This is a genomic window from Ensifer sp. Root423, from assembly GCF_001426275.1.
In the GTDB taxonomy this organism is placed as follows: Bacteria; Pseudomonadota; Alphaproteobacteria; order Rhizobiales; family Rhizobiaceae; genus Ensifer; species Ensifer adhaerens.
Genome location: NZ_LMEG01000047.1, coordinates 1 through 230,686, shown reverse-complemented (window position 1 = coordinate 230,686; position 230,686 = coordinate 1). Strand labels below are relative to the sequence as shown.

Sequence of the window (230,686 nt, the reverse complement as noted above, 5' to 3'; positions counted from 1 at the left end):
CAACTGAAAGAAACGCTCAACACCATGGTGGACCAGTTGAACCGTTTCGCTTCCGAAGTTACTCGCGTTGCCCGCGAAGTCGGTACCGAGGGCAAGCTTGGCGGTCAAGCACAGGTTCCAGGCGTTGCCGGCACCTGGAAGGATCTCACTGAAAATGTGAACTTCATGGCATCGAACCTGACGGGCCAGGTGCGAAACATTGCCGAAGTCACGACGGCCGTGGCAAGGGGCGATCTTTCGCGCAAGATCACCGTCGACGTCAAAGGCGAAATCCTAGAGCTCAAGAATACCATCAATACGATGGTCGATCAGCTCAATGCCTTTGCCGGCGAGGTTACACGCGTGGCGCGCGAGGTCGGGACGGAGGGCAAGCTTGGGGGGCAGGCGCAGGTCTCCGGTGTCGCGGGCACCTGGAAGGACTTGACCGATAGCGTCAACTCGATGGCCGGCAACCTGACGGACCAGGTCCGCAACATCGCCGAGGTCGCGACCGCGATTGCCAACGGCGATTTGTCGCGCAAGATCACCGTCGATGTCCGCGGCGAAATCTTGCTCCTGAAGGACACGCTCAACACCATGGTCGATCAGCTGCGCTCGTTCGCGGGGGAGGTGACCCGTGTGGCGCGCGAGGTCGGTACCGATGGCCGACTGGGTGGCCAGGCTGTTGTTCCCGGTGTCGCCGGCACATGGAAAGATCTGACCGACAACGTCAACCTGCTTGCGGCCAACCTGACGACCCAGGTGCGCAACATCGCCGAAGTCACCACGGCTGTCGCGCGCGGTGATCTCTCCCGAAAGATCACGGTCGACGTCAAAGGGGAAATCCTCGAACTCAAAAACACCATCAACACGATGGTCGATCAGCTCAACGCCTTTGCAGGCGAAGTGACGCGTGTGGCCCGCGAAGTGGGGACCGAGGGAAAGCTCGGCGGACAGGCGCAGGTGCCGGGTGTCGCTGGAACCTGGAAGGACTTGACCGACACGGTAAACGTCATGGCTGCCAATCTGACTGAGCAAGTTCGTGGTATCGTGAAGGTGGTGACTGCTGTTGCAAACGGGGACCTCAAGCAGAACCTGACGGTTGCCTCCAAAGGCGAAGTTGCCGCTCTTGCCGAGACGATCAACAACATGACGGGTACGCTTGCAACCTTCGCCGACCAGGTTACGAGCGTGGCGCGCGAAGTGGGTGTCGAGGGCCGGCTCGGCGGGCAGGCAAACGTTCCTGGCGCCGCCGGGACCTGGAAAGACCTCACAGGCAACGTCAACTTGCTCGCGGCAAACCTGACGACGCAGGTCAGAGCGATCGCTGAGGTGGCGACGGCTGTGACGAAAGGTGACCTGACGCGCTCAATCCAGGTCGAGGCCCGCGGCGAGGTGGCCGAGTTGAAAGACAACATCAACACGATGATCGGCAACCTAAGGCTCACGACGGAGCGCAACACCGAGCAAGACTGGCTTAAGACGAACCTGGCCCGGTTTACCAATATGTTGCAGGGGCAGCGCGACCTGACATTGGTCGGGCGGATGCTGCTGTCCGAGCTCGCAGCGCTGGTCGGCGCACACCAGGGCGTCATCTATAAGATTGATAGCGACGAGCGCCGGTCGACACTTTCGCTTTTGTCGACTTATGCCCACGGGATCGATGCTACCCACCCGGCGCGTCTGGATTTTGGTCAGGGGTTGATCGGACAATGCGCGAGCGATGCACGCCGAATTCTCATTACCAATCTGCCGGACAACGTCGTTCCGATCAGTTCAGGCGTGTTTTCCGCACTTCCCAAGAGCGCGATTGTGCTGCCCGTTCAATTCGAGGGTCAGGTCAAGGCAGTCATCGAACTAGCCTCGGCTGGCGATTTTACAGACCTGCAGTTGTCGTTCCTGGACCAGCTGACGACATCGATCGGGATTGTGCTCAACTCGATTGAAGCGAACATGCAGACAGAGGGACTGTTGAAGCAATCGCAGCAGCTGGCAACGGAACTTCAAACCCAACAGAGAGAGTTGCAGCAGACCAACGAGCAACTTGAACAAAAAGCACAGCAGCTCGAAGAGCGAAACGTCGAGGTCGAAGGCAAGAACCAGGAAATCGAGCAAGCCCGCCGGGCTCTGGAAGAAAAAGCGACCGAACTTGCACTGACATCGAAATACAAATCCGAGTTCCTTGCCAACATGTCCCACGAGCTGCGGACGCCGCTAAACTCGATCCTCATTCTGGGTCAGCAACTAAGCGACAATCCCGACGGAAATCTGTCGGGTAAGCAGGTGGAGTTCGCCAAGACAATTCACGGAGCCGGCACCGATCTCCTCAACCTCATCAGCGATATCTTGGACCTTTCGAAGATCGAGTCCGGGACGGTTTCGGTCGATGCTGAGGAGATATTCATCAACAACCTGCTGGAGATGATGTCGAGGCCATTCCGCCACGAGGCCGAAAACCGCAACCTCAGCTATTTGGTGGAGATCGGCGACGACGTTCCCAGAAGCGTCATCACAGACTCCAAGCGATTGCAGCAGATCCTCAAGAACCTGCTGTCGAACGCGTTCAAGTTCACCGCAGAGGGCGGCGTGACGCTACGGGTGACCGCGGCAACGGAGGGCTGGTCTTCGGATCACCCCTCGCTCCAACACGCTCCCTCAGTGATCGCGTTCGAAGTGTCTGACACCGGGATCGGCATTTTGCCGGAGAAGCAACGCATTATCTTCGAGGCATTTCAGCAGGCTGACGCTTCGACCAGCCGCAAATACGGCGGCACCGGGCTCGGTCTCGCCATTAGTCGAGAACTAGCAAACCTCCTTGGCGGAGAAATTCAGTTGCGCAGCACCCCCGGGATCGGCAGCACCTTCACGCTCTTTCTACCGCTGACATATGTGGGTGCGTCGACGGCGCTCAAATCTGTTCCTGCTCCAACCAATGTGGTGCAACTGGCGGAGGCTGCAGCCGCATGGCGCGGCGAGAAAGTGGCTGAACAGATGGATGATGATCGCGGCGTGATTGAACCCGGCGACGTTGTTCTTCTGATCATCGAAGACGACGCTCACTATGCGCGGGTTCTTGTCGACCTTGCCCGTGACAACGGCTTCAAGGTCCTGGTCGCCAGCCGCGGTAGCGACGCATTGGATCTCGCCCATGAGTTCAAACCCGCCGCGATATCGCTCGACATCTTCTTGCCGGACATGCTCGGATGGACCGTACTGAGCCATTTGAAGCAGAGCGCGGCAACACGACACATCCCGGTCCAGATCATCAGTCTCGATGAAGACCGGCAGCACGGCCTCGCGCGAGGTGCCTTCGCGTTCATGACCAAGCCCACCACCGCACATAGCGTGGGCAAGGCTTTTTCGCGATTAAGAAACTACGCCGAGCCCCGTCGCAAACGCCTCCTTCTCGTCGAAGACAACGAGGCCGAGCGCCTGAGCGTCACCGCACTCCTTGGTGACCATGACATCGACATTGCGAGCGTGGGGTCCGGTGCGGAGGCTCTGGTCGCCCTCCGTAACGATCCCATCGACTGTGTGGTTCTAGACCTGACGCTCCCCGACATGACCGGCTTTGAGGTTCTGGAGAAGATTCGGGACGACGATGACATCGTTGAAGTGCCGGTTGTCGTATTCACGGGGCGAGAACTCTCTCCGGAGGAAGACGCACGACTACACTCCATGGCACGCAGCGTCGTCGTGAAGGGGGTGGAATCGCCGGAAAGACTCCTCGACGAAACCGCGTTGTTCCTCCATCGGGTGGTAGCTGACATGCCCGCGGCGAAGCAAACCATGCTCGAAGAGCTGCACAGTTCGGATGAGGATCTGCTCGGGGAGGCCGTGTTGCTCGTCGATGACGATGCGCGTAATATTTTTGCGCTAAGCAGCGTGCTGGAACGGCGGGGTATGCGGGTGCTGACAGCGACGACCGGCAGCGAAGCCATCGAGGTCCTTCAAAACGAACCAGGCGTTGCCATCGTTCTCATGGATTCCGGACGCGGAAAGCTTCGCTCCAAACGGTTCCCGCCGCTCCTAAATCAAAATAGTCCGCCCCGCCAAGGCGGGCAGACAACGTCACCAGGTTTGCCGGCCATACCAGTCGTCGATGTCTTGCCGGACGCGATCCTTCTCGAGGCCGTAAGGCTCCTGAATCTTCACTTCTAGCTGATCTTGTTTTTCCCCTTACTTGATCAAGATCGTCGTCGGTGAGTTTGCCCCCACTTTCCTTGATTTTCCCCTTGAATTGCTTGCAGTTACCTTCATGCGATCCGGCGGCGAAACGCCTGGCGGCTCCTTTGTTCACCGGTTTGTCCAGATTGGGGTTTGAGGAGGGTGATCGACCTAATGGCTGCTTCGCTTCGCGGGATGGCTGGCGGGTGTGAGGCTGAAGAAGAGGACTAGATTTCGATTTGGCTTAGGAAGCGAGCAAGTGCCTTCGACAATTCCTCGGGTGCTTCCTCAGCCATATGATGGCCTGAACTGATGAGTGGCCCTCGACCTTCGTTGCCCAGGGGCTCCAGACCGCCAGAACATCATCGTAGAGATCCGCGAGGTCGTCCAACCTGGACCATAGACACAACATCGGGCACTCGATCAACCGGCCGGCCCGCCGATCGGCGAGGTCGTGTTGCCTATCGACACCCAGCCCAGCCCGGTAGTCTTCAAGCATACCGTGAACAACGGAAGGATTGCGGGTGGCGGCTCGGAAGTCCTCATAGGCAGCCTGACCCATTGGTTCCATTTCGCCGCCGTACCACGCATCCGGATCGGCAAGGATTGCGCGTTCCGGCTTATCAGGGACGGCAAAGAAAAACCAATGCCACCATTTTCTCGCAAACTGCTCACCAGTTCGTTCGAGAGCTTCCAGGATTGGAACAGCGTCGAGTACGACCAGGTGCGTGACGCTGTGGGGATGATCCATTGCGAGCCGAAACGCGGTGTAGGCGCCACGATCATGCCCGACAACGGCAAATTGAGTATGTCCAAGCGCCCCCATCAGCTCGACGCATGCGGCAGCCTTGGCCCGTTTCGACGAGCCGGAGTGGTCAGGCGTATCCTGCGGAACATAGGATTGACCAAATCCCGGCAGATCTGGACAGATAACCCGAAAGGTGTCTGCCAGCCGCTCCGCCACCTTCCACCAGGTGACGTGGGTCCGGGGGTGGCCGTGAAGCAATAGAAGAGGCGGACCGCTTCCGCCATGTCGCACCCGCAGCTGGCCAGCTGTTACAGGTATCGTTTCAAGTTTGAAGCCCTCGAACATGGTGGTGCCATGAGTGCCATGGGGCCGGTTTGCATTATATCCGGGCCGCAGATCGGTTAGTAACCGAAGAACCTCTAGCAAAGTCCGATAGTTCCAACCGAGTGTCTGCCTCCCCCAACAAATCGTGGGCCCCACGGGTTAGCATTCGGAACACGTCCGACGCCCTGTCACGCCGCCCATTCTGGCCATCATCACGTCCGCAGGACTTCGTCCATTTGTGTCTCCCGTCGGCGCAACGTGGGAATTTTACTTCGGCGCTTTTGGCGAATTCTCGCCCGTCAATGGTCGAAGAAAGCCACACGGAGGGATAGCGGCGGCATGAAACCCTTCCAGCAGTTACGCTCGACAAGCGCGGAAGCGTCCGCTTGGGGGCGAAAGCGACGAGCGCCCTGCGGAACGTTCAAGCTTCTCGCCGGTTTTGGCCTGAGAGAGGAGCCAGTTATGGGAATCAACGAATCAAAAAGGGGCGCGCGAGGTACTCCATCACATAGGCTTGGGATACTTGTCCGGGGCCGATTGGAACTTTCCGTCTTTTAGCGCGCTTATCGGATTTGCGGCCAATGCCAGTCGAGCGATGATGCCCGGCTGCCCAGATCAAGGAAAAAGACGATGCGGAATTCAGTTGCCGCGGTCATTGTCAGCGTTTCGCTCGGCGGATGCACCGCCGGCGTCGCGACTTACGGCTTCTCGCCAAACTTAGAACCGATACCCGGTAGCATCACCTATCGCGGCCAGCCTCGCACCAAGCTGACGAAAGCACCTGTGGGCAGCATCGTGCCACACGAGTTTCGAGACCAATTCGGTCGGCGCGTTTCTGAGATCTATGTCATTCAGCCGGATCGCTCTCTTCGTCTTGTCTCCCGACGCAGGCAGACATTTGATTTTTTCGATGACGATTAAGGGGACTTGGCATTCGTAGATTGACGGACGAAGAAATCGCAGAGGCGATAAACTTTTAAGCGGCAAGAGGTCGATGTGACGAAGTCAAGGGAAGCCGTGGAACCGGGCAGGGGGCGAAATGCTTCAACGCCTGAAGAGATACCGCCGAAAGGCATTCGCGATGTCTTTTGGCGTGTTGTTTCAGAAATGTTCGAGGAGCGTGTTTTCCTGATCGCGGCGGGGGTGAGTTTCTATCTTCTGTTGGCACTTTTTCCCGCTCTTGCTGCCCTCGTGTCCTTTTACGGCTTCATCGCCGATCCCATCGACATCGGAACCCATATGAGCGTGCTGGACGATCTGTTGCCACCCGGGTCTTACGCTTTGATTTCGGACCAGTTGAAATCTTTGACATCCCAGAAGACGACAACGCTTAGTTTCGGTTTCGTCAGCGGCCTGTTCATCTCGCTCTGGAGTTCTGCCAATGGCATTTCGGCGCTTTTTGATGCCATGAACGTCGCCTATGGCGAAACTGAGAAGAGGACATTCGTCACCCGGACGCTGCTTTGTCTCGCATTCACGTTCGCCGGGTTGCTTTTTGCGGTGGTCCTGATCGTGGCAATCGGCGTCATTCCCGCCTTGCTGGCGTATCTGTGGCTCGATCGGTGGACTGAAATCCTGACGAGGACGGTGCGGTGGCCGATGATCCTCTTCCTCGTCGCTATCGGCACGGCCTCGATCTACCGGTACGGGCCGAGCCGCGAGCGGGCGAAGCTACGGTGGCTCAATTGGGGTGTCATATTCAGCACGTTTATGTGGCTCGCCGCCTCATGGCTCTTTTCCTTCTATTTGCAGAATTTCGCGAACTACAACGCGACTTACGGCGCTCTCGGCGCGCTAGTGGGTTTCATGATGTGGGTATGGATTTCGACGGTTATCCTCATCATAGGTGCTCTGATTAACGCGGAGCTCGAACACCAGACAGTCGTCGACTCCACCACCGGTATACCGCTCCCGATGGGTGAACGCGGCGCCTACGTTGCTGACACACTCGGCAAAGCTGCCGACTAGGCGCGTAAAGCCACGTCGGTTCGCGCACCGCTCTCCGAGGCGGGGATCTGCAGACCCGAATGAGCCGATCACTCTGAAGGTCGGGTGTGCGCACCGTCAGCAATAAACGCTCCAACGACCGACGTTGTGGCGCGTGCTCAGCTCCGTTATAGTGACACCGACACCAGTGCGCTCGGCGTTCGCACTTCGACGAAACCTCAAGCCGCGGCACATCGCGTTCGCTCATCGCTATGAATTCCATGCGCGATCTCCCAGGTCATCCGCCCTCCGGGAAGCGCGTGCACAAGTCCAGGGTGAACCGTGGTTAGGGATCCTGCCGTTGCTCCGACACGAAGCCGAATGGCCGGTTCAGCCCAACGTCGGGTTAGCTGTGCCCTTCGATTTCCGCGGCCGGTCTGCGAGCAAGTCCGAGAGTTCGCAAACTCCTGCTTCGTGAGGCCGATGCACTAGCGCATACCCGGCAAACGCAAGCCGCCGCGGCGCGCCTGCTCAGTAGATCCTGGCGCATCTGCGAACCTCGCTCTTTTGTCGGCCTTTTCCGTCGTGCCAATTCGATCAAGCTCCTTCCCGGCGCCGATCTCAGGCGCTGAGTGAATGCCCGCAGGGGCGGTCAACTGCCTCATTGCTACGAACGGCAATTGTCGGAGGCCCCGGGCGGGAGGTCCTGGTGGAGCTCACCGCTCGACCCCAAAATACAGGCCATATAGTCCCAGATCGTGAAGGGGGGTCGCACGGCGGCCCTTCAATGTTTCCGATAGAGATGGCGAGCCAGATAGGGCTATAGGCAAAATCTGATCAAAGGGGAGCCCACTCGAGCAGCAGCTCCGACAGGCGCTTGGCATTCTTGATCGCATGACCATCACGATCATTGTTGAAGTAAGCCCAGACCGTTTTCGCTCCGCTTCGGCGGATGCGTTCCGCCCATATCCTCAGTTCGGCGTCACTGTAATCGTGCCTATACCATTGATATGGCCCGTGAAACCGCACATAGATGTCATCGCAAGTCTTCACGAGGGCGTCGGGCAGCCGAGGGCCACTGCAGGAGCAGAAAATAGTTCCATTTTTCTCAAAAGCGTCGAAGACGTCGTCATTCCACCAACTCTTGTGGCGGAACTCCACAACGTTTCGACGGGAAGGGTCAAGCTGAGCCAGTATGGTGTGCAACATCTCGGCGGAGTAACGGACGCTTGGAGGCAATTGAAACAGAAAGCAGCCCATCTGGGGGCCGAGAACGTCGGCTATGTAGCCAAAGTCCTTGACCAAGGTGCTGGTGTCGTCGAAGCGCCTGACGTGGGTAATGAGCTCACAGACTTTGACCGTGTAAACAAAATTCGGTCCTGCTTGTCGCAGCCAATTCCTCACCGCGGCGATCGTCGGCCATGAATAAAAGGGCGCATTGAGCTCCACCGTTTGGAACTGCTGGGCATAGATGGGAAACCACTTGCTCGAAGGAATATCTGCCGGATAAAGCTGTCCTTTCCAGTGCCAATAGTACCAACCCGAACAGCCGATATGGAGGCCGTGTAACAGGTCCCGCGGAATGGTGAGCGCGCCTCCATTCGTCCTCAGCGCCAATCTCAACGCATGCATCTTTTCGGCCCGGCCTATATTCGCAAGCCGCTGCCTCTGTCGGCGCTGCGCGCGACGGGCGCGACGTTCTGCAAGTTCTTCCGAAGAGCGCTCCACCATCTGACAATCCGCCGTTTTCCCTGGTCAGAAAGTCTCGAGACGGGATTTGGTCCCTGCTTTCCAAACACCTATCCATCTTTGCGCCATTACATCCGTGAAGCACGCGAACTGCGGGGCGGAGCATCATGTTTGTTTGCAATTTCTTGAAGAAATGCCTCGATCGTTTTGACCTGATGGAACAACTGATCCGCCAACGGCCTGTAAACATTGCGAAGAGGTGGCGTTGGTTCAGCTGACAAAAGGCCATTGTCGCAAGGGCGACCGTCATCCCAGCCCGCATGATTGGCAATAGGATAAAGACATACTGCCTCTATAGGCACTCCCCACATCATGGCAGCCCTGACTTCTTCGCCGACATATGCCAGCCAATCGGACCGGCGATCGCCTTCAGTACCCGTCTCTGCGATCAGCATTGGCCTGCCATATCGAGCGTAGGTTTCGACAAGAATTTTGCGCAATGGTTTGTAGAGAGGGTGTTCGACGTCGATCGTCGGGCCGCCGTGGATCCACTGGTTGTTATGGTAGTAGTTGACGCCGATGATATCGAGATACTTTTCCGCGCCTCCCAACTGGGGCCACAAGCGTCCCGAAATCATGTCCCAGGCTTGGTATTGTGCCAATCGATGGCCTTCAGCAGCAAGTCGATCGCCTGGTCGCTCGGGATCGGCCAAAACATTGATGGCCGGCTCGCAGTGGACAAATCGGGCCCGAGGCTCGACCTCAAGAATAGCATCCATCGCCGCGATCGAGGCGCGCGCAAGCTGCACCTTGAGCTCAAAGCCCCTGCGCCCTGCCCAAGGGTTGAGGTAAGCAGCATCTCCACCCGCCCATGAAAAGAAAGAGATTTCGTTGACAGGCACGAAGAACGGCGGGGCGGCGATTTCGCTTCGCAGGAGTTTTGCGGCAGCCCCCGCAAAACGCGCAAACCGTCTCACAAATTCAGGCGACCATATATCGATATCATCGGGCCAGCCGTAGTGCATAAGATCCCAGATGACCTGCGTTCCGGTGGTGCGCGCTGCGCGCATTAACGGTAAAACACTGCTCCAGTCATATGTTCCGGGCAGTTGCTCGACCAGATGCCAGCGAAAACCATCCCGTACGCTGCGGATATGATGGCTCGCCAGCTGACGGTAATCATTTTCCGCATATTGTTCGTGTTTTATCGAGGCTATCATATCCAGGCGCCGACCCCGGCCCACCCCATCCCTTGGTCGGACGCGGTGGGTAGAACATTCAAAGCCTCCTTGGAAGAAAGACTGGAACAGTCCGGTCGGAGCGCACGGCGTCCTTTCCTCAAGGACTTCGTCAAAAAGCGCCTGCCACTGCGGAACCACCGCTTCGACGCTGTAAGTCTTCTCTACATGCAAACGCAACTGTAGACCGAAGCTGGCGCGCAACTCCGGCGATCCGGCAAGCATTGTGACGGCCTCTGCCACTGCTAGTGGATCGTTATGTCCGACAAAATAACCAGAAAGGCCGTGTTTGATCTGTTGTCGTGAACCGTTGTCGGCCGTTGCAATGACCGGAAGGCAGGCGGCCCCAGCCTCAGAAATGACATGGGGCATGCCCTCATCCCGCGAAAGCCAGACGAACACGTCGAACGCTGCAAGCAGGTCCGCGACGTCGACCCGGTCACCCAGGAAGCTCAAGACGGCATCCAATCCAAGCTTGCTACACAGAGCCTTCAGATGCTGCGCATATTCGGGCATGAATGCATCTGGTCCTCCCACGATCACAAAGCGCATGGTGTGATCTTGTGCGTGAATAATCGCGGCCGCCTCGATGAAGGTCTCGACATTCTTTTTTGCATCAAGACGCCCTACCCAGCCGACCAGGATCGTGTCGTCGTAGATGCCGAGTTGCCGGCGCGTTGCAGACCGCCGGCTCGGCTCGAACTCCTTGAGATCGACCATCGATGGGATCTCTCGGGCATCACATTCCCGCCCAGGCATTCGAGACGCGGCGGCGTCGCGAATGGAGCGACAGACACCCACATAGCGACTGGTCAAATGTTTCGGTCCGCTCAAAGCTTCCAGGACCAGGCCACCATGCTCGATCAACGGCGGGCGAATGTGCAGCCGTTCAAGTGCCGGGTAAATGTCTGCAACATTCTGACATGAAACCACCACGTCATAAGAAGGAATTTTGTCGGCGAGATAGGCAACGGTCTCTTCGAGCGACATAGAATAGGGCGCAGTGTCCACTTCGATGCCCAAAGCCCGCAGCTGCTGATGCGTCTGCGCGGGCATGCCGTCCTTGTGCAAACATGCGACCACATCGATTTTGTAGCGCGAACGGTCGATATTGGCCGCAAGAAGACGAACCTCGGTTTCCTCTCCTCCCACCACCAACCAGCCGAAGACGAAGAGGACGGTCTTGGGGCGGCATGATCCCGTCATGGTCCCACCTTGAAGACGATCTGCAAGAACTCAAACCTCCGCTGCAGCAGATCCGAAAGAAACTCCGGAGCATCCTCGAAGGGGATCACATGGGTGATCATGTGCTGTTTGATCAGTTCGCCCTCACGGGCCAACAGGTCGATTGTTTCGCCCGCAAGCCGGCGTTGGCTCCAATGCGATGAAAGACCGCGTGGAACACGATTGATCTGCGCGCAGCGTATGTTAAGGCCATTGTGGTGGAACTCCTCACCCAATCTCAGCCTGTCAGCTCCACCCTGATAAAATGCCAGGTCAATCACGCTCCCCTGGGGTCGTACGGCCTTGAGTGCGACGTTAAGGCTTTCCGAATGGGCCCGGGTCTGAAACACGATATCGGCTCCGCGGCTTGCAGCGCCGTCGTGCCAGTGCGTCTTCGCGTGTTGCCAGGCGTGTTCCTCTGACATTGCCTGAATGCCCATCGCCTCTGCCTTTTCTCGGCGGAACTGTGACGGATCCGCGACGACGACCTGGCAAGCGCCAAGGGTCTTGGCAAAGAGCGCTGTGAGCAAGCCCACGGTCCCAGCTCCGATAACCAATACGCGTCGACCGACGACACCGCACCCCAGGAAGGGCAGTGCCGTTCCGAACGCATCGGCATCGGCATGGAGAATGCCATTGGCAGCTATCGGGCCCATTTGTGCGACGAAGATGCCAAGCAGCGGATCGATCGTGGTGGGAAGTGGGACGAGAAGGTCGCAAAACGGGTCGGCTACATGGCCGGTCTTGTGGGCGTAGGTTGCAGCGACGATATCGTTTGTTGCGTAGCCGGCGGCGTTTGTGTCTGCGACCCGCGCCACCTCCATGTAGCCTAGAAAGGGAACGGGATATGACAGGTCAGGTTCGTTCGCTATGAAAACCCCCCGCTCGCGGTCGAAGCGCGAATGAAAGTAGGGATTGGTGTTTTTGAGGAACGTTAACTCGGTCCCGGCCGAAAACCCGGTAAAGAGTGTGTCGAGCTGTACGTGACCGTCGGCTGGCGCCTCTTCCTCATATTCCAGGAAGTACATTTTGCCAGGGCGCTCGACGCCGAGGGATCTTATGGTGCGGCTGAACATCGGCACAATTCCTAAAAGTTGTGGAGGTCGATCGGCTGACCGGTTTCGGCAGACTTGCTCAGAGCTAAAGCAATGCGGTGGGTCGCGAGCGCCTCATGGTAAGGGCAACGAATGCGATTTTCGCGGCCCCGCACCGCATCGACGAAGTCGCGATCCTCCAGCCGCACCGGGTCTCCGTCGGCCCGGCGCACCGGCCTCCCCGCCCCGACATCCACCATGATGTCATGGTCTGTCAGTTCAATCGCCAAGCCATCGGCAAAGAGGTTCAATCCCATGTGATGCCCCCACTTCAAGGCACACGTGGACGCAATGTTTCCGATCGCACCTGTTGCGAATAAAAAGCTGGCCGTGCTCGAAGTGGCAACATCGAGATCAGGAAAGTCATCCCTTTTTCTATGCGTCGTCTGGCCGAATACCCGGACGATATCGCCGACAAGATAACGGGCGAGATCGACGATATGGGTCGTCTGTTCGACGGTTTGCCCGCCTGATGTCTCCTTTTTCCACCACCACTTCGGGGGTGGAGTCTGATCGAGCCAGTAGCCCGAAACAAGTTGTGCAGGGTTCTCAGCCAGGCATCGGCGCGCTTCCTCGACGGTGTCGAGGTATCGCCAGTGATAGCCCACCGCGGTAATCAGGCCGGCCGCAGCAATGCTCGCGGCGAGCTCTCTGGCAAGATCGAGATGCAGGCTGATTGGCTTCTCGACAAAAAATGGAATCCGAGCCGAAATGAGCTCTCGCTCGACATCGCCATGCGCAAATGGGGGGACACAGATATAGGCGGCATCCAGTTCCAGTTCGCCCAGCATCTGGGCAGAGGAAGTAAAGGCTCTGGCGCCAAATCGGCCTGCCGCATGCTGGGCCCGTTCGATGCCGGGATCGGCAAAGCCTACGAGTTGCACGTCGTCGAATTCCGCCAAAATATCGAGATGGCGGGACGCGATCCCGCCCACTCCAATAAAACCGATGCGCGTGCGTTTCATGGTTCGATGCTCTCTTTCGTTGGCGATCGCTGAATGGAGAACGGATCGGTAGATTTCTGCGGTCTCCTCGACCATCCGGGCTGCGGTGAATTGTTGCTTGAACCTTCGTCGCTGCGCCTCTCCCGTGCGAGCTGCCCCTGCCGGATCGGCTAGGACGGAGATAATCCCCTCAGCAAGCCCTTCCGGATTGCTGGGCTCCACAAGGAAGGGATGCTCGTCTCCAAGAGCGTCAATCGTGCCTCCGATCGCAGTCGCAACGACAGGGACCCCCACCGACATCGCCTCAAGAACCGCCAGCGGCAGCCCTTCGAACAGCGATGAGAGAACGAAAACGTCCGCCGATGCCAGCAGCGAGGCTATGTCGTTGCGCTGCCCTGCAAACAACACAGCGCGTTCAAGTCCGAGCTCTGCGACCAAATCCTTCACATTGCCGACTTCAGGACCCGTACCCACCAGTAGCAGCACAGCATTGGGGAATTGTTGCAGGACGCGAGGCATCGCCCTGACCAAGGTCAGGTGGTCCTTCTGCCGTGTGAAGCGCGCGATCGATATAAGGGTGTTTGATCGTTGGGAACCCCACTCAGACCGCGCCTCGATGCCATCGCGAAGCGGTGGAATTCCGTTTCGGACAACCTTGATCTTGTTTGGATCGACGCTCTCATTGGGGAAAGTCGACCGCGCCGCGGGGGAGACGACAACCAGTCGCTCGACGAAGCCAAGGCCCTCGAAGAACGCCGCCTTCTGTTCTCCTTCGGTGAGGAGAAACGGCAAATGCTCCGTTCTGATAACCGGAACACCTGCGACTTTTCCGGCGTGTGCGAGCCCATGGCCTTCCCAGCCAATGCCTGCGTGAACATGAATAAGATCGGCATCGACCGATTTCAGCCACAAGCCGCACTCGGCGATGTCGTCGAACTCTTTGACCGCCAAGCCGAGTGCGAAGGCTTTCGAAGCAAGGTTGCCCTCGCATCCTCGCGGCAACACCATCGTAACTTCAAAGTGTTCGCTCAACCCCTCGCCGAGAATAAGCATGTGGGCACCCATGCCCGATGCATCGCAGCTATCGGTCGCAATGACGAGCTTTTGTTTTGGCTTCATGAGAGGGCTCATCGAACACCCAAGCTATGGTCCGCCGTGTCCCTGGCCGCAAATCGCTTGAAAGTCGAAAGTGCCTGACCCACAACCTGGTCCATGTTGTAGTAGCGGTAGCTCGCCAGTCGTCCGACGAAGGTCACATCGCTGCGCGAGCGTGCAAGAAGCGCGTACTGGTTGTAGAGCTCCTGATTTTCGGGCCTTGGGATCGGATAGTAAGGGTCTCCGGCTGAACACGCGTACTCGTGACACACACTCGTCTTGGGATGGACTTGCCCGGTGATGTGCTTGAATTCGGTCACTCTCGTGTAAGGAATCTCTTCAGAGGGAAAATTCACGACCCCGACGGGCAAAATTCGCCGCCGGTCGTAGGTCGTGTGTTCGAACCGCAGGCACCGGTAAGGAAGCCGACCATACTGATAGTTGAAGAACTCGTCGATCGGTCCGGTGAAGATGATATGCGTGCCGGGGAACTCATTCCGGACATCTCTAAAGTCGGTGTTGAGCCGAATATCGATGCGATCGCTATCCAGCATATTCTCAAACATCTTCGTGTAGCCCTCCTTTGGCATCGCCTGGAAGGTGTCCTGGAAGTAGCGATCGTCGGTGTTCGTGCGAGTAGGAATGCGGGCGGTAACTGCCTTGTCGAGTTGAGAAGGATCCAGTCCCCATTGCTTGCGCGTATAGCCCTCGAAAAATGTCCGGTACAAATCCAATCCGACCTGCGCGATAACGACGTCCTTCGAAGTGCGCACCCGGTCCATCGGCTCCGCCTTGGAGGCGAGGTACTGGGCAGCCGCGTCGTCGTCCTTCAAATCAAGTCCGTACAGCCCATTGAGGGTTGTGCGATTGATCGGTATCGGCAAGAGCTTGCCCTCTACATCAGCAAGCACGCGATGTTCGTATGGCCTCCACGCGGTAAAGCGCGAAAGATAGTCGAAGATCATTTCGCTGTTGGTGTGGAAGATGTGCGGGCCATATTTGTGAACAAGAACGCCATGTTCGTTGTAGAAATCGTACGCATTGCCTGCGATGTGGGATCGCCGATCGCAGACGAGCACATTGTGCTTGCCTTTGTTTGCCAGCCTCTCGGCAAGAACTGCCCCAGCAAAACCGGCGCCGACAATCAAAAAATCATAAGCACGGCGCCTAGATCTCATTTTTGCCGGTTTTCGCGAAATGGGCGATATCGAGCGCAGGTTTGTTTCAGCCGCTTCCTGCACCAATCCGTCCATTTTCCGGTGAGTCTCATCCCATGAGACCGTCGATAGAAATTCATCGACGCCTTTCAGCCATTTTCCTGACCGGGGCTTTAATTTCATTGCGGCTTCGCATGCCTCAACGAATTCGCTCGCATCGGATGCAAAGAAGACCCCGCTGATGTCTTTGTATTGACGCACGACGTCGACAACCGGCGTAGTGACCACGGCAAGCCCGGCTGCCAGGTATTCCGGGGTCTTTGTCGGGCTGATAAACCGGGTGGCCTCATTCATGGCAAACGGCATTAGAGCCACGTTCCACCCAGAGAAATAGGCAGGCAGGACCTTGTAGTCCTTCTGGCCGAGGTAGTGGATGTTGGGTGCGCGAGGAAGATCCTCCTCCCTGATCTTGGCCACCGGACCAATGAGAACGATTGACCAGGACGGCCGTCGTGCCGCCAAGACGCTTATCAGTTCCAGATCAAGACGCTCATCGATGACTCCGCAAAAACCGAGGACAGGGCCAGCAAGATCCGCTTGGTCCGGTGGGCTGATCGGCACCGTTCGTGCCGACCGAAAGTGCCCCACATCCACGCTGGAGGGAAAGGGATGAATGTTGTCATGCAGGAGGCGCTTGGCGTCGTAGAGGCTATGGCCACCTGTGAAGACCACGTCAGCCCGATGCATCAGCTCACGCTCCAGTTTCACCATATTTGCCGGCGCGAATCTGAAGTTGGCAAGTTCGTCCATGCAATCATAAACAATTGCGGCCGCATCGACATGCCGGGCAAATGGAAACATCATTGGTGTGTAGAACCACAGGACTGGCTTGGGATGACCAACAAGGTCCAGAAGCTCGTCGAGCAATCCGGCCAAACCCGTGTTTCGTTGTGCCTCGGTCCATTCCCTGGGAATTCGGGGCCTAACGGATTTTACGGTCGTGCCCGCGAAAGGATGGATTTCCAGATAGGCCAGATGGTGGTCTGTCGGAATAAACTCTTCAAAGAAGTAGACGTGTCGGTCGCGAGCAAACCGCTTCATGAGGTGTTGTGGCCGCTGCACGACATAATCCCACCGCAGGTGTGAAAAACAAATCACCGGCGCGCGAGCATTAGAAGAACTCTCTTTTTTCTTCGGATCTGCGGTTAGAACATCCATACTCATTCCGCGCTGAGATGTTCGTAGGCCCGAACAACTTCAATTGACGCGCGCCTCCTTGTTTGCTGACTGTTCGGCTCGAATGAGCTGGCGAAGTTTCTTGATGGAGTGTGGCCAAGTCCAAGATCGGAGGACTGCGTCGCGCGGTCTAAAGTCGGTAAGCCGCGACAACATCTGGGCAATAGCAATATGAAACTCGTCCGACGTTGCGGTCGCGCCGGTCTGCGGGGTTATGTATTGCTGGCCGCATCGCAGTTCGGCGTTGGCAAGTACAGGCAAACCTGCGAGCATGTATTCGGTGAGGACCGCCGGGGCCCCGTCATCGACCCCGCACACCACGCCCATGCGAGCGAGATTCATCAACCTGTTGACCTCCGCGAAGGAGACGCCTGGAGGTCCGACAAAGTCGACATCAATCTGCAATTCCGCCGCGTGTTGACGCAACTGATCCGATCGATCGCCGTAGCCGAAAACGCAAAGTGCGCGCACGGACTTCGGCATCTTGGCGAGCGCGTGAAACAGGACATCGTGACGCTTATAGGCTTGCGCGGCGGCTACATAAATTATGTCGTAAGGCTTGGCCCCCTCGATTGGGTAGAACATCGACGGTGCTGCAAATTCCGGACCGATCGGAAGGACCGCGGTGCGTTTGCCCGGGTGACACGCCTCGACCTCGCGGCTCTGCTCTTCTGATCCGGTCAGGATCAGATCGAAGTGGCGGCTGGTGGCGAAAGGGACCCGCAACGCCGGCGCGTCGATCGAGTTATAGATCTTGAAGCTGTGTCGACAAGCCTGCAGGATTTCCTCATCGACCCCTAGGCCCCAGACACAGAGAATATCCGGAGCGCCATAGATCTCGATATGAGCAAGCATGTCGTCCGACGAAAACGGAGGGGTGTTAGCGTCGAGGTGGAACGAGCGCCGTGTCAGGAAGGAACTTTCTCTTACCGTTGGTGGGGGGCCGCTGGCCAGCCAATGGCTCCAGATCTCCGCCCGATCGACTAGGCCATCGGCTACGCAGGCAATTGGCATTCGTTCGAGATAGCTACCCTTTACCTCGACATTGTCTTCTGCGGTTGGCCGAGCAGCCAAATCATCCGCGAAAGTCGATGCCCAGGCCGCCAAGCGCTCTGACTTAGTCGGGACTGTTGAAACCGGTGGCCAGCCGTCCTGGAAATCACTGATGACGACAATCTTTCGCATTACTCACTTCGCACATCTACAGTCGCGAACGTCTTGACGACCACCGCGTTTGGGGAAACGGAGTTGTATTTGTCAGGAATCTAATAGTCTCGGCTTGGAACCGCCGAGCACACTGTTTGTTCCAGTTTTGGCCAACTTAAATTTCCCAACCCGTCTATTCGGGACCACCGGTGTCAATCGAGTTCCCATTGGTGGCGCCGATTCTGCTCACGAAAGCCGAACTTCAAACGTCCCTGAACACGGGATCGTCAGAAGGAAAAAGGCATCTTGCAGAAAGAAAGAATGAGTTCACTGCGTCGCCGATCTGTGGCACTGCGAGTTTTCGACGCTCCTTTTCACAGAAACCGGAACATAGCGGGCGCCACAACGTTTGGTGTGGTCTGAGGTCATGCGGATTGATGACTTGGTGACCCTCACCTGTGAACTGTTCAAAGAGTGAACTGATGTAGTTCAACTCGAAATGAGAGAAAGGCCACCAAATGGCTACCAAGACGAAAGTCCTGAGCGATCTCTTCCACGATACCCTCATGGACATCTATTTCGCGGAAAAGCAAATCCTCAAGGCGCTCCCAAAGATGGCACGCGCTGCGCGGTCTGAAGAAGGCAAAGCTGGCTTCCTCAAGCACCGGGACGAGACCGAAGGTCAAATCGAGCGGCTGGGGCAGGTTTTTGAGATTATCGGAAAACCTCTGCGGGGTAAGACATGTGAAGCCATCCAAGGCATCCTCGCCGAAGGCGAAGAAATCATGGAAGAGTACCGTGACAGTCCCGCCCTCGATGCCGGCCTCATCTCGTCGGCCCAGGCGGTCGAACACTATGAAATTGCCCGCTATGGGACGCTCAAATCGTGGGCCGCCCAGCTTGGTCTCGATAAAGCCGTTCCACTGCTCGACGCCAATCTCCAGGAGGAGATCGCCACCGATCAAAAGCTGACGGCACTGGGCGAAGCTGCGGCAAACTTAAAGGCTTCCAAGCAGGCCGCCGAGTAGTCCAACTCGACATGGAGAAGCCGCCGTGAACGGCGGCTTTTTCATTCCGGCACAGGCAAGTGCGCACTCTCCGCGTAGTCCCCCGGCCAATCAATTCGAAACAACGGAGTTCGCCCCATGGCCAAGAAATCTCAAGAAAAGTCGACCTTGAAGCAGCGGGAAACTGTGACGATCCATGATCAAAAGGTGCGCCGCGGGGAAGGAGGCGAGCTTCACCAGATCGCGGAAGACGATACGCCCGTCCTGACCACCGCTCAGGGCGGCCCCGTTGCCGACGACCAAAACTCCCTGCGCGTTGGGCCACGCGGTCCGCTTGTGATTGACGACTTTCATTTCCGTGAAAAGATTTTCCACTTTGACCATGAGCGCATCCCCGAGCGGGTAGTCCACGCTCGAGGCTATGGAGCGCACGGCTATTTCGAAACCTACGAGTCGCTCGCCGCCTATACCCGGGCTGATGTTTTTCAGCGAGCAGGTGAGAAGACACCGGCGTTCGTCCGCTTTTCCACAGTTGCCGGCAGCAAGGGGTCGTTTGATCTTGCCCGCGACGTCCGCGGTTTCGCGGTAAAAATCTACACCAAGGAGGGCAACTGGGACCTGGTAGGCAATAACATTCCTGTCTTCTTCATCCAGGATGCAATCAAGTTTCCCGATATTATTCACGCGGTGAAGCCGGAGCCGGACCGCGCCTTTCCCCAGGCGCAATCTGCCCACGATACATTCTGGGACTTCATCAGCCTCACGCCGGAAAGCATGCACATGATCATGTGGGTGATGTCGGATCGCGCGATCCCCCGCTCGTTCCGGTTCATGGAAGGGTTTGGCGTTCACACCTTCCGCCTCGTCAATGCAAAGGACGAGTCGACCTTCGTTAAGTTTCACTGGAAGCCGAAGCTGGGCCTCCAGTCGGTAGCCTGGAACGAGGCGGTGAAGATCAATGGCGCCGACCCGGATTTTCACCGCCGCGATCTTTGGCAGGCAATACAGTCGGGCAATTTCCCGGAATGGGAATTGCAGGTTCAGCTTTTCGATCAGGAATTTGCAGATAGCTTTGATTTCGACGTGCTTGATCCGACGAAAATCATTCCCGAGGAGGTCCTGGCGCCCCAGCCGATTGGACGGCTCGTCCTTGATCGCATGCCGGACAACTTCTTTGCCGAGACCGAGCAGGTAGCATTCATGACGCAGAACGTTCCGCCTGGCATCGATTTCAGTAACGATCCTCTCCTACAGGGGCGTAACTTCTCCTATCTCGATACGCAGCTGAAACGTCTCGGCAGTCCCAATTTTACCCATCTTCCGATTAATGCGCCGAAGTGTCCCTTCGCGCATTTCCAGCAGGATGGCCACATGGCTATGCGCAATCCGATCGGTAGAGTGAACTACCAGCCGAACTCCTTTGCGGAGGGGCCACGGGAATCGCCGATGAGCGGCTACCGGCATTTCCCCGCCGAAGAGACAGGGACGAAGGCGCGGCTACGGCCGGAGAGCTTTGCCGACCACTACAGCCAGGCTCGCCAATTCTACATCAGCCAGACCGCTCCCGAGCAACGCCACATAGCGGCCGCGCTGACATTCGAGCTGAGCAAGGTCGAAACGCCGGCTATCCGCGAACGGATGGTGTCCCATCTCCTCAATATCGACGAAACGCTAGCAACCGCCGTTGCCCAGAAGCTCGGCTTCCATTCGATGCCAAGCCCGGCTGATGCGGCCATGCCAACCCGGCAGGATCTTGAACCGTCCCCAGCGCTCAGCATCGTGGAACGCGGACCGAAACGCTTCGAGGGCCGCAAGCTCGGCATCCTGATCACCGACGGTCTGGATGCAGCGTTGTTAAACGGCCTGACGGCGGCGGTCGCCAAGGAAAAGGGGGCCTGCGAACTTGTCGCTCCGAAGGTCGGGGGCGCTACGGCCTCGGACGGGACCTGGATAGAAGCACATCACATGATCGATGGCGGTCCCTCCGTGCTGTTTGACGCCGTCGTCCTGCTGACTTCGGCTGACGCCATCGACGACCTCGTAAAGGAAGCCACCGCCCGCGATTTCGTGGCGGACGCCTTCCAGCATTGCAAGTTCATCGGCTACGACCCCTCGGCGATGCCGTTGATCGAAAAAGCCGGGATCGCCGATGGCCTCGATGAGGGTACAATCGAGCTTCCAGGCGAAAAGGGAATATCCGATTTCGTCTCGACGCTCGGCAAGCTGCGCGTCTGGGCCCGAGAACCGTCGGTGAAGCTGGGTAAAGCGTCGTCGCCTCTAGACTAGGCTCGCTGAGATCCCGCGCGCCAAACAAGGGACCCGGGCAAACCATCTGCTCTCCACCCCGAAGCCGGCAGGTTACCCGTTCAGCCTGACGCTTCCTCCGCCGCCGGACAGCGAACCGTCCGACGGCCATATCCTTAATTCGGGAAAAAGCGTCCGTGCTAGACGCCAGCGGGCCTCGCAGCCTCTCGCGGGAAGGTTGGTTTAAGGCGAGAGTCGCCCGCCGCCGGACTTTGCTTTGATCATCCACGGCGCAACCGCGGGAGTTTTCACGAGTATACCCTTCTTCTTCGCGAAGGCGCGCAGTGCGTCTCGCGCCACCTGAAGGGGCTTATGTCCGTCGTGGGCGAGGTAGCACGTCTTCAGGGTTGCGTCGTGAATGATGTCACGGTCTCCTTTGGACCACTCCTCAAGGAAATCGATCGCATCGTCTAGGTTTGTGATTTCGAGGATCAGATCCTTCCTTTCACGCAGGTAAAGTGGCCGGTCAAACATCTTCATTTGCATTTCTACCTCACTTAATAGCTGCGGCACCACCAACCTGTGGACCAGCCGGCGGGGCCGATCGGTGGAGTCGTCAGGCCCGCTCCCGTGAGAACGGGCCTGAACCATCGCTTTAGAAGTCCATGCCAGGGCCGGCCGGTAGTGCTGGCGCGGCGTCCTTCTTCGGCTTTTCTGCAATCATCGCCTCGGTAGTTACCAGGAGGCCAGCGACCGAGGCAGCATCCTGGAGCGCTGTGCGCACGACCTTGGCCGGGTCGATCACGCCCTGGGTGTAAAGATCACCGTATTCTCCGGTCTGGGCGTTCCAGCCGTAGGAGAAGTCCGTCTTCTCGCGCAGCTTGCCGACGATGATTGAGCCTTCTGCGCCAGCATTCTCAGCGATCTGGCGAACCGGGGCCTCGACCGCACGCCGAACGATCTCGATCCCAACCTTTTGGTCTCGATTGGCCGAAGGCAGATCGTCGAGCGCCTTGACGGCCCTCAGCAACGCGACACCGCCGCCCGGAAGAATACCTTCCTCAACGGCCGCTCGGGTGGCATGCAGCGCATCGTCCACGCGGTCTTTCTTTTCCTTCACCTCTACCTCAGTCGACCCGCCCACTCGAATGACAGCAACACCGCCGGCGAGTTTGGCCAGACGCTCCTGGAGCTTCTCGCGATCGTAGTCGGACGTGGTTTCTTCGATCTGGGCGCGGATCTGTGCGACACGGCCGTCGATATCAGCTTTGGCGCCAACGCCGTCGATGATCGTTGTGTTCTCCTTCTCGATCGCAACTTTCTTTGCCCGACCGAGCATGTCGAGGGTGACGTTCTCAAGCTTGATACCGACGTCGTCGGAGACAACCGTGCCGCCGGTGAGAACGGCGATATCTTCAAGCATGGCTTTGCGGCGATCGCCGAAGCCCGGAGCTTTGACCGCTGCAATCTTCAAGCCGCCGCGCAACTTGTTGACGACCAGCGTCGCTAGCGCTTCGCCCTCCACATCTTCAGCGATGATGAGCAGCGGCTTGCTGGATTGCACCACCGCTTCGAGAACGGGCAGCATGGCCTGAAGGTTGGAAAGCTTCTTTTCGTGGATCAGGATGTAGGGATCGTCAAACTCGGTCCGCATCTTGTCCGCATTGGTTACGAAATACGGGCTGAGATAGCCGCGGTCGAACTGCATGCCCTCAACGACTTCGAGTTCAGTCTCTGCAGTCTTGGCCTCCTCGACGGTGATGACACCTTCATTGCCCACCTTCTGCATCGCCTCAGCCAGGTAGCGGCCGATCTCCTCGTCGCCGTTGGCCGAGATGGTGCCGACCTGGGCGATCTCCGAATTATTGGAGATCTTGCGGGCGTTTGTCTTGAGTTCCCTCACTATCGCGTCAACCGCAAGGTCGATGCCCCGCTTCAGATCCATAGGATTCATGCCCGAAGCAACGGCCTTCGCGCCTTCCTTGACGATCGCTTGCGCAAGCACAGTGGCCGTAGTCGTCCCGTCACCGGCGAGATCGTTGGTTTTGGAGGCGACTTCGCGCAGCATCTGCGCGCCCATATTCTCGAACTTGTCTTCCAGCTCGATTTCCTTGGCGACCGAGACACCGTCCTTGGTGATGCGAGGGGCGCCAAAAGACTTGTCGATAACGACATTGCGCCCCTTTGGGCCGAGCGTCACCTTGACGGCATTGGCAAGAACATCGACCCCACGCAGCATGCGTTCACGGGCATCGGTATGAAACTTGACTTCTTTCGCAGCCATTTCCTTAACTCCTCAATAGGCAGCTATTTGACTGATGGATTTATGGTGTGGTTGGCTCAAGCTGCCTGCTTGCGCTCGACTTGGGCCTCGAGGACGCCCAGGACGTCGCTTTCTTTCATGATCAGCAGGTCTTCCCCATTGATCTTGATCTCGGTTCCTGACCACTTGCCGAACAGAATACGGTCGCCTGCTTTGACGTCGAGCGCCTGGACTTGGCCCGCTTCATTGCGTGCGCCAGGTCCGACGGAAACGACTTCTCCCTCCTGGGGTTTCTCCTTTGCCGTATCAGGAATGATGATGCCGCCCCTGGTTTTCTCTTCTGAGTCAACCCGGCGGACGAGAATGCGATCATGCAGCGGTCGGAAAGACATGTTTTCCTCCAATGGACAAACACTATTGACGTTGTTCCCCCATCACCGGACCGGACAGTCCGGACGGGTGCAAAACCTCGAATGAGCGTCTTGCGCAAATCATCTGGTTTCACAATTTTTCGAATTCAAGGGGTGAAATCAAAAAAATCAGCACTCGCATCGTGCGGCTGCTAACATGCTGTAAAGGAACAACAAAGCCTCCTTGCCGTTTAGAATTTCGTTGATGACCGCGAACAATTGCGCCACCTTGGCGCTTGTTGAGGCAACGGAGATGAAACATGCGATATTCATCGGATTTCGAGCGTCAAATAAACGTCTACGGACTGACCACCGCGCATATCCTTTACCGCATTCCCGATTTCAGGTCCGTTCTGCAGACCTATATCTGGCAGGATTATGATCTTGCTCCCGAGTTTCCTGAGATGCAGAAATTCCTCGATTTCTGGCAAGCCAATCTTGACGGTCCGCTGCATTCCGTTCGCTATACGCATCACCATCTGATCGGCCCGAATGAATGGCGACGCGTGGATGGCGAGTTCCGACTGAACTGAGCCCTCTGTTGGGGTTTTGAGTCTGCAGATGCAGTCGTTTAAAAACGTCGAAATGCGCACGCGATTTTTTTTGTTATGGGCCCTTGAAACTGCGGTCCATCCTAACCAAATCGCTTGCCGCCAGCCGCTCGTGTAGGGCTGGCCTTGCTGGAAGCGTCGTCTTTCGGCGCTTCCGTACCCATGTTGCTCAAGGAGGATATGGTTATGGCAACAACTTACGACTACGCACCACTGTTCCGTTCGACTGTCGGGTTCGACCGGCTCTTCCATTTGCTCGAAAACGCGCAGCGCGCTCGTTCGATCAGTGATTGGCCTCCCTACGACATTGCCAAGACCGGTGACGATAGCTACCGGATCTCGATTGCGGTGGCCGGCTTTGCTCGCGACGATCTCGATATCACGTTTCAAACCAATCTTTTGACGGTCGTCGGCAAGAAGCAGGAGACCTCTTCCGAAGCCTATCTGCATCGCGGGATCGCCGGCCGACCGTTCGAGCATCGGTTCGAGCTTGCCGACCACGTCCGAGTGATGGGCGCGGATCTGAACAACGGCCTTCTAGAGATCGATCTCGTGCGGGAAATCCCGGAGGAGATGAAGCCACGCAAAATCGCGATCGAAACAGCTGCGGCGGTTGAGCAGTCAAAAGCTCAGATGCAAATCGAAGCATCGAATGCCGCGTAGCTGACGTAAATTGGGCGCCGGTTTCAAGGCGCCCATCGGCATTCCGGGTTGGAAAGGAGAGCACGATGAAACCCGATATGTTCGAGCGGCCGGTTAGCATCCTTGTTGGCCTTGGTTTCCCCGGCGAAATCCGCTCCGTGATGGACGCTTATCGTCTCCTCGTCGATTGGCCAGCCCCGTCGGGGGATGCGGTGCATTCGGTGGCGATCAAGGCCTGTCTGGCTGCATTACGGGGAGAGGTTGAAGCAGAGACTGTGCGCGGCCTTTTCGTCGCCTTCGCCGAAAGGCACCATCTTCTAGCGCCAGCGATGGATGCGAGCATCCCATCTGCGCCGCCGGCTTTTGAGATCGACACCGTGCCTGGCACGGCCGTTGAAAAGTCTTTGTATGGCATCAAGGCGAAGGGAGATCACCATGCTTAATCCCGAACTACTGCTCATGGCACCCATCTCGGTTCAGATGAAGGACGGCACGCGGCAGGTATTTGCGTCTGTCAACGACGTTCTCGATTTCCTGGAAGGCGAATGGACTATTTATAGAGGCCGCAAGCACAATAGGGCGGTTCAAACATGTCGTCGGGCGCTTAACCGAATGACGCCGGTTGCCATCGCCCGCGAAGCGTTCGTTGAGGCCTGCCGAGACGCTGGAATGTCGACAGATGCCGAGCGGCCGTTCGGCGCCAAACCCGATGCTGGTGGCCACCATTCCCCAATTTAGAATGTGATAATCCGGGCAACCCGAAGCGCCCGACTCCCCACTTCTCGAGGCCGCTCGTGCGCCAGACTGCTTTAGCCGCAGGAGTGGCATGTGAGAGACGAGGGTCATCGACCCGGTCGCCGACGCGACCGGGTAGGAGACGAGAAATCAACCTCCGTAGAAGCCAGTCAGAACCCTCGTACGAGCGGAGTGGCTTTTGGGCACCTCTGCACGATTCCTTACCTCGCCCCTACAGCAGCTGGACGGGGCGACTTCGGTTGCAGAGCAGAGCTGTATCCGTCGCCGCTTGTCAAACCGCGTTGGGGAATAACTGGTTCCAGCCCTCAGCAAGCGACAGGTCTCGAGCAGAGAGGGCCGGCGAGAGTGGGTGGCTGCACCCGTCTCACATCGATTGACGGCTCTGCTTGATCGATAGGTCAGTCCCAAGCAAGGGACCTCTTGAGTTTGAGCCACCCATCTGTCGTGCACGGTTCGACGAGTACCGCTGGTTCCCGAGCCGCGCCGGTTCGAAATGAAACTGGCTGGATCGTCGAGTGGCTCGGAACGTCGACCGACGTCCACGAGATGCGGGAGTTGTGGGCACATCAGAAGGTCCTCGTCGCTGAACTGCAATACGGTAATCATCCGGACGTGGTGCTTGCGATGGGGAACAAGACGTCACGCCCCAGAGCGGATCTGTATACCTCCCGGGCTCGCTTCCGTGACCAGCTGTGTGGCCGTCCAAAATGTACTCTCTCAATTGATCTGACCGCGTGACATTTGATGAAATGAACCATGCTGAATCTGCCGCGATGGATGGTTCGACGGACCGAGCAACGGAAGCGGCCGGGTGTTAGACAAGCGATTGGTTGTCGAAGCCATCGGCCTTTCAACGAGGGACGACCGATGAAAGCGTCAGCGAAGACTCTTTGAGAGGATTATCTTGTACAAGCCTCAGCACTTCCTATCTCAGATTCCACCCTCGACATGGAGCCTCGAGATGGACCAGATGGCACGAAAACTCCCTACCGATCGCGTGATCGAAATCATCCCGCCTGCGCCCGTAAAGCGGGACGCGCGGAGCACTTTGACGTGTCAGTGTTGTCAAAAGCAGTTCCCAGCCTCACGTATGGACGTCGATGGTTGTGGCATATGCGAGGAATGTCTCGCCCCGTAAGCATCTGCGGGGCGAGTGGCGCGTTCAAGCTGGCCTGACGTTTGCGGCTCGTACCAGACTGCGTCCAAGCGAAGCGCAGGCCCGCGTTCCGCGGCTCGGATAAGACTGCATAAGAGCCAGTTCGGCCGGCAGAACGTTCCGGCGGTGCAGTAAGGGTCTGAGCGGGCGAGCGGCGCTGTCGCCGAAACACACCAGCTGCTCGGCACTTGAGATGGGCAAAGGCATGCGATCAGAGCAAGTGGTGTGAGATAATCGACGGCGCCGGCGCTACTCCGGAGATGCTTTATTGAAAGATTGTCAGGCTTGAGGGAGGTGGTGGCAGATCCTCTCCAGATAACACCGCCCGGAGATACAACAGAGCGTTTTGTAGGCCGTTGGCCGAGTAAGGTTTCTCGATAGCGCCGAGTGCACCCGCGAAGTCCGCCGGAATTCGTTTAAGGTTGCCTGAGACAAAAACGAAGGGGATGCCCCTCGAGGCCAAGTATCGACCGATATCAATACCAGTCGGACCATCGCGCAGGTGGATATCGACGAAAGCGAACTCTGGTTGTTCTCGCTCGACGAGCGCAATCGCTTCGCTTTCATCGCTTGCCAGGCCTATAACCCTGTAACCGCTGGACTCGACCTCATGTTCAAGTTGCAGGGCCAGGAGCATTTCGTCTTCGACAATCAGGGTTCGCAAATATCGGCCCTTCCTAATCTCCTACCGGCAGCGTTACACGAACTTCCGTGCGGTGACCGGAAACCTCTCGCTCGCTGGTTGCCCTTAGCTGCCTGATCGAGGCGTCAAGCATGGCGCGGCTGAAGGACTCTTGTTCTTTGTCGACCTCGACGGGTGTAACCGTGTCCAGGACTCGTATGAGCAAGTGTCCGTTGAGCCTTCGGATTTCGAGGTGTATTTCGCCCCCGCCATCACTGAGGCCGCGTCGGACTGCATCACCAACGAGTTCGTTAACGATAAGGGCGAGGGCCGAAGCTTTCGACGCCGAGACTGTCACAGAATGAAGGTCCGTAGTTAAGATGATGTCTGGCCTTTTCAGAGAACCCACGATTTCGGTAATCAGGTCTCGACCGAAATCGGCCACATCGAACTGACCAACGCGGTTATCATTGAGAAGCTTCCTTTGGGCGGCACTCAGAGCCTCGACGCGGTCGAGTATTGATTTAAGTGTCTGTGCGACCGTAGCGTTGCTGGTCATCCGCATTTGCAATCTGATGATCGAGGCGATTGTCAGAAGGTTGTTTTTAACCCTGTGATCGACCTCGTGGACAAGGGCAGTTTTCACGCGCAGCGCTTCCATGAGCTCCGCAGTGCGACTTGAGACTTCCTCTTCTGCAAGCTGGCGCGCCTTGGCCAGCTCGGCTTCTTTGCTTTTGGTGCTCGTGAAGTCGAGTTGTGACGCGAAGAAGTAGATCACTGCGCCGGCCTGATCGCGGACGGGACTGACAAACAGCGCGTTCCAGAAGCTGCCACCGTCCTTACGGTAATTGAGGATGTCGACCGAGACATCGCGCGCTTCTGAAATGGCATCCCTGATCTTAGCGATCGCCGCTTTGTCCGTGTCCGGCCCTTGGAGAAGGCGACAGTTCCGGCCGACCAACTCATTCTGACTGTAGCCGGTCAACTCGGTGAAGGCGCGGTTCGCGAAGATGATGGGATTATCGTCCTGCCTTGGATCGGTAATTAGCATCGGCATGCGTGTGGCCTTGAACGCAGCCGCGAATGGATCTTCAGATGGGTGTGAAGCTAAGAGGCGGTCGCCCGCATCACGGGCGTCACGAAGGTGGTTTTCGTCGGCCATTTTGCTCATCCAGGTCGGCTGTTGCGGGCCACCCAAACAACGGATTGCAGATGATAGGTATCTATCCGCGCGTTTTGTGTTTTCAAGGTTTTCCTAAATGGGGGCGCACACGGCATCTTATGAGGTCACGCAAACAGTCTTAACGAGGTTGCTCCTCAGTCTGTTAGACCGAGCTCGACTTGCGCGATAAAGTGCGTGCCTTCTGTTGACTTGTATTCGAATGAACCGCGCAACTGACTTACGACCCCGCGAATGATACGGCTGCCCATGCCTTTGCGCACAGTCGATGTGTCGAAGCCCACGCCGTTGTCGCAGATGGTAAGCAGGGAGCGGCGCGAAGACACTTTGTGGAACGCTATTTCGAGCTTCCCTGGGCGGCCGTCCGGAAACGCGTATTTAAGACTGTTTGTCACGACCTCGTTCACCAGGAGCGCGACGGCCGTGGCCTGTTCGGGTGTCAGGTCAAACTCACCGATATCGTACCGTACGGATACGTTGTCAGAATAAGCGCTGACGAGTTTGTCCACGATCGACGGGATAAGATCACGGGCGGACAGGGCGTTGAACTGGTCGCGATCATAAATTTGCTCATGGACCGCGATCATGGCGCCGATCCGGTCAAAGAGCGACTTCTGTGCCTCGGGCGGCAGTAGCTGCATGCGGATGACGCCCTGCACAGCCTGAAAGTTGTTTTTGACCCGATGATGGATTTCGCGCAGCAGAAGGCGATTGTCCTCAAGTGCGGCCTCAAGTTCGGCGGATTTCTTCACATCGCGCTTAACGAGGTGCCTGACCCATCCTCCTGCGGCAAGCGATGAAGCGGCAGCAAGTGCCATAACGGCGATCGCGATGAAGACGTCATTGCGGAAGGGGACCAGCCCTACACGGTAGTCAGCCGACGCGAGCGCAACGATTTCCGTTCCCTCAACAACCCGATAGGCGACCATACGGTGCTCGCCGTCCGCTGGAGATATTGCCTCGTAAGTCCCGTTGGGCGAGGAGGGAAGATAGTCGGTAAACAATACGTACTTGCTCATGTTCAACGGACCGTCGGGGGCGGGGTAGCGTGCGACGAGTTCTCCGTCCTTGCGGATCATGCTGATAGTCGAATTCGTGCCGAGAGATACGGCCTCCCAAACATCCTTCAGCAGGTCGCTCCCTTGGAACGACACCATTGCAGCGCCGACGAACACGCCGTTCCGTTCCAGGCGCCGGCTGAACACGAATATCTGCTGATCGTTGAGTCTGCTGACCAGAAGACCGGAAACGAAAATTTTCGCTCCCTTTTCGACGGCGGCGAAGTATTCGCGGTCCCTTATGTCGATGGGCTTAATATCGGGATCGGTGGACAGAAGTGTCCGGCCATTCCGGTCGACGACGTAGGCCTGAACTTGTCCCGGAAGATTAGAAACCGCCTCGTTGATGTTCTTGACGTCATCCGTGGCAATGCCCAGCGTCGGTCCAAGAGCGTCATCAATTCGTTGAAGTGTCTGTGCCGAGAGCGCGTTTATCCATGAGGCGTTAGTGGATACGATTTTCGAGGCGGCAATTGCGCGCTCTTCGGTCCGCCGTATCGCGGCATGGTAGCTCTCGTATAACCACAGGCTCAGTAGCACGACAAGCGCCGCAAACATTGCCGCAATGACAAACGTCGCGGCTCTGGACACCGTAACCGTCAGACTTCTCGCCATGCCCCAGTCCCTAAAACCTGAGGACATATTAGAAGGCTTCTAATCCAATGCAAGAAACTCCACCCCTCGATCGGACGCCTTTCAGTCCTGGTCACCAAGCACCTGGGCATCATGGAAGCTCCGGCCGATAGATCCTCAAGAGTAGGGTAGGCTGGGAAGCGCCAAGCGACCAAGCAGTACGTGCCTCTCTTTCACTCTCGCCATCCCCTCGTACGGCCGGAGGGTGCATATTCGGTAACTCAGCACGATCTCTGGTTGAGTTGCTACACTCCTCTTTCATAGATAACTGCCATGGCCTTAGCCAGGTCTCGCGCCAAATCATCTCGGGCGATCGTGGCGGCTGCTGGGTCGCCTGCACGCAGGATATAAGAAGGATGCCATGTCACGAGGACGGGGCCGCCGTGAAGACCGGTTTCAATCTCCCCCCGCCGCTCCGCCATTGGACGGTTGTCGCCTGTGAGGGCGAAGGCCGCGGAGGCGCCAAGCGCCACCGTCAACTTCGGTTTGACAAGGGTCAGTTCCAGTCCCAGCCACCAGCGACAATGAGCAATTTCGCCGCGGTCCGGATTGCGGTGCAGACGCCGCTTGCCACGTGGGCTGAACTTGAAATGCTTGACGGCGTTCGTCAGCCACAGCGTCCTTGCGTCTATACCGGCGTCGGAAAGCAATGCCCGAAGCAACTGCCCGGCCGGCCCCGTAAACGGGCGGCCCTCGATATCTTCCCGGTCGCCAGGCTGTTCGCCGACGATCATGAGCTGCGCGTCAGCGGCACCTTCACCCCAGACGGTCTGCGTCGCGGATTCGCACAGGTCGCAACGCCGACATTGTGCCGCGGCCTTCGATGCCTCCTCCAGGGTGTCAATTTGCTCGGGCGGCTGCGGCATTGAGGCCCGATAGCGCTCGGACACCGGGGCTGCGCCCGTTCGCGGCGCGGAGATGCCCGCCTCGCGCATCTTTTGCACCCGTGCCTCCGCTCCGGCGAGCATCTCGGGGATCAGGCGCGTTTCCGGCAGGTTGTGCCAGTATTTCTTCGGCATCTCCGACTGCATGGCGTCGAGCTTGATGCGGGCCGGATTGAAGATGTTGACGAAATAGGCTGCCCAAAGTTTCTCGGCCGCATCCTCCGGCAGGTCTGGTTTCGTGCCACTCTGATCAAAGGTCAACGCGCCGTCAACAAAAAGGGCGGTCAAGCGCGGCGTCGCAATCATCCAATCCATGTCGCCGAACCGGCGGGCGAAGAAAGCGCTTCCCGGCTCCAGCGTATTGTGCGTCGGCTCAAACCAGGCAGCAAAGCGTCGACGCGGTCCCTCTGCTGAGATTTCGCGGAAGCGAACGAATGCATGCATCTTGTGAATGTCCCGTCCGACGGATTTCTGCATAAGCGACAGTTTGCGACCGAGCGGATCGGCGGGCGAGAGCGGCTCGCCCTCGCGCCTGTCGAGGCGCCAAAGCGCGCGATAAAGGAGCGCCAAGCGTTCTGGTGCTGAATGCCAGATCACAGACTGCGCCAAAGTCATGAAGGCTTGAGGAACGCGTGCTGCGTGCTCGCCTGGAGTCTCCGGGAGAAAGGCCCTGTCGAATAGGCCGCCCGCGCTATTCCAGTCAATTTGGTCGGGGGCGATCCGGTGGCTGATAGCGCGCCTGGCGGCATTTCGCCAGGCATCAAAAGTTCCCTTGTCCGGAAGTGAGACCCCGTAAGTCATAGAAGCTGAAGTTGCTTTGGCGGGGGCGCCAGGCGCGCGCGCAGATCGCTGCTGTCCGTCAAACCGCCGGGGCTCCAGCCGGGCAGGGCAACGAAGGGGCGGGCCTTGCGTGTCAGCGCTCCCATTCGAGCGAGATCCTCGACACGGAGGCGGCGATTGCGTCGCGCGGTGATGATGCGGTCGACCACGCGCGTCCCAAATCCCGGCACGCGCAGAAGCGTATCGCGGGAGGCGAGGTTGACGTCGACCGGAAAGAATTGCCGGTTCTGCAGCGCCCATGCCGTCTTCGGATCGAGCTCCAGATCCAGAAAGCCTCCTTGCGTGCCGGTCGCGATCTCGTCGGTCGTAAAGCCATAAAATCGCAGAAGCCAGTCGGCCTGATAGAGCCGGTGCTCCCGAACAAGCGGTGGCTGAACCAGGGGAAGCGCAGAGGAAGCGTCCGGGATCGGTGAGAACGCCGAATAGTAAACGCGCCGCAGCTTGTAACCGCTATAAAGCCGGGTTGCGCAGGACAGGATGGCGGTATCGTCGGCGCCGTCAGCGCCGACAATTATCTGCGTGCTCTGGCCGGCAGGGGCAAAGCGTTGCGGCTTGCGGCCGGTGTGGGTCTTGTCTTGCGCGGCTTCACCTTCCAGCCGAACCTGTGCCATGGCGGCACGAATGGTTTCCGGCCGCTTCTCCGGCGCGAACTTCCTTACGCTCGAATCCCTTGGCAGTTCGACATTTATTGACAACCGGTCGGCCCAAAGGCCGGCCTCACGAATGAGCTCAGCCTGTGCGTCGGGGATGGTCTTGAGGTGAATGTAGCCCTTAAAACCGTGGACTTCTCTCAGCGTTCGGGCAATGCGGACCATATCGGCCATGGTCTGGTCAGGCGAGCGGATGATACCTGAGGAGAGAAACAAGCCTTCAATGTAGTTGCGTCGGTAAAACTCGAGCGTCAATGATACCACTTCTTCGACGCTAAACCGCGCGCGCTCGACATTGGAACTGACGCGATTGATGCAATAGGCACAGTCGAAGATGCAGAAGTTCGTCATCAGGATCTTTAATAGCGATATGCATCGCCCATCTGGCGTGTAGGCATGGCAAATACCGCTCCCACCGGAAGATCCTATTCCTCCTTTGCGTGAATCTCGCTTCTCGCCACCGCTCGAGGCGCATGAGGCGTCGTACTTGGCTGCGTCCGATAGGATCGCCAGCTTCTTTCCAAGTGCCATAGGTGTCATGACGCGACTTTAGATGTTCATGTTATGTTCGTCAAGGTTTCGCGGGGAGCCGCAGGCGAATGTCGAAAGATGAACGGGCGCTGTGTTCCGCTTCCAGTATCGCAGCTTTCAATCAAGAACGCTTTCCCTGGTCGCTTCAGAATTTTCAGTCGCCGCTGATCCATCCCGCATTCCATCCGTATTCAATTGGGTTGATAAATGAAGAAGGATGTGATGCTCAAAAAAACTGCCGGTCACCCCACTATTAAACGCGGCAACATCGGAGTTCTCCTGGTCAATCTCGGCACGCCTGATGGCACCGACTACACCTCGATGCGCCGCTACCTGAAGGAGTTTCTGACCGACCGCCGGGTGATCGAGTGGTCGCGNCTGGTCAATCTCGGCACGCCTGATGGCACCGACTACACCTCGATGCGCCGCTACCTGAAGGAGTTTCTGACCGACCGCCGGGTGATCGAGTGGTCGCGACTGTTCTGGTACCCGATCCTGTTCGGYATCGTGCTCAACACCCGCCCCGGCAAGGTCGGCAAGGCCTATGAGACGATCTGGAACARGGACTTGAACGAAAGCTACCTCCGGACCTACACCCGCAACCAGTCCGAACTGATGGCGAAGTCCTTCGCCGACCAGCCTAACGTCATCGTCGACTGGGGCATGCGCTACGGCCAGCCGTCGATCGCCTCGCGCATGGACGCACTGCAGAAGGCCGGCTGYGAACGCATTCTCGTCTTCCCGCTCTATCCGCAATATGCCGCCGCCACCACCGCCACCGTTAATGACAAGGCCTTCGAGGCGCTTCTGAAGATGCGCTGGCAGCCGGCACTGCGCACCGTTCCGCCCTACCACGACGATCCCGTCTACATCGACGCTCTGGCAACCTCGATCGAGCGTCACCTGGCGACGCTCGACTGGGAGCCGGAGGTGGTTCTGACCTCCTTCCACGGCATTCCGAAGAGCTATTTCGACAAGGGCGATCCCTACTACTGCCAGTGCCAGAAGACCGCGCGGCTTTTGCGCGAAAAGCTCGGCTGGTCGAAGGAGAAGCTGCAGGTCACCTTCCAGTCGCGCTTCGGGCCTGAGGAATGGCTGCAGCCCTATACCGACAAGACGGTCGAAAAACTTGCGCAGGACGGTGTCAAGCGCATTGCCGTCCTCAACCCGGGCTTCGTCTCCGACTGTCTGGAAACGTTGGAAGAGATCGCCGAGCAGGCGGCCGAAAGCTTCCATCACAATGGCGGCGAGAAGTTCACCCACATCCCCTGCCTGAACGACAGCGCCGAAGGCATGGCCGTGCTCGAACACGTCGTGCGCCGGGAGCTTGCCGGCTGGCTACAGGGAACCGGCAAGAATACGGCTAAGGCACCCCAAATTCATTCGGATGGCGGCGAGAAGTTCACCCACATCCCCTGCCTGAACGACAGCGCCGAAGGCATGGCCGTGCTCGAACACGTCGTGCGCCGGGAGCTTGCCGGCTGGCTTTAATCGTCCCATCACCCCACTTGAACGGCGCGCTGGCCGCCAACTCAGGATGAAGGAGCCGCGCTCTTGCCCACCGGCGAGCGCGGCAATCTAACATTTTGAATTTACGCGCAATCCGCGGAAAAGCGATTCCGAAGGGAAACGGAATACGCTAGACTGCAGCCACAGGTCGAGATTGCAATTTAAGGGGGTAAGTCTTGGGCGGAATGGATATCGTCGTCATTGGCTTCGTGGTGCTCATCATCCTGGTCCTCTTCATGGGGATCAAGACGGTGCCGCAGGGCTACCGCTATACGATCGAGCGCTTCGGTCGCTACACCAAAACGCTGGAGCCGGGCCTCAATCTGATCGTGCCGTTCATCGACCGCATCGGCGCCAAGATGAACGTGATGGAACAGGTGCTCGACGTTCCGACCCAGGAAGTCATCACCAAGGACAATGCCAGCGTTTCGGCCGATGCCGTCGCCTTCTATCAGATCCTGAATGCGGCGCAGGCCGCCTACCAGGTGGCGCATCTGGAAAACGCCATCCTCAACCTGACGATGACCAACATCCGCTCGGTCATGGGTTCGATGGACCTCGACGAACTGCTCTCCAACCGTGATACGATCAACGACAGGCTGCTGCACGTCGTCGACGAAGCTGCCAGCCCCTGGGGCATCAAGATCACCCGCATCGAGATCAAGGATATCGCCCCGCCGAAGGATCTCGTCGATGCCATGGCGCGCCAGATGAAGGCCGAGCGCGAGAAACGCGCGCAGGTGCTCGAAGCCGAAGGCGCCAGAAACGCCCAGATCCTGCGCGCCGAAGGCGCCAAGCAGTCGGCGATCCTGCAGGCCGAGGGCCAGCGCGAAGCGGCGTTTCGTGACGCCGAAGCGCGCGAGCGCCTGGCCGAGGCAGAGGCGAAGGCAACCAAGATGGTCTCCGAGGCCATTGCGGCCGGCGACGTGCAGGCGATCAACTACTTCGTCGCCCAGAAGTACACCGAGGCACTCGCCTCGATCGGCACCGCCAACAACCAGAAGATCGTGCTGATGCCGATGGAAGCTTCCGCGCTGATCGGTTCACTCGGTGGCATCGGCGCCATCGCCAAGGAAGTCTTTGGCGACAGCCAGACGGCGCCAGCGACCCGCCCGCGCCAGTCGACGCCGCGCACCACGCCGGCTTTCCCGACCGATCCCGCGCAAGGGAAGTAGACGATGATCGAACGCGCCATTCAAGAACTCGGGCCCTGGAGCTGGTGGGTTCTGGGCTTCGTGCTTCTCGCCGCCGAGCTCATCGCCCCCGGCGTGTTCCTGATCTGGATCGGTGTCGCCGCCTTGGCAGTCGGCATCCTCTCCCTCATGCTTTGGGAGGTCGGCTTCTGGACGTGGCAGGTCCAGCTCGTGCTGTTCGCGCTGCTCTCGGTGGCGGCCGTTCTCCTTGGCCGCCGCTTCGTTCTCTCCACATCCGAGACCACCGACGAGCCGCTTTTGAACCAGCGCGCCGAAAGCCTCGTCGGCCGCACCGCGGTCCTGGAAAAACCGATCGCCGAAGGCCGAGGGCGCATCCGGCTCGACGACACGTTCTGGGTCGTTGAGGGACCGGACCTGCCGGCCGGTACAAGAGTGCGCGTCGTTTCCACCCACGGCCGCAACCTGACCGTCGAAAGTGTAACCGCAAGCGGCTGATGCCACGACGTTTTTTCCGTTTGGAAACGATTGATTAACCACGTCGCTTTACGGTTGCGAAAGGATTGCAATCAGGCTCGTGGACAAACGGCATATGGTGCCAGGCTCATCTCGCTCGATCAAAGGAGGCGCGCGGCGTTCGACGTCGCTGGCGTTGCTGCTGGCCGGCACGGCGATGCTTGCCCCCGCATCCTTGAACGCCCAGACCGCCACGACCGCTCCCGCCACCGCTCCGACGACGACCACCTATGGCGCGGGCACAGCGCCTTCAGCCGTTCCGGCCGCGACGCCCGCAATCACCGATCCGCAGACCACCGGCGCCGTCAGCGCTGACGACCTGACCCCGGCCTCTAACGAGGATTACCTTCGCCTGAACCAGCGCGAGCCGACGATCGACGGTCTGCGGTTGCGGACCGACAACCCCGAATACGATCGCGCCCCGGGCATCCGAATCGGCACCTTCACGCTGCGCCCCAGCGTCAGCGAGACCATCAACCACGAATGGCGCAAGGACGGCGACACCAAGACCAACCGCGGCTATCTCGAAACCGGAATCCGCGGCACCTTGACCTCGGACTGGTCGCGGCATCAGCTGACCGTCACCGGCGAAGGCGTGTTGCAGAACAACATCTCCGGCGAGGGCGAGGAAGAGCCCCGCGCCAATGTCGATGCGGAACTGCGGCTCGATCTCTGGGACGAAACGATCGCCCGTCTGCGCGCCGGCTACAGTTTCGAGCGCGAGGACGCCGACGACCCGAACGCGATCTCCAACGCCAAAAACCAGTCCGCGGTCAACACCTACCGCCTCGGCGCGGCCGTTGAGCGTGATTTCGGTCTGATCCGCGGCTCGGTCGGCATCGATTTCGACCGGCGCACCTATGGTGATGTCGAACTCGAAAACGGCACGAACCTTTCGGTCAAGTATCGAAACCGCAACACCGGTGTGCTCACGGCCCGCGTCGGCTACGAACTGTCGCCGGCATTGATCCCGTTCCTCGAAGCCTCCGTCGGCAAGTCGCTCTACGATCTGCGCGAAGATCCGCTCGGTTTCGAACGCTCCTATCAGACCTATGCCGCACGCGGCGGTATCGAGCTCGACCTCGGCGAGAAACTCTATGGCGAGCTCGGCCTCGGCTACGAAACCTACAATTTCGAGGATGAACGGCTTGGCGAACTCCGCGGCCTGTCGGTCGATGGCCGCCTCAACTGGTCGCCGCAACGCGGCACCGACGTGCTCTTCGCCGTGTCGACCGACCTCAACCCGTCAACGACGCCCGGCGACGCTGGTTCGATCGACTACAACCTCACCAACATCATCACCCACCAGATGCGCTCGGATCTCGTCGCGCGCCTGACGAATAGCCTGACGCTGCGCAACTACCCCTCGAACGCCCGCTCGTCGGACGAGACCACCTGGCGCACCGGCGCCGGCCTCACCTACGACATCAACCGCTACCTGGCGCTGACGGGCGACGTCAGCTACGAGCGCACCACCCGCGATCAGGGCGACACCACCGACATCACCCGCGTCGGCGTCGGGTTGACGCTGCGCCGCTGAGGCAATCCCATTATCCAGATAAAAAAAGGCCGCGCCCGATGGACGCGGCCTTTCTTGCCTTCGAGAAGAGAAAGCCGATTACTTCAGGCTGCCGAGCAGGCTCTTCAGCGGGCCTTCGACGGTCGGACGGATATCGCCACGCTCGAGCGCGAAGGCGACGTTGGCCAGGATGAAGCCGTCCTTGGCGCCACAGTCGTAGGTATCGCCACGGAAGTGGTAAGCGGCGAACTGCTGGTTGTCGGAAAGCTTGAGCATGCCGTCGGTCAGCTGGATCTCGTTGCCGGCGCCGCGCTCCTGCTTTTCGAGAATCGGGAAGATCTCCGGCTGCAGGATGTAGCGGCCGTTGATGAAGAAGTTGGAGGGGGCAGTGCCCGGTGCTGGCTTCTCGACCATCTTGGTGATCTTGAAACCTTCGCCGACCTTGTCGCCGACGCCGACGATGCCGTATTTGTGCGCCTGGTCCGGCGCGCATTCCTCAACCGCGATGACGTTGCCGCCGCTCTGCTCATAGAGCTCGACCATGCCCTTCAGGCAGCCCTTCTCACCCTTCATGATCATGTCGGGCAGGAGCAGCGCGAAGGGCTCGTTGCCGACGAGTTCACGGGCGCACCAGACCGCGTGGCCAAGGCCGAGCGGCGCCTGCTGGCGGGTGAAGCTGGTGGTGCCGGCCTTCGGCAGGATGCCGTCGAGCAGCGCGATCTCGGCCTTCTTGTTGCGCTCGCGCAGCGTCTGGTCGAGCTCGACCTGAATGTCGAAATAGTCCTCGATGACAGCCTTGCTGCGTCCGGTCACGAAGATCAGATGCTCGATCCCGGCTTCCAGCGCTTCGTCGACCACATATTGAATGACCGGCTTGTCCACCACCGTCAGCATTTCCTTCGGCACGGCCTTGGTCGCCGGCAGGAAACGGGTGCCCAGTCCTGCGACCGGGAACACGGCTTTGCGGACTTTACGCTTGTCGGTCATCGATACCTCCTTGAAAGGATTTCACTCATAACTCTTGCCGAATGGTCCTGGACGTCAATCCGTCCCGAACCATACAGCGCTCCGTAATGGAGCCGCAATCTCTATGCCGTCAGCTGAACACAGCATGAACCGACGAAACAAATGCATATGCGAACTCCACGACCAAGGCTTGACATTTTCTGTGGCCGAAGACGCCACCACATTTTCATGGTAAAGGGTTTGTTGACCACGTTTCTGTAGATTCGTTGCAATCCGGCAATGCAACAAGCGCGGCCGGATCCGAAACAGGAGCCGCCGACGACTGCCCCCACCGTCCAGGCTGGCCCCAGACTGCCACCTTGCGGAGTGATTCGGGCCATGACGGCCGAAGCTCCGCAGAGAAACGGAACCGACAGCTGATGATCAGAAACCGCAGGACGTTTTTCCGTCATATCGCAGCCGCCCTCGTCCTATCCGCCGCCACGCTCGGCACCGCACCTGCGCGCGCCGATACCGGGTTCCAGAACTGGATCAACGAGTTTTACGCGACCGCCGCCCAGGCCGGCATCACCAAGTCAACCTACCGCCAGGCCTTTGCCGGCGTAAAGTCGCCCGACCAGACGGTGATCGACAAGGCCAACTACCAGCCGGAGTTCAAGCACAAGATCTGGGAATATATCGATTCCCGCGTGAACCCCTACACCAAGCGCGTCGGCCAGGAGATGGCGACCAAGCACGCCCGCACGCTGAACGCGCTGGAGAAACACTTCGGCGTCGACAAGACCATTCTTCTGGCCATCTGGTCGATGGAGTCCAACTACGGCGCAGTGCTGGAGAAGGATGACCGCCTGCACTACGTGCCGCGCGCGCTGGCAACCCTTGCCTATGCGGATCCGAAGCGGTCGAACTATGCCAAGAAGCAGCTGATCGCAGCACTCAAGATCCTGCAGAAGGGCGACATCACGCCGCGCGAGCTGACCGGCTCCTGGGCGGGTGCCATGGGCCACACCCAGTTCATCCCGACGAGCTACCTGCTCTATGCAGTCGATGCGGATGGAAACGGTCACCGCGACATCTGGAACTCCGTGCCGGACGCGCTGGCGACCGCCGCCAACCTCCTGAAGAAGAATGGCTGGCAACCGGGCGAGACCTGGGGCTACGAGGTCGCCCCGCCGGCAAATGCCGCGAAATATTCCGGCCAGACGAAGACGCTCAAGGAATGGGCGTCGCTCGGTTTTGCCCGGCCGAACGGCAAGGGCTTCCGCAACGGCAGCACCCGCGCCGAACTCAAGCTGCCGAGCGGGGGCCAGGGCCCCGGCTTCCTGATGACCAAGAACTTCTTCGTCATCAAGCGCTACAACGCCTCGGACAGCTACGCGCTTGGCGTCGGCCTGCTCGCCGACCAGATCGCCGGCTACCAGGGCATGCAGCAGCGCTGGCCGCGTCCGGACGGTTCGCTTGATATCAGCGAGAAGTTCGAGCTGCAGAACCGGCTGAAGGAGCTCGGCTACTACAGCGGCGAAGTCGACGGCAATTTCGGCTCCGGCTCCAAGGCCGCGATCCAGGCGTTCCAGTCGAAGAACGGACTGGCGCCGGACGGAGAGCCGACCCAGATGCTGCTGCGGGCGCTCCGCAACTAGCAGGTTCGAAACGGTTTCGCGATCTGAGTATCCGTGAGATACAATAGGGCAAGCGCGCTGCACCCCGTGCGGCGCGCTGAAACTTTTGCGCGGCAAGGCCGCCCGAATACGCGATGAACGGGGCAGAAAGCAGATGATCAGCAAACGCCGCAGGCAAGTTGGCCGAACGCCGTTCGGGATTGCGACGATCTGCATCGCCCTTGTGGCGATGCTCACCGTCAGCCTTTTTGCGAGCTTTGCCGAAGCGCAGGAACGGGTGCAGCGGCGCACTCTGTTCCAGATGCTTTTCGGCGGGCTGACCCGCGAACGGCCGACCTATGCAGATCGCGACTATTATCCCGAACAACCGCGCCCGAAGCGCCAGCGCCAGCCGCAGCAGCGACAGAAGGGCCAGGGCCAACAGAAGCAGAAGCCGAAGGTCGCCGACACCCCTGCCCCGGCGCCGGTGGTGGTGGAGAAAGCGCCAGATGCCAAGAAGGTGCTCGTCGTCGGCGACTTCATGGCCGGCAGCCTCGGCGACGGCTTGAAGACCGCCTTCGAGATGACGCCCGGCATCACCATCGAGACGCGGGCGAACGGCTCGTCCGGCCTCGTGCGCGAGGACTATTTCAATTGGCCGGGCACGCTGCCGGGCTATGTCGGCGACGTGAAGCCGTCGGTCATCATCATCAGCCTCGGCGCCAACGATCGCCAGCAGATGCAGATCGGCAGCACCAAGGAGAAGTTCCGCTCCGACCTTTGGACGGAAGAATATCGCAAGCGTGTCAACGCGCTGGCAGCCCTTGCGCGCAAGGAAAAGCTGCCGGTTCTCTGGGTCGGCATGCCGCCGTTCCAGTCGGCCGCGATGACCGCCGACATGGTCACCTTCAACGGCATCTATCGCGAGGAGATCGAGAAGGTCGGCGGACAGTTCGTCGACATCTGGGACGGCTTCGTCGATGAGGGCGGCAAGTTCGTTCTGACCGGCTCCGATATCAACGGCCAGCAGGTGCGCCTGCGCGGCGCCGACGGCGTCAACCTCACCAAGGCCGGCAAGCGCAAGCTTGCCTTCTACGTCGAGAAGGACATCCGTCGGCTGCTCGGCGATGCCGCCGCCACCGACAAGAACGTGCCGGGCGCCGACGAGCTCAAGGACCTGGTGGTGACCGCACCGCTCGGCAACGAGGATATCGTCAAGACCCAGCCGATCGGGCTGACCGATCCGGCGCTGGATGGCGCCGCGTCCCTGCTCGGCAGCGCCGCACCGGACAAGGGCAACGGCAAGAGCCCACGCGACCTGCTGGTTGGCAAGGGTGACGTCGCCGCCGCTCCGGCCGGCCGCGTCGATGACTTCCGCCTCTCGAAGCCAAACACGGTCATCAGCAACCCGGTGATCCGCAACTAGGCCGACGATCCCCATTCAGCCTTCTGGCACACCATGAAAAAAGCCCCGCATCGCTGCGGGGCTTTTTTCATGCTTGGGAGTAATGCCTTAGCGCGGCAGCGTGGTCGAACCCATCAGCGCCTCGTCGATCGCACGTGCCGCCTGGCGGCCTTCGCGGATCGCCCAGACGACGAGCGACTGGCCTCGGCGCACGTCGCCGGCCGTCCAGAGCTTGTCGACCGAGGTCTTGTAGTCGCGCTCGTTGGCGACGACGTTGGTCGAGCCGCGGCGGTCGGTGTTGAGCGTCAGCTTGTCGCCGAGGTCCTTGATCACGCTGTTGGTGAAGGGACCACTGAAACCGATGGCGATGAAGGCAAGATCCGCCTTGATGATGAACTCCGTGCCGGCGACCGGCTTGCGGCGATCATCCACCTGGCAGCACTTCACGCCGGTCAGGTTGCCGTCCTCGTCGCCGATGAACTCAAGGGTCGCCACCTGGAACTCGCGGATGGCGCCTTCGGCCTGGCTCGAAGAGGTGCGCATCTTCGTCGCCCAAAACGGCCAGACGGCGAGCTTGTCTTCCTTTTCCGGCGGCTGCGGACGGATGTCGAGCTGGGTCACCTTGACGGCGCCCTGGCGGAAAGCGGTGCCGACACAGTCGGACGCGGTATCACCACCGCCGACGACGACGATATGCTTGCCGCCGGCAAGGATCGGCTGCGACGGCCAGCCGACGCTGTCGATGTTCTCGCGGCCGACGCGGCGGTTCTGCTGGACGAGATAGGGCATCGCGTCATGCACGCCGGCGAACTGGACGCCGGGGATGCCCGCGTCGCGCGGGGTCTCGGAGCCGCCGCAGTAGAGCACGGCGTCATGCTCGTCGAGCAGGCGCTGCATCGGAACGTCGACGCCGACATTGATGCCGCAGTGGAAAGTGACGCCTTCGCCGCGCATCTGGTCGACGCGGCGATCGATGAAGTTCTTCTCCATCTTGAAGTCCGGGATGCCGTAGCGCAGCAGGCCGCCGGGCTTGGTTTCGCGCTCGTAGACGTGCACCTCGTGGCCGGCGCGGGCAAGCTGCTGGGCCGCGGCCATACCGGCAGGTCCCGAGCCGATGATCGCGACCTTCTTGCCGGTCTTGGTGACGGCCGGCTGCGGCACGATATAGCCCATTTCATAGGCCTTGTCGGCGATCGCCTGTTCGACGGTCTTGATCGCGACCGGGGTGTCTTCGAGGTTCAGCGTGCAGGCTTCCTCGCACGGCGCCGGGCAGACGCGGCCGGTGAATTCCGGGAAGTTGTTGGTCGAATGCAGGTTGCGGATCGCCTCGTCCCAGTTGCCGTTGTAGACGAGATCGTTCCAGTCCGGGATCTGGTTGTGCACCGGGCAGCCGGTCGGGCCGTGGCAATAGGGGATGCCACAGTCCATGCAGCGAGCAGCCTGCTTCTGCACTTCCGGTTCTGACATCGGAATGGTGAATTCTCGAAAATGGCGGATGCGGTCGGACGCCGGCTGGTACTTTGCCACTTGCCGGTCGATCTCGAGAAATCCAGTTACCTTACCCATCGTTTCATCCTGAAAGCTGTGCGTCTGAACAGGCGCTTTTTGCGAGCGCGCGTGAGGGGCCCCCGAACCGATCTGTGATGAACCGGGAGCCTTGGTCACCGGGGCCTCCTATTCGGCCGCCTCTGCCATTTTCATGCGTTCCATATCCTCGAGCGCACGGCGGTACTCGACCGGCATGACCTTGCGGAATTTCGGCCGATAATCCGTCCAGTGATCGAGGATCTCCTTCGCCCGGGGCGAACCCGTGTGGTGAAGGTGGTTGGAGATGAGCTGATAAAGCCGCTCCTCGTCGTGGCGCGTCATGTCGCCCGACACGTCGACCATGCCCTTGTGCATGATGTCGCCGCCGTGGTGGTGCAGCTTCTCCAGCATGTCGTCCTCTTCCGGAACCGGTTGCAGCTCGACCATCGCCATGTTGCAGCGACGGGCGAAATCGCCTTCCTCGTCGAGCACATAGGCGACACCGCCCGACATGCCGGCCGCAAAGTTGCGCCCCGTTCCGCCGAGCACGACGACGACGCCGCCGGTCATGTATTCGCAGCCGTGGTCACCCACGCCCTCGACGACCGCGACCGCGCCGGAGTTGCGCACTGCGAAACGTTCGCCGGCAACGCCGTTGAAGTAGCACTCGCCCGAGATCGCGCCGTAAAGCACGGTGTTGCCGACGATGATCGATTCTTGCGGAACGATCGTCGCATTTTCCGGCGGCCGGACAATGATGCGACCGCCCGAAAGACCCTTGCCGACATAGTCGTTACCGTCACCCACGAGATCGAAGGTGATGCCGCGTGCGAGGAACGCGCCGAAGGACTGGCCAGCCGTGCCCTTGAGGGTCACGTGGATGGTGTCGTCCTTCAGGCCCTTGTGGCCCCAGCGCTTGGCAAGAGCACCGGCAAGCATCGCGCCGGCCGAACGGTCGACGTTCTTGATCTCGGCTTCGATCTTGACCGGAGCCTTGGTTTCGAGCGCGACCGCCGCTTCCTTGATCAGCTTGCGATCGAGAACATCGTCGATCGGGTGCTGCTGGCGCGTGGTCCAGTAGGTCTCTTCCTTTTTGGCTTCCACCTTGTGGAAGATCTTCGAGAAGTCGAGGCCGTTGGCCTTCCAGTGCGCAAGCGCACTGTCCTTTTCGAGCAGTTCCGAAGCGCCGACGATGTCGTTGAGCTTCCTGACGCCGAGCGACGCCAGGATCTCGCGCACTTCCTCGGCCACGAAGAAGAAGTAGTTGATGACGTGCTCGGCCGTGCCCTTGAAGCGCTTGCGCAGCACCGGATCCTGGGTCGCAACGCCGACGGGACAGGTGTTGAGGTGGCACTTGCGCATCATGATGCAGCCGGCGGCGATCAGCGGTGCGGTGGCGAAGCCGAATTCGTCGGCACCGAGCAGCGCGCCGATGATGACGTCGCGACCGGTCTTCAGACCACCATCGACCTGAAGGGCGACGCGCGAACGCAGGCCGTTCAGCACCAGCGTCTGCTGGGTCTCGGCAAGACCGATTTCCCAGGGGCTGCCTGCGTGCTTCAGCGAGGTGAGCGGCGAAGCGCCGGTACCGCCGTCGAAGCCGGCGACAGTGATATGGTCGGCACGCGCCTTGGCAACGCCGGCGGCAACCGTGCCGACGCCGACTTCCGAGACGAGTTTGACCGAAACGTCGGCTTCCGGATTGACGTTCTTCAGATCGTAGATCAGCTGCGCCAGGTCTTCGATCGAGTAGATGTCATGGTGCGGCGGCGGCGAAATCAGGCCGACGCCCGGGGTCGAATGCCTAGTCTTGGCAACCGTCGCATCGACCTTGTGGCCGGGCAGCTGCCCGCCTTCACCGGGCTTGGCCCCTTGCGCCACCTTGATCTGCAGCATATCGGCATTGACCAGGTACTCGGTGGTCACGCCGAAGCGGCCGGACGCGATCTGCTTGATCGCCGAGCGTTCCGGGTTCATCGAACCATCGGGCAGCGGCAGGTAGCGGTCGCTTTCCTCGCCCCCTTCGCCGGTGTTCGACTTGCCGCCGATCCGGTTCATGGCAATCGCCAGCGTCGTATGTGCCTCGCGGCTGATCGAGCCGAAGGACATGGCCCCGGTCGAGAAGCGCTTGACGATATCGACGGCCGGTTCGACCTCGTCGACCGAGATCGGCTTGCGGCCAAGGGCTTCGGCGCTCTTGATCGTGAACAGGCCACGGATGGTGTTCATGCGCAGCGCCGAGTTGTTCACCATCTCGGCGAACTCGCGGTAGCGGTCCTCTGCGTTGCCACGAACGGCGTGCTGCAGCGAGGCGATCGCGTCCGGCGTCCAGGCATGGCTTTCGCCGCGCATGCGGAAGGCATATTCGCCACCGATATCGAGCGAGTTGGCGAGAACCGGGTCGGCGCCGAAGGCCGCCTTGTGGCGGGCGACGGTTTCGGCGGCGATCTCTTCGAGGCCGATGCCTTCGATCGTCGTCGCCGTGCCGAAGAAGAACTGGTCGACAAGCTTCGACGACAGGCCGACGGCGTCGAAGATCTGCGCGCCACAATAGGACTGGTAGGTCGAGATGCCCATCTTGGACATGACCTTGAGGATGCCCTTACCGACGGCCTTGATGTAGCGGTAGACCACTTCGCTGCCGTCGACTTCCTTGGGGAACTCGCCACGCTTGTGCATGTCGGTGAGCGTATCGAAGGCGAGATAGGGGTTGATCGCCTCGGCGCCGTAGCCGGCGAGCAGGCAGAACTGATGCACTTCGCGCGGTTCGCCGGATTCAAGCACGATGCCGACCGACGTGCGCAGACCCTTGCGGATCAGGTGGTGGTGCACGGCCGCGGTCGCGAGCAGCGCCGGGATAGCCACGCGGTCCGGTCCGACCTGGCGGTCCGACAGAACGATGATGTTGTAGCCGCCCTTCACCGCCGCTTCCGCACGTTCGCAGAGCCGGTCGAGCATTTCCGGCATGCCTTCGGCGCCGCGCGAAATGTCATAGGTAAAGTCGAGCGTCTTGGTGTCGAAACGATCCTCGGTGTGACCGATCGAGCGGATCTTTTCGAGATCGCCGTTGGTTAGGATCGGCTGGCGCACCTCGAGCCGCTTGGCATGCGCCATGCCCTCGTGGTCGAGGATGTTCGGACGCGGACCGATGAAGGAGACGAGGCTCATCACCAGCTCCTCGCGGATCGGGTCGATCGGCGGGTTGGTGACCTGCGCAAAGTTCTGCTTGAAATAGGTGTAAAGCAGCTTGCGCTTGTCCGACATCGCCGAGATCGGCGTGTCGGTGCCCATCGAGCCGATCGCTTCCTGGCCGGTCGTCGCCATCGGCGACATCAGGATCTTGGTGTCTTCGAGCGTGTAGCCAAAGGCCTGCTGGCGATCGATCAGGGAAACGTCACGGCGGAGCGCACGCGGCTCCACCGGCTTCAGCTCCTCGAGGATCAGCTGGGTGTCTTCGAGCCACTTGCTGTAGGGGTGCTTTTGCGCGAGCGAGGACTTCACCTCCTCGTCGGAGATGATGCGGCCCTGTTCCATATCGATGAGCAGCATCTTGCCCGGCTGCAGGCGCCACTTCTTGACGATCTTGTCTTCGTCGACCGGCAGCACGCCGGCTTCCGACGCGAGGATGACGCGGTCGTCCGAGGTGACGATGTAGCGGGCCGGACGCAAACCGTTGCGGTCGAGCGTCGCACCGACCTGGCGACCGTCGGTAAAGGCGACAGCTGCCGGACCGTCCCACGGCTCCATCAGCGCTGCGTGGTATTCGTAGAACGCCTTTCGCTCAGGCGACATCAACTGGTTGCCGGCCCACGCCTCGGGGATCAGCATCATGACGGCATGCGACAGCGAATAGCCGCCCTGCACCAGGAACTCGAGTGCGTTGTCGAAGCAGGCGGTGTCCGACTGGCCTTCGTAGGAGATCGGCCAGAGCTTGGAGATGTCGTCGCCGAAGAGCGGCGAGGAAACCGAGGCCTGGCGCGCTGCCATCCAGTTGACGTTGCCGCGCAGCGTGTTGATTTCGCCGTTGTGGGCGACCATGCGGTAGGGATGGGCGAGCTTCCACGACGGAAACGTGTTGGTCGAGAAGCGCTGGTGAACGAGCGCCACCGCACTTTCGAAGCGCGGGTCGGACAGATCCTTGTAATAGGCGCCGACCTGGTAAGCGAGGAACATGCCCTTGTAGACGATCGTCGAGGACGACAGCGACACGGGGTAGAAGTTGCTCTCCTCGCCCTTGTATTCGTCATAGATGCGGTTGGAGATCACCTTGCGCAGCGTGAAGAGACGGCGCTCGAACTCCGGGTTCGTGGCGGCGTCACGGCCGGCACCGATGAAGATCTGGACATGGCGCGGCTCGGTCGCGGCGATTTCCGGCGCCTTCGACAGCGACGCGTTGTCGACGGGCACGTCGCGGTAGCCGATGAGCACCTGGCCCTCTTCGGTGACGACGTCCTTGATCACCTGCTTGAAGTGTTCGACGAGCGCATCGTCCTGCGGCATGAAGATGTGGCCGACGGCATATTCGCCCGCCTTCGGCAGGGTGATGCCCTGCTTGGCCATCTCCTCGCGGAAGAAACGGTCGGGAATCTGCACGAGGATGCCCGCGCCATCTCCCATCAGCGGGTCGGCGCCGACGGCACCACGGTGCGTCAGGTTTTCGAGCATGAAGAGGCCATCGCGCACGATCTGGTGCGACTTCTGACCCTTCATATGGGCGACGAAGCCGACACCGCAGGCGTCATGTTCGTTGCGCGGATCGTAGAGCCCCTGTTTTCGCGGCAGGCCAGTCGGGAATGCGGGCGTTTTTTCAGCCGTCGCAACGCTGTGTGCGAGGTTGAGCCCAGATTGCTGTGATGGCGAATGATCCGTCATCGTTTTCCCTCCTGTTGAACCCGGCACCGCCGGGCATGGCACCGCCCGCGCATGACTCTTCGTTGCGTGCAAAGACACGCCGAAAAGCCGGGGCACTCATCGTCTCATGATCCTGATCAGGTCGCAAATAAGCACGGCATCATCAGGCACTGATGTCTGCGACCATCCTGACGGCAGGCGATAACAACCGGATGAAATCCGGCCAATCCTCCCGCTTCGCACGCCGGATGCCACTTTTTTAGGCACTCACGGCGATTGTTCCGGTCCCTAGACCGAAATAGGACAGCAAACCTGTCCTATTTCATGTGCTCTATGCCAGAAACCACCCCCCTCTGCAAGAGGCATATCAGCAAATAATGGAGAAGATTTTGCCGAACATTGCCGGAAATTTCCGGCTTTTATAATTAAATTACGGCATATCGTCGTTTTCTTCATTTTGGTTTCAAACTGGTCTCCTGTTGGCCTTTCGGCCGCTGACCGTGATTGATCCGGCTATAAACTCGGCTAAGGTCGGCAAAAGCCGTCGAATTGACGGTGAAACAGGGTGAGAAGTGATGATTTTTTCGTCTGATAACTGGGCTGGCGCCCATCCCGCGATTGCCGAAAGCCTGATGGCCCATGCCGGCGGCTACGCGTCGGCCTATGGCACCAGCGAGCTTGACCGGAAGGTGGAGAAGAAGTTCGCGGACATCTTCGAAAGGGACGTCGCCGTCTTCTTCGTCGGCACCGGAACAGCCGCCAATTCGCTGGCACTGGCAACAGCCAACCGCGCCGGCGGCGTCGCCTTCTGCCATCGCGAGGCCCATGTCATCGCCGACGAATGCGGCGCGCCCGAATTCTTTTCGCATGGCGCCCGACTGAAACCCGTCGACGGACCGCGGGGCAAGATGGAGGCCTCCCGCCTTGAAGCCGAGATCCGGCGCTTCCCGCTCGATAACGTCCATGGCGGCCAGCCCAGTGCGGTATCGCTGACGCAGGCGACGGAAAGCGGCACGGTCTATTCGCTCGCCGAAATCGAAGCGATCTCGGCCGTCGCCAAGGGACACAGGCTGCCGCTGCACATGGATGGTGCGCGCTTCGCCAACGCGCTGGTCAGCCTCGACGTAACGCCCGCCGAAATGACCTGGAAGCGCGGCGTCGACCTCGTCTCCTTCGGCGGCACCAAGAACGGCTGCTGGTGCGCCGAGGCGCTGGTGCTGTTCGACCTCTCCAAGGCCCACGAGATGCACTTCCTGCGCAAGCGCTCCGCCCAGCTTTTCTCCAAGTCGCGTTTCGTCTCGGCGCAGTTCGACGCCTATTTCGCCGGCGATCTCTGGCTGAATCTCGCCCGTCACGCCAACGCCATGGCCACACGCCTGGCCGAGGGCATTGCCGCCGCAAAGACGAGCCGGCTTGCCTGGCAGGCCGATGCCAACGAGGTCTTCGCCATCATCAACAAGGATGTGGCGGCGAAGCTCAGGCAGGATGGCGCCGTCTTCTACGACTGGCCAGTGCCGCACGACCTCGAGGGCAAGCTTGCTAAGAACGAGGGCCTCTATCGCCTCGTCACCAGCTTTGCGACCAAGGCCGAGGACGTCGACCGCTTCGTCGCCAGCTGCTGAGCAGTATCGGTATCAGCCCTGCCTTCAAGACTGCCCTTGCAGGGTCCTCAGATTGGCGAGGATTTCGACCGAGAGCGCCGCACTCAGCTTTCGGTCGACGCCCTTGCTCGGCACCAGCACGAATTCCACGTCTTCGAGCGGCGGCAGGAGCCCGGCCGGGATTTCCTTCAGCCCCGAGGGCACCATGCTGCGCGGCTGCACGAGCACGCCCATGCCGGCACGGGCCGCCGCCGTCAGGCCGCTGAGGCTGCCACAAGTGCATACGATCCGCCACGGCAGACGGTGACGGTCGAGCACTTCGAGCGCGACGCTGCGGGTGATGCTCGGCGGCGGAAAGGCGATCAGCGGCAGCACCTTGTCGCGCTTGATCCTCTCGGGATCGCGCGCGAGCCAAACCAGCGGTTCGCGATAGACGAGCTCGCCTCTGAGGTCGCCGAGCCTGCGCTTGGCAAGCACCAGATCGATCTCGCCATTGTCCTGCATCTGGTAGAGCACGCCGCTCAAGGCCACCGTGAGTTCCAGATCGACCGACGGATGCGCGCGGACGAAGTCTTCCAGCACCGCCGGCAGCCGGCTCATGACGAAGTCCTCGGAGACCCCGAGGCGGAGACGGCCGCGCAAACTGCTTTCGGCAAACAGCGCCCGGACCTCGCCGTCGATCGCCAGCATCGAGCGCGCGTGGGCAAGCAGCGCCTGCCCGTCTGCCGTCAGCGAAACGCGGTGCGTATCGCGGTCGACGAGCGTGCGTCCGAGCGAGGCTTCGAGCCGCTGGATATGCTGGCTGACCGTCGATTGCCCGAGCGATAGTTTTTCCGCCGCAAGCGTGAAGCTGCCCATCTGTTCGAGGGCGACGAAACTGCGCAACTGCACGAGATCCAACATAGCTCATCTCATTTCGTGATAACTGTTATTCCTTGCATCCTGCTTCACAATGAGCGATCCCCGCAAGACGTTCGTTAACGAGCAAGTGAGCTGATATGCGCCGCTACCTTCCCGATACCTTCACGATCCTGCTTCTGGCGACGGTGCTGCTTGCATCCGTCCTGCCGATCCATGGCGAGGCAACCGAATGGTTCGGATTGGCGACGAAGGTGGCTGTCGGCATGGTCTTCTTCCTACACGGCGCGCGCCTGTCGCGCGACGTGGTGATCGCCGGCATCCTGCACTGGCGCCTGCACCTGACGATCCTTGCCTCGACCTTCGTGCTCTTCCCGCTGATCGGCCTTGCGATCGGCTTCGTGCCGGATTCGATCCTGCCGCAGTCGCTCTATACCGGCATCCTCTTCCTCTGCGTGCTGCCCTCGACGGTGCAGTCGTCGATCGCATTCACTTCCATGGCCGGTGGCAATGTGCCGGCCGCGATCTGCTCGGCGTCGGCCTCCAACATTTTCGGCATGTTCCTGACGCCGCTGCTCGTCGGGTTGCTGTTTTCCGCCGGCGGCCATGGCACCGTCACGCTCGATGCGGTCAAGCAGATCCTGCTGCAGCTGCTTGCCCCCTTCGTCATCGGCCAGATGCTGCAGCCCGTGATCGGCAACTGGATCCGCGCCCGCAAGGGACTGTTGGCGCCGGTCGATCGCGGCTCGATCCTGATGGTCGTCTACCTCGCCTTCAGCCAGGCGGTCACCTCCGGCCTGTGGCAGACGTTTTCTCTGACCGATCTCGGCGTGCTCGTCGTCATCGAAATCGTCATGCTGGCACTCGTGCTTGCCGTCACCATGTATGGCAGCCGCCTGCTCGGTTTCGACAAGGCCGACGAGATCGCGATCACCTTCTGCGGCTCGAAGAAGAGCCTTGCGAGCGGTGTCCCCATGGCAAGCGCCATCTTCGCCGGCCAGAACATCGGCGCGATCGTGCTGCCCGTCATGCTGTTTCACCAGATCCAGCTGATGGCCTGCGCGGTGATTGCACAGCGCTATGCAGCAAGGAAAGCGGCGGCTTCCGCCATGCCGGTACCGGCCCAGCCCTGATTGATCCGACAACAAAAAACGGCGCCCGTAGAGGACGCCGTTCTTTGTGGGAGGTCTATTTCATGCCCTGTTCGGGCGTGATGTTCAGAGGGTCTGAGCCTCGATCTGCTTCGGCTGCGATGCGACCGACGCGATCTCGATCCGGCGGGGCTTGGCGGCTTCCGGGATCTCGCGGGTAAGATCGATGTGCAGCAAGCCATTCTTCAGCGAAGCGGACTTGATCTCCACGTGATCGGCGAGCTGGAAGCGGCGCTCGAAGGCGCGCTTGGCAATGCCGCGATGGAGAAACTGGCTTTCTTCGCCCTTGTCCTCGGCCTTTTCGCCCTTGACCGTCAGCGTGTGTTCACGCGCCTCGATCGAAAGCTCGCTCTCGTCGAAACCGGCAACGGCCATGGTAATGCGGTAGGCGTTTTCGCCGGTGCGCTCGATGTTGTAGGGCGGATAGGTCTGGGCTTCACCCGGCTGGCCGAGGCTGTCGAGCATGGTGAACAGGCGGTCGAATCCGACGGTGGAGCGGTAAAGGGGAGAGAAATCGAAGTGACGCATGGTGTCCTCCTTGGAGCAACTTTTGCGATGTCTGGTCGGCCACCCCATTCTGGCAGTGGCAAGACCGGTGAACGGACCCGTCTTCGGCGCCCGTGACCCTGATTTGGGGAGGCGATTTGACGACTTCAAGACGCCCCCGCCGACGATTTTTCCGTGAACCCGACATGAACGCCGGCTTCGGCTTCCGTTCAGCCCGGCGGGACTAAAACAAAATCCTGGGCCGCAACGCCCAGGCTGAAGTGACATGTCCCTTCCCCTTCAGCGGCCGGAAACGGTGATCGTCCGGATTTCACCCACCGTTTCCGGCTTTTTTCTTTGACGGCGAAGACCCTGCCGCCTATCCCTTGATGCTACCGATCAACACGCTTTCACCTCCGGCCACGACCCCATGAGCTCGATCCTCCACGCGACACCGGACAATCCGATCCCGGACAATCATGTCGCTGGCTTTTTCGATGGCATCGGCGGCCGCAAGATCCGCTATGCGATCTTCAAGACGAAGCAGCCGGTGGCGCGCGGCACGGTCGTTCTGCTGCAGGGCCGCAACGAATCGATCGAGAAGTACTTCGAGACGATTGCCGATCTGACTGCGGCCGGCCTCTGGGTCGCCACCTTCGACTGGCGCGGCCAGGCCGGCTCCGAGCGGCTGCTGGCGCACCCCGGACGCGGTTATGTCGACCACTTTTCCGACTATGAGCGCGACCTCAGCACCTTCCTCGAACAGATCGTGCTGCCCGATACCCGCCTGCCCTTCTCGATCGTCGCCCATTCCATGGGCGCTCTCGTTGCCCTCTCCCTCGCCCCGATGCTGGCAAGCCGCATCGATCGGCTTGTAGTGCTCGCACCCTTCGTCGGCCTTGGCGGCCAGGCGCTCGGCGAAAAGAGCATCGCGACGGTTGCGACCTTCATGCGGCTGGTCGGTCTCGGCGCCCTGCCGGCACACCCCGACAAGGGCAACCGCCCCTTCGAAAACAACGTGCTGACGGCCGATCGCCGCCGCTACGCCCGCAACATCGCGCTAACCGATGCGCATCCGGAACTTAGGCTCGGGCCCCCGACGGCGCGCTGGCTGAGCGAGGCTTTCCACGCCATGCGCCGGGTCATCCGCCGCGAGCATCTGACCCGCATCACCCTGCCGACGATCATCCTGGCACCGACGGCCGATCGGCTGGTACCCCATATCGCCGTCGAATGGCTGGCGCGCAATTTCCGCGCCGCCCAGATGATCCCGATCGACGGCGCCCGACACGAGCTGCTGCACGAGGCGGACCGCTACCGCGCCCAGGCGATGGCAGCGATCCTCGCCTTCGTCATCCCCGAAGAAGGCGACGCGCGCGAAACCAGCGCCGCCTGAAGCAAGCGATCGCTCGCGACAGCGCCGCACGTCCTATCAGACGCGCAAAGGTCACTGTAACACGTTGATTTTACGGATATCTGCACCTGCCGCGCGAGGCGCAGGGCGGATCAGCCCTCCAGGATTTCCAGCGCCTGCGCGTGCAGTTCGGCATTGCCGGCAGCAATAACTTCGCCGCCCATTTCCGCCGGACCGCCCTGCCAGTTGGTGACGATGCCGCCGGCCTGCTCGATCAGAGGGATGAGCCCGCCGACATCATAGGGCTTCAGCCCGCATTCGATTACCAGATCGACATGGCCGGCGGCCAGAAGCGCGAATGCGTAGCAATCGCAGCCGTAGCGGAACAGCCGCACCTTGCTTTGCACCGTCTCATAGCGGGTCTTGAGATCGCCGGAATAGAGATGCGGCGAGGTGGTGAAAAGCACCGCGTCGTCAAGCGATCTGCAGGCGCGGGTCGAAAGCACCTGCTCGCCACCCGGCCCGCGGTAGACCGATTTCGTGCCGTCGGCGAAATAGCGCTCGCCGGTGAAAGGCTGGTCCATCAGGCCCATGACCGCATCGCCATTGCGATAGAGGCCGACCAGCGTGCCCCAGACCGGCAAGCCGGAAATGAAGGCGCGCGTGCCGTCGATCGGGTCGATGACCCAGACATACTCGCGGTCGAGGCCAATATTGCCGTGCTCTTCGCCAAGAATGCCATGGTCCGGGAAATGCGCCTCGATCAGCGCGCGGATCGCCGCTTCCGCCGATTGGTCCGCTTCCGTTACCGGATCGAAGCCGCTCTCCAGCTTGTTGACCACGCTGGTCCCGATCCGAAAGCGCGGCAGGGTTTCCGCCTTGGCGGCATCTGCAAGACGATCGAAGAAGGCGCGGTCAGGCAACATGGCGATCTCTCAGGAAAACATGGAGGAAGGTACGTCCTGCATAGACGAAATTTGTCGAAAGGCAAACGACCGAGCACGCCCACCTGCGGGCGTCGTCGGCGTCAGGGCAGGAGCATTTCGCACTGCACCACGACCGCTTCGTACTTCAAACGCGGCTTTGGCGAATTCAATCGGTTGATTCGCCATTTCCGGCTGAAAAACTTTTGACGCGACGCAAAAGTTTTCACCGGCAAACTTGACATTTGTGCAGTGCAATATTATGGTTTTCCTACAGTCACCTGTGACTGTAAATACCCTCCTTGGGTGTTTCCTCCCTAGACTTGACCGCGCCGTTGGCGCGGTTTTTTTTGAACCTCCCCGACAGCAAAATACCAAGCGTCGCCAGTACCTTGCTGGACGCCATCCCGCTTTGCCGGTTGTTCCTGGTTTTTGGGAAAGGCTACTCGGCCGCCAGCGGCAGGTAAGCGCCGTAGTCCTCGACGTGACGGGCAAGCGAGCCGATGAAGGTCGTGAGATCGGCAACCAGCGCACCGAAGCCAGGTTTGCGCACCAGCGTCGCCTCGTCGACATAGAGCGCCCGGTTGATCTCGATCTGCAGCGCATGCAGCCCGCGCGTCGGCCGGCCGTAGTGCTCGGTGATGAAGCCGCCGGCATAGGGCTTGTTGCGCACGACGCTGTAGCCGAGCTGCTGCAGCAGATCGACCGCAGCGCGCGAAAGCTCACCGGCAGCACTGGTACCGTAACGATCGCCGATGATGAAGTCGGGCCGCTGGGCGCTGCCCGGCAAATGCACGTTGCCCGGCATCGAATGGCAGTCGATCAGCACCGAGAGGCCGAACTGCACATGGGTGCGGGCGATCAGCTTGCGCAAGGTGGCGTGATAGGGCTTGTAGATGGTCTCGATCCGCGTCAGCGCGTCCTCGACCGGGAACCGTCCGCGATAGATTTCCATGTTCTCGGCCACCAGCCGCGGGATCGTTCCGAGCCCGCCTGCGACGCGCATCGAGCTGATATTGGCATGCGGCGGTAGCGGCCCGTCGAACATGCGCGGATCGAGTTCGTATGGCTCGCGGTTGACGTCGAGGAAGGCGCGCGGGAAATGCGCAAGCAGCATCGGCGCGCCAAGGAACGTCGCGTTCTGGAACAGCTCATCGACATAGTGGTCTTCCGACCGGCGAATCGAAAGCGCGTCGAGCCTGGACTGGTCGAGAAAACTCTGGGGATAGGAGCGGCCGCTGTGTGGCGAATTGAACACAAAGGGAATGCGCTGGACTGGAGGTTCAAGGACCTCGAACAGTTCCCTCTCCGCAATTTCCCCCATCTGAACCCTTTTTTACCATATGCGGTACTTGCAATTGTCATCATGTTGCCAGTTGGCCCGCTCTGTGTCCATAGTGGCCAATCACAGCATCCCGGGGAATTGACGTCCCGCGTTCACGAGATATTTACCGCGTTGCGGTTTGGATAAAACGCCGCAATCTACGCGCAATGAACTGAATAAAGAGAAGCACGGCCCAATTCATGACTGCGAAAATCCTTCTTGCCGAAGACGACAACGACATGCGCCGGTTCCTGGTGAAGGCGCTGGAAAAGGCCGGCTACAAGGTCATGTCCTATGACAACGGCGCTAGCGCTTACGACCGGCTTCGCGAAGAACCGTTCTCGCTCCTTTTGACCGACATCGTCATGCCTGAGATGGACGGCATCGAACTGGCGCGGCGCGCGACGGAACTCGACCCGGACCTCAAGGTCATGTTCATCACCGGCTTTGCCGCCGTTGCGCTCAACCCCGACAGCAAGGCGCCGAAGGATGCCAAGGTACTGTCCAAACCCTTCCACCTGCGTGACCTCGTCGACGAGGTCAACAAGATGCTGGCTGCTGCCTGATCAAGGCAGTTTTCCACAGGCGCGACGTCCCGCGACTGTAAAGAATGCGACTTAGAACCGACCGCCGCGATCCACAGGGATCTCCGGCGGTCTTTTCGTTTCAATACCTTAGCGGAAACCCAGCAAATCCGGCGTCTTGCCGGTGTCTCATCGACGCCGCCCCCATGGGGAAAATCACCGCCTCTAAATTTCTGTCAAAAAACCTTCGAAAACCCTATTGACGCGACAACGGCTTTTGTGGTCTATGCGCCACATCGGATGGGCGTGTAGCTCAGCGGGAGAGCACTACGTTGACATCGTAGGGGTCACAAGTTCGATCCTTGTCACGCCCACCATTCGAATTCAAAGGCCTTTCGAGAAATCGAAAGGCCTTTTTCGTTTCCCTCGATTTCTTCCTGGCAGCAACAGACGAACGGCCCGCTCGCCGCGGCCTTGATCAAAACGCTGTGCGCCAAGTTGCCCACAGCCAACGCTCAGACTTTGGTCCGACGGGGGCCGGCAAAGGTCCGGGGCGCATTGTCGAATCGGCTTCGCGGTGACTTGATGCCGATGCGCCCGGAAGCACAGCCCGCCTCCTGGGCGCAACCGGTCCCAGAGCGATGCCCCGTAGCCCCAATACGCCGCTCTGGGACCCCGTCTTCTCCTCATCCTGTCGCCATCGGCCTGCCATCGCGGCCACCGCCTGCGGGGACGCGCAGGGTTGGTCTTCCGTCACGAAAATTTGTGGTTTGCGTCATGGAACGCACGCCTTCCCGCCCTAATTTACGTCCGCAATCTCAACGCCTTGCCACGCGCCAGGCGCAAAGCAAGGGAACCCACCAAAACCGACGACGGGCAGCATGCCTCGCCTCACCACGAGCGAGTGTGATGCCGAACCGAGCACCTCTCCATTCGAGCGAAAGGAACTGATCATGCCGGCAGTCAAGAACATCGTGCTTGTGCACGGCGCCTGGGGTGATGCCTCCCATTGGCGCCACGTCATTCCGCCGCTCCACGCCAAGGGCTACAGAATTGCCGCGGTTCAGAACCCGCTGACCTCGCTTGCCGACGACGTCGAGCGCACCCGCAAGCTGGCCGAATCGCTCGAGGGCCCGACCCTGCTCGTCGGCCACTCCTATGGTGGTGCTGTTATCAGCGGCGCCGGTCATGCGGCCAACGTCGTCGGGCTCGTCTATGTCGCGGCCTTCGCGCCGGATGAAGGCGACAGCCTCGGCAGCATCTTTGCAAGGCGCGAGCCGCCATCCGGCGCCGCCAGCATCCGTCCCGACAAGGACGGCTTCCTCTGGCTGGCGCAGGATACGTTCCGTGAGAGTTTCGGCCAGGACCTGAGCGAGACCGAAGCACTGGTCATGGCGGTCGCACAGAAACCGATCGCCGGGCGTTGCTTCGAGGACAAGGCCGGGGCTCCCGCCTGGAAGACGAAGCCCAGTTGGTACCAGGTCTCGCGCCACGACCACATGATCCCGCCGGAAACCGAACAATGGATGGCCGAGCGCATCAAGGCGAAGAAGATCATCACGCTCGATGCCAGCCACGCCTCCCTTGCCTCGCACGCCAAGGAGATCGTAGCGCTGATCGACGAGGCGATCGCTTCGCTCGGCTGAGCGTCCGCCAGCGCAGCACCCCGACAAGAGAAAACCCCGCCAGCGCCGAGCTGGTGGGGTTTCTTCCTTACGCCTGCATCAGGATGCGGCGTCAGGCATAGGCGCCGCGCCGGCGCTGTCGCATGGCCCTCGGCCTGCGCGAAAACGTATCAAGATCGATGGCCGCCCCTTCCGGCGCGCGACACACCTCCTCCGGATGCCGGTCGCTCGCTTCCACGGCGAAATGGATTGCGGCGCTCTCATTGGTAAAGAGGCCGCCGACGAGACCCTTGCGGTCGGATACGACCCACCAGCCGTGCCGGTCGCGGCCGACGACGAAACGCGCGCGCGCCAGGAAACCACGACGGATCTGCTGCATACTGCCCATGATCGAACAATCCTTTTGACGAAAGCGAAGCCTTAGCCGGCAATCCACGGAAGTGCCGCCTGGATGCCGTAGGCAAGGCCGAGGACGACGGCGAGCCTGATGCCGATACCGAGAAAGGCATCGCGAACGGCGCTGTCCCTGGGCGGAAGGCGCTCGGCGCGCTCGCTGCTTTCGACGCGCCGGCGCTCAGCGGCGCGCGCGGCAAGATGGGGGAAACGGGACATGGTCTTTCCTTTCGGGTGAGATGGATGCGGACGGCGGGAGCCGCCGCGGCAATCGGGCACGACAGATCCGTGCGATGACGAACCGTCAGCCAGCAAGCGCGATGCGCACCCCGCGGCCGATCTGAGTGGAGGCTGGAAGCTCGGTCAGCGGTTCGAGCGCCGCGCGGATCTCGGCCGCCGTCTCCGGCGCCACCTGCGTCAGCGGCAGACGCACCTCCGGGCTGAGCGCCCGCACCAGGTGCAACGCGTATTTCACCGGCCCCGGATTGGTCTCGCGCTCCAGCGCCGTGAGCAGCGGGCGGAGCCGCTCATGAAGGGCGAGCGCCGCTGCGACATTTCCGGTCGTGACAGCCTGGTGCATGGCGACCACCAGCCGCGGCACGACATTGGACGCCACCGAGATGGTGCCGTGACCGCCGCAGAGATTGAACGGCAGCGCCGTCTGGTCGTGACCCGAGAGCTGCATGAGCCTGGCCTTGAGAGCTGGCGACGAAGACAGGAAGCGACCGACGTCGCCGGTGGCGTCCTTGATGCCGACGACATTTTGAAGCTCCGCCAGCCGCTCGATCGTCCGCGCGGCGAGATCGACCCCGGTGCGCGAGGGCACATTGTAGATGATGACGGGAAGATCCACCGCCCGGGCGACCGCCTCGAAGTGGCGATAAAGCCCCTCCTGCGACGGCTTGCTGTAATAGGGCGCAACGACGAGCGCCGCGTCGGCGCCGAGCGTTCTGGCTTCCGCCGTCAGTTCGATCGTCGTCGCAGTACTGTTGGTGCCGGTTCCGGCGATAACCGGGATCTTGCGTTCCGCCACCTCGACGCAGCGTTCGATCACCATGGCCCGTTCCGCCCGCGACAGCGTCGGCGCCTCGCCGGTGGTGCCGCAGGCGACGACGCCGGAAATGCCGTGTCGGATCTGCCATTCCACGAGCGACATCAGGCCGACGACATCAACCTTGCCGTCCCGGAACGGCGTGACGAGCGCCGTGATCGCGCCTTCGAGGCGCAGCGAATGCATGTTCATGGAAATATCCTTCAGGTGGGAAGTTGGCCACGGCCGGCAGCAGCCGCAAGCTGATGGCCGCGGCAGGAGCGCAGGAAGGCGCCAAGGATCGCCGCGGCAAGGTCGGCATGCCGTGCCTTGAAGGTGATGCGGCCGGCTCCGGTTGGTTGATAGCGCAGCGCGCAGGTCCACAGCCCGAACTCGTGACTGAGCGTTCGAAGGCACAGTTTCGCTTCGGTCGCCGACGTCAGGTGAATGACGGCATCGACCAGCGCATCGGCGGCCATCAGTTCACGGAACCGACGCGACGGCCATTCTCCAGCCGTCAGGTCCGGCAGGTCCGCGATCACCCGCACCGCCTCCCAGACATGGTGCTCGCGCAGGCGGCGAACGCCGGTGAGCCGCAGCATGAGCGCATCGAGCGCCTCCGGAGCCCTTTCGCCACCGGTGAGCTCAGGGCCCGCATCGACCTCGCGTAGAGCCCCGGGCAAATGACGGTTGATGTTGAAATCCTGGAGAGACATGGCACGCATCCCTATTCGATGCGACAAGGCTAGACCCGTCAGGCGTCCAGTTTCGATTGCGACTTCAGGCGCTCGACATAAGATTTCCGTAAAGCGCTTCGGCGGGTGTTGTCCAAGGCGCCGGCCGCGGTCTAGATTTGATTTCCGAAGCGGCGAAAGCCTGGCGCGACAGCGCGCGCAGCGTCGAAATAATCTGACGCAAAAGATGACGCGCGCGCAATTTTGCGCTAGGTAGCCCCTTCGGTGGCGATCAGGGATCGCCATTCCCGAGCAATACCCCTTGTCCGTGAAGGAACATGCCATGCCTGCCTATCGCTCACGTACCACCACCCACGGCCGCAACATGGCCGGTGCCCGCGGCCTCTGGCGCGCGACGGGCATGAAGGACAGCGATTTTGGCAAGCCGATTATTGCGGTGGTGAACTCGTTCACCCAGTTCGTGCCCGGCCACGTGCACCTTAAGGATCTTGGCCAGCTCGTCGCCCGCGAGATCGAGGCTGCTGGCGGCGTCGCCAAGGAATTCAATACCATCGCCGTCGACGACGGCATCGCCATGGGTCACGACGGCATGCTCTATTCGTTGCCGTCGCGCGAAATCATCGCCGATAGCGTCGAGTACATGGTCAACGCCCACTGCGCCGACGCCATGGTCTGCATCTCCAACTGCGACAAGATCACGCCCGGCATGCTGATGGCGGCGCTGCGTCTCAACATCCCCGCCGTCTTCGTTTCCGGCGGCCCGATGGAGGCCGGCAAGGTCGTGCTGCACGGCAAGACGCATGCACTCGACCTGGTCGACGCCATGGTCGCCGCAGCCGACGACAACGTCTCGGACGAGGACGTCAAGGTCATCGAACGCTCGGCCTGCCCGACCTGCGGCTCTTGCTCCGGCATGTTCACCGCCAACTCGATGAACTGTCTGACCGAAGCGCTCGGCCTGTCGCTGCCCGGCAACGGCTCGACGCTCGCCACCCACGCCGACCGCAAGCGCCTCTTCGTCGAGGCCGGCCACCTGGTCGTCGATCTCGCCCGCCGCTATTACGAGCAGGAAGACGAGAACGTGCTGCCGCGCAAGGTCGCCTCGAAGAAGGCGTTTGAAAACGCCATGGCGCTCGATATCGCCATGGGCGGCTCGACCAACACCGTGCTGCACATTCTCGCCGCCGCCCACGAGGGCGAGGTCGATTTCACCATGGCGGACATCGACCGCCTGTCGCGCAAGGTTCCCTGCCTGTCGAAGGTCGCTCCGGCGAAAAGCGACGTGCACATGGAAGACGTGCACCGTGCCGGCGGCATCATGTCGATCCTCGGCGAACTCGAGAAGGGCGGCCTCATCAACCGCGATTGCCCGACGGTCCACAGCGCCACGCTCGGCGACGCCATCGACCGCTGGGACATCACTCGCACGACCAGCGAAACCGTTCGCAACTTCTTCCGCGCGGCACCGGGCGGCATCCCGACCCAGGTGGCCTTCAGTCAGGAAGCGCGCTGGGACGAGCTCGACACCGACCGCGAAAAGGGCGTCATCCGCTCGGTCGAACATCCCTTCTCCAAGGATGGCGGCCTCGCCGTCTTGAAGGGCAACATCGCGATCGACGGCTGCATCGTGAAGACCGCGGGCGTCGACGAGAGCATCCTGAAGTTCTCCGGCCCGGCCCGCGTCTTCGAAAGCCAGGATGCGTCGGTCAAGGCGATCCTCGGCAACGAGATCAAGGCCGGCGACGTCGTCGTCATCCGCTATGAAGGCCCCAAGGGCGGCCCGGGCATGCAGGAAATGCTCTATCCGACGAGCTACCTGAAATCGAAGGGCCTCGGCAAAGCCTGCGCGCTGATCACCGACGGCCGCTTCTCCGGCGGCACTTCGGGCCTGTCGATCGGCCACGTTTCGCCGGAAGCGGCCAATGGCGGCACGATCGGCCTGGTGCGCGAAGGCGACATGATCGACATCGACATCCCGAACCGCACGATCAGCCTGCGCGTCGACGAGGCGGAACTTAGCCGTCGTCGCACTGAGCAGGACGCCCAGGGCTGGAAGCCGACCGAACAGCGCAAGCGCAAGGTGACGACGGCGCTCAAGGCCTATGCCGCCTTTGCCACCTCCGCCGACCGCGGTGCTGTGCGCGACCTCGGCGAACACTGACCAGCTAAGTTCGGGCAGCGCCCGAGCGGCGCAAGAAACAACGAAGGGCTCCCGCGCGTCGGGGGCCCTTTTCTTTGATCTCATCCTAGGGATCGGCCCGACTTTGCCGGACAGGAAGCATCTGCTATTTTAGTTTATCCTAAAATCAAACAGGTGGGTCATGGCGGACGAGTCTGGATTGCTCGGCACCTGGAAGATGCTTTCCTGGACGCGCGAGGTCGTCGCCACTGGCGAAGTCACCGATGCCATGGGCCCCGATCCTATCGGCTATCTCTCGTACTTTCCCGATGGCCGGATGACCGCCGTTGTGGTGAAACGCGATCGACCGCAGCTCAAAGGACTCGTGCCGTCTCACGACGAAAAGGCGGCACTGTTTGACTCCATGCTCGCCTATTCCGGCTCCTATTCGCTCAAGGACGGCCGGATCATCCATCATGTCGAGGCAAGCTGGAACCCGGCCTGGGGCGTCTCCGACCTGATCCGCCCCTTTGTCCTGCAAGGGGATAAGCTGGTGATCTACGGCGCGCCGGGCGTGGACCCGGCAACCGGCGAGGAGGTCATCTACCACCTCGAATTTCGCAAGATGTAACCAGCTTCGCTGTGGGCTTTAGAGGTGACGGGTCTCGGCTGGCGCGTGGAACCAGTTGTTGTTGCGCCCGTCCATGTACTGCACCGGTGCTTCGGCCAGCACCGCCGGATCGAGGTCGTCGAGGCAGGCGAGGTTGACGGAGTAATAGGCGCCGCCAATCTCCTCGATATAGCCGTGGCCGAAGGCGGCAACGCCGCAGGTCCTGCAGAAGCGGTGATGCACGCTGTCGCTGCCGAACTGGTAGTCAGCGATATTGGCTTCGTCGCACTGCAGCCGGAAGGCGTCGGGCTTCACGACCGCCCCCCAGTAGCGCCGCTTCCAGCAAATCGAGCAGTTGCATTTGCCGGTGCCGGCATCGAGGTCGATGTCGGCCTCATAGCGGATGTTTCCGCAATGGCAGCTTCCCTTATAGGTCAGTTTCATACCCGTCGCTCCTGCGTGGCGGGCCAGGCAGGCCCCCTATTGCCGCCCACCCGGCAGGCGATATGCTGCCAGGTGAAACTCATGCAGTCCATATGCCATATTGACAATATATTGTCAAATAGGTGCGAGATCTCGCACGCGTCAGAGATGACGGAATTCGGCAGGCGTTTCATCCCAGCGGTCGTTCCGGCCATCCAGATATTGCACCGACACCTTAGCCAGGACCGTCGGATCGACATCGTCCAGCGTTGCGACATTGATGCTGCAATAAGCGCCGCCGAGTTCCTCGACATAACCATGGCTATAGGAGGCGATGCCGCAGGCAGGGCAGAAGCGGTGGTTGCCAACCTTGGCGCCAAACTGATAGAGCCCAACCTGATCTTCCGGTGACAGGAGGCGAAAATCCTCCGGCTGGACCTGTGCACCCCAGTAGCGGGCCTTGCCACAGAACGAGCAATTGCATCGCGTCGTCCCCGCATCGAGATCGAAAGTCGCTTCGTATCTGACCTTGCCGCAATGGCAACCGCCGCTGTAAGTCCTTCTCGCCATGCTCTCATCTCCCTTGCTAAATTGACTTGCTGAAACGACCGCATCATGACAACATGATGTCATACAAACATTCACACGACGGTGGTGCTGTCAACATGAAAGATCCCGATCGGACACCCGCCGGAGACGCCTTTGCGGAGTTCGCCATATCGGTACTGCGGCTAGCGGGCCCGCTGACGCAGGCCGGCGACGCACTCGCCAAACCTTCCGGACAGACGAGCGCCCGCTGGCAGGTGCTGGCCGCGGCAAACCATGCGCCGATGTCGGTTGCCGATGCGGCACGCGCGCTCGGCCTTGCGCGCCAGGGGGTGCAGCGCATCGCCGATCTCTTGGAGGCCGAAGGGCTGATCGCCTACAGGGACAACCCGACCCACCAGAGGGCAAAGCTCATGGTTCTGACTGCGGCGGGAGAAACGGCACTGCACGACATCAAGGAGCGGCAGGCGGCCTGGGCGGACGGCCTGGGCGGCGCACTCGGCGAACGACGGCTGCGGCAGGCCTCTGCCTTGATCGCCGAGGTGATCGAGGTGCTCAAGGAGCGCCCCGCGCCAGAGCCGTCCGAGGACTGACCGGCCGCGCGTCAAGCCAGCCTTAAGAGATCGGCACGCAGGCGGTCCGAACCGCCGTCATCGAGCACCGGATCGAGCGCCTCATGCAGGTTCCGCCAGATCGGCACGGCGCGCGCCAGCAGCGCCTGCCCTTCGGTCGTCAGCCGCAATCGCCGCGACCGCCGGTCGTCGGCATCCGGGAAGCTTTCGACCAGGCTGCGCCGTTCCAGCGGCTTCAACGCCGCCGTCAAGGTCGTCCGGTCCATGGCAAGAAGCGACGCCACCGAGCCCATATTGGGCGGCGCCGGGCGGTTGAGCGACATCAGGAGAGAGAACTGTCCGTTGGTGATATCGAGCGGGCGCAGCGCCTCGTCGAACCGGCGGGCAATGGCGCGCGCTGCGCGTTGCACATGCAGGCAGAGGCAGGTGTCCTTCACATGCAGGGTAGTGTCGAACGAAACAAGCGGCATTTTTGACATGCCCGATTAATGTTGATATCAACGTAAATAGTCAAGTGCAACGTTGGAAGGAGGAACGGGCATGAGACAGGATCACGCAGTGGTATCGCCTGGAGAGTGGCTGAAAGCGCGCAAAGATCTGCTTGCGCTGGAAAAGGAACACACCCACGCACGCGACAAGGTCAATGCCGCCCGGCTGGCCTTGCCCTGGGTGAAGATGGAAAAGACCTACGTCTTCGATACGCGGGCGGGCCGCAAATCCCTGTCCGAGCTTTTCGACGGCCGCAGCCAGCTCATGGTCTACCATTTCATGTTCGGCCCCACCTGGGAGGCCGGTTGCCCCGGCTGCTCCTTCCTGGTCGATCATTTCGCCGGCATGCTGCCGCACCTCAACCATCACGACGTGACGCTGGTCGCCGCATCGAACGCGCCGCTCGCAAAGATCGAAACCTACAAGAAACGCATGGAGTGGGATTTCCCCTGGGTCTCGGCGGAAGGCAACGGCTTCAACCATGACTTCCACGTGGCCTTTTCGCCAGACGAGCTCGCAAGCGGCAAAGTCGGGTACAACTTCACCGACATAGAAAGCGCCAATGCGCATGAGGAACTGCCCGGTCTCAGCGCCTTCCAGAAGGGCGAGGACGGCACGATCTACCACACCTATTCGTCCTATGCCCGCGGGCTCGAGGAACTCGTGGGCACACTGATGCTGCTCGACCGCGCACCCAAGGGGCGCAACGAGGACGGGACCATGAGCTTCGTTCGCCGCCACGACGAATATGATCGGGAGCCCGGACGCAAGGCGGGCTGAGGTCCGCATCCCGGCGGACGGAACTTTTCGCCCGCAAAATCGTTTTGAGAACGCTCGCGTGCCGGGCCGAACGTCTGCGCCCGGTCAAGAAGGAAATCCCGTGAGAGCAGAACCGGAAGAAGCGCACCGCTGGCTCGAGCAATTGCTGGGCGACTGGCACGTTCGCGCGGCCGGCTCCGATGGCGAGCCCGATGGCAGTGGCCCCTGGACCGAGCATGTCCGGTCACTCGAAGGCCTCTGGATCGTCTGCGAGGGTCAGGGAACGATGCCGGGCGGCAGTTTCGGCCAGACGCTGATGACGCTCGGCTTCAATCCGCAGACAAAACGTTACGTCGGCACCTGGGTCGGTTCGATGATGAGCCACATGTGGATCTATGACGGAGAACTGGACGCGGACGGCACGTCCCTCTCCCTCTACTGCGAGGGGCCAGATTTCGAAAACCCCGGCAGGACCATGCGCTACCGCGACGTCATCACGCTTGCCGGGCCATCCCGTCGGCTGCTGACGGCGCAGGCGCAGACAGCGGACGGAAACTGGAAAGACTTGATGACGGCGGAATACCTACGTCGGGATTGAAAGCCGCGCTGACGACGGCCTTGGCTGTTCGGCCATGCATCATGTCAGGCTGACCCGACAACAGTTCATTCGAACAGGCAAACAAGTGGCGCCAGATACGCCGCGCCAGAGCAAAACCGGAGGAAGGCAATGGCAGATCACGGCAAATTCGTTTGGTACGAACTGATGACCACCGACATGGCGGCCGCCGAGACGTTCTACAAGGACGTGGTCGGCTGGGCCGCCAGCGATGCCGGCATGGCCGGCATCAGCTACACGCTGTTCAACGTCGGCGAGATTCCGGTGGCGGGATTGATGACCATGCCGGAAGGCGCGCTCGAAATGAACGTGCCGCCCGCCTGGCTCGGCTATGTCGGCGTCGACGATGTCGACGTGAGCGCCGCCAGCATCGCCGCCAAGGGCGGCAAGGTGCACCGGGCGCCGGACGATATCCCGGGTATAGGGCGCTTCGCCGTCGTCACCGATCCGCACGGCGCGGTCTTCTCGATCTTCAAGGGTACGGGCGATCCGCCGCCGGTCACCGACCCGATGGCGCCCGGACTGATCGGCTGGCACGAGCTTGCCTCGGGCGACCTCGACACCGCCTTTCCCTTCTATTCCGAACTCTTCGGCTGGACGAAGGACCAGGGCATGGACATGGGCGAAATGGGCATCTACCAGATCTTCGCCCATGGCGGCGCCCCGATCGGCGGGATGATGACCAAGCCGAAGGAAGTGCCCGCGCCTTACTGGCTCTACTACATCAACGTACCGGCCATCGATGCCGCCATCGAACGCATCAAGGCTGGCGGCGGCAAGATCGTGCTGGAGCCGATGGAGGTCCCCGGAGGCGCCTGGATCGTTCAGGCGCTCGACCCGCAGGGCGCCCTCTTCGCACTGGTCGGGCCGAAGCGCTGAGACGACTGCTTGTCTCCTTAAATCGTCCTCGACGTAAGGGAACAGACTTGCAGAAAATCAAAGTGTTACAGCGACCTTAGCCCGTCTGATAAGACGCGCGGCGCTTTAGGCGGCAGCACAGATCACGTTGCCGTGAAGAGTTGCTGAAGTAAAATGACGACCAACCAAGTCCAGGCCCGCTTTCGGCAAGAAGGCGGGCAGGATTTATTGCGATCATGGACCGGAAAGCGAATACGGGGGCCGCAAAGCTGGGGTCTGCCGTGCGCCGGGCGCATCCCTCGGTTGCGGAATAGCCCCTAGTATTTCAGGGTATTTCAAGCATATTTAACATCTTATACGATAGCAGGGGCGGCAAGCACACTGATTTCGGATGGGTTTCTTGTCGGGTGGCAAGAATTTGTCGCGATTGTCGAGCAGACGGGCGGCGACGTGAGTGGAGCAACTTCGCGCAAATGAGCAATAAGGGCAGCACCTATGCGTCCCCTCAGATGGGCGTAGGGGAAGCGCGTACGGCCAAGGCCCTGCGACGCAAGCTCCAATGGCTGGTGGCGATCGTCGTTGCCTGCACGGGCATTCTTGCGACCGAAATCATCGCCGCATCCTATAGCGACTTTGTCGTCGCGCGCCGCAACCTGACGGAAGTCATGGCCTTTTGCCGCGTCCTCGACGCCGCAAACTACCTCTCGGCCGAACGTGGCCCGTCCAACGGTGTGCTCGGCCTTGGCGTAGCGCCCGGCTCGACTGTCCAGGCGCGGCTGGCGGAGTTTCGTGCCCGCAGCGACGCGGCATTGGCTCAGATCACCGCCGACATCGACAATGCCAGCCGCTCCGAACCGGCCGGCGCGCTTTCGCCCATCCTGGTCGAGGTCCATCGTCGGCTGATACTCGCGCGTGCGGAAGTCGATCGCATTGCGGCCCTTCCGCCGGAACGGCGGAACCTTGCCGAAATCGAAGCGACGATCGAGGCCATGTTCGGCGTGATCGATGCGCTTCGCCCCGCGATCGACTGGAACATTCAGCGCCTGACCAACACCGACCCGAACCTTGCGGGCATTGCCCTTGCAGCCCAGATGCTTGCCAATCTGCGTGAGGACGGAGGGCGCCTCGGCTCGCACGTCATGGCGCCCGTTGCCGTCGGCAAGCCGCTCGCGATCAAGAATCTGGCCGACAGCGAGCGCACGCGCGGCAGGCTGCAGGAGGTCTGGGCGATCGTCGGCAAGCCGGGCGCGCTTCCAGGCTTGGATCCGTCGAAGATCGGCGATCTCGCCAAGATCGACCGCGAGTTCTTTGCCGAAGGTTTTGCAATCATCGACAACATCGTCGCCGTCGGTAAACGCTCGGGCGACTACCCGATGACCGCCGAACAGCTCACCGACCTTTTCGTCCCGAAGATGAAACCGCTCGAAGATCTGCGTCGCGCCTTCATGGATTCGACCGTCGAGCGCCTGTCCGCCAACAAGACCCGCGCGTCGATCAAGCTCGCCGTGGCGAGCCTTGCGACCTTCTCGCTCTTCCTGATGTTGCTGATCTTGATGCGGCGCGCCCGATCGCTGGTGTTCGAACCGCTGCTTCTTGCGCGCCACAGCATCATCGAGCTTGCCAATGATCGCCCGATCGCGCGCCTTCAGGGCAAGGGTGGAGAAGGCGAAATGGGGCGCCTGTTCGATGCGATCGACATCCTGCGCCAGCGCCTCGACGAGCGCACGTTGCTGATGCAGCATCTCGAACGCCAGGCGGAAACCGACGAACTGACCGGCCTGCTCAACCGCCGCGCGCTGGAGCTGATCGGCGGCGCGGAAGACACGGACGGCAAGGATCAGGACGCCTGTCTGATCCTGATGGACATCGACCATTTCAAGCAGATCAACGATACCCACGGCCATCTGATCGGCGACATCGTGCTTCAGGAAACCGCCCGCATCATCCGCAATTCCGTGCGCAATTCCGATCTCGTCGCCCGCTTCGGCGGTGAGGAGTTTGCCGTGATCACGCCCGGCGACAGCATCGAGTCCGCCCTTGCCCTTGCCGAAAGGATCAGGGTCAACCTCGCGCACGAACCGATCGTCCTTGCCGACGGACGGAAGCTGAACGTCACCGCCAGCTTTGGCGTGGCCGAGGGCCGCAGCGCGAACGGTGGCTGGAAGCACCTGATCGAACTTGCCGATAACGAGCTCTATCGCGCCAAGTCCGAGGGCCGCAATCGCGTCTGCGGCCAGCCGGCCGAAGCGACGCACCAGCCGTTCAAGGCGATGAAATCCGCGCGCGCTTAGCCAGGAAATCAAGTACCACCCGCACGCGCGCCGGCAGGGCTCCACCCTGCCCGTGGAACACCGCATGGAATGCCTCGATGTCGCCCGGGTTCAAGTGCTCGGCGACCGCCGTCAGCCGGCCGCAACGGATATCCTCCTTGACCGTAAACGTGGGCAGTCGCGCCAGCCCGACACCGGCGAGCGTAAGCTGGCGCAAACCCTCGCCGTCGCTCACGCGGACCTGCTCCGTCGGCGCCAGCGTGAAAGGCTCCCCGTTCGACAGGAGCGGCCAACCATCGATCGAACGCGCATAGCTATGGCTCAGCCTGTTCATCGCTTCGAGGTCGCCGACACTCTCGGGCATGCCGAACCGTTGAAGATAGGACGGCGCGCCCACGATCGTCATCGACGTGCTGCCGAGCTTGCGGGCGATCAGGCTCGAAGACTTCAGAGGACCGGCGCGCACGGCGATGTCGGCCCGCTCCGCCATCAGATCGACCACGGCGTCGGTCTGCAGGATATCGAGCGAGACCGATGGAAAGGCCGAGAGAAACTCCGGCAGCACCGGCATCAGCACATGCACCGCATAGGAAGCGCTGACGTTTAGCCGCACGCGGCCCTCGGGCGTTTCGCCTGAACCCGCCTCGCGCTCCGCCTCGTCGATATCGGCAAGGATGCGCACCGCCCGCTCATAGAAGGCACAGCCTTCCGCCGTCAGCTGCAGCCGCCGCGTCGAGCGGTTGATGAGCCGGACGCCGAGCCTTTCCTCCAGCCTCTGCACGAGCTTGCTGACGGCCGAGGGTGTCATGCAGCAGACCTTTGCGGCGGCCGAAAAGCCGCCGAGCTCCACCGCCTTGGCGAAAACCGCCATCTCCCCCGAACGGTTGATAGACAAGCGCGACATGTGACTTCAACTCACAAATGATGTTCTTTCATCCGGTCTACATCGCAAATGGCTGCGATACCACCTTCTCCTGGTGGGCGAGCGGACTTCCGCTCTCGCAAAGACAAAACCAACGAGGAGTTTGACGACATGGAATACAGACGGCTTGGATCATCGGGACTGAAAGTGCCTGCCTTGAGCTTCGGCGCCGGCACCTTCGGCGGCAAGGGGCCGCTCTTCAGCGCCTGGGGCAACAGCGACGCCGCGGAAGCCCGGCGGCTGATCGACATCTCGCTCGAAGCCGGCGTCAATCTCTTCGATACCGCAGACGTTTACTCCGACGGTGCGTCCGAGAGCGTGCTCGGCGCGGCCATCAAGGGCCGGCGTGATGCCGTGCTTCTCTCCACCAAGATGGCATTGCCGATGGGCGACGGACCGAACGACGCCGGCACGTCGCGCACGCGTCTCGTCAAGGGCGTCGACGATGCCTTGAAGCGGCTCGGCACCGACTACATCGACCTTTTGCAACTGCACGCCTTCGACGCGGGAACGCCGGTCGAGGAGGTGCTTTCGACACTCGACAGTCTGGTTGCCGCCGGCAAGCTGCGCTACGTCGGTGCCTCAAACTTTGCCGGCTGGCAATTGATGAAATCGCTGGCTGTCTCGGAGAAGCACGGCCTCGTGCGCCACGTCGCCCACCAGGTCTACTATTCGCTGGTTGGACGCGACTACGAATGGGAACTGATGCCGCTGGGCGCCGACCAAGGCGTCGGCGCTCTTGTCTGGAGCCCGCTCGGCTGGGGACGTCTCACCGGCAAGATCCGCCGCGGCAAGCCGTGGCCCGAAGGCAGCCGCCTGCACGACACCGCGGCCTTCGGCCCACCGGTCGATGATGAGAAGCTCTACGATGTCGTCGACGTGCTCGACCAGCTCGCGGAGGAAACCGGCAAGACGATCCCTCAGATCGCCATCAACTGGCTGCTGCAGCGCCCGACGGTCTCGAGCGTCATCATCGGCGCCCGCAACGAGGAGCAGCTTCGCCAGAACCTCGGCGCCGTCGGCTGGTCGTTGTCAGCGGACCAGATCGCCCGACTCGACGCGGCGAGCCGAACGACGCCGGCCTACCCCTACTTCCCCTACTACCGCCAGGAGGGTTTTGCCCGCATCAATCCGCCGATCGTCTGACCGAGGATGGCCAATGTTTCGCACGCCCGTCCGGGCGTGCGAATGCGTTGCGCCGCCCTGATTTTCTGCGGGCGCTTTCGCGCTTGCATTCTCGATTTGCATTGCACAAACTTCGTGGCGATGGGGGGCGTCAGACCCGCCACGAAGGGGATCAAATCCGGCATGTCGATCAAGGCCAGTATCTATCACCTGACCCACTATATCTATGACCGTCCCGTAAGCCTCTCGCCGCAGATCATCCGGCTGAAGCCCGCTGCCCATTCCAAGACCAAGGTCATCAGCCACTCGCTGAAGGTTTCGCCCGGCAACCATTTCGTCAACCTGCAGCAGGACCCCTACGGCAACTACCTCGCCCGTTTCGTCTTTCCCGATCCGGTGAGCGAGCTGAAAATCGAAGTCGATCTCGTCGCCGACATGACCGTCTACAACCCCTTTGACTTTTTCGTCGAGGAAGAGGCCGAACATTGGCCCTTCCCCTACCCCGAGGATCTCAGCGACGATCTCCGGATCTATATGACGCCGGAGCCGCTCGGCCCGGCGCTCTCCGCCTTCATGGCAACGGTCGACCGTTCCCGCCAGCGCACCATAGACATGGTCGTCGGGCTCAACGCACGCCTGCAGAAGGAAGTCGGCTATGTGATCCGCATGGAGCCGGGCGTGCAGGACCCGGAGCAGACGCTGACATCGGCAAGAGGATCCTGCCGCGATTCCAGCTGGCTGCTCGTACAGATCCTGCGCAATCTCGGCTTCGCCGCCCGCTTCGTCTCCGGCTATCTCATTCAGCTGACGCCGGATCTGAAAGCCCTCGACGGCCCCTCCGGCACCGACCACGACTTCACCGACCTGCATGCCTGGGCCGAAGTCTACCTGCCCGGCGCCGGCTGGGTCGGGCTCGACCCGACCTCGGGCCTGCTGACCGGCGAGAGCCACATTCCGCTTGCCGCAACGCCCCATTACCGCAACGCCGCGCCGATCTCCGGAGAATTTTTCGGCGATCCCGAGACCCGCACCGACTTCGCTTTCGACATGAAGGTGAGGCGCGTCGCCGAGCACCCGCGCATCACCAAACCCTTCTCCGACGAAAGCTGGGATGCGCTGAATGCACTCGGCGGGAAGGTTGACCGGGAGCTTGAGGAAAACGACATCCGCCTGACGATGGGCGGCGAGCCGACCTTCGTTGCGATCGACGACTTCGAGTCCGAGGAATGGAACACGGAGGCCGTCGGACCAACCAAGCGCGAGAAGGCCGACACACTGATCCGCCGGCTGCGCGAACGCTTCGCCCCCGGTGGCTTCCTGCATTATGGCCAGGGCAAATGGTATCCGGGCGAAACCCTGCCGCGCTGGACCTTCTCCCTCTACTGGCGCAAGGACGGCGTGCCGATCTGGCGCCGGCCGGACCTGATCGCCGAGGAGACCAGCCGCCACGACGTGACGGTAGCGGATGCCGAACGCCTGCTGCATCTGGTCGCAGGCGAATTGAGCCTGCCGACCGAAATGGTCGTGCCGGCCTTCGAAGACCCGGCCGACTGGCTGCTGAAGGAGGCAAACCTCCCCGACAACGTCGATCCTGCCAACTCCAAGCTGAAGGATCCCGAGGAGCGCAGCCGCATGGCCCGCGTGTTCGAGCGCGGCCTGACGGCGCCGACCGGCTATGTTCTGCCGGTGCAAGCCTGGAACGCGCGCGCCACCGGCGTGAAGTGGATGAGCGAGAAATGGCAGACGCGCCGTGGCCGCATCTTCCTCGTTCCCGGCGACAGCGCCGTCGGCTATCGCCTTCCGCTCGGCGCCCTACCCTATGTCGCGCCCTCCGCTTACCCCTATATCCATCCGGTCGATCCGACGGTCCCGCGCGACGATTTGCCGGACTTCAGCGAAAGCAGCGCCCGCACGCAGCATGCACGCTTCCAGGCCTCGGAAGTTCCGGAAACGCCGCTCCCGGCGCCGCGCGACGAGATCGCCGGACTGGTGCGCACCGCCATCAGCGTCGAGCCGCGCGACGGCCGGCTCTGCGTCTTCATGCCGCCGACGACCAGCGTCGAGGAGTATCTCGATCTGATCGCGTCTGCGGAGCGCGCTGCCGCTGCGATCGGCCTGCCCGTGCACATCGAAGGCTATGCACCGCCGCAGGACGAGCGCATCAACGTCATCCGCGTTGCGCCGGACCCGGGCGTCATCGAGGTCAACATTCATCCGGCCGCCCATTGGCAGGACTGCGTCGATATCACCACGGCGATCTACGAGGAGGCGCGCCAGAGCCGGCTCGGTGCCGACAAGTTCATGATCGACGGCCGTCACACCGGCACCGGCGGCGGCAATCACGTGGTCGTCGGCGGCGCCAATCCGAATGACAGCCCGTTCCTGCGCCGCCCGGATCTGCTAAAAAGCATGGTGCTGCACTGGCAGCGGCATCCCTCGCTCTCCTACCTGTTCTCCGGCCTCTTCATCGGCCCGACCTCGCAGGCGCCGCGTATCGACGAAGCCCGGCACGACCAGCTCTATGAACTCGAAATCGCCCTGGCGCAGGTGCCGATGCCGGGCTCTGCAACGCCGCCGCCCCTGCCCTGGCTCGTCGACCGGCTGTTCCGCAACCTGCTCGTCGATGTCACCGGCAACACCCATCGGGCGGAGATCTGCATCGACAAGCTGTTTTCGCCTGACGGGCCCACCGGCCGCCTCGGCCTCGTCGAGTTCCGCGGTTTCGAGATGCCGCCGAACGCCCGCATGTCGCTTGCCCAGCAATTGCTGGTGCGCGCCCTCATCGCCCGTTTCTGGAAACACCCGGTCGACGGTCGCTTCGTGCGCTGGGGCACAGCTTTGCACGATCGTTTCATGCTGCCGCATCACGTCTGGCAGGATTTTCTCGACGTGCTCGCCGATCTCCGGGCGCATGGCTTCGATCTGAAGCCGGAATGGTTCGAGGCCCAGCTCGAGTTCCGCTTCCCCTTCTGCGGCGAGGTCGAATACGAGGGGGCAAAGCTCGAAATCCGTCAGGCGCTCGAACCCTGGCACGTGATGGGCGAACAGGGCGCGATCGGCGGCACCGTGCGCTATGTCGACAGCTCGATCGAACGGCTGCAGGTCAAGCTCGATACCGCCAATCCCGAGCGATATACGGTCGCCTGCAACGGTCGGCCCTTGCCGCTCACACGCACTGGTTCGAATGGCACGGCGGTGGCCGGCGTCCGCTACAAGGCGTGGCAGCCGGCCTCAGGGCTACACCCGGTGCTACCGGTCAACACTCCCCTTACATTCGATATCTATGATACATGGTCGAATCGGGCGATCGGCGGCTGCATCTACCATGTCGCCCACCCGGGTGGGCGCCACTACGACACGTTTCCGGTCAACGGCAACGAGGCGGAGGCGCGACGCCTGGCGCGGTTCGAGCCTTGGGGCCATACGCCGGGAGGCTATCCGCTGCGCCCCGAAAGCCCGTCGACGGAATTCCCGATGACGCTTGATCTCAGGCGTCCACCAGGAGCGTAAATGCCGAAGAAGCAGACAGCGGCCGCAAACCATCCGGGCACCGACGACGATCCGGTCTTCGGCTACCGTGCCCTACCGGGCATTGCCGACGAAATGCTCGACCAGGAGGGCAATGTCCGCCCGGTCTGGCAGCGGCTGCTCGCGACGCTTGGGCGGCTCGACGAGACCGAACTTGCCAACCGCTTCGCGCGCGCCGACCGCTATCTGCGCGACGCCGGCGTGTTCTATCGCGTCTATGGCGCCAAGGAGAGTTCCGAGCGAAGCTGGCCGCTGTCGCACATTCCGGTTCTGATCGACGAAAAGGAATGGGCGCACGTCTCGCAAGGCCTCGTGCAGCGCGCCGAACTTCTGGAAAAGGTGGTCGCCGACATCTATGGCGAGAACCGGCTGGTGCGCGAAGGGCTGTTGCCGCCGGCGCTCGTCGCCTCCAATCCGGAGTTCCTGCGCCCGCTCGTCGGCGTCAAACCGGCCGACGGCCACTTCCTGCATTTCGTCTCCTTCGAGATCGGCCGTGGCCCCGACGGTAACTGGTGGGTCCTGTCCGATCGCACCGAGGCACCTTCGGGCGCCGGCTTCGCCCTGGAGAACCGGGTCGCGACCACGCGTGCCTTCTCCAATCTTTATGCCGAAAGCCACGTCCACCGGCTGGCCGGCTTCTTTGGCGAGTTCCGCGACACGCTGCAGAGCCGCCGGCTGCACCCGGACGACCGCATCGCCGTTCTTTCGCCGGGGATCGCCAACGAGACCTATTTCGAACATGCCTATATCGCCCGCTATCTGGGCTTCATGCTGCTTGAAGGCGAGGATCTGACCGTGCTCGGCGGCCGGGTGATGGTGCGCACCGTCGCCGGCCTCAAGCCCATCGGCGTGCTCTGGCGTCGTCTCGACGCGGCCTTTGCCGATCCGCTCGAGCTCAATCAGTCCTCGCATATCGGCACACCCGGCATTGTCGAGGCGCTCAGGGCCGGCTCGGTCTCAATCGTGAACGCGCTCGGCACCGGCATCGTCGAAACCCGCGCCTTCCTCGCTTTCATGCCGGCGATCTGCCGCCATCTGCTGGGCGAGGAACAGAAGCTGCCCTCGATCGCCACCTGGTGGTGCGGCCAAGGCGCCGAACGCGAACAGGTCGCCGCCAACCTCGACCGCATGGTCATCGGCCCCGCCTACCAGACCCGCCCTTTCTTCGACGACAATGGCCAGTCGGTACTCGGCCGTACGCTTGATGAGAAGGCTCGAGCCTCGATCGCAGATTGGCTTAGCGCCGAGGGCGGCAAGCTCGTGGGCCAGGAGGTGGTCACGCTCTCGACCACCCCTGCCTGGGTGCGCGGGCGGCTGACGCCGCGGCCGATGAGCCTGCGGGTGTTTGCGGCACGCACCCGCGACGGCTGGCAGATTATGCCAGGCGGCTTTGCCCGCATCGGCTCCGGCGACGATGTCGCCGCGATCGCGATGCAGGCGGGCGGCACCGCCGCCGATGTCTGGATCGTCAGCGACCGACCGGTCGAGCGCACGACGCTGCTTCCGGCCGAGGAAAGTTTCACCCGCAACATGCCGGGAAGCCTGCCGAGCCGGGCGGCCGACAATCTCTTCTGGCTCGGCCGCTATATCGAGCGTGCGGAAGGGGCGCTACGCATCCTGCGCGCCTGGCACGGCCGCTTCGCCGAAACCGCCGATCCGGACCTGCCGCTCCTTAAGGATGTCGGCGACTATCTCGCAGCCCTCGACATCGATGCGCGCCAGCCTGTGCCCGACAGCCTGCTCGCCAATATCGCAAGCGCCCTCTTCAGCGCCGGCAACATCCGCGACCGGTTCTCGCCGGACGGCTGGCTGGCACTGAACGACCTGTCGCAGACGGCGCGCAAGTTCCACGCGACGGTGCAGGCCGGCGACGACGCGACCCGCGCGATCACCGTGCTCCTGCGCAAGCTCGCCGGCTTTGCCGGTCTCGTGCATGAAAACATGTACCGCTTCACCGGCTGGCGCTTCCTTTCGATCGGCCGCTATATCGAGCGCGGCCTGCACATGACCCGGCTGCTCGGCCACATGTCGGGGCCGGATGCGCCCGATGGCGCCTATGACATGCTGCTCGAAATCGGCGACAGCGTCATGACCCATCGCCGGCGCTACAATGTCAGCACCGCCGCCTTGACGGTCACCGACCTCCTGGCGCTCGATCCGCTCAATCCGCGCTCGGTGCTTTACCAGTTGAATGAGATCAAGACCGAGGTCGAGCTGTTGCCGAACGCCTTCGTCAACGGCCAGATGTCCTCCTTCTACCGCGAGGCGATGCGGCTGCATTCGGGCCTGGCGGTGATGACACCGGAAGCCATGAACCTCGGCGTCTACAATCGGTTGGAGCGGGATCTCGAAAGCCTGTCCGATCTGCTCGCGCGCACCTATCTCGGCTAGCCATGCTTTACGACATCAGCCTGAAGATCATCTATGACTACGAAGTGCCGGTGTCCGGCGGCCGCCACCTCGTGCGCGTGCTGCCGGCGACGCTGCCCGGTCGCCAACGTCTCGTCGTCGGCTCGCTCAGCTGCCATCCCATGCCGGCCGAACGTACCGAGAGCATCGACTTCTTCGCCAACCCGTTTACGTCGATTCTCTTTCGCAACTCGCATGCAGACCTGACGATCCGCATGCAGGCGCGCGTGCAGGTGGAAGCACAGGCCCTGACCGCGGACTTCTCCCCTGACCTCACCGGCCTGCCGGCCGAGCTTGCGGCCTGCTGGTCCGTCGATGCCGACGCGCCGCATCACTTCGCCGGCCCGAGCCCACTCTTGCCCGAGGTCGCCGACATTGCCGCCTACGCGCGTGACACCATTACCGACACGATGACCGTGCGCCAGATCGCCGTTGCACTGTGTGACCGCATCCATCGCGACTTCGCCTATGACGGCGAGGCGACGACCGTGAACACGACGCCGGCAGAAGCGTTCAAGCTCAAGCGCGGCGTCTGCCAGGATTTCGCCCATGTCATGATCGTGGCGCTCAGAAGCCTCGGCATCCCTGCCGGCTATGTTAGCGGTTTCCTAAGGACGATCCCTCCGCCCGGCAAGGAGCGCCTGGAGGGGGCCGATGCCATGCACGCCTGGGTGCGCGTCTGGTGCGGCACAACCGGTGGGTGGCTCGAACTCGATCCGACCAACAATATTCCGGCTGGAACCGACCATATCGTCGTCGGCCATGGCCGCGACTACGGCGATGTCGCGCCCGTCATCGGGGTCCTGAAAAGCTACGGCAGCCAAACGACGAAACAGGCGGTCGACGTCATTCCGGTACCGTGACCCGATTTGGCACAGGCCGATTCCCGCTTCGGAACAGACAGGGTGCCGCAGAACCCCTTACAACAACCGGTTTTCCGGCAATCCATTAAAATTGCAAGGATTGCCGGAACGATATCGTAAGCCATCGCCGCTATTGATGCCCCCAAGCTTGCAACGTGTTCCTTTGGGGTGTGCAAAGATGGGAAGACGATACACGGTAGGCCGGTCCTTCGTAGCTATGCTCAAGGACCGGGGTGGCAATTTTGGCATCATGGCAGCACTCGCGGCGCCATTGGTGTTGGCAGCCGGCGGCGTCGCCGTCGATCTGGCCACCATGATGACGACGAAAAACCAGATGCAGGATGCAGCCGACGCGGCAGCACTTGCGGCTGCGTCCGCACTCGTTGCAAACAAGGATACCCTGGCGACCGAGAAGGCCAAGGAAATCGCCTTGAACTTCCTGAAGGCGCAGTCGGGCGCAAGCTCGACCGATCTGCCCGGTGGAGCCGGCGGCAGCGACCCGGGCACCAGCAGCGCTTCCGCGGGCGGCGTGACCGACCCGACGGAGACCCAGGTTCAGCCGACGGTCGACATCGTCATGACGACTGTCGGCAAGAGCGACAAGGCCTTCAAGGTCACGATCGTCAACAAGCAGACAATTCAGCTCAACCCCATGACGCGGTTGCTCGGACAGAAGTCCGTCAATCTGGAAACGGTAGCCGTTGCCGAGAGCGCGACGGAAACCAAGAACGCCATGTCGATGTATCTCGTGCTCGACCGCTCGGGCTCGATGGCCTTCGTGACGAATGTGAAGGACGAGAAGCGCACCAAGTGCAAGAACTGGACGGCGGAGAACTGGGGCAAGAGCATCTCTGAGACCAGCCCTTGCATGATCGACAAGATCACGACCTTGAAATCCGCGGTTGAGACGCTGCTGAAGCCACTCACCGAGATGGACCCCGACAACAAGTATGTCCGTGTCGGCGCTGTTTCCTATAGCAGCTCCATCTTCCCGGAAGAGAAACTGGCCTGGGGCACGACGAAGGCCAGTACCTACGTCAAGAACCTGGAGGCGAACGGCGGCACGGATTCGAGCGGCGCTTTCGCCAAGGCCGTCACGGATCTGAAGCTCAAGGGCGAAAACGACGCGCACACGGCTTCCAACGGCCTGACGCCGAAAAAGTACATCGTCTTCATGACCGATGGGGCGAACACACATTTCGAAGGAAAGGCGTTGACCATCCCGGCGGCGCCAAAGCCGGAACCGGAACTCGACAAGTACAAAGCCCAGGATTCCAAATCCGACACGGCAACGCTCAAGGCGTGCCAGGATGCCAAGGACGCCGGCATTCGCGTCTTCACCATCGCCTTCATGGCGCCGATCCAGGGAAAATCGGTGCTCAGCCGATGCGCCAGCAGCACAGCCGACTACAAGTCGCCGGAAGATGCCGCAGCTCTGGTCAAGGTTTTCGGTGAAATCGGCGCCACCACCTCGGGCAAGATGGCACGCCTGACAAGGTAAGACAGACCACATCGCTGACGATGCCGCCCGGCCCCGCCGGGCGGCATTTTGCGTTTCGGCGGGATACGTTCTCCACCGTCTGAGACAAGTCTAATCCATTTAAAAACATCTGTTGCAAGCGCTTCGGATCGATGCATAAATTGGCTTTATCCCCGGTCGGGTCCGGCCTGCGATCTCCCAACGCAAAAGGGTAAAGACAGTTTCATGATGAACAGGCTCTCCACCAACGACGTGCCGCAGCCCGCCCCAAGGTCGTCTGAACCTAGCCAGCTCGCCGTCGAAATCCTCGAACGTCTGAAGTACCGCATCGGCAAGGACCCGAAGGTCGCCAAGCCCCATGACTGGCTGACGGCGGCGATCCTGGTTGCGCGTGACCGCATCACCGACAAGTGGATGGACTCCACCCGCAAGACCTACGCAACCGGCGCCAAGCGCGTTTATTATCTCTCGCTCGAATTCCTCATCGGCCGGCTGATGCGCGATGCGATGACCAATATCGGCCTGATGGACGAGATGCGCGACGCACTCGCCTCCCTCGGCGTCGATATCGATGTCGTCGCCCAGCTCGAGCCGGATGCGGCCCTCGGCAATGGCGGTCTCGGACGGCTGGCTGCCTGTTTCATGGAATCGATGGCGACCGTCGACGTACCCGCCTATGGCTACGGCATCCGCTACATGCATGGCCTCTTCCGCCAGCAGATGGCCGATGGCTGGCAGGTGGAACTACCCGAAACCTGGCTTGCCCACGGCAACCCCTGGGAATTCGAACGCCGCGAAAGCTCTTACGAAATCGGCTTCGGCGGCGTGGTCGAAACCGCCAATGTCGACGAGGAAATCCAGCGTTTCGTGTGGAAACCGGCCGAGCGCGTCATCGCCACCGCCTTCGACACGCCCGCCGTCGGCTGGCGGGCAAAACGCGTCAACACGCTGCGCTTGTGGACCGCGCAGCCGATTGACCCGATCCTGCTGGCCGCCTTCAACGCCGGCGACCACATCGGCGCCCTTCGCGAAAGCAACAAGGCGGAAAGCCTGACGCGTGTTCTCTATCCGGCCGACGCGACGCCAGCGGGCCAGGAGCTGCGCCTACGCCAGGAATACTTCTTTTCCTCGGCCTCGCTGCAGGACATCCTGCGCCGTCACCTGCAGCAATACCCGGACTTCAACTCGCTGCCGGACGCCGTCGCCATCCAGCTCAATGACACCCATCCAGCCATTTCCATTGCCGAACTGGTGCGGCTCTTGACCGACCTGCACGGCCTCGATTTCGAGCAGGCCTGGGACATCACCCGCCGCACGATCTCCTACACCAACCACACGCTTCTGCCCGAAGCGCTCGAAAGCTGGCCGGTACCGCTGATCGAGCGCCTGCTGCCGCGCCACATGCAGATCGTCTATGCGATCAACGCCAAGATCCTGATCGAGGCCCGCCGCCAGAAGGGCGCCACGGACGACGAAATCCGCAACATCTCGCTGATCGACGAAAGCGGCGAACGACGCGTGCGCATGGGCAATCTCGCCTTTGTCGGCTCGCACTCGATCAACGGCGTTTCGGCACTGCACACCGAGCTGATGAAGGAAACGGTGTTTGCCGACCTGCACAAGCTCTACCCGGACCGCATCAACAACAAGACCAACGGCATTACGCCGCGCCGCTGGCTGATGCAGTGCAATCCCGGTCTCTTCGGACTGATCCGCGACGCGATCGGCGACGAGTTCATGGACAATACCGAGGCGCTGCAGCCGCTCGACGTCTTCGCCGACAAGGCGGACTTCCAGGAACATTTCGCCGCGGTCAAACGCGCCAACAAGGTGCGCCTCGCGCAGCTCGTGCAGAGCCGCCTCGGCATCCGGCTCGATCCGTCGGCGATGTTCGACATCCAGATCAAGCGCATCCACGAGTACAAGCGCCAGCTCCTCAACATCATCGAGGCGGTGGCGCTCTACGACCAGATCCGCTCCCATCCGGAGCTCGACTGGGTGCCGCGCGTCAAGCTCTTTGCCGGCAAGGCGGCGCCGAGCTATCACAATGCCAAGCTGATCATCAAACTGGCCAACGACGTCGCCCGTGTCGTCAACAACGATCCGGCGGTGCGCGGCCTCCTGAAGATCGTCTTCGTGCCGAACTACAACGTCTCGCTCGCCGAGATCATGGTTCCGGCTGCCGACCTTTCCGAGCAGATCTCGACGGCCGGCATGGAAGCATCGGGCACCGGCAACATGAAGTTCGCGCTGAACGGCGCCTTGACGATCGGTACGCTCGACGGCGCCAATGTCGAAATGCGCGACTGGATCGGCGAGGAAAACATCAAGATCTTCGGCATGACCGCCGAAGAGGTGACCAGGGCACGAGCCGAAGGTCACAACCCGCGCGCCATCATCGAAGGCTCGCGCGAGCTGTCGCAGGCGCTGCAGGCGATTGCGTCCGGCGTGTTCTCGCCCGATGACCGCAATCGCTTCGCAAGCCTCGTCGAAGGTCTCTACAATCACGACTGGTTCATGGTCGCTGCCGATTTCGAAGCCTACGCCAAGGCGCAGCGCGAGCTCGACCAGCTCTGGACGACGCCGTCCGACTGGCACGCGCAGGCAATCCGCAACACCGCAAGGATGGGCTGGTTCTCGTCCGATCGCACCATCCGGCAATATGCCGGGGAAATCTGGAGAGCTGGATGACGCCCTCGGCCGGCAAGGACCCGGAACCCGCAGCTTCAGGTCTGCTGTCAGCCCCGGATATCGCGGCCATCCTCAAGGGCACGCATGACGACCCCTTTGCGGTTCTTGGCGTGCACCCCGTCGGCAAGACCGTCCTTGCCCGCTGCTTCATCCCCGATGCCGAGACGGTGACGGTCGAAACGCTCTCGGGCAAGGACCTGGGGGCGATCGAACGGCGCGACGATGCCGGCTTCTTCGAAGGCCCGGTGGCGCTGAAGAAGCCACAGCCCGTCCGCTACCGCGCCCGCAATCAGGGCGGCGAATGGGTGGTCGTTGATCCCTACAGCTTCGGTCCGGTTCTCGGGCCGATGGACGATTATTACATTCGCGAAGGCTCGCATCTCAGGCTCTTCGACAAGATGGGGGCGCACCCGATCGAGCATGACGGTGCCAGCGGCTACCATTTCGCCGTCTGGGCACCCAATGCGAAGCGTGTTTCGGTCGTCGGCCAGTTCAACGACTGGGACGGCCGTCGCCACGTCATGCGGTTGCGCACCGACACCGGCATCTGGGAAATCTTCATTCCCGGCGTCGATGCGGGCCTTGTCTACAAGTACGAGATCCTCGACCGCAACGGCACGCGTCTGCCGCTCAAGGCCGATCCCTTTGCCCGGCGCTCCGAACTACGCCCGAACACGGCCTCGATGACCACGCCGGAAATCGCGCAGACCTGGGACGACGAGGCACACCGCAAGCATTGGGCCTCGGCCGACGCAAGACGGCAACCGATCTCGATCTACGAAGTGCACGCCGGTTCCTGGCAGCGCCGCGACAATGGCGAGATGCTCTCCTGGGACGAGCTTGCCGACCGGCTGATCCCCTACTGCGTCGACATGGGCTTTACTCATATCGAGTTTCTGCCGATCTCGGAGTTTCCTTTCGACCCCTCCTGGGGCTACCAGACAACCGGTCTTTATGCGCCGACCGCCCGTTTCGGCGAGCCCGAAGGTTTTGCCCGCTTCGTCAACGGCTGCCACAAGGTCGGCATCGGCGTCATCCTCGACTGGGTGCCGGCGCATTTCCCGACCGACGAGCACGGCCTGCGCTGGTTCGACGGCACCGCACTCTACGAACACGAGGATCCGCGCCAAGGCTTCCACCCCGACTGGAACACGGCGATTTACAATTTCGGCCGCCAGGAAGTGCTGTCGTTCCTCGTCAACAATGCGCTCTACTGGGCGGAAAAATTCCATGTCGACGGCCTGCGCGTCGATGCGGTCGCCTCGATGCTCTACCTCGACTACTCGCGCAAGCACGGCGAGTGGGTGCCGAACGAATATGGCGGCAACGAGAACCTCGAGGCCGTCCGTTTCCTGCAGACGCTGAACACGGAAATATACGGCTCTCACAAGGGTATCCTGACGATCGCCGAGGAATCGACCTCCTGGCCGAAGGTCTCCCATCCGGTCCATGCGGGGGGTCTCGGGTTCGGCTTCAAGTGGAACATGGGCTTCATGCACGACACGCTGCAATATCTGTCGCGCGAGCCGGTGCACCGCAAGTTCCACCACAACGACCTGACATTCGGCCTGCTTTATGCCTTCAACGAGAACTTCGTGCTGCCGCTGTCCCATGACGAGGTCGTGCACGGCAAGGGCTCGCTGATCGCCAAGATGGCCGGCGACGACTGGCAGAAGTTCGCCAATCTCCGGGCCTACTACGCCTTCATGTGGGGCTATCCCGGCAAGAAGCTCTTGTTCATGGGTCAGGAGTTCGCGCAATGGCGCGAATGGTCCGAGGATCGGGCGCTCGACTGGAACCTGCTCGAATACCATCTGCACGAGGGCATGCGACGGCTGGTGCGTGACTTGAACGGCACCTACCGCGCCAAGCCGGCGCTGCATGCGCGCGATTGCGAAGGCGAAGGTTTCGAATGGCTGCTGGCCGACGACCGCGACAACTCGGTCTTTGCCTGGCTGCGCAAGGCGCCCGGCGAAAAACTGGTCGCCGTCATCACCAATTTCACCCCCGTCTACCGGGAAAGCTACGCCATCCCGCTGCCGGTCAAGGGTCGCTGGAAGGAGATCCTCAACAGCGACGCGGAAATCTATGGAGGAAGCGGCAAGGGCAATGGCGGCGCGGTTTTTGCCGAGAAGAACAGCACGGGAGCGATCATGGCCAACATCACCCTGCCGCCGCTCGCGACACTGATGCTGGAACAGGAGTAATTTATCCGACCCGCCAGCCGAAGGCGGCGGAAGACTGCAAATATCGAGGGCCGCAAGGCGTCGCAGAAGGCCGCCGTGACGACCCCTTAAGGTCAATGAATGGGGAGGACAAATGGTGGAAAAGCGTACGCAACCTCTGGCACGTGATGCCATGGCCTATGTTCTCGCCGGCGGTCGCGGCAGTCGCCTGAAGGAACTGACCGACCGACGGGCGAAGCCGGCGGTCTATTTCGGCGGCAAGGCCCGTATCATCGACTTCGCGCTGTCGAACGCGCTCAACTCCGGTATCCGCCGCATCGGCGTCGCCACCCAGTACAAGGCGCATTCGCTGATCCGCCACCTGCAGCGTGGCTGGAACTTCTTCCGCCCGGAGCGAAACGAAAGCTTCGATATTCTCCCGGCCAGCCAGCGCGTTTCCGAAACGCAATGGTACGAAGGCACGGCCGACGCCGTTTACCAGAACATCGACATCATCGAGGATCATGGCGTCGAATACATGGTGATCCTTGCTGGCGACCATATTTACAAGATGGACTACGAATTGATGCTGCAGCAGCACGTCGATTCCGGCGCCGACGTCACCATCGGCTGCCTCGAGGTGCCGCGCATGGAAGCAACCGGCTTCGGCGTGATGCATGTCGACGAAAAGGACCGCATCATCGCCTTCGTCGAGAAGCCGGCCGATCCGCCGGGCATTCCCGGCAATCCGGAGATGGCGCTTGCCTCCATGGGCATCTATGTCTTCCACACGAAGTTCCTGATGGATCTTCTGCGCCGCGACGCCGCCGATCCGAAATCGAGCCGCGACTTCGGCAAGGACATCATCCCCTACATCGTCGATAACGGCAAAGCCGTCGCCCACCGTTTCGCAGAGTCCTGCGTGCGGTCGGACTTCGAGCGCGAGGCCTACTGGCGCGACGTCGGCACGATCGATGCCTATTGGCAGGCCAATATCGACCTGACCCACGTGACGCCGGAGCTCGACATCTACGACAGCACCTGGCCGATCTGGACCTTTGCCGAGATCAAGCCGCCGGCGAAATTCGTGCATGACGATGAAAACCGCCGCGGCTCGGCAACCTCGTCGCTGATCTCCGGCGACTGCATTATCTCAGGCGCCGCGCTCAACCGCAGCCTGTTGTTCACAGGTGTCCGCGTAAATTCATATTCCCGTCTGGAGAATGCCGTAGTTCTTCCCGATGTGAAGATCGGTCGCCACGCGACGCTGCGCAACGTGGTCATCGACAGCCGTGTCGTGATCCCCGAGGGCCTCGTCGTCGGTGACGATCCGGTGCTCGATGCCAAGCGTTTCCGGCGTTCGGAAAACGGCGTCTGCCTGATCACGCAAACGATGATCGACAAACTGGGAATGTAGGCACTTCATGAACGTCCTGTCCGTTGCGTCCGAAGTCTATCCGCTGATCAAGACCGGGGGGCTCGCCGATGTCGTCGGCGCGCTTCCGGCAGCGCTTTTGCCGCACGGCGTCAAGACCCGCACGCTGGTGCCCGGCTATCCGGCCGTGCTGCAGAAGCTGAAGAAGAAAAAGAAGGTCGGCAGTTTCGAAAACCTGTTCGGCAATCCGGCGACAGTTCTCGCCGCCGAAATCGACGGGCTCGATCTGCTGGTCCTCGACCTGCCTGAACTCTACGCTCGAGACGGCGGCCCCTATGTCGATGCCACCGGCCGCGACTACGTCGACAATTTCCGCCGCTTTGCCGCACTCTCGCTTGCGGCGGCCGAAATTGCCGGCGGCGATGTCGTCTCGGGCTGGAAACCCGATATCGTTCACGCCCATGACTGGCAGACGGCGCTGACGCCGGTCTACATGCATTTCGGCCCGGCGGCCGCAACGCCGACGGTGATGACGATCCACAACATCGCCTTCCAGGGCCAGTTCGGCGCCTTAGTCTTCCCCGAGCTTGCCCTTCCCGCCGAAGCCTTCTCGATGCAGTTCGTCGAATATTACGGCGACGTCGGCTTCCTGAAGGGCGGCCTGCAGACCGCCGACGCCATTACCACCGTCAGCCCCTCCTATGCGCAGGAAATCCTGACGCCCGAATTCGGCATGGGCCTCGAAGGCCTGTTGAAGAGCCGCGTCGCCGACCTCTCTGGCATCGTCAACGGCATCGACGCCGACATCTGGGATCCGCAGACCGACCCGCACATCGCCCAGCATTTCAGCGCAACGAGCCTGAAGCAGCGCGCGGCCAACCGGCGTGCGCTCGAGGAACGCTTCGGCCTTGAAAAAGGCAACGGCCCGATCTTCTGCGTTGTCAGCCGGCTCACCTGGCAGAAGGGCATGGATCTGGTCGCCGAGATCGCCGACGAGCTCGTCGCCATGGGCGGCAAGCTCGTGGTGCTCGGCTCCGGCGACGCGGCGCTCGAAGGCGCGCTGCTCGCCGCTGCCTCCCGCCATCGCGGCCATATCGGCATGGTCACCGGCTACAACGAGCCGCTGTCGCATCTGATGCAGGCGGGCTCCGACGCCATCCTCATTCCGTCGCGCTTCGAGCCCTGCGGGCTTACCCAGCTCTATGGCCTGCGCTACGGCTGCGTGCCGGTCGTCGCCCGCACCGGCGGCCTTGCCGATACCATCATCGACGCCAACGAGGCCGGGCTTGCGGCCAAGGTCGCGACCGGCTTCCAGTTCACGCCTGTCAATGCCGATGGGTTGCGGCTTGCGATCCGGCGGGTGCTGCGTGCATACAGCGAGCCCAAAGTCTGGTCGAAAATTCAGACCCAGGGCATGAAATCGGACGTTTCCTGGGCCACAAGTGCCGAGCGTTACGTCTCTCTTTATTCCGGACTTCTCGGGAAAGGTTAAGTCAGCATGATAAGAACGGTTACCACAACCCCCTACGGCGACCAGAAGCCTGGCACGTCAGGGCTGCGCAAGAAGGTCCCGGTCTTCCAGCAGAAGAACTATGCCGAGAACTTCATCCAGTCGATCTTCGATTCGCTCGAAGGCTTTCAGGGCGAAACGCTTGTCATCGGCGGCGACGGTCGCTTCTACAACCGCGAAGTCATCCAGATCGCCATCAAGATGGCGGCGGCCAACGGCTTCGGCCGCGTGCTCGTCGGCCGCGGCGGCATCCTGTCGACGCCGGCTGCCTCCAACGTCATCCGCAAGTACAAAGCCTTTGGCGGCATCGTGTTGTCGGCCAGCCACAATCCTGGCGGCCCGACCGAAGACTTCGGCATCAAGTACAACATCGGCAATGGCGGCCCGGCACCGGAGAAGATCACTGACGCGATCTTCGCGCGCAGCAAGGTGATCGACAGCTACAAGATCTCCGATGTCGCCGACATCAACCTTGATGCCGAAGGCACGCAGGACATCGACGGCATGACGATCACCGTCATCGATCCCGTCGCCGATTATGCCGAGTTGATGGAAAGCCTGTTCGACTTCGGCGCGATCCGCAAAATGATTGAAGGCGGCTTCCGCGTCGTCTTCGATGCGATGAGCGCCGTTACCGGTCCCTATGCCAAGGAGATCATCGAAAAGCGACTCGGCGCGCCTAAGGGCTCGGTGATGAACTTCATCCCGCTGCCCGATTTCGGCGGCCACCACCCGGACCCGAATCTGGTTCATGCCCGCGCACTCTATGAGACGATGATGGCGCCCGACGCACCGGATTTCGGCGCCGCTTCCGACGGCGACGGCGACCGCAACCTCGTCATCGGCCGCGGCATCTTCATCACACCGTCCGACAGTCTGGCCATGCTCGCCGCCAACGCGCATCTGGCACCCGGCTATGCCAAGGGTCTTGCAGGTATCGCCCGTTCGATGCCGACCAGTGGTGCTGCCGACCGTGTCGCCGAAAAGCTCGGCATCGGCATCTACGAGACGCCGACCGGCTGGAAGTTCTTCGGCAACCTGCTCGACGAGGGCATGGCGACGATCTGCGGCGAGGAAAGTGCGGGCACCGGCTCCAACCACGTGCGCGAGAAGGACGGGCTCTGGGCAGTCCTGCTGTGGCTCAACATTCTGGCGGTGCGCAAGGAAAGCGCGCTCGACATCGTCAAGAACCATTGGGCGACCTACGGCCGCAACTACTATTCGCGCCACGACTACGAAGAGGTCGATTCTGATGCGGCCAATGGCCTGATCGCCAACCTGCGCGACCAGCTTGCCACGCTGCCCGGCAAGTCCTTCGGCGCGCTCAAGGTCGCGACCGCGGACGACTTCGCCTACAACGATCCGGTCGACCATTCCGTCAGCAAGAACCAGGGCATCCGCATCCTGTTCGAAGGCGGCTCCCGCGTCGTCTTCCGCCTGTCGGGCACCGGCACATCGGGAGCAACGCTGCGCGTCTATATCGAGCGCTTCGAGCCGGACGCCTCGCGTCACGATATCGAGACGCAGACGGCGCTCGCCGATCTCATCGCCGTTGCCGAAGAGATCGCCAGCATCAAGACCCGCACCGGCCGCACCGAGCCGAGCGTCATTACCTGAAATACCGCACTATCGGGGCCGCTGATGCGGCCCTTTTTCGTTTGCCGCTTACCCCCCTCTGCCCTGCCGGGCATCTCCCTCACAAGGGGGAGATCGATCTGCGGCACGGCCTTGCCCTAAGATGGCGTTGACGTCGCAGGGATCCCCTCGCCCGTAAACCAACGCATCGGTTTATCGGTGGAATGGGAGGATGCCACAAGTCAACCTCCCCCTTGTGGGGCAGATGCCCGGCCGGGCAGAGGGGGGTGGGTCACACACACCGACGACACCACGAAGAGGGCCGCCTTCATGCCGACCAAAGGAAACCCACCCCTCGGTGCCACCATCACCTCCGAAGGCACCGTGTTTTCGGTCTGGTCGCACAATGCCGCCCGTATCGATCTCTGCCTTTTCGACAAATCAGGCGCCAAACAGCTGCGCCAGCTGCCGATGACGCGGAACGGCGACATTCACAGCTTGAAGGTTGCCGACGCGCCGAAAGGAACGCGCTACGGCTTCCGGGCCGATGGCGTCTATTCGCCCGATCACGGTCTCTGGTTCGATCCATCCAAGCTTCTCGTCGATCCCTATGCCATCGAACTCGACCGCCCGTTTGGCCATCATCCGCGCCTGACGATCTTTGGCGAAGACACCGCCGACCTCGTACCGAAAGCGATCGTCACCGAGGTGAAGGCTGCCAAGGTGAAGGCGCCGCTCTTTCGCTCCGGCGGCCTTGTCTACGAAATCGCCGTCAAGCCTTTCACCATCCTCCATCCCGACGTACCCAAAGCCAAGCGCGGCACGGTGGCCGCCCTCGCCGAGCCCGCCATCATCGAACATCTGAAGCGCCTCGGCGTCTCGGCCATCGAGCTGATGCCGATCGTCGCCTGGATCGACGAACGCCATCTGCCACCGCTCGGTCTGAAGAACGGCTGGGGTTATAATCCGATCGCCCCTATGGCACTCGATCCGCGCCTGGTGCCGGGCGGCATCAAGGAGCTGCGAAAGACCGTCGAGGCGCTGCGCAAGGCCGGCATCGGCGTCATCCTCGATCTCGTTTTCAACCACTCCGGTGAAAGCGATTGCTTCGGCACAACGCTGTCGATGCGCGGGCTCGACAACCTGACTTATTATCGTCACGCCACCGACCGCCCGGGCGAACTGATCAACGATACCGGCTGCGGCAACACGATCGCCTGCGACAATCCGGTTGTCGAGGCACTGATCCTCGACAGCCTGCGCCACTTCGTCAGCGCTGCCGGCGTCGACGGCTTCCGCTTCGATCTCGCCTCGATCCTCGGCCGCGACATGGGCGGCTTCCACCGCGATGCCCCACTCTTTCAGGCGATTGCGGCCGATCCGCTGCTTGCCGACCGGGTGCTGATCGCCGAGCCCTGGGATATCGGTCCCGGTGGCTACCAGCTCGGCAATTTCCCCGCGCCCTTCCTCGAGTGGAACGACCGCGCCCGCGACGACCTCCGCATCTACTGGCGCGGCGATCGCCATTCGATCGGCGCGCTGGCGACAGCGCTTGCCGGCTCCTCAGGCAGTTTCGCCCGCTGGGGTGAGAGCGGCACGCGCACGGTCAACTTCATCGCCGCCCATGACGGCTTCACGCTGGCCGATCTCGTCTCCTATGCCGGCAAGCACAACGAGGCGAACGGCGAGGAAAATCGCGACGGCCACAACGAGAACCATTCCTGGAACAATGGCGCCGAAGGGCCGACGGCGGATCCGGAAATCAAGGCGGCTCGCCGCCATGACGTGATGGCGCTCATCGGAACGCTCTTTGCCACCCGCGGCACGATCATGCTGACCGCCGGCGACGAAGCCGGGCGCAGCCAGCGGGGCAACAACAACGCCTACTGCCAGGACAACGCCATCACCTGGCTCGACTGGACGGCGATGGACGACGAGATCGTCGCCCATACTGAGGCCCTGTCAGCCATGCGCTCCCGCTTCGGCGTTTTCGACGAGACCACGTTCCTGACAGGAAACGGCGACGTCGAGTGGTGCCGTCTCGACGGTCACCCGATGACCGTGACCGACTGGGAGCATCCGGCAACGGACAATCTGACAATGGTGCTGACCACCCCCGACCGCACGCAGAAGCGGGCAACGCGGCTTGCCGTCGTCATCAATCGCAGCCATGCGCCGCATCCCCTCCGCCTGCCCGACAGCGTCGATGGAAAATGGCAGGATGCGCTCGCAGCGTCATCCCCCGCCGATCACGTGGCGCCGCGCTCGGTTGCCTTCTTCGTCGAGGTTTTCTAAAGCTTTTCCACCACTTGCAGGTTGCAACGGGCGAGCCTATAGATCGCTTGGGGGGCTTGTTTCGAGGCGTTTACATGCTGCACGACATTTCACTTTCTGAGATCAAGGTGCTGGTCGGCAAGGAGGTCGGCGTTTCCGACTGGATCACGGTCACGCAGGAAACAATCGACAAATTCGCCGAGGCAACCAGCGACTATCAGTATATTCACGTCGACCCGGTGCGGGCCGCTGCCGAAACGCCCTTCGGCGGCACGATCGCGCATGGCTTCCTGTCGCTCTCGTTGCTCTCCGCGATGAACTACAATTGCCTGCCGAAAATCCGCGAACAGACCATGGGCATCAATTACGGCTTCGAGAAAGTGCGCTTCATCGCGCCGGTGAAGAGCGGCGCCAAGGTGCGCGGCCACTTCACCATGGCCGATGCCCGCTTCCGCGGCGCCAGCATGCTGATGATCACCTACGACGTCAGCGTCGAGATCGAAGGCGAGCGCAAGCCGGCGCTGACGGCAACCTGGCAGACGATCATCCAGTTCGATCCCAAGGATCGCCCCGCCGATGCCTGAGGCGGTTTGAGCAGGAAGATCCCATGACAGTAGCAGTCATCGTCGAGCCGGCCGACGGGCGTTTCGTCAGCGACTTTGCCGGCTGCGACTTTTCCTTCGAGGTCACGTCCGAGGCACGGCCGCCCTTCATCGGCCCCGATCTCGGCGACGTCGCTCCGGTCGAGAGCTACATCAAGACCTATGGATCCGACCCGGACGAGCTTGTGGAGACCGCGGCTGGGCCGGATGCCGCCCTCTTCACAGCGCGTCTCGACGGCCGGCTCGCCGGTTACATTGCACTCTCGAAGGCGTGGAACGGCTATGCCGAGGTGGACGATATCGCCGTCGACAAGGACGCGCGCCGCGCCGGCGTCGCGCGAGCTCTCATGGACAGGGCAGTGTCCTGGGCGCGGGAACGGGGCCTGCCGGGGATCAGGCTTGAGACCCAATCGAACAATGTCGCCGCCTGCCGCTTTTACGAGCGCTACGGCTTCGAGCTCGCCGGCCACGACCGACACCTCTATTCGGCATTGACGCCGGGAACGCACGAGATTGCGCTCTTCTGGTACTTGCGCTTCGCGTAAAAAAGCCAGGCGGCTGTCGTGGTCGCCAAATCAGTAAATGGAGAAGTCATTGCGCCAGCGTATCATCGTCTGCCCGCTCATTCAGAACAGGGGCGCCTACCTGCTCTGCAAGATGCCGCCCGATCGCGGCGTGTTTCCCGGGCAATGGGCGCTTTCGGGTGGCGGCCTCGAGCCGGGCGAACGTCTCGATGAGGGCCTGCGCCGTGAAATCCGGGAAGAGCTTGGAGACCGTCTGGAGATCGGAACGATCAAGCCCTGGACCTTCCGGGACGACATCCGGACAAAGTCCTATGCCGACGGCTCAACCGAGCAGCTTCATATGATCTATCTGATCTTTGACTGTGAGGCCGAAAATCGCGAGGTCAGCCTCAACGACGAGTTCGTCGAACATGCCTGGGTCGAACCCGAGCACCTTCAGGATTACGACCTGAACGACGCGACGAAGCGCACGCTCCTCGAAAAAGGTATCTTGCTCGCTCGGCAATGAGAGCGAGCTGTTTCAAACAGTCTTCGAATGCCGGGAGGTGCTTGCTCGCACCTCCCGGCTTTTTCATTTAGTGGCCGGCGTCAGCAGCGCCCTCGGAAAGCAGTCCGAAGACGAAGGGCGAGAACGACCGCCAGCACTCGACCCGGAACTGATCCTCAGCTGTGCGGAAGAGGATGATCTCCGCCTTGCCGAGGATCGTGCGCGAGCAGCCACCTACCGGGAAGATCGCCAGCGACAGATCCTGCGGGCAGCCGCTGTTGATAGCCACGTCGGCGCCCGGACCGCTGACAATGACGGCGACGTTGCGATGCGAAATGTCGACCGCCGAATGCAGCGTGCCGCTTGAGGCCGCTGCCGCCATCAGGTCGGCTTGGCTCTCATCGATGACCAGCCACTCGTCCGGGCCGATCCACAGCGCATGGCGCTGGCCGGAAGAAGCCGAGGTCTTCGGCCGGGTCGGCAGCGTCACGCCAAGTGCGGCCGAAAGGGCCGGCAGTGCGTCGGCGCCGGCGCGCAGCGAAATGCGCGTTGCTGCCGGTGCAGGCGTCAGGATCGCCTCGGCCGAGCCCCCGCGCGCGGTGAGTGCCGCCTTGCGGCTTGCAGTAACCTGGTCAGCCATGGAGGCGGCCCCCTTCCTTGTCAAAGAACACCATGTCGCTCACTTCGACGGCAATGGTGCGATCGGTCATCGGCACGTAGAGCGTCTGGCCGAGGCGCTCGCGGCCACCGGCCACCATGGCCAGCGCAATCGAGCGACCGCAGTTTGCCGACCAGTAGGACGACGTCACGTGACCGAGCATGGTCATCGGCTTCGGCTGGTTCGGGTCGGCGACGATCTGCGCGCCTTCCTCCAGCACCACCTTCGGATCCTTGGTGAGAAGACCGACGAGCTGCTTGCGGCCATCCTTGACGAGATCCGGGCGTTTCAGGCCGCGGATACCGACGAAGTCGGGCTTCTTCTTCGAGACGGCCCAGGAGAGGCCGGCATCGTCCGGCGTCAGCGTACCGTCGGTATCCTGGCCGACGATGATGTAGCCCTTTTCGGCGCGCAGCACGTGCATGGTTTCCGTGCCATAGGCGCAGGCGCCCATCGGCTCGGCCCGCGCCCAGATCGCTTCCCATACCGCCTGGCCGTAGTCCGCCGGCACGTTGACTTCGAAGCCCAGCTCGCCGGTGAACGACATGCGGAAGAGCCGTGTCGGCACGCCGCAGATCCTGCCCTCGGCGACGCTCATGTGCGGGAAGGCCTCGTTGGAGAGGTCGATGCCCTCGACGAGCGGAGCGATGATCTCGCGCGCCTTCGGTCCCTGCACGGCGATGACGGCCCACTGTTCCGTCGTCGAGGTCAGCCACACCTTCAGGTGCGGGAACTCGGTCTGCAGATAATCTTCCATGTGGTTCATGACGCGCGGCGCACCGCCGGTCGTGGTCGTCACGTGGAAGCGATCCTCGGCCAGTCGACCGACCACGCCGTCGTCATAGACGAAGCCGTCGTCGCGCAGCATGATGCCGTAGCGGCAGCGGCCGGGCTTCAGGTTGTCCCAGGCGTTGGTGTACATGAGATTGAGGAACTGCGCCGCATCCGGGCCAACAACCTCGATCTTGCCGAGCGTCGAGGCGTCGAAGACACCAGCCACGTCGCGCACCGTCTTGCACTCGCGCGCGACCGCCTCATGCATGTCTTCGCCGGAGCGCGGGTAGAACCAGGCGCGCTTCCAGTTGCCGACATCCTCGAACTCGGCGCCATGCGCCTCCTCCCAGGCGTGGATCGGCGTCTTGCGCGCGGGGTCGAACAGGGCACCACGCGAGTGGTTGACGATCGCTCCGAAGGTCACCGGCGTGTAGGGCTGGCGGAAGGTCGTCAGACCCACCTGCGGAATGTCCTTGCCAAGCGCTTCGGCGGCGATCGCCAGACCATGCATGTTGGAAAGCTTGCCCTGGTCGGACGCCATGCCGTTGGTGGTGAAGCGCTTGATGTGCTCGATCGAGTGCATGCCTTCGCGCACCGCCAGACGAATGTCCTTGGCGCAGACGTCGTGCTGGAAGTCGATGAAGGCCTTGACCGTGGTATCGGGACCAGCGCCTTCGGCAGCGCCGATCATGCCGCCGGTCCAGCCGTAGCGGTTTTCGCCCGAAAGCGTCACCTGCGCACCGCCCTCTGTACCGGCCGCACGCGCGGTCAGTTCGCCGGCCGCAAGCGCCTCGTCGATGGTTGCCTGCAGGTCGTCGGTGCCGTTGCAGGCGCCGATCGACAGGCAATCCTGCAGGTACGTGCCTGGCAGGAAGCGCTGCGTCGCCGCATCGAACTTCACCTTGCCGCGCGACTGCGAGAACAGGTGCACCGACGGTGTCCAGCCGGCCGAGACCAAAAGCGCGTCGACGGCGAACTTGCGGGCCGAGCCGCCGCCATTGCGGGCGACACTGATCGAGTTGACGCGGAGCTTGCCACCGGCCTTGATCACCGAATGCCCGGTCAGCACCTCGATGCCGAGCTTGCGCGCTTCCGCCAGCACCGCCTCGCCCGGATTTTCGCGGCAGTCGACGATAACAGGAACCGAAACACTGGCCCGCTTCAGGTCGAAGGCCGCCTCATAGGCCGAGTCATGCGCCGTGTAGACGCCAACCTTGGAGCCGACTGCGACGCCGAAGTGATTGAGATAGGTGCGGCCGGCCGAAGCGAGCATGATGCCCGGGCGGTCGTTGTTGGCGAACACCATGTGCCGCTCGATCTGGCCGTTGGCGAGGATCACCTTCTTGGCGCGCACCTGCCACAGCCGTTCACGCGGCAGCGACTTGTCGAGGGCCGCCAGATGATCGGTCACGCGCTCGACGAGGCCGACGAAATTGTGGTTGTAGTAGCCGAAGCCGGTGGTGCGGGTGAGCACCGTGACGTTGTCCATGGAGGCAAGCGTCTTGGCGGTCTCCTGCGCCCAGTCCCAGCCATCCTTGCCGTCGATGGTCGTGCCGCTCTCGTAGCGAAGCGCACCACCGACTTCCGGCTGCTCGTCGCAGATGATCACCTTGGCGCCGGCCTTGGCAGCGGCAAGTGCTGCGGATAGACCGGCAACACCCGCACCGATGACAAGCACATCGCAATGCGCGTAGCGGCTGGCATAGTGATCCGGATCGGCTTCCGTCGGCGTAACGCCGAGGCCGGCAGCACGGCGGATGAAGGGTTCGTAGATCGCGTGCCAGGCAGCCTTCGGCCACATGAAGGTCTTGTAGTAGAACCCGGCGGCAAAGAAAGGCGACAGGAGATCGTTGAAGCCGCCGACGTCGAAGGCAAGCGACGGCCAGCGGTTCTGCGATTCCACCTTCATGCCGTCGAAGACTTCCTGCACCGTGGCGCGCACGTTCGGCTGGCGGCGGGCGGCATCCCGCGAGACGTCGAGCAGCGCGTTCGGCTCCTCGGCTCCGGCCGAAAGAATGCCGCGCGGGCGGTGGTACTTGAACGAACGGCCGACCAGATGAATGCCGTTGGCAAGCAGCGCCGAAGCGACCGTGTCGCCCTCGAGCGCCGTCAGCGTGCGGCCGTCGAAGGTGAAGCGCGCGGTGCGGGCGGGGGTCAGGCGGCCGACGCCTGGAATGCGATTGGCGCCCATCATTTCGCGGCTCCCTTATCCTGGCCGTTCTTGTCCTGCTCGCTCTGGAGAATGGTGGCGATGTCAGGCTTCGGTTCGCCAGCCTTGTAGGTGGTGTAGAAACGGTCGCTGACCGTGTCGCGGGCGGCGTTGAAGAATCGGCCGCAGCCATGGATGTGGCGCCAGCGTTCGAAGATCAGACCCTTGGGGTTCTGACGCAGGAAGAAATATTCCTCGAACTGTTCGTCGGTGATGTCGGCGATGTTTTCCGGACGGGCGATATGGGCGTCGCCGGCACCGCGGAACTCGAGCTCGGAACGCTCTTCCTCGCAATAGGGGCAGTAGATCAGAAGCATCTCGAAATCCTCAGTGCGCAACGGCGGCGGCAGCCGCTTCGTCGATGAGCCGGCCGGTGCGGAAGCGCTCCAGCGTCAACCCTGCGGCGAGACGATGCGGCTCGCCCTTGGCGATCAGATGGGCGAAGAGATGGGCCGAGCCCGGCGTCGCCTTGAAGCCGCCCGTACCCCAGCCGGCGTTCAGGTAGAGGCCCGGAACCGGCGTGACACCCTGGATCGGCGAGCGGTCCTGGGTGACGTCGACGATGCCGCCCCACTGCCGCATCATCTTGACGCGGCGGAACATCGGGAAGAGCTCGCAGATCGCATCGAGCGTATGGGTAATGATCTGCAGGCCGCCGGTCTGCGAATAGGAATTGTACTGGTCGGTGCCGGCGCCGATGACGAACTCGCCCTTGTCGGACTGCGAGATATAGGCATGCACCGAGTTCGACATGACGACGCAGGGGAAGATCGGCTTCAGCGGTTCGGAGACCAGCGCCTGCAGCGGCTGGCTCTGCAGCGGCACGCGCACATCGGCCATCTGCATCAGCACCGAGGTGTGGCCGGCGGCGGAAATGCCGACCTTCTTAGCGCCGATATAGCCGCGATTGGTGTCGACCCCGACGACCCGGCCGGTCTCGTCGCGGCGGATCCCGGTCACTTCGCAGTTCTGGATGATGTGCACGCCGCGGTCGGAGGCCGCACGCGCATAGCCCCAGGCAACCGCATCGTGGCGGGCCGTGCCGCCACGGCGCTGCAGGGCCGCCCCGTTGATCGGGTAGCGCGCAGTCTTGGCGATATCGAGCGGCGGGCAATAGGCCTTGGCCTGCTCCGGCGTCAGCCACTCGTTGTCGATGCCGTAGAGACGGTTGGCATTGATGTGGCGCTTGAACGACTGCTGGTCATGGATGTTGTGCGACAGCATCATCACGCCGCGGGGCGAATACATGACGTTGTAGTTCAGATCCTGCGAGAGGTTTTCCCAGAGCTTCAGCGAATGCTCGTAGATGTCCATGCTCTCTTCATAGAGATAGTTGGACCGGATGATCGTCGTGTTGCGGCCGGTATTGCCGCCGCCGATCCATCCCTTTTCGAGCACCGCGACATTTGTGATGCCGTGCTCCTTGGCAAGGTAATAGGCTGCTCCCAAGCCATGGCCGCCGCCGCCGATGATGATGGCGTCATACTCCTTTCGCGGCTCCGGCGATGCCCAGTGCGGGCCCCATCCCTTGTGGCCGCGCAGCGCCTCGCGCGCCACGGCGAAAACTGAATATTTGCGCATCGGCCCGTTACTCCCGGTGATCATTCTCGTTGGAGTTAGAAATCGCAAATCCGAGACCTGCGCAACGTTTCTTTTGCGACGCATTTGCGTGGACTTGCGCGCAGTTGCGACATGACTATGGATCGGTTAAGCGGCGGGGGAGAAGTCGCGCGACACTCGTATCTCAGGTTTTTTTCAGCGCCGCCTCATGTCGTCGCTGGACTTTCGCCTGATGATCTGGTATCCGCTCATCTAATCGTAAAGCTTCCAGCTTAGCGAATGTCACTCTTTTGCCTCCGCACCTGACGGAGCAGCAAACAACACGAACCAAGGAACGGGATTCACGTGCAGGTACTAGTCCGCGATAACAATGTCGATCAGGCGCTCCGCGCTCTCAAGAAGAAGATGCAGCGCGAAGGCATTTTCCGCGAAATGAAGATGCGTGACTACTACGAGAAGCCGTCCCAGAAGCGCGCTCGCGAAAAGGCTGAAGCCGTTCGCCGCGTCCGCAAGCTGGCACGCAAGCGTGCACAGCGCGAAGGCCTCCTGGCTCGCTGATTTGTCGTTTTTTCGACGCTATTCGATGTAAGTCGTGGCGGGGGCGAAATATCGCCACCGCCTTTTTTTGGTATGGACATCTTTTCCGCCGACAGGCTAGCGTGCTCGACGCTGCCACCGACGGACGACCGACCGGAGTGTTTGGACCGGTGGTCTGCCAAGGCCGACTTTGGCCCGGCTTGAGGAGCCCGCGGGGAGTTCAGCGGCTCCAGAAACGGAAAGCCGATGGCTTTCGAGACCTTGTCGATTTGAGGGATCAACCTTTGACACTTGCTGCCATGACTGCGGACGTCTCCGGTTTTAATGTCCATGAGGCGTCTCGCCGCCACCAGCGCAAGCCGAGGCTTGCCGCCATGCTGCTTCTCGGCTCGGCCCTCCTCATCGCCGGCTGCACGACCGACGGTCCGGACTCCGTCACCAACAAGGTCGAGCGCGAACAGGGCTCGCAGGAAAACATCGCCTCGCTTTCGAGCGTCATCGCCTCCAACCCGAGCGATCCGGAAGGCTACAATGTCCGCGGCTCGGCTTACGGCCGCGCCGGCGAATACCGCCGCGCGATTGCCGATTTCGACCAGGCGATCAAGCTGAACCCGCGCTTCTACCAGGCCTATGCCAACCGGGCGCTCGTTCATCGCAACATGGGCAATACCCAGGCAGCGCTTGCCGACTACAACACGGCCCTGCAGCTCAACGCCAACTACGACGTCGCTTATATCGGCCGCGGCAATCTCTATCGCCAGGCCGGCCAGCTCGATTCCGCCTTCAACGATTTCAACAAGGCCATCCAGCTCGATACCACCGATCCGCGCGCCTATCACAATCGCGGCCTGATCTACCAGGCACGCAACCAGCACGGTCAGGCGATCGAAGACTTCTCGACCGCGATCTCGCTGTCGCCGAGCTCGCCGGAACCCTATAACGGCCGCGGCATCTCCTATGTCGCGCAAGGCGACGACGACAACGCCTTCTCCGACTTCAACACCGCGATCAACCTGAACGGCAAGGTCGCCGAATCCTGGGCCAACCAGGCGCTGATCTACGAGCGCAAGGGCGACAAGGCCAAAGCGTCGAAATCCTATTCGCACGCGCTGCAGCTCGACCCGAAATACGAGCCGGCCCGCGCAGGCCTTGCCCGCGTCAAGGCATCCTGAGCCAACCCGTTCACGCATTTCGAAACGCCCGCGACCGCATCGCGGGCGTTTTCGTTTGCAGGCATTGCCCCTGCACAGCGGAACCTTCCTGCCCGCCATCCGTTTGCTTGAAGCATCAAGAACGGAGACTAGCCATGATCAAACGAACCCTCGTCACTGCGCTGGCGCTCGCCGCGCTTGCCACGGGCCCGGCCGCCGCGCAAAACTATGTCGCCCTTGGCCGCCTCGTTTGTGGTTCGGAAGGCGGCACTGGCATGATCCTGACCTCAACCAAGAACCTGATGTGCACCTTCACGCCCACCAATGGCGCACCGAAGGCCGTCTATGCCGGCACGATCCGCAAGATCGGCATCGACATCGGCAAGACGGGAAAGAGCACGATGATCTGGGACGTGCTTGCCAAGACAGGCACACCGATCAGCGAATTCGCGCTTGCCGGTGAGTATTACGGCGTCGGCGCCGATGCGAGTCTCGCCGTCGGCGGTGGCGCCAAGGTGATCGGCGGCGGCACCAACAAGGCGTTTATGCTACAGCCGGTCAATGTCCAGGTGCAGGAAGGCCTGAACCTCGCCGTCGGCATTGACGAGCTGACACTGGCACCGGCTGGCTAAGTCGACCTGGACTAAAGCTCGACACATCGCCGCATACGGCGCGCGCATCTCCTTCAACGCGAAACGCCCGCCGAAAGGCGGGCGTTTCTTTATCGGTCGATGCGAGCAGCCCTCAGGCGTGCAGCGCCTTGACGATGTCTTCCGTCACCTTCTTGGCATCACCAAGCAGCATCATCGTGCCGTCCTTGTAGAACAGCGTGTTGTCGATGCCGGCATAGCCGGAGCCGAGCGAACGCTTGACGAACAGGCAGGTCTTGGCCTTGTCCACGTCGAGGATCGGCATGCCGTAGATCGGCGAGGACTTGTCGTCGCGCGCCGCCGGGTTGGTGACGTCATTGGCGCCGATGACATAGGCGACATCGGCCTGCGCGAACTCGGAATTGATATCCTCGAGCTCGAACACTTCGTCATAGGGAACGTTTGCTTCCGCCAGCAGAACGTTCATATGGCCGGGCATGCGGCCCGCGACCGGATGGATCGCATATTTGACCTCGACGCCGGCCGCCTTCAGCTGATCGGCCATTTCGCGCAGCGCATGCTGCGCCTGAGCAACCGCCATGCCGTAGCCGGGCACGATGATCACCTTGGAGGCGTTCGCCATCAGGAAGGCCGCGTCATCGGCCGAGCCCTGCTTGACCGTGCGCTGGACGCCGTCGTCACTGCCGGCCGCTGCTGTCTCACCGCCGAAGCCGCCGAGGATGACCGAGATGAACGAGCGGTTCATGCCCTTGCACATGATGTAGGAGAGGATCGCACCGGACGAACCGACGAGCGCCCCGGTGATGATCAGCGCCAGGTTGCCGAGTGTGAAGCCGATGCCGGCCGCCGCCCAGCCCGAATAGGAGTTGAGCATCGAGACCACCACCGGCATGTCGGCGCCGCCGATCGGAATGATGATCAGCACGCCGAGCGCCAGCGACAGTGCGACGATCAGCCAGAACACCGTCGTGCTCTGGGTCAGGACCAGCATGATCACCAGCACGACGAGCGCCGCGGCCAGACCGGCATTGATCGCATGGCGACCCGAAAGCATGATCGGCTTGCCGGACATGCGACCGTCGAGCTTGAGGAAGGCGATGACCGAGCCGGTAAAGGTGATCGCGCCGATGGCGACGCCGAGCGACATTTCGACCAGCGCCTGCGCGTGGATGTCACCGATCGTACCGATGCCGAAGCTTTCCGGCGCATACATGGCGGCAGCCGCGACCATGACGGCCGCAAGACCGACCAGCGAGTGAAAGGCAGCAACAAGTTGCGGCATCGACGTCATGGCGATGCGGCGGGCGATGAACGCACCAATACCGCCGCCGATGGCAAGGCCAAGCACGATCAGCATCAGGCCACCGAAGCTCGGCTTGGCGAGCAGCAACGTCGTGACGATGGCGATGCCCATGCCGACCATGCCGTAGGTATTGCCCTTGCGGCTGGTGGTCGGATGCGAGAGGCCGCGCAGCGCCATGATGAACAGGACGCCGGAGACGAGATAGAGGAAGGCTGCGAAGTTGGCGTTCATCGGGCCGGCCTCACTTGTCTTTTTTCTTGTACATGGCCAGCATGCGCTGGGTGACGAGGAAGCCGCCGAAGATGTTGACCGAGGCCAGCACCAGCGCAATGAAGCCAAAGCCGGTCGCCAGCCCCGAGGCGGAAATGCCGACCGCCAGCAGGGCGCCGACGACGATGACCGAGGAGATCGCGTTGGTGACCGCCATCAGCGGCGTGTGCAGCGCCGGCGTCACCGACCAGACCACGTAGTAGCCGACGAAGATCGCCAGCACGAAGATCGCCAGGCGAAAGACGAAGGGGTCGATCGCCCCGCCGGTGGCGCCATGGGCGACGGCACCGGCCGCATCCGGCACATACTCGGCCGCGGTGCGGACCGCTTCCACCGCCCGGTCGAGATCGGCGAGCGCCTTGTCGAGAAGTTCATTCGCCATCACTTGTCCCCCTTGCTGGCGCCGAAGTTCGGATGCACGACCTGACCGCCATGGGTGAGCGCCGTCGCCTTGACGAGCTCGTCTTCCATGTTGAGCGCGAGCGCCTTGGTCTCCTTGGAGACCATCGTCTCCAGGAAGGTGACGAGGTTCTTGGCATAAAGCCCGGAGGCGGAAGCGGCGATGCGGCCAGGCACATTCAGATGGCCGATAACCTTGACGCCTTCGACCTCGGCGACCTTGCCGGCCTCTGCCCCCTCGACGTTGCCGCCGCGCTCGACCGCAAGGTCGACCGCGATCGAACCGGGCTTCATGCTCTTCAGCATCTCGCGGGTAACGAGCCGCGGCGCCGGGCGGCCGGGGATAAGCGCCGTGGTAATAACGATGTCCTGCTTGGCGATATGCTCGGCGACAAGTGCTGCCTGCTTGGCCTGATAGTCCTTGGACATTTCCTTGGCGTAGCCGCCGGCGGTCTCAGCCGCCTTGAACTCGTCGTCCTCGACGGCGATGAACTTGGCCCCGAGCGAGGCGACCTGCTCCTTGGCGGCGGGACGCACGTCGGTTGCCGAGACCACGGCCCCGAGACGGCGGGCCGTCGCGATCGCCTGCAGACCGGCAACGCCGGCGCCCATGACGAAGACCTTGGCGGCAGGAACCGTGCCGGCCGCCGTCATCATCATCGGCAGCGCCCGGTCATATTCGTAGGCCGCGTCGATGACCGCCTGATAGCCGGCGAGGTTGGCCTGGCTGGACAGCACGTCCATCGACTGCGCGCGCGTGATGCGCGGCATCAGCTCCATCGCAAAAGCGGTCAATCCGGCATTCGCCATGTCGGCGATCGCCGCCTCGTTGCCGTAGGGATCCATGATGGCGATGACGATGGCGCCGGACCTGTAGCCGGCAATCTCGACACTCGTCGGCCGACGGACCTTGAGCACGACATCCGCCGCCCTGTAGTCTGCCGTCGTGCCGATCCGGGCTCCGGACTTTTCGAACTCGGCATCCGGAATGCGCGACAGAAACCCGGCGCCCGCCTCGACGACGACGTCGAAGCCGAGACCTTTCAGTTTCTTCACAGTATCCGGTGATGCGGCAACGCGACCCTCATTCGGATCCGTTTCCTTGGCGACGAAGACGATCTCGCTCACAAGTCCCCCCTCCTGGCCGCAATCGAGCCAGGGCCGGAATGCGGGCATTCTCTCCGACTGCAAAGCGGGTGGCCTACCGGGCCGACACGCCCTCATGTGCGCGGCACACCTGTGCCCGGCGCAATCGTCTGGAGCAAGCCATCGCCTGGATGCGGGACCTTTGGCGATCCACCGGCATCGAGCCGCAATCGGGCTCTGCGGGCCTGCTGTCCACTCCTCCCTCACTCGGGTGAGGACTATCCACCTCTGCCCTACGACGGGCATCCGGGCCTCAAGCCATATGCGTCGGCACCTCCAGCCGGCGACATGCAGCTTCTTCCGGGCAAACGCCCGGTCGCCGAGGCAGCACGGTGTGCGCTCCCTCAACAGTCGGTTTGGTCGCGCCGATTAGCGAAGGAAGAAGAAACCGGCGACGTTGATCAGAATGAAAAGCACGATCGAGGAGATCAGGCCCATCGTCGTGAAGAAGCCGGCAGCCATCGCGATCAGCAGGGCGACGCAGAAAAGCGTGCCGTACTTCGAGGCACTCAGGAACATGAGGTAGGTCTTCTCGTGTTCCGGATAGTCCATCGGAGCGCCCACATCGACCGGTCCAGAATGATGCTCAGCCATCGTTCAAAATTCTCCCTGAATGCCGCGGCGCCACCTTGGGGTCATCGCCGCCCCTATCGAAGCATGGTCTCGCGAAAAGCCGCGAAACCCTTATAGCTGCCCTTACACAATGCGCACGGCTGGCGCAACGAAAACCCGTTCTTTAGCCGTGCCTGATGGGGCGAAATGTCACGCCACACAGCAAGGTGCGGCGCGCCTCGACGCGCCCCGAATTCGCATTCGCAATCGAGGCCGCTTACCGGAAGACGGACGTCCGGTAGGAGCGGCCGTAGCCGGTCTGCGCCATGCGCGCGGTCGGCAGGATCGTCAGCGGCGCAAACGGCACCTCGCTGCGGTCGGCAAACATCATGCGGCGTTCGAACGGTTCGGAATCGAAGACCGGGTAGCGGTCGAGGATCGACGGCCGCTGCCCCCGCACCTGTGCCACCAGAAGCGCGCCGTCGGCATTGTAGACACCGAGGTTCTCGCGCTTGGCGACAACCGTCTCCGACGCAAAGATGCGCTTGTAGAAAGCCGCGTGGCGCGGACGGCAGGCCGTCAGGCAGCGGTCGGCAGCGAAGTACTCGCACGCCATCGCGACCGGTCGCAGCGTCAGATAGGGAAGCGCCCGCATCTCGTCGCCGATCACGTCAGGATCGACCGCCAACCGGCCGGGATCGACCAGCACCATGCCGGCATCGAGGAACGCGTCGATCTCGGGAGCGAAGATCATGCCCGACGTGCTGGCGCGATGATCCGGCGTCACATGATGAACGCGCACGGTGCTGACAAGCACTTCGTCGAGATAGAGACCGAAGACATAGGCGTGACTGTCGAAATCGAGATCGTCGATCAGCGTCGAGCCGGTCAACTCCATCAGATTGACGGACTTGTAGGACTTGTAGCGCAGCCGCGCGATGTCCTCCATGTCCTCGCCGGTTTCGACCCGCCGGTATTCGACGCGATCGAGCAATTGCATCAGTTTTTCAGAAAAGCGCCCAGGCTCAGCCTGGTGAATCGTCTCACCCATACTCAACACCTCATGGTTAACAAATCGTTAACCTATTGACGGGTGATGGGGCGGCAACCGCAAATCGAAACAGTTCACCGTTAACTTTTCGTTAACCATAAAAATTCGTGAACTTATTTGCTCGATTTGAAATCAAGCGCACCAAAGCGGAATCAATTTGGCGCACCTAATCAATGACTTGCTACCGGAAAACCAGTAGTAAAACAGGACAGTTTCCAGAAGATTTCAGGGGTTAGGCGATGCGCTTGCTGGTGGTTTTTGCGCCTCGTTTTGGCACACCATTCTTGCAAAGCGTAGCAATGGCCGAAGCCGGCATGGGCGCGGCAAAGACGAAGCCCTGTATCAAATCGGCACAATTGTGCTCGTTGATAAGTTGTAGCTGGTCCGCCGTCTCGACACCTTCGACGACGATGCGCAGGCCGAGCGCGCGGGCAAGGTTGGCGGTCCCACGCAGAAGCTTGAAGCGCCGAGAATCCTCGCGGATGTTGCGCACGAAGGAACGGTCGATCTTGATGATGTCGACCGGCAGCGCATCGAGATAGCTGAGGCTCGAGTAGCCGGTGCCGAAATCGTCGATGGCGATCGTGATGCCCAGTCCGCGCAGTTCGCGCAGGATCGCCTGCACCTTCAGCGGCTCGTCCATCAGGCAGCTTTCCGTCACTTCCAGATGCAGCCGCGCGGCATCGAGACCGGTTACGCGAAGTGCGTCCGTGACCATGACCACGATTTCGCTGCTGCGAAGGTCGAGCACCGACAGGTTGACCGACACCGATACGTCGCCCGGCCAGTTCATGCAGTCCCGGCACGCCTGATCGAGAACAAAGCGGGTGATTTCCGTGACCAGCCCGAGCTCTTCGGCAAGCTGGATGAATACGTTCGGCGGCACCGGCCCGCGTTCCGGATGGGTCCACCGCGCCAACGCCTCGCAGCACTCCACGCGCCCGCCGTTCGGGGCGAACATCGGCTGGTAGGAGAGCGTCAGGCTGCGGGCGTTGATCGCCTCGCGCAGGTCGGCCTTCAGCTTCTGGCGATCGACGTAGCGTGCATCCATCTCGGCCTCGAAGGCCGTGCAGCCGCCGCGGTTGCGCAGCTTTGTTTCCGAAAGCGCAAGATCCGCCTTGATCTGCAAGTCCTCGAGCTTGAGGTCGAGGCTCGAAGCGATGACGATGCCAGCGCTCATCGTCATGCTGAAGGTGAAGCCGCCGGCTTCGTAAGTGTCGCGCAGATCGGCATGAAGTCCGCGCATCCGCTCTTCGAGTGCAATAGCGTCACTGCCACCGGGAATGAACACGACGAACTCGTCGCCCATCAGCCGCGCGACGATCGCATCGTCACCGGCAAGCACCCTTAGCCGGCCGGCAATCGCATGAAGCAGTCTGTCGCCGACGATATGGCCGCGCATGTCATTGACGTGCTTGAATTCCGTTACGTCGAGAACCATCAACCCGACCAACCGTTCGGCCGTGTCGTCCGCGCTCACCGTCGCCTGCACCAGCTCCCCGAAATAGTCGCGGCTCGGCAGCTGCGTCAGCTTGTCGAACCGCACCATATGCAGGATCTGCTTTTCCGCCTGGACGCGCGCGGTCACGTCTTCAAAAATCAGCACCGTGTCGCCGTTATCGCGGCGGCTCGCCGAAAATTCCAGATGCAGCTCTTCGCTGACGGGGATCAGCACCTGCGGCCGCTTGCCCTTGAGCAGAAGGTCGAGCTGGCGCGAAATGGCCTTGGTCTTGTCCGGATCGAGCCGCATGCGCCGGGCGCCGCGCCGGATCACATCATCGAGCAACCAGCCCTTGAGTTCGGTGCGGTCGCCGAGGGCCAGCAATTCGCAGGCCCGCTCGTTGGCGACGACCACCCGGCCATCAGCATCAAGCATGAACAGCCCATGCGTCATGTTGTTGAGCGCCGTGTCGAACTGGCCGGCGATCGTGGCGATCTCGCGCGCTGCCATCACGTTTTCATAGAGGAAGGCGCGCACATTGTTGGCCATCATCCAGGTGGACAGGATGAAGGGCAGGATCAGCACGGCAAGCGCCAGCATGAACACGTCCTGCAGCGTGATCAGGCCGATGACGATCGGCAGGCAGGCCGAGGAAGACAAGAGGAGCACGGCCCGCTCGGAGCCGTAATTGCGACCGACGAGCGAAATCATCGACGCAAGCGTCACCGAAATGGTGGCGAGCTCGGAAAAGGGGTCCTGGCTGATGGCGATGGCGTAGCCACAGGCAATACCGCAGGTGAGCGTGACGCTGACGCCGCCGACGATGTAGCGGTTCTCCCACTTGCGGACCATCGCCCGATCGGCATTGGAGAAATCCTGCCGGTCGAACCGCGCCATGTCGAGATTGCGCAGCGCCCAGAGGACGAAGATCACACCGGAGCAGGCGAGATAGAGCGGATCACTGGTTTTCAGATAGACGAGCAGGAACGTCACGACATGCGACAGCATGCCGATCACCAGCGTTTTGCGATGTTCGTAGAGCGAGCTCACGGATGACAGATACACGTCAGTCGGAAGAGCGCTCTGTCCAAGTCGCATCATGAACCAAGCTCCGGTTTACCGGATTGTTAGGGGTGATGACTTAACGAAAGATTTCGTCTAACGCCCCGAAAAATGTACCGAATCCCAGCAAAACCACGGGTCTTCGCCGAAATCTCCCAAGAGTTCAACTCAGTAGTGCGAACCGCACGGGACAATACTCGGTTTCTACAACCAAACATAGGCATTCGCACAATAAAACGGCTTGATCGCAACTTCGACAATTCTGCGACGCCCGTAGATGATCCCAAACTTGCGCCTGTGATGGTTACTCGTTCTTGAAGAAATACCTGCGATTTCCTGCCGTTTCGGATCGCTCCTCCTGTCTCGCTGCCCGGGATCGGCGCGACGATCGCGCTCACCACCTTCTCAGTTGACTTTCATCTGCAACTGAAGGCAAGGCTTTTCTCAAGCATCCAACGGAGCCTGATGATGTCGAAACCTGTCGTTGCCATCCCGTGCGATTTCCGCGAATTCGACGGCAATGTCTGGCATGTCGTTGCCCATCAATATGTCCGCGCCGCCGTCGAAGGCGCCGGCGTCATGCCCTTCCTCATCCCGGCACTCGAGACCGGCAACGACATCGACGAGATCCTCGACCGCGTCGACGGCGTGCTGGCAAGTGGCGCCCGCTCGAACGTCCATCCCTCGCTTTATGGAGCCGAGGCCAAGGAGAGCGACGGCCCCTTCGATCCCGGCCGCGACGCGACCAGCCTGCCGCTCATCACCCGCGCGCTGGAGCGCGGCGTGCCGCTTCTCGCCATCTGTCGCGGCATTCAGGAACTGAACGTCGCGCTCGGCGGCACGCTCGCCTCCGAAATTCAGGACCAGCCGGGCATCTGGGATCACCGCAAGCCCGACGTGAAGGAACTCGACGTCGCCTACGGCATCCGCCAGGACGTGATCGTCAAGGAAGGAAGCTGCCTCGCGCCGGTGCTCGGCGCCGGCCGCATCCGCGTCAACTCGCTCCATCGCCAGGCGATCGGCGCTGCCGCGCCCCGTCTTGCGGTCGAAGCGGTTGCCGACGACGGCACGATCGAGGCCGTCTCGGTGATCGGCTCCAAGGCCTTTGCCGTCGGCGTGCAATGGCATCCGGAATATTGGGTGCGCACGGACACGCCGTCGGCGAGCCTGTTCAAGGCGTTCGGCGATGCGGTCAGAACCTACGCCGCCGGTCGTCTGGCCGCCTGAGCTATCTGTTTGACCTTGCGCCTGGCGCGTCGACGTCGGGCCTTAGTCCGCGCGTCGCGTGAACGGTGTTTCCGGCACGGGCGTCAGCGCTTTGCCGGTCGAGAACCACGCCACGACGTTGTCGGCGACGAGGTCGGCCATGGCGTTGCGCGTCACCACCGAGGCAGAGGCCACGTGCGGCAGGAGCGAAACATTCGGCAGCGCCACAAGCGCCTCCGGCACCTGCGGCTCGTTCTCGAAGACATCGAGACCGGCACCGGCGATCACGCCCGCCTGAAGCGCCGCGATCAAGGCCTGTTCGTCGACCGTCGAGCCGCGTCCGACATTGATCAGCACCCCATTGCCGCCAAGCGCGGCAAGCACCTCGGCATTGACCGTCCGCCGCGTCGCCTCGGTGCCGGGTACGATGACAACAAGCGTGTCGACCGCAGCTGCGAGCCCCGTCAGCGTCGAATGGTAGGCATAGGCAAGGCCTTCGCGCGGGCTGCGCGTATGGTAGGCGATCGATACGCCGAAGGCTTCGAGCCGCTTGGCAATCGCAAGACCGATGCGTCCAAGACCGTAAAGACCGACGCTTCGACCCCGCAGCGACAGCGGAGATAGCGGGAACGCGCCCTCGCGGCTCCAGCGACCTTGGCGCAGCCATTGCTCCGCCTGCGGCAATTGACGGAGCGTGTTGAGCAGCAGCCCGACCGCGGTATCGGCCACTTCTTCCGTCAGGACGTCGGGCGTGTTGCTGACGGCAATTCCCTTGGCCGCGGCATGCCCGACCTCCACCCCGTCGTAGCCGACGCCGAAATTGGCGATGATCTCAAGCTGCGGCAGGGCGTCCATCAGTGCAGCCGGCACGCGCCCGGAAACGGCGATCGCCTTGACGTCCTGCATCTGCGGCGTCACCAGCGTCGCATCGGCACCTTCGATCCGCACCACGTCGAACCGTTCCGCCAGACGATCGATCACCCGCGGATTGATTTTTCCGGGCACGAGAACGCGAATGCGGGCAGACATGGCAATTTTCCTTGCGGGTGATGGACCTCAGGCGATGACCCGCAAGGGGCCGGTCGACTGCCGGATGCGCATCTCCGGCTTGATCAGGTGAATTCCATCCGGCTCATGGCTGCCGGAGAGCTTGTCGAGTAGTGCGCGGGCAGCACTGCGGCCGACATCGGCCTGCCCATTCCAGACGGTGGTGAGCGCCGGCGTCGCGATCGACGCCTCTTCCAGGTCGTCGTAGCCGGTCACGGAGATGTCGACGCCCGGCACGAGGCCGGCGCGCGCGATGCCGTTCATCATGCCGATCGCCACGAGGTCGTTCCAACAAACGACCGCGGTCGGCTTCTGCGGCAGCGAAAGCAGGTGCACTGCGGCCTCGAAGCCGCCCTGCTTCGTGCGGGGCCCGGGAATGCGCAGTTCCGGATCGACCTCGATGTTGGCCTTGCGCAGCGCGTTGACGTAGCCCTGGTAGCGGTCGCGTCCGGTGGAGGTCTCGTCCGTGCCGCCGACCATGGCGATGCAGCGGTGGCCAAGGCCGATCAGGTGGTTGGCGGCAAGCGAGATGCCGTAGGCGTCGTCGCCGCGGAAGATCGGCACGTCCACGCCCTCGATCGAGCGGGCGATCAGGATCGCCGGCATGCCGTTGTCCTCGGCGAGCTGGATGTCCTCCAGCGGCGTGCCGATCGCCGGCGACATGATGACGCCGTCGCCGCCGAGCTGCAGCAGCGTCTCGATGAAATCGCGCTGCTTGTCGACGGAATCGTAGTGATTGGAAAGAATGAAGGTCTGCTTGTCGCGGTCGAGTTCGGCCTCGATCGCCTTGAGGATTTCACCGTAGAACGGGTTCATGATGTCGTGCACGACGACGCCGATGATGCCCGATCGCGATGTCCTGAGACTGGCGGCGCGGCGGTTGTAGATATAGCCGAGCGCGCGCGCCTGTTCCTTGATCTTGTCGCGGGTGACCGTCGCCACCAGCGGGCTGTCACGCAGGGCCAGGGATACCGTCGCCGTCGAAAGACCGAGTGTTTCCGCGATCGTCGAAAGCTTGACCTTTTGCGCCACGATGCCCCCTGTAAGCCCTGTTTCGCCCCATCCGCACGAACCCCAGCCAGGAGCGGTGCGTCAAACGTTCGGCATCCTTCGCGCGCCTGTGAGACGGCGCGCGTGCCATAAATTTAAATCCCTATTTAAACTGTTTAAATCGCCGCGGCAATATGCGGCAAATCCGGTTCAGTCGGCCGCGCGCGCAGCCTGGAGATTGCTGTCAACGGCGCGCAGCAGCTTCATCAGCGTGCGAACCTGCTTGTCGGTCAGACCACGGGTCGCGAGCTTTTCAGAATGCTGACCGGCCTCGGCGATCGTCTGCAGCCGGTTGCGGCCGGGCTCAGTGAGATAGACCTTGGTGAGCCGTGCATCATCGTCGTCCGGCCGCCGCTCGAGAAAGCCCTGCGCTTCCATGCGGCCGATGGTGCGGGTCATGGTCGGCGCCTTGACGCCGAGCTTGACCGCGAGCCCGCCGGCCGTCAGACCGTCGGTCTCGGCCAGCGCCAGCATGACGCCATCCTGTCCGGCATAGAGGCCGCTTTCGAGCAGATTGCGGGAGAGCACGGTGCGCATCGACCGCGCAGCCTGGACAAGGACGGCGGCAAGATCGTGAGGCTCGATCAGGAGCTCGTCCTTCTTCTTGCCGTTCTTGCCCTTCTTTTCGGCCTTGTTCTTCTTGCCCATTGGACCTCCTGCCGAATCCCGTCTCGAACACTTATAACAATACAGCTTGCGATTACGAACTGTATGACTCAAATAACAATTTTACGACAATTGACGTGGAGGATCGAAGAGAAATGTCGATGCCCGAGCCGCGATGGCAGGACAATCCGGCCGACCTTCCGCCTGACGCCCGCCGCGACTGGATCGCGGTGCTGCCACTCGGCGCGCATGAGCAGCACGGACCTCACCTGCCCTTCGAAACCGACACGCTGATTGCCCAGGGGATCGTCTCCCGCACCATCGCCGTCCTTCCCGCCGATCTGCCTGTAACCTTCCTGCCGGCCGAGCCGGTCGGCTACTCGATCGAGCACATGGATGTCGCCGGCACCCGCACGCTCGCCTATGACGAGGCCGTGGAGCGCTGGCTCGGCATCGCCGGGGATCTCCATGGCCTTGGTATTCGCAAGCTCGTGATGCTGAACGCCCACGGCGGCAATTCGCCGTTGATGACGATCGTCGCGACCGAAGCGCGCGTGCGCTTGAACATGCTGGCGGTCGCAACCAGCTGGACCCGCTTCGGCCAGCCGGACGGCTGGATCGCGCCAGAAGACAAGGCCTTCGACATTCACGGCGGCGATATCGAGACTTCGGTGATGCTGGCGCTGCATCCCGACAAGGTGGACACGACAAAAACGTCCGATTTCCCCTCGCGTCAGCGCGACTTTGCCGGTCGCTTCAAGCATCTGCGTGCCTACGGCCCGCATGCCTTCGGCTGGAAGATGCGCGACCTCAACGCCGATGGCGTTGCCGGCAACGCGTCAGCCGCAACGGCTGCGCGCGGCGAGGCGCTGCTTGCCCATGCCGTCAAAGGCCTTGTCGAACTGCTCGAAGACGTCAGGGATTTCGACCCGTCTGAACTCGCCTGACGCGTGAAGCGACGCCCGGCAAACACTTTCTTTGCGGTTTTGCGCTATCAAGGACGTCCGTTGGAAGAGCAGAGAACCCATGGCGAAGATCATAGCGCTCGGCGCCTATTTTTATCAGGCCGTCATCGCCTTCGGCCTGCTGATCATCGTCGCCCATTGGCTGGCGCCTGCGGACTACGCCAGCTATTCGCTGTTCGTCTCGATCTGCCAATTCGCAGCGATCGCCGCTTTCGAATGGGTGCGCTTCGCGTGCACCCGCTTCTATCCGGGGCCGGACGCTGACAGCGAGGCGGCTGAGCGGCGCACGATCCTCGTTGAAGCGACGGTCTGCGCAGCACTCTGCCTGGCCGCAGCCTCGATAGCCGTGTTCTTCGGCGTGCCGCCGGTCGTCGCCCTTGTCGGCGGCCTGGTGTCGATCGCGCAAGGGGGCAGCGACCTGCATCTGACGATGCTGCGGTTTCGTCAGGACTTTCGCGCCTTTTCCGTGTTGCAGGGATCACGCGCCACAATTCTGGCAGTCGGCACGCTCGCCGGGGCATTGGCCTCGCCCACCTTCCTCTCGACGGTCACGGGGCTTCTGGCCGGCTACGCTGCCTACGGCCTGCTCGCCTCGGTTCTTTCCCGCAACCCGGCAGCGCGACCGACCGTTGCACTGGAGACTGCGCGCTTCCGCAAGCACCTCGTCTATGGCAGCGTTTCGGCCGGCGCTGCAACGGCCGCCATGTTCGCGCCGCTCGCCCTCAAGACGCTGCTGACATCCGTTCTCGGAGCGAGGGGTGCCGCCGGCGCGCTGTTGGCGCTCGACCTTTTGCAGCGGCCCTTCGTGCTCATCGTTTCGGCGCTTCAGGCGATCCAGTACCCCGAAATCGTCGCCGCCCACGACCGGACCGACAACCGCGCGGACCTCGCCCGGACGCTCGGGCAATACTATGCCCTGCTTGCCAGCTTCGCGCTGATGATGGCGGCCGGCATCTTTGCGGTGCTCCTGCCGGTCACGTGGGTCGTCATCAGCCCGGACCTGCAGCAGGGGTTCCTCGCCACGGCGCCTGCGATCATCCTCATTTCGCTTGCCCGCACGCTGACGCAGATCATGTTGCCGACGCCGCTGCACCTGAAGCAGCGTCTTGCGCTGATCCTTCTGCTCGCCGTCATCGACTGCCTGCTGCTGAACCTCGGGGCGCTCGCGGCACTGGTTGTCGCAGGCCCGATCGATACGGCGCTTGCGACCGGTGGTGCGATCGGCGCGGTCCTTGCGACCGCCTTCGGTCTGCGCCTGATGGCGGTGCTTCCCTTCGACCTCCCCTGGCCGCCGGTGCTTCTTGCCGCCGCAGGGCTCGCCACGGCCGGCTTCGCCTTCGCGCTCGCCGGCGAAACCAGCTATCTCGCGATCGGCGCCGGCATCCTCGGGGGCGGCGTCCTGTGCCTGCTCGCACTCAACCAATTGCGGCTGATGATGCGGGCTCCGAAGCTTGCCGCCCCATAGGGCTGGAAGCAATTGCGCTAAGAAAAACTGCACGAATTTCCGGTTAGATCGCCGCCGAAACGTTCGGAGAGTCCGCCATGAACATCGTCGTCGGCATAGCGACCGCGGGCCGCCGCGAAGTCCTTTCGGACACCCTGATGCATCTGACGCGGCAGACCCGCTTGCCGGACTCCATCCTGGTCTGCCCGAGCGCGCCCGAGGACATCGACGAAAACCGCCTCAGTGCCCTCGCAGCCGACGTCCGCGTCGTTAGGGGCAGCAAAGGCTCGAGCGCGCAGCGCAATGCGATCCTCGACCACGCGACGACCGCCGACCTGATCGTCTTCTTCGACGACGACTTCCTGCCACACCATGACTTTCTCGCAGAGACCGAGCGATTGTTTGCGCGCGAGGCGGATATCGTCGTTGCAACCGGCCTGGTTCTGGCAGACGGCATTCACGGACCCGGCATTTCGGTGGCCGATGCGAAGGCGATCCTCCATGGCGACGCCGGTCCCGCGCCCGAGGATCAAATCACGCCCGCCTTCAATGCCTACGGCTGCAACATGGCCTTCCGTGTTGCGGCGATCGCCGTCGAGCACACCCGCTTCGACGAGCGCCTGCCGCTCTACGGCTGGCAGGAGGACGTCGATTTCTGCCGGCGGCTTGCGTCACGCGGGCGCATCGTCAAGTCACAGAGATTGCGCGGCGTCCATCTCGGCAACAAGCGCGGCCGCACCTCGGGTTTGCGTTTCGGCTACTCGCAGGTCGCCAATCCGCTCTATCTGCGCAACAAGGGCACGGTCGGCCTCAAATGGGCGCTGCGTCTGATGGGGGGCAACGTCGCTGCCAACATCCTCGGCAGCGTCAGGTCGCAAGGCCTCGTCGACCGCCGCGGTCGGCTGAAGGGCAACGTCATCGCCGTCTTGGATATGCTGCGCGGGCGGTTGGACCCGATGCGCGTGCTCGACCTCTAACGCCCTCCGCAGCCATCAAGCCCGGCTGGCAGCCAGCATGTTGAGCAGCACCACCGCGCTTCCATCCCAGGAAAAGCGCTTGGCATTGTCGTAACCGGCATGCGTCAACTCACGACGCAAAGTCGCGTCGGCCGAAATCATCCGCATTGCCTCGACCAGCGTTTCCGTCTTCAACGGATCGAAGTAGCGCACCGCATCGCCGCAGGCCTCGCGCACCGGTGGAATGTCGGCGGCAAGCACGGGGCAGCCTTGCGTCATCGCCTCCAGCGGCGGGATGCCGAAACCTTCGTAAAGGCTCGGAAAGACGAAGGCGACAGCGCGGCGTTGCAGCCCGGCGATCTCCGCGTCGGTCAGACGTCCGGGAAAGATCAGATTGCCCTTCGACGTCGGCGCGATATCGCGAAAAACCGACGGATCGGTGCCGCCCACCACGACCAGCTTGTGGTCGCGGGCGCCAAGGGTCTCGAAGGCGCGGACAGCGAACTCGACATTCTTGTTGGGTTTCAGGGTGCCGACAAGCAGGAAGAAGGGCGTATCGGCAAGGCCAAGGCGGCCGATGATGCCGTCGTCCGGCTGAAGATCCGCGAAGTGATCTGTCGCGTTGTAGATAACGTCGATACCGGGCGCCGGCACGCGGAACACGTCTGCGAGTTCCTTGCGCGAAAAATTCGACACGGTCCCGATCTTTGCCCGTCGTGCCAGAAGGAAACCGAGCGCCCCGTGGAACAGCCGGTAGCCGCGGCCAAAGGAGGCCGGATGGCGAAAGAGTGTAACGTCGTGGATCACCACCACCTGGTCGCCATGCAGCACCGGCCCACTACCGCCGAAGCCGATGAGCGTGTCGCGGCGTGACCGCCAGAAGAGTGGCCCCTGCTCCCACAGATGGCCCGGGCCGGAGCCGAAGCGCTCCACCGAAATCGCCTTGAGGCCGAGATCGTAGACAGCCTTGCCGGGAGAAAGGAGCCGCCAGCGCACGCCCTTCAGCGCATGCGGCACGGCACCCGAAGCGATGCGCTGATCGAGCGCCCGGGTCATCTCGCGGGCGAAGCGCTGCACGCCCGTAAGCGGCTGGGTCAGGAACCGGCCGTTGATGGAAATCGTCTTCACGTGCGCACCCCCTCGATGTGCTGCGCACTCTCGCCGATCTTGATGAAAGGAGGGTTATCGGGATCGCAGCGATCAACGCCGCCCGACCGGCAAAATCGCCTGCGCCATTTGCGCATCGCCGCCGCATCTCCTATATGAGACGCGACTAGGATGCCTGCTCCCGCATCCGGAAATCCCAGAGGTTCCCATGACCGAAACATCCCCGCAGAAGCCGATCCCCGTCACCGTGCTCACCGGCTATCTCGGCGCCGGCAAGACGACGCTTTTGAACCGCATCCTCAGCGAGAACCATGGCCGCAAATACGCGGTCATCGTCAACGAGTTCGGCGAGATCGGCATCGACAACGACCTGATCGTGGAATCCGACGAGGAAATCTACGAGATGAACAACGGCTGCGTCTGCTGCACCGTGCGCGGCGACCTGATCCGCGTGGTGGAAGGCCTGATGCGCCGCCCCGGCCGCTTCGATGCGATCATCGTCGAGACCACGGGCCTTGCCGACCCGGTCCCGGTCGCCCAGACCTTCTTCATGGACGACGACGTGCGCGCCAAGACCGAGCTTGACGCCGTCGTCGCGCTGGTCGACGCCAAGCACCTGCCGCTGCGCCTCAAGGACAGCCGCGAGGCCGAAGACCAGATCGCCTTCGCCGATGTCGTGCTGCTCAACAAGACCGACCTCGTCACGCCCGAGGAACTGGAGCGCATCGAGGCGACCGTGCGCGTCATCAATCCGTCGGCCCGCATCTATCGCACCCAGCGCTCCGAGATCGATCTCGCCAAGGTCCTCGACCAGGGCGCCTTCAATCTCGAAAAGGCGCTGGAAAACGATCCGCACTTCCTCGACCAGGACGATCACGAACACGATCACACCTGCGGTCCGGATTGCGGCCACGATCATCACCATCACCACCATGATCATGACCACGATCACGACCATCATCACCACCACGATGCCCCCTCGCCGATCCACGACGTGACGGTGCAGTCGATCTCGCTGCGCGGCGGCGAGATGAACCCGGATCGCTTCTTCCCCTGGATCCAGAAGATCACCCAGACGGACGGCCCGAACATCCTGCGCCTGAAGGGCATCATCGCCTTTGCTGGCGACGCCGAGCGTTACGTCGTTCAGGGCGTTCACATGATCATCGAGGGCGATCACCAGCGTGCGTGGAAGGAAGGCGAAAAGCGCGAAAGCCGCCTCGTCTTCATCGGCCGTGACCTCGACCGCGAAAAGCTCGAGCGCACCTTCAAGGCCTGCGAGGCGCAGCCGAACTGATGCCGACTGTCGCTCCCCTCGATCTCGAAGGTCACGTCGTCGGCGTGGCCTTTCTCAAAGGCGTCCCCTTCTTCGCCGAAGCCATCGGCGCCATCCACCGCCTCGACCTCGGCCACAAGACGACGGAGGTCCACGAGGGCCTGCTCTCGCTCGTGGTCGACGAAGCCAACGATACGCTGCTGACGGGCGGCGAAGATGGCAAGGTCATGCGCACCGCCGCCGACGGTACCACGGCGCTGGTCGCCGAAGCGCCGCGCAAGTGGATCGCCCAGGTTGCCGCCGGCCCGCAAGGTGCCGTTGGCTATGCCTATGGCAAGACCACGCACGTGAAGCTTGCCGACGGCCCGACGAAGGAATTCGCCGAGCAACGCACGGTCGAAGGCCTCGCCTTCGCGCCGAAAGGCCTTCGCGTCGCCGCAGCGCGCTACAACGGCGTGTCGTTGCACTGGGTCGGCACATCGGGCCAGCCGATCGACCTCGAATGGAAGGGCGCCCACACCGGCGTCACCTTCTCACCCGACGGCCGCTTCCTCGTCACCACGATGCAGGAAAACGCGCTGCACGGCTGGAAGCTCGACGCCAAGCCCGGCGCCGAAGCGCGCCACATGCGCATGACCGGCTATCCGGCCAAGGTGAAGTCCTTTTCCTGGTCGGCCAAGGGCAAGTGGCTCGCATCCTCGGGCGCGCCGGCTGCCATCGTATGGCCCTTCCAGGGCAAGGACGGCCCGATGGGCAAGGCGCCGCTCGAACTCGGCACCCGCGCCGACATCATGGTGACCTCCGTCTGCTGCCATCCGGCTGAAGATATCGTCGCCATCGGCTATCAGGACGGCATGATCCTCGGCGCACGCTTTGCCGACAGCAAGGAAGTGCTGCTGCGCCGTCCCGGCAAGGGCGCAATCACCGCCATGGCGTGGAACAAGGATGGCCGGCAGCTGGCCTTCGGCTCGGCCGAGGGCGACTGCGGCGTCGTCGATATCGCGGGATAAACGGTGGCGCATGACCGCATTGATTGAGACGCTACGGTACGAAGGCTCGCTTGCGGCACCGCTCGCCGATGGCGCGGTCTGGAGCCTGATCCGGGCGGAAGCGCGCGCGCTTGCCGCACGTGAACCGGTCATGGCGCCCGCCCTGATGCCGATCATCGATGCCGGATCGGATGCCGAATTGCTGGCCGGCGTGCTCGCAGCCGGCTTGGCCGTCGCGCGCGTCGACGAAAGCTCGCTTGCGCAGCTGCTCGCCGACGTCTTCAAGACAAACCCTCAGATCCTGCTGGCGACCGAAGCCGATCTTCAGGCGGTGAAGGAGCGTGACCCGGCCTGCCCGGGCCTCAAGCATGTGCTGGTGAACCTCAAGGGCTTTCAGGCACTGCAGACCTACCGCGCTGCTCACCAGCTCTGGGTCGACGGCCGCCGTGAGGTCGCGAACTGGCTTTCGAACCTCGCCTCGCTCGTCTTCGGACCTGACATTCATCCGGCCGCCTGCATCGGCAAGGCTGTCATGCTCGACCATGGCTCCGGCATCGTCATCGGAGAAACCTCGGTCATCGAAGATCAGGTCTCGATCCTGCAGAACGTCACGCTCGGCGGTACCGGCAAGGAAACCGGAGACCGCCACCCGAAGATCGGCCGCGGCGTGATGCTCGGCGCCGGCGCCAAGATCCTCGGCAATATCGAGGTCGGCGCCCATAGCAAGGTCGCCGCCGGCAGTGTCGTCCTCAAGACCGTTCCGCCGCGCACCACCGTCGCGGGCGTGCCGGCAACCGTCGTGCGCATCCATCGCGTCGATGAAATTCCGGCAGCGGAGATGGACCAGACGATCGTCTGACCCATCCTGTTGCCTGTCAGATCTTCACCAGCGCCGCGGTGGCATACATGAATGCCGCACCGGCTGCGAGGCCGGCCAAAACCGGCGGCGTCAGGAACACGTCGCTCCTGCGCTCGCTCTGACGCATCAGATAGGCGCCCACTTCGACGATCACCTGCAGGATCGCGCCTGCCCCGATCGCCAGCGCCAAGGCGGACCATTGCGCCGAGGCGGCAAGGCTCCCGAGCCACATGCCGATGACGGCCGGGCTGCCCGCCAGCAGCGTCAAACCGACGAAGACCGAGAACGGCGGCCTCTTCTTCAGGATCGGCGCGGCGATGCCGATGCCTTCTGTGACATTGTGGAGCGCAAAGCCGAGCACGAGGAAGGTGCCGAGCCCGGCCGAGCCGGCCGCAAAGGCGGCCCCGATCGCCAGCCCCTCGCCAAGATTGTGCAGGCCGATGCCGAGCGCGATGTAGGTGGAGAGCGCCAGCCCGGTCGGCGCACCGCTTCGCCGGCCGATTGCCATCAGCAGGAGGAAACTGCTTAAAGCCGCCAGCACCACCATGACTGGCCCCTGGAAGATCGCCGCGGCTTCGCCGGCAAGCTCGAGCGCCTCGCCACTCGCATCGACCAGCAGGAAGCCGAGCAGGCCGATCGTCAGCGACAGCAGAAAGGCCATGCCCTCGCGCCCAACACCACGCAGCACCGGATAGAACATCAGCCCGACGGCCACGGGCACGATGCCGACGATAATCCCGACCACGGCCTGCAGCCGCAACTGGCCCGGCGTCGCCTGCGGTGTCGGCACGGCGACGGCGATGTCGTGCGCAAACGTGGCGCCGGTGTTGGTCACCACCTTCACGGCATGCGCCTCGCCAAGCATCCATGGAAATGGCAGTTTCAGCCATGCGGCCCCACCGCGTGCGATCGGCCCCGGCGGGTCCTGAGCGAATTGCCAATAGGCGTCGTCCACCTGGACCTGCGCCACCGTCATCGGTTCCGATCCGCCGGCGCGAACAAGCAGACTGAGACCACTATCGTCGAGAACGGTTCTTTCGAAGGTGAGGTTTTCGACCGGCGGCGCGCCGTTGCGGAAGCCCGACAACGGATCGGTCGATACGAGCCAGGCAACGGCGATGCCAAAGACGATAAGAGGCAACGCCAGCCACACCAGGTTGGTCTTTGCCGCGCGAATGGCAGCTCTTGGCATCTCGTTCATGCGAGCGCCTCCACCACGTCGAACATGCCGACCCAACCGAGCTCAGTGAACTCGGTCTGGTGCGGGTGGAACATGTAGAGGCCGGGTTCGTGCTCAGTGAAGGTGAATTCGAGGATGCCGCGCTGCGCCTGGCACTGGGTGATGAGATCGACGGTTTTCAAAGTCGGCGTCAACGTCGTGCCCTGATCGTAATAGTCGAAGAAATTGGCGTGCAGGTGGAAGGAGTTGATCGGGTCGAACTCGATGACGTTGATGAGATAGATGCGCACCGGCCTGCCCTTCACGATCCGGATCGGCCGTTTCATGAAGGCGTGCGCGATGGTGTTGACCGCATAGAATTCGTTCTCGGCATCGAAATTGGTGTCGAAGGCATTCATCACCATCACCAGTTCCTGCCAGCCGGCATTCTCTGGTGTGCCGAGCAGCCTGGAGCGGGCGACCTCCACATGCTCCGGCCGGCGCTCCGGGTCGGGATCGATCACGAAGGCGCCGTACATGCCCTTGTGGATGTGCCGGCGCAACGGCATCGCATGGCAGTGGTAGAGATGGCAGCCGAAGGGCTTGGCATCGAACTCATAGATAAATTCGTCACCCGGATCGACCATGCCGGCCCCAGGAACGCCGTCCATGCGCGCCGCGTGAATACCGTGGAAATGGATCGAGTGCGGATGCGAAGCATAGTTGCGAAAGACGATCCGCAGCCGCTCGCCTTCCTTCGCCCGGAGCGCCGGCCCGGGGACCCGACCGTTATAGGTCCAGGCGGGAAATTTGATGCCGGGCGCGATTTCGATCTCACGGTCCTCCGCCGTCATCTCGAAGGTGCGCAGCGTCCGTCCGTCCGGCAGCGTCGAAACCGTGCCCGTGTCCCAATCTGTGAGCATCTCCGTCGGGTCGAAGCCGTTGACGGCGCTATCGACCTCGCCGACCGTCATCATCGCGCCATGCCCCATGGCCGGCATCGGCTCCTGTCCCGCCGCTCCCGATGGCGCGGCATGACCGACATGGCTCGCCTGTTGTTGACCCAAGGCGGCGCTGGTGCAGATCGCCGTTCCACCCGCTGCCGCCAGCCCGCCCATCAGCAGACTGCGCCTTCGCAGCAGGTCCGGTCTTGTCGGCTTGTCCATATTCGCCCCTCTCCCTCATTGGGTAACACGCACCGCACCGCGCCTGACTGGGGCAAGCAACGATCCACCTGCTTCTGCAAATCATTTGCAACAACATCAATAGTGCAAATGCATCCCATTCGCAACTGACTTGGGAAGCGTGATGTCCGAAGGGGCCGGCAGGACCGCGCGCTCAGCACGGCGCGCCCGTCATCATCCCGTAAACGAAAACGTCCCCGGAAGGCGCTGGCCTCGGGGACGTTGGGTTGAACTTCGGCGCCGGAACGGAAACGAACATGTCCGCAGGGCCTCGGCAGGCGGTGGCCGCGCCTCACCATTCAAGTTCGAGTTGCGGGATCCCGTTGGAGGTTTTTTCGACCGTACGGCCACTCTCGTCCACCGTCGCGGTGACCCGCTGGCGGAAGGCCGAGAAGCTCTCGAAGGTGACGACGTCGACGGGCTGGTCGAATTTCATCGTCAGACGATAGCGTCCCGGCTGCGCCGCGATCGCCTGGACGCCCAGGATCTCGCCTTCGAAGGTCTGGCCGAGATAGCGCCCCTTCACGCGGGACCCGAGCATCCAGGGATTGAAGGGCGGCCGGTTGCCGACGGCGGCATGCAGCGTGTTCCAGTCGCGATAGCCATATTGTGCGGCGATCAGCTCGAGCGAGCGGGAATGGCCGATGGTTTCGCCTTCGGATGCGAGGCGGATGCGCAGACGCTTGGCCTGGTCTTTCAGGGCGTCGAGCGAGGGAAGCGGGATTGATCCGCGCGTCATGAGAAGGTCTCCTGCAGCGGCATGCATTCCTTGAAGATGGGAGCCCGCATTGCCACCGGTTCGCATGCCGTTTCGGCTGACCGTGTCTCAAAAGAAGGACTTCACCAAAGCATGACGCTCGCGGACGGCAGGGACCTTCACCCTGCCGCTTCCATAGGGGATGCCGCCTCGACTGTCAAACCAGGCCCGGAAATGCGGCTGCGACCCCGCGAAAGACGATTGCGCACGCGCAAAAGCTGTGGGACGACTGAAGGAGACGACGAGGGAGGAACTCATGACCGAAATGACGATACTCGCATTCGCGCTGGTTGCCTTCATCGGCATCGCGACACCGGGCCCGACGGTCCTCCTCGCACTCACCAACGGATCGCGCTACGGGGTGCGGCGCGCAATCGCCGGCATGGTCGGCGCCGTCCTCTCCGATTTCGTGCTGATCGGCGCGGTCGCGCTTGGCCTCGGCGCGCTGCTGGCGGCCTCCGAATTCTGGTTTACCGTCGTCAAATGGCTGGGCGCGGGCTATCTGGCCTTTCTCGGCATCATGCTGCTGCGGTCGAAAGGGACGATCCAGGTGGCAAACGAAGCCGGCAGCGCGGCTCCCGTTTCCTCTGCCGCGATTTTCCTCAAAAGCTTCCTGGTCGCTGTCACCAATCCCAAGGGTTATCTGTTCTTCACCGCCTTCCTGCCGCAGTTCATCGATCCGACGGCACCACAGGCGTCGCAATACGCCATGCTTGCGCTCGTCTTCGCAGTCGTCGATTTTACCGTGATGTTCGGCTATGCGCTGCTCGGCGCGAAGGCTGCAGCTTTCCTCAAGCGTTCCGGCGCCGTCTGGCTCGACCGCCTCTGCGGCGGCGCCTTGCTGGCGCTCGCCGGCTCGCTCGCCCTCTATCGCCGCGCCACCGCCTGAAATGCTGTTTCGCCAAAACGTGCTCGCTGGCATCGCCAGCGGCGACGTAACCTTGGCCTTCCGGCGTTGGACCAAGCCGACTGTCAAGGACGGCGGTAGCTTACGCACCGCAGTCGGTGTTCTCGCTATCGATGCCGTCGACGAGATCGACGAAGGCGCGATTACCGACAGCGATGCCCGCAAAGCCGGCTTTGCCGATCGCGCCGCCCTCGCGAAGGAGCTTACCGCGCGCACCGAAGGGCGCTGCTATCGCATCGCCTTCCACCGGGCCGGCGACGATCCACGCATCGCCCTGCGGGAAGCGGCTGACCTCGACGGTGAAGGACGGGCAGAAATCGACCGCAAGCTCGCGCGCTTCGACGACAGCGCCGGCATGGGCTGGACGCGTCCGGTACTGCAGCTGATCGCCGTCCGTGACGGGACGACCGCAGCGGAGCTGAGCGCCGCCATCGGCATGGAGAAACTGAAGCTCAAGGCGCGCATCCGCAAATTGAAGGAGCTCGGCCTCACCGAAAGCCTCGATGTCGGCTATCGCCTGTCCGGCCGCGGGCGCGCCTATCTCGACGGCGAATAGCCCGCGTGAAAAAGCGGGCGGTGACGCGGACACGATCGGTCATTCCTTCCAATCCCGATCGCCGCTGTTGCGTGCCTAAAGCAGGTGTGAGACGACTTGCCACCGAAACGGACCACCCCCATCAGGCAAGGCGAGGAGACAGGCATGATCGGCTACACCATGGTCGGAACGGCGGACCTGAGGCGCGCAGAGCGCTTCTACGATCCGGTGATGGCGCTGATCGGCCAGGAGCGCTGCTACTGCGACGAGCAGGTTTCCTCCTGGGGTCGAAAGGATGATGACAAGGCGCCCCGTTTCTTTGCCTGCCACCCCTTCGACGGGAAAGCCGCCTCGGTCGGCAACGGTGCGATGACCGCCTTCCTGGTGGAAAGCGCCGAGGTCATCGACCGGCTGTTCGAGACCGCCATGGCGCGCGGCGGCAGCGAAGAGGGAAAACCAGGCTTCCGTCCGCAATATGGCGATGGCTTCTACGCGGCCTATGTGCGTGATCCCGACGGCAACAAGCTGGCCTTCGTCTGCTACGACGCCCGCGAGGTCGAGAGCCCGTCCTGACCCGCCTTAACGGCGCGTCGACCAGCCGAACCAGATCGCCACGGCCGCAAGCATCAGCGCGAGCACACGCCGCACCAACCGTTCGCGTGCCGGCGAGTTGAGGACCGGCTCCAACGCCCCGGCCAGAAGCACGATCGCGGCATGAACCGCGGTCGCGACCCCCACATAGAGCGCGGCAAGCGTCAGGTTCTGGGGCAAGAGCGGGCGTGTATCGTCGACGAAGGTCGGAAGCACGGTGACGAAGAACAGCGCCGCCTTCGGATTGAGCAGATTTGTGATCAGGCCACGCCGGAAATAGAAGGATGCGGGCTTGCCGCTCGGCCCCGCCTCCTCACCGTCACCGTTCCAGGCCTCGAAGGCGAGATAGAGCAGGAAGCCGACGCCTGCCCAGCGAAGCGCCCCATAGAGCATGTCCGACTGGCCGACGAACTCGGCGACCCCGAAGGATGCGGCAAGGCCGACGATCGCCAGGCCGAGCGCCACGCCGGCGACGGTCGCCATGCCGGGCCTGCGCCCCTCCGAGGCCGCGACCATGGCGAGGTAGGCCATGTTCGGTCCCGGCGTCAGTTCGATGATGAAGGATGTCAGTAGAAAGGGCAGCAGGGTCGCTGCCCCGAAAATGAACGGATCCATGCGCGAGACTTCCATCCGCCTGCAACGAGGCCTTGGCGCAAGGACAGGTCAGCGGCGCTGCCTTGTCAAGGAAGATCACAAACCGATCAGCAGGGAGCGCCCGGCATGTCATGCGTCTGCCCCCTCGCCGATCAGATCGGACCAGCGAGGGAGCAGCGAAAAATCCGCCACCGCAGGGTTGGCGGCGGAAAGAGATCTCAGGCGGCGCGGCGAACCGGCGGCATGGCGAGCTTGCGGCCGCTGGCGACGATCAGGCCGGCGGTGCCCTCGAGCCAGTTGTCCCGAAGCTCGAGCGCCAGGAACCGGTCGCGTTCGAACGGCCCTGGCATCACCAGATGCTGGGTGCGGCTGGCAAAGAAGCCGAAGCGCTCGTAATAGGCAGCATCACCGACGAGCAGGATCGCGCCATGGCCGCGGTTCTTGGCCTCTTCGATCGCGGCCCGCATCAGCATGCCGCCGATGCCCTTGCCCTCATGGGCGGGGTCGACTGCGAGCGGACCGAGCAGCAGCGCCGGCACGGCATGGCCCTCACGGCTGACGCCGGCCTCGACGTTCCAGAGCCGGACCGTGCCGATCACGTGACCGTCGACATCGCGGGCGACGAAGGCAAGGCCTTCGGCCGGCAGCCGGCCGCTGCGCAGCTTCTCCGACGACTTGCGGCGGCGCTCCGGCCCCATGGCACGGTCGAGCAGGTTCTCGCGCGCGACGACGTCGCCCGGATTCTCCGCATCGATTACAAATGTAGTGGGCGCGAAAAACGCGCGCAGGGCGTCAACAACAGCGGCCATCGGGGCCTCCCGTCATCAAAACCGCTTCAGGCGGACCGAACGAAAATTGTGAAGTGGCGCTCCCGCCCGAGGACGGGAGCAGGCCGGATCAGATCACATAGGCCTTCAGCGGCTCGAAGCCGTTGAAGGCGACGGCCGAGTAGGTCGTCGTATAGGCGCCGGTACCTTCGATCAGAACCTCGTCGCCGATCGAAAGGGTGATCGGCAGCGGATACATGTTCTTCTCATAGAGCACGTCGGCCGAATCGCAGGTCGGGCCGGCGAGCACGCAAGGCTCCATTTCGTCGCCATCGCGCGCCGTACGGATCGGGTAGCGGATCGCTTCGTCCATGGTTTCGGCGAGTCCGCCGAACTTGCCGATGTCGAGGAACACCCAGCGATGGGCGTCGTTGTCCGACTTCTTCGAGACGAGAACGACTTCCGCCTTGATCACGCCGGCGTTGCCGACCATGCCGCGACCGGGCTCGATGATCGTTTCCGGGATGTGGTTGCCGAAGTGCTTCTTCAGCGCGCCGAAGATCGCCTGGCCATAGGCTTCCGCCGTCGGCACGTCCTTCAGGTACTTCGTCGGGAAGCCACCGCCCATGTTGACCATCTTGAGCTCGATGCCCTGCTTGGCCAGTTGCACGAAGACGCGCTTGGCATCGGCAAGGGCCTGATCCCAGGCATCCAGCTTCGTCATCTGCGAACCGACATGGAACGAGACGCCGTAGGAAACGAGGCCATGCTGGTGGGCGTAGACGAGCACGTCGACGGCCATCTGCGGGACGCAGCCGAACTTGCGCGACAGCGGCCATTCGGCGCCTTCACCATCGGTCAGGACGCGGCAGAACACGCGAGCGCCGGGGGCTGCGCGGGCAACCTTCTCCACTTCCTCGTGGCTGTCGACCGCGAACAGGTTGACCCCAAGCGCGTGGGCGCGGGCAATGTCGCGCTCCTTCTTGATGGTGTTGCCATAGGAGACGCGGCTCGCGGTCGCACCGGCGTCGAGTGCCATTTCGATTTCGGCGACGGACGCGCAATCGAAGGAGGAGCCCATGCCGGCGAGCAGGCGCAGGATTTCCGGCGCCGGGTTTGCCTTGACCGCATAATAGATCGAGCTGTCCGGCATCGCATGGCGGAAAGCCTTGAAATTGTTGCGCACGACGTCGAGGTCGACAACAAGGCACGGGCCTTCCGGTCGTCGGGTGTTGATGAAGTCGATGATGCGAGCCGTGGTCATGGCCATATTCCCCTGATCCAAGATGCCCCGCTTTCGCGGAGGACAAAGGGCATACGCGCACATGCTCTGGAACCAGCCGGTGGAGACCCCGGAACCATGCATGCGCTCGATGCGCGAACGGTGAATCAAAGCCCGCCTAGGCTTCAATTCGGCTTTGTCTGCCATGGATTGGAGGGAATAACCCAACCGCACTTCCGGCAATGAAGGTGTGCCTCTTCAGTAACCCCGGCTGTTGGAAAGCCGGCAGACACCAGAAAGGCCCGCACCGTCGTTGCTTCAAGATGTCCTCGCATTTCCCGGTTGGCCGGAATAGCGACTGGAGGGGTTAGTTCCAGGTACCTTACCGATACCCTCACCTAATCGAGGGTCGGCGGACACCCACAGGCACGTGCGACTTTGGGCAAGGGCGTAGGTAAGAAAAAAGCCCGTCGTAATCAAGAGTTTTTTCACAACCGCGGTTGAATTTTTTTCCAGCCGGGCAAAACTGTCGATGTTCACAAATTTTGAACGCTTGGCGCCAGATCGTCCACAACGCTAAAGCATTGAAAGAAGACTATTATTTATAAGAACAGGCACTGAAGGCAGAACCCGGCGCAATGACGCAAGCGACGGACAATCTGCCGTCTGCATTATCGACGCGGAAAGAGGCCTTCGCCGGCGAATCGGCGAAGCACGATTGAGAGCACGAAAGAAAGATCGCCATGGACACACTCACCCGCATCCGCGCCTTTATCGATGTCGTGGACGCCGAGGGGTTCTCGGCCGCCGCAAGGCGTGTCGGCAAGTCGAAGGCGCTGCTTTCGAAATATGTGCGCGAGCTCGAGGATGAACTCGGTGCGCTGCTCCTCAACCGCACGACACGGCAGTTCTCGCTGACCGAGGCTGGCCACACCTACTATCGCACCGCGTCGGAAATCCTGAAGGAGATCGACAATCTCGCCGATCTCGTGCGCGCCAACAATTCCGACCTGAAGGGACGGCTACGCATCACCGCGCCGCGCACCTTCGTCGATGCCGACATCGGCCAGTCGCTGGTCGATTTCGGCAAGCAGCATCCCGAACTCTCGCTCGAAATCATCTCCGACGACCGTTTCGTCGATCTGGTCGAGGAAGGCTTCGACGTCGCCATCCGCATCACCCGGCTCGAAGATTCGACGCTGATCGCCCGCAAGCTCGACGATTTCCAGGTGCTGATCTGCGCTGCCCCGGAATTCCTGGAAAAATCTGGCCCCATCGCTCACCCGACGGACCTTTCCAAGCTGCCCTGCATTCTCGATACCAATGGCCGCTCCTATTCCAACTGGCGCTTCGTCGAGCCCGATGGTTCGGCCTTCACCGTGCCCGTCCGCGGCCCGATCGAGGTCAACAGCCCGCTTGCAGCCCTCAGAGCCACCGTCTCCGGCCTCGGCGTATCGATCATCCCGGATTTCATCGCCCGCCCGAAAATCGCTACCGGCGAACTCGTCACGCTGTTCGACGATTTCCTCCCCCGCGACCGCGGCATCTATGCGATCTATCCGCATCGCCGCTACCTCCCGGCCAAGGTCAGAACCCTCGTCGACTTCCTGCACGCCTGGTTTCGCAAGCCACGGTGATCGGGCGCCGGCACCTCAAAGTCCCAATTCCGTCCCATTTCCGGTACATTCCCGGAAACGAATCGCGGAGCGATCGCTCCAGCCGAAAGGATTGCCGCCACATGAGAACCAAACGCCTCGTCATGGCCGGCCTTGCCACCCTGGCTGCCCCGTCGCTGGCCTTTGCCCACCCGCACATCTTTGCGGAAGCGCGCCTCGAGGTCGTCTCCGACGACAAGGACGAGATCAGCGAACTCAGGAACGTCTGGCGCTTCGACGAACTGTTCTCCTCCAGCGTGGTGCTCGATTTCGACAAGAACTCGAACGCGACGCTCGATCCGGATGAATTGGCCGAAGTCGGGCAGACGGTGATGGAGTCCCTGTCCGAGTACAATTATTACACGACGATCCTCGACAACGGCAAAACCATCAAGGTCAACAAGCCGGATCACATCACCGTCGACTACAAGGACGGGCAATTGCTGATGATGTTCGCGGTCAAGCCGGCCGAGCCGATGCCGCTCAAGGGCAAGCTCTCCTTCGGCGTCTACGATCCAACGATGTATACGGCCATGGACTTCGCCACCGACGATGACCTGACCGTCGTCGGCGACAAGATCAATGCCTGTGAGCACAAGGTCGTCCGCCCTGATCCCGACGAAGTTCTCGCCGAGAACAAGGACACCTTGACCGACGCCTTCTGGAGCGACCCGACGGGCACCGACATGTCGAAGCTGTTTGCAACCAGGATCGAGATCACATGCTGAACACCCGCGGGATCGCACGTCTGGTCACGGCCGCGCTCGTCGTCACGGCGCTTTCTGCAACGATCGCCGCGGCGCAGTCGCCCCTCGGCATCGGCACGGCCGAGCCCGCGTTCAAGACGACCGGTTTTCTCGGCGGCTTCTTCGCCTGGATCAACATGGAGCAGCAGGGCTTCTACCGGCTGATGACCAATGCGCTGAAGGGGATGCGTGAGAACCCCTGGCAGCTCTGGTCGCTGGTCGGCCTGTCCTTCACCTATGGCGTGTTGCATGCCGCCGGCCCCGGCCACGGCAAGGCGGTGATCTCGTCCTACATGATCGCCAACGAGACGGAACTGAAGCGCGGCGTGCTGCTCTCCTTCCTGTCCTCGCTGCTGCAGGGCGTGGTCGCGATCCTCCTGATCGGCGCCGTTTACCTCATCCTGCGCGGTACCTCGATCAGCATGACCAGCGCCACGCGCTGGCTGGAGATCGCAAGTTACGCGCTGATCGCCGCCTTCGGCGGCTGGCTTCTCCTGCGCAAGCTACGGCAGATGCTGCGTCCGGTTGCCTTGGCTTCCGTTGCCGGCGGCGGGCACGTCCAGCTCGCGGACGATCACCATCATGATCATCATGATCATCATCATAGCCACCATCATGATCACCACGGGCACAGCCATGGCCCGGGCGAGGTCTGCTCGAGCTGTGGCCATGCGCATGCGCCCGACCCGTCGATGCTGAAAGGGGATCGTTTTGCGCTCCGCGAAGCTTGGTCGGCAGTCATCGCCGTCGGCCTGCGCCCGTGCTCCGGCGCACTCATCGTGCTGTCCTTCGCACTCCTGAACGGGCTTTACCTCGGCGGCGTGCTTTCGGTCTTCGCCATGTCGATCGGTACGGCGATCACCGTCTCAATCCTTGCGACCATGGCCGTCACCGCAAAGGGCGTTGCGCTGCGCTATGCGGCAAACGGCGCGGCGGCTGCCCGGATCTCGAACGGCATCGAGATCGCCGGCGCTGCCCTGGTTCTGTTGCTGGGATTGGCGCTGCTCGGCGCGGCTCTGCAGAGCTGACGCACGCGGCCTGATCGGGCCGTCAGAGCCCGCGCTTGCGCTGGTAGCGGGCGCGCAGCCAGAAGAGCAGGAAGAAGCCGAGCACGAAGATCACGCCGAAGGCGGCAGCAAGCCAGGGCGAGATATCGCCGAGCTTGAGCATGATCGACGGCAGGACGAAGAAGCCGAGACCGGCGACGACGAGAATGATCGCAGCGGCGATCGCCGGTGACTTTTCCTTGTTCTGCATGACTTCCCTGTTGTTGTCTGCTGCGGCTTAAGCAGCCAGCGCCTATTTCGACGCCTGCAGCTCCAGATCCGAGCGTATATCTTCAAGCCGCCGCTTCTGGCGACCGTCTTCATCGAAATTATCAGCTGCAAGCCAGGTTTCGAATGCGGCATTGAGCAGCGGCCATTCGCTGTCGATCATCGAAAACCAGGCCGTATCACGGTTGCCGCCCTTGGATATCATGTGCTGGCGGAAGATGCCCTCGAAGGTAAACCCGAGCCGGGCGGCGGTCTTGCGGCTCGCCATGTTCTCGCTATGGCATTTCCACTCGTAGCGGCGATAGCCGAGATCCTCGAAGGCGTGCTTCGCCATCAGGTAATGCACTTCGGTCGAGAGCGGCGAGCGGGCCATGGCGGCGCCGTGTGCCACGGAGCCGACTTCGACGACGCCGTTGGCGGGATCGGCACGCATGTAATTGGCCATGCCGACGACGATGCCGGTCGCCTTGTCGCGGAAGACCTCTGTAACCCAGCCGGATTTCTCCTGCGCCGCCGTCAGCCAGGCATCGAAAGCGTCGATATCCCTAAAATCCGGCTGCGTGAAGTATTTGAGCAGCGGGTTGATCGCCATACCGCCGAGGCCTTCCCAGAGGTCCTGCAGATGCCGGTCGCGCTCATAGGCCTCGAGCTTGACGAAACGCCCTTCGAGCGCGACGCCCTTCGGCGCCGGGCACCCTTTCCAGTTCTTCAGATCCTGCATCGGCCGCTCCTCCTTCATCCCTGCCCTTCGGCATAGGCCAGAGTGGCGGCCGACACAAATTCAAACTGGTGATGAACCCTGTTCGAACCGGTGATGAAACCATGCCCCCCGAACGGTATCCTACGCGGTGGCCGGCACCTTGGCGGCCGAGACCGTCGCCTCGATGTGATCGACGAGCGCGTCGGGAAGTCCGAGGCGTCCGGCGAGCAGGTCGAGATAGCCGCGCTCCGCACGGGTTTCCGGCTCGATCGTCAGGCGCGACGCGGTGTAGATCTCCACGCGCTCCTCTTCGGTCTTTGCCGCGCCGACGATCGCGTCGATATCGACCGGGTTGGCAAGCTCGCCTTCGAGGAAGGCCGCGGCATCGGCCGAAAGGCCCGAGACCGACAACTTGTCCATAATGTGCTGGCGCTCGGCCTCGTCGATATGGCCGTCGGCACGCGAAGCGGCGATCATTGCGCGCACGAGAGTCAGCGCAAAATCATGGCTGACGGCTTCCGGAGCAGAGGCGAAGCCGGAATCGGCCGGCGGCGGCAGAAGTTCCGGCTCGCCCTTGGCAACCGTTGCACCGCCCGGCGTATTGCCGGCCTGATAATTCTTGTAGGCTTGGTAGCCGAGACCGGCGATCGCCGCGAGACCGCCAAGCACGGCGGCGTTGCCGGCCAGCTGACGACCCGACTTGGTGCCGAGCAGAACAGCGGCAATGGCGCCGCTCGCCAGTGGATTGTCCTTGGCAAGCTGCGTCGCCTGGGTCGCGCGATCGCGCACCGTGCCGCCGGCACCGGGCACCTGCGATCCCAGAAACTGATCCAGCAATTTCTTCGCGTCGAACATCGGGTTTCGCTCCTTGTCGGTTCCGGGCGGTTGAAGGCGAGCTCAAGGGTGCGCCGCCCGCGCGCCCGTCGCTGAATGGATTGAGACATAGGAACGTTGCAGGGAAAATACAAATTCGCGCCAGAGGCGAGCGACGCCGTACAGCCAAAGAAAAAGGCCGGGCTCTCCACCCGGCCTTTCAAAAAAACGGAAGGCGTTGCTTGCCGCTCAGCCCTTGAGCACGAAGGCTTCTGCCGCAAGCTTGGTGATGCCGGCCCAGTCGCCCTTGGCAACCAGTTCCTTCGGCGCAACCCAGGAGCCGCCGACACAAACGACGTTGGGCAGCGTCAGATAGTCGCGCGCATTGGCAAGGGAAATGCCGCCCGTCGGGCAGAAGAGCGTGCCGGCAAGCGGCGAGGACAGCGACTTGAGGTAGGCGGCGCCGCCGGCCTGCTCGGCCGGGAAGAACTTCATGACGTCGTAGCCTTCTTCACGCAGACCCATGACTTCGCTCGCCGTCGCCGCACCCGGCAAAAGCGGCACCTCGTGGTCGTTGGCCACATCGATCAGTTCCTGCGTCGTGCCGGGGCTGACGATGAACTTCGAGCCGGCTTCGACCGCGGCTTCGAACTGGGCGGCGTTGAGGATCGTACCGGCGCCGGCAACAGCGCCTTCGACTTCGTTGGCAACGGCGCGGATCGCTTCGAGTGCGGCCGGCGTGCGCAACGTGATCTCGATCGCCTTCAACCCGCCGGCAACGAGCGCGCGCGCCAGGGGAACGGCGGTCGCCACGTCGTCGATCACCAGCACCGGAACAACCGGCGCCAGTTTGAGGGTTGAAAGAAGCCTGTCGGATTTCGCGCTCATGCCGATCGTCCTTTTTAAAACGATTGAATATGCCCTCCGCATACTCCCCCGGCCACCGGTTGTCGAGACCCAAGGCGGCGGGAGCGCGGCTTTCGCATGTAAGGCAACGGTAATATGCAACTTGCGACAAAGAGATGACTTGAGCCTTTGCGTGAAAGCGATAGGTTGAAACTGCGGGCCCCCGAAATGGCGGATTTTCCATGGCGAAGGAAATAGAGCGCAAGTTTCTCGTCGCTTCCGATGGATGGCGAGAGCGTGCGGACAAGGGCATTGACCTCAGGCAGGCCTATGTCGTGACCATGGACGACCGCTCGCTGCGCGTGCGCATCCACGGCGACAAATGGGCGCGGCTGACCATCAAGATCGGCAAGTCGGCACTGGTCAGAAACGAATACGAGTACGACCTGCCGATGGACGATGCCCGCGAGATGCTGACCCAGGCGGTCGGGATCGTCATCGAGAAGAGGCGCTACCGGGTGCCGCACAAGGGGTTCACCTGGGAAGTCGACGTCTATGGAGGCGCGCTCAAAGGCCTCGTCGTTGCGGAAGTCGAGATGAAGCGCGAGACCGACATGCCGGCGCTGCCCGATTGGGTCGGGCAGGAAATCACGGGCGATCGCCGCTACTCCAACCAGTCCCTCGCCACAGAAGGACTGACGGAACCGCAACCATGACTTACGCCTTCGAACCTGGACGGCCTTTTTCCGAAGACTTCCGCACGATCGCCGCCGAACAGCTCACACAGGCGGTGATGAAGCTCGAGGATCGGCCTGACGGGGTGCACGAGGCGATCCACGACGCCCGCAAGAACTTCAAGCGCCTGCGCTCGCTGTACCGTCTCGTCGCAGCGGACGTGCCGCTTTTTCAGAAGCACGAAAATGCGCGCATCCGCGACATGGCCCGCAACCTCTCAACCGTTCGGGACGCGGCCGCACTGGTCGAGAACGCCCATTACCTCAAGGCAGCCGCTTGCAACGAGGAGGAAGAACGGGCGCTCGCCCATGTCTGCGAGCGGCTGACGACACGCCGGGACCGCATCACGGCAAGCGCGACCGATATCGAGGACCGCGTGGCAGCCACCATCGTGCGCTGCGAGCAGGCACTGCAGGCCCTCAGCCAAGTGACATTCGACGATCGACGCCGCAAGACCGCAGACCGGCTGACGAAGGGATGGCGGCGCACTCTGAGGCGGGCCAAGCGCGCCCGGCAGGCATGCAGCGAGACTTCGGAAGCCCCGGCGTTCCACGAGCTGCGAAAGCGGGCGCAGGACTACCGCATGCATCTCGGCTTGATGCACGCGGTCTGGCCTTCCGCCCTGCAGGCCAAGCGCGCCGAGGCTAAAGCGCTGGTCGACACGCTCGGGCACCTCAACGATCTCGCGGTCATGACCCAGTTGATCAACGAGGATCCGGGGCTTGCCGGTAACAGTCAGGATCAGGCCCACCTCATCGCGGCCGTCATCGACCGACAGGGAAGCTTGCGCAAGCACGCTCTTGATCTCGCCGCCGAGGTCTTCCAGGAGGAACCGGACGACGAAAGCCGAACGATCCGGTTGCTCTGGCTCGACGCCGCGCGCTGATGTTTCGGCGAAATTTCGGCGGGCGGACCGACTGTCCGCGCCGCGACAGAGTGCCCCTGGGCCCCGCCGCGATTGCGCTTGCGGCGCGAAAGCTGTATTTGCACGGGCCATGACCGACATTTTCACGACCCCGCGCTCTGAGCCCCATGGTGAGACGCATGGCAAGTTTCTGGTGGCCGCGCTCTATCATTTCGCACGCTTCCCGCGTTTCTCCGATTTTCGCGAACCGCTGCAGGCCGTCTGCGACGAAAACGGCGTCAAGGGAACGCTGCTTCTGGCGCATGAAGGCATCAACGGCACGATCGCCGGCACGGATGCCGGCATCGCCGCGGTGCTCTCGTTCCTGCGCGCGCAGCCCGAATTCGGCGCACTGGAGCACAAGGAAAGCCGTGCATCGTCCATGCCGTTCCTGCGCATGAAGGTGCGGTTGAAGAAGGAAATCGTCACCATGGGCGTCGAGGATATCGACCCCAACAAGATCGTCGGCACCTATGTCGATCCGAAGGATTGGAATGCACTGATCTCCGATCCCGAGACGATCGTCATCGATACGCGCAACGACTACGAAACCGCCATCGGCATCTTCAAGGGTGCGGTCGATCCGAACACCAAAACTTTCCGCGAATTTCCCGATTGGGTGCACAACAACACCGGCCTGCACAACAAGCCGAAGATCGCCATGTACTGCACCGGTGGCATCCGCTGCGAGAAGGCGACCGCCTTCATGAAGGAGCAGGGCTTTGATGAGGTGTACCACCTCAAGGGCGGCATCCTGAAATATCTCGAGGAAGTGCCCCAGGAAGAAAGCCTCTGGGAAGGCGCCTGCTTCGTCTTCGACGATCGCGTCTCCGTCACCCATGGCCTCGAGGAAGGCGAGCACACGCTCTGCCACGCCTGCCGCCAGCCGCTGACCAAGGCGGACCTGGCTTCACCGCACCACGAGGACGGCGTCTCCTGCATCCATTGCCACGAGGTCCGCACCGACGAGGACCGCGAACGCTACCGCCAGCGCCAGCGGCAGATCGAACTTGCCAAGAAGCGCGGCGAGCGCCACCTCGGTAGCTGACATACGCTTGGGCATCCGCCCTTCGCTTGTGCGAGCGGGAAGCGCCCCTCATCCGCCTGCCGGCACCTTCTCCCCGCAGCGGGGCGAAGGGACTTGCGGCACCGCCCCGGCCGACAACGCTAACTCCAGCTTACGGCTGCGACTTGCACGCAGTTCCCCGGGTACCGAGAGCTCCGTTCCGCGGCGCCCCAGCGTGGCACGTCCCCTCGCCCCGCTTGCGGGGAGAGGGTTAGGGTGAGCGGCGGTTTCACTCGCGAACGCAGTCAGCCCGGCAACGCCTCGCATTCCTCAAGTGCCAACGCACTGCGGTCCCATTCATGGCGGCTGCGGGTGAAAATGGCGTCTGTCGGTCGAAATACCGACGGGTCGTCGAGCGTGCCGGCATAGATCGACACACGCGGATCGTCCGGCGGGCCGGAGCCATAAACCTGGCTGCCGCAGGTTTCGCAAAAATAGCGGATCGAAGGATTGCCGTTTTCAGCGCGCGTCTCGTAACCGCGGCCGGTTCCCGACATCGTCACATCGGCCCGCTCGAAGATCATGTAACAGCAATGACCGGTGCCTGTCGTGCGCTGGCAATCGCGGCAATGGCAGAAACCGGAAAAGAGCGGCTCACGGTTCAGCTCATACCGGATTGCACCGCAGAGACATCCGCCTTTCAAGACGCTCATGGTTCGTCCTCCTCGAAGTGCCAGGAGGATAGCCAAGCAAGCCATGCGGTCAAAGAAAAACCGCGCGCCGCAAGTTGCAGCGCGCGGTCCATGTTTCTCTTTACCAGAGACGCTTACCAGCTCGGGATCAGCGCGCCCTTGAAGGTGTCGTTGATGAAGGCCTTCACCTTTTCGTCGTGGTAGGATTCGACCAGGGTCTTCACCCACGGAGCATCCTTGTCGGCCTTGCGCACGGCAATCACGTTGGCGTAGGGCGACTTCTCGCCTTCGATCGCGATCGCGTCCTTCTTCGGGTGCAGGCCGGCCTCCATCGCGTAGTTGGTGTTGATGACGGCGGCATCGACGTCCTGCAGCGAGCGCGGCAGCTGGGCAGCGTCGAGCTCGGCAAACGTGATGTTCTTCGGGTTCTCGGTGATGTCGGCCGGCGTGACCTTGAGGCCGACCTCTTCCTTGACCTTGATCAGGCCCTTCGACGCCAGAACCAGCAGCGCGCGGCCGCCATTGGTCGGGTCGTTCGGGATGGCGATCGTGGCGCCGTCCTTGAGCTCGTCGAGGCTCTTCACCTTCTGCGAATAGACGCCCATCGGGGTGGTGATGGTGGTGCCGACGCTGACGATGTCGAAACCACGATCGGCGATCTGGTTGTCGAGATAGGGCTGGTGCTGGAACGAGTTGGCGTTGAGGTCGCCGTCAGCCAGAGCCTGGTTCGGGACGACATAGTCGGAGAATTCGAGGATCTCGATATCGAGGCCCTTGGGAGCTGCGATTTCCTTCACCTTCTCCATGATCTGGGCGTGTTCGCCCGGCGTGACGCCGACCTTGATGGTTTCGGCGAGTGCCGTGCCGGCGGAAAGAGCGGCAATCGCTGCCGCGATGATAAGCTTCTTCATGGTCGTCTCCTTGTTCACGTTCAGTCTTGGGAGGAATCAGGTCTTGCGGTTTTTCTTGTCGAAACGCCGCGCCAGCCCGTCGCCGGCGCTCTGGACGAGCTGCACCAGCACGATCAGCACGATGACGACGACGAGCATCACGTCGGGCATGAAGCGCTGGTAGCCGTAGCGGATGCCGAGGTCGCCGAGCCCGCCGCCGCCGACGGCACCGACCATCGCCGAATAGCCGATGAGGCTGACGGCGGTCATGGTGAGCGCCAGGGTCAGCGCGGGCCGCGCTTCGGCGAGCAGCACCTTGAAGACGATCTGCATCGGGGTCGCGCCCATGGCGCGCGCCGCCTCGATCAGGCCCTTGTCGATCTCGCGGATCGCCGCTTCCACCAGGCGTGCGACAAAGGGAATGGTGGCAATCGTCAAGGGCACAATCGCAGCCTTCGTACCGATGGAGGTGCCGGTGAGCAGTCGGGTAAACGGAATGATGGCGACGACGAGGATGATGAACGGCGTCGAGCGCGTGGCGTTGACGATCAGCCCGATGATGCGGTTGAGCGTCGGCGCCGGGAAGAGTTCACCTTTGCCGCTGGTGGCGAGGAAGATGCCGATTGGCCCGCCGATCAGCGAGCCGATCAGGCCGGCGATGGCGACCATGTAAATCGTGTCGACCGTGGCCCCGCCGATGCGCAGGAGAATATCAGGCGACATAACCGAGCACCTCCGTGACCAGACCGTTTTCGACAAAGAAGCGTTCGGCGCGGCCGGACGTCTCGGCATCCGCGCCATAGGCGACGACCAGCGAGCCATAGGGCGCGCCGCCGATCTCGTCGATCGTGCCGGCGATGATGTTGACCTCGGCGCCGACAGACTTGATCAGCTGCGAGATCAGCGGCTTCTCGGCCGCAGCCCCGAAGAAGGTGAGCCGCACGACGGCGCGATCGCCGGCCGCGGGTGCAGGCTTCAGGGCGCGGGCGACCGCGTCTGGAAGCTTCGAACCCGGCAGCCCCGAGAGCAGCGCCCGCGTCGTCTCGTGCTTCGGATGGGTGAAGACGTCGAAGGTGTGGCCACGCTCGACGATGCGGCCATGATCGATGACGGCGACGTCTGAGGTCACCGCCTTCACCACTTCCATCTCGTGAGTGATGAGCAGCACCGTCAGGCCGAGATCGGCATTGATGCGCTTCAAAAGCTCCAGGATCGACTGGGTCGTTTCCGGATCGAGCGCCGAGGTCGCCTCGTCGGAGAGCAGGAGCTTCGGCTCGGTCGCAAGCGCCCGGGCGATGCCGATGCGCTGTTTCTGGCCGCCTGAAAGTTCGGCCGGATAGCGCCCGTGCTTATCGGCGAGACCGACGAGATCGAGCAGCGGCCGAACGCGCTGTTCGATCGCGCGCTTGTCCATGCCGGATATTTCGAGCGGCAGCGCGACGTTTCCGAACACGGTGCGCGAGGACAGCAGGTTGAAGTGCTGGAAGATCATGCCGACGGAGCGGCGAAGGCTGCGCAGCGCCGCCTCGTCGAGCCCGCCGACATCGACGCCGTCAACCAGCACCTTGCCGCCCGTCGGCTTTTCGAGCCCGTTGACCAGTCGGATCAGCGTCGACTTGCCAGCGCCGGAGCGGCCGATGATGCCGGTGATCGAACCACGGTCGACGGTCAGCGAGACCTTGTCGAGCGCAGTGAAGGCGCCGCTGGTGCCGGACGCGGGGAAATGCTTGGAAACGCCGTCGAAGACGACGGCCGCGTCAGCCGATGGCGCGGCGTTTTGGGCGGAAACGCTCATCGTTCGGAATTCCCCGAATGAGGCGCAGTCGGAATGTGCGGGTACATAAGTGCTCTCGGATGTTCAAAACTCATGATCCCGGGCCTGGCCGGGATGGAACGCGCGTCTGGTCAGGCCGACATTCGACAACGCATTCGGAACAGGGAGCACTTCTCTAACATCAAGCAACCAGTCAGTTCAACTTTGCTGCCGCATGGCCCGCATGCGACATAATCTACGGGTCTTATGGAGAATTGCCACGCCCTTTCACAGGCATGATTTTTCCGAATTTGCCAAGCAACGGCAAAACCATGCTCTTTTGCTTCGCAACGCGCCGTCATCCCGCAAATCGCCATCTTGGAAATCCTTGCTCGGGCGGACTGTGTCCGACCGCATTTCATGCTAACGGGCAGGAACAGGATTATGAGGTGAGAAATGCGCATCGTCTTGACCGGAAGTTCCGGCCGCATCGGCAGAGCGATCTACAACGCGCTCGCCGCCGCCGACCATGACGTCATCGGCATCGATCGCGCGCCCTTCGGCACGACGGCCGTCGTCGGCGATCTCGTCGATGGCGAACTGCTGGAGCGCGCGATGGAAGGGACGGACGCCGTCATCCATACGGCGGCCCTGCACGCGCCACATGTAGACGCCGTCGCCGACCAGGAGTTCGAGCGCGTCAATGTGATGGGCACCCATCTGGTGATTGCCGCAGCCCAGGCCGCCGGCGTCGGCCGCATCGTCTTTACCAGCACGACGGCACTTTATGGTCACGCGGTCACGGAAGGCGGCTGCGCCTGGATCACCGAGGAGACGCCGCCGAAGCCGCACACCATCTACCACCACACCAAGCTTGCGGCCGAAGCTCTGCTCGAAAACGCGGCGGATCGTGCTTTGCATGTGCGGGTGCTGCGCATGTCGCGCTGTTTCCCGGAGGTCGCCGATCGTATCGCAAGCTACCGCCTGCACCGCGGCATCGATGCGCGCGACGTGGCTGCCGCGCATGTGGCAGCACTCGACAATGGCGGCCCGGCTTTTCAGCGCTACATCATCTCGGGCGAAACGCCGTTCCTTCCAACGGATTGCCGCCGGCTGGCGGAGGATGCCGCAGGGCTCCTGCGTGAGCGTGCGCCAAAACTGTCGCAGGCCTTTGCCGATCGCGACTGGCCGCTGCCCGCGACCATCGACCGGGTGTATGACCCGAGTGCTGCGATCGAAAAGCTCGACTGGAAGCCGCGCTACGGTTTCAAGGAAGTGCTGGCCCAGCTCGACCGGCAGAGCCTGGAAGTCCTGCCGGTCCGGCGGTGAATTGACCGAGCCGCACGGAAGCGTTGCGGGCGGGTGAGCCCGCCCGCTTGAGCGTCAGATGTGGTTGCCCTTCGGGAACTGTTCGGCCAGAGCCTGGTACCACTCACCGCTCTTCTTGATGGTGCGGACCTGGGTGTCGTAGTCGACATGGACGATGCCGAAACGCATCTTGTAACCTTCGGCCCATTCGAAATTGTCCATCAGGCTCCAGGCGAAATAGCCGCGCATCGGATAACCCTCGGCGATCAGATCCGCCGTCACCGACAAGTGGTCGGCGATATAGTCGAGCCGCGGCTGGTCGTCGACAATGCCGTTCTCGACGCCCATGTTGTAGCAGGCGCCGTTCTCGGTGATGTAGCAGTCGGGCAGCTGGTAGGTCGCGTTCAGCGTCTTGACCAGGCTGCCTAGCGCCGGAGCGTAAACCTCCCAACCGATATCCGTCTTTGTCTGGCTCACCGGCTTGGCATTGATGGTTGCCGGATATTCTGCGCCCTTGGCCGGATCGGCACTGACCCGCATCGGCGTGTAGTAGTTGAGCCCCCACCAGTCGAGCGGCCGGGAGATCGTCTCCATGTCGCCGTCTTCGATCGCGGGCATGCGATGGCCGAGCGCACTCATGAAGCTTTCGGGGTACTCCCCCTTGAAGATCGGGCCGAAGAAGACGCCATTGTGGAAGTCGAAGGCGCGATCGGCGGCTTTCCTGTCGGCCGCGCTGTCGCTGCCCGGGTAGACCGAATGCGCATTGATGACGATGCCCGTAGGCAAGTTCGGCCGCTCGGAGCGGATGGCGTCGACGCCGAGCCCGTGCGCCAGATTGGTAAAGTGCAGCGCATGCAGGGCTGCGTCCATGTTGCGCTCGCCCGGCGCATGGATGCCATAGAGGTGGCTGAGCCACACCGAGCACCAGGGCTCGTTGAAGGTCGCGACCGCATCGAGCCGGTCGCCGAGGCGAGCGATCACGGTCTTGGCGTAGCGCTGGAAGGCATAGGCCGTCGTGCGCGCCGTCCAGCCGCCATCGCCCATCAGCGCCAGCGGCAGGTCCCAATGGTAAAGCGTGGCGAAGGCCTTTATGTTACGCGCCTTCAGGCCGTCGACGAGGCGGTCGTAGAAATCGAGACCCTTTTCGTTGATCGGGCCGGTGCCTTCAGGAATGATCCGCGGCCAGGCAACGGAAAACCGATAGGCATCGACGCCGAGGCTTTTGATCAGGTCCAGATCCTCGTCGAGCCTATTGTAGTGATCGCAGGCGACATCGCCGTTGTGACGCCCGAAGACACGGCCCGGCATGTTCGAAAAGGCATCCCAGATCGACGGCTTGCGCCCGTCAGCTTTGGTCGCGCCTTCGATCTGGAAGGAGGCGGTCGCCACCCCGAATACGAAATCGCCCGGGAAGCGCTCTGCCAGGATCTTGGGATCGGTCATCTCTTTGTCTCGTCTCGTTCCGGCCCCGCTGCCAGCGGGACCTTGGTTTTCGGTTTGTAGCGGGCCGACCTAAATCCATGCCGGCAAATGTCAACTCGCGAAAAAGGGCGGGAAAGCCCCGCCCTTCCGCCGGTATTGGCCTGCGGTTATACCTTTACCCACGCCCCATTTCGTTTGGATGACTGTACGCAGGCGTCGACGAAGACCATGCCCTTCATGCCATCGTCGATGGTCGGGTAAGTGACGGCCGGATCGATCTTCTCGCCCTTGCGCTTGGCAAAGATGGCGCGCGCCGCCTCCGTGTAGATGTTGGCGAAGCCTTCCAGGTAACCTTCCGGATGGCCCGACGGAATACGGCTGACGCGGTTTGCGGCCGCACCCGCCCCGGCGCCGGCGCGAGTGAGCAGGCGCTTCGGCTCACCGAACGGCGTGTACCAGAGATAGTTCGGGTCCTTCTGCGTCCATTCAAGCCCGCCCTTGGTGCCGTAGACGCGCACCATAAGGCCGTTCTCGTGGCCGGGCGCCACCTGGCTGCACCAGAGCAGCCCCTTGGCGCGCTCGCCGTCCTTCGCCTTGAAGCGCATCATCACATGGGCATTGTCGTCGAGCTGGCGGCCGTCAACGAAGCTGTCGAGATCGGCAGCGAGTTCTTCGAGTTCGAGGCCGGAGACGAAGGCGCCGAGATTATAGGCGTGCGTGCCGATATCACCCGTCGAGCCGCCGGCACCCGAGCGCGCCGGATCGGTGCGCCAGGCCGCCTGCTTCTGGCCCGACTGCTCGATGTTTTCGGTGAGCCAGTCTTGCGGGTACTCCATCTGCACCAGCCGCACCGCACCGATCTCGCCATTGGCGACCATCTCGCGCGCCTGCCGTACCATCGGATAGCCGGTGTAATTGTGCGTCAGCACGAACAGCGCATCGCTCTCGTCCGCCGCTTTCTTCAGCTTCTTCGCGTCGCCAAGCGTCGAAGTCAGCGGCTTGTCGCAGATCACGTGGATGCCGCGCTTCAGGAATTCCTTGGCCGCAGCGTAGTGCACATGGTTTGGCGTGACGATCGCCACCGCCTCGATGCCATCCTTCAGCTTCGCTTCGCGGATCGCCATCTGCTTGAAGTCGGAATAGACACGCGACGGATCGAGCCCGAGCTCTCGGCCTGAGCTTTCCGCCTTTTCCGGCGTCGACGACAGCGCGCCGGCCACCAGCTCATAGTGATCGTCGATACGGGCTGCGATGCGATGCACCGCGCCGATGAATGCGCCGGAGCCGCCGCCCACCATGCCGAGCCGGATGCGACGCTCGCGCTTCTCGCTCGTTCCTTCGATTGCCATGATCTTCTCCCCTGTTCGTTCCGTGTTGTTTGTTCGTTTCCTGGCGCAAGGGATGCCCCTCATTCGCCCGCCGGCACCTTCTCCCCGCACGCGGGGAGAAGGGCTCATGCCGCACCCGCTTGCGAAACCGCAGCAACAGCAGCCACGATAACCCGTGGTCAGCGGCAATCCACGTCCCCTCTCCCCGCCTGCGGGAAGAGGGCCAGTCCTCGGGTTAACCCGAGGAGACCGGGCAGTCGCACCCTCAGGTCCTACCTGCCTCAGATCCCCAGCATGCGCCGGTTGGCCGCCTCGTCCGTGCCAGCCCCGGCAAAGTCGTCGAACGCCTTCTCGGTCACGCGGATGATGTGATGCTTGACGAAATCGGCACCCTCGCGTGCCCCATCCTCTGGATGTTTCAGCGCGCATTCCCACTCGACCACCGCCCAGCCGGCGAAATCGTTGGCGGCCATCTTCGAGAACACCGCACCGAAATCCACCTGGCCGTCGCCGGGCGAGCGGAAGCGGCCGGCGCGGTTGACCCAACCCTGGTAGCCGCCGTAGACGCCCTGGCGCCCGGTCGGGTTGAACTCCGCGTCCTTGACGTGGAACATGCGGATGCGGTCCTTGTAGATGTCGATATTGTCGAGATAGTCGAGGCACTGCAGCACGTAGTGCGAAGGGTCGTAGAGCATGCAGGCGCGGGCATGGTTGCCGGTGCGCTCCAGGAACATCTCGTAGGTGATGCCGTCGTGCAGATCCTCGCCCGGATGGATCTCGTAGCAGACGTCGACGCCACAATCCTCGGCATGGTCGAGGATCGGCTTCCAGCGCTTCGCCAGTTCATCGAAGGCGGTCTCGACGAGACCGGCCGGCCGCTGCGGCCAGGGATAGACGAAAGGCCAGGCGAGCGCGCCGGAGAAGCTTGCCATGGCGTTGAGGCCGAGGTTCTTCGAGGCCGTCAGCGCCAGCTTCACCTGTTCCACCGCCCAGGCCTGGCGTGCTTTGGGATTGCCGCGCACCTCGGGTGCTGCAAACCCCTCGAAGGCTTCATCATAGGCCGGATGCACGGCGACGAGCTGACCCTGCAGATGGGTCGAAAGCTCGGTTACCTCGACGCCATTGTCGCGTGCCGTGCCGGCGAACTCGTCGCAATAGGCTTTCGAGGTCGCCGCCTTTTTCAGATCGATCAGCCGCGCGTCCCAGCTCGGCACCTGCACGCCCTTGTAGCCGCAATCGGCCGCCCATTTGGTGATCGCATCCCAGGAATTGAACGGCGCGGCATCGCCGGCGAATTGCGCAAGAAAGAGCCCTGGCCCCTTGATGGTCTTCATGCTGATTTTCCTCCCGATGGAACGGCCGAAATTGGTGTTGGCCTTGTCCTGACAGCCGGCATGAAAGGCGATTGCACGCCTTTGTTTTCTCCCAGAACTGCCGGATCTGAAACGTTGCAGGCGCCGAAGCTAGCAGATTTTCAGCGAGGGGCAACAGCGCACGACCGGATTCCGAAAAGTTTTGTAATCGATTTCATTGCACACGGCATTAGACCAGCCACGGCACGCCCTCGCTGCAGAAATCCGCGACATCAACGATCGCCTCCCGTGCGCGTCGACGAAGAGAAAGGGCGCTTTCGAGGCGCCCTTTCGATATCCATCTCCGCTCAGACGTAGCGGTTGACGACGTTTTCGAGCAGCTCCTGCTTGCCGGACTTCGGCTGCGGGTTGAGGTCCGACTTCAGCACCCAGGCCTCGATCTCTTCCAGCGAGAAGCCGCCGTCGAGCATCTTCTTGGCTTCCGGCACCTGCCAGCCGGCATAGCGGCCTTCGAGCGGTGCGGAGAGCGCCTTGTCCTCGATCATTTTTGCCGCTGCCTTCAGGCCACGCGCGCAGCAATCCATGCCGCCGATATGGCCGATCAGCAGGTCCTCCGGATCGATCGACTGGCGACGCAGCTTGGCGTCGAAGTTCGTGCCGCCGGTCGCAAAGCCGCCGCCGGCAAGAACCTGGTAATAGGCGAGCGCCATTTCCGGCACGTTGTTCGGGAACTGGTCGGTATCCCAGCCGGACTGGTAGTCGTTGCGGTTCATGTCGATCGAGCCGAAGATGCCGAGCGCGTTGGCAAGCGCCAGCTCGTGCTCGAAGGAGTGGCCGGCGAGGATCGCATGGCCCTGCTCGATGTTGACCTTCACCTCGTTTTCCAGGCCGTAGTTCTTGAGGAAGCCGTAGACCGTCGCGACGTCGTAGTCGTACTGGTGCTTGGTCGGTTCCTGCGGCTTCGGCTCGATCAGGATCGCGCCCTTGAAGCCGATCTTGTGCTTGTACTCGACGACGAGGTTGACGAAACGGCCGAGCTGGTCGAGCTCGCGCTTCATGTCGGTATTGAGCAGCGTCTCGTAGCCTTCACGACCGCCCCAGAGTACGTAGTTCTGGCCGCCGAGGCGCTTGGTGGCGTCAAGGCAGGTTTTCACCGTCGCGGCTGCGAACGCGAAGACGTCCGGATCCGGATTGGTCGCCGCACCCGACATGTAGCGCCGGTTGGAGAAGAGGTTCGCCGTGCCCCACAGCAGGTTGACACCGGTCTCGGCCTGCTTCTTTTCGAAGTAGTCGACAATCTCGTTGAGGTTCTTCGTGTTCTCGACGAAGCTTTTGCCTTCCGGGCGCACGTCGGCATCGTGGAAGCAATAGAACGGGACGCCGAGCAGGTCGAAGAATTCGAAGGCGACGTCGGCCTTCAGCTTGGCCGCAGCCATGTCGTCCTTGAACCAGGGACGTTCGAAGGTCTGTCCGCCGAAGGGGTCGCCGCCCGGCCAGACGAAGGTGTGCCAGTAGGCAACCGCGAAGCGCAGGTGATCTTCCATGCGCTTGCCGAGCACGACCTCGTCCTTGTTGTAATGGCGGAAGGCGAGCGGGTTGGCGCTATCCGGTCCTTCATATTTGATCTTGGCGATATCGCCGAAAAAGCCAGTGCTCACGGGTCTTGCTCCTCTTTCAAGAGTGGTGTCGGCCGGCGTCGCCCATGCGATAGGCGCGGCCATTACGTGGAAGGTAATTGGTTTCATTCCCTCGTCCGGCGATACCGGAAGCATCGAAACGCCAAACGAAAGGAACACTTCGATGCACGACTTCAACGCCATCGCCAGAGCCTACATCGCCGCCTGGAACACGACCGACGCCGCAAGCCGCGCCGGCCAGATCGAGAAGGCCTTCACCGCCGACGTCGCCTATCGCGACCCGATCATGCAGGGCGACGGCCATGCCGGCATGGATGCGCTCATTGCCGGCGTGCACGGACAGTTCCCCGGCTTCCGCTTCACGCTGAAGGGTGCCGCCGACGGTTACGCCGACACGATCCGCTTTTCCTGGGCACTCGGTCCGGACGGCGTTCCCTCTGTCATCGAAGGCACCGATGTCTGCCAGATCGAAAATGGTCGGCTGAAGACGGTCACCGGTTTCCTCGACAAGGTTCCGGTCCGCTGAGCACGAGGCGGCGGATCGAGACAGGGGGCGCCGCATCACGACACGGCGCCCTTGATCGCCGGATAGAGCCGGCGGTAGCGCTGGTAGCTCGCCTCATAGGCCGAAACCAGCGACGCCTCCGGCGCAATGGTCTCGGCCGTCTGTGGGGCGTAGCAGGTGACAACGGGATGGGCACCGGTCGCGGCGATCAGGCCGAGGCGGGCCGCCCCGAAGGCAGCGCCGAAATCGCCGTCGGCGGGCAGGTCGACCGGCAGGTTGAGCGCCGTAGCGATCGATTTGAGCCAGTAGCGCGAGCGCGAACCCCCACCGATCGCCGTCACCCGAGAAAGCGTCGTGCCGGCGGCGCGCAAGGCTTCCAGGCTGTCGCGAATGGCGAAGGACACGCCCTCCATCACCGCCTGGGTCAGCACCACCCGGCCGCTCTCATGGCCAAGCCCGACAAAGGCGCCACGGATCGCCGCGTCATTGTGCGGCGTGCGCTCGCCCGACAGATAGGGAAGGAACGTGACGCCCGAAGGCGCCTTCAGATGATCGCCGAGTTCGGCGCTCAGGTCGGCAGCACTGCGGCCGGCGATGCCGGAGTACCAGTTCAACGCATCGGTCGCAGACAGGATCACGCCCATCTGGTGCCAGGTATTCGGCAGCGCGTGGCAGAAGGCATGCACGGCGCTTTCCGGGTTGGGCAAGTAGCTCGCATTCGCCGCGAAGAGAACACCCGAGGTACCGAGCGAGACGAAGGCATTGCCCTCGCCGACCGTGCCCATGCCACAGGCAGAAGCCGCATTGTCGCCTGCACCGCCGGCAACCACGACGTCACCGGAAATGCCCCAGCGCGCGGCCAGTTCCGAACGCAGCTTCCCGGCCGCATCGGTTCCCTCGACCAGACTCGGCATCTGCTTTTCGTCCATGTCGGTGGCGGCAAGCAGGCTTTCCGACCACTGCCGCTTGCCAGTGTCGAGCCAGGCAGTGCCGGCGCTGTCGGACATTTCCGACATGTGCTCGCCGGTCAGCCACAGGCGCAGATAATCCTTCGGCAGCAGCACCCAGCGCACCTTGGCGAAGATGTCGGGCTCGTTGGCCCGCACCCAGGCAAGCTTCGGTGCGGTGAAGCCGGGGAAGACGATGTTGCCGGTGATGGCGCGGAACTGCGGGTCCGCATCGAGCGCTGCCGCCTCTCGGAAGCTGCGGGTGTCGTTCCAGAGGATGCAGGGCCGAAGCACCCGGTCGTCGGCATCAAGCAGCGTCGCACCGTGCATCTGGCCGGAAAGGCCGATACCGCGCACCGCCGAAAGCTCCGCCGGGTGTGCCGCCTTCAGCCCGGCAATTGCCTCTTCGGTGGCGCGCACCCAATCGGCCGGGTCCTGTTCCGACCAGCCGGGATGCGGCCGCGAGACGTCGAGCGCGCCGGAGGCCGAACCGACGATGCGCTGGCCGCCATCGATCAACATTGCCTTGACGCCCGAAGTGCCGAGATCCAGTCCGAGATACATGCTTGCCTCCATTGAGCAATTCTTCGAAAGAACTGCGTAAATTCAAAGCGCTACGCCGGATCGACCGGCAGGTTGTCCTTCAGGAAAATTTCGATGCGGATGCGCTCCTGCGCCCCGATCACCGAAAGGCCGTCGGCGCGGGCCTTCAGCACCCGGATGGCGCTGCGCACCTCATGGCCGCCGTCCTGATTGAGGAGAGCGTCGAGCGTGCCGGAAAGAAGTGCCGCGCGGCTGTGCGGCGTCAGTTCATGGGCGATGGCGCAGACAGCCTTTTCGCGACCGGCCTTTTCCAGTGCCGCGATCAGGCCACGATTGCCGGCGCCGAGACTGTAGATGCCGGCAAGCTCCGGTTGATCGGCGAGAAGGTTGGAGACGAGGCGATCGACCTCGGCCGGATCGTCATGGCCTTCGACGACGGGCAGCAGCCGGCGGCCAGGCGCACTTTCTGCCATGGCCGCGCCAAAACCTTCGAGACGGTCGCGATGGTCGCGCACCAGCATCGAGCCGGCTACGATCGCCACCGGGCCGTTTCGGCCACCGAGGAAACGTCCCATCAGGGTGCCGGCGGTCCGGCCGGCGGCAACGTTGTCGACACCGGCGAAATGATCGCGCGACGATCCCGGCAGGTCGGAAACCAACGTCACGACGGCGACGCCGTCTTCACGCAGCGCATCTACCGCACTGACGACCTCGGGCGCATCGATCGCAACGACCGCGACGCCGGCCGGGTCAAGCGCCCGCGCTTTATGAAGGGCTGCAGCCAACGCTTCCGGGTCGAAGGCCGGCACGGAAAAGACCGTGATCGCCGTGCGCTCGACTGCCGAGCGCGCCTTCGCCGCCTCCACCTCGGCCGCAAGGCCGCGCATGAAGGTGTTGTCGCCCTCCGGCAGGATGAAGACCAGCGGGTAGATCCGGCTCTTGGCGAGGTTGGCGGCGGCGACGTCGCGCACATAGCCGAGCGCTTCGATGGCGCGCTCGACCTTGTCGCGGGTGACACCACGCACGCCCGGCCGGTTGTTCAGAACCCGGTCGACGGTCGCGAGGCTGACCCCGGCTCTAGCAGCGATATCGTGAACTGTCGGGCGCATGTTTTCCTCCGGGTTCTGCCTTTAGAGGAATTTCTGATGTACGTAAATCAAAAATCCGCAAGACGTGAAAAACGGAGCGCCGCACGGCTGTCCGGAGACAGGGGATTCGACACCTTAAATATTTGATTCAGATAGAGTTTTCGACCTAGGAAAGGCGCTTGCTGAAGGTATCGGTAAAGACAACCTCGCCATGGCTCTGTCCAGCCTCCGCCAGCGCCACGTCCATGAAGCCATCGGTAACGCGCACGACGCCAAAGCCGCCCATGTAAGCGGCCTTCGGCTTGATGAGATCGAGCCCGCCCTGCCGGTAGATCATTGCGGTTTCGTGCTGATGCCCGTGGAACAGGCCTATGACGTTGCTGCCTTTGACGGTGTCGAGCAGCGCCTGGCGCTGAGGGATGCTCCACCAATGCGGAGCGCCGTCGCCTTCGTCGTCGAAAGTCCTGGCCTTCGCATCCCAGACCTCCGTCGAAAAGGCGTCCCAGCCGTAGTGCTGGAAGAGGATCACCGGCCGGCCGTCGGCGGCATAGGACGCCAGATCCTGTTTCAGCCAGGGCAGCGCATTGACCGCACCCTTGGTCTCGTCGCCGCCGAAGCGCTGCAACTGCACCAGATGCAGCCCGCCCCAGTCCCAGGAATAGCAATCCGACAGCGGATCGTAGTTGGTGACCGGCACCGGAGGCTTGTAGAACACCGACTGGCGGTGGTTGAGCTCAACATAGTCGCGCAGTTCGCGGCGATACCAGTCGACATGCGGCGGGGGCCCATCCTGGTCGAGGTCGTGGTTGCCGAGGCCGACATAGACGGGCATGTGGACGTGGTCGGGTCCCGCCCCTTCCTGGTAGCGACTTGAAAATTGCTGCAACTGCCGCCCCTCGCGCGGCTGGCGCACCTGGCCGCCGCCGTCATCGGTGAGATCGCCGCCGAGCACCAGGCCGAGCGGCTTGCCGATCTCTCGCCCGGCGCTTGCAAGCCCGCTCGGCTTGCCGGCAACCGTCTCCGGCCAGCGCATGGCGTGCACGGCATTCAGCGCCGCGACGTGGCGCAGCAGATTTGCGTCCGTCTTGCCTTCGGCCGCGCAGTTGGGAGCAAGCCCTTCGATTGAAACGAGGCAGGCATGGATATCGTTGGAAAACAGGAATGTCGCGTCGATGGCCGGGACTGCGGCGCGGCTTCGGGAGGCAGCAAGCGCTGCCCCGAGACCGGCAAGGCCCGCAACGAATGATCGCCTGGATATGCCGTCAGAACCCGATCGCCGCATGCCGCTCCCCCTCTCACACTTGGGACAGAAGTGTGCCGCAAGGCTCGGCTCGCGTAAACCGAGAGTCGCGTCCTGCTTAAGAGGGGGAGCTAGTGACCGCCGCCGCTAGGGCCGACGCCCTCGGGCTTCTTGATCATCATGACGCCGAGGATCAGCGACAGGAACAGCACCGTCAGCAGCATGAAAATGTCGCCGAAGGACAGGATGATCGCCTGCTTCTGCGCCATGCCCGCAAGCTGCTTGATCGCGATCGTCGTGCCGTCGAGACCATGAGCGTTGAAGTTGGCGGCCATGTTGTTGAAGCGTTCCATGGCTTCCGGGTTACCCCACTGGATATGCTCGGCAAGGCGGGCATAGTGGAAGTCCTGGCGCTGGGTCAGGATCGTGTTGATAACCGCAAGCCCCACCGCGCCGCCGAGGTTACGGGTCAGGTTGAACAGGCCCGAGGCGCCGCGCATGCGCGCCGGCGGCATGGTGCCGAGCGCGATGTTGTTGATCGGCACCATGCACAGCATCAGCCCGACGCCGCGCAGGATCTGCGGGATGAACAGCTCGTAGAAGTCCCAGTCGGCCGTCAGGTGCCCCATGATCCAGGTGCCGCTGGCAAAGCTGGTGAAGCCGATCGTCATCAGCACGCGCGGATCGAGCTTACCCGAGAGAATACCCGCAACCGGCGCCGTGAAGAACATGGCGAGGCCCGAGACGAACATGGTCTCGCCGATCATCAGCGAGTCGTAGCCGCGGATACGGCCGAGATAGAGCGGATAGAGATAAGTGAGACCATAAAGGCCGATGCCCATGACGAAGGAGAACATCGAGCCGAAGGCGAAGTTTCGGTTGGCAAAGGCCCTGAGGTCGACGACCGGGAACTCCACCTTGAAGGCGCGGTAGAAGAACACGATGGCGGCAATCGCCGAAGCGACGGCACCGATGACAATGTGCTCGTCGTTGAACCAGTCGTTGGTGTTGCCCTCTTCCAGCACGTATTCGAGCGCGCCGAGGAAGATCGCCATCGAGGCGAGACCCCACCAGTCGAACTTCTTGAGCAGGCCAAGCTCCGGCTTGTCGAAGTCGATGAAGGTCCAGGTGAGCGTCGCAACGATGATGCCGGGAATGACGTTGACGAGGAACAGCCAGTGCCAGGAGAAGGCGTGGCTAAGATAGCCGCCGACCGTCGGACCGATGGTCGGGGCAAGCGTGGCGATCAGGCCGATGATCGGCGAGACGATGTTGCGCTTCGACGGCGGGAAGATGGTGAAGGCGGCCGCAAAGACCGACGGGATCATGCCGCCGCCGATGAAGCCCTGGATCGCGCGATAGACGATCATCTGGTCGATGTTCGTCGCGGTCGCGGCAAGCGCGCTTGCCGCGGTGAAGCCCGCCGCCGAAACCGAGAACAGCACACGCGTCGAGACGATGCGCGCCAGCGTGCCCGAGAGCGGGATCATGATGACTTCGGCAATGAGATAGGAGGTCTGCACCCAGCCGATCTCGTCGGAACCGGCCGAAAGGCCGGCCTGGATCTCGGCAAGCGAGGCCGAGACGATCTGGATGTCGAGGATGGCCATGAACATGCCGACGACCATGGCGAAGAAGGCGATCAGCCTCTTCGGGTCCATATGTTCCTCGACCTTCGGTGCGGCGGCCGCCACCGAGCCTGCTGTTGCCGTTGCGGCCATCTCAGCCACTCCTTGCATGGGCGCGCTTGGGCGCCAGCGTTCTGGACATGCGCGTTTCGCCGCGCCGGCGTTCCGGACTTCACCGCGCTCCGTAGCGCCGGGGTCTCGACAAAAGGCGCGCCCAAGGGCGCGCCGGCATTTCGTCCGCTTACTTGGTCGCGGCAACCTTGGTCTGATCCGGCGCTGTGCGCGTGTCGACGTCGACGACAACGCTCAAGCCCGCACGCAGGTGACCTTCAGCCAGCACGTCGGCCGGCAGGGTGATGCGCACCGGCACGCGCTGGATCACCTTGGTGAAGTTGCCGGTGGCGTTTTCCGCCGGCAGCAGCGAGAAGACCGAGCCGGAGGCCGGGGAGATCGAGGCGACAGTGCCTTCGATCGCATGATCCTCATAGGCGTCGACATGCACCTTCACCTTGGAGCCCGGCACCAGATGGGCGATCTGGGTCTCCTTGAAGTTGGCGTCGATATAGAGCTGGTCGACCGGAACCAGGGCGGCAAGCCGCTGGCCGGCCGACACGAGGTCGCCGACCTGCACCGCGACGTTGCCGACGATGCCGTCATAGGGCGCCTTCAGCACGGTGAAGCCGAGGTCGCGGTTGGCCTTGTCGCGCGCAAGCTCCAGCGAACGGATCTCGCTTTCGGCTTCCGTGCGCTGCGCTTCGAGAACGGTGATGCTGGCGTTGGCAGCGGCGATGTTGGCATCGGCACCGGCAAGGTTTGCCCGTGCCTGGTCGAGCGCCACATCGGCGTTATCGAGCGAAGCGACGGTGCCAACGGCCTTGGACTGGAGGTCGCTCGCGCGCTTCTGCGCGAGTTCGGCGCCGCGCACCGTCGCTTCGAGAGCCTTCTTCTGCGCTTCGGTCTGGGCAAGGCTCGCCTTGGCGCCGGCGATCTGCGCATCGAAGCGGCTGAGCGCAAGCTTCTGGGTGGCAATCTTCGCCTCGGCCTGCTCGGCGGCGATGCGGTAGTCGCCGTCATCGAGCGTGACCAGCGGGTCGCCGGCCTTCACCTTCTGGTTGGCGACGGCGTCGACCTTGGCGACATAACCGGAAACCTTCGGCGAAATCGTCGCGATGTCGCCTTCGATATAGGCGTCATCGGTCGAGATCATGAAGCGGCCATTGGTCCACCAGTCGTAGCCATACCAGGCACCAGCAGCCAGAAGCGCCAGGCCGAGTACGGGAAGGATGGGCTTGCGCGCCTTCTTCTGCGGCGCGGCGGCTTCCTTTGCCGGAGCCGGCGCGACCGCCTGCTCCGCAGCGGGCGCCTTCGCCTCAAGCGCGGTTTCCTGCTGCACTTCGAAAGTCTCGTCGACGGGACGGACGCGGGCAGCGCTGGACGTGTTGGATGCGGACATTGGGCACCGGCCTGGTTAAGGATTGCTGAACGAACTGAACCGTTCGGTTCGATTGGAACTTGACATAGGCCCTTTCTGGTCGCATATCAAGAGGAAATCGAACCGCGTGGTTCGATGACTTAAATTTAATATGAGCAGGGCGGAAACAAGCGACCATCATGAGCGAGGCAAAGAACGGAACCCAGGACGTCATGCAGCCGGCAGCCGGCATGGATGAGGATCTCTGTTCGGGTGGCGGCCGTCACGCCGCCGGCGAGGATCCAGCCAAGCGTGAACAGATCCTCGAAGGCGCGCGACGCGCGTTCCTGAGCCAAGGTTTCGATGCCGCCAGCATGAACGACATCACCCGCGAGGCGGGCGTCTCCAAGGGCACGCTCTACGTCTATTTCGAGAACAAGGAAGACTTGTTCAAGGCGCTGATCATCAAGGGCAAGACCCGGGTGGTCCAGACCGCCAAGCACGCGCTCAACGATCACGACGACGTCGAAGAATCACTCTACGATTTCGGCGTGACGCTGACGACGAGCATGACGGCGGAAGAGACGATCCGCTCCATGCGCATGGTGATCGGGGTGATCGACCGCATGCCGCATCTGGCCGAGCGCTTCTTCAGCGAAGCACCGGAGAACGGCTACACTGTGCTCAAGGCCTATCTCGACCGGCAGGTCCCGACCGGCGTGCTCGACATCGACAACACAGAAATGGCCGCCCGCCAGTTTATCGAGATGGCCCAAGCCGGCCTCTTCAAGCACCGGCTTTTCGGCGGCATGTGTTCGGCACCGCCGAAAGAACAGATCGAGGCGACGGTGACCGCCGCCGTCCGCGTCTTCATGTCCGCCTACGGTCCGAAGAAGAAGAAATAGGCGGACTGACGCCGAACCTCCTTCAGCCCTCCTGCGTTTCAATCGAGCAATTTCGATCAAGCGCGCCTTCAGCCGAGCCCCTATCAAAAGGGCGTTGCCAGGGGAGTGAAGATGAGTGCCATCGGACGGGCGGTCTGGTTCATCGAGAGCCATTTCGCAAAAGAGATATCGCTGGATGAAATCGCCGGGGCCGCGGGCCTTTCGCGCTTCCATCTTTCGCGCGTTTTCGGGCTGGTCACCGGCCGCTCGATCACCGCCTATATCCGCGGACGGCGTCTCAGCGATGCCGCCAGCGCGCTTGCCGATGGCTCCATCAGCATTCTCTCGGTGGCACTCGATGCGGGTTACAGCTCGCACGAGGCTTTCACCCGTGCCTTTCGCGACCAGTTCGGCGTGACACCCGAAACGGTTCGCAAGCAAAGGCACATTCGAAACATCGAGCTGATGGAGCCTTTAAGAATGGACGATACCCGCCTTCTCAAGATCGACCCGCCCCGCTTCGAAGACAGCCCGCCATTGCTTCTGGCGGGCCTTTCGGAAACCTACACCTACGGCCGCACCGAAGGCATCCCGTCGCTCTGGCAACGGTTCAATCGCCATTTCGGCGCGATACCCGGACAGAGAGGCGACATCGCCTACGGTGTGTGCACCGACAGCAACGGCGAGGCTGGCACCTTCCGCTACATGGCGGCAGCCGAAATCAGTGACGCCGACGACCTGGCGGAAGGCTTTTCGACGCTACGGCTGCCGAAGCAGCGCTACGCCGTCTTTCTGCATCGCGGGCACATCTCCGCGATCGCCAAAACCGCCGACTACGTCTTCGGCACATGGCTGCCCGAATCCGGACTGCAGCATGGAGAAACGCCCGACCTCATCGAACGCTATGATGCGCGCTTTGACCCGCATTCGGGCATGGGCGTGGTCGAAATGTGGATTCCTGTCAAATCGTAAACGGTAAAGCGCCGCTGCAATCGGGCAGCGGCGCTTGTCTCTTCCGCAATGTTTCTTAAATACTTTCGGCGATTCTTGCGCGTCGACGCGCCATCCCCCACAGCGCCGCGCGTCCATCGGACGCGCGGCGCTGTGGAACTTATGAAGTGCTGAAAGAGAAAGATCGCCGATGCAGGATATCCTGTTGCTTGCTCAAGACCCCGCCGCCTGGGTCGCCCTCGTCACCCTGGTCGTCATGGAGGTGGTTCTCGGCATCGACAACCTGATCTTCATCTCGATCCTCACCAACAAGCTGCCTGTCGAGCATCGCGAAAAGGCCCGGCGCATCGGTATCGCCCTTGCCCTCGTCATGCGCCTTGCGCTGCTCGGCACGGTTGCCTGGATCGTCAAGCTGACGACGCCGGTGTTCGAGGCCTTCGGCCACGGCTTCTCCTGGAAGGACATGATCCTCATTGCCGGCGGCCTGTTCCTCGTCTGGAAGGCGACCAAGGAAATCCACCACAATGTCGATCCGGCCGATCACGGCGAGGACTTCATCGCCTCCTCGGCGATCAACAGCTTCGGCGCCGCGATCGCCCAGATCCTTTTGCTCGACCTCGTCTTCTCCGTCGACAGCATCATCACCGCCGTCGGCATGACACCGCACCTGCCGATCATGGTCATCGCCGTCATCGCCGCCGTCACGGTCATGCTCGTTGCAGCCAACCCGCTCGCCAACTTCATCGAGAAGAACCCGACGATCGTCATGCTGGCGCTCGCCTTCCTGCTGATGATCGGCACGACACTGATCGCCGAAGGCATGGGCCTGCATGTGCCGAAGGGTTACATCTACGCCGCCATGGCCTTCTCGGCGCTCGTCGAAATCCTCAACATGGTCGCGCGCAATGCGCGCCTGAGGAAGGCCGGAAAGCTCGACTGACGCGCCGGGCCGAAAACAATCCCGTCATGAGAAGGGCCCGCATCCAAGATGCGGGCCTTCTGCTTGCGGGAGTTCTGGAAGACGCGGAGGCTGGCTGACCGGCCGTCAACCGCGAGCCATCGGCGGCAAGACAAACGGGGTCGTTTCCTCTTTCCGCCAAGCTTGCCGGGGCCAGTCCCCACGCCTTCTGGTTGGACAACGCATCTCCTCAGGAAACGTTCCGATCCGGTTTCAGCCGCTCAAACATCCGGGCGATGGCCGACCTCGACCAGAATGTTGCCGGGTATCACTACGTAGAAAACATAGGCGCCGTGCCGATCGGCAGGCGGGATCACCTGGGCGCCGGATCCAAGCACCCGCTGATAGGCATCGTCGACGTCGGCCCGCACCGGCAGCAAAAAGCCTATGTGGTAGGTCTGGGTCCCGAGGCTGACCTGGTCGCCGCCGCCGAGCGCAGTGATCGGCGGGCTGACGACGAGCACCAGGCCGGAACCGTCCGTCAGGCGGAAAAAGGCATCCTTGCCGCGTTTTTCGACCAGCGTCAGGCCGAAATGATCGATGAGGAAGGACGCCGTTTCGGCAACGACAGGGCTATAGAGGTCGATATGGTTCAGTCGCATGTTTACAGTCTCCGTGTTCGAGAAACGCGGCGGACTGCGTCGATTGCATACACCCCGCCGCGGACCGATGCGATTGCATCGGAACCACGTCGCGGGTTCGAACGGGACGTTCGAGCAGAGCTTCGTTTAGAAAACCGAAGGGACCGGGCTTACCATATCCGGTCCTGCCTTTTTCGACGTCCCCTGCTTAGCGCAGAACGGCCAAGGACGGAAGACGGGCCGGCGATCAGTTCTTGCCGGCACCGGGGTCGACATGCTGGAGTTCCTGCAGATAGGCGTCGAGACGGTCGAACTTCTGCTCCCAGAAGCGACGATAGCCGTCGAGCCAGCTGTTGACGTCCTTCAGCGGGGCGGCTTCAAGCTTGCATGGTCGCCACTGCGCTTCGCGGCCACGGCTGATCAGCCCGGCGCGCTCGAGAACCTTGAGATGCTTGGAGACTGCCGGCAGGCTCATTTCGAAGGGCTCCGCCAGCTCGCCGACCGAGGCCTCTCCAAGTGCGAGGCGGGCGAGAATGGCCCTTCGCGTTGGATCGGCCAGAGCTGAGAGCGTCGTCGACAAGCGATCTTCCGGCATTTTCTAAAAAACCTTTCAGTTAAATAACCTTTCGGTTCATTAACGCCCGCAGGCGGCAGTGTCAACAAAAACCGGCGTGATCGGGTTTCCGTTGACATGATCGGCGTTCTATGGTCTCACGCGAGCCTATTGGAATAGCCTGCCGATACCGTTGTTGCGGCACCCTTGCGGGCCTTTCCTTCCCATAAAATGCGCGCCCCCGGCGGCCGGTTTCTTCTCCGGCAAGGGGCGAAAAGCACGTCAGACGGGCAAAGACCATGGCAAATTCAGCAGTCCGGGTACGCATCGCACCCTCCCCCACCGGCGAGCCGCATGTCGGCACCGCCTACATCGCTCTGTTCAACTACCTCTTCGCAAAGAAGCACGGCGGCGAGTTCATCCTGCGCATCGAAGACACCGATGCCACCCGCTCGACGCCCGAGTTCGAACAGAAGGTGCTGGACGCGCTGAAATGGTGCGGGCTCGAATGGTCGGAAGGTCCTGATGTCGGTGGTCCCTATGGTCCCTACCGCCAGAGCGACCGCAAGGACATGTACCGCCCCTACGTCGAGAAGATCGTCGAGAATGGTCACGGCTTCCGCTGCTTCTGCACGCCCGAGCGGCTCGAGCAGATGCGCGAGAGCCAGCGCGCCGCCGGCAAGCCGTCGAAGTATGACGGCCTGTGTCTCCACCTGTCCGCCGAAGAAGTGACCTCGCGCGTTGCCGCCGGCGAGCCGCATGTCGTGCGCATGAAGATCCCGACCGAGGGCTCGTGCAAGTTTACCGACGGCGTCTATGGCGACGTGGAAATTCCGTGGGATGCCGTCGACATGCAGGTCCTCTTGAAGGCCGACGGCATGCCGACCTACCACATGGCCAACGTCGTCGACGACCACCTGATGAAGATCACCCACGTCGCCCGCGGCGAGGAGTGGCTGGCCTCCGTGCCAAAGCACATCCTGATCTACCGCTATCTCGGCCTCGAGCCGCCGGTCTTCATGCACCTGTCGCTAATGCGCAATGCCGACAAGTCGAAGCTGTCGAAGCGCAAGAACCCGACGTCGATCTCGTACTACACGGCGCTTGGCTATCTGCCGGAAGCGCTGATGAACTTCCTCGGCCTGTTCTTCATCCAGATCGCCGAAGGCGAGGAGTTGCTGACGATCGAGGAACTGGCTGCAAAGTTCGACTCGGAGAACCTCTCCAAGGCCGGCGCGATCTTCGACATCCAGAAGCTCGACTGGCTGAACGCCCGCTGGATCCGCGAGAAGCTTTCGGAAGAAGAATTCGCCGCCCGCGTCCTTGCCTGGGCCATGGAAAACGACCGCCTGAAACAGGGCCTGAAGCTCAGCCAGTCGCGCATTTCGAAGCTCGGCGAACTGCCTGATCTCGCAAGCTTCCTTTTGAAGTCCGACCTCGGCCTCAAGCCCGAAGCCTTCGCCGGCGTCAAGTCGACGCCCGAAGAACTGCTCGAGATCCTCAACACCGTTCAGCCGGACCTTGAAAAGATCCTCGAATGGAACAAGGAATCGATCGAAGCCGAACTGCGCGCGGTCGCCGAGCGCATGGGCAAGAAGCTGAAGGTGATCCTGGCGCCGCTCTTCGTGTCTGTATCCGGCTCGCAGCGCTCGCTGCCGCTGTTCGACAGCATGGAAATCCTCGGCCGCGCCGTGGTCCGCCAGCGTCTCAAGGTCGCGTCCCAGGTGGTCGCCTCCATGGTCGGCAGCGGAAAGTAAGGAGAGCACGATGAACGACAAGACCGAGACCACTGGCCTCTCCTCCGACGCCACGGAAGTGCGTGCACAGAAGCTGAAGCTTTTGCGTGAGCAGATCGGCGACGTCTATCCGGCGCATTTCCACCGGACGATGAGCAATGCCGAGCTGACCGCAAAGTACGAGAGCCTGGAGCCGGACACCGAGACCCAGGATGTCGTGACCGTTGCCGGCCGCGTCTATTCCTCGCGCAACTCCGGCATGTTCATGGACATCCATGACGCCTCCGGCAAGATCCAGATCTTCAGCCATAAGGACACCACGCCGGAAGACGCCCGCGCGCTGCTGCCGATGATCGACATCGGCGACATCATCGGCGTGACCGGCGTCGTTCGCCGCACCAAGCGTGGTGAGTTGACGATCAACGCCCAGGCAATCACCATGCTGACGAAGTCGCTGCTGCCGATGCCCGAAAAGTGGCACGGCCTGTCGGACATCGAGATCCGCTACCGCAAGCGCCACCTCGACATCATGACCAACGAGGAATCGAAGCTGCGCTTCCAGCAGCGCAGCAAGATCGTCTCGGGCATCCGCCGCTTCATGGAAAACGACGGCTTCATGGAAGTCGAGACGCCGATGCTGCACTCGGTCTACGGCGGCGCCACCGCCGAGCCGTTCAAGACGCATCACAACACGCTGAAGCTCGACATGTTCCTGCGCATCGCGCCGGAACTGTACCTGAAGCGCACGCTGGTTTCGGGCCTCACCGACAAGGTCTTCGAGATCAACCGCAACTTCCGCAACGAAGGCGTCTCCACCCGGCACAATCCGGAATTCACCATGATGGAGTGCTACTGGGCCTATGCCGACTACGAGGACATCATGGACCTCGTCGAGCGGCTGTTCGGTGAGCTTGCCATGGCGATCCACGGCTCGACCGAGTTTGCCTATGGCGACAAGGAAATCTCCTTCAAGGGTCCGTTCCGCCGCGTGCCGATGCCCGACGCTGTCAAGGAAGCGACCGGCATCGACTTCCTGGCGATGAAGACCGACGAAGAAGCCCGCGCTGCCGCCAAGGCTGCCGGCTTTGAGGTCGAGAAGGACTGGACCTGGGGCGAGTGCCTCGCCTTCATCTTCGAAGAGAAGGTCGAAGGCACGCTGATCCAGCCGGCCCACGTCACGCATTTCCCGAAGGACATCTCGCCCTTTGCCAAGGAAGTGCCGGGCGAACCGCGCCTCGTCGAGCGTTTCGAGACCTATTGCAACGCCTGGGAACTGGGCAACGCCTTCTCCGAACTTAACGATCCGGAAGAGCAGCGCGCACGCATGGTCGAGCAGCTGGAACAGGCCCACGCCCGCGGCGAAAAGGCCAAGCAGCTCGACGACGAGTTCCTTGACGCGATCGACCAGGGCATGCCGCCGGCCGGTGGCCTCGGCATCGGCGTCGACCGCCTGATCATGCTGCTCACCAACGCACCGTCGATCCGCGACGTCATCCTCTTCCCGGCCCGCCGGCAGAAGGCTGACTGATCAAGGTCGCAAAACCCACGAACACGAAGGCCCGCCGCTCACGCGCCGGGCCTTTTTCAATTCTCAGAAAGAACGGATTACCGAACGTAACCCGGGCCTAGTGGCCCGCAGGCGCCTCGGCGGTCTCGGCCGGCTTGGCCTCCTGCTCACCGGCGCCGCCCTCGGCGCTCACGCCATCGGCCGGTGCGGCCGATGGGTCGATGCATGGCGAATGGTCGTCCATGGCCGCCATCATCGTGCGGATGTCGTCCATCGAAAGGTCGACGGTCTTGCCATGGAAGACGCCGACAGAATTTGCCGTGCCGTCATTGTAGAACGCCCGAAACGTCTCGCTCATGCCCGGAACGCTCTGCGGACCGGGGGCGAAGAGCACCTCCGCACCGATCGCCGCACCGCGCACGTCAGCCCGGTTTTCGGGACCGGCGGAATCGAGCACGACGACCTGATAGAGATCTGCCCGCTCGGCCTTCGCGAGGGCGCCCACGACGCGCAACGCCGTGCGCATGCGCGCCTGGCCGTCGGCGCGGTCGGTCTTGACGTGCATGCGGATCCAGCGCTGGCCGTTGTGGCCGAGCTTCAACGTGCGAATGGTCGTGCACTCGAGGCCCGAAACCTTCGGCTTGGAAAGTTCCGCCATGAGCGCATCGCGGCTGACATAGACGGCAGCACCGCCCGAAGCGGCGGAAACACCGAAAGCCGCCGTGAGAATGACGAGCAGTCTCTTTGATGGCCTGATCTTGCCGAGGATAGCCTTCACGAGCGTGGACTCCGCCATCATATCCAGAAATTGCAGAAAGCCCGGAACGGGCAGCACAACATTAGGCGCGCGACCTTTCGGAAAGTTTAAATTGCGGTAGCGATCTTCCGGCAACCCGCAAGACACCGGCGGGTGGCAGATCAACAGACAGGAGGCCGGTGATTGTGCGCCGGCCTCCTGTCTGAAGCATGCACGCCGATCAGTCGACGGCGATATCGATCCGGTCGCGGCACTCGCGGTAAGGCGAAAGATGCACCTTGCCCGAGGCATCGATCCACCGGCGGTTTTCGACGCAATAGGCGCCCGACTTCGTCAGGATGACCTTGGGGCGCCGCCGGCTGTAGCTGTCGTTGGCATGGGTGAAGGAACCGATGCCGGCATACCAGTCGCTGCTGTCGGAAGAACCGTGTCCGCCACCACCGCCGCCGCGGCCCTTGCCACCGGCACTTTGGGCAAAGGAGGGGGCGGCAAACGACGTTGCCGCGGTGACGACGATCATGGAAACAAGGACCAGCCGATGCATGACATTACCTCCCGGTTGACTGGATGAGCCGTTCTCATCCACACGCAGAGCTTGCCATGCTCGCCCGGTTGGTGATGTTCCCATGGAAACCATGGCCAGAGGCGCGGCCGCTCCCCGAGTCAACCCGGATGGCGATTGACATTCGCAGCCATCTTGCCTCCATTGCGAGCCGTCAAACACAAGAACAAGAAAAGAAGAACGAGAATGCATAAAGTCATCTTTGATACGGATCCGGGCATCGACGATGCAATGGCGCTGCTTTTCCTGCACCGTCACCCGGCCATCGACCTGATCGGCATCACCACCGTATTCGGCAACGCCTCGGTCGAAACCACTACCCGCAACGCGCTGTTCCTGAAGCAGCGTTGGGGCATCGATGCGCCCGTCGCCAAGGGTCTCGACAAGACTTTCAATCCCGACCGCCCGCATGTCGGCTGGCCGACCTTCATCCACGGTGACGATGGCCTCGGCAACATCGACGTGCCCGAGACGGTCGACCTGCCGGTCGATCCGCGCCCGGCGCACCGCTTCATCATCGACACCGTTCGCGCCCATCCCGGCGAAGTGACGCTGATCGCCGTTGGCCGGATGACCAACCTGGCGCTGGCACTGCGCGAGGATCCCGATTTCGCAGCGCTCGTGCGCGAAGTCGTCATCATGGGTGGCGCCTTCGACGTCAACGGCAACATCACGCCGGCTGCCGAGGCCAACATCCACGGCGACCCGGAAGCTGCCGACGTCGTGATGACGGCGCCCTGGCCGGTCACCGTCGTTGGCCTCGACGTCACCACCCAGACCGTGATGACCAAGGCGATGATCGCCGATATCGCCGAACGCGGCGGCGACGCCGGCAAGCTGCTTGCCGATATCTCAAAATTCTACGTCACCTTCTACGAGCAGCACGTGCCCGACGGCATGGTCGTGCATGACAGCTGCGCCTGCGCCTATGTCGTGGCGCCCGACCTCTTCACCGTCAGGAGCGGATCGATCCGTGTCGTCTGCGGCGGCATTGCCGACGGCCAGACGATCCAGAGCCCCGACAACCGTTTGTTCCCGCCAAGCCCCTGGGACGATCTGCCGAGCCAGAAGGCCTGCATCGACATCGATGCCGCCCGCACGCTGAAGCTCATTATCGACACGCTGGTTCTGCCCGGCTGAACCTGATCGAGGCGCAGCGAATGTTGCTCCTTGAAAAACTTGAACAAGACGGCTGGCGAATGCGCATTCGCCGGCTATCTTTCAGTCCATGAAACCGGACGCCCTGCTCAACCCCGCCCCCAAAGGCCTCTATTGCCCGATCGGTGACTTCTACATCGACCCGGTTCAACCGGTCGAAAGGGCGCTGATCACACACGGCCATTCCGACCATGCCCGCGCGGGGCACGGCCACGTGCTCGCCACCCGCGAGACCCTCGACATCATGCGCATCCGCTACGGCGACGACTTCTGCGGCACGAGCCAGGCGATCAGCCTCGGTGAACCCCTTGTCGTCAATGGCGTCGACGTGGGCTTCCATCCGGCCGGTCATGTACTCGGCTCGGCGCAGATCTCCGTTCGTGCAAACGGCGTGCGCATCGTCGCGTCTGGCGACTACAAGCGACGGCGGGATCCGACCTGCGCTGGCTTCGAGCCGGTCGCCTGCGATGTCTTTATCACCGAAGCCACCTTCGGCCTGCCGGTCTTCCACCACCCGGACGATCGCGCGGAAACCCGCAAATTGCTGACGTCGCTCGCCCAGTTTCCCGAGCGCACGCACGTGGTCGGTGCCTATGCGCTCGGCAAGGCGCAGCGGGTGATCGCACTCCTGCGCGAAGAGGAGTATCACCAGCCGATCTTCATCCATGGCGCCCTGCAACGGCTGTGCGACTACTATCAGAGCCAGGGCATCGACCTCGGCGCCCTACGTCCGGCAACGCTTGCCGCCGACGAAAAGCAGGATTTCAAGGGCACGATCGTGATCGGCCCGCCCGCCGCCTTCGCCGATCGCTGGTCGCGGCGCTTCTCCGACCCGATTGCCAGTTTCGCTTCCGGCTGGATGTTGATCCGGCAACGAGCGAAACAGCGGGGCGTCGAGCTGCCATTGATCATCTCCGACCATTGTGACTGGGCCGAACTGACGGCAACGATCACCGAGATCGCGCCGGCCGAGGTCTGGGTCACGCACGGACGCGAAGAAGCGCTGGTGCGCTGGTGCGAGCTCAAGGGCATCGCCGCCCGCCCGCTTCACCTCGTCGGCTACGACGACGAGGGAGAGTGACGAGATGCGCGCCTTCGCCGAACTGCTCGACCGCCTCGTCCTCAGCCCGCAGCGCAATGCCAAGATCCGCCTGCTTGTCGATTACTTCCGGACCGCGCCGGACCCGGATCGCGGCTATGCGCTCGCGGCGATCGCCGGCACGCTGTCGCTCAACACCGTCAAGCCGGCGATGATCCGCGACCTCTTGCTCGAACGCATGGACGCGGTGCTTTTCCAGTATTCCTACGACTATGTCGGTGACCTCGCCGAAACGGTGTCGCTCGTCTGGGAGCCGCCTGCCGGCACCGTAGAGGCGGACATACCGCTTGGCGAGGCCATCGAGCGTCTGCAAAGGACCGGACGGGCCGATGTGCGCGGCGTCGTTCGCGACATGCTCGACCGATTGGATACGTCGGCGCGCTTCGCCTTCCTCAAACTTGTGACGGGCGGCCTTCGCATCGGCGTATCGGCGAAGCTCGCCAAGCAGGCGCTCGCCGACATGGGCGGCAAGGACGTCGCCGAGATCGAGACCCTCTGGCACGGCCTGTCGCCGCCCTATCTGCCGCTCTTCCGCTGGCTTTCGGGCGAGGCGGAAAAGCCCGAGCTTTCGACGCCGGCCGTCTTCCATTCGGTCATGCTCGCCAATCCTGTCGGCGACGGCGATCTCGACGGGCTCGACCCCAAGGACTTCGCTGCCGAATGGAAGTGGGACGGGATCCGCGTGCAGCTTGCCAATATCGGCGGCGTGCGCCGGCTCTATTCCCGCAGTGGCGACGAGATTTCCGGCGCCTTTCCCGACGTCCTGGAGGCCGTCGACTTCACCGGGGTGATCGATGGCGAACTGCTCGTGGGCGGCACCGCGCGCAGCAACCGCGCAACCCGAACTTTCGCCGACCTGCAGCAACGGCTGAACCGCAAGACGGTCAACCCTAAGCTCATCGAGACCTATCCGGCCTTCGTCCGCGCCTATGACATTCTCTTCTCAGGCGAAGAGGACGTTCGCCCACTGGGTTTCGTCGAACGACGCGCGCGGCTCGCCGACATCGTCGAGCGCGCCTCGCCGCAGCATTTCGACCTGTCGCCGCTGGTGCCCTTCTCGTCCTGGCAAGAACTCGACAGCCTGCGCGCCGACCCGCCCGATCCGGTGATCGAGGGCATCATGCTGAAACGGCTGGATTCGCCCTATACGCCGGGCCGCGTCAAAGGCCCGTGGTTCAAGTGGAAGCGCGCGCCCTTCAACATCGACGCGGTGCTGATGTATGCCCAGCGCGGCCACGGCAAGCGCTCGAGCTACTACTCCGATTACACCTTCGGCGTCTGGACCGACATCGACGGAAAGGAAACGCTGGTACCGGTCGGCAAGGCCTATTTCGGCTTCACCGATGCCGAACTGGAAATTCTCGACCGTTTCGTCCGGGACAATACGACCGAGCGCTTCGGGCCGGTGCGCGCCGTCAGGGCCGAGCCCGAGTTCGGTTTCGTCGTCGAGGTCGCCTTCGAGGGTATCAACCGCTCGAGCCGCCACAAGTCGGGCGTCGCCATGCGCTTCCCGCGCATCGCGCGCCTGAGACAGGACAAGCTGCCGCGTGACGCCGACCGGCTGGAGACGCTGCAGGCGATGATCGAAGCGCGGGAGAATACCTAGCTTCGCGGAACATCCGGCGCTGCCTCGCGTTGGCCAGGGCAACCAACCGAAAGGCGATGTGCCATGCCAGCCAAGTCGAAAGCCCAACAGCGTGCAGCCGGCGCTGCCCTTGCCGCCAAGCGCGGCGACGTCAAGAAATCCAGCCTCAAGGGCGCCTCGCGCGAAATGGAGAAATCCATGAGCGAAGGTGAACTCGAAGACCTTGCAGAAACCAAGCACAAGAAGCTGCCCGAGCACAAAGGTGACTGAGACGCGAAGGAATAAAAGCGGGACCTAAAACAAGGTTTATTAAGACCCTTTTGGGATTATCCGGCTCAAGACATAGCCATTCGCGTGCCGCCGGGGTGTTTCGTGCCTGCCAGACATGCTTTCAACCTCGGGATGAAGAGGCTCTCCAGGGTTTTGACGCCAAGCTATCTTCCGGCGATCATTGCCGCCTTCGTTGTTCTGGTCGCTGGCATCCTTGCGGACAACCAGAACCAGGTGGTCGACGAGGCGCGCCAGCGCGCGCGCGTCGCCGAGGAACTCAATCCCATCCGCTCCAAGCTCGAGGCCAACGTCAACGGCAACATCCAGCTCGTGCGTGGGCTGATCGGCACGCTGGTCACCGAGCCGGCAATGGATCAGCAGCGCTTCGCCGCGCTGTCGCGCAGCGTCTTCACCGAGCGCTCGCAATTGCGCAGCATCGCGGCTGCGCCCAATCTCATCGTCTCGCTCGTCTACCCGCTCGAACAAAATCGCCGCGCACTCGGCCTCGACTACCGCCGGAACGAAGCGCAGCGCGCCGCCGTCATGCGCGTAAAGGACACCGGCCAAATGGTGCTTGCCGGGCCTGTCGATCTCGTCCAGGGCGGCAAAGGGCTGATCGGCCGCTTCCCCGTATCGATAGACGCCGGCGGCGGCAGCAACCGCTTCTGGGGCATCGTCTCGGCCATCATCGACGTGGACCGGCTCTATCGCGACAGCGGCCTTTCTTCCGATGAACTCGGCATAGACGTCGCCATTGCCGGTCAGGACGGCACAGGCGCGCAAGGTCCGGTCTTTTACGGCGACGCCAATATTTTCCGTGGCTCGCCGGTCGAAATGACCGTGCTCCTACCCGGCGGTTCCTGGCATATCGCAGCCGTTCCGAAGGGCGGTTGGCCGACGACGGCGGGCAACGCCTGGCTCATCCGCGGCCTCATCGTCATCGGCGGACTGATGATCATCCTGCCGATGGTGTTGACCGGGCGCCTCTTGAGCGAGCGGCAAGGCAACATTCGTGCGCTCAGATACAGCAAGGTGCAGCTCCAGGAACTGTCCCATCGGCTGAAGATCGCGCTCGACTCCTCCCAGATCGGCATCTGGGAACTCGACATCGCCAGCAAGAAGCTGCTCTGGGACGAGCGGACCAAGGAACTCTATGGGCAAAAGACGTCGTTGCGTCAGGCCTATGACGACTGGAAGGACGCGCTGCACCCCGACGACCTCGACCGCGCCGAGCGGGAATTTGCCGAGGCGCTGGAATCCGGGCTCGCCTACAATTCCGACTTCCGCGTTCGCCTCCCCGACGGCAGCACGCGCCACATCCGGGCCAACGGCTCGTTCTATATCGGCGCCGACGGCCACAGGAAGATCGTCGGGGTCAACTGGGACGTGACCGCCGACTTCGAAACCCGCGAAACGCTTTTCGAAGCCAAGCGCACCGCGGAGGCGCACAGCGTCGAACTCGAAGCGGCGCGCCATCGCATGGAGTTCAACGCGCTGCACGATCCGCTGACCGGCCTGCCAAACCGGCGTTTCCTCGACCAGGTCCTGGCCGATCGCGACCGGCATTTCGCGCGGGAGGCGAAACTCAGCATCTTCCACATGGACCTCGACCGCTTCAAGCAGATCAACGATACGCTCGGCCACGCGGCCGGTGACGAGATCCTGCGGCATGCCGCCGAGCTTCTGCGCGGCAATGCCGACGAAAAGGACTTCGTCGCCCGCATCGGCGGCGACGAATTCGTGCTCGTCCGCCAGGATGGAGGCATCGAGCCGGATGCCCGGCTGGCGTCACGCATCATCGAGGCGATGAGCGTGCCCGTCCGCTACAAGGACCAGGAGTGCCGCATCGGCGTCAGCATCGGCATCGCCGCCCAAAGCCAGACGAGCGAAGAGCTGTCGCACGTGCTCGTCAACGCCGACATCGCGCTCTATGAAGCCAAGCGCCGCGGCCGCAACCGCCACGAGATCTTTACCGGCGAACTGAAGACGGCCGTCTTCAAGACCAAGCAGACGGCCGACGAGATCCTGCGCGGGCTCGAACACAACGAATTCATCGCGCATTTCCAGCCGCAGTTCTGCCCGCGCTCGCTCGACATCATCGGCGTCGAGGCGCTGGCGCGCTGGGACCATCCCACCAAGGGCCTGCTCGGCCCGCACACGTTCCTGAAGACGGCCGAAGACATCAACGTCGTGGCCGCGATCGACCAGGCGATCCTGGAGCAGGCGCTGTTCCAGATCTATCGCTGGGAAGCAAGCGGCATTCGTATCCCCAAAGTCTCTGTCAATCTCTCCTATGCCCGGCTTCACGACGAAAATCTGATCGAGCGCCTGGAACAGTTGCAGATCCCGGCCGGCCGCCTGTCGTTTGAACTGTTGGAGTCGATCTCCTTCGACGAAAGCGACATGACGGTCCTGTCGAACATCCGCCGGATCAAGGAACTCGGCATCGCCATCGAGATCGACGATTTCGGCACCGGCTATGCATCCATCGTCAGCCTGTTGAAGCTGACGCCGCGACGCTTGAAGATCGACCGCCAGCTCGTCCTGCCGATCCTCAAATCCCCAGCCGAAAAGCGTCTGGTCGAGTCCATCATCGACATCGGTACGTCGCTCGGCATCGAAGTGATCGCCGAAGGCGTCGAGACCCTCGAACACGCGGCCATCCTGAAGGAACTCGGCTGCCATGGGCTGCAAGGTTATGCTTTCGCGCGGCCCATGAGCGCCAACGACCTTGCGACCTTCGCCTTCGAGCGTCGGTGGCTGGCAGCCTGAGAGGCTTCGGCCTCAGCTAAAAAGCGCAGGTGCGTGCATTTTTCGCAGGCTTGAGGCTTGGCAGCCCTGCCGCGAATCGCCATAAAAACAATTGCCTGCCTCCACATTCTTGGGAATGGCGGCATCACCTGCGGCAGTCGCTGATGCGACCGCCCTTTCGGGCCTCTAGAGTGTCTCGCTTCAAGTGGAACCACTGAAAGCGGAAAAGATGCTCTAGAATCAAAATCCTGGTGCGTCCCTTGTGCATTCTTTTGGAAAGCACGGCGCTCGGGTGCCCGCTCTCCATGAACCCGAACGAAGGGAACGGTACGATCGAATACGCGGGAAAATTGCTTTCTGTCTTCATTCTCGCCCCATTTGTGGGAAGCCTCCTTGCAATCTTCTTTCCGCCCGATCAGCGCGGTGCGACAGCCTGGTTTGCAGGAGCGATCGCCCTCCTTTGTTTCCTCGTCGCCGCCGGCCTCTATCCCTTCGTCACCTCGGGCGGCGTCCTGCGCTATGACATCGCCTGGCTGCCGGAACTCGGCCTCAACTTCACGCTCCGGATGGACGGCTTCGCCTGGCTCTTCACGGTTCTGGTAACCGCGATCGGCGTGCTCGTGGTGCTTTACGCCCGCTACTATATGGCCGCGGAAGACCCGGTGCCGCGCTTCCTGTCGCTTTTCCTCGCCTTCATGGGCTCGATGCTCGGCGTCGTGCTTTCAGGCAATCTCATCCTGCTCGCCGTCTTCTGGGAACTGACGAGCATCGTCTCCTTCCTTTTGATCGGCTACTGGCACCACAATGCCCACGCCCGTGACGGCGCCCGCATGGCGCTGACCGTGACCGGCACAGGCGGCCTCTGCATGCTCGTCGGCCTTCTGCTGATGGGTCGCATCGTCGGCAGCTACGATCTCGACGTGGTGCTCGCCTCCGGCGACCTCATCCGCAACTCGCCGCTCTACATGCCGGTACTGATCCTGGTGCTGCTCGGCGCGCTGACGAAGAGCGCGCAGTTCCCGTTCCATTTCTGGCTGCCGCACGCCATGTCGGCGCCGACGCCGGTTTCGGCCTATCTGCATTCGGCAACCATGGTGAAGGCCGGCGTCTTCCTGTTGGCGCGCCTCTGGCCGGTCATGGCCGGCACCGAGGCCTGGTTCTGGATCGTTGGCCTTGCCGGTCTTTCGACGCTGCTGCTCGGCGCCTATTTCGCCATCTTCCAGCAGGACCTCAAGGGCCTGCTCGCCTATTCCACTATCAGCCATCTCGGCCTGATCACCGTGCTCCTGAGCCTCGGCAGCCCGCTGGCCGCGGTCGCCGCGGTCTTCCACATCGTCAACCACGCGACCTTCAAGGCGTCGCTGTTCATGGCGGCCGGCATTATCGACCACGAGACCGGAACGCGCGACATGCGCAAGCTCGGAGGGCTGATCAGGTACATGCCTGGAACGGCGGTGCTCGCCATGGTCGCGAGCGCGGCCATGGCTGGCGTACCACTCTTGAACGGCTTCATCTCGAAGGAAATGTTCTTCGCCGAAGCGATCGAAACGCACCAGGCCAACATTCTCGATACGATGACGCCCTATGTCGCGACGCTCGCCGGCATGTTTGCCGTTACCTATTCGCTGCGCTTCATCCACAGCGTCTTCTTCGGCAAAACGCCGGAGGACCTGCCCAAGGTGCCGCACGAGCCGCCGCGCTGGATGCGTGTGCCGATCGAGTTCCTGGTGCTCGCCTGCCTCGTCGTCGGCATCATTCCGGCGATCACCATCGGCCCGTTCCTGCACACGGCTGTCGTCTCCATTCTCGGCGCCAACACGCCCTATTACAGCCTTTCCGTCTGGCACGGCTGGAACCTGCCGCTGATCATGAGCTTCGTCGCTCTTGCCGGCGGCATCGGTCTCTACTTCCTGATGCGCAACTACCTCGCCACCAGCGTCGAGGGGCCACCGATCTTCCGCCTGCTGCACGGCCAGCGCATCTTCGAGCGCGTGCTGGTAACGCTCTCCTGGAAATGGGCGCGTTCGCTGGAGCAGCGCCTCGGCACGCGGCGGCTGCAGCCGCAGATGCGCTTCCTCGTCTTCATCGCGATCGCCGCCGGCGCGCTGCCGCTGCTTCTCAATCATTTCGAGCTGCCGCCGCTTCTCGTGCGCAGCATCGATCCGGCCTTTGCCCTCCTCTGGGCGGTCGGCATCGCCTGTGCCATCGGTGCTGCGATCCTGGCGAAGTTCCACCGGCTGGCGGCACTCGTGCTGCTCGGCGGCGCCGGGCTCACCACCTGCCTCACCTTCGTCTGGCTTTCGGCGCCGGATCTGGCGGTTACACAGCTCCTCGTCGAGATCGTCACGACGGTGCTGATCCTGCTCGGCCTGCGATGGCTGCCGAAGCGCATCGAGGACACCGAGGAAACCGAGCTCTTGTCGCTGAAGGTCCGCTTCCGGCGCCTGCGTGACTTCCTGCTGGCGATCGTCGCCGGCGGCGGCGTGGCGCTGATCGCCTATACGATCATGACCCGGCCCATGCCTGACACGATCGCGAGCTACTTCCTCGAGCGCGCCTACAAGGAGGGCGGCGGCACCAATGTCGTCAACGTCATCCTCGTCGACTTCCGCGGCTTCGACACGCTCGGCGAGATCGCGGTGCTGGCGATCGTCGCGCTTACCGTCTTCGCCCTGCTGCTGCGCTTCCGCCCGCAGGCCGACAGCCTGGAGGCTCCGGAACAGCAGCGCGTCCAGAACGCCTTCGACGACGATCACCCGGATCGCAACAAGGGTGACAGCGTGGCTGAATACCTGTTCGTGCCATCGGTGATCATGCGTTGGATGTTCCCGGTCATCGGCATGCTCGCAGCCTACCTCTTCCTGCGCGGCCATGACCTGCCGGGCGGAGGCTTTGCTGCCGGCATCGCCATGTCGATCGGCTTCATCCTACAATACATGTCCGGCGGAACCCGCTGGGTCGAGGAGCGGCTGCGCATCCATCCGCTGCGCTGGATGAGCATCGGGCTTCTGGTGGCCGCTGCGACCGGCATCGGCTCCTGGTTCTTCGGCTATCCGTTCCTGACGTCGCATTCGCAATACGTGACGCTGCCAATCATCGGCAAGTTTCCGCTGGCGAGCGCCCTGTTCTTCGATCTCGGCGTCTTCTCGCTGGTGCTCGGCGCGACCGTGCTGATCCTCATCGCGCTCGCCCACCAGTCGATCCGCGCGCCGCGTGCCCATGCACGCGCCATGCGAAAGGAGGCACGCTGATGGAGATCATTCTCTCTGCCGCCATCGGCGTGCTTACGGCATCCGGCGTCTACCTGCTGCTGCGTCCCCGTACCTATCAGGTGATCATCGGCCTCTCGCTGCTCTCCTATGCGGTCAATCTCTTCATCTTCGGCATGGGGCGCCTTCGCGTGAACGCGCCGCCGGTGCTGGAGCCAGGCGGTGTCGGCGATCTCAGCCGCTTCACCGATCCGGTGCCACAGGCCCTGGTGCTGACAGCGATCGTCATCGGCTTTGCCATGACCGCGCTCTTCCTCGTCGTGCTGCTCGCCTCGCGCGGCTTCACCGGCACCGACCACGTCGACGGCAGGGAGCAGCGCCATGACTAACTGGATGCACCACCTGCTGATCCTGCCGATCCTGCTGCCGCTGATGGTCGGCGCCGCGATGATCCCGATCGACGAGCGCAACCGCTCGCTCAAGGGTGTGCTGAGCTTCGTCTCGACGCTCGCGCTCTTCATCCTCTCGATCGTGCTGATGCGGATCGCCTCGATGGATGGGGCGCCCGCAGGCAACGGCGTCTATCAGCTCGGCAACTGGCCCGCCCCTTTCGGCATCGTGCTGGTGCTCGACCGCCTTTCGGCACTGATGCTGTGCCTGACGAGCGGACTGGCGCTTGCCGCCCAGGCCTATTCGATCGCGCGCTGGCACACCGCGGGCCATCATTTCCATTCGCTGTTCCAGCTCTTGATCGCCGGCCTCAACGGTTCGTTCCTGACCGGCGACCTCTTCAACCTCTTCGTCTTTTTCGAAATCATGCTGGCGGCGTCCTACGGGCTGCTGCTGCACGGCTCCGGGCCGCTGCGCGTCAAGGCCGGCCTGCACTATGTCGCGATCAACCTCGCCGCCTCTTCGCTCTTCCTGATCGGCGTCAGCCTGATCTATGGCGCGACCGGCACGCTCAATATGGCCGATCTCTCCATGAAGCTGGCGACGCTCTCGCCGGAGGATCGCCAGATGGTCGAGGTCGGTGCCGGCGTGCTCGGCGTCGCCTTCCTGGTGAAGGCCGGCATGTGGCCCTTGAGCTTCTGGCTGCCGACGGCCTATGCAGCCGCGACGCCGCCGGTCGCCGCCGTCTTTGCGATCCTCACCAAGGTCGGCATCTATGTCATCCTCAGGCTGTCGCTGCTGGTCTTCGGCGCGAGTGCCGGCGCGTCTGCCGGTTTCGGCCAGCCGATCCTGCTTGCCGGCGGCCTGCTGACGATCGCCTTCGGCGCCATCGGCGTGCTCGCATCGCAGGCCATGGGCCGCCTCGCCGCCTATTCGGTGCTGGTCTCCTCCGGCACCCTGCTCGCCGCCATCGGCCTCGGCCACCCAAGCATGATCGCCGGTGCGCTCTTTTACCTCGTCAGCTCGACACTGACGATCGCCGCCTTCTTCCTGCTGATCGAACTGGTCGAGCGCGGACGTGACGCCGGCGCCGACGTTCTGGCGGTGACGATGGAAGCCTACGGCGACGCCGACGAGGACGAGGAGGAAGAAGAAGTCGGCTCGGCGATCCCCGGCACGATGGCGATCCTCGGCCTCTGCTTCTGCCTTTGCGCCCTCTTGCTTGCCGGCCTGCCGCCGCTCTCCGGCTTCGTCGCCAAGTTCGCGATCCTCGGCGGTCTCTTCGGCCTGTCGGGAGCGGAAGCCACCCCGGCGGTCTCCGCCGCCGACTGGACCTATGTCACGCTGCTGATCGTTTCCGGTCTCGCCGCGATGATCGCTATGAACCGCGTCGGCATCCGCACCTTCTGGGCGTCGATCGAAAACACCGTGCCGCGCGTCGTGGTCATCGAGATCACCCCCGTCGTCGTGTTGCTCGCTGCCTGCATCTTCTTAAGCGTGCAGGCCGGGCCGGCGATGCGCTACATGCAGGCAACAGCGGATTCGCTCTTCGATCCTGCGGGTTATACGGAGCGGGTGCTCTCAGCGCCGCGGGCGGGAGGGCAATAGGCGATGCGCACCTGGCTCCCCTATCCCCTGCTCTCCGTCGGGCTGCTCATCATCTGGCTCCTGCTCAATCAGTCGGTTGCGCCCGGCACCTTCCTGATGGGGACGGTACTGGCAACCGGTCTTGGCTGGGTGACGCTGAAGCTTGGCCTCGTGCGCTCGCACCCGCGCCGGGTTCTGTTGATCGTGCGCTTCGGCTTTGCCGTCGCCGTCGACGTGATCCGCTCGAACATCGCCGTCATCGCCGTCATCCTGCGTGGCCAGCGCCGACCGCCGAACTCGGGCTTCCTGACCATCGATCTCGATCTGGAAGACGAAAACGCCCTGGCGCTGCTTGCCTGTGTCATGACAGCCACGCCGGGAACGGCCTGGCTCGAATACGATCGCGGCCGCAAGTCCCTGCTCTTCCACGTGCTCGACATGGAGAACGAGGACATTTGGCTCGATACGGTCAAGCGCTATGAGACCGCCCTGAAGGAGATATTCGGATGATGGAACTATCAATCATCTGGTCGATCCTGATTGCCCAGATCATGCTCGGCCTGGCGATGGCTTTTGCCTTCTATCGCATGGTGAGGGGACCGCGCGCCCAGGACCGCATCCTCGGCCTCGACACGCTCTATATCAACGCCATGCTGATGCTCTTGACCTTCGGCATCCGCACGGCCAACTCGCTCTATTTCGAGTCCGCCTTGATCGTGGCTTTGATCGGCTTCGTCTCGTCGATCGCCTTCGGCAAGTTCCTGATGCGCGGGGAGATCATCGAATGAGCCACCTCACCGACCTTCCCGTCTGGGCAGCCGTTCTCGTCTGCGGGCTCACCGTCCTCGGCGCCGCAGTGGCGCTGATCGGCTCCGTCGGCCTGCTCCGGTTCACCAGCTTCTACGAGCGCCTGCACGCACCGACGCTGGCGACCAGCGGCGGCGTACTGATGATCTGCACCGCCTCTATCATCTGCTTTGCCGTGCTGCAGAGCCGCTGGGTATTCCACGAAATCCTGATCATCGTCTTCGTCGTCGCCACCACGCCGGTGACGCTGATGCTGCTTGGACAGGCAGCGCTCTACCGCGACCGCGTCGAGGAAAAGCGCGGCGTCCCGCTCAAGCAGCGGCCGCCGCGCGAAGAACCGGCAGAATAGGTTTCAAAGCCCTCTCAGCGGGAAACTTAGGCCGACCCCCGAGGGAGTGCGGCCTATTCGCCGCGCCCTCTGAAGCGCCGCTGATAGGCGGGATCGTAGAGCGAGCTTTCACGGAAATCAGAGGCTTCGAGCCCCGGACCGACGAAGATCAGCGCCGTGCGCTCGATCGGCTCTTCCGCCACCTTGGCGGCGATGTCGCCGAGCGTGCCGCGCACCACGCGTTCGTCCGGCCAGGAGGCCTTGACGACGATGGCGACCGGGCAGTCGGCACCGTAGAGCGGCGTCAGTTCCTCGACCACCTGCTGAAGCGCATGGATCGCAAGGTGGATTGCCAGCGTCGATCCAGTAGCGCCGAAAGCGGAAAGCGTTTCTGAGTTCGGCATCGGCGAGGCGCGGCCCGAAACGCGGGTCAGCACCAGGCTCTGGGCCACGGCCGGAATGGTCAGTTCGCGACCGAGCGCTGAAGCCGCCGCCGCAAAGGAAGGAACGCCCGGCGTCATCGTATAGGCGATGCCATGCTTCTCGAGCCGGCGGATCTGTTCGGCCACAGCACTCCAGACCGAGAGGTCGCCCGAATGAAGCCGCGCCACGTCGAGCCCTTCGGCTTCGGCCTTCACATACTCCGCCTCGATCTCGTCGAGCGACATCGGCGCCGTATCGACAATGCGGGCGCCCGGCGGGCAATATTGCAGCAGCTCCGGCGAGACGATCGAGCCGGCGTAAACGCAGACCGGGCAGCGCCCGATCAGGTCGCGACCACGCACCGTGATCAGGTCTGCGGCTCCCGGGCCGGCGCCGATGAAATGTACCGTCATAGGTTACTCTTTCTTTTTCTTACGCAGTTCCGGACGCAAAACCGCGTCACACTTTCGCTGGAACTGCTTTAGCCCTTCGTCCACGACCATTGGGTGACCGGCATGGCCGGCTTCCAGCCGGTCATGCCACCGATGGGTCCTGCACGCGCGATATCGATGCGGATCAGCGAACCGCCGAGCCGCGCGTGATGATCGAGCAGCACCGCTTCCATGTCCGTCGTCACCGCGTTGGCAACCAGCCGTCCGCCTGACTTGAGCGCCTCGATCGCTGCTTCCATGACGCCGTCTTCGCTGCCGCCGCCGCCGATGAAGATCGCGTCCGGTTGTGGCAGGCCGGCAAGCGCCGCCGGCGCCTCGCCTTCGACAACCGTCAGCCCGGGCACGCCGAACATCGTCGCGTTGCGGCCGATGCGCGCTGCCCGCTCCGGCTCCACCTCGATGGTGATCGCCTGCATGGTCGGATCGGCGAGCATCCATTCGATGCCGATCGAGCCGGAGCCGCCGCCGATGTCCCATAGCAGTTCGCCCTTGCGCGGTGCGAGTGCCGACAGCGTCAGCGCCCGGACCTCGCGCTTGGTGATCTGCCCGTCATGTTCGAACAGCGCATCGTCGCGGCCGGCGGCAAGCGGCAGGATGCGCGCGCCCTCGTCGGCCGCCACCTCAATGGCGCAGACGTTCAAAGGATGCACGAGGCCGAGCATGAAGCGCGCGGCGATCTGCGTCGTCACCCGTTCGCCGGCGCCGCCAAGCGCCTCGAGAACCGTCAGCCGCGACTGACCGAAGCCGCTCGAAACCAAGAGCTCGGCAAGGTCCCTGGGGCCGGCGCCATCGGAGGTCAGCGTCAGCACCTTGGCGCCCGGATGAAGATGCGGCCGGACGAGATCCAGCGGCCGCCCATGGACGGAGACGAGCGTCGCATCCTGCAGCGCCCAGCCGAGGCGCGAGGCGGCAAGACTGATCGACGACGGCGCCGGAAGCGTGCGTATTTCGGCCGAGGCGATGCGGCGCGCCAGCGTCACGCCGACGCCGAAGAAGAACGGGTCGCCCGAGGCAAGCACCACCACCGGGCTGCCGCGACGCGCGACGATCTCGACGACCGAGCGTTCGAGGGGGCTTAGCCAATTGTGCGCTTCGCCGGTGATGAGGGAGGCGGCGAGCTCCAGATGACGATGGCCGCCGTAGACGACCGGCGCTTCGGCGATCAGCCGCTTGGCCTCGTCGCCGAGACCCGCTACACCATCCTCACCGATACCGATGACGGTCAGCCAGGGGGAGACGATGGCGGGTTCGCTGTTCGACACGTCAGCCATGGAAAAACCTCGTATTCTGATTCTGGGTGGCACCACCGAGGCACGCGAACTCGCGCGCCGCTTGGCCGAAGATGTCCGCTACGACACCGCCATCTCGCTGGCCGGCCGCACCGCGGACCCGCGGCCGCAGCCGGTCAAGACGCGCATCGGCGGCTTTGGCGGCGCCGATGGGCTGGCGCATTTCCTGCATGACGAAAATATCGCGCTGCTGGTCGATGCGACGCACCCTTTTGCCGCACGCATTTCGCACAACGCCGCGGAAGCAGCGCAAAGAACCGGCGTTGCGCTTATCGCCCTCCGCCGACCGGAATGGGTGCCCCTGCCTGGCGACCGCTGGACTGCTGTCGATAGCGTTGTCGAGGCCGTCAGCGCGCTCGGTGATCGGCGACGCCGCGTCTTCCTGGCGATAGGTCGACAGGAAGCTTTCCACTTCGAGGTCGCGCCGCAGCACAGCTACGTCATCCGCAGCGTCGATCCGGTGACGCCGCCGCTTAATCTGCCCGACCAGGAGGCGATCCTGGCGACCGGTCCCTTTGCGGAAGCCGATGAAGCCGCGTTGCTCAGGAGCCGGCAGATCGATGTGATCGTCGCCAAGAACAGCGGCGGCAGCGCCACCTACGGCAAGATTGCCGCAGCGCGCCGGCTCGGCATCGAGGTGATCATGGTCGAGCGGCGCAAGCCCGCGGACGTGCCGACGGTCGGCAGTTGCGACGAGGCACTCAACCGCATCGCTCACTGGCTCGCCCCTGCATAGAAGCGCGGCGTGTAGACGAGATCGGGTTGGCTGTCGCGCTCGACGATTCGCGTCTCCGGCGAGCCGATGATGACGCATGTCGCCATGTCGGCGCGGTTGGCATCGGCCTCGCCGAGCGGCATCACCGCGATCCGTTCGTCCGGCCGCCCGGCCGCACGGCCGAAGATGACCGGAACCGTTGCCGGCAGAACGCTGCGCAGAAGCTCGAAGGCCTCACCGAGCTGCCAGGGCCGCGCCTTGCTGATCGGATTGTAGAGCGCAATGACGAAGCCCGCTTCCGCCGCCAGCCTGAGGCGCCGGGTGATGACTTCCCAGGGCTTCAGATTGTCGGAAAGCGAGATCGCACAGAAATCATGACCGAGCGGCGCGCCGATGCGGGCGGCAACGGCGAGCATCGCGGTCACGCCGGGCGTGATCACCAGTTCAACCGACTTCCATTCCGCCGGTCCCTTGTCGATCGCCTCGCAGACGGCGGCCGCCATGGCAAAGACACCGGGATCGCCACCGGAGACCATGCAGACCTTCACGCCTGCCGCAGCCCGCGTCAACGCGACCTGTGCCCGATCGAGCTCCTCGCGGTTGTCCGAGGCGACACGGATCTGATCCGGTCTGAGGTTCAGCCGGTCGAGATAGGGAAAGTAGCCGTAAAACTCCTGAGCGGCCGCAACGGCTTCCGCCGTTTCCGGCGTCATCTGCTTGGCGCTGCCCGGTCCGGTACCGACGACATAGAGCGTACCGGTCATGGTCGGTCCTTCCAGCCGGGAACGAGCACCAGCGAGAAATAGGGCGCCTCGTCGTCGGCCTTTTCCGCAAGAGCCGTCATCGCCGCGTTCTTCATCGTGCCGCGTTCGACATAGACGGCCTGGTCGAGACGGCCGGAGGCAGCGAGCGCCCGACGGATCTTCGGCAAATTGCGCCCGACCTTCATGATCACGGCGGCTTCGGTATCCGCAAGCCTGCGGCCGAGCTCGGCCTCGGCCATGGTGCCCGGAAGCACCGAGAGCACGTCGTCGCCCTGCACCAGCGGCAGGCCGGCAAGCGACCAACAGCCGGACATGGCGGTAATGCCGGGGATCACCTCGACCGGGAAACGATTGGCGAGCCGCACATGCAGGTGCATGTAGGAACCATAGAACAGCGGGTCGCCTTCACTGAGCACGGCGACCGTGCGTCCGGCGGCAAGATGCGCCGCTACCGCTTCGGCCGACGCATTGTAGAAGTCGGTGATCTGGGTCTTGTAGGCGCCATCGTCCTTGTCGATTTCGGTCGTCACCGGATAGTATAGCGGCAGCTCGACAAGATCGGGCTTCAGCAGACCCTCGACCACCGCGCGGCCGTTACCGCTTCGCCCGGCCTTGGCGAAATAGGCAAGCACATCGGCTTGCCCGAGCGCCTTCACCGCCTTGACCGTCAAAAGTTCCGGATCACCGGGGCCGGTCCCAACACCGATCAGGCGCCCCACGCCGACGCCGCTCACAGGCCCGGCCTCGCGAGCGAGTTGAGCGCTGCCGCCGTCATGGCGCTGCCGCCGAGCCGGCCGCGCACGATGGCGAAGGGAACGCCATAGGAATTCTCGGCCAACGCATCCTTCGATTCCGCCGCGCCGACGAAACCGACGGGCATGCCGAGGATTGCCGCCGGCTTCGGCGCGCCGTCGCGCAGCATTTCCAAGAGGAAGAACAGCGCCGTCGGTGCGTTGCCGATCGCGACCACCGAACCGGCCAGCCGCTCGCTCCAGAGCTTCAGGGCTGCGGCGGAGCGGGTGTTGCCGATCTCGGCCGCAAGGCCGGGCGTGCGAGGATCGCGCAGCGTGCAGATCACCTCGTTGCCGGCCGGCAGACGGGCGCGGGTGACACCGTGCGCAACCATCTCGGCATCGCAGAGGATCGGCGCACCGGCTTTCAGCGCCGCACGGGCCGAGCTTACGAAATCGGGAGAAAACACGAACTGCCTGGTCGCCTCGACGGAACCGCAGGCGTGCACCATGCGCACCGCCAGATCCGCTTCCTCTTCGGAGAAGCGCGACAGATCGGCCTCGGCGCGGATGATGGCGAAGGAACGCTCGTAGATGGCGTTGCCATCGCGAATGTAATCATACTCAGGCATGTCTATCCCTGTTCGAACGCTGCCGAGACGCGCGCAGCTCCGAGCCGTGTAAGACAGGACTGCGCCGATTCGCCAGCGTCTTTGTTTTGCCGCACCAGCCGGCCGAGCCGGGCAAGGGCGGATCCCATTCCATTCTCATCGGTGTAAGCGCTTGGCAAGCCATTGGCAGCCCCATTTACGACAAGCCCGTATCCTGATGGCGCACCGACCAGCGTCAGTTCGGACGGCTTCGGCCGGGCGCAGCCCTTGGCGCAGCCGGAGAGATGCACGGCGAGCGACCCGTCGAGCAATTCCGGCGCCGTCTCGACGAGGCGCTCGGCCATGCCCTTGGTTTCCATCCACGCCGAGGCGCAACCCCTGCTGCCGGCGCAGGTGGCGATCGCGTTGCGCGGATCCTGCTCGGCAATGCGAAAACCGTGTGCCGCTGCCAGGCTCTGCGCCACAGCCGCCGTCTCGGGGCAAAGGCCGAGGACGAAGAAGGCGTGCCCGGGCGCAAGCCGGATCGCATTGGCGCCAAGCGCCTGGACCTGATGCAGGTAGGATGCCAGCGCGGCGGCCTCCACCTGAGCAAAGGCCAGACCGAGGCCAAGAACGGTGTCGGCGTTACCCAGCGCATGAATGCCGGGTATTGCGGCCGAACGCGGAGCGGCCGGGCGTTCGGACGATGTCTCACAGCGACAGAGCGCACGGATTTCCGACGGGTCCAGATCGCGCCCGCGCACCGTCGTGCCCAGGATCGCCAGTTTCTCGAGAATGGTGGCCAGGGCCGGCACGACCGCGTTGCCGGCCAACGTCCCGACGATCGATGCCTTCGTTGCCGTGCCGCCAAGCGACAGCACCCAGGCCACCCCCGCGACAGTCGAAACCGCCTGAAGGCGAATGTCGGCGACGACAGCGCCGAGACCAAACCGGCCACCGCTATCGATGACGACGGATAGTTTGGGTGCAAGCTTCAACGGCACCTGGCGCGCACCCAAGGCTTCACGAAGCTCAGTGGCAATCGGCCGCGGATCGGCGATCTCGTCCGGGTCGATGCCGGCTAGGGGCGGCACCTCGATCGCGAGCCCCTCGGCAATGGCGATCTCCGCATCGCCGATCGCCTGCGCCAGCATTGGCCCCGAAGCCGCGCTCAGGCCGCGAAGCTGCAGGTTTCCGCGCGCGGTAATCTCGATGATGCCATTGCCGAAGCGCTCGGCAGCCGTGGCAAGGGCAATGACCTTCGGCAGCGTCAGGCTGTGATCCGTTGGCCTCACCCTCACGAGCAGGCCGTCGCCGGTCTGCATCGGCTCTGCCAAGGACGGGCAGGCACCGCGGCGCATCGAAGCGACGGTGCCGGCATCTCCGGTCAATGGAAGGGCGCAGCTGGTCATCAAATCCGCCATCACTTGAGGCTCTCCTCCCTGAAGAAGCTCTTAAGACGCTATAACACAGCCGCAAACCTTGAGTGAGATCAAACACGACGCAGATCGGCCCTCCCCGTCACTCGTCGAAGTCGGCGCCCTTGCGCAGGAGATAGATGTCCATGATCCATCCCATCTTCGCGCGCGCCGCCGCCCGCGTTTCAAGGATCCGGTCCTTCACCTCAGCCACGCGGCCGGAAATGACGATCTCATCCGGCGTGCCGAGATAGGCGCCCCAATAGATCTCCGCTTCCGGGTCCTCGACCCGCTGAAACGCCTGTTCGCCATCGAGCATGACGACCGAGGTCTGGCTCTTCTCGGGAAAGCTTTCGTGCAGCCGACGCCCCGTGGTGATCTCCACGGGCTTGCCGACGAGGTTCAGCGGAATGCGGTGGCTGGCGCAAAGCGCCTGCAGACTGGTGATCCCGGGAATGACGTCGTAGGCGAAGGCGACCTCACCGCGTGCCTTGACCCGCTCGACGATGCGAATGGTGCTGTCATAGAGCATCGGGTCGCCCCAGACGAGAAACGCGCCGGTTCCCTCTTCGCCCAACTCCTTCGACAGAAGCGCTTCATAAATCCCAGCGATCTGGGCGTGCCAGTCATCGACGCTGCCGTCATAGCTGACGCCTTCGGTGCGCCGCACGGGCACCGCGAACTCGACGGTGCGGCTGTCCTTGCGCGTGACGTAGCGGGCGCAGATGTCGCGGCGCACTTCGGCAAGCTCGGTCTTCTTCGCTCCCTTGGTCGGGATAAAGAGCACGTCGGCGCGGTTCAGCGCGTTGATCGCCTGCACGGTCATGTGTTCGGGATTGCCCGAACCGATGCCGATGATCAGAATTTTGCGCATGCCCGCCTCCGCCATTTCGTTCGGGCGTCTTAGGCGGATCGCCGCCGCCAAGGCAAGACCTCAGGGCGACGACAAAGCCGTCATTCGCGCCAAGCCTTCAGTTGATGTCCGCAGCCGGATTTTCCGGCAGCCGCCAGTCGATCGGATCGAAGCCTTTGCCTTCAAGGAAGGCATTGGCCTGGGAAAAATGCCGGCAGCCGAGAAAGCCGGAATGGGCCGAGAGCGGCGACGGATGCGGTGCTCTCAGGACAAGATGGCGCGAGCGGTCGACGAAGGCCGCCTTCTTCTGCGCATAGGAGCCCCAGAGCATGAAGACGACGGGATGCTCGGCCTCGTTGACCGCACGGATGATCGCATCCGTGAACTTTTCCCAACCGTGACCCTGGTGTGATGCCGCGTTGCCGCGCTCTACCGTCAGCACGCTGTTGAGGAGCAGCACACCTTGCTTCGCCCAGCTTTCGAGAAAGCCGTGTCGCGCCGGCGGAATGCCGAGATCTGTATTCAGCTCCTTGTAGATATTGACGAGCGAGGGCGGCGTCCGGACACCGGGGCGAACGCTGAAGCAGAGCCCATGCGCCTGGCCGTCACCGTGATAGGGATCCTGGCCGAGAATGACCACGCGCACCTTGTCGAGCGGCGTCAGGTCGAGCGCGCGAAAATACTCAGGCCCGCGAGGGAAAATCTGCCGGCCCTCGTTCTTCTGGGCCACGAGGAACTGCTTGAGGTCAGCCATGTAGGCGCTGGCGAATTCCGGTGCCAACGCTTCCTTCCAGCTTTCTTCAAGCTTCACTGCCGTTTCCATTGCACGTCCGCTCCATGTCAGGGCATCGAGGCCGCAATTTAGGCCGCCCGGACATCATCGCAAGCCCAATCGCGCCCGCCGCAGGAATGCTGCACCGGTTTTGCCGGGCGGCCACAACCACACGGGTATTACGCTAGCCCTTTTGAGGAGCATTGTATTTCAACAGATACAACGGTAATCAGGAGGCGATATCGTTGTATCCTAAGAGATATCACGCATCGTTGGAGGGAAATCGATGATCAAGAGAAGAGACTGGCTGAAGGGACTGGTGCTGGCGCTCGGCCTCGCCTGGGCCGGCGCAAGTGTTCTGCCGGCGTCCGCACAGGCGGAAGAAAAGGTGACGGTCTTTGCGGCTGCGAGCCTGAAGAACGCGCTCGATGCGATCAATGCCGAGTGGCAGAAGGAAAGTGGCAAGGAAACGACCGTTTCCTACGCGGCCAGCTCGGCGCTGGCCAAGCAGGTGGAACAGGGCGCGCCCGCCGACGTCTTCATCTCTGCCGACCTCGCCTGGATGGACTACCTCGCCGAAAAGAAGCTGATCAAGGACGACACCCGCGCAAACCTGCTCGGCAACCGCATCGTGCTCGTCTCCGGCAAGCAGGACGCTGCCCCGGTCGAAATCAAGCAGGGCTTCGATCTCGCAGCCATTCTCGGTGACGGTCGCCTTGCCATGGGTGCCGTCGATTCCGTTCCGGCCGGCAAGTACGGCAAGGCTGCGCTCGAAAAGCTCGACGCCTGGAAGGCCGTGGAGGCCAAGGTCGCCGGCGCTGAAAGCGTTCGTGCCGCCCTCCTGCTCGTTTCGCGCGGCGAAGCGCCGTACGGCATCGTCTACCAGACCGATGCCGCGGCAGACCCGGGCGTCAAGGTCGTCGGCACCTTCCCGGAAGACAGCCATCCGCCGATCATCTACCCGATCGCGATCACGGCCGAGAGCAAGAGCCCTGATGCGGCGGCCTACATCGACTTCGTCAAGTCGGCAAAGGCTGCTGAACTCTTTGAAAAGCAGGGCTTCACAGTCCTGAAGTAGCCGGCTGAAATAGGCGCTAGTGCCGTCTGTCCAGAGGCAGGCGAAGCATCTAACGTCATGTTCGCGTCGCCCGCGCCCAAACGCGGGCGACGCGAACATTTGTCAGAGGCAATAGGGGGCAGACAGCCGCGTCCCACAAGCCTCGTATTGGGGAGCGATATCCATTGGACTGGCTTGCAGTGAGCGATGCGGAATGGACGGCGATCCTGTTGAGCCTGCGTGTCGCAACCGTCGCAATGATCTGCAGCCTGCCCTTCGCACTCGTCGTCGCCATGCTGCTTGCCCGCGGGCGCTTCTGGGGCAAGACACTGCTGAACGGCCTCGTTCATCTGCCGCTGATCCTGCCGCCTGTCGTCACCGGCTTCCTGCTGCTCCTGCTTTTCGGCCGCCGCGGCCCGCTCGGCGCCTTCTTCGCCGATTATTTTGGCCTCGTCTTTTCCTTCCGCTGGACCGGCGCTGCCCTTGCCTGCGCCGTCATGGCCTTCCCGTTGATGGTGCGCAGCATCCGCCTGTCGATCGAGGCGGTTGACCGCAAGCTCGAGGACGCGGCGACCACGCTCGGCGCGAGCCCCCTCTGGGTCTTTGCCACCGTCACGCTGCCGCTGATCATTCCCGGCATCATCGCCGGCATGATCATCGCCTTTGCCAAGGCGATGGGCGAGTTCGGCGCCACGATCACCTTCGTCTCCAACATTCCCGGCGAGACGCAGACGCTTTCGGCCGCCATCTACACCTTCACCCAGGTGCCCGGTGGCGATGCCGGCGCCATGCGGCTGACAATCATTTCCGTCATCATTTCCATGGCCGCGCTGATCCTCTCGGAACTGCTGGCGACATTTGCCGCGCGCCGGGTGGCAGCCCAATGAGCCTTACCGTCGAAGCTCATCATCAACTCGGCAATTTTGCGCTCGACGCCGCCTTCACCTCGGATGGAGGCGTGACCGCGCTGTTCGGCCGCTCCGGCTCCGGCAAGACCTCGCTCATCAACATCATCGCCGGGCTTATGAAGCCCGAAAGCGGACGTGTCCTGCTCGATGGCGACGTTATCGCCGACAGCGAGAGGAGAATCTTCACGCCGGTGCATCGCCGGCGCTTCGGCTATGTCTTCCAGGAGGCCCGGCTGTTTCCGCATTTGAGCGTACGCCGCAACCTCGCCTATGGCCGCTGGTTCGCCGGCAAGAGCGGCACCGGCAATGAGTTTACCCGCATCGTCGACCTGCTCGGCATCGGCCATCTGCTCGAACGCAACCCTTCGGCCCTTTCCGGCGGCGAAAAGCAGCGCGTCGCCATCGGCCGAGCCTTGCTCGCGGCACCGCGCCTGCTTTTGATGGATGAGCCGCTGGCCGCGCTCGACGAGGCGCGCAAGGCCGAAATCCTGCCCTATCTCGAACGGCTGCGCGACGATGCCCGCATACCGATCGTCTATGTCAGCCACTCGGTCGGCGAAGTCGCCCGGTTGGCCCGGCGCGTGGTCGTGCTCGAAAACGGTCGGGTCACCGCATCGGGCGCGGCCGCCGAGGTGTTGAGCGCGCCCGCCGCAACGCTTGCCACCGGCAGGCGCGAAGCCGGTGTCCTGCTGGAGGGCGAAGTCGAGGGAACCGATCCGGTGCACGAACTGACGACCGTCCGGGTCGGACGGGAACGGCTGCGCATCGCCGGTGTCAGCGCGACGGCCGGCGTCAGGCTTCGCCTGCACATAGCCGCCCGCGACGTCATGCTGGCGACCTCAAGGCCAGTGGAAATCAGTGCGCTCAATGTGCTCGAAGGGCGCATTCTGACGCTGACATCGGAGGAGGATGGCAGCGTCGATGTCCGGGTGACTTGCGGCGATGCGACGATTGCCGCCCGCATCACCCGCTTTTCCTGCGACGCGCTGCAGCTTGTTCCCGGCAGAACCGTCTATGCCGTCATCAAGTCGGTCGCGATCGATCACTAAAGCCTGTCGCATGAAAACGCATTCGCGCGCCAGGCTCTAAGCTCTTGTTTTTATGCACCGCTGCACACTTTTGCGCGACATGCACTAGGCCTTTTGGGAAACAGCCTCGGCCGTATCGGACGCTGGTGTATCGCTGCTCCGAACGGATTCGAGCCAGGCCAGATCCTCGCCGATCGCAAAGCGTGCCTTCTCCTCCATCTCGCGGTAGCGCCGGATAAGCTCTTCGCCGAACGGCGTCACCAAGGCTCCGCCACCCTGTTTGCCGCCGCGCTGCGATTCTACCGAAGGCTCGCTGAACATCCGGTTCAGGGCATCGACCAGCAGCCAGGCGCGGCGGTACGACATGTCCATCGCCCGCCCGGCGGCGGAGATGGAGCCGGTCTCGCGGATCAGTTCGAGCAAGAGGATCTTGCCGCGGCCGAGCCGGTCGGCGGGCGGAAAATCGATGCGCAGGACGGGGCGAAGATCAGGGCGGCTCTCACTCATGCGCGCGAGCATAGAAGCACGCGCAAAATTCCGAAAGACCGTCTCGCGGCGAACCGGACGGGTTGGCGATAAAAGATTGCCAGCAACCGAGCGCCGGCCGACGACGGCCAGATTGCAGGTCTTGATCTCGCGGCGGCGGCATGCACCGATGACCGCGACACCTCCTGCCCGAAAGTGCCCTCCCCATGCCCGGCCCCACGCTCGATCCGATCGCCACAGACACCATCCTGCCCGCCAGGGCCGACGTCGTCATCGTCGGCGGCGGCATCATCGGCGTCAGCACCGCCCTCTTCCTTGCCGAACGCGGTATCAACGTCGTGCTCTGCGAGAAGGGCACGCCCGGCGCCGAGCAATCGAGCCGCAACTGGGGCTGGGTTCGGGTGATGGGCCGTGACGAGCGCGAAATCCCGCTGGCGATCGAGGCGCTGAAGATCTGGGACACGCTCGACACGCGCATCAGTGGCGAGACCGGCTTTCGCCGCAGCGGCATCCTCTATATCTCCGAGAATGAGCGCGACATCGCCAATCGCGACGCATGGCTTGCCATGGCCCGACCCTACGGCGTCGACAGCGTGCAGCTCAGCTCCGACACGACAGAGGCGATGATGCCGGGCGCCGCCATCCGCTACCAAGGCGGGCTCTTCACGCCGAGCGACGGCCGGGCAGAACCGCAGAAGGCGGTGCCCGCGATTGTCGCCGGTGCACGCCGCGCCGGTGCCCGTATCCTGACGGGCTGCGCCGTGCGCGGGGTCGAAAAGGCAGCGGGCCGGATCTCCGCCGTCGTCACCGAGAGAGGCCGCATCGAGACGTCGACCGTCATCGTCGCCGGCGGCGCCTGGTCCAGGCTCTTTCTCAAAAGCCTCGGCATCCGGCTGCCGCAGCTGAAGGTGCGGAATACGGTGTTGAGAACCGGGCCGGTCTCCGGCGGTCCGGAAGGGGCCGGCGCAACCGCGACCTATGCCTATCGCAAGCGCCTCGATGGCGGTTACACGATTGCCGACGGTGCCGCCAACCTGCACGCGGTCGTGCCCGACAGCTTCGCATTCTTCCGGGATTTCCAGCCGGCGCGAAAGGCGGAGGGCGATGCCGTGCAGGTGGGCATCAACGCCCAGAGCTGGAACGAATTGTTCGAGATCGGCACCGTCCCGCTCGACCGGCCCGGCGCCTTCGAACGCCACCGCGTGCTCGATCCCAATCCGGATTCGCGGCGCGCCCTGCGGGCCCTCGACGCCGCCGGCAGGGCCTTGCCATTCCTGCGCAAAACCAAGGTGCAACAGATATGGGGAGGACTGATCGATGTGATGCCCGATGCCGTCCCCGTCATCTCACCCGCCGAAACCGTTCCGGGCCTCATTGTCGCGACGGGTTTTTCCGGCCACGGTTTTGGCATCGGGCCTGGCGCCGGACACCTCGTCGCTGACCTCGTAACCGGCGAGAAACCGATCGTCGATCCGACGCCATTCCGGCTCTCGCGCTTCCTCGATGGAACGCCGATCACCATCGCCCCGCCGGTCTGAGCGCTACCGCCGACGGATCGCCGCGAAAGAAAATTACCGGCAACGACCGGCAAGAAGGTGAACGACACAACGCGTGGGCGCACTCCCGGCAGGATTCTATCTTTCTTCGCCTGCCCCTGCCCCGCAACACGGAAAGACCTTCATAAGCCCCGGAACTCGTGGCAGTCTGTGAGCATTCCCGTCGGGAGAGCGGGGGCTTTTAGGAGGAGTCTGTGCAGACCTTGGGCGGAGGAGCCTTGCCGGTCACATTGCACGTCCTCGTACACCTCAGGCCCATCGTTATCCCGTCCCAGAGCATTTCCAGCGAGGGTCTTAGCGCCTTTGCGTCCGGAAATGCGTGAGAACAGAAATGAAGAGCGGTTCGACTCGAACCGATCTTGATTTGGTGCACTGCGCACTCCGGAGGAGGCCGGAAACCGCATGAGCGATCTCGATCGACTTAGCCTGCATGTCCCCGAACCCGCCGTTCGGCCCGGCGGCCAGCCGGATTTCTCCAACGTCAAGATCCCGAAGGCCGGCTCCGTGCCGCGCCCGGAGGTGGACGTCGCGCCGGAAGAGATGCGCGACCTCGCCTATTCGATCATCCGCGTCTTGAACCGCGACGGCGAAGCGGTCGGTCCCTGGGCCGGGCTGCTTTCGGATGACGAGTTGCTCTCCGGCCTCAGGCACATGATGCTGCTGCGCGCCTTCGATGCGCGCATGGTCATGGCGCAGCGCCAGGGCAAGACCTCCTTCTACATGCAGCATCTGGGCGAAGAGGCCGTCAGTTGCGCCTTCCGCAAGGCGTTGGTGAAGGGCGACATGAACTTCCCGACCTATCGACAGGCCGGTCTTCTGATCGCCGACGGCTATCCCATGGTCGAGATGATGAACCAGATCTTCTCGAACGAGAGCGACCCTCTGCGCGGCCGGCAGCTGCCGATCATGTATTCCTCCAAGGAGCATGGCTTCTTCACCATCTCCGGCAACCTCGCCACCCAATATGTGCAGGCGGTCGGCTGGGCGATGGCGTCGGCCATCAAGCGCGACACCAAGATCGCAGCCGCCTGGATCGGCGACGGCTCGACGGCGGAATCGGACTTCCACTCGGCGCTCGTCTTTGCCTCCACCTACAAGGCGCCCGTTATCCTCAACATCGTCAACAATCAGTGGGCGATCTCGACCTTCCAGGGCATCGCCCGCGGCGGCTCCGGCACCTTTGCCGCCCGCGGCCTCGGCTTCGGCATCCCGGCCCTGCGCGTCGACGGCAACGACTATCTCGCCGTCTACGCCGTCGCCAAATGGGCGGCCGAGCGCGCCCGTCGCAATCTCGGTCCGACACTGATCGAATACGTCACCTACCGCGTCGGCGCCCATTCGACCTCCGACGATCCGAGCGCCTATCGCCCGAAGACGGAATCCGAAGCCTGGCCACTCGGCGATCCAGTCTTGAGATTGAAGAAGCACCTCATCCTTCGCGGCGCCTGGTCGGAAGAGCGTCATGCGCAGGCGGAAGCCGAGATCACCGACGAAGTGATCCAGGCCCAGAAACAGGCCGAGGGCCACGGCACGCTGCATGCCGGCGGCAAGCCGTCGGTGCGCGATATCTTCGAGGGCGTCTATGCCGAGATGCCGCCGCACATTCGCCGCCAGCGGCAGAAGGCAGGATACTGATATGGCCAGAATGACAATGATCGAAGCCGTGCGCAGCGCCATGGATGTCTCCATGGAACGCGACGACAATGTCGTCGTCTTCGGCGAGGACGTCGGCTATTTCGGCGGCGTCTTCCGTTGCACGCAGGGGCTCCAGGCGAAATACGGCAAGACCCGCTGTTTCGACGCGCCGATCAGCGAAAGCGGCATCGTCGGCACGGCGATCGGCATGGCCGCCTACGGGCTGAAGCCCTGCGTCGAGATCCAGTTCGCCGACTATATGTATCCGGCCTACGACCAGATCACCCAGGAAGCGGCCCGTATTCGTTACCGCTCCAACGGTGATTTCACCTGCCCGATCGTCCTGCGCATGCCGACCGGCGGCGGCATCTTCGGTGGCCAGACGCATAGTCAGAGCCCCGAAGCGCTTTTCACCCATGTCTGCGGCCTGAAAGTCGTCGTGCCCTCCAATCCCTACGACGCCAAGGGCCTGCTGATCGCCTCGATCGAGGATCCGGATCCGGTGATGTTCCTGGAACCGAAGCGGCTCTACAACGGCCCCTTCGACGGCCATCATGACCGGCCAGTCATTCCCTGGTCGAAACACGATCTCGGCGAGGTGCCGGAAGGCCACTACACCGTTCCGATCGGCAAGGCGGAAGTCCGCCGAGAGGGCTCCGCCGTCACCGTCGTCGCCTATGGCACCATGGTGCACGTGGCGCTCGCGGCTGCCGAGGAAACCGGCATCGACGCCGAGGTGATCGACCTGCGCAGTCTGCTGCCGCTCGACCTCGATACGATCGTCAAGTCGGTGGAAAAGACCGGGCGCTGCGTCGTCGTGCACGAAGCGACGCTGACGTCGGGCTTCGGCGGCGAAGTGGCCGCCCTCGTGCAGGAGCACTGCTTCTACCATCTCGAAGCGCCCGTCGTGCGCGTCGCCGGCTGGGACACGCCCTACCCGCACGCGCAGGAATGGGACTATTTCCCCGGCCCCGCGCGCGTCGGACGCGCGCTCGTCGAAGTGATGGAGGCCTGACATGGGCGAATTCGTAATCAAGATGCCCGATGTCGGCGAAGGCGTGGCCGAGGCTGAACTCGTCGAATGGCATGTGAAGCCCGGTGACCCCGTGCGCGAGGACATGGTGCTCGCCGCCGTGATGACCGACAAGGCGACCGTCGAAATCCCCTCGCCCGTCACCGGCACCGTGCTCTGGCTCGGCGCCGAGGTAGGCGACACCGTTGCGGTGAAGGCGCCGCTCGTGCGCATCGAAATATCAGGCGAAGGCGAAACGGCTGCTCCCGTGGAAGAGAAGCCTGTCGCGAAGGTGGAAGAAAAACCCGCAGTGAAGACTGAGGCGCCCGCGCCGGTCTCCAAGCCGGCCCAGCCCGCCAAGGTCGAGGTCAAGGCGCCGACCACGAACGGTGTCCACGCCAACGGCGCACATGCCGCTGGCGAACGATTGGAGAAGGCCCTTGCCTCGCCGGCGGTGCGCCTGCGCGCCAAGGAAAGCGGCGTCGATCTGCGCCAGGTGACCGGCACCGGTCCGGCTGGCCGCATCACCCATGATGACCTCGACCAGTTCATCGCCCGCGGCGCTCAGCCGGCGCTTGCGCCGGCCGGCCTGCAGCGCAAGACCGCCGTCGACGAGATCAAGGTAACCGGCCTTCGCCGTCGCATCGCCGAGAAGATGTCGCTTTCGACCTCGCGCATTCCCCACATCACCTATGTGGAAGAGGTCGACATGACGGCGCTCGAGGACCTGCGGACGACGATGAACCGCGACCGCAAACCCGACCAGCCGAAGCTGACCATCCTGCCCTATCTGATGCGCGCGCTCGTGCGCACCATTGCCGATCAACCCGCCGTCAATGCCACTTTCGACGACGGCGCCGGCATCATCAGCCGCCATCACGGCGTGCATATCGGCATCGCCACGCAGACCCCGGCCGGCCTCACCGTTCCGGTCGTGCGCCATGCCGAAGCCCGCGGCATCTGGGATTGTGCCAACGAGCTCAATCGCCTGGCGGATGCTGCCCGCACCGGCACGGCCACCCGCGACGAGCTCACCGGATCGACCATCACCATCTCTTCGCTCGGCGCGCTCGGCGGCATCGTCTCCACGCCGGTCATCAACCATCCGGAAGTGGCGATCATCGGCGTCAACAAGCTCGCCGTCCGGCCGGTCTGGGATGGCACGCAGTTCGTGCCGCGCAAGATCATGAACCTGTCCTCGAGCTTCGATCACCGCGTCATCGACGGCTGGGATGCGGCCGTCTTCGTGCAGCGGCTGAAGACCCTGCTCGAAACGCCGGCGCTTATTTTTGTGGAGGCCTGAGGCGATCATGAAGGAAATTTCCTGCAAGCTGCTCGTCATCGGCGCCGGCCCCGGTGGCTACATCTGCGCAATCCGCGCCGGCCAGCTCGGCATCGACACGGTCATCGTCGAAAAGGCGAAAGCCGGCGGCACCTGCCTCAATGTCGGCTGTATTCCCTCCAAGGCCCTCATCCACGCGGCGGAAGAGTTTCATAAGCTGCGCTCGGCCGCTTCCGGCCGCAGCCCGCTCGGTCTGTCGCTCGCCAATCCGACAATCGACCTCGCCCGCACCATCGCCTGGAAAGACGGCATCGTCGGACGGCTGAACGGCGGCGTCATCGGCCTTCTGAAGAAGTCGGGTGTCAAGGCGGTGATCGGCACCGCCCGTTTCGTCGACGGCAAGACCGTCGATGTCGAGACCGAGATCGGACTGCAGCGCATCCGCGCCGAGACGATCGTCATTGCCACCGGCTCGGCGCCGGTCGAGCTGCCCGACCTGCCATTCGGCGGGTCGATCATTTCCTCGACCGAGGCCCTGTCGCTGAAAAGCGTGCCGAAGAGCATCGCCGTCATCGGCGGCGGTTACATCGGTCTCGAACTTGGCACCGCTTTCGCCAAGCTCGGCAGCCACGTGACCGTACTCGAAGCGCAGCCGCGCATTCTGCCGCTCTATGACGCCGATCTGACGAAACCGATCGCCAAGCGTCTCGGCGAACTCGGCATCGAGGTCTTCACCCAGACGGTCGCCAAGAGCTACTCCGCCGAAACCGGCAGCCTGCAAGCCGAACACAACGGTCGCGCAATCGATGTCGCCGCCGAAAAGGTGCTGGTCACCGTCGGCCGCAAACCCGTGACCGAGGGCGTCGGCCTTGAGGAAATCGACCTCGACCGCACTGGCCGCTTCATCCGCATCGACGACCAGTGCCGGACGTCCATGCGCGGCATCTATGCGATCGGCGACGTCACCGGCGAGCCGATGCTGGCGCACCGCGCCATGGCGCAAGGGGAAATGGTGGCGGAGATCGTCGCCGGTCACAAGCGCAACTGGGACAAGCGCTGCATCCCGGCCGTCTGCTTCACCGATCCGGAGATCGTCACCGCAGGGCTCTCGCCCGACGAGGCGCGTGCGAGCGGCATCGAGATCAAGATCGGCCAGTTCCCCTTCCAGGCGAATGGCCGCGCCATGACGACGCTTGCCGAAGACGGTTTCGTTCGCATCGTCGCTCGCGCCGACAACCACCTGGTGCTCGGCATCCAGGCCGTCGGCCACGGCGTCTCGGAACTCTCGGCAAGCTTCAGCCTGGCGATCGAAATGGGCGCGCGCCTCGAAGACATCGCCGGCACGATCCATGCGCATCCGACGCAATCGGAAGCTTTCCAGGAGTCCGCGTTGAAGGCGCTGGGGCACGCGCTGCATATCTGACGTCGAGGGGCGGTTGGGGCAAAAGTGCCCCTCATCCGGCCTGCCGGCCACCTTCTCCCCGCCACGCGGGGAGAAGGACACACGCGGGTGACGCACTCGCGCCAACCATTGCCTTTTGCCGTATGGGAGAAAGACATGAGCAGAACTGACCCGATCGTCATCGTTTCGGCGGCCCGCACGCCAATGGGCGCCTTTCAGGGCAGCCTCAAGGATTTGACCGCGCCGGAAATCGGCGCCATAGCGCTCAAAGCCGCACTCGATCGTGCCGGCCTTGATGCTGTCGACGAGGTGTTGATGGGCAATGTGCTGCCGGCCGGCATTGGCCAGAACCCGGCGCGCCAGGCAGCCCTTGGCGCCGGCCTCGGCAAGGAAACGCCGTCGACGACCATCTCCAAGGTCTGCGGCTCCGGCATGAAGGCGCTGATGCTTGGCCACGATGCTCTGCTGTCCGGTAGCGCGTCGGTGCTTGCGGTCGGCGGCATGGAGTCGATGACCAACGCGCCCTATCTGCTGCCGAAAGCGCGCGGCGGCTTCCGCCTGGGTCATGGCGAAGTCAAGGACCACATGTTCCTCGATGGCCTCGAAGACGCCTATTCCGGCCGGCTGATGGGCACCTATGCCGAGGACACGGCCGAGCACTATCAGTTCTCGCGCGCCGATCAGGACGGCTTTGCGCTGCGATCTCTGGAGCGCGCAACCCGCGCAGCTGAGGATGGTTCCTTTGCCGAGGAAGTCGTGGCAGTCGCTGGCGCCGGCAAGCGCCAGACCGCCAATCTCGACCGCGACGAACAGCCGACCAAATCGGATCCGTCAAAGATCCCGAAGCTGAAACCCGCCTTCCGCGACGGCGGCAGCGTGACGGCCGCCAATTCGTCGTCGATATCAGACGGGGCAGCGGCGCTGATCCTGATGCGCGCCAGCGAAGCGGAAAAGCGTGGGCTGACCCCGCTTGCTATCGTCGCGGGCCATGCGGGCCACGCCCAGGAGCCGGCCTGGTTCACGACGGCCCCGATTGGCGCAATCGACAAGCTGCTGGCAAGGCTCGCCTGGGAGAAGGGCAGCGTCGGCCTCTACGAAATCAACGAGGCCTTCGCCGTGGTGGCGATGGCGGCGATCCGCGACCTCGGCCTGTCGGACGAGATCGTCAACATCAACGGCGGCGCCTGCGCGCTCGGCCACCCGATCGGCGCATCCGGCGCCCGCATCATCGTGACATTGCTTCACGCCATGCGCGCCAAGGGCGTCAAGCGCGGCATCGCCTCGCTCTGCATCGGCGGCGGCGAGGCGACGGCGGTCGGGCTTGAGCTGTTGCAATAGCGTAGCGCGTTCCGGTCGCCTCGCGCTCCAACCTACGAGAAACGCCGCCGATCGAACCGGCGGCGTTTCTCGTTTTCAGCATGCGATTTGCCTGACGCCTCACCCCATACGCTCGGAAGCATAGGAGCCGGGGCTCGGCGGGAAGACGACGACACGGTTGCCGTTGATGAAGCAACGGTTGTGGATATGGGCGTGCACGGCGCGCGCCAGCACCTGGCTTTCCACGTCGCGGCCGATCGAGACATAGTCTTCGGCGCTCTGGGCGTGGGTGATGCGGGCGATGTCCTGCTCGATGATCGGGCCTTCGTCGAGGTCGGCGGTGACGTAGTGCGCCGTCGCGCCGATCAGCTTCACGCCGCGCTCATAGGCCTGCTTGTAGGGGTTGGCGCCCTTGAACGACGGCAGGAAGGAGTGATGGATGTTGATGATGCGGCCCGACATCTTCTTGCAGAGCGCGTCGGACAGGACCTGCATGTAGCGGGCAAGCACGATCAGTTCGGCGCCGGTCTGGTCGACCAGTTCCAGCAGCTGGGCTTCCGCCTTCGGCTTGTTCTCCTTCGTCACCTTGATGCAGTGGAACGGGATATCGTGGTTGACCACCACCTTCTGGTAGTCGAAGTGGTTGGAGACGACACCGACGATATCGATCGGCAGTGCGCCGATCTTCCAGCGATAGAGCAGGTCGTTGAGGCAATGGCCGAAACGCGACACCATGAGCAGCACCTTCATGCGCTCCTCGCTGTCGCGGATCTCGGCGTTCATGTCGAAGCGCTTCACCACCGCTTCGAAACCTGCCTTCAACTCGTCGAGTTTTGCGCCTTCCTGGCTGATGAAGCTGAGACGCATGAAGAACAGGCCGGTTTCGAGGTCGTCGAACTGCGAACTGTCGGAGATATAACAGCCCTTTTCGGCGAGATAGCCGGTGATCGCGGCGACGATGCCACGGGTGGTCTTGCAGCTGACGTTCAGCACATAGCTTTTCATCGGTATGTCTCTCGCTCCAGAGGTTTTTCCGGCCCCCTTATACGGCCAGTCATACAAAAACTAGCGCGGCCTTTTCGCCGCCGTCGATCCATTCGCGACATTCGCTTGACGGAACCGGCCAGAGAAGGCGGCCCGCAGGATGCGGGCGCGCCCGAAGGTGCAAGGAGAAGGGATCAAGCGAGAAGCCGCTTGGCCGATCAGCGCGGCGTGCGGTCCGGGTGCGCGCGGGCGAAAGCCTCGATCTCCGCGCAGTTCTGGTCGATCGCGACCAGCCGCGGACAGGCCGAAATATCGACGTCCCATCGGCGGGCATTGTAGACCTGCGGCACAAGGCAGAAATCCGCCATGGTCGGCATGTCGCCATGGCAGAAGCGCCCGGTCGCGGAATGGTCGAGCAACCGTTCGAAGGCGGCAAGCCCCTCGCCGATGAACTTGCGCATCCAGTTGCGCCGCGCCGCCTCGCTGTCCTCGGCATTGGCCATGACGTGGGACACGACGCTGAGATTGCAGACGGGGTGGATGTCCATGGCGATCGCATAGGACAGGCTGCGCACCCGCTGACGACCGATGGCGTCATCCGGCAGGAAGCCGGAGGTTGCCCGGGTCTCGGCGAGGTACTCGATGATGGCGAGCGATTGCGTGAAGCGCTCGCCATCGATCTCAAGGACAGGCACGAGCCCTTGCGGGTTGCGGACCAGATGCTCCGGCGCCTTGTGTGCCTTGGCAAGCAGGTCGACCGGCACAGAACGATAGCTTTCACCGAGGTTGTTGAGCGCGATGCGCACCCGATAGCTCGCCGACGAACGCCAGTAGTCGTAAAGGACGGTCTCGCTCATGCCTTGCCCGTTCGTGTCAGTCAGCCGTTTGCGACTGTGTTGTAAGCTTCGACGGTCTGCTCGATAGCTCCGAAGATGGAATGACCGGTTTTGTCCTTCATCTCGATGCGCACGACGTCGCCGACCCTCAGGAACTGGGTTTTCGGCGCACCGCCGGCGATCGTCTCGATCATCCGGAGTTCAGCGATGCAGGAATAGCCGGCGCCGCCTTCCGCAACGGGCTTGCCCGGTCCGCCGTCGAGCTTGTTGGAAACGGTGCCCGAACCGATGATCGTGCCGGCGGAAAGCGGCCGGGTCTTGGCCGCATGCGCGACCAGCTGCGCAAAATCGAAGGTCATGTCGATGCCGGCATTGGCGCGGCCGAAGGGTTTGCCGTTGAGGTCGACTTGGAGCGGCAGGTGCAGCTTGCCGCCGTCCCAGGCGTCGCCCAGTTCATCCGGCGAAACGGCAACCGGCGAAAAGGCCGACGACGGCTTTGACTGGAAGAAACCAAAACCCTTGGCAAGCTCGGCCGGGATCAACCCGCGCAGCGACACGTCGTTGACGAGCATGACGAGCTGGATCGCCGCCCGTGCCTCGTCGATGGTCGCACCCATCGGCACGTCGTCGACGATGACGGCGACCTCGCCCTCCATGTCGACGCCAAAGGTCTCGTCGGCAAGCGGGATCGGATCGCGCGGCGCAATGAAGCTGTCGGAGCCGCCCTGGTACATCAAGGGATCGGTCCAGAAGCTTGAAGGCATCTCGGCATTGCGGGCCTTGCGCACCAGCTCGACGTGATTGACGTAGGCCGAGCCGTCGGCCCATTGGTAAGCGCGCGGCAACGGCGACAGCGCATCATGTTCATGGAAGCGGATCGTCGGCTGCGAACCGGTCTCGATCCCTTCGGCGACGCGCGCAAGCCGAGGGCCCGCATGCGCCCAGTCGTCGAGCGCTGCCTGCAGCGTGCGGGCGATGTGCCCGACCTCCGAGCAGCGGGTAAGATCGCGGGAGACGACCACGAGCTTTCCGTCGCGCGTACTGTCCTTGAGTGTCGCCAGTTTCATGCAGTCCTCCCTCTCAAACTTCTCATTGTTCCAGACCGAAGACCGCTTCGCGGCCGTCGCGGAATTCCTTTACGCGGACGAATCGTCCGCAATCTTCACAACAAGGCCGTCGGTGGCGATCGTCAAGGCGCCCGCCCAGTTTTTGCGAGCCGCCGCAATCCAGTGGGCCTCAGATATCTCGGGGTCGTCGGCGGGGATGAGGTGATGCAGCACCAGCCGGCCGACGCCGGCAGCCGCCGCGATCGCCGCCGCCTGTTCGGCGAAGCTATGGCTCGCCAGCAGATGCTCCTTCAGCCGCGCGCCATTGCCGGTGCGCGCCACCAGCCGGTCGACGCCTTCGGCGAGCATCGCCTCATGCACGAGGATGTCAGCTCCTTTGGCGAAATCAGCAAGCGGAGGGAAATAGGCCGTATCGGACGAGAACACGACCGAGCCTTCCGCATCGTCGAACCGAAGCGCAAAGCAATCGGTCACCGGCGGATGGTCGACGCGCAGCGCCGAGAGCGTCAGGCCGTTCTCGGAGAAGATCTCGCCTTCCGAAAACTCGATGACCTCGACCAGCATCCGCAGGTCGGGCCGGCCCTCATCGACGATACGGATCTCGATGTCGAAGGCCATCGATTGCAGGAAGCCCTGCCAATAGGCGCGAGTGCCTGTGGGCCCGTAGACGCGTACCGGCTGCGACAACCCCGCGGTCCAGGCCGTGTGAATGAGCGGCCCGAGTTCCAGCACATGATCCGAATGCAGATGGGTAATGACGATCAGGTCCAGCGTCTTCAGCGCCACACCGGCATCGGTCAGTCCGCGCGTGACGCCAAGGCCGCAATCGACGACAACCGTCCGGCCGCCGATTTGAAGCAGAGACGACGTCGGCCACGGGCCGCCCGGCCGGATCGCCGGACCGCCCTTGCTGCCGAGCAAAACCAGGCGTGAACTCAAGACCAATCGCCTTCCGGCGTCCCGTTGAACCGCTTCTTGAGATCCGTCCAGCAGTCGATGTAGTTGTCCTGCAACGTCTCCAGTTCGGCGGCGTAGCGGGTCAGTTGCTGCGGGAAGCGGGTCTCGAACATGAAGGCCATCGTATGGTCGAGCTTCACCGGTTTCAACTCGCTATTCGTCGCTTTGTCGTAGCCCGACGCATCGGGCCCATGCGCCAGCATCATGTTGTGCAGGCTCATGCCGCCAGGCACGAAGCCCTCTTCCTTTGCGTCGTAGCGACCGTAGATCAGCCCCATGAATTCGCTCATGATGTTGCGGTGGTACCAGGGCGGACGGAAAGTGTGTTCAGCCACCAACCAGCGCGGCGGGAAGATAACGAAATCGATATTCGCCGTGCCCTCTTCGCCCGAGGGCGCCGTCAGCACCGTGAAGATCGACGGATCCGGATGGTCAAAGAGGATCGCGCCGACGGGCGAATAGGTCTTGAGGTCGTATTTGTAGGGCGCGTAGTTGCCATGCCAGGCGATGACGTCGAGCGGCGAATGGCCGATCTCGGTTACGTGGAAACCGCCGCACCACTTCACATGCACGCGGCAGGGCGTCTCCTTCTCCTCGAAGGCGGCGACCGGCGTCTTGAAATCGCGCGGATTAGCCAGGCAGTTTGCGCCGATCGGACCGCGATCCGGCAGCGTGAACTTGGCGCCGTAGTTTTCGCAGACATAGCCGCGCCAAACCTTCTCGTCGCCAAGTCGCGTCACCTTGAACATGGTGCCGCGTGGCACGATGCAGATCTCGGAGGGTTCGACGTCCATCTTGCCGAGCTCGGTGAACACCTGGATCGCGCCCATTTCCGGAACGATCAGCAGCTCGCCGTCGGCATTGAAGAAATAGTCGTCCACCATGTCGGCGTTGAAGGCATAGGCATGCGCTGCCATGCCCGAATGCGTCGGCGCATCGCCCGCCGTCGTCATCGTGCGGATGCCCTGCAGGAAGTTCAGCTTTTCCGTCGGCTCCGGCAGTGGATTCCAGCGCAACTGGCCAAGCGCCAGGGAATGCTCGGCGACATGCGGCGCCGTCTTCCAGTGCGGATAGTCGATTTTGTTGAAACGTCCGGTGTGGCGAACGCTCGGGCGGATGCGATAAAGCCAGGACCGCTCGTTGGTGCCGCGCGGCGCGGTAAAGGGGGAGCCCGAAAGCTGCTCGGCATAGAGGCCATAGGCACATTTCTGCGGGCTGTTCTGCCCTTGCGGCAGGGCGCCCGGCAGGCTCTCGGTCTCGAAATCATTGCCGAAGCCGGGCATGTAGCCAAGCGCTTCGTTGGCCTTAGCCAGTGTCCCGGCCTGTTTTCCTGCCTTGTCCAGCATCGTCGATCCTCCTCCTCATGGCACCCTGCTTCGGCTTCGCGAAGCGACCTGTTCACAGGTCCGGCGCAATTCCAAATACCGCGGCGACGGCCTTTTCCCAGGGGGGACGCAGGCGTCGCCTTCGGCATATTAGTTGCAATCGTAACTATCGATTTTGTAACTATCAAGGATGCCCGATGGCCGCCGATGGCTTCGAACTCAATGCCTTCCTACCCTATCGGCTGAACCGCGCCGCGGAGTTCGTCGCGCTGCGCTTTGCCGCCCAGTACAAGGCGCGCTACCAGCTCACGCGCCCGGAATGGCGCACTCTGGCCGCCCTCGGCAGCACAAGCCGCCCGATGACGGCCACCGAAGTCGGCGCGCACTCGGCCATGCACAAGACCAAGGTCAGCCGCGCCGTCGCCTTGCTCGAAGAACGCCGCTGGCTGACGCGGCGCGAAGACGAAAACGACCGCCGCATCGAACATCTGGAACTGACGAAGACCGGCATCCGGGCCTATGGCGAATTGACGGAGCTTGCCGTCCGCTATCAGGCGGAACTCGACACGCTGATCGGGCCGGCCGGGATACAGGCGCTCGCCGTCGGGCTGGAAGCAGTGGAACGCGCTATCGGCAGGTTCGACCCTCCGCCCTCTGCCTGAGGCTTCAGCCCTTCATCCGCTCGGGGATCGGCACGCCCTCGAAGCTCTTCAAGGTTTCAAGCACGATCGACGTCTTCACATGCTGCACGCTGTCGTGCGGCAGAAGCACGTCATTGACGAAGCGCGACAGCCCCGCAAGATCCGGCGTCACCACCCGCATGTGGTAGTCCATCTCGCCGGTGAGCGCATAGGCCTCCAGCACCTCCGGCAGGCCGGAAATGAGCTTGCCGAAGCGCTTGGCATTGTCGCGATTGTGGGTGGCGAGCGTGACCGAGATCACCACCATCAGATCGAGGCCGAGCTTCTGCCGGTCGATCTGTGCCTGGTAGCCGGTGATGTAGCCTTCCGCTTCAAGCCGGGTGCGCCGGCGCGAACATTGCGATGGCGAAAGCGCGATGCGTTCCGACAGTTCGTTGTTGGTCAGATGCCCGTCACGCTGCAATTCGCTGAGGATCTTGAGATCGAACCCGTCAAGCTGCTCCATTCGTGCATCCTAATACGCAATTTTGCATGTTTCGTGCGCCATTCTGTCTAAACCGCGCAAGAATACAAGCATCATGCATGGGAATTGCGTCATACTCCAGCAAAGTTTGGAAGAATAAGAGGAGACTTCCGATGGGCCCCTTCCCGCATGACGCCCCGCCGGCAACGATTACCGCTGACAATCCCGCCGGCACCGACGGCTTCGAGTTCGTCGAATTCGCCCATCCGGAACCGGAAAAGCTGGCCGAGCTCTTTACTCGCATGGGCTACAGCCCGGTCGCCAAACACAGAAGCAAGAACATCACCGTCTGGCGCCAGGGCGACATCAATTACATCCTGAACGCCGAGCCTGGCTCGCACGCCATGCGCTTCGTCGACGAACACGGCCCCTGCGCCCCGTCGATGGCCTGGCGCGTCGTCGATGCCAAGCACGCCTTCGAGCATGCAGTCTCGAAGGGCGCCATCCCTTACGAAGGCAGGGACAAGTGTCTCGATGTCCCGGCGATCGTCGGCATCGGCGGCTCGCTGCTCTATTTCGTCGAGACTTACGGTGCCAAGGGCTCGGCCTACGAGGCCGAATTCGAGTGGACCGGGGAGCGCAATCCGAAGCCCGAGGGCGTCGGCTTCTATTATCTCGACCACCTGACCCACAACGTCTATCGCGGCAATATGGACAAGTGGTGGGCCTTCTACCGCGAACTGTTCAACTTCACGCAGATCCACTTCTTCGACATCGACGGCCGCATCACCGGCCTCGTCAGCCGCGCGATCACCTCGCCCTGCGGCAAGATCCGTATCCCCTTGAACGAGTCCAAGGACGATACGAGCCAGATCGAGGAGTATCTGCGCAAGTACAAGGGCGAAGGCATCCAGCACATCGCCGTCGGCACCGAAGGCATCTACGATGCCACCGACAAGCTGTCGGACAATGGCCTGAAGTTCATGCCGGGGCCGCCGGAGACCTACTACGACATGTCTCACGACCGTGTGCACGGCCATGATGAGCCGATCGACAGGATGAAGAAGCACGGCATCCTCATCGACGGCGAAGGTGTCGTGAACGGTGGCATGACAAAGATCCTCTTGCAGATCTTCTCGAAAACCGTAATCGGCCCTATCTTCTTCGAGTTCATCCAGCGCAAGGGCGACGAGGGTTTCGGCGAGGGCAACTTCCGCGCTCTGTTCGAATCGATCGAAGCCGACCAGATCCGTCGCGGCGAACTGGGTCCGCAGGCGGCCGAGTAAGTCAGGTCCGGCATCGGCCGGACGCCACCGCCCAGTCAAATCAGCCTCTCGCCTCAAGCGAGGGGCTTTTTACTTTGGAGACCTGGGCCACCTGCGAGCCAGCCGCGCCCAGTGTACCCCCCAACGTGCCCCAAGAGGGGCACGCATCGGCGAGATGCCTCAGTTCGTGGCGTCGTTGACCACCCGCCAGTGTGGCCGACCAAGGTCGTGCGGCCAATCGATGACGTCGCGGTCGTTGAAGTAGACGACCTCGGCGAGATTGGGGAACTGCGAATCCGCTTGCGTCGCGGCGTTCATCCAGGGCTGCATATAGGCTTGGCTGCCTTCCCATCCGAGCTCGGCCACCCATATCGGCTTGTTGTATTTGGCGACCAGGTCGTAGCCGGGTTTCAGTGCCTCGGTGAAGGTCTTCGGCGCGCCGTATTCGATCTTGTCAAACGGTTCAAGCCCGAAGACCGAGAGGCCGACGAGATCGACGTAGTCATCGCCCGGATAGTAGTCGACCAGGTTCGGCAGCCCCTTGGGCGACCACATGATCTGCGCTTTTGGCGCTTTCGCCCGCACGATGTCCATCGCGTGCCGGTAGGCCTTGATCCAGTCCTGGGGATCCCAGCCGGCCCAGGAGAAACGCCCGGACGTATCTTCCATTTCCTGGCCCCAGCGCACGATGACTGGGCTCTTCAGCCCGGCAATCGTGTTGGCGATTGCTTCCATGTTGGCGTCATACTCACCTCTGAGCATGCGGTCGCGAAGCTGCGTCGGCGTCAGTTTCCAGTCCAGCGACCAGGACCAGGGCTCGATGGTGATCAGCAGGTTGCGATTGCGCTGGAGCGCGTACTCGTCGGCGACCTGCAGAGAGGCGAGGTCCACGTCTTCCCAAGGCAGGAACAGCGCCTCGGTCGAGACATCGCTCTGGGCGCCGAAATCGCCATGCGGATCATAGGCACCGAACTTCGTTCCGCCCGGGTGAATGACCGGACGTTTATCGCTCATCGTCTGTTCTGCACTGGTCGCAGGATTGGCTTTCTCCTGCGCCAACGCGGATACCAAGCTTGCACTGAGATCCAGCTGGAGAGCCAGAGCCGTGCATAGCGCGAATGCCAATTTGCGTTTCATTTCATCCTCCTGCAGCAGAACGTCTATTTCTTGGCCAGGAACTGTTCCTTCAGCCGGAGTGCCTTGGCCGTGATGTTGTCGTGTGCGACGAAGCGTTTGTACTCGTCACCGGCGCGGGGCTTGGCATGGCTGAAGACGTACCACTTCCCGTTGGGCACCTTGCGTTGATAGACCGTGTCGCCGATCCGGGCGTGACCGAAGCAGCTCCTGGCGTTGCCGGCATTGGCCGAGGTCGTCCAGGTGGCCTGCATGCACATCATGCCGAGGTCGCTGACGTACCAGTTGCCTTCGGCAAAGGAACGATCGCCCTTGCCCTTGTCGACGAACGCCACGAGCTTGCGCCCGTGGGCTTCGAACCGGGCACCGCCTGTCGACCATTCCCAGGTCTTGTTGCGGTAGAGCGAGTAGACCTCATAGGCGCTGAGCGGCTTTGGCTTGACTTCCATCTTCGCCTTGACCGGCTCGGCGCCGAAATAGACCGCGGCCGCTGCCAAAGGCACCAGCAGCGGGAGAGCTATGACTTTCAACGACCCTTTCATTGCATTTCTCCTCGCATTGGAGACCACACACACTCGACTGCTTGCCGTCGTCATGACGGCACATGAAACCGACCGACCTTCCTGGTCGTTATCGTTTCCCTGTTACTTTGTTGGCTGATATTCGATGCACTGATTTCGCCGCGCGCCTGCCCGTCGGATGGCTGTGAAAACCCTCTCCATTTCAGGCGGAAGCGAACGGTTTTGAGATTGGTGCCGCTGCCGGCACCGGCGACCGTGTATCTCGTTTCGGTGAAGCTCACGAACTGCAGGCCGTGCGACAGCGCCTGGGTTGCCTCGGCCCCATGGCGCACGGCCGATTGAGCCGAGAGCACCGAGACCAGCACCAGGCACCCGGCCGTCGCCGCCGTCATCGTCGACCGCGGGATCAGGGCCAACCGGTTTTCGCGTGCGTGGCAAATGAGGATCACCGCCACCAACCCCGCATAGATGAGCGCGTTGATGCCGGCGAAGACATAAAACCCGCGCGCCGTGCCGGCATCGGAGATACCCCAGGCGACCAGAGCCGATGCCAAGGCGAGCACCAGATAGGGCATCAGCACCCGCAGCGGCAAAGGCGCGGCGGCACCGCCACCCTTCGGCGTGATGCGGAAGTCGACGAAGGAGCCCGTCAGATGATCGCGCACCGCCGCAAGGCAACCGAGCAGCGACCAGGGCCAGCGTGCAAACAGGAACAGCGTGCCTTCCCAGCTCAGGACGCGTGCGTCATAGGGCCGGAACGTGCCCGTCGAGCGCCAGAAATAGGCAAGCGCGATCAGCACCAACGAGAGCGGCGCGAAATGCAGCAGAAATTCCGGATAGGTGACGGCGACGAAGGTCCGACCGGAGACGAGCGCCACGATCGGCATCAGGAACATCAGCGCCATGAACGACGAAAACAGCGGATACCAGAGCTGCGAGAACAGGAACTGGAACTTCAGCCGCGGCGACAGCTTCGGCACGTAGACCGGCGAGTATTTCAACAGGATCGTGACGAGGCTTCGCGACCATTGGAACTCCTGAACCACGAGATCGGCGAAATTGGCCGGTCCGTCGCCATGGGCGATCGCGTTCAGCGCATGCACGCCGCGCCAGCCATGGGCATTCATGATCAGCGTTGTCGAATGGTCTTCGGCAAGTTCGGGCCCAAGCCCACCGATCTGCTTCAGGGCCTTGGTCCGAACGGCATAGTGCGAACCGATGCACAGCGGCGCCCAGCCGTTGTTGTAGCCGGCCTGCAGCGAGCCGTGCATGCTGGCCTCCGCGTGGAGCCTCCCGCGCGCTGCCCAGCTGGTGGCGGCGTTGGCATCGCAGATGCTCGGCGCCGAGACATAACCGACCGACGGGTCGTTGAACGGGCGCAGCACCTCGACGAGATAGGTGGTTTCCGGCACATGATCGGCATCGAACTGGGCGACGAAATCGTAGCGCTCGTAGCCATAGTGATCGTAGAAATAGGCGAGGTTTCCCTCCTTGCACCGGGTCCGGCGCGGCCAGGAAGAGCGATGGTAGTCTGCGACGCCCTTTCGCGTGGAGATCATCACCCCGCGCGCCGCGCACCAGGCAATCGTGTCCGGTGACGGATCTTCGTCGGCGAGCCACACGTCGAATTCGCAGCCGGTCTGGTCGAGCATGGCGAGCAGCGTCTTGCGCACCACCGAAAAGGGTTCCGAAGGCGCCTTGGTCACCACCATCGCGACCCGCCCCTGCGGCACCCGGACGGCGCTTGCCGCCATAACCTTCGCGCCGGAAAAGATCACGATGAAATAGACCGGCAGCAGCGTGATCCATCCGACGACCACCGTGATCAGCACATAGGACGGCCAGTCGACGACGTGGGCGGGATCAAGCCACCACTGCCAGAAATACAGGAGGGCGCCAAACCATGCGGCAATGCCGAGGACATGGAGCAGTCGCAGCCGGCCCGAAAACAGGGCGGCGGGCGCCGAAGCGGCCTTCCGGCTCTGCCCGAAGGCGATCGTCTCATCCGGTTTCGCGGTTTCCAGCGACCAGTTCATGAGCGCACCTCCAGGCCGAAGCTCGGCGCGGCCGTCGCGATGATCGTGTCGATGTCCGAAAGCTGCGGACGGAAACCCAGCCTCTGGCGCGCCCAGTTTGTGTCGGCATAGAGAACCGGCGGGTCGCCGGGCCGGCGCGGCAGCATCTGCACCGGAACCGGCCGACCGGTGACCCGGTCGATGGCCGACAGCACCTGCCGGACCGACGTCCCATGGCCAGAACCGAGATTGGCGTGCAACACCTCGCCGCCGTCGCGCAGATAGTTCACCGCCGCCACATGCGCGTCGGCAAGATCGGTCACGTGGATGTAGTCGCGGATGCAGGTGCCATCCGGTGTCGCATAGTCGTCGCCGAAGACATCGAGCCTGTCGATCCGCCCGGCCGCCGCCATCAGCGCACGGGGAATGAGATGCGTTTCCGGATCGTGTTTTTCGGTCAGCTGCCCCTCCGGATCGGCGCCGGCCGCATTGAAGTAGCGCAGCGCCACCGAGCGGATGCCGTAGGCACGGGCATAGTCGCCAAGCATCAGTTCGATCATCAGCTTGGTGCGGCCATAAGGATTGATCGGCAGCTGAACCATGTCCTCGGTAATCGGCAGCTGCGGCGGGATGCCGTAGGTGGCGCACGAGCTGGAAAAGACGATGCGTCCAAGTCCGGTCGCCCGGCAGGCTTCCAGAAGCGCGATGCTGCCGGCGACATTGTTGGTGTAGTATTTTCCGGGATCCTCGACCGATTCCCCGACATAGGCGGATGCGGCAAAGTGGATGAGGCATTCGGGCGAATGGGTCCGGATAGCCGCCGCCAACCGTTCCTTGTCCTCGATCGCCCCCTCCACGAGGGGGCCCCATTTCACGTTGGCTCGATGCCCCGTCGAGAGATTGTCGTAGACGACGGGAACGATGCCCTGCTCAGCCAGACGCTTGCAGGTGTGGCTGCCTATGAAGCCGGCTCCGCCGGTGACCAGTGCGACGCGAGACATGTCATACCGCCTCTCCGGCCACTGCGCGACCGGCCGCACTGAGGCGCTCGTCGAAATGGGCGATCGTGCGCTCAAGGCCTTCGCGCAGCATCACCTTCGGCTCCCATGCGAGCTCGCCACGCGCCTGGGTGATATCGGGTCGCCGCTGGCGGGGATCGTCGGTGGCCGCCGCCAGATGCACGATGCGCGAGCGCGAGCCCGTCATCGAAAGCACCATTCGCGCGAGCTCGAGAACCGTGAACTCTCCGGGATTGCCGAGGTTGATCGGCCCGGTGCACGGGTCGGCCGAGACCGAAAGGCGGAGGAAACCGTCGATCAGGTCGTCGACATAGCAGAAGGACCGGGTCTGGTGCCCGTCACCGTAGATCGTCAGGTCCTTGCCCTGCAGGGCTTGGACGACGAAGTTCGATATCACCCGCCCGTCATCGGGCCGCATGCGCGGACCGTAGGTGTTGAAGATACGCGCGACCTTGATCTTCACGCCGTAAGTCCGGTGGTAGTCGAAGAACAGCGTCTCGGCCGACCGTTTGCCTTCGTCATAGCAGGCTCGCGGCCCGATCGTGTTGACGTTGCCGAAATAGGTTTCCCGCTGCGGACTGGTCAGCGGATCGCCATAGACTTCCGAAGTCGAGGACTGGATGACGGTGGCGCCAGTGGCCTTGGCGTTTTCGAGCGCATGCAGCGCGCCGAGAACGTTCGTCATCAATGTCCCGACCGGGTCCGCCTGATAGTCCGGTGGTGACGCGGGGGAGGCAAAGTTGAAGATGACATCGGCATCGATCAGGTAGGGCTTTCGAACGTCGTGATCGATGATGTGGAGATGGGGGTCCTGCGCCAGATGAGAGAGATTTTCGCGCCGGCCGGTCGAAAAGTTGTCAAGACAGATGACCGTATGACCCAGGGAAATAAGTCTTTCGCAAATATGAGATCCGAGAAAACCACTTCCACCCGTTACTAGTATTCTCTTCGGTATTCCTGCGATCTTCTTAAGAAACTCCCGCTGTCCGACCACGGACAGCGGTCCCGTGACGACCTTTCGCATGCGCACCTCCAATTATTAAACTCACCATTTTCGTTGGTGATTTGGAGACGGGATGCGAGCGCAATAGATAATAAAAATATTCTCTTTATTACAACGACACGCACAACCCGACAAAAAATAAACTATTCAATTTCAATCAATATTTTTTAGATTCTCAATTTCAATATTAGCTAATTATCAAATACGAACCGTCCAGTCAATATGTATGGAATTTATTTCCAGTAAATAATCCAAAATTACAACAAATTACTATTGACATAATCATATGTGATTACATTTCAGCCAATCCAGGCCAAAAGTAACGAAATATTTACCAGTATATTCTAGGGTAATTTTCGGTGTGATCTTTCGAGCTTTCACTGTCGAGGAGACATGCCACAGCGGGACCGCCCGGCCAATCGCCGGGGCAGGCTCAAAGTAGCATTTGATTTCGGGAATCAGCCCCAGGAGAACGCACCTGGGGCCGAATACGTCGCGCCTAGTTCTTCCAACGCGACAGGAGGACGTCGCCGTTGCGCTCCGTCGCCGCATCGTTGGTGAAGTATCGAGACGCCGCTTCCGTACGGTTGCGAACGTTCATCTTCTTATAGATGTTGCGGACGTGAACCTTGACGGTATTTTCCGACAGCCCGAGCCGGTCCGCGATGATCTTGTTCTGCGTGCCCTTGCAGATCAGATCGAGGATCTGGACCTCGCGTGTCGTCAGGCCATCGGGGCCAGCATCGCGCTTGCGCCGTCCTGTTCCCGAAACGGTCGTCTGGCCCGGGGCCTCCCCGCGCCGGCCATAAAGGCTGTTCGCCGCGAAAGGCTCGGGAGAAAGCCGCCGCAGCAGAGCCGCCGGGAAATGTTCGCCGCCCTTCATCAGTAAGTCGATGGCCGCAAGGCAGACATCCAGATTGAGGTTCAACGGCAGGACGCCATGGATGAGGCGCTCTTCGACGAAGCCGGCAATCGACGGATCGAGTTCCTCGGCATTCTCCACCACCAGGCCAATCGATGCCCGCGGGTGGAACTCGTGAATGGTCCGCAAGATAGCCGGAAAGGACTTGGGAGGCATCCGGTACAGCATGATCAGCGTGACATCGACGAGACTACCGTCAAGCAGATTGTCGGGATCGGAGAAGCTGACGATATCGTGCCCTTGAAACCTGGACCCGACGGCCTGCATCAGGCATTCGGCGAACAGGTCGATCTTGGCGAGCATTACGATTTTTTTCTTTTGTGACAAAGCCTTGTTGTTATCTTCAAAATCACCCACGTTGGAGCTTCCAGGATACATTACGCCCTCCTAGGATTTTTCCATTTATTTTTATGGGTGCCCCGGTCTGGCCGTGGGCACGCCCCACTTTCAAAAAATTTATTCGGAACCACTTATGCGTCACGATTATTCCTGTGCGATAAAATTCGCGATAGCTAATGTAACGTAAAGATCTCCGCAACGAAACAGCCCAAAAGGATTAGAGAAGCGCCGGAAGGGCACTTAAATCGTTATAAATCGAACCATCTTTGGGTTATATTGCTAACGTTCTGTTTACCAAGACGCGGAACGCTCTCAAAAACAAGCCTCTAGGATACCCCCAGCAGAGCGAGCGTCCTATGCATTTCTGCCAAGACGGACCCGACGGCGCGCGATAAATGGATTAGTTAAGCGGCCTCGTGCAGCCGCGCTTACCCCCCCTCTTCCGCTCCGATATACGCAGGAATACTTAGTTGGTACTAGGAGGCCCGTCCGCTGCTGTCGACGATAGCCCGAAGCCAAGCGCAAAGCGTGGAAAGCGCGGAGGTATCGGTCGGCAGATGCCCCTGAAAAAGCAGGGGATTTCCTCGCTGCGCCAATGGCTTGCGGTCGATGGCTAGGCGAGAAAGTGTCAGTAATTACAAACCACTAACTAGAATTGGTATCTTCCGCGCCACGCCATTTGGTGTCAAATTGAGCGTTCGTTCCGGAAGATCAAAAGGGAGCGGCTGAGCGCCACCAAGCGCTTCCAGCCGTGAGAAGCCTCGACCTCCGGAGAGTAGCGTCAGCGTTCCACCGAGTAAGCGTAAAGCAAGCCAACATACAAACCGGACCTAAATCCGGGCATAAATTATATAAAAAAGTAAAAACTAAAATAAATTTAGCAAAAAAGCGAAAATCTCTAAATCAAGATATTATCGTTCTTCCAAACGGAGCCAACACCGGAAAAATACCGTAAGAGTTAAGGGTATTTGGTGTTGGCCTCCCCTTTTTCCGAAATCCGCTCCAGCAACGAAAACCGCGCCCGGCGACGTCAGGCAACGCCGAAAGAGGCAGCCATGATCAGCGCGCCTGGAAAGCGGCGCGCTGCCTGTCACTCAATGATGCAATCGGGCACCACGCGGCGACACCGCAAGGCGGCTCGCCGCTGCGATCACTTCTTGCTCAGCGCCTGCGCCAGCTGATCGACAATGTCCTGTTGCGACTTCAGGCCCGATGCCGTGAGGTAAAGCTTGGCGGAGTCGAGATAAACGACGTGTCCGTCCTTCCAGGCCTTGGTCTGCCGCACGAGTTCGTTGTCGAGCAGGGCCGCTGCCGGCTGTGCCTGCTGGCCGATGGCTGCATCGCGATCGACGACGAAGATCCAGTCGGGGTTGGTTTCGAGAATGTATTCGTAGGAAACCGCCTGGCCGTGGGTCGCGACCTGCAGCTCGGGATCGGCCGGCTTGATCCCGAAGACGTCATGCAACGCGCCGAAGCGCGATCCCTTGCCATAGGCGCTGATCTTTCCGCCGGTCGTCAGCAGGATGAGACCCGTTCCACGTTCCGCAGCAAGGCCACGCAGCGCCTCGATCGAGGAATCGAGCTTGGCGATGCTTGCCTTGATCTCGGCTTCTTTGCCGAAGATCTCGCCGAGGATCTCTGCATTCTTCTTGACGCTGCCGATCAGATCCTTGTCGTCCGAGGTCAGGTCGATCGTCGGTGCCAGTTTGGCGACTTCAGCATATTTCGCCTGCGACCGCCCGCCGACGATGACGAGGTTGGGCTCCGCCGCATTGATCGCCTCGAAGTCGGGTTCAAACAGCGTGCCGATCTTCGCATAGGTGTCGGCCTTGTACTTTTCGAGCGACGGCGGGACGGCCGATCCGGGGACGCCGGCGACGGCGACGCCGAGCATATCCAGCGTTTCCAACATGCCGAAATCATAGACCAGCACGGTCTTCGGGTTTTTCTCCACCTCGGTGACGCCGCTGCTGTGTTCGATCTTCAGTGTTTCGGCCATCGCCACCGATGCGCCGCCAACCGTCATCACGGCCGCGACGAGCAGTCCGCGCAAACCATTAGAGAAGGGAGATATATTCATGACTATTTACCTCATGTTTTCTCCTCCTCCCTAGCGCGATTTTGCCGGGAGGGCAATGCGCGCATTCCGCGTCATTCCCGCCTCACAAAACTTGACGAAGCCGATCATATATATGACTAAGGCGAGCCTTCGATCGAGCACCTCCTCACGGCCGCAAGCCTCAGGGGTTTCGTTGCGGCGGTCGATGGAAAAATGCAGCCACGGATACGAGAGCGGTGATCAGAACGAAAAGCAGCTGGAGCGTGACGCAACCATGAGGCCGGTCCTGTTCGCCATCCCGGTCGTCCTGTTGCTTGCCGCCGTCAGCGTCTTTACCGGTGTCGGCAGTCTTGCGGCCAGCGACGACGGCCGCGGCTGGCTTCTGGTCGTCGAAAGCCGCCTGCCACGCACACTGGCGCTGATGCTCGCAGGCGCCGGCCTCGCCGTGTCCGGCACGATCATGCAGATGCTGGCGCGCAACAGCTTCGTCGAGCCGTCGACCGCCGGCACCGCCGAGTCCGCCGCCCTCGGAATGCTTCTGGCCATGCTGATCGCGCCGGGCCTGCCGGTGGCAGGCAAGATGGCCTTCGCCACCCTGACCGCGCTTGCCGGAACCGCCCTGTTCCTGCAGATCCTGCGCCGCGTTCCGCTGCGCTCGGCGCTGATGGTGCCGCTGATCGGCCTCATGCTCGGCGGCGTGGTCAACGCCGTTACCACCTTCATCGCCTATCGCTACGACCTGATGCAGTCGATGGGCGCCTGGATGTCCGGCGATTTCTCGGTCGTCCTTCGCGGACGCTACGAGCTGCTGTGGATCGGTTTCGCGCTGACGCTGGTCGCCTACGCGACCGCCGCGCGCTTCACCGTCATTGGCATGGGCGAGGCGATCGCCCGCAATGTCGGGCTCGACTACGACAAGGTGGTCATCCTCGGACTTGCCATCGTCTCCATGGTCACGGCGACGGTGGTTGCGACCGTCGGTATGATCCCGTTCCTAGGCCTCGTCGTTCCCAATATCGTCAGCCTGACCCTTGGCGACAATCTCAGGCGCACATTGCCGGTGGTCGCCATCTCCGGCGCTGGGCTGGTTCTCGCCTGCGACATCGTTGGGCGAATGGTGATTGCGCCCTACGAGGTGCCGGTGGGCACGGTCATGGGCGTGATCGGCAGCCTCGTCTTCCTTTATCTCCTGCTTTCGAGGCGGTCCCATGCAGGCTGATGCCAAGCGGATCTCTCCGTCGACCGTCCTTCTTGCGTCCGCTGCGCTGGCGCTGCTGTCGATGATCGCCTTCATGACCATCGGCGCGAAGGGAAGCTGGAGCTTCATCCCCTCTTTCCGCGGCACAAAGCTTCTCGGCATGGTGCTGGTCGCCTACGCGATCGCCGTCTCGACGGTGCTGTTCCAGACGATTTCCGGTAATCGCGTCCTGACGCCGTCGATCATCGGTTTCGACGCCATGTACACGCTGCTGCAGACGGTCATGGTGTTCTTCCTCGGCGCCGCCGGCGCGGCAAGCATGAACCCGCAGATGCAGTTCACGCTCGAAACGACCGTGATGGTCGGCCTGTCGCTGCTCCTGTTCCGCGCCCTCTTTTCCGGCGGCAGCCGTAGCCTGCATCTCCTGATGCTGGTCGGCGTCATTCTCGGGGGCCTGTTCCGCAGCCTCTCCTCGTTCCTGCAGCGCATTCTCGACCCCAACGACTTCATCGTCCTGCAGGACAGGTTGTTTGCAAGCTTCAACAGTATCGATGCCAACCTGCTCGGTATTGCCGCCGCAGCCACCCTCGCCGTGACCTTCGTCCTGTGGCGGCTGTCGCCCACCTTCGACGTGCTCTCGCTCGGGCGCGAGGCGGCGATCGGGCTTGGCGTCGACCATCAGCGCGTGGTGACGCTTCTCCTGGTGCTGATCGCCGTGCTGGTCTCGGTCTCCACCGCGCTCGTCGGGCCGGTCACCTTCTTCGGTCTGCTCGTTGCAAGTCTCGCCTGGCAGCTGTCACCCACCGCCACCCACCGCTTCGTCCTGCCGGTCGCAGTCTTTATCGCGGTCGCGACGCTCGTCGGCGGCCAGGTCATCCTCGAGCGGCTGTTTTCCTTCAACACGGCGCTCAGCATCGTCATCGAATTCTTCGGTGGCCTAGTCTTCATCTTCCTGCTCGTCCGAGGCTCCGCGCGATGATCGAGATCCAAGAGGTAACGAAATCCTATGGCGGCACCGCGGTCGTCGACCGGGTGTCGCTGACGCTACCCGCAGGCGGCCTGACCTCGATCATCGGCCCAAATGGCGCCGGCAAGTCGACGCTTTTGTCGATCGTCAGCCGGCTGATGCCGATGGATACGGGCAAGGTGCTGGTCGACGGCCTCGACGTCAGCCGCGCCGCCGGCGACGTGCTTGCCCGGCGGCTGTCGATCATGCGCCAGGACAACCATATCAGCGCGCGCCTGAGCGTGCGCGACCTTGTCGCCTTCGGCCGCTATCCCTATTCCAAGGGACGGGTGACGGCGGCCGATGCGGAGCATATCGACCGATCGATCGCCTATCTTGGGCTCGAACCCTACCAGAACCGCTTTCTCGACGAACTCTCCGGCGGCCAGCGCCAACGCGCCTTCATCGCCATGGTGCTGTGCCAGGACACCGACTACATGCTGTTCGACGAGCCGCTCAACAATCTCGACATCAAGCATGCGGTCGAGACGATGAAGCTCCTGCGCCGGCTGGCCGACGATTTCGCCAAGACGGTGGTCGTCGTGCTGCACGACATCAACTTCGCCTCCGCCTATTCCGACCGCATCGTCGCCATGCAGGGCGGCCGCCTCGCCTTCGAGGGACCGCCGCAAGACATGATCGTGCCGTCGCGGTTGCAGGCGATCTTCGATGTCGACTGCCGCGTCCATGCCGTCGGCGAGACGCGCCTCGTCAACTATTTCGATTAGAACGCAGACATACGCCTTGGCCCGAATGCGCGAAGCGCGCTGCACGGACACCCATGCAGCGCGCTTCGACAATGATCATGCCGGGAACAGGGCGGACGCTATCCGGCCGCGCCGGGTGCGCCCTCCTTGCCGATCCGGGCCGCATCCGCCGCGTGGTCCTCGTCCGTCACGGAGGAGAAGCGCTTCAGCCAGCGGCCCATCTTCGTGTTGATGTCGTCCATCACGGTGAACATCACCGGCACGAAGACAAGGCTCAGCATCGTCGACGTGATCAGGCCGCCGATCACCGCAACCGCCATCGGCGCGCGGAAGGCGGCACCGGCGCCGACGCCGATGACTGCCGGGACCATGCCCGCCACCATGGCGATCGTCGTCATGATGATCGGCCGCGCGCGGGTGACGCCCGCCGTCAGCAGCGCCGTGCGCCGGTCGGCACCTTCGTTGCGGCACTCGATCGCATAGTCGACCAGCAGGATCGAGTTCTTGCAGACGATCCCCATCAGCATCAGGATCCCGATCATCGACGAAAGGTCGAGTGCCGCACCGAACAGGATCAAAGCCAGCGCCGCGCCGCCGATCGACAACGGCAGGGCAACGAGGATGGTCACCGGCTGCAGGAAATCCTTGAACAGCAGGATCAGAACCGCCACGACCATCAGGATGCCGGCAAGCAGCGCCAGGGCGAAGTTGCGGAACATCTCCGACATGTATTCCGCGTCGCCATAGTTGGCCTGCGTCACGCCCGTGGGCAGTTCCTTCATGGCCGGCAATGCCGAAATCGCCTCGAAGGCCGTGCCGAGTGTCATGCCGTTGAGGTTTGCCTCGACGGCGATCAGACGCTTGCGATCGAGACGCTCGACGCTGCTTTCCTCGGCACCGAAGGAGACGTTGGCGACGGACGTCAACGGCACCAGGGCACCCGCATTCGTGCCCACCCGCAGATTGCGCAAGGTGTCGAAATCGCCGCGGGCCGACCGGTCGAGCATCACCCGGATCGGCACCTGGCGGTTACCGAGGTTGAACCGCGCGGAGTTGCTCTCGCTGTCGCCCATCGTCGCGATACGGGCGACGGTGCCGATCGAGGTCACCGACACGCCGAGCCTTGCCGCCTCGTCGAAGCGCGGCTTGACCAGAAGCTCGGGCGAAAGCAGCGGCTCGGTCGACCGAACGCTGATCAGCCCGGGGAGTGCACGCATCTCGTTTTCCAGACGCCGCACCGAAGCCATCAACGTTTCCGGGTCATCGCCCGTCAGGTAGATGGAGAGGTCCTTCGCGCCTTCGGTCGAGGAGAAGGTTGCCTGGATGTCGGGGGTCTCCGCCAGCAGGGGCCGCAACGACAGTTCGAAGGACTTGCGGTCGAGTTCACGCTCCTTGCGCGGCTTGAGCTTGATGCGCAGCGATACCTCGTTGAGACTGTCGGTCGTCGCCAGAACGTTCTCGACTTCCTTGCGTTCCTTGAGCTTGGCCACCAGATCGTCGGAAATGCGCGCGGTTTCCTGGAGCCTCGTGCCGGGCGGCAGCGTGATCTTGAGCTGCGAGACGTTGCTGTCGCTCGTCGGCATGAAACCCGTCGGCAGCATGCTCAAAAGCGCGATCGAGCCGACGAAGATCAGCGCGACCATCGAAAGCGCGGTCTTGCGGTGATCGAGGGTCCAGCCGAGCATGCTGCGATAGGCGTCGCTGATGCGCGACGGCTTGACGGCATGGCCGTGACCAGGTTTCGGCCGCAACAGATAGGCCGCCATCAGCGGCGTCAGCAGGCGTGCCACCAGCAACGAGAACAGAACGGCGATCGCGACGGTCAGGCCGAACTGCTTGAAATATTGCCCGACCGCACCACCGATGAAGCTCACCGGCGCAAAGACGGCGACGATCGTCAGCGTCGTTGCGACGATCGCAAGGCCGATCGCATCGGCCGCATCGATTGCCGCGATAAACGGCCGCTTGCCCATGTCGACATGCCGCTCGATATTCTCGATTTCGACGATCGCATCGTCGACAAGAATGCCGATGACCAGCGTCAGGGCCAGAAGGCTGATGCCGTTGAGCGTGAAGCCGAGCAGGTCCATCACCGCGAAGGTCGGCAGGATGGAGAGCGGCATGGCAAGCGCCGAGATCAGCGTCGCCCGCCAGTTTCGCAGGAAGGCGAAGACGACGACGATGGTTAAAAGTGCGCCTTCGATCAAAGCCGTGACGGCCGCATCGTAGCTCTCCTGCGTATACTCGACGAGAGAGATCAGCTCGGTCATCTCGACGCCGGGGGTGCGCGCCTGGATCTCCTTCAGCCGCTCGATGACGCGCTCGGCAACGACCGTGTCGCTCGCTCCCTTGCTGCGCGAAACCGAGAAGCTCACGATCGGTTCGCCATCGAAATGGGCAAAGCTGCGCGGCTCGGACGATGTGTCCTCGATCGTCGCGATGTCGGAGAGCTGCAGCCAGCGGCCGCCTGCAAGCGGGATCGAAAGCTGTCGGAGCTCGTCCACCGAACCGGCACTGCCGACGGTGCGGATCGACTGTTCGCGTCCGCCGATTTCGCCACGACCGCTCGGGATGTTGATGTTGATTTCCCTGAGCGCCGTGTTCACCTGATCGGCCGTCACGCCAAGTGCCAGCAAGCGTTCGGGATCGAGCGAAACGCGCACTTCGCGGCTGACGCCGCCGAGACGCTGCACCTTCTGCACGCCGGGCAGCGTCAGCAATTCGCTGGTGATCGTGTCATCGACGAACCAGGACAGCTCCACTTCCGACATGTGGGGCGCCCGCACGGCGTAGTAGACGATGGCGCTGCCGTCGACGTCGAGGCGCGAGACGATCGGCTCCTGAATGGATTGCGGCAGGTCGGCGCGGATCTGCGCCACGGCCTCGCGCACGTCGTTTGCCGCCCGGTCCGGATCCGTGCCGATCTTGAATTCGACCGTGGTCGTGGAGACGCCGTCGGTAATGGTCGAGCGGATGTGACTGACCCCGACAAGGCCGGAGGCGACCCCTTCGACGCGGCGCGTCACCTGCGTTTCCATTTCGCCCGGCTGCGCGCTCGGTTGCGTGATCGTCACCGTGACGATCGGGAAGGATACGCTCGGATTGGCGTTGACCGGCAGCCTCAGAAACGAGGCGATCCCCATCAGCGTCAGCACGACGAAGAGAACGATCGTCGGAACCGGCTTGCGGATCGCCCAGGCGGAGATGTTGCTCGTCATTGCTGGTCGCCCGTCTGCATCGGCTGGACGTCTTTCGTTGCGACCGCTTCGCCTTCGCGCAGCGACGCCCCGGATTTAAGGACGACCCGTTCGCCGGTCGAAAGGCCCGAGGTAATCTCCACCTTGCCGCCCTGGCGCATGCCCGGCTTGACCGACTTGCGCACGACCTGGCCCCCATCGACGACGAAGACCGAGACGGCGCCATCCGGCGCACCGAAAAGCAGGGCGGAATCGTCGACCATGATCGCCTTGCGCTCGCCCACCACGATCTCCGCCCGGCCGAACGTGCCCGCGAAAGGCGGACGCCCGGTGGACAGCGTGACTTGCGCGGTGCCAAGGCGGGTCTCGCGGTCGATCTTCGGGTTGATTACCCGCACATGCCCCTGGAGCCAGTCGGCTCGGCCCGAAAGCTTGACCTTCACGGTCTGGCCAACCGCGAGCAACGGCAGTTCGGTTTCCGGCACGTCGGCCGCAAACTCGATTTCGCCACCGCGAATGAGCTTGAGCAGCGGGTCCGAGCCCGCAAGCGCACCGGCGCGCGCCAGCCGTTCCGAAACGATCCCGTCGGCAGGTGCCACGATCACGGCACGATCGAGCCTTCGGCGCGCCTCGGCCTCAAGCGCTTCCGCCTGGTCGTAATCGGCCCGCGCGACCTCGACAGCCTGTTCGGCAAGGGCGAGCGCGGAGACGCGTTCCTCGAGAATGGTCGCGGCCTGAAGGTGGCTCAACTGGCGGGCGCGCGCGAGTTTTCGCTGTTCCTGCGTGACCGTCTCTTCCTCCCGCGCCATCGCTGCACTGGCGCGCGCGACGCGGCCCTTGGCCTCGCGCAGAAGGTTCTCCAGCATGTCGGTTTCCAGCCGGGCGAGCACCTGCCCCGCGGCTACCCGATCGCCGATCTCGACCTCGACACTGGCGATACGCTGGTCAGTCAAGGTTGTGCCGACGGCAATCTCCTCGCGGGCAACGAAGATGCCGGCAAAGGAGCGTGTCCATTGCTGTGGGCGGCTGTCGGCAACGAGCGTCGTTACCGTGCGGGTGGCAGACGGGGCGGGAACGGAGGCGGCGGCCTCCCCCGAGGCGCGCGCCGGACCAGCAGCCGCCGCAATCATAAGCAACGCTGCAAGAGCGACGTTCAACTCAATTGTACGTCTCATTTCATTGGCTTTCCATTGGCGGGGCCGGCGGCGTGATGCGCCTGCGATACCGGATCCCGGGTCGGGCAAAGGGCGTCGATAATTTATTAGATCATTCAATCTAACAATAGAATTCATCAAACGCGACAATTGTAAGGCAGATCACACACGAGCATTGCGGGAAGATGGCGGAGATCATGCAAACGGCCGGCGGCCTTGACACCGATCGTCTGCCCACCGAAATCAGAGTGCTTGATCTAATAATTGAACGGCATGCAAGGAGAACCGGCGATGCGCAAGATCGACCCCGAAAAACATGCGGCCAGGCGTCGGCTGATTCTCGATGCGGCAATCGCCTGCTTTTCGCGCAAGGGTTTTCACGGCACGTCGACGGCCGAGATCTGCGCCGAGGCAGGCATGAGCCCGGGAAATCTTTTCCATTATTTTCCGACCAAGCACACCATCATCGCGGCGATCGTGGAAGAGGAACGTCAAGAAACGGCGGAGATTTTCCGAAAGCTGGGCGAAGAGGAGGATCTGTTCGCCGCCTTGCTGGGCTTTATGGATAGCGTTCTCGAACTCGCGGGCGATCCTGCCTATTCGAGCCTCGCGCTCGAAATCGCCGCCGAAGCGATGCGTGACGAGCGCATCGGGACGCTAGCGGCGACGAACGACGCGGAACTCCAGTCGGCGCTCGTGGCACTCCTGCGCAACGCCGCCAGCCGAAACCAGATCGACAGGACCCTCGACGCGGAGGGCGCTGCCCGCTGGATCGCCGCGATCATCGACGGCATCTTCAGCAGGGTCGCGGTCGATCCCGGCTTCAAGCCGAAGGAGGAAGGTGTGCTGCTACACCGCCTGTTGAGCCGCTTTCTGCGCACGCAAGACTGAGCGTGAGAAATACGAAACCGCAGCGGCCCTTCGGCACCCTGCGGTCTCCTGTTGCCGGCCCGCCTCGGCTTGAAGCCGAGGCAGTTCGTCGAAGCAATCTCAGGAATGCTTCTGGATGACGCCGTAGACGATGTTGCGGTTGGCACCGAAGAAGACGCGCGCGTCGATCGCAGACTTCCCGGCACTCTTGTGGATGATGTTCCACATGTCCACTTCGGAACGCAGCAGCAAGGCCCAGTTCATGAAGGTCTCCATGTAACCGTCGACACCGATGTCCTGGGCGAAGTTGGCAAAAAGGAAGACGCCGTTCGGCTTCAGCATCTGCAGGCAGCGATGCGTCAGCTTGATGGCCACCTTGTCGGCGAGATAGTCGTAGAGACCGGCCGCATAGATGAAGTCGAACGTGCCGAGCTTCTGGTCGCGGCCGAGCAGGCTGCGAACGGAACCGTCGACCGCTTCGATCGCCGTGCCGTAGAAATCGCGGCTGATCGATCCGACACTGAGAGGATCCTGATCGAGCGCCACCCAACGCTTGATGCGGCGTTCCTCGAGCGCTTTGGAGCGGTTGGCTTCCCGCAGATGACCCGCGGCAATCGTCAGGATCTCCGCCTCGGAACCCCGGCTCGCCGCGATCTCGTCGACGTGGCGCGTGAGGATATCGCGGCGTTCGCGCACCGCCACCGAGGACGAAGCGTCCTTCGTGTAGTCGTAAAGGGCGCGCCCGACCGGCGACGCCTGCTCGATTTCGCCGGCAACGCTCGCATGGCCGTAGATGAAGTCGAGCAACTGCGCGTCACCCGAATATCCCCTGGGCTTGTCGAACGACCACCGGGTGAACGGATCCTGCAGGAAGTACTCCGAAACCGGGTGATCCTGGGCAATCGGGATTAGCTCCTGCCACACGCTCGGGTGGTATTTGGCACGGGTCTGGTGGAGGGAGGCCGCGAGCCGGTCGATAATTTTCGACGCATCCGTTCCTTGAATGAATTGTTCCTGAGCGACCCTGAGAATCAATGCGAGCTCGGCCTTGGCGGTCGAGAGCTGTTCGTCATGTCGTTCGCCGCGGGGCGAAACGAACTCATCAGCCATTGCCTTGGGAGTAATGAGGCTCTGACCGTCGAAAACAGTCTGAAATTGGCGCACGCGAGACCATCCGTTAAAGCTTTGTTAACAATAGTCGCGAAGATGCGCGCATTACGGCTCGGAATGCAAGTTTTTGTATATAATAAGGTAAATACTCGGAGCTCACCCCTTTGGGTGATACCGATTCGCAGATGCCCTGACCCATTAATTTAACAAAACTTAATGGACACCTCCTATCATGCCTCGCAGCGTTTCCCGCCCTTGTTGCATATGGGCCGCGGCGAACACGCAGGGAGTGTCCGAAACAACGTCCATTGATGGAAAAGCGACGACAGATTTCCGTTGACCGTGACGCAGCGCGATGGATCAGTGCATGAAGCACACGTTGGCCGACGTAGTTGACATCGACCTACACAAGCAGCCGCACAGGCCGCACCTGGCTGAGCTTCAGACCCTCTATCGTATGGAGGGCGAGGCTGGCCGGCGCGCCTCGACCCGGCAGGGGCTGTGGGTTGCCGTCGTCGTCTACCTGCTCTTCTTCATCCCGGACATCCTGCTCGTCCCCGACGTCGCCTTCTACACGATCGTCTCGCGCCTCTTTGTCGGCATCGGCTCGCTTCTGACCTTCGAGATCCTGTTTCGGCTGAAGGCCCAGACCAAATGGCTCGACGGCACCTGCGCCGCAGCCCTCGTCTTCGGCTACATAGGCTGGCTCGTTCCGGCGATGATGACGGCCGATACGAGCAGCATGTCCTACTACATGATCTTCGGCGCCATCTTCATGATGGGCGCCAATCTCTTTTTCAGCTTACGGTTCCGCCTCTCGGTGGTCGCCTCCAGCATCGTGCTGGTGACGTTTTTCATCGCGCTGTCGTTCTTCTCCGAGCACGATCCGGCCTACCTGATCGCCTTCGGAACGTTCTACGTCTCCTGCTTCGTCTTCACCTCCTATGTGAACTGGAAGCTCAACCGCGAACGCTACAAGGTTTTCCTCAACGCCTTCGAGGCGAAGATCCAGCAGAACGAAGCTTCCGAGCGGGGAATGGCGCTTCTGCGGCTGTCCAACACCGATCCGCTGACCGGTCTCGACAACCGCCGCGCCATCGATCAGCAGCTGCGCGACTACTGGAACGATTGGCAGAAGCTCGGCAAGAACTTCACCGCCATGCTGATCGATGTCGATTTCTTCAAGAAATACAACGACTGCTACGGCCACCAGGAGGGCGACCGCTGCCTCATTCTCGTGGCCAATGCGCTCGGCGAAGCGATCAGGAACTATCACGGCTCGATCGGCCGCTACGGCGGCGAGGAGTTCATCGTCCTTGCTCGCCTGGATACGCGCGAGCAGGCGGCCGAGCTTGCGGAGGTCATCTGCCGCACGGTTGAAAGCATGGGGCTGATCCACGAGCAGCGACGCGACGGCGTGTCCATCGTCACCGTCAGCGTCGGCGCCGCCTTCACCCGCAATCACACCGGCGCCAAGCTCGAGAAAATCATCCACGAGGCCGACCGCGCGCTTTACGCCGCCAAGGCGAGCGGGCGAAACTGCTCGAAGCTGTTCGATCCGAACGATCCGCAGAGCAGCGACGAGAGCGAGAACATCGCGGCCCTCCTGAAGATCGCCGTCGACCAGAACCTGGTATCCCTCGTCTACCAGCCGATCACGAACGTGACGACTGGCGAGGTCGATGCCGTCGAGGCGCTGATGCGCCTGACGATGCTGGACGGCACCTCGGTTCCGCCAAGCCTCTTCATCCCGGTCGCCGAGCGGACCGGCGCCATTCTCGATCTCGGCCGCTGGGCGATAAAGACCGTGTGCCGCGAACTGCTTGTCGACAATCACGTTCCCTTGGTCAGCGTCAATGTCTCGCCGATCCAGCTGAAGACGCCGGGCTTTGCGACCTCGGTCGCGGCGATCCTGGGAGAAACCGGGGTTGCCGGAAGCCGGCTCGCCTTCGAAATCACCGAAGGGCTGGAGATGGAGATGCACTCGGGCATCCTGCGCTGCATCAGCGACCTGGAGACCCTTGGCATCCGCATCTGGCTGGACGATTTTGGAACCGGCTTCGCCGGCCTCTCCTGGCTGCGCCTGATCGATTTCGACACGGTGAAGATCGACCGGTCGTTCCTGCACGATTGCGCCACGCCGAAGGGCCGCGCGATGCTGCAGGACATCATCGGGCTCGTGCGCAACCGCGGCCACAAGATCCTGATCGAGGGCGTGGAAACCGACGAGCAACTGGCCCTGATGCGGCGCTTTCGGATCGACCATGTCCAGGGTTTCCACGTCGGACGCCCGGCGCCAGCGGACATGTTCCGCACGCCCACCGACAAGCCACGTCTCCCGCTTCGAAACGGCGTCCGTAACTAGAAGCCTTGTCGACTTCATTTGCCACGATTTGCGGTCGACAGAAGGCAAACCGGTATCGGCGAACGGGAATGCCGCTGCCGCTTCCCGTTCGGCGCTGATCAATGACATCGGCAAGCGAAACGCCCGGCCGCGCCCCGCGTCTTCGGCATCGTCAGCGCGCGCCCGCGCAACCTCGGCAAGGAACGTGAAGCCCGACGCGAATAAATGTTGCGCTCCGACCGAACCGGTGCGTAGGATACGGGAGACTACACTGCCGCCGGATACAATCTCACATTGTGCCCATGGAGGCGCGTGATGGCCATCGGGGACCAGCAGGACGTCGGCGTCGAACAGACCATATCTCCGCCCAGCAGCGTGGAGGTTCTGGCACAGCTTGAGCGCATTCGCCTGAGCGCCGAATTCGATGCTCCAGACCGCGACCGTAAATTCCTGGCCTATGTCATCGAGGAAACGCTGGCCGGGCGCGGCGACCGCATCAAGGCCTATTCCATTGCCACCGAGGTTTTCGGCCGGGATTCCTCCTTCGACCCGCAAACGGATCCCGCCGTTCGGATCGAGGCGGGCCGCATTCGTCGGGCACTCGAACGCTATTACCTCGTCGCCGGACGCAGCGACCCGATCGTGATCCGGATGCCGAAGGGCGCCTATGTGCCGACCTTCGAAAGACGAGCCGAAAAGCAGCCAGCACCCGTTAGAGAAAGCGGAATGCCACCGTCCGAAGCCGCGCCGGTCGGCTGGCGTCATCTCCGCCGCATCCTGCTTGGCGCTGCGGCGCTTGTCTGTGGCCTCGCCGGTCTGTCGGCCGGCTTGCTGCTTCTTTCCGGTGACAACAGTACGGCGGCCAGTCGGCCAAATATTCCGAAGGTGATCGTCACGCCTTTCGAGGACATCTCGGGGACGCGGCAATCGGCGATGATGGCGCAGGGGCTGACGGACGAAGTCGTGAGCAACCTCGCCAAATTCAAGGAGATCGTACCGGTCACGGTCAGCGATCCGTTACGGACACCGGCCGATCAAACCTATGCGCTTGAGGGACGGGTAAGGCTCGAGGCAGAGCGGCTGCGGCTGGTCGTGAGGCTCATCCAGCGATCCGACGGGGCGGTCGTCTGGGCGAACACCTACGACGAACGACTGCAGTCCGGCGACGTCATCGATCAGCAGGCAAGGACGGCGGCCGCGGTCTCGAGCGCGGTGGCAGAACCCTATGGCGCCATCTTCCAGGCAAGCGCAGCCGAACTCAGGCGTTCGGTTCCCGAGGGCTGGCAGGCCTATGCCTGCTCCCTCACCTACTACGACCATCGCGGCGACATCGATCCGCAATCCCGTCGCTCCGCCGAGGAGTGCCTGCAGCGCGCGACCCGGCAATTCCCGACCTACGCCACCGCTTGGGCGCTTCTGTCGATGAGCTATATAGATGCGCTGAGCAATGGCCTCGATCCCTCGGCCTCAGCAGGGCTGCTGGAACAGGCTGGCGAAGCGGCGGCGCACGCCGTCGATCTTGCCCCCTTCGACGTTCGCGCCCTCGAAGCACAGATGCTCGTCCTCTTCGCTCGCGGCGAAGTCGATGCTGCCCTGGCCGTCGGCGCCCGCGCGCTTGCCATCAATCCCAACGACACCGAACTTGCCGGCGCATACGGCCTCCGGCTCGCGCAGTCGGGCCAATGGGATGCGGGCTGCAAGCTGCTGTCGGACGCCACCGAACGCAACCTCGGCCAGACTGGCGTTTTCGAAAGGGGGTTGGCAAGCTGCGCCTATTTCGCCGGCGACTATGTCGCCGCCGAACGGTGGGCGCGCCTCGCCAATCCGGGCGCCAACCCGGCCGACCGGGTCCTGCTGCTTGCGATTCTCGGAAAGCTCGGCAAGACGGACCAGGCGCGTGAGGAGCGAAAGTGGTTCGAGACCAACGCGCCGGCATTCCTCGGTGACCTCGGACAAGCGATTGCCCTTCAGTTTCACCGTCCCGAGGATCAGCACCGACTGTTCGACGGCCTGCGCGCCGCCGGCGTTGCTGTGCCCGAAGCGGAGTATCAGCAGGCAGGTACCACCAGCGCGATACGCTGATCAGATATTGCCGGGTTCAAGCTCGCCGTCACGGACGGCGGGTGCAGCCGCCTTCTCTGGCGCCGCATCAGAGCGCGCCCAGACCATCAGCAGATCATGCGCGACACTCAGAACGATCGGCCCGAGAAAAAGACCGATCAGGCCATAGGACAGCGTGCCGCCAAGCACCCCGAGCAGGATCACCAGCGTCGGCGTCGACAGCCCGCGTGCCACCAGGATCGGCTTCATCACATTGTCGATGACGAACAGCGGGATCAACAGAATCGTCAGCAACAGCGCCGGACCGAAATCCATGGTGAACCAGGCCCAGATCATGACGGGCAGCAACACCAGCGCGGGGCCGATCTGGATGATGCAGAGGATCAGCACGACGAAGGCAATCGCGCCAGGTGCCGGAACATCGAACAGGCTGAGCACCAGTCCGCACAGAAATGCCTGTAGCAGCGCCACGCCGATGACGCCGCGCGCCACGTTGCGGATCGTCGCCGTCGCCAGCTTGAGGAAACCGATGCCCCGCTGGCCGCCGATCCTGCCGGCAAAGCGCTGTGCCATTTCCGCCAGCCGCTCCGCCGAACCGAAGAGAAAACCTGCGATCAACACCGAGACCACAAAACTTAAGACCTCGGCGCCGACGCTCGCGACCTTGCCGAGAACCTTGGTCCCGGCTTGCATCAGCGCCGGTTCGATCTTGCTCAGCAGTGCTTCGATATTGCCCGACGCCATGCTCCAGACCGCATGTATGCGCTCGCCGACGACAGGCCACGTGCGGATATATTCCGGCGGGACCGGTACGCTCAGAGAACCGTCGGCAAGCCTGGCAAGCAGCGCCTGCAACCCTTCGGCAAAGCTGACCGCGATCGCAGTCAGTGGGGCGACGATGACGGCGAGGCATATCAGCGTGATCAGGAATGAGGCAAGGCGCCGCGAGCCGAGCAGGCGTCCCAGCCGGGCATAGGCTGGAAAGAGCGCCACCGCGAGGATTGCCGCCCATATCAGAATGATCGCGAAGGGTGCGATCAGCGTCAGAGACCAGTAGGCCAGAAGCCCGACGATGCCGATCCGGGCGATATCCGTGATCTTCGCCTCGATGGAAGGCGACCCGTTCGTTCCGTTGCGGACCACATTCGATCGGGAAGGATCCTCGTCCATGCTAGCCCCTTCCCCCTGACGCGAAACAGCCGACACCCGCAGCTCTATGCTCGCCGGCACCTTGCAAGCTCTACCGTCACGTGGATGGCACGCCCACGGCAACCGTGAGGCAGTAACATACAGTAGAATACGCCTGCCGGGCTTCCCGATCCGCCGGCCTCCTCTAGAGATTCCATTGACTGATGACGGCTGTGGTCAGAGACTGCTGCGCGATCAGCTTGAAATTGCAGAACAAGAAGCGTCGACAGGGGGCTGTCCCGCGCGCCAGTCCAAGCGCCCGTGCCATTGCCCAATACACGAGGGAGGCTGGATAGATGATCAAAAAGACGATCATCGCGCTCGGCAGCGCAATCGCGGTTTTGATAACAACACCCGTCACGGCGGTTCTTGCACAGCAGACAGCAGCCGCACCGGCTGCTCAGGAACAACAGACAGCACCCGAGCCGCTCAGCGACGATGAGCTCGAGGTGCTGGTGGCGCGCATCGCGCTTTACCCGGACGAGTTGGTGGCGCTCATTTCCGCCGCCGCGCTCTATCCTTTGCAGATCGTCGAGGCAGAACGGTTTCTTGAGGCTCGCGAGAAGAAACCCGACATGAAGCCGAAAGACGACTGGGACGGCAGCATCATATCGCTGCTGAACTACCCCCAGATCGTCAAGATGATGAGCGAGGATCTCGAGTGGACGCAGTCTTTCGGCGATGCGATCGCCAATCAGCAGAAAGACGTGCTGATGGCCATCCAGCAACTGCGTGACGAGGCGGTCGCGAAGAACATCATCAAGACCGACGACAAGGTAAAGGTGGTCCAGGAAGGCGACAACGTCGTCATCCAGGCGGCCAATCCGGAAACCATCTATGTGCCGCAGTATCCGCCGGAGATGCTCTACGAGCCGAACTATGCACCGGCGCCGATCGGCTACTATGACGAGCCCTATCCCGCCTACTGGTATCCGGGTGCGGCCTTCTTCGCCGGTGCGGTCACGGGTGCGGCCTTCGCCGCGATCGTCGACTGGGACGATTGGGGCGTCTGGGGTGGCCGCTGGAACGGCGGCGACATGGACATCGACTGCAACAACTGCTTCAACAACATCAACGGCAAGGTGAAGTGGAACGACGTCGACTGGAAGAATGTCGATCGCAGCAAGATCAACTTCAATCGTGACCAGCTTCAGCATTTCGACCGAAACAGCATCAAGAACAACATCAAGGCGAACGGCAACAACAACCTGCGCAACCGCGCCGCCGAGATCAATCGCGACCGGCCGAACGCACGGCCCGGCGGAGGTGGCGGCGGCCAGATCAGGGATGTGCGCAAGAGCACGCTCGACGGGCTGAAAGCGCAGCAGAGACCGGCAGCTCGGCCCGGCGGCGGCGGTGGCGGTCAGGCGATCGCCAAGGCCCGCGCTGGGGACGGAAAGCCGAGCATCAATCGCCCGGGCAACAAGCCGTCGCAGGTCAACCGCAGCGGTGGCAAGAAGAAGATGGCGGCAAAGGCGCAGAACCGGCCGAAGAAGCCATCGGGCCTTGGCAATGTCAATTCCGGACGGCGTGAGGTCGCTTCCTCACGCCGCGGCGGGCAAAGCCTTGGCGGTGGTCATCGCGGCGGTGGGCGGCCACAGATGAGCCGTGGTGGCGGCCGGCCGCCGATGCACCGTGGCGGTGGCGGACGCGGCGGCGGCGGCCGCAGACGTTGATCGGATCACAGGAGAACGACCATGACAAAGCTCTTCAATTCCCTTCTCCTGGGATCAGCGATGGCGCTGGTTCTGGTAGCGACGCCGATCGGCTCCGCCTATTCGCAGGACAAACCGCCTGCCGATAAACCTGCTGGCGATCAAGCTGCCGGCGATCAGCCTGCGGGAGACCAACCGTCGGCCGATCAGCCGCCGGCGGACCAGATGGTGGGTGGGCTGGATGCCTATGCCGCCGCAGAAGACCCGCCGGTCTTCGACGATCCGGACAAAGCCATCGGCGAATTCAAGGCCAGGCTGGCCGCGGATGATTTCGACGGCCTGGCAAAACTTTTGGGGCTTAATGCGGAGAAGCTGAAAGACAGCGAAGGGGTGAAGGATACGTTCGCTCTTATCCGCGAAGGGGCAGCGCGCAATGTCGTCGTTCGCGATCTGGAGGGTCGAAAGATCCTGCAGATCGGCGACCGGCTCTGGCCCTTGCCCTTCCCGCTCACCAAGGGCGATGACGGCAAATGGGCCTTCGATACCTATGTCGGGCTCGAAGAGATCGTCAATCGTCGCGTCGGCGAGAACGAGTTGCAGGCGATCGACACGGTCGAGGCCTATGTCGATGCCCAGAAGGAATACGCCTCTGAGGATCGCGACTCCGACGGCGTGCTCGAATATGCCCAGAAGCTGATCAGCACGCCCGGCCAGACCGACGGTCTCTATTGGCCGGCCGACCAGGGGGATGGCGAAAGCCCCGTCGGAGACTCGATCAGCGAAGCGGCCCTGGAAAAGGCAAAGGCTGGCGAAGGATACTTCGGCTACCGCTTCCGTATCCTGACCTCGCAGGGCGACAACATTGCCGGCGGTCGCTACGACTATGTGATCAACGGCAACATGATCGGCGGCTTTGCGCTGATCGCCTGGCCGGTCACCTATGCGGAGACGGGCGTGAAGACCTTCGTCGTCAACCAGCAGGGCATCGTCTACGAGCGCGACCTCGGGCCGAGCACGGAAGCAATCGTACCCTTCATCGACCGCTTCGATCCGGACGACAAGTGGTCCGTCGTCGACGATTGACGGGGATGCTACCATCGGCATGAACGATAACGCCGCCCAGTCGGGCGGCGTCAGACAATAACATCGCCGGCCCGTCCGCCAGCCTCTTCCTTTGCCTCAAACAAGTATCAAGGGCATATCGAGCGAGGCTCGGAATTTGCGCGGCTCGATCGGGCCTGCTGTCAGCGAAGCTCCCTCCGGGAAATGGGTCTGGACACGATGGGCCACATTGGCAAGGCCGATGCCGAGCCCGTGCGTCATCCCCGCCGCAGTCGCTGCGGCAACATCGTTTTCGACGATCAGATTGAGCCTGTCCCCGCGCCTTGCCGCGCGGATCAGGATTTCGACTGTGCTGCTGGAACGACCGACGCCGTGCTTGACCGCGTTCTCGACCAAAGGCTGCAGGATGAGACTTGGAACTTTCGCATCCTCGAGTTCGCCGGGAATGTCGATCCGAACGCGCATCCGGTCCGAAAACCGCTCCTTTTCGATCTCGAGATATTCCTTCTGCAGCGCCATCTCGTCGGCAAGCCTGAGTTCACGCAGGGGGTCGAGCTGCAGCGTCGAGCGCAGGAAGCCCGAAAGCGACATGATCATCCTTTCGGCCCGCTCGGAGGCCCCCTCCTCGACAAGGCCGGTAATGGAATTAAGCGTGTTGAAAAGGAAATGCGGGTTGATCTGGTACTGCAGCGCCCGCATTTGCGCCGCGAGCGCCTCTTCGCGCGACGCGATCAGCTTCAGGTCGCGGTCGCGCACGTCCATGTGATTGAGCAACGCGACGAAGAGAAACGACCAGCCGAAGAAGATCGACATGCGATAGCAGACCGCATAGGCGTAATCCATGATGTTGAACGGCACGACCACGGGCAGCATGATCAGGCTGCAGAGATAGGCGTCCAGCAGCGACATGCCGAGAGAGCTGACCAGCGACAGCAACAGACACGCCGCGATTTGCCGGCCATAGCTCTGCCGCCGCATCCGGCTGAGAAGCCCCGCGAGGAGGATGGCGACGAGGACAAAGACTGCTTCGAGCGCCAGCTTGCCGAGAAGGGGTTTCAGCGGATTGTTCCCGATCGTGAGCCAGATGGGACTGCTGATCAGGAATTCGGCCGCCGCGTAGATCAGTGCCAGCCGCAGGGTGACGACGCGAAACCGGTTGCCGTCCAGGAAACCGTCGGTGGGAATGGTGATGTGCTTCATCAAACTCTGTCGTGCTGAATTCGGGTTCAAGCCCCAGGCGCCAGCATGACGAGGGGCCGCTATTTGAAAAAGCAAATAAAGAAATGTAGCAACTAAAAGGATCACTCGGTTCCGTCTTTCCGCGCGAAGATTGCGGCGGAAGTCAGATGGCTCGGTCCCGTGGAAGGCCACGTGGGCCGACGACGGCAGGCGTCGGGCGAGAGTGCGTTGAGGGACGGGTTGACCACGAAACAGGCGTGGCTGCGATCATGGAGATTGTGATGGCATGTCGCGGGTGTCGCCTATCGTTACGGGCGCTGGGCCGATAGCGTCATGGTCCAGCGCTCTCTGGGTACGGGCTCGACGACGCCGCCACCGCCGCCGCCCCTCTCAACCCGATGAGGGTCGCCCCTGTGTGCGCCGTTCAAACGTCAAAAAGCCCGCTTGGATTTCTCCATGCGGGCTTTTTTTGATTTGGTTGCGGGGGCAGGATTTGAACCTGCGGCCTTCAGGTTATGAGC

Annotated in this window: 192 protein-coding genes, 1 tRNA gene and 6 pseudogenes (1 of these 199 cut by a window edge); 101 read left to right on the top strand and 98 right to left on the bottom strand. The window is 62.5% G+C overall.

All coding sequences use genetic code 11. From position 1 onward, the window contains the following. Positions 1-4,140: the 3' portion of a HAMP domain-containing protein gene (locus ASD01_RS34150; RefSeq protein WP_458574519.1), read on the top strand. It extends 1,254 nt beyond the left edge of the window; 4,140 of the gene's 5,394 nt are visible here — the last part of the coding sequence; its start codon lies beyond the left edge, outside the window; it ends in the stop codon at positions 4,138-4,140. Here ASD01_RS34150 and ASD01_RS35210 read toward each other — a convergent pair. After that, a pseudogene (locus tag ASD01_RS35210) lies at positions 4,051-4,279 on the bottom strand (CsbD family protein). The gene ASD01_RS34150 and the pseudogene ASD01_RS35210 overlap by 90 nt on opposite strands. 111 nt (positions 4,280-4,390) lie before the next feature. Continuing rightward, entirely contained in the window at positions 4,391-5,239 is an 849-nt protein-coding gene (locus ASD01_RS34145) for an alpha/beta fold hydrolase (RefSeq protein WP_348272371.1), read from the bottom strand. A 609-nt stretch (positions 5,240-5,848) separates the two neighbouring features. On the opposite strand from ASD01_RS34145, the gene ASD01_RS35205 reads away from it, so the two are divergent. Both ASD01_RS35205 and ASD01_RS34140 read left to right on the top strand, forming a co-directional pair. Further along, positions 5,849-6,139, top strand: coding sequence for a hypothetical protein (locus tag ASD01_RS35205; RefSeq protein ID WP_034800005.1), 291 nt, complete (start codon positions 5,849-5,851; stop codon positions 6,137-6,139). 75 nt (positions 6,140-6,214) lie between these two features. Further along, positions 6,215-7,186: a YihY/virulence factor BrkB family protein gene (locus ASD01_RS34140; RefSeq protein ID WP_060520797.1), complete on the top strand. Its 972-nt coding sequence runs from the start codon at positions 6,215-6,217 to the stop codon at positions 7,184-7,186. Positions 7,187-7,981: 795 nt separating this feature from the next. Here the strand turns inward: ASD01_RS34140 and ASD01_RS34135 are convergent. From ASD01_RS34135 to ASD01_RS34115, 5 genes and pseudogenes are all read right to left on the bottom strand, one after another. Beyond that, on the bottom strand, positions 7,982-8,875 hold the full coding sequence (locus tag ASD01_RS34135; RefSeq protein ID WP_060645024.1) for a DUF72 domain-containing protein: 894 nt from the start codon (positions 8,873-8,875) through the stop codon (positions 7,982-7,984). 86 nt (positions 8,876-8,961) lie between these two features. Next, positions 8,962-11,277, bottom strand: a complete 2,316-nt coding sequence (locus ASD01_RS34130; protein ID WP_060529766.1) for a glycosyltransferase family 4 protein — start codon at positions 11,275-11,277, stop codon at positions 8,962-8,964. Then, positions 11,274-14,452, bottom strand: a pseudogene (locus ASD01_RS34125) (glycosyltransferase). The gene ASD01_RS34130 and the pseudogene ASD01_RS34125 overlap by 4 nt, the downstream one beginning before the upstream one ends. Positions 14,453-14,460: 8 nt before the next feature. Beyond that, entirely contained in the window at positions 14,461-16,803 is a 2,343-nt protein-coding gene (glf, locus tag ASD01_RS34120) for a UDP-galactopyranose mutase (RefSeq protein WP_060645039.1), read from the bottom strand. 39 nt (positions 16,804-16,842) lie between these two features. Beyond that, positions 16,843-18,006, bottom strand: a complete 1,164-nt coding sequence (locus ASD01_RS34115; RefSeq protein ID WP_177235784.1) for a glycosyltransferase — start codon at positions 18,004-18,006, stop codon at positions 16,843-16,845. 479 nt (positions 18,007-18,485) lie between these two features. Between ASD01_RS34115 and ASD01_RS34110 the strand changes: the two genes are divergently transcribed. Both ASD01_RS34110 and katE read left to right on the top strand, forming a co-directional pair. Beyond that, positions 18,486-18,995, top strand: coding sequence for a YciE/YciF ferroxidase family protein (locus ASD01_RS34110; protein WP_060529765.1), 510 nt, complete (start codon positions 18,486-18,488; stop codon positions 18,993-18,995). Positions 18,996-19,112: 117 nt separating this feature from the next. Then, a complete protein-coding gene (katE, locus tag ASD01_RS34105) occupies positions 19,113-21,260 on the top strand; it encodes a catalase (RefSeq protein WP_060529764.1) in 2,148 nt (715 codons plus the stop codon). 201 nt (positions 21,261-21,461) lie between these two features. Here katE and ASD01_RS34100 read toward each other — a convergent pair whose 3' ends face one another. The 3 genes from ASD01_RS34100 to ASD01_RS34090 form a co-directional block, all read right to left on the bottom strand. Continuing rightward, on the bottom strand, positions 21,462-21,764 hold the full coding sequence (locus ASD01_RS34100; protein ID WP_034800001.1) for a DUF982 domain-containing protein: 303 nt from the start codon (positions 21,762-21,764) through the stop codon (positions 21,462-21,464). 109 nt (positions 21,765-21,873) lie between these two features. Then, complete coding sequence (gene groL / locus ASD01_RS34095; protein WP_034800000.1) at positions 21,874-23,502, bottom strand: chaperonin GroEL; 1,629 nt, start codon at positions 23,500-23,502, stop codon at positions 21,874-21,876. Between the two features lie 56 nt (positions 23,503-23,558). After that, complete coding sequence (locus ASD01_RS34090) at positions 23,559-23,873, bottom strand: co-chaperone GroES (protein WP_034799999.1); 315 nt, start codon at positions 23,871-23,873, stop codon at positions 23,559-23,561. 278 nt (positions 23,874-24,151) lie between these two features. On the opposite strand from ASD01_RS34090, the gene ASD01_RS34085 reads away from it, so the two are divergent. The 4 genes and pseudogenes from ASD01_RS34085 to ASD01_RS34070 all read left to right on the top strand — a co-directional run bounded on the left by ASD01_RS34085 (position 24,152) and on the right by ASD01_RS34070 (position 25,822). Continuing rightward, positions 24,152-24,424: an usg protein gene (locus ASD01_RS34085; RefSeq protein ID WP_060645023.1), complete on the top strand. Its 273-nt coding sequence runs from the start codon at positions 24,152-24,154 to the stop codon at positions 24,422-24,424. Between the two features lie 204 nt (positions 24,425-24,628). Beyond that, complete coding sequence (locus ASD01_RS34080) at positions 24,629-25,105, top strand: Hsp20 family protein (protein WP_060645038.1); 477 nt, start codon at positions 24,629-24,631, stop codon at positions 25,103-25,105. A gap of 65 nt (positions 25,106-25,170) precedes the next feature. Next, a pseudogene (locus tag ASD01_RS34075) lies at positions 25,171-25,419 on the top strand (DUF982 domain-containing protein); the annotation flags it as partial. A 100-nt stretch (positions 25,420-25,519) separates the two neighbouring features. Next, the gene (locus ASD01_RS34070) at positions 25,520-25,822 is read left to right on the top strand and encodes a DUF982 domain-containing protein (RefSeq protein WP_034800027.1); all 303 of its coding nucleotides are present in this window, start codon (positions 25,520-25,522) and stop codon (positions 25,820-25,822) included. Between the two features lie 1,439 nt (positions 25,823-27,261). Here ASD01_RS34070 and ASD01_RS34065 read toward each other — a convergent pair. From ASD01_RS34065 to ASD01_RS34045, 5 genes are all read right to left on the bottom strand, one after another. Continuing rightward, on the bottom strand, positions 27,262-27,660 hold the full coding sequence (locus ASD01_RS34065; protein WP_034799996.1) for a response regulator: 399 nt from the start codon (positions 27,658-27,660) through the stop codon (positions 27,262-27,264). 13 nt (positions 27,661-27,673) lie between these two features. Beyond that, positions 27,674-28,780 (bottom strand): PAS domain-containing protein, encoded by a 1,107-nt coding sequence (locus ASD01_RS34060; protein WP_060645037.1) that lies wholly within the window; start codon positions 28,778-28,780, stop codon positions 27,674-27,676. Between the two features lie 155 nt (positions 28,781-28,935). Then, positions 28,936-30,471, bottom strand: coding sequence for a sensor histidine kinase (locus ASD01_RS34055; RefSeq protein WP_063979553.1), 1,536 nt, complete (start codon positions 30,469-30,471; stop codon positions 28,936-28,938). Between the two features lie 263 nt (positions 30,472-30,734). After that, positions 30,735-32,174, bottom strand: coding sequence for a UdgX family uracil-DNA binding protein (locus ASD01_RS34050; protein ID WP_060645021.1), 1,440 nt, complete (start codon positions 32,172-32,174; stop codon positions 30,735-30,737). Then, positions 32,171-33,394: a putative DNA modification/repair radical SAM protein gene (locus ASD01_RS34045; RefSeq protein ID WP_060520790.1), complete on the bottom strand. Its 1,224-nt coding sequence runs from the start codon at positions 33,392-33,394 to the stop codon at positions 32,171-32,173. Before ASD01_RS34045 ends, ASD01_RS34050 begins: the two co-directional genes overlap by 4 nt. A 207-nt stretch (positions 33,395-33,601) precedes the next feature. On the opposite strand from ASD01_RS34045, the pseudogene ASD01_RS37145 reads away from it, so the two are divergent. The 5 genes and pseudogenes from ASD01_RS37145 to ASD01_RS34025 all read left to right on the top strand — a co-directional run. Continuing rightward, positions 33,602-33,771, top strand: a pseudogene (locus tag ASD01_RS37145) (ferrochelatase); the annotation flags it as partial. Between the two features lies 1 nt (position 33,772). Further along, positions 33,773-34,735, top strand: a pseudogene (hemH, locus tag ASD01_RS34040) (ferrochelatase); the annotation flags it as partial. Between the two features lie 344 nt (positions 34,736-35,079). Continuing rightward, positions 35,080-36,078 carry an SPFH domain-containing protein gene (locus tag ASD01_RS34035; RefSeq protein ID WP_089044972.1) on the top strand — a complete coding sequence of 333 codons (999 nt, stop codon included), beginning with the start codon at positions 35,080-35,082 and terminating at the stop codon, positions 36,076-36,078. A 3-nt stretch (positions 36,079-36,081) separates the two neighbouring features. Next, entirely contained in the window at positions 36,082-36,552 is a 471-nt protein-coding gene (locus ASD01_RS34030) for an NfeD family protein (RefSeq protein ID WP_034786778.1), read from the top strand. A 94-nt stretch (positions 36,553-36,646) separates the two neighbouring features. Further along, on the top strand, positions 36,647-38,110 hold the full coding sequence (locus tag ASD01_RS34025) for an outer membrane beta-barrel protein (protein WP_060517628.1): 1,464 nt from the start codon (positions 36,647-36,649) through the stop codon (positions 38,108-38,110). 78 nt (positions 38,111-38,188) lie between these two features. Here ASD01_RS34025 and galU read toward each other — a convergent pair whose 3' ends face one another. Then, the gene (galU, locus tag ASD01_RS34020) at positions 38,189-39,076 is read right to left on the bottom strand and encodes a UTP--glucose-1-phosphate uridylyltransferase GalU (protein WP_034786782.1); all 888 of its coding nucleotides are present in this window, start codon (positions 39,074-39,076) and stop codon (positions 38,189-38,191) included. Between the two features lie 398 nt (positions 39,077-39,474). Between galU and ASD01_RS34015 the strand changes: the two genes are divergently transcribed. Together ASD01_RS34015 and ASD01_RS34010 are read left to right on the top strand one after the other, a co-directional pair. Beyond that, the gene (locus tag ASD01_RS34015) at positions 39,475-40,695 is read left to right on the top strand and encodes a lytic murein transglycosylase (RefSeq protein ID WP_034786785.1); all 1,221 of its coding nucleotides are present in this window, start codon (positions 39,475-39,477) and stop codon (positions 40,693-40,695) included. Between the two features lie 133 nt (positions 40,696-40,828). Further along, positions 40,829-42,079, top strand: coding sequence for an SGNH/GDSL hydrolase family protein (locus tag ASD01_RS34010; protein ID WP_060517622.1), 1,251 nt, complete (start codon positions 40,829-40,831; stop codon positions 42,077-42,079). Positions 42,080-42,166: 87 nt separating this feature from the next. On the opposite strand, the gene ASD01_RS34005 is transcribed toward ASD01_RS34010, so the two are convergent. Both ASD01_RS34005 and gltB read right to left on the bottom strand, forming a co-directional pair. After that, the gene (locus ASD01_RS34005) at positions 42,167-43,624 is read right to left on the bottom strand and encodes a glutamate synthase subunit beta (protein WP_034786787.1); all 1,458 of its coding nucleotides are present in this window, start codon (positions 43,622-43,624) and stop codon (positions 42,167-42,169) included. Between the two features lie 108 nt (positions 43,625-43,732). Further along, complete coding sequence (gene gltB / locus ASD01_RS34000; protein WP_034786790.1) at positions 43,733-48,457, bottom strand: glutamate synthase large subunit; 4,725 nt, start codon at positions 48,455-48,457, stop codon at positions 43,733-43,735. A gap of 554 nt (positions 48,458-49,011) precedes the next feature. Between gltB and ASD01_RS33995 the strand changes: the two genes are divergently transcribed. Continuing rightward, the gene (locus tag ASD01_RS33995; RefSeq protein ID WP_034786793.1) at positions 49,012-50,058 is read left to right on the top strand and encodes a threonine aldolase family protein; all 1,047 of its coding nucleotides are present in this window, start codon (positions 49,012-49,014) and stop codon (positions 50,056-50,058) included. A 24-nt stretch (positions 50,059-50,082) separates the two neighbouring features. Here ASD01_RS33995 and ASD01_RS33990 read toward each other — a convergent pair whose 3' ends face one another. Continuing rightward, positions 50,083-50,940, bottom strand: coding sequence for a LysR family transcriptional regulator (locus tag ASD01_RS33990; RefSeq protein WP_034786796.1), 858 nt, complete (start codon positions 50,938-50,940; stop codon positions 50,083-50,085). A gap of 95 nt (positions 50,941-51,035) precedes the next feature. Between ASD01_RS33990 and ASD01_RS33985 the strand changes: the two genes are divergently transcribed. Beyond that, entirely contained in the window at positions 51,036-52,028 is a 993-nt protein-coding gene (locus ASD01_RS33985) for a bile acid:sodium symporter family protein (protein WP_034786798.1), read from the top strand. 84 nt (positions 52,029-52,112) lie between these two features. Here ASD01_RS33985 and ASD01_RS33980 read toward each other — a convergent pair whose 3' ends face one another. Next, on the bottom strand, positions 52,113-52,574 hold the full coding sequence (locus tag ASD01_RS33980) for an Hsp20 family protein (RefSeq protein ID WP_034786801.1): 462 nt from the start codon (positions 52,572-52,574) through the stop codon (positions 52,113-52,115). A gap of 388 nt (positions 52,575-52,962) precedes the next feature. Between ASD01_RS33980 and ASD01_RS33975 the strand changes: the two genes are divergently transcribed. Beyond that, positions 52,963-53,928 (top strand): alpha/beta fold hydrolase, encoded by a 966-nt coding sequence (locus tag ASD01_RS33975; protein ID WP_034786804.1) that lies wholly within the window; start codon positions 52,963-52,965, stop codon positions 53,926-53,928. A gap of 110 nt (positions 53,929-54,038) precedes the next feature. Here ASD01_RS33975 and hisN read toward each other — a convergent pair whose 3' ends face one another. After that, positions 54,039-54,812 carry a histidinol-phosphatase gene (gene hisN / locus ASD01_RS33970; protein ID WP_034786807.1) on the bottom strand — a complete coding sequence of 258 codons (774 nt, stop codon included), beginning with the start codon at positions 54,810-54,812 and terminating at the stop codon, positions 54,039-54,041. Positions 54,813-55,251: 439 nt separating this feature from the next. Next, complete coding sequence (locus tag ASD01_RS33965) at positions 55,252-56,133, bottom strand: N-formylglutamate amidohydrolase (RefSeq protein ID WP_034786810.1); 882 nt, start codon at positions 56,131-56,133, stop codon at positions 55,252-55,254. Between the two features lie 200 nt (positions 56,134-56,333). Here ASD01_RS33965 and cpdR1 point away from each other — a divergent pair, with 200 nt between their 5' ends. From cpdR1 to ASD01_RS33950, 3 genes are all read left to right on the top strand, one after another. Continuing rightward, entirely contained in the window at positions 56,334-56,699 is a 366-nt protein-coding gene (cpdR1, locus tag ASD01_RS33960; RefSeq protein WP_034786813.1) for a response regulator CpdR1, read from the top strand. Positions 56,700-56,959: 260 nt separating this feature from the next. Further along, positions 56,960-57,034 (top strand) — tRNA-Val (locus ASD01_RS33955). A gap of 576 nt (positions 57,035-57,610) precedes the next feature. After that, entirely contained in the window at positions 57,611-58,303 is a 693-nt protein-coding gene (locus ASD01_RS33950) for an alpha/beta fold hydrolase (protein WP_034786814.1), read from the top strand. Positions 58,304-58,394: 91 nt separating this feature from the next. On the opposite strand, the gene ASD01_RS33945 is transcribed toward ASD01_RS33950, so the two are convergent. The 4 genes from ASD01_RS33945 to ASD01_RS33930 form a co-directional block, all read right to left on the bottom strand. Continuing rightward, on the bottom strand, positions 58,395-58,670 hold the full coding sequence (locus ASD01_RS33945; RefSeq protein WP_051659088.1) for a hypothetical protein: 276 nt from the start codon (positions 58,668-58,670) through the stop codon (positions 58,395-58,397). A 32-nt stretch (positions 58,671-58,702) separates the two neighbouring features. After that, positions 58,703-58,894, bottom strand: coding sequence for a hypothetical protein (locus ASD01_RS33940; protein ID WP_060530585.1), 192 nt, complete (start codon positions 58,892-58,894; stop codon positions 58,703-58,705). A gap of 85 nt (positions 58,895-58,979) precedes the next feature. Continuing rightward, positions 58,980-59,918, bottom strand: coding sequence for a 4-hydroxy-tetrahydrodipicolinate synthase (dapA, locus tag ASD01_RS33935; RefSeq protein ID WP_034786819.1), 939 nt, complete (start codon positions 59,916-59,918; stop codon positions 58,980-58,982). Positions 59,919-59,929: 11 nt separating this feature from the next. Beyond that, positions 59,930-60,421: a hypothetical protein gene (locus tag ASD01_RS33930; protein ID WP_034786821.1), complete on the bottom strand. Its 492-nt coding sequence runs from the start codon at positions 60,419-60,421 to the stop codon at positions 59,930-59,932. A gap of 301 nt (positions 60,422-60,722) precedes the next feature. Here ASD01_RS33930 and ilvD point away from each other — a divergent pair, with 301 nt between their 5' ends. Both ilvD and ASD01_RS33920 read left to right on the top strand, forming a co-directional pair. Further along, entirely contained in the window at positions 60,723-62,561 is a 1,839-nt protein-coding gene (gene ilvD, locus ASD01_RS33925) for a dihydroxy-acid dehydratase (protein ID WP_034786822.1), read from the top strand. Between the two features lie 160 nt (positions 62,562-62,721). After that, positions 62,722-63,150, top strand: coding sequence for a lipocalin-like domain-containing protein (locus ASD01_RS33920; RefSeq protein WP_034786824.1), 429 nt, complete (start codon positions 62,722-62,724; stop codon positions 63,148-63,150). Positions 63,151-63,168: 18 nt separating this feature from the next. On the opposite strand, the gene ASD01_RS33915 is transcribed toward ASD01_RS33920, so the two are convergent. Further along, complete coding sequence (locus tag ASD01_RS33915; protein WP_034786825.1) at positions 63,169-63,573, bottom strand: GFA family protein; 405 nt, start codon at positions 63,571-63,573, stop codon at positions 63,169-63,171. Between the two features lie 141 nt (positions 63,574-63,714). Next, positions 63,715-64,122, bottom strand: coding sequence for a GFA family protein (locus ASD01_RS33910; protein WP_034786827.1), 408 nt, complete (start codon positions 64,120-64,122; stop codon positions 63,715-63,717). A 95-nt stretch (positions 64,123-64,217) separates the two neighbouring features. On the opposite strand from ASD01_RS33910, the gene ASD01_RS33905 reads away from it, so the two are divergent. Continuing rightward, a complete protein-coding gene (locus tag ASD01_RS33905) occupies positions 64,218-64,691 on the top strand; it encodes a MarR family winged helix-turn-helix transcriptional regulator (RefSeq protein ID WP_034787245.1) in 474 nt (157 codons plus the stop codon). A gap of 11 nt (positions 64,692-64,702) precedes the next feature. On the opposite strand, the gene ASD01_RS33900 is transcribed toward ASD01_RS33905, so the two are convergent. Beyond that, entirely contained in the window at positions 64,703-65,149 is a 447-nt protein-coding gene (locus tag ASD01_RS33900) for a MarR family winged helix-turn-helix transcriptional regulator (RefSeq protein ID WP_034786829.1), read from the bottom strand. A gap of 61 nt (positions 65,150-65,210) precedes the next feature. On the opposite strand from ASD01_RS33900, the gene ASD01_RS33895 reads away from it, so the two are divergent. The 4 genes from ASD01_RS33895 (at position 65,211) to ASD01_RS33880 (ending at position 69,683) form a co-directional block, all read left to right on the top strand. Then, positions 65,211-65,939 carry a DUF899 domain-containing protein gene (locus ASD01_RS33895; protein WP_034786831.1) on the top strand — a complete coding sequence of 243 codons (729 nt, stop codon included), beginning with the start codon at positions 65,211-65,213 and terminating at the stop codon, positions 65,937-65,939. A 100-nt stretch (positions 65,940-66,039) separates the two neighbouring features. Further along, entirely contained in the window at positions 66,040-66,516 is a 477-nt protein-coding gene (locus tag ASD01_RS33890) for a DUF1579 domain-containing protein (protein ID WP_034786833.1), read from the top strand. 129 nt (positions 66,517-66,645) lie between these two features. Continuing rightward, positions 66,646-67,413, top strand: coding sequence for a VOC family protein (locus ASD01_RS33885; RefSeq protein ID WP_034786835.1), 768 nt, complete (start codon positions 66,646-66,648; stop codon positions 67,411-67,413). Between the two features lie 452 nt (positions 67,414-67,865). Then, positions 67,866-69,683, top strand: coding sequence for a GGDEF domain-containing protein (locus ASD01_RS33880; protein WP_064817010.1), 1,818 nt, complete (start codon positions 67,866-67,868; stop codon positions 69,681-69,683). Here the strand turns inward: ASD01_RS33880 and ASD01_RS33875 are convergent. Further along, positions 69,655-70,566 (bottom strand): LysR family transcriptional regulator, encoded by a 912-nt coding sequence (locus ASD01_RS33875; RefSeq protein ID WP_034786836.1) that lies wholly within the window; start codon positions 70,564-70,566, stop codon positions 69,655-69,657. The two genes, ASD01_RS33880 and ASD01_RS33875, sit on opposite strands and share 29 nt — an antisense overlap. Positions 70,567-70,695: 129 nt before the next feature. Here ASD01_RS33875 and ASD01_RS33870 point away from each other — a divergent pair, with 129 nt between their 5' ends. From ASD01_RS33870 to nudI, 14 genes are all read left to right on the top strand, one after another. Beyond that, positions 70,696-71,730, top strand: a complete 1,035-nt coding sequence (locus ASD01_RS33870) for an aldo/keto reductase (RefSeq protein WP_034786838.1) — start codon at positions 70,696-70,698, stop codon at positions 71,728-71,730. Between the two features lie 162 nt (positions 71,731-71,892). Further along, positions 71,893-75,219, top strand: a complete 3,327-nt coding sequence (locus ASD01_RS33865) for a transglutaminase family protein (RefSeq protein WP_034786839.1) — start codon at positions 71,893-71,895, stop codon at positions 75,217-75,219. Next, entirely contained in the window at positions 75,220-77,628 is a 2,409-nt protein-coding gene (locus tag ASD01_RS33860; protein ID WP_034786842.1) for a circularly permuted type 2 ATP-grasp protein, read from the top strand. 2 nt (positions 77,629-77,630) lie between these two features. Further along, a complete protein-coding gene (locus tag ASD01_RS33855) occupies positions 77,631-78,509 on the top strand; it encodes a transglutaminase family protein (RefSeq protein ID WP_034786844.1) in 879 nt (292 codons plus the stop codon). A 136-nt stretch (positions 78,510-78,645) separates the two neighbouring features. Then, positions 78,646-80,010 (top strand): vWA domain-containing protein, encoded by a 1,365-nt coding sequence (locus tag ASD01_RS33850; RefSeq protein WP_348272370.1) that lies wholly within the window; start codon positions 78,646-78,648, stop codon positions 80,008-80,010. Between the two features lie 207 nt (positions 80,011-80,217). Next, the gene (locus ASD01_RS33845; RefSeq protein WP_060645036.1) at positions 80,218-82,680 is read left to right on the top strand and encodes a glycogen/starch/alpha-glucan phosphorylase; all 2,463 of its coding nucleotides are present in this window, start codon (positions 80,218-80,220) and stop codon (positions 82,678-82,680) included. Continuing rightward, a complete protein-coding gene (glgB, locus tag ASD01_RS33840; protein ID WP_034786849.1) occupies positions 82,677-84,887 on the top strand; it encodes a 1,4-alpha-glucan branching protein GlgB in 2,211 nt (736 codons plus the stop codon). The genes ASD01_RS33845 and glgB overlap by 4 nt, the downstream gene beginning before the upstream one ends. A 112-nt stretch (positions 84,888-84,999) precedes the next feature. Next, on the top strand, positions 85,000-86,262 hold the full coding sequence (gene glgC, locus ASD01_RS33835) for a glucose-1-phosphate adenylyltransferase (protein WP_034786853.1): 1,263 nt from the start codon (positions 85,000-85,002) through the stop codon (positions 86,260-86,262). 7 nt (positions 86,263-86,269) lie between these two features. Continuing rightward, positions 86,270-87,712, top strand: coding sequence for a glycogen synthase GlgA (glgA, locus tag ASD01_RS33830; protein WP_034786855.1), 1,443 nt, complete (start codon positions 86,270-86,272; stop codon positions 87,710-87,712). A gap of 6 nt (positions 87,713-87,718) precedes the next feature. Beyond that, positions 87,719-89,347, top strand: coding sequence for an alpha-D-glucose phosphate-specific phosphoglucomutase (locus ASD01_RS33825; protein WP_034786858.1), 1,629 nt, complete (start codon positions 87,719-87,721; stop codon positions 89,345-89,347). 288 nt (positions 89,348-89,635) lie between these two features. Then, positions 89,636-91,600, top strand: a complete 1,965-nt coding sequence (gene glgX, locus ASD01_RS33820) for a glycogen debranching protein GlgX (protein WP_060645019.1) — start codon at positions 89,636-89,638, stop codon at positions 91,598-91,600. A gap of 74 nt (positions 91,601-91,674) precedes the next feature. Then, on the top strand, positions 91,675-92,163 hold the full coding sequence (locus ASD01_RS33815; protein WP_034786863.1) for a MaoC family dehydratase: 489 nt from the start codon (positions 91,675-91,677) through the stop codon (positions 92,161-92,163). Between the two features lie 23 nt (positions 92,164-92,186). Continuing rightward, positions 92,187-92,726: a GNAT family N-acetyltransferase gene (locus tag ASD01_RS33810; protein WP_034786865.1), complete on the top strand. Its 540-nt coding sequence runs from the start codon at positions 92,187-92,189 to the stop codon at positions 92,724-92,726. A gap of 49 nt (positions 92,727-92,775) precedes the next feature. Then, the gene (nudI, locus tag ASD01_RS33805) at positions 92,776-93,213 is read left to right on the top strand and encodes a nucleoside triphosphatase NudI (protein WP_034786869.1); all 438 of its coding nucleotides are present in this window, start codon (positions 92,776-92,778) and stop codon (positions 93,211-93,213) included. A 67-nt stretch (positions 93,214-93,280) separates the two neighbouring features. Here the strand turns inward: nudI and soxG are convergent, their stop codons facing one another. From soxG to ASD01_RS33785, 4 genes are read right to left on the bottom strand one after another with little or no spacing between them, the layout of a single operon-like run. Next, entirely contained in the window at positions 93,281-93,832 is a 552-nt protein-coding gene (gene soxG, locus ASD01_RS33800; protein WP_034786872.1) for a sarcosine oxidase subunit gamma family protein, read from the bottom strand. After that, on the bottom strand, positions 93,825-96,818 hold the full coding sequence (locus tag ASD01_RS33795; RefSeq protein ID WP_034786875.1) for a sarcosine oxidase subunit alpha: 2,994 nt from the start codon (positions 96,816-96,818) through the stop codon (positions 93,825-93,827). Before ASD01_RS33795 ends, soxG begins: the two co-directional genes overlap by 8 nt. Beyond that, the gene (locus ASD01_RS33790) at positions 96,815-97,150 is read right to left on the bottom strand and encodes a sarcosine oxidase subunit delta (protein ID WP_034786877.1); all 336 of its coding nucleotides are present in this window, start codon (positions 97,148-97,150) and stop codon (positions 96,815-96,817) included. The genes ASD01_RS33795 and ASD01_RS33790 overlap by 4 nt, the downstream gene beginning before the upstream one ends. Before the next feature lie 10 nt (positions 97,151-97,160). Then, on the bottom strand, positions 97,161-98,414 hold the full coding sequence (locus ASD01_RS33785; protein WP_034786880.1) for a sarcosine oxidase subunit beta family protein: 1,254 nt from the start codon (positions 98,412-98,414) through the stop codon (positions 97,161-97,163). A 324-nt stretch (positions 98,415-98,738) separates the two neighbouring features. On the opposite strand from ASD01_RS33785, the gene rpsU reads away from it, so the two are divergent. The 3 genes from rpsU to ASD01_RS33770 all read left to right on the top strand — a co-directional run bounded on the left by rpsU (position 98,739) and on the right by ASD01_RS33770 (position 100,713). After that, complete coding sequence (gene rpsU / locus ASD01_RS33780) at positions 98,739-98,951, top strand: 30S ribosomal protein S21 (RefSeq protein ID WP_034786884.1); 213 nt, start codon at positions 98,739-98,741, stop codon at positions 98,949-98,951. A 263-nt stretch (positions 98,952-99,214) separates the two neighbouring features. After that, positions 99,215-100,102 carry a tetratricopeptide repeat protein gene (locus ASD01_RS33775; RefSeq protein ID WP_034786887.1) on the top strand — a complete coding sequence of 296 codons (888 nt, stop codon included), beginning with the start codon at positions 99,215-99,217 and terminating at the stop codon, positions 100,100-100,102. Between the two features lie 134 nt (positions 100,103-100,236). Continuing rightward, complete coding sequence (locus tag ASD01_RS33770; RefSeq protein WP_034786890.1) at positions 100,237-100,713, top strand: DUF992 domain-containing protein; 477 nt, start codon at positions 100,237-100,239, stop codon at positions 100,711-100,713. A 112-nt stretch (positions 100,714-100,825) separates the two neighbouring features. Here ASD01_RS33770 and ASD01_RS33765 read toward each other — a convergent pair whose 3' ends face one another. The 6 genes from ASD01_RS33765 to ASD01_RS33740 all read right to left on the bottom strand — a co-directional run bounded on the left by ASD01_RS33765 (position 100,826) and on the right by ASD01_RS33740 (position 107,955). Next, positions 100,826-102,226: an NAD(P)(+) transhydrogenase (Re/Si-specific) subunit beta gene (locus ASD01_RS33765; RefSeq protein WP_034786893.1), complete on the bottom strand. Its 1,401-nt coding sequence runs from the start codon at positions 102,224-102,226 to the stop codon at positions 100,826-100,828. A 10-nt stretch (positions 102,227-102,236) separates the two neighbouring features. Continuing rightward, on the bottom strand, positions 102,237-102,647 hold the full coding sequence (locus tag ASD01_RS33760) for an NAD(P) transhydrogenase subunit alpha part 2 (protein ID WP_034786897.1): 411 nt from the start codon (positions 102,645-102,647) through the stop codon (positions 102,237-102,239). After that, positions 102,647-103,792, bottom strand: coding sequence for a Re/Si-specific NAD(P)(+) transhydrogenase subunit alpha (locus tag ASD01_RS33755; protein ID WP_034787268.1), 1,146 nt, complete (start codon positions 103,790-103,792; stop codon positions 102,647-102,649). Before ASD01_RS33755 ends, ASD01_RS33760 begins: the two co-directional genes overlap by 1 nt. Before the next feature lie 387 nt (positions 103,793-104,179). Beyond that, positions 104,180-104,404, bottom strand: a complete 225-nt coding sequence (locus ASD01_RS33750; RefSeq protein ID WP_034786900.1) for an aa3-type cytochrome c oxidase subunit IV — start codon at positions 104,402-104,404, stop codon at positions 104,180-104,182. Positions 104,405-104,639: 235 nt separating this feature from the next. Then, positions 104,640-105,413, bottom strand: coding sequence for an N-acyl amino acid synthase FeeM domain-containing protein (locus ASD01_RS33745; RefSeq protein WP_034786904.1), 774 nt, complete (start codon positions 105,411-105,413; stop codon positions 104,640-104,642). Between the two features lie 232 nt (positions 105,414-105,645). After that, the gene (locus ASD01_RS33740) at positions 105,646-107,955 is read right to left on the bottom strand and encodes a putative bifunctional diguanylate cyclase/phosphodiesterase (protein WP_034786908.1); all 2,310 of its coding nucleotides are present in this window, start codon (positions 107,953-107,955) and stop codon (positions 105,646-105,648) included. A gap of 429 nt (positions 107,956-108,384) precedes the next feature. On the opposite strand from ASD01_RS33740, the gene ASD01_RS33735 reads away from it, so the two are divergent. Continuing rightward, positions 108,385-109,143, top strand: coding sequence for a gamma-glutamyl-gamma-aminobutyrate hydrolase family protein (locus ASD01_RS33735; RefSeq protein WP_034787271.1), 759 nt, complete (start codon positions 108,385-108,387; stop codon positions 109,141-109,143). 42 nt (positions 109,144-109,185) lie between these two features. On the opposite strand, the gene ASD01_RS33730 is transcribed toward ASD01_RS33735, so the two are convergent. From ASD01_RS33730 to ASD01_RS33720, 3 genes are all read right to left on the bottom strand, one after another. Continuing rightward, a complete protein-coding gene (locus ASD01_RS33730) occupies positions 109,186-110,151 on the bottom strand; it encodes a 2-hydroxyacid dehydrogenase (protein WP_060530584.1) in 966 nt (321 codons plus the stop codon). A gap of 27 nt (positions 110,152-110,178) precedes the next feature. Then, positions 110,179-111,201, bottom strand: coding sequence for a LacI family DNA-binding transcriptional regulator (locus ASD01_RS33725; protein WP_034786913.1), 1,023 nt, complete (start codon positions 111,199-111,201; stop codon positions 110,179-110,181). A gap of 168 nt (positions 111,202-111,369) precedes the next feature. Further along, complete coding sequence (locus ASD01_RS33720; protein WP_034786917.1) at positions 111,370-111,867, bottom strand: MarR family winged helix-turn-helix transcriptional regulator; 498 nt, start codon at positions 111,865-111,867, stop codon at positions 111,370-111,372. Between the two features lie 113 nt (positions 111,868-111,980). Between ASD01_RS33720 and ASD01_RS33715 the strand changes: the two genes are divergently transcribed. From ASD01_RS33715 to ASD01_RS33705, 3 genes are all read left to right on the top strand, one after another. Next, positions 111,981-112,772, top strand: coding sequence for a creatininase family protein (locus ASD01_RS33715; RefSeq protein WP_034786920.1), 792 nt, complete (start codon positions 111,981-111,983; stop codon positions 112,770-112,772). A 79-nt stretch (positions 112,773-112,851) separates the two neighbouring features. Continuing rightward, entirely contained in the window at positions 112,852-114,255 is a 1,404-nt protein-coding gene (locus tag ASD01_RS33710) for a hypothetical protein (protein WP_034786923.1), read from the top strand. 77 nt (positions 114,256-114,332) lie between these two features. Beyond that, the gene (locus ASD01_RS33705) at positions 114,333-115,211 is read left to right on the top strand and encodes a glycosyltransferase family 2 protein (protein WP_034786925.1); all 879 of its coding nucleotides are present in this window, start codon (positions 114,333-114,335) and stop codon (positions 115,209-115,211) included. Positions 115,212-115,226: 15 nt separating this feature from the next. Here ASD01_RS33705 and ASD01_RS33700 read toward each other — a convergent pair whose 3' ends face one another. Next, positions 115,227-116,318 carry a glycosyltransferase family 4 protein gene (locus ASD01_RS33700; RefSeq protein ID WP_034786928.1) on the bottom strand — a complete coding sequence of 364 codons (1,092 nt, stop codon included), beginning with the start codon at positions 116,316-116,318 and terminating at the stop codon, positions 115,227-115,229. A 187-nt stretch (positions 116,319-116,505) separates the two neighbouring features. Here ASD01_RS33700 and ASD01_RS33695 point away from each other — a divergent pair, with 187 nt between their 5' ends. Genes ASD01_RS33695 through cysE form a run of 3 tightly spaced genes read left to right on the top strand, consistent with a single transcriptional unit; the run spans position 116,506 to position 119,421 of the window. Continuing rightward, positions 116,506-117,594, top strand: coding sequence for a CobW family GTP-binding protein (locus tag ASD01_RS33695; RefSeq protein ID WP_034786931.1), 1,089 nt, complete (start codon positions 116,506-116,508; stop codon positions 117,592-117,594). Then, positions 117,594-118,583, top strand: coding sequence for a WD40 repeat domain-containing protein (locus tag ASD01_RS33690; RefSeq protein WP_060645018.1), 990 nt, complete (start codon positions 117,594-117,596; stop codon positions 118,581-118,583). The genes ASD01_RS33695 and ASD01_RS33690 overlap by 1 nt, the downstream gene beginning before the upstream one ends. Before the next feature lie 10 nt (positions 118,584-118,593). After that, positions 118,594-119,421 carry a serine O-acetyltransferase gene (gene cysE / locus ASD01_RS33685; protein WP_034786945.1) on the top strand — a complete coding sequence of 276 codons (828 nt, stop codon included), beginning with the start codon at positions 118,594-118,596 and terminating at the stop codon, positions 119,419-119,421. A 16-nt stretch (positions 119,422-119,437) separates the two neighbouring features. On the opposite strand, the gene ASD01_RS33680 is transcribed toward cysE, so the two are convergent. The 3 genes from ASD01_RS33680 to ASD01_RS33670 form a co-directional block, all read right to left on the bottom strand. After that, positions 119,438-120,622 carry a ZIP family metal transporter gene (locus ASD01_RS33680; protein ID WP_034786948.1) on the bottom strand — a complete coding sequence of 395 codons (1,185 nt, stop codon included), beginning with the start codon at positions 120,620-120,622 and terminating at the stop codon, positions 119,438-119,440. Next, the gene (locus tag ASD01_RS33675; RefSeq protein WP_034786951.1) at positions 120,619-121,746 is read right to left on the bottom strand and encodes a multicopper oxidase domain-containing protein; all 1,128 of its coding nucleotides are present in this window, start codon (positions 121,744-121,746) and stop codon (positions 120,619-120,621) included. The genes ASD01_RS33680 and ASD01_RS33675 overlap by 4 nt, the downstream gene beginning before the upstream one ends. A 310-nt stretch (positions 121,747-122,056) precedes the next feature. Then, positions 122,057-122,503: a glyoxalase superfamily protein gene (locus ASD01_RS33670; protein WP_034786954.1), complete on the bottom strand. Its 447-nt coding sequence runs from the start codon at positions 122,501-122,503 to the stop codon at positions 122,057-122,059. Positions 122,504-122,777: 274 nt separating this feature from the next. Between ASD01_RS33670 and ASD01_RS33665 the strand changes: the two genes are divergently transcribed. The 3 genes from ASD01_RS33665 to ASD01_RS33655 all read left to right on the top strand — a co-directional run bounded on the left by ASD01_RS33665 (position 122,778) and on the right by ASD01_RS33655 (position 124,536). Continuing rightward, on the top strand, positions 122,778-123,410 hold the full coding sequence (locus ASD01_RS33665; protein WP_034786957.1) for a LysE family translocator: 633 nt from the start codon (positions 122,778-122,780) through the stop codon (positions 123,408-123,410). Position 123,411: 1 nt separating this feature from the next. Next, entirely contained in the window at positions 123,412-123,984 is a 573-nt protein-coding gene (locus tag ASD01_RS33660; RefSeq protein ID WP_034786960.1) for an ASCH domain-containing protein, read from the top strand. A gap of 144 nt (positions 123,985-124,128) precedes the next feature. After that, the gene (locus ASD01_RS33655; RefSeq protein ID WP_034786961.1) at positions 124,129-124,536 is read left to right on the top strand and encodes a VOC family protein; all 408 of its coding nucleotides are present in this window, start codon (positions 124,129-124,131) and stop codon (positions 124,534-124,536) included. Between the two features lie 6 nt (positions 124,537-124,542). Here the strand turns inward: ASD01_RS33655 and ASD01_RS33650 are convergent, their stop codons facing one another. From ASD01_RS33650 to odc2, 3 genes are all read right to left on the bottom strand, one after another. After that, a complete protein-coding gene (locus ASD01_RS33650) occupies positions 124,543-125,169 on the bottom strand; it encodes a LysE family translocator (protein WP_034786964.1) in 627 nt (208 codons plus the stop codon). 197 nt (positions 125,170-125,366) lie between these two features. Next, the gene (locus ASD01_RS33645) at positions 125,367-125,957 is read right to left on the bottom strand and encodes a GNAT family N-acetyltransferase (protein WP_034786966.1); all 591 of its coding nucleotides are present in this window, start codon (positions 125,955-125,957) and stop codon (positions 125,367-125,369) included. An 88-nt stretch (positions 125,958-126,045) separates the two neighbouring features. After that, positions 126,046-127,185 carry an ornithine/lysine decarboxylase gene (gene odc2, locus ASD01_RS33640; RefSeq protein ID WP_218686560.1) on the bottom strand — a complete coding sequence of 380 codons (1,140 nt, stop codon included), beginning with the start codon at positions 127,183-127,185 and terminating at the stop codon, positions 126,046-126,048. Between the two features lie 695 nt (positions 127,186-127,880). Here odc2 and ASD01_RS33635 point away from each other — a divergent pair. From ASD01_RS33635 to ASD01_RS33625, 3 genes are all read left to right on the top strand, one after another. After that, positions 127,881-128,774, top strand: coding sequence for a LysR family transcriptional regulator (locus ASD01_RS33635; protein ID WP_034786968.1), 894 nt, complete (start codon positions 127,881-127,883; stop codon positions 128,772-128,774). 101 nt (positions 128,775-128,875) lie between these two features. Further along, a complete protein-coding gene (locus tag ASD01_RS33630) occupies positions 128,876-129,520 on the top strand; it encodes a DUF1007 family protein (protein WP_034786971.1) in 645 nt (214 codons plus the stop codon). Then, the gene (locus ASD01_RS33625) at positions 129,514-130,566 is read left to right on the top strand and encodes a nickel/cobalt transporter (RefSeq protein ID WP_034786973.1); all 1,053 of its coding nucleotides are present in this window, start codon (positions 129,514-129,516) and stop codon (positions 130,564-130,566) included. The genes ASD01_RS33630 and ASD01_RS33625 overlap by 7 nt, the downstream gene beginning before the upstream one ends. 22 nt (positions 130,567-130,588) lie before the next feature. On the opposite strand, the gene ASD01_RS33620 is transcribed toward ASD01_RS33625, so the two are convergent. From ASD01_RS33620 to ASD01_RS33605, 4 genes are all read right to left on the bottom strand, one after another. After that, entirely contained in the window at positions 130,589-130,795 is a 207-nt protein-coding gene (locus tag ASD01_RS33620) for a hypothetical protein (protein ID WP_034786975.1), read from the bottom strand. A gap of 42 nt (positions 130,796-130,837) precedes the next feature. Beyond that, positions 130,838-131,533 carry a GNAT family N-acetyltransferase gene (locus ASD01_RS33615; protein ID WP_034787278.1) on the bottom strand — a complete coding sequence of 232 codons (696 nt, stop codon included), beginning with the start codon at positions 131,531-131,533 and terminating at the stop codon, positions 130,838-130,840. Between the two features lie 120 nt (positions 131,534-131,653). Then, positions 131,654-132,367: a tellurite resistance TerB family protein gene (locus ASD01_RS33610; protein WP_034786977.1), complete on the bottom strand. Its 714-nt coding sequence runs from the start codon at positions 132,365-132,367 to the stop codon at positions 131,654-131,656. A gap of 207 nt (positions 132,368-132,574) precedes the next feature. After that, positions 132,575-133,213 (bottom strand): 2-dehydro-3-deoxy-phosphogluconate aldolase, encoded by a 639-nt coding sequence (locus tag ASD01_RS33605; protein ID WP_034786978.1) that lies wholly within the window; start codon positions 133,211-133,213, stop codon positions 132,575-132,577. A 200-nt stretch (positions 133,214-133,413) separates the two neighbouring features. On the opposite strand from ASD01_RS33605, the gene ASD01_RS33600 reads away from it, so the two are divergent. The 3 genes from ASD01_RS33600 to trhO all read left to right on the top strand — a co-directional run bounded on the left by ASD01_RS33600 (position 133,414) and on the right by trhO (position 135,858). Beyond that, a complete protein-coding gene (locus tag ASD01_RS33600) occupies positions 133,414-133,887 on the top strand; it encodes a CYTH domain-containing protein (protein ID WP_034786982.1) in 474 nt (157 codons plus the stop codon). After that, the gene (locus tag ASD01_RS33595; RefSeq protein WP_034786985.1) at positions 133,884-134,792 is read left to right on the top strand and encodes a CHAD domain-containing protein; all 909 of its coding nucleotides are present in this window, start codon (positions 133,884-133,886) and stop codon (positions 134,790-134,792) included. Before ASD01_RS33600 ends, ASD01_RS33595 begins: the two co-directional genes overlap by 4 nt. A gap of 109 nt (positions 134,793-134,901) precedes the next feature. Further along, on the top strand, positions 134,902-135,858 hold the full coding sequence (gene trhO / locus ASD01_RS33590) for an oxygen-dependent tRNA uridine(34) hydroxylase TrhO (protein ID WP_034786988.1): 957 nt from the start codon (positions 134,902-134,904) through the stop codon (positions 135,856-135,858). Between the two features lie 263 nt (positions 135,859-136,121). Here the strand turns inward: trhO and ASD01_RS33585 are convergent, their stop codons facing one another. The 4 genes from ASD01_RS33585 to ASD01_RS33570 form a co-directional block, all read right to left on the bottom strand. Further along, positions 136,122-136,529: a GFA family protein gene (locus ASD01_RS33585; protein ID WP_034786992.1), complete on the bottom strand. Its 408-nt coding sequence runs from the start codon at positions 136,527-136,529 to the stop codon at positions 136,122-136,124. A gap of 113 nt (positions 136,530-136,642) precedes the next feature. Next, on the bottom strand, positions 136,643-137,419 hold the full coding sequence (locus ASD01_RS33580; protein WP_034786995.1) for a MetQ/NlpA family ABC transporter substrate-binding protein: 777 nt from the start codon (positions 137,417-137,419) through the stop codon (positions 136,643-136,645). 36 nt (positions 137,420-137,455) lie between these two features. Next, positions 137,456-138,121: a methionine ABC transporter permease gene (locus ASD01_RS33575; protein ID WP_034786999.1), complete on the bottom strand. Its 666-nt coding sequence runs from the start codon at positions 138,119-138,121 to the stop codon at positions 137,456-137,458. After that, a complete protein-coding gene (locus tag ASD01_RS33570) occupies positions 138,111-139,193 on the bottom strand; it encodes a methionine ABC transporter ATP-binding protein (RefSeq protein WP_034787001.1) in 1,083 nt (360 codons plus the stop codon). The genes ASD01_RS33575 and ASD01_RS33570 overlap by 11 nt, the downstream gene beginning before the upstream one ends. Before the next feature lie 414 nt (positions 139,194-139,607). Here ASD01_RS33570 and ASD01_RS33565 point away from each other — a divergent pair, with 414 nt between their 5' ends. Then, entirely contained in the window at positions 139,608-140,480 is an 873-nt protein-coding gene (locus tag ASD01_RS33565) for an NAD-dependent epimerase/dehydratase family protein (protein ID WP_034787004.1), read from the top strand. A 54-nt stretch (positions 140,481-140,534) separates the two neighbouring features. Here ASD01_RS33565 and ASD01_RS33560 read toward each other — a convergent pair whose 3' ends face one another. From ASD01_RS33560 to xylA, 4 genes are all read right to left on the bottom strand, one after another. Beyond that, positions 140,535-141,902: a GH1 family beta-glucosidase gene (locus ASD01_RS33560; protein WP_034787007.1), complete on the bottom strand. Its 1,368-nt coding sequence runs from the start codon at positions 141,900-141,902 to the stop codon at positions 140,535-140,537. 146 nt (positions 141,903-142,048) lie between these two features. Continuing rightward, positions 142,049-143,230 (bottom strand): Gfo/Idh/MocA family protein, encoded by a 1,182-nt coding sequence (locus ASD01_RS33555; RefSeq protein WP_034787011.1) that lies wholly within the window; start codon positions 143,228-143,230, stop codon positions 142,049-142,051. Positions 143,231-143,490: 260 nt separating this feature from the next. Further along, on the bottom strand, positions 143,491-144,543 hold the full coding sequence (locus ASD01_RS33550; protein WP_034787015.1) for a sugar phosphate isomerase/epimerase family protein: 1,053 nt from the start codon (positions 144,541-144,543) through the stop codon (positions 143,491-143,493). A 326-nt stretch (positions 144,544-144,869) separates the two neighbouring features. After that, positions 144,870-146,180 (bottom strand): xylose isomerase, encoded by a 1,311-nt coding sequence (xylA, locus tag ASD01_RS33545; protein ID WP_034787018.1) that lies wholly within the window; start codon positions 146,178-146,180, stop codon positions 144,870-144,872. A gap of 142 nt (positions 146,181-146,322) precedes the next feature. Here xylA and ASD01_RS33540 point away from each other — a divergent pair, with 142 nt between their 5' ends. Next, entirely contained in the window at positions 146,323-146,685 is a 363-nt protein-coding gene (locus ASD01_RS33540) for a nuclear transport factor 2 family protein (RefSeq protein ID WP_034787281.1), read from the top strand. Positions 146,686-146,720: 35 nt separating this feature from the next. Here the strand turns inward: ASD01_RS33540 and xylB are convergent, their stop codons facing one another. The 5 genes from xylB to ASD01_RS33515 all read right to left on the bottom strand — a co-directional run bounded on the left by xylB (position 146,721) and on the right by ASD01_RS33515 (position 153,563). Next, on the bottom strand, positions 146,721-148,175 hold the full coding sequence (xylB, locus tag ASD01_RS33535) for a xylulokinase (RefSeq protein WP_034787284.1): 1,455 nt from the start codon (positions 148,173-148,175) through the stop codon (positions 146,721-146,723). Positions 148,176-148,225: 50 nt separating this feature from the next. Next, entirely contained in the window at positions 148,226-149,263 is a 1,038-nt protein-coding gene (locus ASD01_RS33530) for a LacI family DNA-binding transcriptional regulator (RefSeq protein ID WP_034787022.1), read from the bottom strand. A gap of 145 nt (positions 149,264-149,408) precedes the next feature. Next, positions 149,409-150,524, bottom strand: a complete 1,116-nt coding sequence (locus ASD01_RS33525) for a metallophosphoesterase (protein WP_060530583.1) — start codon at positions 150,522-150,524, stop codon at positions 149,409-149,411. Between the two features lie 89 nt (positions 150,525-150,613). Beyond that, positions 150,614-152,203: a DHA2 family efflux MFS transporter permease subunit gene (locus ASD01_RS33520; RefSeq protein WP_090427252.1), complete on the bottom strand. Its 1,590-nt coding sequence runs from the start codon at positions 152,201-152,203 to the stop codon at positions 150,614-150,616. Between the two features lie 148 nt (positions 152,204-152,351). Beyond that, the gene (locus ASD01_RS33515; protein ID WP_034787034.1) at positions 152,352-153,563 is read right to left on the bottom strand and encodes an HlyD family secretion protein; all 1,212 of its coding nucleotides are present in this window, start codon (positions 153,561-153,563) and stop codon (positions 152,352-152,354) included. A gap of 191 nt (positions 153,564-153,754) precedes the next feature. Between ASD01_RS33515 and ASD01_RS33510 the strand changes: the two genes are divergently transcribed. The 3 genes from ASD01_RS33510 to ASD01_RS33500 all read left to right on the top strand — a co-directional run bounded on the left by ASD01_RS33510 (position 153,755) and on the right by ASD01_RS33500 (position 156,296). Next, a complete protein-coding gene (locus ASD01_RS33510; protein WP_226020723.1) occupies positions 153,755-154,426 on the top strand; it encodes a TetR/AcrR family transcriptional regulator in 672 nt (223 codons plus the stop codon). 111 nt (positions 154,427-154,537) lie between these two features. After that, positions 154,538-155,377: an AraC family transcriptional regulator gene (locus ASD01_RS33505; protein ID WP_034787039.1), complete on the top strand. Its 840-nt coding sequence runs from the start codon at positions 154,538-154,540 to the stop codon at positions 155,375-155,377. Positions 155,378-155,546: 169 nt separating this feature from the next. Further along, positions 155,547-156,296, top strand: a complete 750-nt coding sequence (locus ASD01_RS33500; protein WP_034787044.1) for a TerC family protein — start codon at positions 155,547-155,549, stop codon at positions 156,294-156,296. A 239-nt stretch (positions 156,297-156,535) separates the two neighbouring features. On the opposite strand, the gene ASD01_RS33495 is transcribed toward ASD01_RS33500, so the two are convergent. Next, the gene (locus ASD01_RS33495; RefSeq protein WP_034787050.1) at positions 156,536-156,916 is read right to left on the bottom strand and encodes a VOC family protein; all 381 of its coding nucleotides are present in this window, start codon (positions 156,914-156,916) and stop codon (positions 156,536-156,538) included. Between the two features lie 226 nt (positions 156,917-157,142). After that, positions 157,143-157,490: an ArsR/SmtB family transcription factor gene (locus tag ASD01_RS33490; protein ID WP_034787053.1), complete on the bottom strand. Its 348-nt coding sequence runs from the start codon at positions 157,488-157,490 to the stop codon at positions 157,143-157,145. A 257-nt stretch (positions 157,491-157,747) separates the two neighbouring features. Between ASD01_RS33490 and gltX the strand changes: the two genes are divergently transcribed. Beyond that, on the top strand, positions 157,748-159,205 hold the full coding sequence (gene gltX / locus ASD01_RS33485) for a glutamate--tRNA ligase (protein WP_034787058.1): 1,458 nt from the start codon (positions 157,748-157,750) through the stop codon (positions 159,203-159,205). A gap of 10 nt (positions 159,206-159,215) precedes the next feature. Further along, positions 159,216-160,712: a lysine--tRNA ligase gene (lysS, locus tag ASD01_RS33480; protein WP_034787063.1), complete on the top strand. Its 1,497-nt coding sequence runs from the start codon at positions 159,216-159,218 to the stop codon at positions 160,710-160,712. 97 nt (positions 160,713-160,809) lie between these two features. On the opposite strand, the gene ASD01_RS33475 is transcribed toward lysS, so the two are convergent. After that, complete coding sequence (locus ASD01_RS33475; RefSeq protein WP_034787288.1) at positions 160,810-161,469, bottom strand: hypothetical protein; 660 nt, start codon at positions 161,467-161,469, stop codon at positions 160,810-160,812. 199 nt (positions 161,470-161,668) lie between these two features. Next, positions 161,669-161,992: a hypothetical protein gene (locus ASD01_RS33470; protein ID WP_034787066.1), complete on the bottom strand. Its 324-nt coding sequence runs from the start codon at positions 161,990-161,992 to the stop codon at positions 161,669-161,671. A 204-nt stretch (positions 161,993-162,196) separates the two neighbouring features. On the opposite strand from ASD01_RS33470, the gene ASD01_RS33465 reads away from it, so the two are divergent. The 11 genes from ASD01_RS33465 to mnhG all read left to right on the top strand — a co-directional run bounded on the left by ASD01_RS33465 (position 162,197) and on the right by mnhG (position 175,215). After that, positions 162,197-163,150 (top strand): nucleoside hydrolase, encoded by a 954-nt coding sequence (locus tag ASD01_RS33465; RefSeq protein ID WP_034787069.1) that lies wholly within the window; start codon positions 162,197-162,199, stop codon positions 163,148-163,150. An 88-nt stretch (positions 163,151-163,238) separates the two neighbouring features. After that, positions 163,239-164,249 carry a ligase-associated DNA damage response exonuclease gene (locus ASD01_RS33460; RefSeq protein ID WP_060645017.1) on the top strand — a complete coding sequence of 337 codons (1,011 nt, stop codon included), beginning with the start codon at positions 163,239-163,241 and terminating at the stop codon, positions 164,247-164,249. Positions 164,250-164,253: 4 nt separating this feature from the next. Then, entirely contained in the window at positions 164,254-165,873 is a 1,620-nt protein-coding gene (locus ASD01_RS33455) for a cisplatin damage response ATP-dependent DNA ligase (protein ID WP_034787074.1), read from the top strand. Positions 165,874-165,936: 63 nt separating this feature from the next. Further along, positions 165,937-166,122 carry a DUF3008 family protein gene (locus tag ASD01_RS33450; protein WP_034787077.1) on the top strand — a complete coding sequence of 62 codons (186 nt, stop codon included), beginning with the start codon at positions 165,937-165,939 and terminating at the stop codon, positions 166,120-166,122. Between the two features lie 132 nt (positions 166,123-166,254). Beyond that, positions 166,255-168,894 carry a bifunctional diguanylate cyclase/phosphodiesterase gene (locus ASD01_RS33445; RefSeq protein WP_060645016.1) on the top strand — a complete coding sequence of 880 codons (2,640 nt, stop codon included), beginning with the start codon at positions 166,255-166,257 and terminating at the stop codon, positions 168,892-168,894. 284 nt (positions 168,895-169,178) lie between these two features. After that, positions 169,179-172,124 carry a monovalent cation/H+ antiporter subunit A gene (locus tag ASD01_RS33440; protein ID WP_082573068.1) on the top strand — a complete coding sequence of 982 codons (2,946 nt, stop codon included), beginning with the start codon at positions 169,179-169,181 and terminating at the stop codon, positions 172,122-172,124. After that, positions 172,124-172,471, top strand: coding sequence for a Na+/H+ antiporter subunit C (locus tag ASD01_RS33435; protein ID WP_034787081.1), 348 nt, complete (start codon positions 172,124-172,126; stop codon positions 172,469-172,471). Before ASD01_RS33440 ends, ASD01_RS33435 begins: the two co-directional genes overlap by 1 nt. Beyond that, entirely contained in the window at positions 172,464-174,080 is a 1,617-nt protein-coding gene (locus ASD01_RS33430; RefSeq protein WP_034787084.1) for a monovalent cation/H+ antiporter subunit D, read from the top strand. The genes ASD01_RS33435 and ASD01_RS33430 overlap by 8 nt, the downstream gene beginning before the upstream one ends. Positions 174,081-174,083: 3 nt before the next feature. After that, the gene (locus tag ASD01_RS33425) at positions 174,084-174,569 is read left to right on the top strand and encodes a Na+/H+ antiporter subunit E (RefSeq protein WP_034787086.1); all 486 of its coding nucleotides are present in this window, start codon (positions 174,084-174,086) and stop codon (positions 174,567-174,569) included. Then, positions 174,566-174,847 carry a K+/H+ antiporter subunit F gene (locus tag ASD01_RS33420; RefSeq protein ID WP_034787089.1) on the top strand — a complete coding sequence of 94 codons (282 nt, stop codon included), beginning with the start codon at positions 174,566-174,568 and terminating at the stop codon, positions 174,845-174,847. Before ASD01_RS33425 ends, ASD01_RS33420 begins: the two co-directional genes overlap by 4 nt. Then, positions 174,844-175,215 carry a monovalent cation/H(+) antiporter subunit G gene (gene mnhG / locus ASD01_RS33415; protein ID WP_034787092.1) on the top strand — a complete coding sequence of 124 codons (372 nt, stop codon included), beginning with the start codon at positions 174,844-174,846 and terminating at the stop codon, positions 175,213-175,215. The genes ASD01_RS33420 and mnhG overlap by 4 nt, the downstream gene beginning before the upstream one ends. A gap of 53 nt (positions 175,216-175,268) precedes the next feature. Here mnhG and cobM read toward each other — a convergent pair whose 3' ends face one another. Next, a complete protein-coding gene (cobM, locus tag ASD01_RS33410; protein ID WP_034787095.1) occupies positions 175,269-176,030 on the bottom strand; it encodes a precorrin-4 C(11)-methyltransferase in 762 nt (253 codons plus the stop codon). Positions 176,031-176,098: 68 nt separating this feature from the next. Continuing rightward, positions 176,099-177,340 carry a bifunctional cobalt-precorrin-7 (C(5))-methyltransferase/cobalt-precorrin-6B (C(15))-methyltransferase gene (locus tag ASD01_RS33405; RefSeq protein WP_034787097.1) on the bottom strand — a complete coding sequence of 414 codons (1,242 nt, stop codon included), beginning with the start codon at positions 177,338-177,340 and terminating at the stop codon, positions 176,099-176,101. Between ASD01_RS33405 and ASD01_RS33400 the strand changes: the two genes are divergently transcribed. After that, positions 177,309-178,094 (top strand): cobalt-precorrin-6A reductase, encoded by a 786-nt coding sequence (locus ASD01_RS33400; RefSeq protein WP_082573069.1) that lies wholly within the window; start codon positions 177,309-177,311, stop codon positions 178,092-178,094. The genes ASD01_RS33405 and ASD01_RS33400 overlap by 32 nt on opposite strands. Here ASD01_RS33400 and ASD01_RS33395 read toward each other — a convergent pair. The 6 genes from ASD01_RS33395 to ung form a co-directional block, all read right to left on the bottom strand. Further along, on the bottom strand, positions 178,073-178,837 hold the full coding sequence (locus tag ASD01_RS33395) for a precorrin-3B C(17)-methyltransferase (protein ID WP_034787103.1): 765 nt from the start codon (positions 178,835-178,837) through the stop codon (positions 178,073-178,075). The two genes, ASD01_RS33400 and ASD01_RS33395, sit on opposite strands and share 22 nt — an antisense overlap. Beyond that, complete coding sequence (locus tag ASD01_RS33390) at positions 178,834-179,571, bottom strand: precorrin-2 C(20)-methyltransferase (RefSeq protein WP_034787112.1); 738 nt, start codon at positions 179,569-179,571, stop codon at positions 178,834-178,836. Before ASD01_RS33390 ends, ASD01_RS33395 begins: the two co-directional genes overlap by 4 nt. Further along, a complete protein-coding gene (locus tag ASD01_RS33385) occupies positions 179,568-180,200 on the bottom strand; it encodes a precorrin-8X methylmutase (RefSeq protein ID WP_034787118.1) in 633 nt (210 codons plus the stop codon). Before ASD01_RS33385 ends, ASD01_RS33390 begins: the two co-directional genes overlap by 4 nt. A gap of 2 nt (positions 180,201-180,202) precedes the next feature. Beyond that, positions 180,203-181,570 (bottom strand): precorrin-3B synthase, encoded by a 1,368-nt coding sequence (gene cobG, locus ASD01_RS33380; protein WP_034787295.1) that lies wholly within the window; start codon positions 181,568-181,570, stop codon positions 180,203-180,205. A 109-nt stretch (positions 181,571-181,679) separates the two neighbouring features. Then, positions 181,680-182,450, bottom strand: a complete 771-nt coding sequence (gene cobF / locus ASD01_RS33375; protein WP_034787123.1) for a precorrin-6A synthase (deacetylating) — start codon at positions 182,448-182,450, stop codon at positions 181,680-181,682. Positions 182,451-182,547: 97 nt separating this feature from the next. Next, positions 182,548-183,252, bottom strand: a complete 705-nt coding sequence (gene ung, locus ASD01_RS33370; protein WP_034787127.1) for a uracil-DNA glycosylase — start codon at positions 183,250-183,252, stop codon at positions 182,548-182,550. A gap of 235 nt (positions 183,253-183,487) precedes the next feature. Between ung and modA the strand changes: the two genes are divergently transcribed. From modA to modC, 3 genes are all read left to right on the top strand, one after another. Next, on the top strand, positions 183,488-184,279 hold the full coding sequence (gene modA, locus ASD01_RS33365) for a molybdate ABC transporter substrate-binding protein (RefSeq protein ID WP_034787129.1): 792 nt from the start codon (positions 183,488-183,490) through the stop codon (positions 184,277-184,279). A 164-nt stretch (positions 184,280-184,443) separates the two neighbouring features. After that, the gene (gene modB, locus ASD01_RS33360) at positions 184,444-185,145 is read left to right on the top strand and encodes a molybdate ABC transporter permease subunit (RefSeq protein ID WP_034787131.1); all 702 of its coding nucleotides are present in this window, start codon (positions 184,444-184,446) and stop codon (positions 185,143-185,145) included. Beyond that, entirely contained in the window at positions 185,142-186,215 is a 1,074-nt protein-coding gene (gene modC / locus ASD01_RS33355) for a molybdenum ABC transporter ATP-binding protein (RefSeq protein WP_060530580.1), read from the top strand. Before modB ends, modC begins: the two co-directional genes overlap by 4 nt. An 84-nt stretch (positions 186,216-186,299) precedes the next feature. Here modC and ASD01_RS33350 read toward each other — a convergent pair whose 3' ends face one another. After that, positions 186,300-186,701 (bottom strand): winged helix-turn-helix domain-containing protein, encoded by a 402-nt coding sequence (locus ASD01_RS33350; protein ID WP_051659096.1) that lies wholly within the window; start codon positions 186,699-186,701, stop codon positions 186,300-186,302. Positions 186,702-186,886: 185 nt separating this feature from the next. Here ASD01_RS33350 and ASD01_RS33345 point away from each other — a divergent pair, with 185 nt between their 5' ends. The 6 genes from ASD01_RS33345 to ASD01_RS33320 all read left to right on the top strand — a co-directional run bounded on the left by ASD01_RS33345 (position 186,887) and on the right by ASD01_RS33320 (position 194,905). Continuing rightward, the gene (locus ASD01_RS33345) at positions 186,887-188,218 is read left to right on the top strand and encodes an NAD(P)/FAD-dependent oxidoreductase (RefSeq protein ID WP_034787143.1); all 1,332 of its coding nucleotides are present in this window, start codon (positions 186,887-186,889) and stop codon (positions 188,216-188,218) included. 420 nt (positions 188,219-188,638) lie between these two features. Beyond that, a complete protein-coding gene (locus ASD01_RS33340; RefSeq protein WP_034787158.1) occupies positions 188,639-189,871 on the top strand; it encodes a 3-methyl-2-oxobutanoate dehydrogenase (2-methylpropanoyl-transferring) subunit alpha in 1,233 nt (410 codons plus the stop codon). 1 nt (position 189,872) lies between these two features. After that, complete coding sequence (locus ASD01_RS33335; RefSeq protein ID WP_034787163.1) at positions 189,873-190,886, top strand: alpha-ketoacid dehydrogenase subunit beta; 1,014 nt, start codon at positions 189,873-189,875, stop codon at positions 190,884-190,886. 1 nt (position 190,887) lies between these two features. Further along, positions 190,888-192,186 carry a dihydrolipoamide acetyltransferase family protein gene (locus tag ASD01_RS33330; RefSeq protein WP_034787169.1) on the top strand — a complete coding sequence of 433 codons (1,299 nt, stop codon included), beginning with the start codon at positions 190,888-190,890 and terminating at the stop codon, positions 192,184-192,186. Positions 192,187-192,193: 7 nt separating this feature from the next. Next, the gene (gene lpdA, locus ASD01_RS33325) at positions 192,194-193,588 is read left to right on the top strand and encodes a dihydrolipoyl dehydrogenase (protein ID WP_034787174.1); all 1,395 of its coding nucleotides are present in this window, start codon (positions 192,194-192,196) and stop codon (positions 193,586-193,588) included. Positions 193,589-193,723: 135 nt separating this feature from the next. After that, a complete protein-coding gene (locus ASD01_RS33320; RefSeq protein ID WP_034787179.1) occupies positions 193,724-194,905 on the top strand; it encodes an acetyl-CoA C-acyltransferase in 1,182 nt (393 codons plus the stop codon). Between the two features lie 99 nt (positions 194,906-195,004). Here ASD01_RS33320 and purU read toward each other — a convergent pair whose 3' ends face one another. From purU to hmgA, 5 genes are all read right to left on the bottom strand, one after another. After that, positions 195,005-195,889, bottom strand: a complete 885-nt coding sequence (purU, locus tag ASD01_RS33315) for a formyltetrahydrofolate deformylase (protein WP_034787183.1) — start codon at positions 195,887-195,889, stop codon at positions 195,005-195,007. A 197-nt stretch (positions 195,890-196,086) separates the two neighbouring features. Further along, on the bottom strand, positions 196,087-196,725 hold the full coding sequence (gene maiA / locus ASD01_RS33310) for a maleylacetoacetate isomerase (RefSeq protein WP_060530578.1): 639 nt from the start codon (positions 196,723-196,725) through the stop codon (positions 196,087-196,089). Positions 196,726-196,745: 20 nt separating this feature from the next. Continuing rightward, complete coding sequence (locus tag ASD01_RS33305) at positions 196,746-197,771, bottom strand: fumarylacetoacetate hydrolase family protein (protein ID WP_034787188.1); 1,026 nt, start codon at positions 197,769-197,771, stop codon at positions 196,746-196,748. A gap of 69 nt (positions 197,772-197,840) precedes the next feature. Further along, on the bottom strand, positions 197,841-198,710 hold the full coding sequence (locus ASD01_RS33300; protein WP_060530577.1) for an MBL fold metallo-hydrolase: 870 nt from the start codon (positions 198,708-198,710) through the stop codon (positions 197,841-197,843). Beyond that, complete coding sequence (hmgA, locus tag ASD01_RS33295) at positions 198,707-200,074, bottom strand: homogentisate 1,2-dioxygenase (RefSeq protein ID WP_034787194.1); 1,368 nt, start codon at positions 200,072-200,074, stop codon at positions 198,707-198,709. The genes ASD01_RS33300 and hmgA overlap by 4 nt, the downstream gene beginning before the upstream one ends. 176 nt (positions 200,075-200,250) lie before the next feature. Between hmgA and ASD01_RS33290 the strand changes: the two genes are divergently transcribed. Continuing rightward, positions 200,251-200,715 carry a MarR family winged helix-turn-helix transcriptional regulator gene (locus ASD01_RS33290; RefSeq protein ID WP_060530575.1) on the top strand — a complete coding sequence of 155 codons (465 nt, stop codon included), beginning with the start codon at positions 200,251-200,253 and terminating at the stop codon, positions 200,713-200,715. Between the two features lie 4 nt (positions 200,716-200,719). On the opposite strand, the gene ASD01_RS33285 is transcribed toward ASD01_RS33290, so the two are convergent. After that, on the bottom strand, positions 200,720-201,199 hold the full coding sequence (locus ASD01_RS33285) for an Lrp/AsnC family transcriptional regulator (RefSeq protein WP_034787199.1): 480 nt from the start codon (positions 201,197-201,199) through the stop codon (positions 200,720-200,722). A 131-nt stretch (positions 201,200-201,330) separates the two neighbouring features. On the opposite strand from ASD01_RS33285, the gene hppD reads away from it, so the two are divergent. Continuing rightward, positions 201,331-202,443, top strand: coding sequence for a 4-hydroxyphenylpyruvate dioxygenase (gene hppD, locus ASD01_RS33280; protein ID WP_034787202.1), 1,113 nt, complete (start codon positions 201,331-201,333; stop codon positions 202,441-202,443). Positions 202,444-202,602: 159 nt separating this feature from the next. Here hppD and ASD01_RS33275 read toward each other — a convergent pair whose 3' ends face one another. The 7 genes from ASD01_RS33275 to ASD01_RS33245 form a co-directional block, all read right to left on the bottom strand. Then, positions 202,603-203,559: a glycoside hydrolase family 26 protein gene (locus ASD01_RS33275; RefSeq protein WP_034787204.1), complete on the bottom strand. Its 957-nt coding sequence runs from the start codon at positions 203,557-203,559 to the stop codon at positions 202,603-202,605. A 23-nt stretch (positions 203,560-203,582) separates the two neighbouring features. Next, positions 203,583-204,098, bottom strand: coding sequence for a DUF995 domain-containing protein (locus ASD01_RS33270; RefSeq protein ID WP_034787207.1), 516 nt, complete (start codon positions 204,096-204,098; stop codon positions 203,583-203,585). Positions 204,099-204,148: 50 nt separating this feature from the next. After that, complete coding sequence (locus tag ASD01_RS33265) at positions 204,149-206,113, bottom strand: glycosyltransferase family 2 protein (protein WP_063979552.1); 1,965 nt, start codon at positions 206,111-206,113, stop codon at positions 204,149-204,151. Then, a complete protein-coding gene (gene galE, locus ASD01_RS33260; protein ID WP_034787210.1) occupies positions 206,110-207,093 on the bottom strand; it encodes a UDP-glucose 4-epimerase GalE in 984 nt (327 codons plus the stop codon). The genes ASD01_RS33265 and galE overlap by 4 nt, the downstream gene beginning before the upstream one ends. Before the next feature lies 1 nt (position 207,094). After that, positions 207,095-208,135: a UDP-glucuronic acid decarboxylase family protein gene (locus ASD01_RS33255; RefSeq protein WP_082566281.1), complete on the bottom strand. Its 1,041-nt coding sequence runs from the start codon at positions 208,133-208,135 to the stop codon at positions 207,095-207,097. 478 nt (positions 208,136-208,613) lie between these two features. Continuing rightward, on the bottom strand, positions 208,614-209,414 hold the full coding sequence (locus ASD01_RS33250; protein ID WP_060530574.1) for a helix-turn-helix transcriptional regulator: 801 nt from the start codon (positions 209,412-209,414) through the stop codon (positions 208,614-208,616). A gap of 1,111 nt (positions 209,415-210,525) precedes the next feature. Further along, a complete protein-coding gene (locus ASD01_RS33245) occupies positions 210,526-211,455 on the bottom strand; it encodes a siderophore ABC transporter substrate-binding protein (protein WP_034787212.1) in 930 nt (309 codons plus the stop codon). A 253-nt stretch (positions 211,456-211,708) separates the two neighbouring features. On the opposite strand from ASD01_RS33245, the gene ASD01_RS33240 reads away from it, so the two are divergent. The 3 genes from ASD01_RS33240 to ASD01_RS33230 are packed head-to-tail and all read left to right on the top strand — an operon-like array spanning position 211,709 to position 214,366. Then, a complete protein-coding gene (locus ASD01_RS33240; protein WP_034787313.1) occupies positions 211,709-212,653 on the top strand; it encodes an ABC transporter permease in 945 nt (314 codons plus the stop codon). Next, the gene (locus ASD01_RS33235; protein WP_060645015.1) at positions 212,643-213,611 is read left to right on the top strand and encodes an iron chelate uptake ABC transporter family permease subunit; all 969 of its coding nucleotides are present in this window, start codon (positions 212,643-212,645) and stop codon (positions 213,609-213,611) included. The genes ASD01_RS33240 and ASD01_RS33235 overlap by 11 nt, the downstream gene beginning before the upstream one ends. After that, positions 213,608-214,366, top strand: coding sequence for an iron ABC transporter ATP-binding protein (locus ASD01_RS33230; RefSeq protein WP_034787216.1), 759 nt, complete (start codon positions 213,608-213,610; stop codon positions 214,364-214,366). The genes ASD01_RS33235 and ASD01_RS33230 overlap by 4 nt, the downstream gene beginning before the upstream one ends. A gap of 98 nt (positions 214,367-214,464) precedes the next feature. On the opposite strand, the gene ASD01_RS33225 is transcribed toward ASD01_RS33230, so the two are convergent. Further along, positions 214,465-217,563 (bottom strand): efflux RND transporter permease subunit, encoded by a 3,099-nt coding sequence (locus tag ASD01_RS33225; protein ID WP_034787217.1) that lies wholly within the window; start codon positions 217,561-217,563, stop codon positions 214,465-214,467. Then, complete coding sequence (locus ASD01_RS33220; RefSeq protein ID WP_159415413.1) at positions 217,560-218,717, bottom strand: efflux RND transporter periplasmic adaptor subunit; 1,158 nt, start codon at positions 218,715-218,717, stop codon at positions 217,560-217,562. The genes ASD01_RS33225 and ASD01_RS33220 overlap by 4 nt, the downstream gene beginning before the upstream one ends. 270 nt (positions 218,718-218,987) lie before the next feature. Between ASD01_RS33220 and ASD01_RS33215 the strand changes: the two genes are divergently transcribed. Next, entirely contained in the window at positions 218,988-219,587 is a 600-nt protein-coding gene (locus tag ASD01_RS33215) for a TetR/AcrR family transcriptional regulator (RefSeq protein WP_034787219.1), read from the top strand. Positions 219,588-219,686: 99 nt separating this feature from the next. On the opposite strand, the gene ASD01_RS33210 is transcribed toward ASD01_RS33215, so the two are convergent. Next, positions 219,687-220,730 carry a class I SAM-dependent methyltransferase gene (locus ASD01_RS33210; RefSeq protein WP_034787222.1) on the bottom strand — a complete coding sequence of 348 codons (1,044 nt, stop codon included), beginning with the start codon at positions 220,728-220,730 and terminating at the stop codon, positions 219,687-219,689. A gap of 313 nt (positions 220,731-221,043) precedes the next feature. On the opposite strand from ASD01_RS33210, the gene ASD01_RS33205 reads away from it, so the two are divergent. Further along, positions 221,044-223,041 carry a putative bifunctional diguanylate cyclase/phosphodiesterase gene (locus ASD01_RS33205; RefSeq protein ID WP_034787225.1) on the top strand — a complete coding sequence of 666 codons (1,998 nt, stop codon included), beginning with the start codon at positions 221,044-221,046 and terminating at the stop codon, positions 223,039-223,041. A gap of 294 nt (positions 223,042-223,335) precedes the next feature. Then, positions 223,336-225,102 carry a hypothetical protein gene (locus ASD01_RS33200; RefSeq protein ID WP_051659093.1) on the top strand — a complete coding sequence of 589 codons (1,767 nt, stop codon included), beginning with the start codon at positions 223,336-223,338 and terminating at the stop codon, positions 225,100-225,102. Here the strand turns inward: ASD01_RS33200 and ASD01_RS33195 are convergent, their stop codons facing one another. Next, the gene (locus ASD01_RS33195; RefSeq protein ID WP_034787228.1) at positions 225,103-226,251 is read right to left on the bottom strand and encodes an AI-2E family transporter; all 1,149 of its coding nucleotides are present in this window, start codon (positions 226,249-226,251) and stop codon (positions 225,103-225,105) included. Between the two features lie 314 nt (positions 226,252-226,565). On the opposite strand from ASD01_RS33195, the gene ASD01_RS33190 reads away from it, so the two are divergent. After that, entirely contained in the window at positions 226,566-227,945 is a 1,380-nt protein-coding gene (locus ASD01_RS33190; RefSeq protein WP_034787232.1) for a DUF3300 domain-containing protein, read from the top strand. A 21-nt stretch (positions 227,946-227,966) separates the two neighbouring features. Further along, the gene (locus ASD01_RS33185; protein WP_034787236.1) at positions 227,967-229,007 is read left to right on the top strand and encodes a DUF2950 domain-containing protein; all 1,041 of its coding nucleotides are present in this window, start codon (positions 227,967-227,969) and stop codon (positions 229,005-229,007) included. 96 nt (positions 229,008-229,103) lie between these two features. Here the strand turns inward: ASD01_RS33185 and ASD01_RS33180 are convergent, their stop codons facing one another. Then, positions 229,104-230,186, bottom strand: coding sequence for a sensor histidine kinase (locus ASD01_RS33180; protein WP_051659094.1), 1,083 nt, complete (start codon positions 230,184-230,186; stop codon positions 229,104-229,106). Between the two features lie 273 nt (positions 230,187-230,459). Here ASD01_RS33180 and ASD01_RS37140 point away from each other — a divergent pair. After that, positions 230,460-230,567, top strand: a pseudogene (locus ASD01_RS37140) (GNAT family N-acetyltransferase); the annotation flags it as partial. Positions 230,568-230,686: the final 119 nt, after the last annotated feature.

What these genes read in the sequence shown, in the direction of transcription:
- ASD01_RS34145 (WP_348272371.1), bottom strand. Translation starts at nt 5,239, where the DNA reads ATGTTCGAGGGCTTCAAACTTGAAACGATACCTGTAACAGCTGGCCAG.
- ASD01_RS35205 (WP_034800005.1), top strand. Translation starts at nt 5,849, where the DNA reads ATGCGGAATTCAGTTGCCGCGGTCATTGTCAGCGTTTCGCTCGGCGGA.
- ASD01_RS34135 (WP_060645024.1), bottom strand. Translation starts at nt 8,875, where the DNA reads ATGGTGGAGCGCTCTTCGGAAGAACTTGCAGAACGTCGCGCCCGTCGC.
- ASD01_RS34130 (WP_060529766.1), bottom strand. Translation starts at nt 11,277, where the DNA reads ATGACGGGATCATGCCGCCCCAAGACCGTCCTCTTCGTCTTCGGCTGG.
- glf (WP_060645039.1), bottom strand. Translation starts at nt 16,803, where the DNA reads ATGGATGTTCTAACCGCAGATCCGAAGAAAAAAGAGAGTTCTTCTAAT.
- ASD01_RS34115 (WP_177235784.1), bottom strand. Translation starts at nt 18,006, where the DNA reads ATGCGAAAGATTGTCGTCATCAGTGATTTCCAGGACGGCTGGCCACCG.
- ASD01_RS34110 (WP_060529765.1), top strand. Translation starts at nt 18,486, where the DNA reads ATGGCTACCAAGACGAAAGTCCTGAGCGATCTCTTCCACGATACCCTC.
- katE (WP_060529764.1), top strand. Translation starts at nt 19,113, where the DNA reads ATGGCCAAGAAATCTCAAGAAAAGTCGACCTTGAAGCAGCGGGAAACT.
- ASD01_RS34100 (WP_034800001.1), bottom strand. Translation starts at nt 21,764, where the DNA reads ATGCAAATGAAGATGTTTGACCGGCCACTTTACCTGCGTGAAAGGAAG.
- groL (WP_034800000.1), bottom strand. Translation starts at nt 23,502, where the DNA reads ATGGCTGCGAAAGAAGTCAAGTTTCATACCGATGCCCGTGAACGCATG.
- ASD01_RS34090 (WP_034799999.1), bottom strand. Translation starts at nt 23,873, where the DNA reads ATGTCTTTCCGACCGCTGCATGATCGCATTCTCGTCCGCCGGGTTGAC.
- ASD01_RS34085 (WP_060645023.1), top strand. Translation starts at nt 24,152, where the DNA reads ATGCGATATTCATCGGATTTCGAGCGTCAAATAAACGTCTACGGACTG.
- ASD01_RS34080 (WP_060645038.1), top strand. Translation starts at nt 24,629, where the DNA reads ATGGCAACAACTTACGACTACGCACCACTGTTCCGTTCGACTGTCGGG.
- ASD01_RS34070 (WP_034800027.1), top strand. Translation starts at nt 25,520, where the DNA reads ATGCTTAATCCCGAACTACTGCTCATGGCACCCATCTCGGTTCAGATG.
- ASD01_RS34060 (WP_060645037.1), bottom strand. Translation starts at nt 28,780, where the DNA reads ATGGCCGACGAAAACCACCTTCGTGACGCCCGTGATGCGGGCGACCGC.
- ASD01_RS34055 (WP_063979553.1), bottom strand. Translation starts at nt 30,471, where the DNA reads ATGGCGAGAAGTCTGACGGTTACGGTGTCCAGAGCCGCGACGTTTGTC.
- ASD01_RS34050 (WP_060645021.1), bottom strand. Translation starts at nt 32,174, where the DNA reads ATGACTTACGGGGTCTCACTTCCGGACAAGGGAACTTTTGATGCCTGG.
- ASD01_RS34045 (WP_060520790.1), bottom strand. Translation starts at nt 33,394, where the DNA reads ATGGCACTTGGAAAGAAGCTGGCGATCCTATCGGACGCAGCCAAGTAC.
- ASD01_RS34030 (WP_034786778.1), top strand. Translation starts at nt 36,082, where the DNA reads ATGATCGAACGCGCCATTCAAGAACTCGGGCCCTGGAGCTGGTGGGTT.
- ASD01_RS34025 (WP_060517628.1), top strand. Translation starts at nt 36,647, where the DNA reads ATGGTGCCAGGCTCATCTCGCTCGATCAAAGGAGGCGCGCGGCGTTCG.
- galU (WP_034786782.1), bottom strand. Translation starts at nt 39,076, where the DNA reads ATGACCGACAAGCGTAAAGTCCGCAAAGCCGTGTTCCCGGTCGCAGGA.
- ASD01_RS34015 (WP_034786785.1), top strand. Translation starts at nt 39,475, where the DNA reads ATGATCAGAAACCGCAGGACGTTTTTCCGTCATATCGCAGCCGCCCTC.
- ASD01_RS34010 (WP_060517622.1), top strand. Translation starts at nt 40,829, where the DNA reads ATGATCAGCAAACGCCGCAGGCAAGTTGGCCGAACGCCGTTCGGGATT.
- ASD01_RS34005 (WP_034786787.1), bottom strand. Translation starts at nt 43,624, where the DNA reads ATGGGTAAGGTAACTGGATTTCTCGAGATCGACCGGCAAGTGGCAAAG.
- gltB (WP_034786790.1), bottom strand. Translation starts at nt 48,457, where the DNA reads ATGACGGATCATTCGCCATCACAGCAATCTGGGCTCAACCTCGCACAC.
- ASD01_RS33995 (WP_034786793.1), top strand. Translation starts at nt 49,012, where the DNA reads ATGATTTTTTCGTCTGATAACTGGGCTGGCGCCCATCCCGCGATTGCC.
- ASD01_RS33990 (WP_034786796.1), bottom strand. Translation starts at nt 50,940, where the DNA reads ATGTTGGATCTCGTGCAGTTGCGCAGTTTCGTCGCCCTCGAACAGATG.
- ASD01_RS33985 (WP_034786798.1), top strand. Translation starts at nt 51,036, where the DNA reads ATGCGCCGCTACCTTCCCGATACCTTCACGATCCTGCTTCTGGCGACG.
- ASD01_RS33980 (WP_034786801.1), bottom strand. Translation starts at nt 52,574, where the DNA reads ATGCGTCACTTCGATTTCTCTCCCCTTTACCGCTCCACCGTCGGATTC.
- ASD01_RS33975 (WP_034786804.1), top strand. Translation starts at nt 52,963, where the DNA reads ATGAGCTCGATCCTCCACGCGACACCGGACAATCCGATCCCGGACAAT.
- hisN (WP_034786807.1), bottom strand. Translation starts at nt 54,812, where the DNA reads ATGTTGCCTGACCGCGCCTTCTTCGATCGTCTTGCAGATGCCGCCAAG.
- ASD01_RS33965 (WP_034786810.1), bottom strand. Translation starts at nt 56,133, where the DNA reads ATGGGGGAAATTGCGGAGAGGGAACTGTTCGAGGTCCTTGAACCTCCA.
- cpdR1 (WP_034786813.1), top strand. Translation starts at nt 56,334, where the DNA reads ATGACTGCGAAAATCCTTCTTGCCGAAGACGACAACGACATGCGCCGG.
- ASD01_RS33950 (WP_034786814.1), top strand. Translation starts at nt 57,611, where the DNA reads ATGCCGGCAGTCAAGAACATCGTGCTTGTGCACGGCGCCTGGGGTGAT.
- ASD01_RS33945 (WP_051659088.1), bottom strand. Translation starts at nt 58,670, where the DNA reads ATGGGCAGTATGCAGCAGATCCGTCGTGGTTTCCTGGCGCGCGCGCGT.
- ASD01_RS33940 (WP_060530585.1), bottom strand. Translation starts at nt 58,894, where the DNA reads ATGTCCCGTTTCCCCCATCTTGCCGCGCGCGCCGCTGAGCGCCGGCGC.
- dapA (WP_034786819.1), bottom strand. Translation starts at nt 59,918, where the DNA reads ATGAACATGCATTCGCTGCGCCTCGAAGGCGCGATCACGGCGCTCGTC.
- ASD01_RS33930 (WP_034786821.1), bottom strand. Translation starts at nt 60,421, where the DNA reads ATGTCTCTCCAGGATTTCAACATCAACCGTCATTTGCCCGGGGCTCTA.
- ilvD (WP_034786822.1), top strand. Translation starts at nt 60,723, where the DNA reads ATGCCTGCCTATCGCTCACGTACCACCACCCACGGCCGCAACATGGCC.
- ASD01_RS33920 (WP_034786824.1), top strand. Translation starts at nt 62,722, where the DNA reads ATGGCGGACGAGTCTGGATTGCTCGGCACCTGGAAGATGCTTTCCTGG.
- ASD01_RS33915 (WP_034786825.1), bottom strand. Translation starts at nt 63,573, where the DNA reads ATGAAACTGACCTATAAGGGAAGCTGCCATTGCGGAAACATCCGCTAT.
- ASD01_RS33910 (WP_034786827.1), bottom strand. Translation starts at nt 64,122, where the DNA reads ATGGCGAGAAGGACTTACAGCGGCGGTTGCCATTGCGGCAAGGTCAGA.
- ASD01_RS33905 (WP_034787245.1), top strand. Translation starts at nt 64,218, where the DNA reads ATGAAAGATCCCGATCGGACACCCGCCGGAGACGCCTTTGCGGAGTTC.
- ASD01_RS33900 (WP_034786829.1), bottom strand. Translation starts at nt 65,149, where the DNA reads ATGTCAAAAATGCCGCTTGTTTCGTTCGACACTACCCTGCATGTGAAG.
- ASD01_RS33895 (WP_034786831.1), top strand. Translation starts at nt 65,211, where the DNA reads ATGAGACAGGATCACGCAGTGGTATCGCCTGGAGAGTGGCTGAAAGCG.
- ASD01_RS33885 (WP_034786835.1), top strand. Translation starts at nt 66,646, where the DNA reads ATGGCAGATCACGGCAAATTCGTTTGGTACGAACTGATGACCACCGAC.
- ASD01_RS33880 (WP_064817010.1), top strand. Translation starts at nt 67,866, where the DNA reads ATGAGCAATAAGGGCAGCACCTATGCGTCCCCTCAGATGGGCGTAGGG.
- ASD01_RS33875 (WP_034786836.1), bottom strand. Translation starts at nt 70,566, where the DNA reads ATGTCGCGCTTGTCTATCAACCGTTCGGGGGAGATGGCGGTTTTCGCC.
- ASD01_RS33870 (WP_034786838.1), top strand. Translation starts at nt 70,696, where the DNA reads ATGGAATACAGACGGCTTGGATCATCGGGACTGAAAGTGCCTGCCTTG.
- ASD01_RS33865 (WP_034786839.1), top strand. Translation starts at nt 71,893, where the DNA reads ATGTCGATCAAGGCCAGTATCTATCACCTGACCCACTATATCTATGAC.
- ASD01_RS33860 (WP_034786842.1), top strand. Translation starts at nt 75,220, where the DNA reads ATGCCGAAGAAGCAGACAGCGGCCGCAAACCATCCGGGCACCGACGAC.
- ASD01_RS33855 (WP_034786844.1), top strand. Translation starts at nt 77,631, where the DNA reads ATGCTTTACGACATCAGCCTGAAGATCATCTATGACTACGAAGTGCCG.
- ASD01_RS33850 (WP_348272370.1), top strand. Translation starts at nt 78,646, where the DNA reads ATGCCCCCAAGCTTGCAACGTGTTCCTTTGGGGTGTGCAAAGATGGGA.
- ASD01_RS33845 (WP_060645036.1), top strand. Translation starts at nt 80,218, where the DNA reads ATGAACAGGCTCTCCACCAACGACGTGCCGCAGCCCGCCCCAAGGTCG.
- glgB (WP_034786849.1), top strand. Translation starts at nt 82,677, where the DNA reads ATGACGCCCTCGGCCGGCAAGGACCCGGAACCCGCAGCTTCAGGTCTG.
- glgC (WP_034786853.1), top strand. Translation starts at nt 85,000, where the DNA reads ATGGTGGAAAAGCGTACGCAACCTCTGGCACGTGATGCCATGGCCTAT.
- glgA (WP_034786855.1), top strand. Translation starts at nt 86,270, where the DNA reads ATGAACGTCCTGTCCGTTGCGTCCGAAGTCTATCCGCTGATCAAGACC.
- ASD01_RS33825 (WP_034786858.1), top strand. Translation starts at nt 87,719, where the DNA reads ATGATAAGAACGGTTACCACAACCCCCTACGGCGACCAGAAGCCTGGC.
- glgX (WP_060645019.1), top strand. Translation starts at nt 89,636, where the DNA reads ATGCCGACCAAAGGAAACCCACCCCTCGGTGCCACCATCACCTCCGAA.
- ASD01_RS33815 (WP_034786863.1), top strand. Translation starts at nt 91,675, where the DNA reads ATGCTGCACGACATTTCACTTTCTGAGATCAAGGTGCTGGTCGGCAAG.
- ASD01_RS33810 (WP_034786865.1), top strand. Translation starts at nt 92,187, where the DNA reads ATGACAGTAGCAGTCATCGTCGAGCCGGCCGACGGGCGTTTCGTCAGC.
- soxG (WP_034786872.1), bottom strand. Translation starts at nt 93,832, where the DNA reads ATGGCTGACCAGGTTACTGCAAGCCGCAAGGCGGCACTCACCGCGCGC.
- ASD01_RS33795 (WP_034786875.1), bottom strand. Translation starts at nt 96,818, where the DNA reads ATGATGGGCGCCAATCGCATTCCAGGCGTCGGCCGCCTGACCCCCGCC.
- ASD01_RS33790 (WP_034786877.1), bottom strand. Translation starts at nt 97,150, where the DNA reads ATGCTTCTGATCTACTGCCCCTATTGCGAGGAAGAGCGTTCCGAGCTC.
- ASD01_RS33785 (WP_034786880.1), bottom strand. Translation starts at nt 98,414, where the DNA reads ATGCGCAAATATTCAGTTTTCGCCGTGGCGCGCGAGGCGCTGCGCGGC.
- ASD01_RS33770 (WP_034786890.1), top strand. Translation starts at nt 100,237, where the DNA reads ATGATCAAACGAACCCTCGTCACTGCGCTGGCGCTCGCCGCGCTTGCC.
- ASD01_RS33765 (WP_034786893.1), bottom strand. Translation starts at nt 102,226, where the DNA reads ATGAACGCCAACTTCGCAGCCTTCCTCTATCTCGTCTCCGGCGTCCTG.
- ASD01_RS33760 (WP_034786897.1), bottom strand. Translation starts at nt 102,647, where the DNA reads ATGGCGAATGAACTTCTCGACAAGGCGCTCGCCGATCTCGACCGGGCG.
- ASD01_RS33750 (WP_034786900.1), bottom strand. Translation starts at nt 104,404, where the DNA reads ATGGCTGAGCATCATTCTGGACCGGTCGATGTGGGCGCTCCGATGGAC.
- ASD01_RS33745 (WP_034786904.1), bottom strand. Translation starts at nt 105,413, where the DNA reads ATGGGTGAGACGATTCACCAGGCTGAGCCTGGGCGCTTTTCTGAAAAA.
- ASD01_RS33740 (WP_034786908.1), bottom strand. Translation starts at nt 107,955, where the DNA reads ATGATGCGACTTGGACAGAGCGCTCTTCCGACTGACGTGTATCTGTCA.
- ASD01_RS33735 (WP_034787271.1), top strand. Translation starts at nt 108,385, where the DNA reads ATGTCGAAACCTGTCGTTGCCATCCCGTGCGATTTCCGCGAATTCGAC.
- ASD01_RS33730 (WP_060530584.1), bottom strand. Translation starts at nt 110,151, where the DNA reads ATGTCTGCCCGCATTCGCGTTCTCGTGCCCGGAAAAATCAATCCGCGG.
- ASD01_RS33720 (WP_034786917.1), bottom strand. Translation starts at nt 111,867, where the DNA reads ATGGGCAAGAAGAACAAGGCCGAAAAGAAGGGCAAGAACGGCAAGAAG.
- ASD01_RS33715 (WP_034786920.1), top strand. Translation starts at nt 111,981, where the DNA reads ATGTCGATGCCCGAGCCGCGATGGCAGGACAATCCGGCCGACCTTCCG.
- ASD01_RS33710 (WP_034786923.1), top strand. Translation starts at nt 112,852, where the DNA reads ATGGCGAAGATCATAGCGCTCGGCGCCTATTTTTATCAGGCCGTCATC.
- ASD01_RS33705 (WP_034786925.1), top strand. Translation starts at nt 114,333, where the DNA reads ATGAACATCGTCGTCGGCATAGCGACCGCGGGCCGCCGCGAAGTCCTT.
- ASD01_RS33695 (WP_034786931.1), top strand. Translation starts at nt 116,506, where the DNA reads ATGACCGAAACATCCCCGCAGAAGCCGATCCCCGTCACCGTGCTCACC.
- ASD01_RS33690 (WP_060645018.1), top strand. Translation starts at nt 117,594, where the DNA reads ATGCCGACTGTCGCTCCCCTCGATCTCGAAGGTCACGTCGTCGGCGTG.
- cysE (WP_034786945.1), top strand. Translation starts at nt 118,594, where the DNA reads ATGACCGCATTGATTGAGACGCTACGGTACGAAGGCTCGCTTGCGGCA.
- ASD01_RS33680 (WP_034786948.1), bottom strand. Translation starts at nt 120,622, where the DNA reads ATGAACGAGATGCCAAGAGCTGCCATTCGCGCGGCAAAGACCAACCTG.
- ASD01_RS33675 (WP_034786951.1), bottom strand. Translation starts at nt 121,746, where the DNA reads ATGGACAAGCCGACAAGACCGGACCTGCTGCGAAGGCGCAGTCTGCTG.
- ASD01_RS33670 (WP_034786954.1), bottom strand. Translation starts at nt 122,503, where the DNA reads ATGACGCGCGGATCAATCCCGCTTCCCTCGCTCGACGCCCTGAAAGAC.
- ASD01_RS33665 (WP_034786957.1), top strand. Translation starts at nt 122,778, where the DNA reads ATGACCGAAATGACGATACTCGCATTCGCGCTGGTTGCCTTCATCGGC.
- ASD01_RS33660 (WP_034786960.1), top strand. Translation starts at nt 123,412, where the DNA reads ATGCTGTTTCGCCAAAACGTGCTCGCTGGCATCGCCAGCGGCGACGTA.
- ASD01_RS33655 (WP_034786961.1), top strand. Translation starts at nt 124,129, where the DNA reads ATGATCGGCTACACCATGGTCGGAACGGCGGACCTGAGGCGCGCAGAG.
- ASD01_RS33650 (WP_034786964.1), bottom strand. Translation starts at nt 125,169, where the DNA reads ATGGATCCGTTCATTTTCGGGGCAGCGACCCTGCTGCCCTTTCTACTG.
- ASD01_RS33645 (WP_034786966.1), bottom strand. Translation starts at nt 125,957, where the DNA reads ATGGCCGCTGTTGTTGACGCCCTGCGCGCGTTTTTCGCGCCCACTACA.
- odc2 (WP_218686560.1), bottom strand. Translation starts at nt 127,185, where the DNA reads ATGGCCATGACCACGGCTCGCATCATCGACTTCATCAACACCCGACGA.
- ASD01_RS33635 (WP_034786968.1), top strand. Translation starts at nt 127,881, where the DNA reads ATGGACACACTCACCCGCATCCGCGCCTTTATCGATGTCGTGGACGCC.
- ASD01_RS33630 (WP_034786971.1), top strand. Translation starts at nt 128,876, where the DNA reads ATGAGAACCAAACGCCTCGTCATGGCCGGCCTTGCCACCCTGGCTGCC.
- ASD01_RS33625 (WP_034786973.1), top strand. Translation starts at nt 129,514, where the DNA reads ATGCTGAACACCCGCGGGATCGCACGTCTGGTCACGGCCGCGCTCGTC.
- ASD01_RS33620 (WP_034786975.1), bottom strand. Translation starts at nt 130,795, where the DNA reads ATGCAGAACAAGGAAAAGTCACCGGCGATCGCCGCTGCGATCATTCTC.
- ASD01_RS33615 (WP_034787278.1), bottom strand. Translation starts at nt 131,533, where the DNA reads ATGCAGGATCTGAAGAACTGGAAAGGGTGCCCGGCGCCGAAGGGCGTC.
- ASD01_RS33610 (WP_034786977.1), bottom strand. Translation starts at nt 132,367, where the DNA reads ATGTTCGACGCGAAGAAATTGCTGGATCAGTTTCTGGGATCGCAGGTG.
- ASD01_RS33605 (WP_034786978.1), bottom strand. Translation starts at nt 133,213, where the DNA reads ATGAGCGCGAAATCCGACAGGCTTCTTTCAACCCTCAAACTGGCGCCG.
- ASD01_RS33600 (WP_034786982.1), top strand. Translation starts at nt 133,414, where the DNA reads ATGGCGAAGGAAATAGAGCGCAAGTTTCTCGTCGCTTCCGATGGATGG.
- ASD01_RS33595 (WP_034786985.1), top strand. Translation starts at nt 133,884, where the DNA reads ATGACTTACGCCTTCGAACCTGGACGGCCTTTTTCCGAAGACTTCCGC.
- trhO (WP_034786988.1), top strand. Translation starts at nt 134,902, where the DNA reads ATGACCGACATTTTCACGACCCCGCGCTCTGAGCCCCATGGTGAGACG.
- ASD01_RS33585 (WP_034786992.1), bottom strand. Translation starts at nt 136,529, where the DNA reads ATGAGCGTCTTGAAAGGCGGATGTCTCTGCGGTGCAATCCGGTATGAG.
- ASD01_RS33580 (WP_034786995.1), bottom strand. Translation starts at nt 137,419, where the DNA reads ATGAAGAAGCTTATCATCGCGGCAGCGATTGCCGCTCTTTCCGCCGGC.
- ASD01_RS33575 (WP_034786999.1), bottom strand. Translation starts at nt 138,121, where the DNA reads ATGTCGCCTGATATTCTCCTGCGCATCGGCGGGGCCACGGTCGACACG.
- ASD01_RS33570 (WP_034787001.1), bottom strand. Translation starts at nt 139,193, where the DNA reads ATGAGCGTTTCCGCCCAAAACGCCGCGCCATCGGCTGACGCGGCCGTC.
- ASD01_RS33565 (WP_034787004.1), top strand. Translation starts at nt 139,608, where the DNA reads ATGCGCATCGTCTTGACCGGAAGTTCCGGCCGCATCGGCAGAGCGATC.
- ASD01_RS33560 (WP_034787007.1), bottom strand. Translation starts at nt 141,902, where the DNA reads ATGACCGATCCCAAGATCCTGGCAGAGCGCTTCCCGGGCGATTTCGTA.
- ASD01_RS33555 (WP_034787011.1), bottom strand. Translation starts at nt 143,230, where the DNA reads ATGGCAATCGAAGGAACGAGCGAGAAGCGCGAGCGTCGCATCCGGCTC.
- ASD01_RS33550 (WP_034787015.1), bottom strand. Translation starts at nt 144,543, where the DNA reads ATGAAGACCATCAAGGGGCCAGGGCTCTTTCTTGCGCAATTCGCCGGC.
- ASD01_RS33540 (WP_034787281.1), top strand. Translation starts at nt 146,323, where the DNA reads ATGCACGACTTCAACGCCATCGCCAGAGCCTACATCGCCGCCTGGAAC.
- xylB (WP_034787284.1), bottom strand. Translation starts at nt 148,175, where the DNA reads ATGTATCTCGGACTGGATCTCGGCACTTCGGGCGTCAAGGCAATGTTG.
- ASD01_RS33530 (WP_034787022.1), bottom strand. Translation starts at nt 149,263, where the DNA reads ATGCGCCCGACAGTTCACGATATCGCTGCTAGAGCCGGGGTCAGCCTC.
- ASD01_RS33525 (WP_060530583.1), bottom strand. Translation starts at nt 150,524, where the DNA reads ATGCGGCGATCGGGTTCTGACGGCATATCCAGGCGATCATTCGTTGCG.
- ASD01_RS33520 (WP_090427252.1), bottom strand. Translation starts at nt 152,203, where the DNA reads ATGGCCGCAACGGCAACAGCAGGCTCGGTGGCGGCCGCCGCACCGAAG.
- ASD01_RS33515 (WP_034787034.1), bottom strand. Translation starts at nt 153,563, where the DNA reads ATGTCCGCATCCAACACGTCCAGCGCTGCCCGCGTCCGTCCCGTCGAC.
- ASD01_RS33510 (WP_226020723.1), top strand. Translation starts at nt 153,755, where the DNA reads ATGCAGCCGGCAGCCGGCATGGATGAGGATCTCTGTTCGGGTGGCGGC.
- ASD01_RS33505 (WP_034787039.1), top strand. Translation starts at nt 154,538, where the DNA reads ATGAGTGCCATCGGACGGGCGGTCTGGTTCATCGAGAGCCATTTCGCA.
- ASD01_RS33500 (WP_034787044.1), top strand. Translation starts at nt 155,547, where the DNA reads ATGCAGGATATCCTGTTGCTTGCTCAAGACCCCGCCGCCTGGGTCGCC.
- ASD01_RS33495 (WP_034787050.1), bottom strand. Translation starts at nt 156,916, where the DNA reads ATGCGACTGAACCATATCGACCTCTATAGCCCTGTCGTTGCCGAAACG.
- ASD01_RS33490 (WP_034787053.1), bottom strand. Translation starts at nt 157,490, where the DNA reads ATGCCGGAAGATCGCTTGTCGACGACGCTCTCAGCTCTGGCCGATCCA.
- gltX (WP_034787058.1), top strand. Translation starts at nt 157,748, where the DNA reads ATGGCAAATTCAGCAGTCCGGGTACGCATCGCACCCTCCCCCACCGGC.
- lysS (WP_034787063.1), top strand. Translation starts at nt 159,216, where the DNA reads ATGAACGACAAGACCGAGACCACTGGCCTCTCCTCCGACGCCACGGAA.
- ASD01_RS33470 (WP_034787066.1), bottom strand. Translation starts at nt 161,992, where the DNA reads ATGCATCGGCTGGTCCTTGTTTCCATGATCGTCGTCACCGCGGCAACG.
- ASD01_RS33465 (WP_034787069.1), top strand. Translation starts at nt 162,197, where the DNA reads ATGCATAAAGTCATCTTTGATACGGATCCGGGCATCGACGATGCAATG.
- ASD01_RS33460 (WP_060645017.1), top strand. Translation starts at nt 163,239, where the DNA reads ATGAAACCGGACGCCCTGCTCAACCCCGCCCCCAAAGGCCTCTATTGC.
- ASD01_RS33455 (WP_034787074.1), top strand. Translation starts at nt 164,254, where the DNA reads ATGCGCGCCTTCGCCGAACTGCTCGACCGCCTCGTCCTCAGCCCGCAG.
- ASD01_RS33450 (WP_034787077.1), top strand. Translation starts at nt 165,937, where the DNA reads ATGCCAGCCAAGTCGAAAGCCCAACAGCGTGCAGCCGGCGCTGCCCTT.
- ASD01_RS33445 (WP_060645016.1), top strand. Translation starts at nt 166,255, where the DNA reads ATGAAGAGGCTCTCCAGGGTTTTGACGCCAAGCTATCTTCCGGCGATC.
- ASD01_RS33440 (WP_082573068.1), top strand. Translation starts at nt 169,179, where the DNA reads ATGAACCCGAACGAAGGGAACGGTACGATCGAATACGCGGGAAAATTG.
- ASD01_RS33435 (WP_034787081.1), top strand. Translation starts at nt 172,124, where the DNA reads ATGGAGATCATTCTCTCTGCCGCCATCGGCGTGCTTACGGCATCCGGC.
- ASD01_RS33430 (WP_034787084.1), top strand. Translation starts at nt 172,464, where the DNA reads ATGACTAACTGGATGCACCACCTGCTGATCCTGCCGATCCTGCTGCCG.
- ASD01_RS33425 (WP_034787086.1), top strand. Translation starts at nt 174,084, where the DNA reads ATGCGCACCTGGCTCCCCTATCCCCTGCTCTCCGTCGGGCTGCTCATC.
- ASD01_RS33420 (WP_034787089.1), top strand. Translation starts at nt 174,566, where the DNA reads ATGATGGAACTATCAATCATCTGGTCGATCCTGATTGCCCAGATCATG.
- mnhG (WP_034787092.1), top strand. Translation starts at nt 174,844, where the DNA reads ATGAGCCACCTCACCGACCTTCCCGTCTGGGCAGCCGTTCTCGTCTGC.
- cobM (WP_034787095.1), bottom strand. Translation starts at nt 176,030, where the DNA reads ATGACGGTACATTTCATCGGCGCCGGCCCGGGAGCCGCAGACCTGATC.
- ASD01_RS33400 (WP_082573069.1), top strand. Translation starts at nt 177,309, where the DNA reads ATGGCGGGTTCGCTGTTCGACACGTCAGCCATGGAAAAACCTCGTATT.
- ASD01_RS33405 (WP_034787097.1), bottom strand. Translation starts at nt 177,340, where the DNA reads ATGGCTGACGTGTCGAACAGCGAACCCGCCATCGTCTCCCCCTGGCTG.
- ASD01_RS33395 (WP_034787103.1), bottom strand. Translation starts at nt 178,837, where the DNA reads ATGACCGGTACGCTCTATGTCGTCGGTACCGGACCGGGCAGCGCCAAG.
- ASD01_RS33385 (WP_034787118.1), bottom strand. Translation starts at nt 180,200, where the DNA reads ATGCCTGAGTATGATTACATTCGCGATGGCAACGCCATCTACGAGCGT.
- cobG (WP_034787295.1), bottom strand. Translation starts at nt 181,570, where the DNA reads ATGACCAGCTGCGCCCTTCCATTGACCGGAGATGCCGGCACCGTCGCT.
- cobF (WP_034787123.1), bottom strand. Translation starts at nt 182,450, where the DNA reads ATGCGCAAAATTCTGATCATCGGCATCGGTTCGGGCAATCCCGAACAC.
- ung (WP_034787127.1), bottom strand. Translation starts at nt 183,252, where the DNA reads ATGGAAACGGCAGTGAAGCTTGAAGAAAGCTGGAAGGAAGCGTTGGCA.
- modA (WP_034787129.1), top strand. Translation starts at nt 183,488, where the DNA reads ATGATCAAGAGAAGAGACTGGCTGAAGGGACTGGTGCTGGCGCTCGGC.
- modC (WP_060530580.1), top strand. Translation starts at nt 185,142, where the DNA reads ATGAGCCTTACCGTCGAAGCTCATCATCAACTCGGCAATTTTGCGCTC.
- ASD01_RS33350 (WP_051659096.1), bottom strand. Translation starts at nt 186,701, where the DNA reads ATGAGTGAGAGCCGCCCTGATCTTCGCCCCGTCCTGCGCATCGATTTT.
- ASD01_RS33345 (WP_034787143.1), top strand. Translation starts at nt 186,887, where the DNA reads ATGCCCGGCCCCACGCTCGATCCGATCGCCACAGACACCATCCTGCCC.
- ASD01_RS33340 (WP_034787158.1), top strand. Translation starts at nt 188,639, where the DNA reads ATGAGCGATCTCGATCGACTTAGCCTGCATGTCCCCGAACCCGCCGTT.
- ASD01_RS33335 (WP_034787163.1), top strand. Translation starts at nt 189,873, where the DNA reads ATGGCCAGAATGACAATGATCGAAGCCGTGCGCAGCGCCATGGATGTC.
- ASD01_RS33330 (WP_034787169.1), top strand. Translation starts at nt 190,888, where the DNA reads ATGGGCGAATTCGTAATCAAGATGCCCGATGTCGGCGAAGGCGTGGCC.
- lpdA (WP_034787174.1), top strand. Translation starts at nt 192,194, where the DNA reads ATGAAGGAAATTTCCTGCAAGCTGCTCGTCATCGGCGCCGGCCCCGGT.
- ASD01_RS33320 (WP_034787179.1), top strand. Translation starts at nt 193,724, where the DNA reads ATGAGCAGAACTGACCCGATCGTCATCGTTTCGGCGGCCCGCACGCCA.
- purU (WP_034787183.1), bottom strand. Translation starts at nt 195,889, where the DNA reads ATGAAAAGCTATGTGCTGAACGTCAGCTGCAAGACCACCCGTGGCATC.
- maiA (WP_060530578.1), bottom strand. Translation starts at nt 196,725, where the DNA reads ATGAGCGAGACCGTCCTTTACGACTACTGGCGTTCGTCGGCGAGCTAT.
- ASD01_RS33305 (WP_034787188.1), bottom strand. Translation starts at nt 197,771, where the DNA reads ATGAAACTGGCGACACTCAAGGACAGTACGCGCGACGGAAAGCTCGTG.
- hmgA (WP_034787194.1), bottom strand. Translation starts at nt 200,074, where the DNA reads ATGCTGGACAAGGCAGGAAAACAGGCCGGGACACTGGCTAAGGCCAAC.
- ASD01_RS33290 (WP_060530575.1), top strand. Translation starts at nt 200,251, where the DNA reads ATGGCCGCCGATGGCTTCGAACTCAATGCCTTCCTACCCTATCGGCTG.
- ASD01_RS33285 (WP_034787199.1), bottom strand. Translation starts at nt 201,199, where the DNA reads ATGGAGCAGCTTGACGGGTTCGATCTCAAGATCCTCAGCGAATTGCAG.
- hppD (WP_034787202.1), top strand. Translation starts at nt 201,331, where the DNA reads ATGGGCCCCTTCCCGCATGACGCCCCGCCGGCAACGATTACCGCTGAC.
- ASD01_RS33275 (WP_034787204.1), bottom strand. Translation starts at nt 203,559, where the DNA reads ATGAAACGCAAATTGGCATTCGCGCTATGCACGGCTCTGGCTCTCCAG.
- ASD01_RS33270 (WP_034787207.1), bottom strand. Translation starts at nt 204,098, where the DNA reads ATGAAAGGGTCGTTGAAAGTCATAGCTCTCCCGCTGCTGGTGCCTTTG.
- ASD01_RS33265 (WP_063979552.1), bottom strand. Translation starts at nt 206,113, where the DNA reads ATGAACTGGTCGCTGGAAACCGCGAAACCGGATGAGACGATCGCCTTC.
- galE (WP_034787210.1), bottom strand. Translation starts at nt 207,093, where the DNA reads ATGTCTCGCGTCGCACTGGTCACCGGCGGAGCCGGCTTCATAGGCAGC.
- ASD01_RS33255 (WP_082566281.1), bottom strand. Translation starts at nt 208,135, where the DNA reads ATGCGAAAGGTCGTCACGGGACCGCTGTCCGTGGTCGGACAGCGGGAG.
- ASD01_RS33250 (WP_060530574.1), bottom strand. Translation starts at nt 209,414, where the DNA reads ATGTATCCTGGAAGCTCCAACGTGGGTGATTTTGAAGATAACAACAAG.
- ASD01_RS33245 (WP_034787212.1), bottom strand. Translation starts at nt 211,455, where the DNA reads ATGAATATATCTCCCTTCTCTAATGGTTTGCGCGGACTGCTCGTCGCG.
- ASD01_RS33240 (WP_034787313.1), top strand. Translation starts at nt 211,709, where the DNA reads ATGAGGCCGGTCCTGTTCGCCATCCCGGTCGTCCTGTTGCTTGCCGCC.
- ASD01_RS33235 (WP_060645015.1), top strand. Translation starts at nt 212,643, where the DNA reads ATGCAGGCTGATGCCAAGCGGATCTCTCCGTCGACCGTCCTTCTTGCG.
- ASD01_RS33230 (WP_034787216.1), top strand. Translation starts at nt 213,608, where the DNA reads ATGATCGAGATCCAAGAGGTAACGAAATCCTATGGCGGCACCGCGGTC.
- ASD01_RS33225 (WP_034787217.1), bottom strand. Translation starts at nt 217,563, where the DNA reads ATGACGAGCAACATCTCCGCCTGGGCGATCCGCAAGCCGGTTCCGACG.
- ASD01_RS33220 (WP_159415413.1), bottom strand. Translation starts at nt 218,717, where the DNA reads ATGAGACGTACAATTGAGTTGAACGTCGCTCTTGCAGCGTTGCTTATG.
- ASD01_RS33215 (WP_034787219.1), top strand. Translation starts at nt 218,988, where the DNA reads ATGCGCAAGATCGACCCCGAAAAACATGCGGCCAGGCGTCGGCTGATT.
- ASD01_RS33205 (WP_034787225.1), top strand. Translation starts at nt 221,044, where the DNA reads ATGAAGCACACGTTGGCCGACGTAGTTGACATCGACCTACACAAGCAG.
- ASD01_RS33200 (WP_051659093.1), top strand. Translation starts at nt 223,336, where the DNA reads ATGGCCATCGGGGACCAGCAGGACGTCGGCGTCGAACAGACCATATCT.
- ASD01_RS33195 (WP_034787228.1), bottom strand. Translation starts at nt 226,251, where the DNA reads ATGGACGAGGATCCTTCCCGATCGAATGTGGTCCGCAACGGAACGAAC.
- ASD01_RS33190 (WP_034787232.1), top strand. Translation starts at nt 226,566, where the DNA reads ATGATCAAAAAGACGATCATCGCGCTCGGCAGCGCAATCGCGGTTTTG.
- ASD01_RS33185 (WP_034787236.1), top strand. Translation starts at nt 227,967, where the DNA reads ATGACAAAGCTCTTCAATTCCCTTCTCCTGGGATCAGCGATGGCGCTG.
- ASD01_RS33180 (WP_051659094.1), bottom strand. Translation starts at nt 230,186, where the DNA reads ATGAAGCACATCACCATTCCCACCGACGGTTTCCTGGACGGCAACCGG.